Source organism: Halomonas nitroreducens (assembly GCF_003966155.1).
In the GTDB taxonomy this organism is placed as follows: domain Bacteria; phylum Pseudomonadota; class Gammaproteobacteria; order Pseudomonadales; family Halomonadaceae; genus Halomonas; species Halomonas nitroreducens.
In genome coordinates this window covers 1-195,222 of sequence record NZ_RXNS01000007.1, presented here as the reverse complement: position 1 = coordinate 195,222, position 195,222 = coordinate 1, and the positions used below count along the sequence as shown (strand labels likewise).

The 195,222-nt window shown below is 67.8% G+C and carries 180 protein-coding genes, 1 tRNA gene and 3 pseudogenes; 70 read left to right on the top strand and 114 right to left on the bottom strand.

Annotated elements, in window-relative coordinates; all coding sequences use genetic code 11:
- Positions 1 to 301 (top strand): annotated as a pseudogene (locus EKG36_RS09385) (hypothetical protein); the annotation flags it as partial.
- Between the two features lie 66 nt (positions 302 to 367).
- Here EKG36_RS09385 and EKG36_RS09380 read toward each other — a convergent pair.
- From EKG36_RS09380 to EKG36_RS09335, 10 genes are all read right to left on the bottom strand, one after another.
- Positions 368 to 763: a putative zinc-binding protein gene (locus tag EKG36_RS09380; RefSeq protein WP_126483381.1), complete on the bottom strand. Its 396-nt coding sequence runs from the start codon at positions 761 to 763 to the stop codon at positions 368 to 370.
- 22 nt (positions 764 to 785) lie between these two features.
- Positions 786 to 1,529 carry a Crp/Fnr family transcriptional regulator gene (locus EKG36_RS09375; protein ID WP_126483379.1) on the bottom strand — a complete coding sequence of 248 codons (744 nt, stop codon included), beginning with the start codon at positions 1,527 to 1,529 and terminating at the stop codon, positions 786 to 788.
- Positions 1,489 to 2,745, bottom strand: a complete 1,257-nt coding sequence (locus tag EKG36_RS09370) for a molybdopterin molybdotransferase MoeA (RefSeq protein WP_126483377.1) — start codon at positions 2,743 to 2,745, stop codon at positions 1,489 to 1,491. Before EKG36_RS09370 ends, EKG36_RS09375 begins: the two co-directional genes overlap by 41 nt.
- Positions 2,742 to 3,329: a molybdenum cofactor biosynthesis protein B gene (moaB, locus tag EKG36_RS09365; protein ID WP_126483375.1), complete on the bottom strand. Its 588-nt coding sequence runs from the start codon at positions 3,327 to 3,329 to the stop codon at positions 2,742 to 2,744. The genes EKG36_RS09370 and moaB overlap by 4 nt, the downstream gene beginning before the upstream one ends.
- A gap of 103 nt (positions 3,330 to 3,432) precedes the next feature.
- Positions 3,433 to 4,254 carry a peptidylprolyl isomerase gene (locus EKG36_RS09360; protein WP_126483373.1) on the bottom strand — a complete coding sequence of 274 codons (822 nt, stop codon included), beginning with the start codon at positions 4,252 to 4,254 and terminating at the stop codon, positions 3,433 to 3,435.
- Between the two features lie 13 nt (positions 4,255 to 4,267).
- Positions 4,268 to 4,951 carry a respiratory nitrate reductase subunit gamma gene (gene narI, locus EKG36_RS09355; protein WP_126483371.1) on the bottom strand — a complete coding sequence of 228 codons (684 nt, stop codon included), beginning with the start codon at positions 4,949 to 4,951 and terminating at the stop codon, positions 4,268 to 4,270.
- 12 nt (positions 4,952 to 4,963) lie between these two features.
- Positions 4,964 to 5,749: a nitrate reductase molybdenum cofactor assembly chaperone gene (gene narJ / locus EKG36_RS09350; protein WP_126483369.1), complete on the bottom strand. Its 786-nt coding sequence runs from the start codon at positions 5,747 to 5,749 to the stop codon at positions 4,964 to 4,966.
- Positions 5,742 to 7,304, bottom strand: a complete 1,563-nt coding sequence (narH, locus tag EKG36_RS09345) for a nitrate reductase subunit beta (protein WP_126483367.1) — start codon at positions 7,302 to 7,304, stop codon at positions 5,742 to 5,744. The genes narJ and narH overlap by 8 nt, the downstream gene beginning before the upstream one ends.
- Positions 7,301 to 11,065 (bottom strand): nitrate reductase subunit alpha, encoded by a 3,765-nt coding sequence (locus tag EKG36_RS09340; RefSeq protein WP_126483365.1) that lies wholly within the window; start codon positions 11,063 to 11,065, stop codon positions 7,301 to 7,303. Before EKG36_RS09340 ends, narH begins: the two co-directional genes overlap by 4 nt.
- Positions 11,066 to 11,353: 288 nt before the next feature.
- Positions 11,354 to 12,655: an MFS transporter gene (locus EKG36_RS09335; protein ID WP_126483363.1), complete on the bottom strand. Its 1,302-nt coding sequence runs from the start codon at positions 12,653 to 12,655 to the stop codon at positions 11,354 to 11,356.
- Between the two features lie 153 nt (positions 12,656 to 12,808).
- On the opposite strand from EKG36_RS09335, the gene EKG36_RS09330 reads away from it, so the two are divergent.
- The 7 genes from EKG36_RS09330 to EKG36_RS09300 all read left to right on the top strand — a co-directional run bounded on the left by EKG36_RS09330 (position 12,809) and on the right by EKG36_RS09300 (position 20,381).
- Positions 12,809 to 14,716, top strand: coding sequence for a type IV pili methyl-accepting chemotaxis transducer N-terminal domain-containing protein (locus EKG36_RS09330; protein ID WP_126483361.1), 1,908 nt, complete (start codon positions 12,809 to 12,811; stop codon positions 14,714 to 14,716).
- Entirely contained in the window at positions 14,713 to 15,375 is a 663-nt protein-coding gene (gene narL, locus EKG36_RS09325) for a two-component system response regulator NarL (protein ID WP_126483359.1), read from the top strand. The genes EKG36_RS09330 and narL overlap by 4 nt, the downstream gene beginning before the upstream one ends.
- 277 nt (positions 15,376 to 15,652) lie before the next feature.
- Positions 15,653 to 17,305 (top strand): MFS transporter, encoded by a 1,653-nt coding sequence (locus EKG36_RS09320; protein WP_126483357.1) that lies wholly within the window; start codon positions 15,653 to 15,655, stop codon positions 17,303 to 17,305.
- A 228-nt stretch (positions 17,306 to 17,533) separates the two neighbouring features.
- The gene (locus EKG36_RS09315) at positions 17,534 to 18,919 is read left to right on the top strand and encodes an MFS transporter (RefSeq protein WP_126483355.1); all 1,386 of its coding nucleotides are present in this window, start codon (positions 17,534 to 17,536) and stop codon (positions 18,917 to 18,919) included.
- 150 nt (positions 18,920 to 19,069) lie between these two features.
- The gene (locus EKG36_RS09310) at positions 19,070 to 19,501 is read left to right on the top strand and encodes a DUF4870 family protein (protein ID WP_126483353.1); all 432 of its coding nucleotides are present in this window, start codon (positions 19,070 to 19,072) and stop codon (positions 19,499 to 19,501) included.
- A gap of 2 nt (positions 19,502 to 19,503) precedes the next feature.
- A complete protein-coding gene (locus EKG36_RS09305; RefSeq protein WP_126483351.1) occupies positions 19,504 to 20,088 on the top strand; it encodes a cytochrome c oxidase subunit 3 family protein in 585 nt (194 codons plus the stop codon).
- 2 nt (positions 20,089 to 20,090) lie between these two features.
- Positions 20,091 to 20,381, top strand: coding sequence for a hypothetical protein (locus tag EKG36_RS09300; protein WP_126483349.1), 291 nt, complete (start codon positions 20,091 to 20,093; stop codon positions 20,379 to 20,381).
- A gap of 15 nt (positions 20,382 to 20,396) precedes the next feature.
- Here EKG36_RS09300 and EKG36_RS09295 read toward each other — a convergent pair whose 3' ends face one another.
- The 17 genes from EKG36_RS09295 to EKG36_RS09215 form a co-directional block, all read right to left on the bottom strand.
- Positions 20,397 to 20,606 (bottom strand): hypothetical protein, encoded by a 210-nt coding sequence (locus EKG36_RS09295; RefSeq protein ID WP_126483347.1) that lies wholly within the window; start codon positions 20,604 to 20,606, stop codon positions 20,397 to 20,399.
- 11 nt (positions 20,607 to 20,617) lie between these two features.
- Positions 20,618 to 22,564: a nitric oxide reductase activation protein NorD gene (locus tag EKG36_RS20910; RefSeq protein ID WP_126483345.1), complete on the bottom strand. Its 1,947-nt coding sequence runs from the start codon at positions 22,562 to 22,564 to the stop codon at positions 20,618 to 20,620.
- Positions 22,565 to 22,726: 162 nt separating this feature from the next.
- Entirely contained in the window at positions 22,727 to 23,539 is an 813-nt protein-coding gene (locus EKG36_RS09285) for a CbbQ/NirQ/NorQ/GpvN family protein (protein ID WP_126483343.1), read from the bottom strand.
- Between the two features lie 56 nt (positions 23,540 to 23,595).
- The gene (locus EKG36_RS09280) at positions 23,596 to 24,951 is read right to left on the bottom strand and encodes a cbb3-type cytochrome c oxidase subunit I (protein WP_126483341.1); all 1,356 of its coding nucleotides are present in this window, start codon (positions 24,949 to 24,951) and stop codon (positions 23,596 to 23,598) included.
- A 39-nt stretch (positions 24,952 to 24,990) separates the two neighbouring features.
- Complete coding sequence (locus tag EKG36_RS09275; RefSeq protein WP_126483339.1) at positions 24,991 to 25,443, bottom strand: c-type cytochrome; 453 nt, start codon at positions 25,441 to 25,443, stop codon at positions 24,991 to 24,993.
- A gap of 178 nt (positions 25,444 to 25,621) precedes the next feature.
- Positions 25,622 to 25,942 (bottom strand): carboxymuconolactone decarboxylase family protein, encoded by a 321-nt coding sequence (locus tag EKG36_RS09270; protein WP_126483337.1) that lies wholly within the window; start codon positions 25,940 to 25,942, stop codon positions 25,622 to 25,624.
- Positions 25,943 to 25,993: 51 nt separating this feature from the next.
- Positions 25,994 to 26,380, bottom strand: a complete 387-nt coding sequence (locus EKG36_RS09265; RefSeq protein WP_126483335.1) for a SirB2 family protein — start codon at positions 26,378 to 26,380, stop codon at positions 25,994 to 25,996.
- 5 nt (positions 26,381 to 26,385) lie between these two features.
- Positions 26,386 to 27,582 carry an NnrS family protein gene (locus tag EKG36_RS09260; RefSeq protein ID WP_126483333.1) on the bottom strand — a complete coding sequence of 399 codons (1,197 nt, stop codon included), beginning with the start codon at positions 27,580 to 27,582 and terminating at the stop codon, positions 26,386 to 26,388.
- A gap of 127 nt (positions 27,583 to 27,709) precedes the next feature.
- Positions 27,710 to 28,153 (bottom strand): globin, encoded by a 444-nt coding sequence (locus tag EKG36_RS09255; protein ID WP_126483331.1) that lies wholly within the window; start codon positions 28,151 to 28,153, stop codon positions 27,710 to 27,712.
- A 144-nt stretch (positions 28,154 to 28,297) separates the two neighbouring features.
- The gene (locus EKG36_RS09250) at positions 28,298 to 29,866 is read right to left on the bottom strand and encodes a nitrite reductase (RefSeq protein ID WP_126483329.1); all 1,569 of its coding nucleotides are present in this window, start codon (positions 29,864 to 29,866) and stop codon (positions 28,298 to 28,300) included.
- On the bottom strand, positions 29,866 to 30,714 hold the full coding sequence (gene cobA / locus EKG36_RS09245) for a uroporphyrinogen-III C-methyltransferase (RefSeq protein ID WP_126483327.1): 849 nt from the start codon (positions 30,712 to 30,714) through the stop codon (positions 29,866 to 29,868). The genes EKG36_RS09250 and cobA overlap by 1 nt, the downstream gene beginning before the upstream one ends.
- 20 nt (positions 30,715 to 30,734) lie before the next feature.
- Positions 30,735 to 31,937, bottom strand: a complete 1,203-nt coding sequence (gene nirJ / locus EKG36_RS09240; RefSeq protein WP_126483325.1) for a heme d1 biosynthesis radical SAM protein NirJ — start codon at positions 31,935 to 31,937, stop codon at positions 30,735 to 30,737.
- Positions 31,938 to 31,960: 23 nt separating this feature from the next.
- Positions 31,961 to 32,542, bottom strand: coding sequence for a siroheme decarboxylase subunit beta (gene ahbB / locus EKG36_RS09235; protein ID WP_185827524.1), 582 nt, complete (start codon positions 32,540 to 32,542; stop codon positions 31,961 to 31,963).
- The gene (locus EKG36_RS09230; protein WP_126483323.1) at positions 32,517 to 32,975 is read right to left on the bottom strand and encodes an Lrp/AsnC family transcriptional regulator; all 459 of its coding nucleotides are present in this window, start codon (positions 32,973 to 32,975) and stop codon (positions 32,517 to 32,519) included. The genes ahbB (EKG36_RS09235) and EKG36_RS09230 overlap by 26 nt, the downstream gene beginning before the upstream one ends.
- The gene (ahbB, locus tag EKG36_RS09225; RefSeq protein ID WP_185827523.1) at positions 32,972 to 33,505 is read right to left on the bottom strand and encodes a siroheme decarboxylase subunit beta; all 534 of its coding nucleotides are present in this window, start codon (positions 33,503 to 33,505) and stop codon (positions 32,972 to 32,974) included. Before ahbB (EKG36_RS09225) ends, EKG36_RS09230 begins: the two co-directional genes overlap by 4 nt.
- On the bottom strand, positions 33,502 to 33,987 hold the full coding sequence (locus tag EKG36_RS09220; RefSeq protein WP_126483321.1) for an AsnC family transcriptional regulator: 486 nt from the start codon (positions 33,985 to 33,987) through the stop codon (positions 33,502 to 33,504). The genes ahbB (EKG36_RS09225) and EKG36_RS09220 overlap by 4 nt, the downstream gene beginning before the upstream one ends.
- 59 nt (positions 33,988 to 34,046) lie before the next feature.
- Positions 34,047 to 35,774, bottom strand: a complete 1,728-nt coding sequence (locus tag EKG36_RS09215) for a nitrite reductase (RefSeq protein WP_126483319.1) — start codon at positions 35,772 to 35,774, stop codon at positions 34,047 to 34,049.
- Between the two features lie 361 nt (positions 35,775 to 36,135).
- On the opposite strand from EKG36_RS09215, the gene EKG36_RS09210 reads away from it, so the two are divergent.
- The 3 genes from EKG36_RS09210 (at position 36,136) to hmpA (ending at position 39,007) form a co-directional block, all read left to right on the top strand.
- Entirely contained in the window at positions 36,136 to 36,471 is a 336-nt protein-coding gene (locus EKG36_RS09210) for a c-type cytochrome (RefSeq protein WP_126483317.1), read from the top strand.
- Positions 36,472 to 36,484: 13 nt separating this feature from the next.
- On the top strand, positions 36,485 to 37,696 hold the full coding sequence (locus EKG36_RS09205) for a cytochrome D1 domain-containing protein (RefSeq protein WP_126483315.1): 1,212 nt from the start codon (positions 36,485 to 36,487) through the stop codon (positions 37,694 to 37,696).
- A 138-nt stretch (positions 37,697 to 37,834) separates the two neighbouring features.
- The gene (hmpA, locus tag EKG36_RS09200) at positions 37,835 to 39,007 is read left to right on the top strand and encodes an NO-inducible flavohemoprotein (protein ID WP_126483313.1); all 1,173 of its coding nucleotides are present in this window, start codon (positions 37,835 to 37,837) and stop codon (positions 39,005 to 39,007) included.
- Positions 39,008 to 39,052: 45 nt separating this feature from the next.
- Here the strand turns inward: hmpA and EKG36_RS09195 are convergent, their stop codons facing one another.
- Both EKG36_RS09195 and norR read right to left on the bottom strand, forming a co-directional pair.
- The gene (locus EKG36_RS09195; protein WP_126483311.1) at positions 39,053 to 39,445 is read right to left on the bottom strand and encodes a ribonucleotide reductase subunit alpha; all 393 of its coding nucleotides are present in this window, start codon (positions 39,443 to 39,445) and stop codon (positions 39,053 to 39,055) included.
- Between the two features lie 109 nt (positions 39,446 to 39,554).
- On the bottom strand, positions 39,555 to 41,081 hold the full coding sequence (gene norR, locus EKG36_RS09190) for a nitric oxide reductase transcriptional regulator NorR (protein WP_126483309.1): 1,527 nt from the start codon (positions 41,079 to 41,081) through the stop codon (positions 39,555 to 39,557).
- Between the two features lie 152 nt (positions 41,082 to 41,233).
- Between norR and ytfE the strand changes: the two genes are divergently transcribed.
- From ytfE to EKG36_RS09145, 9 genes are all read left to right on the top strand, one after another.
- A complete protein-coding gene (ytfE, locus tag EKG36_RS09185; RefSeq protein WP_126483307.1) occupies positions 41,234 to 41,890 on the top strand; it encodes an iron-sulfur cluster repair protein YtfE in 657 nt (218 codons plus the stop codon).
- Between the two features lie 57 nt (positions 41,891 to 41,947).
- Positions 41,948 to 42,583 carry a hemerythrin domain-containing protein gene (locus tag EKG36_RS09180; protein WP_126483305.1) on the top strand — a complete coding sequence of 212 codons (636 nt, stop codon included), beginning with the start codon at positions 41,948 to 41,950 and terminating at the stop codon, positions 42,581 to 42,583.
- A 118-nt stretch (positions 42,584 to 42,701) separates the two neighbouring features.
- On the top strand, positions 42,702 to 43,697 hold the full coding sequence (gene ubiU, locus EKG36_RS09175; protein WP_126483303.1) for a ubiquinone anaerobic biosynthesis protein UbiU: 996 nt from the start codon (positions 42,702 to 42,704) through the stop codon (positions 43,695 to 43,697).
- 8 nt (positions 43,698 to 43,705) lie between these two features.
- A complete protein-coding gene (locus EKG36_RS09170) occupies positions 43,706 to 44,620 on the top strand; it encodes a U32 family peptidase (protein ID WP_126483301.1) in 915 nt (304 codons plus the stop codon).
- Positions 44,617 to 45,363 (top strand): anaerobic ribonucleoside-triphosphate reductase activating protein, encoded by a 747-nt coding sequence (locus EKG36_RS09165; RefSeq protein ID WP_126483299.1) that lies wholly within the window; start codon positions 44,617 to 44,619, stop codon positions 45,361 to 45,363. The genes EKG36_RS09170 and EKG36_RS09165 overlap by 4 nt, the downstream gene beginning before the upstream one ends.
- A 173-nt stretch (positions 45,364 to 45,536) precedes the next feature.
- Positions 45,537 to 47,297 carry a ribonucleoside triphosphate reductase gene (locus tag EKG36_RS09160; protein ID WP_126483297.1) on the top strand — a complete coding sequence of 587 codons (1,761 nt, stop codon included), beginning with the start codon at positions 45,537 to 45,539 and terminating at the stop codon, positions 47,295 to 47,297.
- Positions 47,294 to 47,464: an anaerobic ribonucleoside-triphosphate reductase gene (gene nrdD / locus EKG36_RS20905; protein ID WP_221766064.1), complete on the top strand. Its 171-nt coding sequence runs from the start codon at positions 47,294 to 47,296 to the stop codon at positions 47,462 to 47,464. Before EKG36_RS09160 ends, nrdD begins: the two co-directional genes overlap by 4 nt.
- 44 nt (positions 47,465 to 47,508) lie before the next feature.
- On the top strand, positions 47,509 to 48,228 hold the full coding sequence (locus EKG36_RS09150; RefSeq protein WP_126483295.1) for an anaerobic ribonucleoside-triphosphate reductase activating protein: 720 nt from the start codon (positions 47,509 to 47,511) through the stop codon (positions 48,226 to 48,228).
- 171 nt (positions 48,229 to 48,399) lie between these two features.
- Positions 48,400 to 48,678 carry a hypothetical protein gene (locus EKG36_RS09145; protein ID WP_126483293.1) on the top strand — a complete coding sequence of 93 codons (279 nt, stop codon included), beginning with the start codon at positions 48,400 to 48,402 and terminating at the stop codon, positions 48,676 to 48,678.
- A gap of 88 nt (positions 48,679 to 48,766) precedes the next feature.
- Here the strand turns inward: EKG36_RS09145 and EKG36_RS09140 are convergent, their stop codons facing one another.
- The 5 genes from EKG36_RS09140 to hemN all read right to left on the bottom strand — a co-directional run bounded on the left by EKG36_RS09140 (position 48,767) and on the right by hemN (position 55,077).
- Positions 48,767 to 49,507 (bottom strand): ribonucleoside-diphosphate reductase, encoded by a 741-nt coding sequence (locus EKG36_RS09140; protein WP_126483291.1) that lies wholly within the window; start codon positions 49,505 to 49,507, stop codon positions 48,767 to 48,769.
- Between the two features lie 174 nt (positions 49,508 to 49,681).
- The gene (locus EKG36_RS09135) at positions 49,682 to 51,793 is read right to left on the bottom strand and encodes an adenosylcobalamin-dependent ribonucleoside-diphosphate reductase (RefSeq protein WP_126483289.1); all 2,112 of its coding nucleotides are present in this window, start codon (positions 51,791 to 51,793) and stop codon (positions 49,682 to 49,684) included.
- 72 nt (positions 51,794 to 51,865) lie between these two features.
- The gene (gene ubiT, locus EKG36_RS09130; protein WP_126483287.1) at positions 51,866 to 52,339 is read right to left on the bottom strand and encodes a ubiquinone anaerobic biosynthesis accessory factor UbiT; all 474 of its coding nucleotides are present in this window, start codon (positions 52,337 to 52,339) and stop codon (positions 51,866 to 51,868) included.
- Between the two features lie 278 nt (positions 52,340 to 52,617).
- Positions 52,618 to 53,253: a hypothetical protein gene (locus EKG36_RS20465; RefSeq protein ID WP_185827522.1), complete on the bottom strand. Its 636-nt coding sequence runs from the start codon at positions 53,251 to 53,253 to the stop codon at positions 52,618 to 52,620.
- 438 nt (positions 53,254 to 53,691) lie between these two features.
- Positions 53,692 to 55,077 (bottom strand): oxygen-independent coproporphyrinogen III oxidase, encoded by a 1,386-nt coding sequence (gene hemN / locus EKG36_RS09120; RefSeq protein WP_126483284.1) that lies wholly within the window; start codon positions 55,075 to 55,077, stop codon positions 53,692 to 53,694.
- A 308-nt stretch (positions 55,078 to 55,385) separates the two neighbouring features.
- On the opposite strand from hemN, the gene EKG36_RS09115 reads away from it, so the two are divergent.
- Positions 55,386 to 55,847 (top strand): Rrf2 family transcriptional regulator, encoded by a 462-nt coding sequence (locus EKG36_RS09115; RefSeq protein WP_126483282.1) that lies wholly within the window; start codon positions 55,386 to 55,388, stop codon positions 55,845 to 55,847.
- Here EKG36_RS09115 and EKG36_RS09110 read toward each other — a convergent pair.
- Both EKG36_RS09110 and EKG36_RS09105 read right to left on the bottom strand, forming a co-directional pair.
- On the bottom strand, positions 55,838 to 57,316 hold the full coding sequence (locus EKG36_RS09110; RefSeq protein WP_126483280.1) for a sensor histidine kinase: 1,479 nt from the start codon (positions 57,314 to 57,316) through the stop codon (positions 55,838 to 55,840). The genes EKG36_RS09115 and EKG36_RS09110 overlap by 10 nt on opposite strands.
- Positions 57,313 to 58,056 (bottom strand): response regulator transcription factor, encoded by a 744-nt coding sequence (locus EKG36_RS09105; RefSeq protein WP_126483278.1) that lies wholly within the window; start codon positions 58,054 to 58,056, stop codon positions 57,313 to 57,315. Before EKG36_RS09105 ends, EKG36_RS09110 begins: the two co-directional genes overlap by 4 nt.
- Positions 58,057 to 58,242: 186 nt before the next feature.
- Here EKG36_RS09105 and EKG36_RS09100 point away from each other — a divergent pair, with 186 nt between their 5' ends.
- The 11 genes from EKG36_RS09100 to EKG36_RS09050 all read left to right on the top strand — a co-directional run bounded on the left by EKG36_RS09100 (position 58,243) and on the right by EKG36_RS09050 (position 69,117).
- A complete protein-coding gene (locus EKG36_RS09100; RefSeq protein ID WP_126483268.1) occupies positions 58,243 to 58,515 on the top strand; it encodes a hypothetical protein in 273 nt (90 codons plus the stop codon).
- A gap of 86 nt (positions 58,516 to 58,601) precedes the next feature.
- Complete coding sequence (locus EKG36_RS09095; RefSeq protein WP_126483266.1) at positions 58,602 to 59,459, top strand: cytochrome b/b6 domain-containing protein; 858 nt, start codon at positions 58,602 to 58,604, stop codon at positions 59,457 to 59,459.
- Positions 59,443 to 60,213, top strand: a complete 771-nt coding sequence (locus EKG36_RS09090) for a molybdopterin-binding protein (RefSeq protein WP_126483264.1) — start codon at positions 59,443 to 59,445, stop codon at positions 60,211 to 60,213. Before EKG36_RS09095 ends, EKG36_RS09090 begins: the two co-directional genes overlap by 17 nt.
- 163 nt (positions 60,214 to 60,376) lie before the next feature.
- Positions 60,377 to 60,688: a c-type cytochrome gene (locus tag EKG36_RS20900; protein ID WP_281274422.1), complete on the top strand. Its 312-nt coding sequence runs from the start codon at positions 60,377 to 60,379 to the stop codon at positions 60,686 to 60,688.
- Between the two features lie 87 nt (positions 60,689 to 60,775).
- Positions 60,776 to 62,917, top strand: a complete 2,142-nt coding sequence (gene nosR / locus EKG36_RS09080) for a transcriptional regulator NosR (protein WP_126483260.1) — start codon at positions 60,776 to 60,778, stop codon at positions 62,915 to 62,917.
- A gap of 3 nt (positions 62,918 to 62,920) precedes the next feature.
- Positions 62,921 to 64,801, top strand: a complete 1,881-nt coding sequence (nosZ, locus tag EKG36_RS09075) for a TAT-dependent nitrous-oxide reductase (protein WP_126483258.1) — start codon at positions 62,921 to 62,923, stop codon at positions 64,799 to 64,801.
- A gap of 47 nt (positions 64,802 to 64,848) precedes the next feature.
- Positions 64,849 to 66,165, top strand: coding sequence for a nitrous oxide reductase family maturation protein NosD (locus tag EKG36_RS09070; protein WP_126483256.1), 1,317 nt, complete (start codon positions 64,849 to 64,851; stop codon positions 66,163 to 66,165).
- Positions 66,162 to 67,097, top strand: a complete 936-nt coding sequence (locus EKG36_RS09065) for an ABC transporter ATP-binding protein (protein WP_126483254.1) — start codon at positions 66,162 to 66,164, stop codon at positions 67,095 to 67,097. Before EKG36_RS09070 ends, EKG36_RS09065 begins: the two co-directional genes overlap by 4 nt.
- Complete coding sequence (locus EKG36_RS09060; RefSeq protein ID WP_126483252.1) at positions 67,094 to 67,918, top strand: ABC transporter permease; 825 nt, start codon at positions 67,094 to 67,096, stop codon at positions 67,916 to 67,918. The genes EKG36_RS09065 and EKG36_RS09060 overlap by 4 nt, the downstream gene beginning before the upstream one ends.
- A 34-nt stretch (positions 67,919 to 67,952) precedes the next feature.
- Positions 67,953 to 68,504: a nitrous oxide reductase accessory protein NosL gene (locus EKG36_RS09055; RefSeq protein ID WP_342774438.1), complete on the top strand. Its 552-nt coding sequence runs from the start codon at positions 67,953 to 67,955 to the stop codon at positions 68,502 to 68,504.
- Positions 68,505 to 68,565: 61 nt separating this feature from the next.
- A complete protein-coding gene (locus EKG36_RS09050; RefSeq protein ID WP_246007474.1) occupies positions 68,566 to 69,117 on the top strand; it encodes a hypothetical protein in 552 nt (183 codons plus the stop codon).
- 6 nt (positions 69,118 to 69,123) lie between these two features.
- On the opposite strand, the gene EKG36_RS09045 is transcribed toward EKG36_RS09050, so the two are convergent.
- From EKG36_RS09045 to phnD, 5 genes are all read right to left on the bottom strand, one after another.
- Positions 69,124 to 71,973, bottom strand: a complete 2,850-nt coding sequence (locus tag EKG36_RS09045) for a bifunctional diguanylate cyclase/phosphodiesterase (RefSeq protein ID WP_126483248.1) — start codon at positions 71,971 to 71,973, stop codon at positions 69,124 to 69,126.
- Positions 71,974 to 72,116: 143 nt separating this feature from the next.
- Positions 72,117 to 72,926 (bottom strand): phosphonate ABC transporter, permease protein PhnE, encoded by an 810-nt coding sequence (gene phnE / locus EKG36_RS09040; RefSeq protein WP_126483246.1) that lies wholly within the window; start codon positions 72,924 to 72,926, stop codon positions 72,117 to 72,119.
- Positions 72,920 to 73,723 (bottom strand): phosphonate ABC transporter, permease protein PhnE, encoded by an 804-nt coding sequence (gene phnE, locus EKG36_RS09035; protein WP_126483244.1) that lies wholly within the window; start codon positions 73,721 to 73,723, stop codon positions 72,920 to 72,922. Before phnE (EKG36_RS09035) ends, phnE (EKG36_RS09040) begins: the two co-directional genes overlap by 7 nt.
- Positions 73,720 to 74,517, bottom strand: a complete 798-nt coding sequence (gene phnC / locus EKG36_RS09030; RefSeq protein WP_126483242.1) for a phosphonate ABC transporter ATP-binding protein — start codon at positions 74,515 to 74,517, stop codon at positions 73,720 to 73,722. The genes phnE (EKG36_RS09035) and phnC overlap by 4 nt, the downstream gene beginning before the upstream one ends.
- Before the next feature lie 85 nt (positions 74,518 to 74,602).
- Positions 74,603 to 75,595, bottom strand: a complete 993-nt coding sequence (gene phnD, locus EKG36_RS09025; RefSeq protein WP_126483404.1) for a phosphate/phosphite/phosphonate ABC transporter substrate-binding protein — start codon at positions 75,593 to 75,595, stop codon at positions 74,603 to 74,605.
- A gap of 136 nt (positions 75,596 to 75,731) precedes the next feature.
- On the opposite strand from phnD, the gene EKG36_RS09020 reads away from it, so the two are divergent.
- Positions 75,732 to 76,322, top strand: a complete 591-nt coding sequence (locus EKG36_RS09020) for a histidine phosphatase family protein (protein ID WP_246007473.1) — start codon at positions 75,732 to 75,734, stop codon at positions 76,320 to 76,322.
- A gap of 48 nt (positions 76,323 to 76,370) precedes the next feature.
- Here the strand turns inward: EKG36_RS09020 and EKG36_RS09015 are convergent, their stop codons facing one another.
- Genes EKG36_RS09015 through EKG36_RS09005 form a run of 3 tightly spaced genes read right to left on the bottom strand, consistent with a single transcriptional unit; the run spans position 76,371 to position 78,670 of the window.
- Positions 76,371 to 77,144, bottom strand: coding sequence for an EAL domain-containing protein (locus tag EKG36_RS09015; RefSeq protein ID WP_246007472.1), 774 nt, complete (start codon positions 77,142 to 77,144; stop codon positions 76,371 to 76,373).
- A 43-nt stretch (positions 77,145 to 77,187) separates the two neighbouring features.
- Positions 77,188 to 77,859 carry an OmpA/MotB family protein gene (locus EKG36_RS09010; protein ID WP_126483240.1) on the bottom strand — a complete coding sequence of 224 codons (672 nt, stop codon included), beginning with the start codon at positions 77,857 to 77,859 and terminating at the stop codon, positions 77,188 to 77,190.
- Positions 77,852 to 78,670, bottom strand: coding sequence for a motility protein A (locus EKG36_RS09005; protein ID WP_126483238.1), 819 nt, complete (start codon positions 78,668 to 78,670; stop codon positions 77,852 to 77,854). Before EKG36_RS09005 ends, EKG36_RS09010 begins: the two co-directional genes overlap by 8 nt.
- A gap of 199 nt (positions 78,671 to 78,869) precedes the next feature.
- Here EKG36_RS09005 and EKG36_RS09000 point away from each other — a divergent pair, with 199 nt between their 5' ends.
- The gene (locus EKG36_RS09000) at positions 78,870 to 80,057 is read left to right on the top strand and encodes an EAL and HDOD domain-containing protein (RefSeq protein WP_126483236.1); all 1,188 of its coding nucleotides are present in this window, start codon (positions 78,870 to 78,872) and stop codon (positions 80,055 to 80,057) included.
- A gap of 6 nt (positions 80,058 to 80,063) precedes the next feature.
- On the opposite strand, the gene EKG36_RS08995 is transcribed toward EKG36_RS09000, so the two are convergent.
- The 29 genes from EKG36_RS08995 to EKG36_RS08855 form a co-directional block, all read right to left on the bottom strand.
- The gene (locus EKG36_RS08995) at positions 80,064 to 80,768 is read right to left on the bottom strand and encodes an RNA polymerase sigma factor FliA (protein WP_126483234.1); all 705 of its coding nucleotides are present in this window, start codon (positions 80,766 to 80,768) and stop codon (positions 80,064 to 80,066) included.
- Between the two features lie 27 nt (positions 80,769 to 80,795).
- Positions 80,796 to 81,188 (bottom strand): flagellar protein FlhE, encoded by a 393-nt coding sequence (locus tag EKG36_RS08990; protein ID WP_126483232.1) that lies wholly within the window; start codon positions 81,186 to 81,188, stop codon positions 80,796 to 80,798.
- Positions 81,185 to 81,661, bottom strand: coding sequence for a hypothetical protein (locus EKG36_RS08985; RefSeq protein ID WP_126483230.1), 477 nt, complete (start codon positions 81,659 to 81,661; stop codon positions 81,185 to 81,187). The genes EKG36_RS08990 and EKG36_RS08985 overlap by 4 nt, the downstream gene beginning before the upstream one ends.
- A complete protein-coding gene (flhF, locus tag EKG36_RS08980; protein WP_126483228.1) occupies positions 81,658 to 83,877 on the bottom strand; it encodes a flagellar biosynthesis GTPase FlhF in 2,220 nt (739 codons plus the stop codon). The genes EKG36_RS08985 and flhF overlap by 4 nt, the downstream gene beginning before the upstream one ends.
- A gap of 4 nt (positions 83,878 to 83,881) precedes the next feature.
- The gene (flhA, locus tag EKG36_RS08975; RefSeq protein WP_126483226.1) at positions 83,882 to 85,963 is read right to left on the bottom strand and encodes a flagellar biosynthesis protein FlhA; all 2,082 of its coding nucleotides are present in this window, start codon (positions 85,961 to 85,963) and stop codon (positions 83,882 to 83,884) included.
- Complete coding sequence (gene flhB / locus EKG36_RS08970) at positions 85,960 to 87,126, bottom strand: flagellar biosynthesis protein FlhB (protein ID WP_126483224.1); 1,167 nt, start codon at positions 87,124 to 87,126, stop codon at positions 85,960 to 85,962. The genes flhA and flhB overlap by 4 nt, the downstream gene beginning before the upstream one ends.
- A 155-nt stretch (positions 87,127 to 87,281) precedes the next feature.
- Positions 87,282 to 87,968, bottom strand: a complete 687-nt coding sequence (cheZ, locus tag EKG36_RS08965; RefSeq protein WP_425459583.1) for a protein phosphatase CheZ — start codon at positions 87,966 to 87,968, stop codon at positions 87,282 to 87,284.
- 41 nt (positions 87,969 to 88,009) lie between these two features.
- The gene (gene cheY, locus EKG36_RS08960; protein WP_126483220.1) at positions 88,010 to 88,399 is read right to left on the bottom strand and encodes a chemotaxis response regulator CheY; all 390 of its coding nucleotides are present in this window, start codon (positions 88,397 to 88,399) and stop codon (positions 88,010 to 88,012) included.
- Positions 88,400 to 88,463: 64 nt separating this feature from the next.
- Complete coding sequence (locus EKG36_RS08955; protein ID WP_126483218.1) at positions 88,464 to 90,152, bottom strand: methyl-accepting chemotaxis protein; 1,689 nt, start codon at positions 90,150 to 90,152, stop codon at positions 88,464 to 88,466.
- Between the two features lie 27 nt (positions 90,153 to 90,179).
- Positions 90,180 to 91,241 (bottom strand): protein-glutamate methylesterase/protein-glutamine glutaminase, encoded by a 1,062-nt coding sequence (locus EKG36_RS08950; RefSeq protein WP_126483216.1) that lies wholly within the window; start codon positions 91,239 to 91,241, stop codon positions 90,180 to 90,182.
- A 95-nt stretch (positions 91,242 to 91,336) separates the two neighbouring features.
- Positions 91,337 to 92,209, bottom strand: coding sequence for a CheR family methyltransferase (locus EKG36_RS08945; protein WP_126483214.1), 873 nt, complete (start codon positions 92,207 to 92,209; stop codon positions 91,337 to 91,339).
- Between the two features lies 1 nt (position 92,210).
- Positions 92,211 to 94,385 (bottom strand): methyl-accepting chemotaxis protein, encoded by a 2,175-nt coding sequence (locus tag EKG36_RS08940; RefSeq protein WP_126483212.1) that lies wholly within the window; start codon positions 94,383 to 94,385, stop codon positions 92,211 to 92,213.
- An 87-nt stretch (positions 94,386 to 94,472) separates the two neighbouring features.
- Entirely contained in the window at positions 94,473 to 96,200 is a 1,728-nt protein-coding gene (locus EKG36_RS20895) for a methyl-accepting chemotaxis protein (RefSeq protein ID WP_281274420.1), read from the bottom strand.
- A gap of 54 nt (positions 96,201 to 96,254) precedes the next feature.
- Positions 96,255 to 97,871, bottom strand: a complete 1,617-nt coding sequence (locus EKG36_RS08930; protein ID WP_126483210.1) for a methyl-accepting chemotaxis protein — start codon at positions 97,869 to 97,871, stop codon at positions 96,255 to 96,257.
- Positions 97,872 to 97,916: 45 nt separating this feature from the next.
- Positions 97,917 to 98,414, bottom strand: a complete 498-nt coding sequence (gene cheW, locus EKG36_RS08925) for a chemotaxis protein CheW (RefSeq protein ID WP_126483208.1) — start codon at positions 98,412 to 98,414, stop codon at positions 97,917 to 97,919.
- Positions 98,411 to 100,525 carry a chemotaxis protein CheA gene (gene cheA / locus EKG36_RS08920; protein WP_126483206.1) on the bottom strand — a complete coding sequence of 705 codons (2,115 nt, stop codon included), beginning with the start codon at positions 100,523 to 100,525 and terminating at the stop codon, positions 98,411 to 98,413. Before cheA ends, cheW begins: the two co-directional genes overlap by 4 nt.
- A 32-nt stretch (positions 100,526 to 100,557) precedes the next feature.
- The gene (gene motB / locus EKG36_RS08915) at positions 100,558 to 101,517 is read right to left on the bottom strand and encodes a flagellar motor protein MotB (protein ID WP_126483204.1); all 960 of its coding nucleotides are present in this window, start codon (positions 101,515 to 101,517) and stop codon (positions 100,558 to 100,560) included.
- Entirely contained in the window at positions 101,514 to 102,386 is an 873-nt protein-coding gene (motA, locus tag EKG36_RS08910) for a flagellar motor stator protein MotA (protein ID WP_126483202.1), read from the bottom strand. The genes motB and motA overlap by 4 nt, the downstream gene beginning before the upstream one ends.
- A 138-nt stretch (positions 102,387 to 102,524) precedes the next feature.
- A complete protein-coding gene (gene flhC, locus EKG36_RS08905) occupies positions 102,525 to 103,100 on the bottom strand; it encodes a flagellar transcriptional regulator FlhC (RefSeq protein WP_126483200.1) in 576 nt (191 codons plus the stop codon).
- Positions 103,090 to 103,419 (bottom strand): flagellar transcriptional regulator FlhD, encoded by a 330-nt coding sequence (gene flhD, locus EKG36_RS08900; protein WP_425459582.1) that lies wholly within the window; start codon positions 103,417 to 103,419, stop codon positions 103,090 to 103,092. The genes flhC and flhD overlap by 11 nt, the downstream gene beginning before the upstream one ends.
- A gap of 328 nt (positions 103,420 to 103,747) precedes the next feature.
- A complete protein-coding gene (locus EKG36_RS08895; RefSeq protein ID WP_126483196.1) occupies positions 103,748 to 104,026 on the bottom strand; it encodes an EscU/YscU/HrcU family type III secretion system export apparatus switch protein in 279 nt (92 codons plus the stop codon).
- Positions 104,023 to 105,300 carry a flagellar hook-length control protein FliK gene (gene fliK, locus EKG36_RS08890; protein WP_126483194.1) on the bottom strand — a complete coding sequence of 426 codons (1,278 nt, stop codon included), beginning with the start codon at positions 105,298 to 105,300 and terminating at the stop codon, positions 104,023 to 104,025. The genes EKG36_RS08895 and fliK overlap by 4 nt, the downstream gene beginning before the upstream one ends.
- A complete protein-coding gene (gene fliT, locus EKG36_RS08885; protein ID WP_126483192.1) occupies positions 105,297 to 105,692 on the bottom strand; it encodes a flagellar protein FliT in 396 nt (131 codons plus the stop codon). The genes fliK and fliT overlap by 4 nt, the downstream gene beginning before the upstream one ends.
- 1 nt (position 105,693) lies before the next feature.
- Positions 105,694 to 106,092 carry a flagellar export chaperone FliS gene (gene fliS, locus EKG36_RS08880; protein WP_185827521.1) on the bottom strand — a complete coding sequence of 133 codons (399 nt, stop codon included), beginning with the start codon at positions 106,090 to 106,092 and terminating at the stop codon, positions 105,694 to 105,696.
- Positions 106,093 to 106,255: 163 nt separating this feature from the next.
- On the bottom strand, positions 106,256 to 107,947 hold the full coding sequence (locus EKG36_RS08875; protein ID WP_246007471.1) for an HD domain-containing phosphohydrolase: 1,692 nt from the start codon (positions 107,945 to 107,947) through the stop codon (positions 106,256 to 106,258).
- Positions 107,948 to 108,062: 115 nt separating this feature from the next.
- The gene (locus EKG36_RS08870; protein ID WP_221766063.1) at positions 108,063 to 109,931 is read right to left on the bottom strand and encodes a PhnD/SsuA/transferrin family substrate-binding protein; all 1,869 of its coding nucleotides are present in this window, start codon (positions 109,929 to 109,931) and stop codon (positions 108,063 to 108,065) included.
- Between the two features lie 53 nt (positions 109,932 to 109,984).
- Entirely contained in the window at positions 109,985 to 110,950 is a 966-nt protein-coding gene (locus EKG36_RS08865) for an ABC transporter substrate-binding protein (protein ID WP_126483188.1), read from the bottom strand.
- 339 nt (positions 110,951 to 111,289) lie between these two features.
- Positions 111,290 to 115,282 (bottom strand): sensor domain-containing phosphodiesterase, encoded by a 3,993-nt coding sequence (locus EKG36_RS08860; protein WP_246007470.1) that lies wholly within the window; start codon positions 115,280 to 115,282, stop codon positions 111,290 to 111,292.
- Between the two features lie 287 nt (positions 115,283 to 115,569).
- A complete protein-coding gene (locus EKG36_RS08855) occupies positions 115,570 to 115,800 on the bottom strand; it encodes a DUF2835 family protein (RefSeq protein ID WP_126483186.1) in 231 nt (76 codons plus the stop codon).
- 89 nt (positions 115,801 to 115,889) lie between these two features.
- Between EKG36_RS08855 and EKG36_RS21085 the strand changes: the two are divergent.
- A pseudogene (locus EKG36_RS21085) lies at positions 115,890 to 116,437 on the top strand (putative metalloprotease CJM1_0395 family protein).
- A gap of 120 nt (positions 116,438 to 116,557) precedes the next feature.
- On the opposite strand, the gene EKG36_RS08845 reads toward EKG36_RS21085, so the two are convergent.
- The 6 genes from EKG36_RS08845 to EKG36_RS08820 form a co-directional block, all read right to left on the bottom strand.
- A complete protein-coding gene (locus EKG36_RS08845; RefSeq protein WP_126483184.1) occupies positions 116,558 to 117,304 on the bottom strand; it encodes a hypothetical protein in 747 nt (248 codons plus the stop codon).
- 77 nt (positions 117,305 to 117,381) lie between these two features.
- The gene (locus tag EKG36_RS08840) at positions 117,382 to 117,951 is read right to left on the bottom strand and encodes an acyltransferase (RefSeq protein WP_126483182.1); all 570 of its coding nucleotides are present in this window, start codon (positions 117,949 to 117,951) and stop codon (positions 117,382 to 117,384) included.
- A gap of 9 nt (positions 117,952 to 117,960) precedes the next feature.
- A complete protein-coding gene (locus EKG36_RS08835; RefSeq protein ID WP_126483180.1) occupies positions 117,961 to 120,852 on the bottom strand; it encodes an O-linked N-acetylglucosamine transferase, SPINDLY family protein in 2,892 nt (963 codons plus the stop codon).
- 203 nt (positions 120,853 to 121,055) lie between these two features.
- Positions 121,056 to 121,874 carry a flagellin N-terminal helical domain-containing protein gene (locus EKG36_RS08830; protein ID WP_126483178.1) on the bottom strand — a complete coding sequence of 273 codons (819 nt, stop codon included), beginning with the start codon at positions 121,872 to 121,874 and terminating at the stop codon, positions 121,056 to 121,058.
- Positions 121,875 to 122,208: 334 nt separating this feature from the next.
- Complete coding sequence (gene fliD, locus EKG36_RS08825) at positions 122,209 to 123,558, bottom strand: flagellar filament capping protein FliD (protein ID WP_126483176.1); 1,350 nt, start codon at positions 123,556 to 123,558, stop codon at positions 122,209 to 122,211.
- 161 nt (positions 123,559 to 123,719) lie between these two features.
- A complete protein-coding gene (locus EKG36_RS08820; protein ID WP_126483174.1) occupies positions 123,720 to 125,594 on the bottom strand; it encodes a methyl-accepting chemotaxis protein in 1,875 nt (624 codons plus the stop codon).
- 196 nt (positions 125,595 to 125,790) lie between these two features.
- Here EKG36_RS08820 and ftsZ point away from each other — a divergent pair, with 196 nt between their 5' ends.
- Positions 125,791 to 126,894, top strand: a complete 1,104-nt coding sequence (ftsZ, locus tag EKG36_RS08815) for a cell division protein FtsZ (protein ID WP_126483172.1) — start codon at positions 125,791 to 125,793, stop codon at positions 126,892 to 126,894.
- Between the two features lie 22 nt (positions 126,895 to 126,916).
- Here ftsZ and EKG36_RS08810 read toward each other — a convergent pair whose 3' ends face one another.
- Positions 126,917 to 129,430, bottom strand: coding sequence for an EAL domain-containing protein (locus EKG36_RS08810; protein ID WP_221766062.1), 2,514 nt, complete (start codon positions 129,428 to 129,430; stop codon positions 126,917 to 126,919).
- A 605-nt stretch (positions 129,431 to 130,035) separates the two neighbouring features.
- Here EKG36_RS08810 and EKG36_RS08805 point away from each other — a divergent pair.
- Complete coding sequence (locus EKG36_RS08805; protein ID WP_185827520.1) at positions 130,036 to 131,652, top strand: sensor domain-containing diguanylate cyclase; 1,617 nt, start codon at positions 130,036 to 130,038, stop codon at positions 131,650 to 131,652.
- Positions 131,653 to 131,706: 54 nt separating this feature from the next.
- Here the strand turns inward: EKG36_RS08805 and EKG36_RS08800 are convergent, their stop codons facing one another.
- From EKG36_RS08800 to EKG36_RS08790, 3 genes are all read right to left on the bottom strand, one after another.
- Positions 131,707 to 132,264 (bottom strand): Tar ligand binding domain-containing protein, encoded by a 558-nt coding sequence (locus tag EKG36_RS08800; protein ID WP_185827519.1) that lies wholly within the window; start codon positions 132,262 to 132,264, stop codon positions 131,707 to 131,709.
- Between the two features lie 74 nt (positions 132,265 to 132,338).
- Positions 132,339 to 134,114 (bottom strand): putative bifunctional diguanylate cyclase/phosphodiesterase, encoded by a 1,776-nt coding sequence (locus EKG36_RS08795; RefSeq protein WP_246007468.1) that lies wholly within the window; start codon positions 134,112 to 134,114, stop codon positions 132,339 to 132,341.
- A 61-nt stretch (positions 134,115 to 134,175) separates the two neighbouring features.
- Complete coding sequence (locus EKG36_RS08790; RefSeq protein ID WP_126483166.1) at positions 134,176 to 135,504, bottom strand: sensor domain-containing diguanylate cyclase; 1,329 nt, start codon at positions 135,502 to 135,504, stop codon at positions 134,176 to 134,178.
- A 421-nt stretch (positions 135,505 to 135,925) separates the two neighbouring features.
- On the opposite strand from EKG36_RS08790, the gene EKG36_RS08785 reads away from it, so the two are divergent.
- From EKG36_RS08785 to EKG36_RS08780, 3 genes are all read left to right on the top strand, one after another.
- Entirely contained in the window at positions 135,926 to 136,450 is a 525-nt protein-coding gene (locus EKG36_RS08785) for a hypothetical protein (protein ID WP_126483165.1), read from the top strand.
- On the top strand, positions 136,435 to 136,599 hold the full coding sequence (locus EKG36_RS20460; protein WP_185827518.1) for a hypothetical protein: 165 nt from the start codon (positions 136,435 to 136,437) through the stop codon (positions 136,597 to 136,599). Before EKG36_RS08785 ends, EKG36_RS20460 begins: the two co-directional genes overlap by 16 nt.
- 167 nt (positions 136,600 to 136,766) lie before the next feature.
- Positions 136,767 to 137,126, top strand: a complete 360-nt coding sequence (locus EKG36_RS08780; RefSeq protein ID WP_126483163.1) for a flagellar protein FlaG — start codon at positions 136,767 to 136,769, stop codon at positions 137,124 to 137,126.
- On the opposite strand, the gene fliE is transcribed toward EKG36_RS08780, so the two are convergent.
- A complete protein-coding gene (gene fliE, locus EKG36_RS08775) occupies positions 137,127 to 137,456 on the bottom strand; it encodes a flagellar hook-basal body complex protein FliE (RefSeq protein WP_126483161.1) in 330 nt (109 codons plus the stop codon).
- A gap of 257 nt (positions 137,457 to 137,713) precedes the next feature.
- Between fliE and fliF the strand changes: the two genes are divergently transcribed.
- The 13 genes from fliF to fliR all read left to right on the top strand — a co-directional run bounded on the left by fliF (position 137,714) and on the right by fliR (position 148,819).
- Positions 137,714 to 139,459 carry a flagellar basal-body MS-ring/collar protein FliF gene (gene fliF, locus EKG36_RS08770; RefSeq protein ID WP_126483159.1) on the top strand — a complete coding sequence of 582 codons (1,746 nt, stop codon included), beginning with the start codon at positions 137,714 to 137,716 and terminating at the stop codon, positions 139,457 to 139,459.
- Positions 139,452 to 140,456, top strand: coding sequence for a flagellar motor switch protein FliG (fliG, locus tag EKG36_RS08765; RefSeq protein ID WP_126483157.1), 1,005 nt, complete (start codon positions 139,452 to 139,454; stop codon positions 140,454 to 140,456). The genes fliF and fliG overlap by 8 nt, the downstream gene beginning before the upstream one ends.
- Entirely contained in the window at positions 140,449 to 141,195 is a 747-nt protein-coding gene (locus EKG36_RS08760; RefSeq protein ID WP_126483155.1) for a flagellar assembly protein FliH, read from the top strand. The genes fliG and EKG36_RS08760 overlap by 8 nt, the downstream gene beginning before the upstream one ends.
- A gap of 15 nt (positions 141,196 to 141,210) precedes the next feature.
- The gene (gene fliI, locus EKG36_RS08755; RefSeq protein WP_126483153.1) at positions 141,211 to 142,602 is read left to right on the top strand and encodes a flagellar protein export ATPase FliI; all 1,392 of its coding nucleotides are present in this window, start codon (positions 141,211 to 141,213) and stop codon (positions 142,600 to 142,602) included.
- Positions 142,599 to 143,054 (top strand): flagellar export protein FliJ, encoded by a 456-nt coding sequence (fliJ, locus tag EKG36_RS08750; protein ID WP_126483151.1) that lies wholly within the window; start codon positions 142,599 to 142,601, stop codon positions 143,052 to 143,054. Before fliI ends, fliJ begins: the two co-directional genes overlap by 4 nt.
- A 17-nt stretch (positions 143,055 to 143,071) precedes the next feature.
- A complete protein-coding gene (locus tag EKG36_RS08745; protein ID WP_126483149.1) occupies positions 143,072 to 144,373 on the top strand; it encodes a flagellar hook-length control protein FliK in 1,302 nt (433 codons plus the stop codon).
- 129 nt (positions 144,374 to 144,502) lie between these two features.
- The gene (fliL, locus tag EKG36_RS08740; RefSeq protein WP_126483147.1) at positions 144,503 to 144,979 is read left to right on the top strand and encodes a flagellar basal body-associated protein FliL; all 477 of its coding nucleotides are present in this window, start codon (positions 144,503 to 144,505) and stop codon (positions 144,977 to 144,979) included.
- Positions 144,980 to 145,000: 21 nt separating this feature from the next.
- Positions 145,001 to 146,044, top strand: coding sequence for a flagellar motor switch protein FliM (gene fliM, locus EKG36_RS08735; protein WP_126483145.1), 1,044 nt, complete (start codon positions 145,001 to 145,003; stop codon positions 146,042 to 146,044).
- Positions 146,037 to 146,537 (top strand): flagellar motor switch protein FliN, encoded by a 501-nt coding sequence (gene fliN / locus EKG36_RS08730; RefSeq protein ID WP_126483143.1) that lies wholly within the window; start codon positions 146,037 to 146,039, stop codon positions 146,535 to 146,537. The genes fliM and fliN overlap by 8 nt, the downstream gene beginning before the upstream one ends.
- Positions 146,534 to 146,968: a flagellar biosynthetic protein FliO gene (gene fliO / locus EKG36_RS08725; RefSeq protein ID WP_126483141.1), complete on the top strand. Its 435-nt coding sequence runs from the start codon at positions 146,534 to 146,536 to the stop codon at positions 146,966 to 146,968. The genes fliN and fliO overlap by 4 nt, the downstream gene beginning before the upstream one ends.
- Positions 146,965 to 147,717, top strand: a complete 753-nt coding sequence (gene fliP / locus EKG36_RS08720) for a flagellar type III secretion system pore protein FliP (protein ID WP_126483139.1) — start codon at positions 146,965 to 146,967, stop codon at positions 147,715 to 147,717. The genes fliO and fliP overlap by 4 nt, the downstream gene beginning before the upstream one ends.
- Before the next feature lie 21 nt (positions 147,718 to 147,738).
- A complete protein-coding gene (gene fliQ, locus EKG36_RS08715; protein ID WP_126483137.1) occupies positions 147,739 to 148,008 on the top strand; it encodes a flagellar biosynthesis protein FliQ in 270 nt (89 codons plus the stop codon).
- Positions 148,009 to 148,024: 16 nt separating this feature from the next.
- Positions 148,025 to 148,819 carry a flagellar biosynthetic protein FliR gene (gene fliR, locus EKG36_RS08710; RefSeq protein WP_126483135.1) on the top strand — a complete coding sequence of 265 codons (795 nt, stop codon included), beginning with the start codon at positions 148,025 to 148,027 and terminating at the stop codon, positions 148,817 to 148,819.
- Between the two features lie 90 nt (positions 148,820 to 148,909).
- Here fliR and flgL read toward each other — a convergent pair whose 3' ends face one another.
- From flgL to flgB, 11 genes are all read right to left on the bottom strand, one after another.
- Positions 148,910 to 149,842 (bottom strand): flagellar hook-associated protein FlgL, encoded by a 933-nt coding sequence (gene flgL, locus EKG36_RS08705; RefSeq protein WP_126483133.1) that lies wholly within the window; start codon positions 149,840 to 149,842, stop codon positions 148,910 to 148,912.
- A gap of 20 nt (positions 149,843 to 149,862) precedes the next feature.
- Positions 149,863 to 151,830, bottom strand: a complete 1,968-nt coding sequence (flgK, locus tag EKG36_RS08700) for a flagellar hook-associated protein FlgK (protein ID WP_126483131.1) — start codon at positions 151,828 to 151,830, stop codon at positions 149,863 to 149,865.
- Between the two features lie 82 nt (positions 151,831 to 151,912).
- The gene (flgJ, locus tag EKG36_RS08695; RefSeq protein ID WP_126483129.1) at positions 151,913 to 152,932 is read right to left on the bottom strand and encodes a flagellar assembly peptidoglycan hydrolase FlgJ; all 1,020 of its coding nucleotides are present in this window, start codon (positions 152,930 to 152,932) and stop codon (positions 151,913 to 151,915) included.
- Positions 152,932 to 154,071, bottom strand: coding sequence for a flagellar basal body P-ring protein FlgI (locus tag EKG36_RS08690; RefSeq protein ID WP_126483127.1), 1,140 nt, complete (start codon positions 154,069 to 154,071; stop codon positions 152,932 to 152,934). Before EKG36_RS08690 ends, flgJ begins: the two co-directional genes overlap by 1 nt.
- Positions 154,072 to 154,081: 10 nt before the next feature.
- The gene (locus EKG36_RS08685; protein WP_126483125.1) at positions 154,082 to 154,771 is read right to left on the bottom strand and encodes a flagellar basal body L-ring protein FlgH; all 690 of its coding nucleotides are present in this window, start codon (positions 154,769 to 154,771) and stop codon (positions 154,082 to 154,084) included.
- A gap of 28 nt (positions 154,772 to 154,799) precedes the next feature.
- On the bottom strand, positions 154,800 to 155,582 hold the full coding sequence (flgG, locus tag EKG36_RS08680) for a flagellar basal-body rod protein FlgG (RefSeq protein WP_126483123.1): 783 nt from the start codon (positions 155,580 to 155,582) through the stop codon (positions 154,800 to 154,802).
- 26 nt (positions 155,583 to 155,608) lie between these two features.
- A complete protein-coding gene (locus EKG36_RS08675) occupies positions 155,609 to 156,364 on the bottom strand; it encodes a flagellar basal body rod protein FlgF (RefSeq protein WP_126483121.1) in 756 nt (251 codons plus the stop codon).
- Between the two features lie 15 nt (positions 156,365 to 156,379).
- Complete coding sequence (flgE, locus tag EKG36_RS08670; RefSeq protein ID WP_126483119.1) at positions 156,380 to 157,633, bottom strand: flagellar hook protein FlgE; 1,254 nt, start codon at positions 157,631 to 157,633, stop codon at positions 156,380 to 156,382.
- Between the two features lie 63 nt (positions 157,634 to 157,696).
- A complete protein-coding gene (locus EKG36_RS08665; RefSeq protein WP_126483117.1) occupies positions 157,697 to 158,395 on the bottom strand; it encodes a flagellar hook assembly protein FlgD in 699 nt (232 codons plus the stop codon).
- A 4-nt stretch (positions 158,396 to 158,399) separates the two neighbouring features.
- Positions 158,400 to 158,807, bottom strand: coding sequence for a flagellar basal body rod protein FlgC (gene flgC / locus EKG36_RS08660; RefSeq protein WP_126483115.1), 408 nt, complete (start codon positions 158,805 to 158,807; stop codon positions 158,400 to 158,402).
- Positions 158,808 to 158,822: 15 nt separating this feature from the next.
- Positions 158,823 to 159,236 carry a flagellar basal body rod protein FlgB gene (gene flgB / locus EKG36_RS08655; RefSeq protein ID WP_126483113.1) on the bottom strand — a complete coding sequence of 138 codons (414 nt, stop codon included), beginning with the start codon at positions 159,234 to 159,236 and terminating at the stop codon, positions 158,823 to 158,825.
- Positions 159,237 to 159,396: 160 nt separating this feature from the next.
- On the opposite strand from flgB, the gene flgA reads away from it, so the two are divergent.
- The 3 genes from flgA to EKG36_RS08640 all read left to right on the top strand — a co-directional run bounded on the left by flgA (position 159,397) and on the right by EKG36_RS08640 (position 160,945).
- On the top strand, positions 159,397 to 160,107 hold the full coding sequence (gene flgA / locus EKG36_RS08650; RefSeq protein ID WP_126483111.1) for a flagellar basal body P-ring formation chaperone FlgA: 711 nt from the start codon (positions 159,397 to 159,399) through the stop codon (positions 160,105 to 160,107).
- A 101-nt stretch (positions 160,108 to 160,208) separates the two neighbouring features.
- Entirely contained in the window at positions 160,209 to 160,499 is a 291-nt protein-coding gene (gene flgM, locus EKG36_RS08645) for a flagellar biosynthesis anti-sigma factor FlgM (RefSeq protein WP_126483109.1), read from the top strand.
- Positions 160,496 to 160,945: a flagella synthesis protein FlgN gene (locus EKG36_RS08640; protein WP_126483107.1), complete on the top strand. Its 450-nt coding sequence runs from the start codon at positions 160,496 to 160,498 to the stop codon at positions 160,943 to 160,945. The genes flgM and EKG36_RS08640 overlap by 4 nt, the downstream gene beginning before the upstream one ends.
- A 2-nt stretch (positions 160,946 to 160,947) precedes the next feature.
- Here the strand turns inward: EKG36_RS08640 and EKG36_RS08635 are convergent, their stop codons facing one another.
- Together EKG36_RS08635 and EKG36_RS08630 are read right to left on the bottom strand one after the other, a co-directional pair.
- Complete coding sequence (locus EKG36_RS08635) at positions 160,948 to 162,636, bottom strand: EAL domain-containing protein (protein WP_126483105.1); 1,689 nt, start codon at positions 162,634 to 162,636, stop codon at positions 160,948 to 160,950.
- Between the two features lie 190 nt (positions 162,637 to 162,826).
- Positions 162,827 to 164,602: a formate--tetrahydrofolate ligase gene (locus tag EKG36_RS08630; protein WP_126483103.1), complete on the bottom strand. Its 1,776-nt coding sequence runs from the start codon at positions 164,600 to 164,602 to the stop codon at positions 162,827 to 162,829.
- A gap of 460 nt (positions 164,603 to 165,062) precedes the next feature.
- Here EKG36_RS08630 and EKG36_RS08625 point away from each other — a divergent pair.
- Positions 165,063 to 165,230, top strand: a pseudogene (locus EKG36_RS08625) (leucine zipper domain-containing protein); the annotation flags it as partial.
- A 1-nt stretch (position 165,231) separates the two neighbouring features.
- Positions 165,232 to 165,426, top strand: a complete 195-nt coding sequence (locus tag EKG36_RS08620; protein ID WP_126483101.1) for an AbrB/MazE/SpoVT family DNA-binding domain-containing protein — start codon at positions 165,232 to 165,234, stop codon at positions 165,424 to 165,426.
- 53 nt (positions 165,427 to 165,479) lie between these two features.
- Here the strand turns inward: EKG36_RS08620 and EKG36_RS08615 are convergent, their stop codons facing one another.
- The 12 genes from EKG36_RS08615 to EKG36_RS08560 all read right to left on the bottom strand — a co-directional run bounded on the left by EKG36_RS08615 (position 165,480) and on the right by EKG36_RS08560 (position 176,092).
- Positions 165,480 to 166,073, bottom strand: coding sequence for a hypothetical protein (locus EKG36_RS08615; protein WP_126483099.1), 594 nt, complete (start codon positions 166,071 to 166,073; stop codon positions 165,480 to 165,482).
- 286 nt (positions 166,074 to 166,359) lie between these two features.
- Positions 166,360 to 166,551: a type II toxin-antitoxin system RelB family antitoxin gene (gene relB / locus EKG36_RS08610; RefSeq protein ID WP_126483097.1), complete on the bottom strand. Its 192-nt coding sequence runs from the start codon at positions 166,549 to 166,551 to the stop codon at positions 166,360 to 166,362.
- Positions 166,552 to 166,814: 263 nt separating this feature from the next.
- A complete protein-coding gene (locus EKG36_RS08605) occupies positions 166,815 to 167,588 on the bottom strand; it encodes a hypothetical protein (RefSeq protein WP_126483095.1) in 774 nt (257 codons plus the stop codon).
- 13 nt (positions 167,589 to 167,601) lie between these two features.
- Complete coding sequence (locus EKG36_RS08600) at positions 167,602 to 168,351, bottom strand: DUF4336 domain-containing protein (protein ID WP_185827517.1); 750 nt, start codon at positions 168,349 to 168,351, stop codon at positions 167,602 to 167,604.
- A gap of 98 nt (positions 168,352 to 168,449) precedes the next feature.
- The gene (locus EKG36_RS08595) at positions 168,450 to 168,641 is read right to left on the bottom strand and encodes a hypothetical protein (RefSeq protein WP_126483091.1); all 192 of its coding nucleotides are present in this window, start codon (positions 168,639 to 168,641) and stop codon (positions 168,450 to 168,452) included.
- A 543-nt stretch (positions 168,642 to 169,184) separates the two neighbouring features.
- Entirely contained in the window at positions 169,185 to 170,390 is a 1,206-nt protein-coding gene (locus tag EKG36_RS08590) for an aspartate aminotransferase family protein (protein ID WP_246007467.1), read from the bottom strand.
- A gap of 152 nt (positions 170,391 to 170,542) precedes the next feature.
- Complete coding sequence (locus EKG36_RS08585; RefSeq protein ID WP_126483089.1) at positions 170,543 to 171,286, bottom strand: glutamine amidotransferase; 744 nt, start codon at positions 171,284 to 171,286, stop codon at positions 170,543 to 170,545.
- 35 nt (positions 171,287 to 171,321) lie between these two features.
- On the bottom strand, positions 171,322 to 172,107 hold the full coding sequence (locus EKG36_RS08580; protein WP_126483087.1) for a YggS family pyridoxal phosphate-dependent enzyme: 786 nt from the start codon (positions 172,105 to 172,107) through the stop codon (positions 171,322 to 171,324).
- An 86-nt stretch (positions 172,108 to 172,193) separates the two neighbouring features.
- On the bottom strand, positions 172,194 to 172,808 hold the full coding sequence (locus EKG36_RS08575; protein ID WP_126483085.1) for a TetR/AcrR family transcriptional regulator: 615 nt from the start codon (positions 172,806 to 172,808) through the stop codon (positions 172,194 to 172,196).
- A gap of 4 nt (positions 172,809 to 172,812) precedes the next feature.
- Positions 172,813 to 174,246, bottom strand: coding sequence for an amidase (locus EKG36_RS08570; protein ID WP_126483083.1), 1,434 nt, complete (start codon positions 174,244 to 174,246; stop codon positions 172,813 to 172,815).
- Between the two features lie 131 nt (positions 174,247 to 174,377).
- The gene (locus EKG36_RS08565; RefSeq protein WP_126483081.1) at positions 174,378 to 175,262 is read right to left on the bottom strand and encodes a dihydrodipicolinate synthase family protein; all 885 of its coding nucleotides are present in this window, start codon (positions 175,260 to 175,262) and stop codon (positions 174,378 to 174,380) included.
- Between the two features lie 50 nt (positions 175,263 to 175,312).
- A complete protein-coding gene (locus EKG36_RS08560) occupies positions 175,313 to 176,092 on the bottom strand; it encodes an aldolase (RefSeq protein ID WP_126483079.1) in 780 nt (259 codons plus the stop codon).
- Positions 176,093 to 176,223: 131 nt separating this feature from the next.
- Between EKG36_RS08560 and EKG36_RS08555 the strand changes: the two genes are divergently transcribed.
- Positions 176,224 to 176,763, top strand: a complete 540-nt coding sequence (locus EKG36_RS08555; RefSeq protein ID WP_126483077.1) for a helix-turn-helix domain-containing protein — start codon at positions 176,224 to 176,226, stop codon at positions 176,761 to 176,763.
- A 959-nt stretch (positions 176,764 to 177,722) separates the two neighbouring features.
- Entirely contained in the window at positions 177,723 to 178,913 is a 1,191-nt protein-coding gene (locus EKG36_RS08550; RefSeq protein WP_126483075.1) for a tyrosine-type recombinase/integrase, read from the top strand.
- 773 nt (positions 178,914 to 179,686) lie between these two features.
- Here EKG36_RS08550 and EKG36_RS08545 read toward each other — a convergent pair.
- Positions 179,687 to 179,763, bottom strand: a tRNA-Arg gene (locus EKG36_RS08545).
- 248 nt (positions 179,764 to 180,011) lie between these two features.
- Here EKG36_RS08545 and EKG36_RS08540 point away from each other — a divergent pair.
- On the top strand, positions 180,012 to 180,803 hold the full coding sequence (locus EKG36_RS08540; protein ID WP_246007466.1) for a c-type cytochrome: 792 nt from the start codon (positions 180,012 to 180,014) through the stop codon (positions 180,801 to 180,803).
- Positions 180,804 to 180,914: 111 nt separating this feature from the next.
- On the opposite strand, the gene rep is transcribed toward EKG36_RS08540, so the two are convergent.
- The 3 genes from rep to pyrE form a co-directional block, all read right to left on the bottom strand.
- On the bottom strand, positions 180,915 to 182,984 hold the full coding sequence (gene rep / locus EKG36_RS08535; protein ID WP_126483073.1) for a DNA helicase Rep: 2,070 nt from the start codon (positions 182,982 to 182,984) through the stop codon (positions 180,915 to 180,917).
- Positions 182,981 to 183,493 carry a tRNA (uridine(34)/cytosine(34)/5-carboxymethylaminomethyluridine(34)-2'-O)-methyltransferase TrmL gene (trmL, locus tag EKG36_RS08530; RefSeq protein WP_126483071.1) on the bottom strand — a complete coding sequence of 171 codons (513 nt, stop codon included), beginning with the start codon at positions 183,491 to 183,493 and terminating at the stop codon, positions 182,981 to 182,983. The genes rep and trmL overlap by 4 nt, the downstream gene beginning before the upstream one ends.
- A 74-nt stretch (positions 183,494 to 183,567) precedes the next feature.
- Positions 183,568 to 184,260 (bottom strand): orotate phosphoribosyltransferase, encoded by a 693-nt coding sequence (gene pyrE, locus EKG36_RS08525; RefSeq protein WP_126483069.1) that lies wholly within the window; start codon positions 184,258 to 184,260, stop codon positions 183,568 to 183,570.
- Positions 184,261 to 184,351: 91 nt separating this feature from the next.
- Between pyrE and EKG36_RS08520 the strand changes: the two genes are divergently transcribed.
- Positions 184,352 to 185,119 (top strand): exodeoxyribonuclease III, encoded by a 768-nt coding sequence (locus tag EKG36_RS08520; protein ID WP_126483067.1) that lies wholly within the window; start codon positions 184,352 to 184,354, stop codon positions 185,117 to 185,119.
- Positions 185,120 to 185,210: 91 nt separating this feature from the next.
- On the opposite strand, the gene rph is transcribed toward EKG36_RS08520, so the two are convergent.
- On the bottom strand, positions 185,211 to 185,948 hold the full coding sequence (gene rph, locus EKG36_RS08515) for a ribonuclease PH (RefSeq protein ID WP_126483065.1): 738 nt from the start codon (positions 185,946 to 185,948) through the stop codon (positions 185,211 to 185,213).
- 110 nt (positions 185,949 to 186,058) lie between these two features.
- Between rph and EKG36_RS08510 the strand changes: the two genes are divergently transcribed.
- The 8 genes from EKG36_RS08510 to rpoZ all read left to right on the top strand — a co-directional run.
- The gene (locus EKG36_RS08510; RefSeq protein ID WP_126483063.1) at positions 186,059 to 186,922 is read left to right on the top strand and encodes a YicC/YloC family endoribonuclease; all 864 of its coding nucleotides are present in this window, start codon (positions 186,059 to 186,061) and stop codon (positions 186,920 to 186,922) included.
- Between the two features lie 7 nt (positions 186,923 to 186,929).
- Positions 186,930 to 188,705, top strand: a complete 1,776-nt coding sequence (locus EKG36_RS08505) for a transporter substrate-binding domain-containing protein (RefSeq protein WP_126483061.1) — start codon at positions 186,930 to 186,932, stop codon at positions 188,703 to 188,705.
- On the top strand, positions 188,702 to 190,129 hold the full coding sequence (locus tag EKG36_RS08500) for a sigma-54-dependent transcriptional regulator (protein WP_126483059.1): 1,428 nt from the start codon (positions 188,702 to 188,704) through the stop codon (positions 190,127 to 190,129). Before EKG36_RS08505 ends, EKG36_RS08500 begins: the two co-directional genes overlap by 4 nt.
- A gap of 340 nt (positions 190,130 to 190,469) precedes the next feature.
- A complete protein-coding gene (locus tag EKG36_RS08495; protein ID WP_126483057.1) occupies positions 190,470 to 191,936 on the top strand; it encodes an alanine/glycine:cation symporter family protein in 1,467 nt (488 codons plus the stop codon).
- Positions 191,937 to 191,990: 54 nt separating this feature from the next.
- Positions 191,991 to 192,983: a glutaminase B gene (gene glsB / locus EKG36_RS08490; RefSeq protein ID WP_126483055.1), complete on the top strand. Its 993-nt coding sequence runs from the start codon at positions 191,991 to 191,993 to the stop codon at positions 192,981 to 192,983.
- Between the two features lie 151 nt (positions 192,984 to 193,134).
- A complete protein-coding gene (locus tag EKG36_RS08485) occupies positions 193,135 to 194,334 on the top strand; it encodes an MFS transporter (RefSeq protein ID WP_126483053.1) in 1,200 nt (399 codons plus the stop codon).
- Positions 194,335 to 194,433: 99 nt separating this feature from the next.
- Entirely contained in the window at positions 194,434 to 195,066 is a 633-nt protein-coding gene (gene gmk / locus EKG36_RS08480; protein WP_126483051.1) for a guanylate kinase, read from the top strand.
- 85 nt (positions 195,067 to 195,151) lie between these two features.
- The coding region (gene rpoZ / locus EKG36_RS08475; protein ID WP_126483382.1) for a DNA-directed RNA polymerase subunit omega at positions 195,152 to 195,222 on the top strand (71 nt) is incomplete at its 3' end.

Genomic DNA, 195,222 nt, shown 5'->3' with positions numbered 1-195,222 from the left:
CTGGAACGCCGGCGGGGCCTTCGTGATCAGCGCGCTGGGGCTGGGCATCGTCGAGGGCAATGTCGTGAACCTGCTGTATATCCCGCTGGCCTTCGCCTGCTGGCTGTCGCCGGTGATCGGCATCCTCTACGCCCAGTTCGGGCTGTTCTCGCCGAAAGCCAGCGAGGCGGAGCGCAAGCTGTGGCAAGCGCAGGACGAGGCCATCGCCAGTCTCGAAGCCCTCGGTGCCGCCGCCGAGGCCGCGCCCCCCGAAGCCGCGACCGACGCGGCCAGCGCCACTGGCCCGAAACCGCTGGGCTGAGCGCCCCGCCGCGAGGCGCGACGCCAGACGATGCCCCGCCCGGCATGCCGGGCGGGGCATCGTCGTCTAGGTCGAGCCGGCGCTACCCGCCGGCAGCCGGGCGATCAGCTCGCCGACCTCCTCGGTGACGGCGGCGATGGTCGCCTCGTCGTAGCGCCGGCCCTTGCGCTTCTTCAGGCCCAGATCGTAGAGGCGGACATGCTCGGTGGGGGTGACATCGGCATTGGCCAGGCAGTGGCGGGCACAGTGCATCTGGCAGCCGTCGATGGCCACGATGGGACGCTCGGAGCGGGCGGTGCGCACCAGGCCGGGCACCCCGCCGCCCACGCCGGCGATGCACGACATTTCCGCATCGCCGGCGTGGTCCAGGCGCAGGGCCACCTCGTTGGCGAGCTGGGCCACGTCGGAACAGCCGGAGCAGGCATAGACCAGGGGACGGGACTTGCGCGCGGGTCGGGACATGGTTCCTCCCTAGGGTGATGGGTCAGTGGTCGGCGAGCATGATGTCGCGCAGCTTCTGCTCATCGAGCACGACCAGACGCTGGCGCTCGACGTTGATGGCCCCCGCCTCGCGCAGCCGGGCCAGCAGCCGCGACAGGGTCTCCGGCGTCATCGCCAGCTGGGCGGCCAGCCAGCACTTGGGGATGGTCAGGCGCACCACCCGGGGACCGTTGGCCCGCCCCGGTGGCAGCTGGCGCAGGATATAGCTGACCACCCGGGCCATGGCGTCGGCCTGGGTGATCAACGCCAGGTCCTCGAGGCGCTCGGTAAGCTCCAGCGCCAGGCGGCTCATGAACTCGGCGCGGCAGGCCGGCTGGTCATCGAGCAGGGCGCGACAGCGACCGGCGGGGATCGCCAGCAGCTGGGTACGCCGCAGGGATTCGGCGGAATACAGGTAGCGGCCCTCGCTGGACACCATGCTCAACTCGCCCAGCGGACCGCCACGCTCCACGCAGCGAATGGTCGCAAGGTGGCCGTCGCCGGCGGAGCGCACCAGGCGCACGGCGCCACTGATGACGATGTACAGCCAGTGGGCCGGGGCCTCCTGGCGGAACAGCCATTCGCGGCTCTTGAGGGTCTGGATTCGGGCATCCGCCAGCAGTGCGCTGACGGCCTCGTCGTCGAGGCCGCCCAGCCAGGGCACGCCGACCACGAGGTCGCGAAGCTGTCGGGGCCGCAGCATCAGCTCAGTCGAGGAACTGGGCACCGGGGCAGTAGGCGTAGGCATGGCCTTCCTCCACGCAAGTATCGGGGTCGATCATCAGGTAGCCATGGGCCTGGCAGGCGGCACCCAGCATGTGCGAGCCCTGGCCGCCGGCGAGACGCGCCACCGGGCGGCCCTGGCGCCAGTCCAGCACCACGCGCAGCAGTTCGCGCCGCCCCCGGGGAGCACGGCGGGAGAAACCGGCGACCACCGGGAACGCCTGCAGGGGAGTCGGCGTGCGTCCCTGCCGGCCCTGCACGAAGGGCAGTGCCAGGAGCTGCCAGCCGACCAGCGAGGCCACCGGGTTGCCGGGCAGGCCGATCAGCGGCGTGCCGGCCTCCCGGGAGGGCCCCAGATAGCCCAGGGCGAAGGGTTTGCCAGGCTTGATGGCCACGCCATGGAAGTCGAGGCCGCCGAGCGTCTCCAGCACGGGGCGCACATGGTCTTCCTCCCCCACCGAGACGCCGCCGGTGCACAGCACCAGGTCGGCCGTCTCACGGGCGCGCAGGAAGGCCTGGGCCAATGCCCGGGGGGTATCGACGACCACTCCCAGGTCGAGACACTCGCAGCCCTGGGCCGCGAGCAGCTGACGCAGCATGGCACCATTGCTGTTGTAGACGGCCCCCGGTGTCCAGGCCTGGCCGGGCTCGATCACCTCGTCGCCGGTGCTGATCAGCGCGACGCGCAGCCGTCGACGCACCGTCACGCTGGCGATGCCTTGGCTGGCCAGCAGGGCGACGGCGGACGGCGACAGTCGTGCCCCCGGGTCGAGCAGCGCCTCCCCGGCGCGAAGTTCCTCGCCGCGGCAGCGGATGTTGGCGCCGGCCAGGACCTCGGCGGGGAAGTGCACTCGGCCCGCGGCATCGACGCTGGTGCGCTCCTGGGGCACCACCGCGTCGGCCCCCCGGGGCAGCGGCGCGCCGGTGAAGATCCGCGCGCAGCCGCCCTCGGCCAGGCACTGCACGCCGGCTCCGGCGGGAATCCGCTGGACCACCGGCAGGCTCCCTCCCGTCGCCGCGAGATCCGCCAGGCGCAGGGCATAGCCGTCCATGGCGCTGTTGTCGACGCCGGGCATGTCCAGCTGGGCCTGTACCGGCTCGGCCAGCACCCGGCCACCGGCTGCTTCCAGGGGCAGCCGCTCGACACCGGCGACGGGGGTGGCGGCAGCGATCATCAGCGTCCGGGCGTCGAACAGGTCCAGAAGCCCCGTGCTCGCCGTCGCCTCGCAGCCGCAGTTCATGCCTCGGCTCCCTGAGCCCGCTCCGCGTCGGCCGGCGGTTCCTGGCGGGAGTCGCAGCGCGGGGCCTCGGGCTGGACCATGGCGACGAAGTTGCAGGGCCGGGTGCGAGCATCCAGCTGGTCGGCCAGGATGCCGTCCCAGGCGGTGGCACAGGCCCGGGGCGAGCCGGGCATGGCGAACACCAGGGTGCGGTCGATCAGCCCGGCCACGGCCCGGGACTGGATGGTGGAGGTGCCGACGGTCTCCCGCGAGAGCGCGCGGAACAGTTCGCCATAGCCGTCCACGGCCTTGTCGAACAGCGGGGCCAGGGCCTCGGGCGTGGTATCCCGGACGGTGAACCCCGTGCCGCCGTTGACCAGGATGGCCTGGATATCCTCGCGGACCACCCAGGCCGAGACCACGGCCCGGATGCGATAGACGTCATCGGGCACGATGCGTCGTTCCACCAGGGCATGCCCGGCAGCGGTGAGCCGCTCGCCGAGCAGGTCGCCGCTGCCGTCCTCGTCGTAGCCGCGGGTATCGGAGACGGTCAGCACGGCGATTCCCAGGGGCACAAAGGGAGCGTCGGAGGAAACATGGGACATAAGGGACTCCTCGCCGCCCGGATGGCGGGCGGCTCTTGCAGAATCTTTCAGGCGGACGTTCGAGGGGAAACACCGACGAGCGAAGGCGGGTTTCCAGCGAACGTCACTGCATCAGCGCACCGGCGGCATCCTCGTCGAGGGCAATCCCCTCGACGCCGATCGCCGCCTCCAGGGCCAGCAGGTAATGCCGCAGCGCCCGGCGGGTGGCCTGCTCCCTGAGGCTGTGGCGAACCCGGTCGGCAACCTCCTCATAGGGCAGGGTGCGCCCCTCGACCCGGGCATCGAGGCTGACGACATGCCAGCCATAGCGTGACGCCAGCGGCCGCTCGTGGAGCCCCTCGGGCAGGTGCTGCAGGGCACGGTCGAGCTCGGGCACGGTCTGGCCGGGCAGCAGCCAGCCCAGCTCGCCGCCCTCCTCCCGGGAGGGACAGGCCGAGTGACGCTGGGCCAGCTCGGTGAAGCGTTCCGGCGCCTCCCGCAGCTGACGGATGAGCTTCTCGCCCAGGCGATAGCCGCCATCCCGGCTCGGGGCATCATCCGGGGCCGCGGCCAGCAACACATGTCGCACCCTCAACCGGGTGGGCTCGCTGAAGCGCTCCGGGTGACTGGCATGGAAGCGCCGGCAGTCCGCCTCGGCGGGCTCGGGCACGTCCAGGTCGCGCTCGAGCAGGGCGGCGATGACCGCATCGCCCTCCTCGATGGCCTCCCCGTCACGATCGGTCAGGCCGAGCTGCGCCGCCCGCTGGCGCAGCAGCTCGCGAACCACCAGGGCGCGGGCCGCCTTGAGCTGGGCCGTGCCGGCCGAGTCCGCCGGGTGGTACTGCATTTCCCGGGCGATGGCTCCCTCGTCGATGTCGGCTTCGCCGACCCGGATGGGAGGGGGCATCCCCCCCCCCGGAAGCTGCTCGATATCGATCTTCTGCATGAGGTCTCCTCCCTTAACCGCGGCGACGGACCAGCTGGTAGCGCCGGGTGATATAGCCCAGCGGTACGCTCCACACGTGCACCAGGCGGGTGAAGGGGAACAGCAGGATGATGGTCAGGCCCAGGAAGACATGCACCTTGTAGATCCAGGACACCTCCGCCATGTAGTCCGCGGCGCCACCGCCGAAGAAGACGATCGCCTGGGCCCAGGCGGCCAGGGTCAGCATCATCTCGCCGTCCAGGTGCCCCAGGGAGAAGAACACCGTGGTGACGCCCAGCGCCGCCTGCAGCACCAGCAGGGCCAGGATCAGGGTATCCATGGTGCTGGAGGAGGCACGCACCCGCGGATTGGTGAGGCGGCGATGCAGCAGCATGGCGCCGCCCGCCAGGCACAGCACCCCGGCGATGCCGCCGACCACGATGGCGATCACCTGCTTGGCACCGGCACTCAGGAAGGGGGCGTAGACCCAGTGAGGCGTCAGCATGCCGAAGAGGTGGCCGAAGAAGATCACCAGGATGCCGATATGGAAGAGGTTGCTGGCCAGGCGCATGTTCTTGGAGGACAGCATCTGGCTCGAGCCGGTCTTCCAGGTGAACTGCCCCTGGTCGTAGCGCAGCAGGCTGCCGACCAGGAACACCGTGCCGGCCAGGTAGGGGTAGTAGCCGTAAATGAGGTGTTGCAGGTATTCGCTAAACATGACGGTTCTCCTTTAGCGATCGCTCACGGCGCGGTCGGTCGAGCCGCTGCTGGGCATGATTTTGACGGGGTCGCTCGACACCTGATGCTTGCGCTCGGCGAGCCGGCGACCTTCCGCCGACTGCAGGGCACAGTCCTGGTCGGAGGCGGCGGAGAAGCGCACGGCCTCCTCCTCCCAGACGGCGTCCAGGGCCTCGGGGGTATCGTCCCGCGCCTCCTCCTTGACAGGCTCACGGTGCTCGTCCACTTCCGCCTCGGCGCCGATCAGCGCCAGCAGCGCCAGGGGCACCAGGGCATGATCGGCACCGCGCTCCTCGAGGCGCGCGGTGAGGCGCGCCAGGATATGGTGGATCTCGCCCAGCCAGCGGGCGATCTCGGCCTCGGGCCGGGTGGAGAGGTACTCCAGGAACAGCGGCAGGTAGTCGGGCAGCTCCCGGGCATCGATCTCGAAGCCGGCGGCCCGGTATTCGGCCATCAGGTCGACCATGGCCTGGCCACGGTCCCGGGACTCGCCGTGGACATGCTCGAAGAGCAGCAGCGAGGTGGCCCGGCCGCGATCGAAGCACGCCACGTACTCGGCCTGCAGGTCCATGAGGTCGGCCTCGGCCAGGCGCTGGCACCAGTCCATCAGGGCCGTGCGCAACGACGCCGACCAGCGCCGCTCCGCGTCGAGGAGCTCGATCATCTCGCCGGCGGCGGCCTGGAGCGCCTCGCCGGGATAGTCCAGCAACCGGGCCAGTACGCGCAGGCTCAGCATGTCGCCCGTGGGCTCGGGATGTTGCAGCGCGGCCTCAACCATGACGGGCCTCCTCGCTCTGGGCATGGGGGTCGAAGACGTCCACCGGCTTGACCAGGGTGGTGGTCGACTTGCGTCCGCCGAACAGGCTCTCGCCGCTGTCGCCGTGGCAGCCGTCGCCGAAGCTGAAGCCGCAGCCGCCGCGCTCGGGGAAGGCCTCGGTGGCCATCTCCCGGTGGCTGGTGGGGATCACGAAGCGGTCCTCGTAGTTGGCGATGGCGAGATACCGGTACATCTCCTCGACCTGGGCCTCGGTGAGCTCGACCTCGTCGAGCACCGCGGCATTGGCCGCGCCTTCCACGTGCTTGCCGCGCATGTAGAGGCGCATAGCCATCAGCCGCTTGAGCGCCAGCACCACGGGGGCCTCCTCGCCGGCGGTGAGCATGTTGGCGAGGTACTTCACCGGGATGCGCAGCGACTCGATCTTCGGCAGCACACCGTCGTATTCCACCTGGCCGGCCTCGGCGGCGGACTGGATGGGCGACAGCGGCGGCACGTACCAGACCATGGGCAGGGTGCGGTACTCCGGGTGCAGCGGCAGTGCCAGGCCCCAGTCGATGGCCATCTTGTAGACCGGCGAGGCCTGGGCGGCGGCGATCACGTTGTCGGGAATGCCGTCCTTCTTGGCCTGGGCAATCACCTCGGGATCATGGGGATCGAGGAAGATCTCGCACTGGCGGTGGTAGAGATCCCGCTCGTCCGGGGAGCTCGCCACCTCCTCGATGCGATCGGCATCGTAGAGCAGTACACCCAGGTAGCGGATGCGCCCCACGCAGGTCTCGGAGCACACCGTCGGCTGGCCGGCCTCGATGCGTGGGTAGCAGAAGATGCACTTCTCGGACTTCCCGGTCTTCCAGTTGTAGTAGATCTTCTTGTAGGGACAGCCGGAGATGCACATCCGCCAGCCGCGGCACTTGTCCTGGTCGATCAGGACGATGCCGTCCTCCTCGCGCTTGTAGATCGCCCCGCTCGGACAGGACGCCACGCAGGTGGGGTTCAGGCAGTGCTCGCACAGCCGCGGCAGGTACATCATGAAGGTGTTCTCGAACTGGCCGTAGATGTCGGCCTGCACCTGCTCGAAGTTGGCATCCTTGCGCCGCTTGGCGAACTCGGTGCCGAGGATCTCCTCCCAGTTCGGGCCCCACTCGACCTTGTTCATGCGCTGACCGGAGATCAGCGAGCGCGGCCGGGCCGTGGGCTGGTGCTCGCCCTGCTTGGCGGTATGCAGGTGCTGGTAGTCGAAGGTGAACGGCTCGTAGTAGTCGTCGATCTCCGGCAGGTCGGGGTTGGCGAAGATATTCGCCAGCACCCGCCACTTGCCGCCGATACGCGGCTCGATGCGGCCGTCCTTGCGACGCAGCCAGCCGCCGTTCCATTTCTTCTGGTTCTCCCACTCCTTGGGATAGCCGATGCCGGGCTTGGTCTCGACGTTGTTGAACCAGGCGTACTCGACGCCCTCGCGGCTGGTCCAGACGTTCTTGCAGGTCACCGAACAGGTGTGGCAGCCGATGCACTTGTCGAGGTTCAGGACCATGCCTACCTGGGAACGAATCTTCATTTCACGGCCTCCTGCTCATAGTCGTTGCCCTCGCCGTCCAGCCAGTCGATCTTCTTCATCTTGCGCACGATGACAAACTCGTCGCGGTTGGAGCCGACGGTGCCGTAGTAGTTGAAGCTGTAGGCCAGCTGCGCATAGCCGCCGATCATGTGGGTCGGCTTGGGACACACGCGGGTGACCGAGTTGTGGATGCCGCCACGGGTCCCGGTGACCTCGGAGCCCGGCATGTTCAGGATCCGCTCCTGGGCGTGGTACATCATCGCCATGCCGTTCTTGACCCGCTGGCTGACCACCGCCCGGGCGGCGATGGCGCCGTTGGCGTTGTAGAGCTCGATCCAGTCGTTGTCCTCGACGCCGATGGCGCGGGCGTCGTCCTCGGACAACCAGACGATGGGCCCGCCGCGGGACAGCGTCTGCATCAGCAGGTTGTCGCTGTAGGTGGAGTGGATGCCCCATTTCTGGTGCGGGGTGATCCAGTTGAGCGCGATCTCCGGGTTGCCGTTGCCCTTGGGCTCGGCCAGGCTGACCGCCGCCTTGGTGTCGATCGGTGGCCGGTAGACCAGCAGGCTCTCGCCGAAGGCGCGCATCCAGGCGTGATCCTGATAGAACTGCTGGCGGCCGCTGACGGTGCGCCAGGGAATCAGCTCGTGGACGTTGGTGTAGCCAGCGTTGTAGGAGACGTGCTCGTCCTCGAGGCCGGACCAGGTCGGGCTGGAGATGATCTTGCGCGGCTGGGCCACCACGTCGCGGAAGCGGATCTTCTCCTCTTCCTTGGGCTCGGCGAGGTGCTTGTGATCGCGGCCGGAGATCTTGGACAGCGCATCCCAGGCCTTCACCGCCACCTGGCCGTTGGTCTCCGGGGCCAGCGTCAGGATCACCTCGGCGGCGTCGATGGCCGACTCGATGCGCGGACGGCCCTTGGCCGGCCCCTCGGTCTTCACGTAGTTGAGCTTGCCGAGCAGCTCCACTTCCTTCTCGGTCTTCCAGCTGATGCCCTTGCCGCCGTTGCCCAGGCTGTCGAGCAGCGGGCCGACGGAGGTGAAGCGCTCGTAGGTAGCCGGGTAATCACGCTTGACCTCGATCAGCGCCGGCATGGTCTTGCCGGGAATCGGCTCGCACTCGCCCTTCTTCCAGTCCTTGACCTCGGGCTGGGCCAGCTCGGCGGGGGAGTCGTGCTGGTGCGGCAGGGTGACCAGGTCGGTTTCCTCGCCCAGGTGGCCCACGCAGGCCTTGGAGAAGGCCTTGGCGATGCCCTTGTAGATATCCCAGTCGCTGCGCGACTCCCAGGCCGGGTCGGTGGCCGCGGTCAGCGGGTGGATGAAGGGGTGCATGTCCGAGGTGTTGAGGTCGTCCTTCTCGTACCAGGTTGCCGTGGGCAGCACGATGTCCGAGTACAGGCAGGTGGTGGACATGCGGAAGTCCAGGGTCACCAGCAGGTCGAGCTTGCCCTCCGGGGCCTGGTCGTGCCACTTCACCTCTTCCGGCTTCTGGCCGCCGTCCTCGCCCAGGTCCTTGCCCTGGATGCCGTGACGGGTGCCGAGCAGGTACTTGAGCATGTACTCGTGGCCCTTGCCGGAGCTGCCCAGCAGGTTGGAGCGCCAGATGAACATGTTGCGCGGGAAGTTCTGCGGGTTGTCCGGGTCCTCGGCGGCGAAGGCCAGCTCGCCCTTCTTGAGCTGCTCGACGGCATAGTCCTTGGTGGACATGCCGGCGGCCTCCGCGGCCTTGGCCAGGCGCAGCGGGTTGGTGGCCAGCTGCGGGGCGGAGGGCAGCCAGCCCATGCGCTCGGAGCGCACGTTGAAGTCGATCAGGCTGCCAGAATAGTCGGCGGGGTTGGCCAGCGGCGAGAGGATCTCCTTGATCTCGAGCTTCTCGTAGCGCCACTGGCTGGAGTGGTTGTAGAAGAAGGAGGTGGAGTTCATGTGCCGCGGCGGCCGCTGCCAGTCCAGGCCGAAGGCCAGCGGCAGCCAGCCGGTCTGCGGGCGCAGCTTCTCCTGGCCCACGTAGTGGGACCAGCCGCCGCCGCTCTGCCCGATGCAGCCGCACATGACCAGCATGTTGATCAGGCCGCGGTAGTTCATGTCCATGTGGTACCAGTGGTTCATCCCGGCACCGACGATGATCATGGACCGCCCCTGCGTCTTGTCGGCGTTGTCGGCGAACTCCCGGGCGATGCGCAGGCACTGCTCGGCGGGCACGCCGGTGATCTTCTCCTGCCAGGCCGGCGTATAGGGCTTGACCTGGTCGAAGGCGGTGGCGCCGTCGTCCTCGCCCTCTTTCCCAAAGCCACGGTCGATGCCGTAGTTGGCGCACATCAGGTCGAAGACGGTGACCGCGAGCACCTCGCTGCCGTCCGCCTTGGTCATGCGCTTGACCGGCAGGCTGTGGAACAGCAGCTCGTCGCTGGCGCCGCCGCTCTTCACGTGGTCGAAGTGCTCGTGGGCGATGCCGCCGAAGTAGGGGAAGGCGACCCGAGCCACGTCGTCCCGTGCCTCGGCCAGGCTCAGGCGCGCCACGATCTCGTCGCCCTCGGCGTCGCGCGGCTCGAGGTTCCACTTGCCTTCCTCGCCCCAGCGGAAGCCGATGGAGCCGCGGGGCACCACCAGCTGGTCGCGGGTCTCGTCCCAGGCCACGGTCTTCCACTCGGGATTGTTGTCCTGGCCCAGGTTGTCGGCGAAGTCACTGGCGCGCAGCTGCTTGCCGGGGGCATAGCTGCCATCCTCCCGGGCCTCGAGCTCGACCAGGCACGGCATGTCGGTATAGCGACGCACGTAGTCCGTGAAGTAGGCGCTGGGCTTGTCGAGGTGGAACTCCTTGAGGATGACGTGGCCCATGGCCATGGCCAGGGCCGCATCGGTGCCCTGCTTGGCGGAGAGCCACTCGTCGGTGAGCTTGGAGACCTCGGCGTAGTCCGGGGTGACCGAGACGGTCTTGGTGCCCTTGTAGCGCACCTCGGTGAAGAAGTGGGCATCCGGGGTCCGGGTCTGGGGCACGTTGGACCCCCAGGCGATGATGTAGCCCGAGTTGTACCAGTCGGCGGACTCCGGCACGTCGGTCTGCTCGCCCCAGGTCTGAGGGCTGGCCGGCGGCAGGTCGCAATACCAGTCGTAGAAGCTCATGCAGACACCGCCGATCAACGACAGGTAACGGCTGCCGGCGGCGTAGGAGACCATGGACATGGCGGGGATCGGTGAGAAGCCGATGATGCGGTCCGGACCGAACTGCTTGGCGGTGTAGACGTTGGAGGCGGCGATCAGCTCGTTGAGCTCGTCCCAGTCGGCACGCACGAAACCGCCCATGCCGCGGGCGCGCTTGTACTGCTTGGCCTTGGCCGGATCCTCGACGATGGAGGCCCAGGCCTCGACGGGGTCGCCCTTGGCCTCGCGGGCCTCGCGCCACAGCTTGAGCAGCGGCTTGCGCACCAACGGGTGCTTGAGCCGGTTGGCGCTGTAGATGTACCAGGAGTAGCTGGCCCCGCGCGGGCAGCCCCGCGGCTCGTGGTTGGGCAGGTCCGGCCGGGTACGCGGGTAGTCGGTCTGCTGGGTCTCCCAGGTGACCAGGCCGTTCTTGACGTAGATCTTCCAGCTGCAAGAGCCGGTGCAATTCACCCCGTGGGTGGAGCGCACGATCTTGTCGTGCTGCCAGCGTTGACGATAGCCGTCTTCCCAGCCCCGGGACTCGTCGCGCAGCTCGCCATGCTCGTTGGCGTAGGGCTCGCGGGCCTTGCGGAAGAAGTTCAGCCGATCGATGAAGTGACTCATGGTCGCTCTCCAGGCTCCTCGAAAAGATGCGTGACCCCTTCGGGTCACCCGTCCTGCGCCGCCGCCTCATGTCGCTCGCGGCCAGGGTCGTTGGAGCCGATTCTGGGCGATCCCGGCGCCGATTACTGCCCGGTTACCTCCATATACATCGCCTCTACCCCCAAGGGGATAGGCGCCCCTGCAACCAGGGGATAAGCCCCTGGCGGCAGGCATTGCGGACGACGGGGAGAGGGGGCAGCGGATCGCGGGGCCGGTGAGCCGGTTGGCTCGGGGCCGGACCAGGATGGCTCAGCGGCGCGCGCCGCGGGCATGGTCGGCCAGCATCACCAGCATGCAGAGCACCAGGGCGGCATAGAGGAACATGAAGCCGGCCGTATTGAGCCCCGTCCACACGCTGCCGAGCACGAACACCGGCGGCAACAGGGCGGCGAAGAGCCCGCCGAGGGTCAGTGCCAGGCCGCCCACCAGCACCATGTCCTCGCCGTGGTCGCGATGGATCAGCCGCATCAGGCTGCCAAGCCCCAGGCCCATGGCCAGTCCCATCAGCGCGAGCAGCAGCTCGAAGCCCCACAGGGGCGCGTCGTAGTGAAGCGCCAGGGTCCCATGCACGCCATGGATCTGCATCGTGAAGGGCGGATAGGAGAGCAGGAACAGGCAGACCAGCACGAAGGCGCTGACCCACCAGCGCAGGCTGCGGAAATCATGGCGGTCGGCCAGGGTCCCTCCCGCCACCTGGCCGACCCCCACCACCAGGGGGAAGGGCAACCCCCACTGGGCCGCGGCCTGTTGCGAGAGGCCGTAGCGCGCCGCCAGCTCCCCCGGCAGCCACAGCGCCAGGCCGACGAAGGTGCCGAAGAAGAAGCCGTAGGTGATGGCCAGCCGCCACAGCGACCAGTCCCGCAGCCGTCGCAGCCCCGCGCCCAGGGTGCCCGACGCGCGGCGCACCGGGCCGTCGGACGGCGTGCCGGCATCGTCGGCAAACAGCCACAAAAGCCCTGCGACCAGTGCCACCGGCAGCAGGTAGAGCAGCGGGGCCAGGCGCCACCCATAGGCCTGGCTCACCAGGGGCAACAACAGGTAGCCGAGCCCCGCCCCGACCATGCCGGCCCCATACAGCCCCAGTGCCAGGCCGACGTGACGCGCCGGGCCCAACGTGGCCACATGGACCAGGCCGGCGGCCAGGGCGCCGGCCCCGACACCGAGTCCCAGGCCCGCCAGCAGGTACTCCGCATAGTGATCGGCATGGCCGACCCACCACAGGAAGGGACAGATCCACAGCAGACAGCCGAGCATGACCCGGCGCCCTCCCAGGCGACGCGCCAGCAGCGCCGTGGGCAGGCTCGCCAGCCCGCCGGCCAGCAGCGGCATCGCCAGCAGGATCGCGAAGGCCAGCGGGCTCAGGGCCAGATCCCGCCTGAGCTCGAGGCCCAGCACGGCAAACAGGGTCCAGCAGGCGAAGACCAGGGCGAAGGCCAACGGCGAGAGCACCACCACCACCAGGGCGCGATAGCCCAGCGGCGGCGTCGGCTCGGCCAGCCGGGCCACCTCGGGCGGGCCGCTGGGGGGGATGAGGGAGTCGGCACGCTTCATGATCGGGACTCACGGGAAGATATCCAGATTCTCGTGAGCCCCCGAGTCAGCGTCAAAAGGGCATGGGAGGTACGCCTTTGAGAGAGAGACACCTACCTACTAGGGTATAGTGGCATTCAGCACACCACTCCCCTGGCGTCCCCGGAGACCCCGATGAAACTGCTGCAACGCTCCCTGGTGGCCCGCATCATCGCCTCGCTGCTGGCGATCAGTGCCATGGCGCTGGTCAGCATCGCGGTGACCATGAGTGTGGCCGGCAGCAGCCAGGGAGACGCCGCCGCCATCAACCTGGCCGGCTCGCTGCGCATGAACTCCTACCAGCTGGTGGCCGCCTTGCAGCGCTTCGACCGCGCCCCGGCCCCCGAGCGACGCACTCAGGTCGAATCCATCGCCGGCCGCTTCGCCGAGCGACTGGACAGCCCGGAACTGACCGACGCCTTGCCCGGCGCCGATGACCACGAGCTGCAGGCCCAGTACCGGCGACTGAAGACGCACTGGCAGGACCAGCTGGCCCCGCGGGTCGCCACGGCGGTGGACGGGCAGACCGTGGCGATCGCCCAGCTGAACCGCGAGCTCGAGGGCCTGGTGGAGGAGATCGACCGCCTGGTGACCCTGCTCGAGCAGAACAGCGAGGCCAAGATCCAGCTGCTCAGCGCCCTGCAGATCCTGTTCCTGGTGCTGACGGCAGTGGTGGTGGCCATCGCCCTCTACGACATCCGCTACAACCTGGTCCGCCCCCTGCACCAGCTGGTGGTGCTGGCCAGGGAGGCCGGACGCCGCAACTTCGGCTATCGCACCCGGCTGGCCGGCAGCGACGAACTGGCCCTGCTCGGCCGCACCCTGGACACCATGGCCTCGGAGCTCGGCGCCAGCTATGCGGAGCTCGAGGAACGCGTGTCGCGCAAGAAGCAGGAGCTGGCCCGCAGCAATGCGGCCATGCAGATCCTCCACGACGGCAGCCGAGCCCTCTATGGCGGGGGCAACGACCTGTGTGCCAGTGCCGCCCCGATGCTCCGCCGCCTGGAAGACCTGCTCGGCATCGGCCCCATCGGCCTGTCGCTGCACGACCCCTTCGACCAGCGCGAGGTGCCGATCCTGGCGACCCACTCGCGGAGCCGGCCGACCTATTGCCGCGACCACGACTGCCACGCCTGCCTGATCGATCCCCAGCCCCTGGAGCTCTCCGAGAGTGGCGATGCCGAGTGCCTGCTGCTGCCGGTGAGCGTCGGCGAGACCCTGCTCGGCACCCTGGAAGTCTGGTACCCCACCGAAGCGCCGATCACCGACAGTACCCGTCGGCTGCTCTATGCCCTCACCGACCAGCTGGCCACGGCGGTCTACCTGCAACGGCGCATCGAGGAAGAGCAGCAGGTGACGCTGATGAACGAGCGCACCATCATCGCCCGGGAACTCCATGACTCCCTCGCCCAGTCGCTGTCCTACCTGAAGATGCAGGTCGCTCGCCTCGAGCGCATGCAGGCCAAGGAGGTGCCGCGGGAGACCCAGGCGCCGGTGTTCGACGAGTTGCGCACCGGGCTGGACAGCGCCTACCGCCAGCTGCGCGAACTGCTCACCACCTTCCGCCTGCGCCTCGACGGCCCGGGGTTGCAGAGCGCCCTGCGCCAGACCACCCTGGAATTCGGCGAACGCCTGGGCTTCCCGGTGGAGCTGTACTTCGATGTACCGCCCCACCTGCTCAACCCCAACGAAGAGATTCATGTCCTGCAGGTGGCACGCGAGGCCCTGGCCAATGTGCACAAGCATGCCCGGGCCCACTGGGCGTCGGTGACGGTCCACTTCGCCCAGGCTCGCCTGTGGATGATGATCGAGGATGACGGCATCGGCCTGGAAGACGACAGCTCCCCCCCCATGCACTATGGCCTGGTGATCATGCGTGACCGGGCCGAGACCCTGGGCGGCGAGTTCGAGGTGCGCAATCGCGACGGCGGCGGTACCCTCGTGGCCATCACGTTTACCCCGCAGACGGCACGACTGATCGCCCAGCAGCCCGCCGAGCAACCCGTCAGCCTTCAACCAGCGAACAGGGACCCCGCAGGATGACCCGGAACGCCCAAGACACCGCCACTCTGCTGATCATCGACGACCACCCGCTACTGCGACGGGGGGTGACCCAGCTGCTCGAGCTGGAGGACGACCTGGAGCTCGCCGGCGAGACCGGCGAGCCGGAGGAAGGCGTTCGCCTCGCCGGCGAGCTGGATCCGGACCTGATCCTGCTGGACCTCAACATGCCGGGGATGGACGGCATCGAGACCCTCAAGCGGCTGCGTCAGGACGGCTTCGCCGGGCGTATCGTGATGTTCACGGTCTCCGACCACGAGGAGGATGTGGTCGCCGCCCTGCGCGCCGGTGCCGACGGCTACCTGCTCAAGGACATGGACCCGGACGACATGGTGCGCCAGCTGCGCCAGGCGGCACTCGGCCGCATGGTGATCAGCGAGAGCCTCACCGCCCTGCTGGCCGAGGCCCTGCGCAGCCAGCGAAACCAGCCGGCCACGCCGGATATCCAAAGCTTGACCCAGCGCGAGCGGGAGATCCTCCGCGAGCTGGCCGCGGGCCTGTCCAACAAGCTGATCGCCCGCAAGCTCGACATCACCGAGGGCACGGTGAAGGTCCACGTCAAGCACCTGCTCAAGAAGCTCAACCTGCGTTCCCGGGTGGAGGCCGCGGTGTGGGCCGTGCAGGAGGGTGTGGACAAGTAGTCGGACGGGGTTCTCTGTGGATACCTCCAAATAATCTCGCCGCTCCTGCCCGCGCGTGCGTCCGCAGGGCGGCGTGGCTAAGCCCCTGATATTGCTGGCCAATGCCCGGCCTACCCCCCTACCCCCCAAGGGGTATCCCGCTGTTTTCCTGGCTTTTTCGGCCCGTTTCCCTGCTTTTCCCCCAGGCGTATCTTGCACCGCAAAGCCCCAGGCTTGATGCCGGTCAACCGCCATCGCGCGACGGGGCTCCATCGAGAGACCGCAAGGGGGATAGACCATGACCAGACAGAGTGCCGATTCCAGCCACTGGGAGGCCGGCCAGAAGCCGCTGCCTCCCCGCGGGCGGCGCAACGCCGATATCGAACACTGGGACGTCGAGGATCCGACGTTCTGGCAGTCCACCGGCCGCCGGATCGCCAACCGCAACCTGTGGATCTCCATTCCCAGCCTGCTGATGGGCTTCGCCGTCTGGCTGATGTGGGGCATGATCACCACCCAGATGCGCAACCTGGGCTTTCCCTTCACGGTGGACCAGTTGTTCACCCTGACCGCCATCGCCGGCCTGTCCGGGGCCACCCTGCGCATCCCGGCGTCGTTCATGATCCGCATCGCCGGCGGGCGCAACACCATCTTCCTGACCACCGCCCTGCTGATGCTGCCGGCGCTCGGCACCGGCATCGCCCTGATGAACCCGGGAACGCCCTTCTGGGTCTTCCAGGCCCTGGCGCTGCTCTCGGGGATCGGCGGGGGCAACTTCGCCAACTCGATGAGCAACATATCGACCTTCTACCCGAAGAAGCAGCAGGGCTACGCCCTGGGCATGAACGCGGGCCTCGGCAACTTCGGCGTCACCACCATGCAGATCCTGATCCCGCTGGTGATGACCGTCGGCGTCTTCGGCGCGCTGGGCGGCGAGCCGATGGAGCTGCAGAAGGCCAGCGGCACCCTGATCGGCCGCATCGGGGCGGGCACCGATACCTGGATCCAGAACGCCGGGCTGATCTGGCTGGTCTTCCTGATCCCGCTGGCCTTCGCCGGCTGGTTCGGCATGAACAATATTCGCGCGATCACGCCCCACCCCGGGTCTCCCGTGCAGGCCTTCGGCAAGATCCTCGGCCTCTACGGCGTGGGCCTGATCACCGCGGTGATCGGCGTGGCTGCCCTGAGCTGGCTGAACATGTGGCTGGCCCTGCCGCTGACCATCGCCCTGACCCTGGGCCTGCTGCGCCTGATTCCCGGCGACATCAAGCCGAATATCCAGAAGCAGTTCGCGATCTTCTCCAACAAGCACACCTGGGCGATGACGGTGCTCTACATCGCCACCTTCGGCTCCTTCATCGGCTTCTCCGCGGCCCTGCCGCTCTCCATCAGCGTGATCTTCGGCAACATGATGGAGGTGGCCGCCGACGGCACCATCACTCGCGTGGCCAATCCCGACGCTCCCAGCGCCCTGACCTGGGCCTGGATGGGCCCCTTCGTCGGCGCCCTGATCCGCCCGGTGGGCGGCTGGATCTCCGACAAGGTGGGGGGCGCCATCGTCACCCAGGCCATCTCCGTGGTGATGGTCCTGGCATCCGCCGCCGTGGGTTACGTGATGATGCTGGCCTACAACGCGACCGACCCCAACCAGTACTTCTGGATGTTCCTTGTGCTGTTCATCGTGCTGTTCGCCGCCAGCGGCATCGGCAACGGCTCCACCTTCCGCAGCATCGGCTTCATCTTCGACCTGCAGCAGAAGGGCCCGGTGCTCGGCTGGACCTCGGCCGTGGCCGCCTACGGCGCCTTCATCGCCCCGCGCGTGATGGGCGAGCAGATCAAGGCCGGCACCCCGGAGATGGCCATGTACGGCTTCGCCGTCTTCTATGCCCTCTGCCTGGTGGTCAACTGGTGGTTCTACCTGCGCGGCAACGCCTACGTGAAGAACCCCTGACGCCCGGCAGGCAGGACCGCTTCATCTGTCATGGCGACCGGGCCCCGGGACGGGCCCGGTTGTCGTCTTCGCCGACAGCGAAGGGGCTAGCCGCGCCTACCTCCAAGGGGATAGGTCCCGGCTATCAAGGGGTAGCGGCCAGGCGAACTTGATGCACATCAATATCGTCCGCCCCCCAACTGCCAGTCTGGAAGGCGACCATTCATGCATCGCCGAAGGAGGCTCGACATGAAACATCTCGAGGGCGTGACCCGGCCACAACAGTACCGGGCACTGACGCTCAGCACCCTGGCGTTCACCACCTGTTTCGCGGTGTGGACGATCTTTTCCATCATCGGCATCAAGATCAAGCAGGACCTGGGCCTCAACGAGACCCAGTTCGGCATCCTGGTCGCCACGCCGATCCTCACCGGCTCGATCAGCCGCATCTTTCTCGGCATCTGGACCGAACAGTTCGGCGGCCACCGGGTGTTCAGCGTGCTGATGCTGGTCACCGCGGCCTGTGTCTTCCTGCTGTCCTATGTCGAGTCCTACGCGATGTTCCTGGTCGCCGCCCTCGGGGTGGGCCTGGCCGGCGGCTCCTTCATCGTCGGCATCGCCTACACCTCCTACTGGTTCGAGAAGGAGAAGCAGGGCACGGCGCTGGGCATCTTCGGCGCCGGCAACGCCGGGGCGGCGGTGACCAACTTCGCCGCTCCCTTCCTGCTGCTGGCCCTGGGCTGGGAGCAGACCGCCGTGGTCTACGCCATCGTGCTGGCCGTGGTGGCCGTGGGCTTCTGGGTGTTCGCCTCGGAGGACCCGCTGACCCGGGCCCGCCGTGGAGAGGGCGCCAAGGCCACTTCTGCCAAGGCCCAGCTGGAGCCGCTCAAGCACCTGCAGGTGTGGCGCTTCGCCCTCTACTACTTCTTCGTCTTCGGCGCCTTCGTCGCCCTGGCCTCCTACCTGCCGCGCTACTACGTGGGCGCCTATGACGTCAGCATCGCCGTGGCCGGCTCGCTGGCCGCCCTCTACACCCTGCCGGCCAGCGTCTTCCGCGCCCTCGGCGGCTGGATGTCCGACCGCTACGGCGCCCGAGCGATCATGTATCTGACCTTTATCGCCTCGCTGGTCTGCCTGTTCCTGCTCGCCTATCCCGAGACCCACTACGTGGTGGAGGGCAAGGAGGGCCAGATCGCCTTCTCCCTGGCCATGCCACTGTGGGGCGTGGTGGTGCTGACCGTGCTGCTGGGCTTCTTCATGTCCCTGGGCAAGGCCGCGGTCTACAAGCACATCCCGGTCTACTATCCGGAGAACGTCGGCTCGGTGGGCGGCCTGGTCGGCATGATCGGCGGCCTGGGCGGGTTCTTCCTGCCGATCGTCTTCGGCGCCGTGCTCGACCTTACCGGGGTCTGGACCAGCTCCTACATGGTGCTCTTCGTGCTGGTGGCCGTCTCGCTGGTCTGGATGCACGGCGCCATCCGCCGCATGGAGCGCCGTCGGGTGCCGGAGCTCAGCGAAGAGCGCTACCGTTACCTGCCCGAGATCCAGGATGTGGGAAGCCGCCCTCCCCGCCAGGAAAAGCGGGCCGCGCCTGCCGCACCTTCGGCTCGCCCGAGCCCGGGGACCGAGGCCTGATCGACCCGCACCACGCCACGAATGCCGCCTTCGGGCGGCATTCGCCGTTCAAGCCCGCCCGAACTTGATCCAGGCCAGGGAAGGGCTCGCGTTGCCGACATATAGTAGTATTATGAATACATCTTCACTGCCAGCTGCCGGAGGTGCGCCATGTCCCTCACCCCCCCCGAGATCGCCGAGCCCCTCGTCAAGGAACCCGGCCGCGGCACCGCGCTGATCGTCTATGGTCTGTTCCTGGGCAGCGTCATGGCCGTGATCACCGCCCCGATCGGCGTGACCATCGCCCACCTGCGCCGGGGACGGGTGGCCGGATGGCTGGACAGCCATCTGCGCTTCCAGATCCGCACCTTCTGGCTGGGCCTCGCAGGCGGTGGCCTGGGCCTCGGCATCTGGCAGCTGCTGGGCTGGCTCCAGCTACCCGCCGCGACCTCCTGGGCGTTCGGCTACCTGTTCTTCACCGCCTGCCTGGTCTGGATGGTCGGGCGCTGCGGCGTGGGCCTGCATCGGCTGCTGGCCAACCGGCCCATTGCCAATCCGGCGAGCCTGGCCTTCGGCGGGGCCGCCGTGACCCTCGCGGGGTGAGCATGACCACGCCATACGCATCCCTCCGGCGCGTGCCGAACCCGGGATGGGGCCCGCTGTCCACGCTGCCCGGCAACCCGCTGATGTGGGTGCTGATCCTCAGCGAGATGCTGGTCTTCAGCGCCTTCTTCGCGCTCTATGCCGCGGAGCGGGTCACCGCGACGGCACTCTTCGACGTCTCACAGCGCCAGCTCGACCCGCTGATGGGCGGCCTCAACACCCTGGTACTGCTGACCAGCGGGCTCTGCGTGGCCCTGGCGGTGGAGGCGGTGAACCATGCGCAAATTCGCCGTGCCCGCCAGTGGCTGGGCGCCTCCATGGCGCTGGGCGTGCTGTTCGGCGTGATCAAGGGGGTGGAATATGCCGGCAAGTTCGCCGCCGGGATCACCCCGGAGACCAACGCCTTCTTCGGCTTCTACTACGGGCTCACTGCCTTCCACTTCGCCCATGTGCTGTTCGGCCTGGCGCTGCTGGCGCTGGTGAGCTGGCGCACCTCCACCGAGAATGTGGAGACCGCCGCGGCCTTCTGGCACATGGTCGACCTGATCTGGATCCTGCTCTATCCGCTGCTCTATCTGTTGAGGTGACCATGACCGCACTGCCCGGCACCCGCCGACTGCTCGCGACCTGGGCCACGCTGATGGCCCTGACGCTGCTCTCGATGGTCTCGGCGCGCCTGGACCAGAACAGCTGGCAAGCGCTGCCGCTGTGGTCGGCGGGCCTGGTGGTCGCCGCCACCGGCTATAAGGTCCAGCGGCTGCTGATGGTCTATCTCAACCTGCGCGTTGCCACCCCGGCCTGGCGGGGAGCCTTCGTGGGATTGGTGGTGCTGACGCTGGCGCTGATCGCCGGCGGCTACCTGGCCGCGCGGCTGAGCTGACACCGGCCAGGTGCCTCAGTGGCTCGAGGGTGGCGGCGTGGCCCTGGCCCAGCCCTCCAGGGCCCGCCCCAGACGCAGCAGCCCGTAGACCGCGAAGGGCACGACCAGCATCAGGACCACCCCCCAGTCGCGGGTGTTGATCAGCCATACGAGCGGCAGCACCACCCCCGTGGCGGCGATCAGCCAGATCGCCACGGCGAGCAGGAGTCGAGCGTTGGGTGCCATGGCAGACCTCCTCAGGTGGCAATGATCTGGCGGTAGATCCCCGGTAACGCCAGGGAGAGGTGCTCGGGACGCTGAACGATGGCATAGCCACCGCGGCCGAACAGGTGGGGGATGTAGCGCCCCGCCTCGCGGTCGATGGTCACCCCGAATACCCGCACCTCCTGGCGGCGTGCCTCGAGCACCGCCTTGCGGGTGTCCTCGATACCGTAGCGGCCCTCGTAGTAGTCGTTGTCGTTGGGCTTGCCGTCGGTCAACAGCAGCAGCAGCCGATGCCGGTTGGGCCGTTCGGCCAGCTGGCCGGCCAGATGGCGAATCGCCGGCCCCATGCGGGTGTAGGAGCCCGGCTTGAGGGCGGCGATGCGCCGCGAGACACGATCACCCATGGGTTCATCGAAGTCCTTGAGGGTATTGACCCACACCTTGTGGCGCCGCTGGGAGGTGAAGCTGTGGATGGCATAGTCGTCGCCGCAGCCCGCCAGTCCGTGGCCCAGCACCAGCAGCGCCTCCTTGGCCACGTCCAGCACGCGACGATCCTCCAGCCAGGCCTCGGTGGAAAGCGAGACGTCCACCAGGATCGAGACCGCCAGGTCACGGGCCTGGGTGCGGCTGTCCAGGTAGAGCCGGTCGCTGGCCTCCCCCGTGGCGGCCAGGTCGCAGCGGGAGCGGATCACCGCATCCATGTCCAGCTCGCTGCCGTCCAGCTGGCCGCGCAGCAGCTCGCGGCGCGGGCGCAGCGCCTCGAATTCACGGCGCACCCGGCGGATGCGTCGACGGGTGCTCTCGTCGGGCGTCCAGTCCTCCCCCTCCTCGCTCTGCACGTCGCTGAGCACCACGCAGTGGTCGGGCAGGTAGGCCTGGCGGCGATGGTTCCACTCGGGGTAGGTATGGCGCCCCGTCAGCCGGCCGCCGGAGGCCTCGTCCGGCGCCAGGTCGAGGTCGAGCTTGAGCCGGGAGGCCGCCTTCTTGCGGTTGGGCGTCAGCACGATCTCGTCGATCTGGTCGGCGGCCTGCCTGGCCTCCTCCTCTTCCTCGTCTTCCACGTGGCGGTTGAGGTTCACCATCTCCGCCCAGGAGAGCATCTTCTCCGAGGCATTGAGGATCAGCGGGTCGTCGCGGTCGGCCTGGTCCTGCTCGCGGCGGTCGGCCTTGCGCTTGCCCTGGTCGTCCTCGGGGGAGGCGCCGGCGCTGGCCAGCTCCTCGTCGTCGTCCAGCGTGGCCTCGCGGGCCCCGTCGCGGGTGCCCAGGGTGATGGCCTGGCCCCACAGCGGGACCGGCAGCATCGGCCGGTAGCCGCGCGGTGCCTGGAAGTCGCCCAGGGGGAAGCGTTCCTCGCGGATCGCCCGCTGCATGGCCTGGGCCCACTCCCCCTCGGGGTCGGGCGCGCCCAGCTCTGCGCGCAGGGCGGCCTCCAGATCCGCCTCGCGGGGCGGCAGCCGCCGGCGCCGCGGGCGGATCGCCAGCAGCTCGCCACCCAGCCGCACGTAGCGATCCGTCAGCCCCGGGAAGCGCGCCAGCGCCGCCCGCGCGGTACGGCGCGCCTCGCGCAGGCGCTGCAGATCGGCCTGCAGCGGGTCCGCGGCAAGTGCCACCGGCCGGGCCTCGGCCAGGAAGGCTGTGAGCCAGAGATAGAGGTCGCGGTTGAGGGACGCCTCGGGGAAGAGCGCCAGGCGCGGCGGCAGCAGCAGGTGCTCCTCGTCACGCCGGGCCTGGTCGAGGTCCTCCTCGTCGAGCCCCAGCCGCTGGCGCAGGCTCAGCCGGTGCGCCGAGGCGCGCCGGGCGATGGCGGCCACCTCGACTCCCGCCTCACCGCCACCGGCGCGGAAGAAGACGCCGAGCATGGGGCGCAGGCTCTCGAGGGTCACCGCCGCCTCGGGGTGGTCCGGATAGCTCGCCGCGCCGGAGGCCCAGCGGTGCCAGAAACGGCCGACGGTCTCCTCGACCTCAAGAAAGTCCAGCATCCATAGCCTCCTGATGAACGTGTCGAGATGGATTGACGTAACGCTTACCGGGCGCAGGGCTACGAGGAGGCGCTGTAAACCCTTCCCTGGGCGCTACATTTGCCATCCCTGGCAAATGACCTCCTCTTCGACCTGCCCCGGCGGCACGCAATCGGCCTCTTCTTAGCCAAACGTGGCCTGAATGGCTTCCATCAGTCCCTCCTGGACGTCCGCGTCATCCGAGAGCGGTTCCACCAGGGTGGCCCGGGCGGCATCGAGGATCGGCATGCCGGCACGGATCAGGGTCGCGCAGTAGACCAGCAGCCGGGTGGAGACGCCCTCCTCCAGGTCCTGCCCCTTCATGGCGCGCAGGCTGGCCGCCAGGTTGACCAGGGCCGCGCAGCGCTCGGCAGCCAGGCCGCTCTCCCGGGCGACGATCTCGCGCTCCACCGCCGGCGGCGGGAAGTCGAAGGACATCGCCACGAAGCGTTGGCGGGTGCTGGGCTTGAGAGACTTGAGGATGTGCTGGTAGCCGGGGTTGTAGGAGACCACCAGCATGAAATCGTCCGGCGCCTCGAGCAGCTCGCCGGTGCGCTCCAGCGGCAGCAGGCGTCGATCGTCGGTCAACGGATGCAGCACCACGCTGACGTCCTTGCGGGCCTCCACCACCTCGTCGAGGTAGCAGATGCCACCCTCGCGCACCGCACGGGTCAGCGGGCCGTCGACCCAGCGGGTCTCGCCGCCCTGCAGCAGGTAGCGGCCCGTGAGGTCGGCGGCGGTCAGGTCGTCGTGGCAGGAGACGGTGAACAGCGGCTTGCCGAGTTTCGCCGCCATGTGGCTGACGAAGCGGGTCTTGCCGCAGCCGGTCGGCCCCTTGAGCAGCATGGGCAGGCGCTGCTGGAACGCCTGCTCGAACATGGTGCACTCGTTGCCGACACTCTGGTAGTAGGGAATCTCCTGCTCGCCGGCGTTGGCGGCCACGGAGGAAAGCGGCATGGGGGTCACTCCCGTCTGGGTGAACGGACGAGGGCCCCCACGGGGCCCTCGGGTGGTCAGGTGTGCTCGGGGCCTGCGGTCAGCTGGGTGCCACCGGCCGGCACCTGCTCGCGAGCCGGGCCGAAGAAGGCGTAGATCAGCATGATCGCCCCGACGGCCACCGCGATACCGGCGCCCAGGCGCATCATGTAGAAGAGGCCGAGCTGGTCCTGCACCTCCATGTAGTTCATGCCCAGCACTCGCTGCAGGTGGGTCTGCACCACCCCGGCGAAGGTCAGGGTGAAGGTCATGAAGCACATCGCCGAGGTCATGATCCAGAAGCCCCACATGTTCAGCACCTGGTTGTAGGGCTGGACGCGACGCAACTGCGGCATGGCGAAGGTGATGATGCCGAGGATCAGCATCACGTAGGCCCCGTAGAAGGCCAGGTGGCCATGGGCGGCGGTGACCTGGGTGCCGTGGCTATAGTAGTTGATCCACGACAGGGTGTGCATGAAGCCCCACACGCCGGCGCCGAAGAAGGCGATGGTCGGGCAGCCCAGGGCCCACAGCATGGCGGCCTTGTTGGGATGGTTGCGACTGCCCTTCCAGAACATGGTGAAGGCGAACACCACCATGGCGAAGAAGGGAATCACCTCCAGGGTGGAGAAGATGCTGCCGATGGGCTGCCAGTAGCTCGGCGCGCCGATCCAGTAGTAGTGGTGCCCGGTGCCCAGCAGGCCGGAGAACAGTGACAGGCCGACGATGACATAGAGCCACTTCTCGATCACCTCGCGATCGACGCCGGTCATCTTGATCAGCAGGTAGCCCAGCAGCGAGGCCATGATCAGCTCCCAGACGCCCTCGACCCAGAGGTGCACGACCCACCACCAGTAGAGCTTGTCCACGGCCAGGTTGGTCGGATTGTAGAAGGCGAACAGCCAGAACACCGCGGCCAGCCACAGGCCCAGCATCAGCACCAGGTTGATGGCGGTCTTGCGGCCCTTGGCCAGGGTCATGCTGGTGTTGAAGAGGAACATCAAAAAGGAGATGGTGATCAGCACCTTGACCCAGAACGGCTGCTCGAGGAACTCGCGGCCCTCGTGGATCCCGAACTGGTAGCCGACGATGGCCGCGGCGCCGGCGAAGGCGAAGATGGCCAGCTGCAGGTAGGCCAGCCCGGGGCTGTGGATCTCCTGTTCGGCCTCTTCCGGCATAAGGTAGTAGGTGCTGCCCATGAAGCCGAGCAGCAGCCAGACGATCAGCAGGTTGGTATGGCTGACGCGCATGATGTTGAAGGGCATCAGCTCGGCCATGAAGTTGGGCCAGGCATAGACGGTGGCGGCCAGCAGGCCGAACACGATCTGCAGCGCGAACAGCGCCATGGCCACCATGAAGAAGGGCAGGGCCACCCTCTGGGTCTCGTATTTCATCGCTATGGGTCTCCTTGCGTCATCCGAAGCGCTGGCGGCTTAGCCGGCGGGATGTGGTGGCCAGTCCTGAGCGTCGATGCCGTCGGTCCACTCCAGGAAGTCGATCAGGGCGCTGAGCTCCTCGTCACTGAGGTCGAACTGCGGCATCTGCCGCCGACCCGGCGCGCCAAGCGGCTGGGCCTTCATCCAGGCAATGAGGCCAGCGCGAGCCGCCTCGGGGTTCTCCCGGCCGCCGTAACGCGTCCAGACGTTGCCCAGCTCGGGGGCGAAATAGGCGCCCTCGCCCATGATGCTGTGGCAGTTGATGCACATGTTCTCCTCCCACACCTCCTTGCCATGGACCACCGATTCGGTAAGCCCGGCACTGTCGGTGGAATCGGTGACCATGTACCAGTGGCTGTGGGCCGTCAGCGCGGCGAACAGCAGAAAGAAGAACAGCGACCCGCCATAGAAGATGTTGCGGGCCGCCGACTTGGTGAGACCTTCGGCCATGGACTTCCCCCCTCGCTCGAATGGCGACGCCATCATCATCACAGCGTCACTAAGATGCATATATAATACATGTTAATCCTAGCAGCTCCTTGGCCCGCCGAACCATGACACCGATCAATTCCTGTCACCAGGAGAGTTCATGGTGGCTTCCGGAAGCCGCCAGCCATCGGTAGGGCCCTCAGCGGTCGCTGGTGATGTCCTGGATCCAGGTCAGGGCGGCCACGCCGCCGGGCAGGCCCAGGGTGGGAACGGCCAGCATGGCCACCTGCTCGAGAGCCGCGGCGGACTCGCCCTCTTCCAGCGCCCGCCGCACATGGGAGTGCACGGCGCCCTCCGAGCCGGCACCCACGGCCAGGGCCAGCTTGACCAGGCGACGGGTGCGCGCGTCCAGGGGGCCACTCTCGGCACAGGCCTTGCCCAGCGCCGTGAAGGCGTCCCAGACCTCGGGGTACTGCTCGGCCACCAGGCCGGCGCCGGCGGGAAGTTCCTGTCTCGACATGACATCGTCCTTCTATCGGGAAATGGCGGAGTCAGTATAGGAGGGCCCGGCTCAGGCCAGCCAGGACAACGGGCTGTGCTGGACCGCCGCGCCCACCATGAAGGCGAACACGGCCAGGGCGGCCAGTGCCGCCACGCCGCGCACCGCCGGTGTCCGGCCGCGCTTGATGGCCAGCGTGCCGAGGCCGATATACGCCAGCAGGGCGAGCAGCTTGGCGGCCAGCCAGGGCTGCTGATGGGGCCACAGCGAGAGGGCCACCATCAGCCAGACCCCGAGCCCCAGCAGCGCGCTATCGACCAGGTGAGGTAGCACCCGCACCCAGCGCCGGGCAAGGTTCGGCGAGGCGCGTACCGACCACCAGGCCCGCACCAGGAAGAGTCCCAGGCTCAGGGCCGCGGCGCTCATGTGCAGGTGCTTGATCAGGGCATAGTGCTCCATGGGAATCAGCCGTCCTTGCCGTCCAGCCGGGCGGTGCTCAGCGGCAGCGTGTAGTGGAGCAGAAAGATCGCGTAGGCCAGGCACCAGAAGATAATGCCCAGATTGTAGGTCCAGTGGCTGATGCCGGGATATACCGCCAGCACCGGCGAGCGCAGGACGGCGGCGGCGATCAGCAGCCCCAGGGCCACGCCGATGCCCGGCAGGCTGCGGATGGAGCGACCGGTGTGGCCCAGCGAGACCCGTGCCATCATCGCCAGCATCATGGTGCCCATGCCGCCGATGGTCAGCGCATGCACGGCCAACTCGACGCGGAAGGCACCCAGCGCCGCCAGGGCCCACATGGCCAGCCCCAGGCAGAGGAAGGCGTAGCTGGCATGCAGGCCCCAGAGCAGCGGCTCGCGGCGGGTGTGGAGTCCATCCCAACGGGCCAGTCGCAGGGTATTGGCCACTGCCGCGAGCCCCGTCAACCCGGCGAGCCCCGCGCCGGGCAGGACCAGGCCCAGCACGGCGGCCAGCTGGGCCAGCACCAGTGCCGCCATGCTGCCCAGGGTCAGCCGCTCCAGCCAGGGCAACGGCGCCGGCCGGGGACGTCCCAGGCGATTGGCGGTGAACATCGGAATCACCCGGCCGCCGATCACCACCATCAGGGCGGTGATCAACAGCACCGCCAGGTAGGCCCCTTGGCGGATCAGCGCGGCATCCCCCTGCAGGACCCCGAGATGCATCGCCAGGTTGGCCAGGACCAGCAGCCCGAGGGCAGGCAGGAAGACCAGGTTGCGCCAGCGCCGAGCGGCGATCACCAGTCGCGCCATGACGGCCGCCACCACCACCAGGAAGGCCAGGTCCACCAGCGCCGGCAACAGCGGCGGCAGCCCCAGCGGAACGGCCAGCAGCACCCGCCCGGCCAGCCACAGCGCCGCCAGGGCCAGCAGGGGCCAGCCGCGCAGGCTCGGCAAGCCGGTCCAGTTCTGCACGGCGGTGAGCAAGAAGCCCGCCACCACGGCGGCGGCGAAGCCGAACAGCATCTCGTGCTGGTGCCACCAGAGCAGCCCACCCTGGGGTCTGAGCAGCACGTCGCCATGCCAGAAGGCCAGCCAGACCACCAGGGCGACCACCCCGAACAGCGCGGCCAGCAGGAAGAAAGGACGGAAGGCGAGGCGGGCCAGGGGCAGGCGCGCCGGCGAGAAGGAAGAGGCTGTCATGACGAATACCCGACTGAAACACTTGGATATCGCCATTGTGCGCTCGCCGGGGTCGGAAAAACCATGACAGGCATCAAGCATGCTTCTTTATGCCACGCCCATGGCCCTGCCAGGCGGTCGGGCGCGCTCAGGCGCTATCGTCCTCGCCGACCGGCGTGTCCCGCTCGTAGTGGAACTTCATGTAGACGATCCCCGGGGTCATCACCAGGCGCCAGGCCAGTTCCACCGCGTCGCTGAACGCCGGGTCGAAGTCGCGCAGGGTCGCCACCATCGTCTCCAGCCAGAGGTCGTAGAGCGATGGCTGGATGTCGAGATGCCGGCGGTTGTGGCTGATGGCCACCTTGTCCAGGTAATAGTCGGCATGGCTGGAGGCATAGAAGGTCAGCAGGTGGTAGAAGGATTTCTTGAGCATGGCCTGCTGGCGATGCATGTCAGTGTGTCGGAACTTCGTCGCCACCTCCGGCGAGGCGGCGACGAAGCGCTCGTAGAAGGCCTCGAAGAAGCCCTTGCCGTCGACCTGGCGCTCCAGCACCCGGGCATAGCTCGCATCGAAGACCGTCTCGATATCCAAGGCCTGCCTCCCCCGGGCTCTCAGCGTCGAACGGGGCGCTGCTCGCCGCCCCTGACTTGAAGCGTAGTCGCCTCGCGTGACGCGTCCCAGCCCGGGCCCGCCGGGTCATGACCGACCTCGAGGCCCGAGACGACGCCCCGGCCATCAGTGGCTGGTGCCTTCCTCATAGCGGGTCTTGTTCCAGACGTTGTACTTGCCGGAGGGCTTGCTCATGGGAATGCGCTGCTCCTCCTCCAGGGTATCGCCGTCATAGACAATCACCGCGCCCTCCTCCTCCCAGACACTCAGCAGCAGCTTCTCGCCATAGCGGTCGAATTCCACATGGGCGGCGGTCTTGCCGGGCGCGGGGATCAGCGTCTCGACGATCTCCAGGCTCGCCTTGTCGATGATGTGGACCCGGTCGCGGTTGGGGCCGAAGAAGACGTCCACCCAGACGTAGGGGGAGTTGGCATGGCTGCGCATGAAGAAGCCGGGGCCATCGGTCTCGAGGGTCTTGATCACCGTCCAGTCGGTCATGTCGATGATAGAGACCGCCGCTCGAGTGAGGTGGGGGGTCGCCATCACGCGGCGCCCCTCGTGTTCCCAGGTGATGCCCGAGCCCAGGTGGGGCATGCCCTCCAGGGGCAGGTCGGCCACCTTCTCGCCGCTGTCCAGGTTCACCACCATGCCGCCCTGGCCGCCCCGCGAGGCGCCGATGACGTGGTCATATTCGAGGTCGAAGAAGAAGTCGTCCAGGTAGTCAGGCACCGGGATGCGCCGTACCTGGAAGTTGGGGGTATCGTGGCCGCGTCGCTTCTCGAGCGGCGTGGCCATATGGCCGGTGGAGACCACCGGCTCGGTGGGCAGCGGCCAGGGGATCTCCCATACCTCCTCGAGGTCCTTGAGCGCGGCGATGAAGCTTCCCCGGGGCGGCGCGGCATAGACGGCGCTGACCCGGGAGCTCTCGCCGTCCTCGCCCACCACCGGATAGACCTTCATCAGGTCGAGGTTGTGGGCGTCGAAGAGCACCAGACTGTGGGGCAGGTAGTTGGCGGCCATCACGTAGCGGCCGTCGGCGGAGACGGCGATGTTGCGCATGTTGATGCCGGCGCGCACCTCGGCCACCACCTCCATGTTGTAGATGTCGTACTTGGTGATCCAGCCGTCCCGGGAGCCGAAGAAGACATGGCGCCCGTCGGGCGTGTACTTGGGCCCACCGTGCAGGGCGTAGCGAGTCTCGAAACGGTGGATCCGCTCGAAGGTGTCGCCATCGAGCAGGCTGGCATGGTGGTCGCCCGTCTCCACCACGATGAACAGATTGAGCGGATCGGCATCGAAAAGCGGCACATCGGGCAGGCTGCCGTCGGGGTGGGCCACGACCTGGCTTGCCAGGATATCCTGCTGGGTCCAGCGTGGCTCGACCACCGGGGGACGGTAGATCCACTCGGCCAGGGTGGCGATCGCCGCGTCGTCGAGGGTCTCGCCGAAGGCCGGCATCTGGCTGGCCGGTCGGCCGTGACGGATCACCGCCTCGGCCGCCTCCGGCGTCAGGCGCGAGAGATTGCCCGGCAGCAGGGCCGGGCCGATGCCGCCCAGGCGGGTCTCTCCGTGACAGGCGGCACACTCGGCCTGATAGAGCGCCTCGGCCTGCTCGGCGTCCGCCGGGGCGATGACCGCCAGCAGCACCACAGCGACCAGCGTCGACAGGCAGGTCTTGTGCAAGGCAATTCGCATCACAGGGCCATCCGCTCCCCGACCAGGGCCAGCGTCTCGCCCTCCGCGAAGCTCGCCGCCTTCGGTGCCGGCTGGGCCAGGCTGTCGGCCAGGCGCACCACCTCGCCCACCACGATCAGGGTGGGCGGCTTGAGCCCCTCACGGGCAATGGTCTCGACCAGTTCGGCCAGGCAGGTGATCACCCGACGCTGCTGGGGCGTGGTGCCGCGCTCGACCAGGGCCACAGGGTGGCTCGCCGGCAGGCCATGGCCCTGCAGCTGCCGGCTGATCGTCTCGGCATTGGCCAGGCCCATGTAGAACACCGCCGTATGGTGGGCCGCGGCCAGGGCTCCCCAGTCCAGGACGAGCTCGCCGTCGCCCTTGGCGTGGCCGGTGACGAAGGTGACGCTCTGGGCGTGATCCCGATGGGTAAGCGGGAAACCGCCGTAAGCGGCACAGCCCTGGGCGGAGGTGATGCCCGGCACCACCCGGAAGGGGATGTCGTGAGCGATCAAGACCTCACCCTCCTCGCCACCGCGCCCGAAGATGAAGGGATCGCCCCCCTTGAGCCGCACCACCCGCTGCCCCTCGCCCGCCAGCCGCACCAACAGGGCATTGGTCTCGTCCTGGGTCAGGGCATGGCAGCGTGAGGCCTTGCCCACGTAGAAGCGCCGCGCCCTGGGGTTGGCCAGGGCCAGCACGTCCCTCGAGACCAGGCGGTCGAAGACCAGGCAGTCGGCCTGCTCGAGCAGCGACAGGGCCCGCAGGGTCAGCAGGCCCGGGTCGCCGGGCCCGGCCCCGACGATGGCCACCTCACCGGGGGCCAGAGGCGCCTCGGCCAGCTCATAGGAAACGCGACGTGTCGGCATGGCGGAGTTCCTCGTCAGCCTTACTGGATTTCGACGGCCTGGATGGCCTCATGGGGGGCGGCAATGCGGCGCTCGCCCGCTTCCTCGACGCCGATCTCGTCGTTGGTCAGGTAGCAGCCTGGATCCTCCTCCCAGGGATCGCCGGTGACCTTCCAGGCCCGCACCCGGGTATTGCCGTTGCAGATGGCCAGGTAACGGCAGGCGCCGCAGCGCCCCTTCACGGGCCGCGGGCGCTGACGGAAGCCCTGCATCAGCGGGTCGCGGGTATGGCGCCAGATCTCGGAGAAGGGCGTCTCGCGGACGTTGCCCAGGTCGTGGTCCCACCAGAAGGTGTCCGGGTGGACATTGCCCAGGTTGTCGATATTGGCAATGTGTTCACCGGAGGCATTGCCACCCCAGGCCACGAGCCGCTGGCGCAGGGCCGGTGCCTGGTCGGGGAAGTGGTGTTCGGCCCAGCGCAGCAGGAAGGGACCGTCGGCGTCGTTGTTGCCCGTGACGTACTCGCGCTCGACGCCGCGCTCGAGCTCGTCCCGGCAGTGGTCGAACAGCCGCGTCATGGCGTCCCGGGTCATCCGGTACCAGGCATCCTGCTTGCTGTGGCGGCGGCCGCGCCCGCCATAGTTGAGGTGGGACAGATAGAACTTGTCGACGTCGTGCTCGGCGAGCAGAGCCAGGATGTCATCAAGCTGGGCATGGTTCTCCCGGGTCAGGGTGAAGCGCAGGCCCACCTTGATGCCACGCTCCTTGCACAGCTTCACCGCGTGCAAGGACTCCCGGAAGGCGCCCCGACGCTGGCGAATGGCGTCATGGGTCGCCTCCAGGCCATCGATGCTGATCCCCACGTAGTCGTAGCCGACGTCGGCAATCGCGTCGATGTTGGCCTCGGTGATCAGCGTGCCGTTGGTGGAGAGGCCGGTATAGAGGCCGAGCTCGCGGGCCCGATGGGAGAGCTCGAAGATGTCGGGGCGCATCAGCGGCTCGCCGCCGGAAAGGATCAGCGCCGGTACCCGGAAGCGGTGCAGGTCCTCCAGCACGGCATGGGCCTCGGCACTGGACAGCTCGCCGGCAAAGTCGATGTCCGCCGAGGTCGTGTAGCAGTGCTTGCAGGTCAGGTTGCAACGTCGGATCAGGTTCCAGATCACCACCGGCCCGGGCGGCTGGCGACGCGGCAGCACGGGGGCCGGCGCGAGCAGGGTCTTGATGTAGCGGGTGACTCTGAACATGGTGTCTCTCCTCGACGGGCGTCTCAGCGGCGCTGCGGGGTATCGCTCCCCGCGCCACCGGGCCCCAGGCGCAGCCCGGTCTTCTTGAGGATGCGCGAGCTGTAGAGGATGCGGTGCTCCCGGCAGGCCTCGCCGAGACGGGCGCGCAGCACCTCGGCCTGGCGCTCCACCTCCTCCCGGCTGCGCCCGTGGAGCATGGCGAAGAGGTTGAAGGGCCAGTGGGGACGGTGACGGGGGCGGCGGTAGCAGTGACTGACCCCCTCGATGGCGGCGATCTCGCGGCCCAGCCGGTCGATCTCGGCGTCGTCAACGTCCCACACGGTCATGCCGTTGGCCACGTAGCCCAGGCGATAGTGGTTGGGCACGGCGGCGACTCGGCGGATTACCCCGCGCGCCGCCATGGCCTGCATCCTGGCCAGTACCTCGTCGCCGCTCATCCCTGTCATCCGGCCCACCGCCCCCCAGGGATCGGGAACCAGCGGCAGTCCGGCCTGGGTGGCCAGCACGATGGCCCGGTCCCGCACGTCCAGGAGCCCCTCCGGCGTCGCGGCAGGCCGCTCGGCATCGCGCGAACGTCCCTCAGACGGGGAGATGGAGTCGAACATGGAACTCCTCCTCCTTGGGCATGTTGAAGACCGGCAGGCCGGTGGCCGCCTCGATGGCCTCGATCACCTCGGCGATACGCTCCGGGGCCTCGGTGGCCAGCACGAACCACATGTTGAGGGCGTGCTCGCGGCGATAGTTGTGGGCCACCTCGGGAAAGGCGTTGACCGCCTCGGCGACCCGCTCGAAGTCTGGCTCCGGCACTGCCAGGGCCGCCAGGGTCAGCCCGCCGCCCAGGCGCTCGGCGTGGTACATGGGCCCGAACCGGCTCAGCACCCCGGCCTCGCGGAGGCGTTCGAGACGGTAGAGCAGCTCGCCCTCGGAAATGCCCAGCTGCGCGGCCACCACGGCATAGGGGCGCGCCGTGAGCGGCAACCCTTCCTGCAGGCGGTTGATCAGGCGGCGGTCGGGGGCGTCCAGCTCCGCGGGGCTCATGGCGACGGCTCCGCGGCATAACGGCCGCCACACTGACGATAGGCCTGCTCGCTGAACAGCACGCGATGCTCGAGGTCCGCGAGCCCCTGGCGCTCGACGATGGCCGCGAGCTGGGCGAGGACCCGCTCGCGACGGATACCATGCAGCATGCAGAAGAGATTGTAGGGCCAGTCCGGGAGGCATCGCGGTCGCCGGTAGCACAGGGTCACCGCCACCTCACGGGCCAGACGGCGGCCCACCTCGGCGACCCGGGCATCGGGGACGTCCCAGACCACCATGGCGTTGGCCCCAATGCCCAGCGGCCGGTGACGCACCACCAGGCCCTGTCGCTTGATCAGTCCCGTGGCCTGCCAGCGGTGGACACAGGCGAGAACCTCGCCTTCGGTCAGGCCGCACTGCTCGGCCAGGACCTGCCAGGGGCGCGGCGACAGGGGCAGCCCCCACTCGAGCCGCTCGCGCAGGCGGCGCTGCGCCTCGTCCGCCTTGGCGGCGGCCTGCGGCGCGGGAGGGGGGGTCGTGATGGAACTCATCTCGCCTCCAGTTCGGCCCAGGGAATCGGAAACGCCAGGTCGATGTGATAGCCCTCCAGCATCGGCAGGCGCAGCAGCGGATGGCCCAACTCGGCCTCCAGGCGGTCCAGGCGACTCGCCAGGCTGGCCGCATCCGGCGCCGTCATCACGAACCACAGGTTGTAGGCATGATTCCTGGCATAGTTGTGGTTCACGCCAGGCGCCCGGTTGATGATCGCGGCGCAGGCATCCCGTTCGTCTTCCGGCACGGCCACCGCGGCCAGCAGGCTGGCGCCGGCCCGGGCGTGGTCGAAGACCGGTCCCACCCGGCTCACCACGCCGAGCGCCAACAGCCGTTCAAGGCGGGCAATCACCTCCGCCTCGGAAGTGCCCAGGCGCTCGGCCATGCGGGCAAAGGGCCGGGTGCAGACCGGCAGGCGACGCTGGTAGTAGTCGATCAGGCGACGGTCCAGGGCATCAAGGTCTCGGGGATCAACAGGCATCGCGACCACTCATCCATGGAAATTGGGGCGGGCCGGTGCTACCGGCCCGCCGGGACGCCTCAATAGACGTCGTGCTGGGTGTTGTAGACGTTGAACTTGCCGGTCGGCGTGACCAGCCGCTCGTCCTTGATCACCGCTTCCAGCTCGCGGGTCTCGTCGTTCACCACCACCAGGGCCGAGGTCTCGTCCATGGTGTTCCATACCGAGAACCACACCTCGTTGCCGGCGTGGTTGTACTCCGGCTGCACGACCCGCTTGGGCCCCTCGCCCAGATCCGCCCACTCGGCGATGGGCAGCACCTCGAAGCCGGCTTCCAGGTCGTTGATGTCGTAGACCGCCACGCTCTGGCTGATGGCCTCGCCGGGGTTCAGCGGGGTATCGACGTAGAGGTTGTCGGACTCGGGATGGGTCTTGATGAACAGCGAACCGCCACCCTGGCCCTCCAGGGTGCGCACCACCTGCCAGGCCTGGTCGGGATGGCCTTCCGGGTCGGTGCCGATCAGCTGGATGGTATTGTCGCCGAGATGGCTGGTGGCCCAGACCGGCCCGAACTCGGGGTCGACGAAGTTGGCGCCGCGCCCCGGGTGGGGGATCTTGCCGACGTCGACGATGGCCTCCAGCTCGCGCTCCTGGGCATCGATGACCACGATCTGGTTGGACTCGTTGGCCGCGGTCAGGAAGTAGCGGCCGGTGCTGTCCCAGCCACCGTCATGCAGGAAGCGGGAGGTGTCGATCTCCACCGTGGACAGGGCATCCAGGTCCTCGTAGTTGACCAGCTGCACCTTGCCGGTCTCCTTGACGTTGACGATGAACTCGGGGTGCTGGTGGGAGGCCACGATGGCCGCCACCCGCGGCTCGGGATGGTATTCCTGGGTATCGACGGTCATGCCCCGGGTGCTGACGATCTTCAGCGGCTCCAGGGTCTCGCCGTCCATGATCACGTACTGCGGCGGCCAGTAGGTACCCGCCACGGCAAACTTGTCCTCGTAGCCCTCGAACTTGGAGGTCTCCACCGAGCGGGCCTCCAGGCCGACCTTGATGGAGGCGACGATTGCGGGCTCCGCCATCCACAGGTCGATCATGTCGACCTTGGCGTCGCGGCCGATCACGAACAGGTAGCGACCGGACGCCGACATCCGCGAGATGTGCACCGCATAGCCGGTATCCAGCACCTCGACGATCTCCTTGGAGGCACCGTCGATCAGGGCGATCTGGCCGGCATCGCGCAGGGTCACCGAGAACAGGTTGGCCAGGTCCAGGTCATTCATCTGTTCGGAGGGGCGCTCCTCGGGCGGCACCATCACCTCCCAGGTCTCCTGCATGGCCGGCAGGCCGAACTCGGGGGGCACCGGCGGCTCATGCATGATGTACTTGGCCATCAGCTCGATCTCGTCCTCGCTGAGTTCCCCCGAGGTCCCCCAGTTGGGCATGCCGGCCGCGGAGCCGTAGGTGATGAAGGCCTTGAGGTACTCGAGCCCGCGCTCCTGGGTGATATCGGTGGTCAGCGGCTTGCCGGTGGCCCCGTTGCGCAGCACCCCATGGCATCCGGCGCAACGCTGGAAGTAGATCTGCTTGGCCTGCTCGAATTCGGCCTCGCTCAGGTCCGGGGCACCGGGCGTCCGCACGGTGCGGGCGGACTCCGCCTCCACCGCCGACTCGGTGCCCTGATAGGCCGCCTGGGACTCGTCGATGTCCTCGTGTGGCTGGGCATGAGCCAGGCCGATACCCAGGGCCGCGGCGGTCACCGCCATGGCGAGGGGCTTGAGATACCCGAGTTGCTTCATCATCGCTCCACCTCTGTCATGATCCACGTATGCGCGTTCGCCAGGCCGGGGTCTTGTTGTCATGTCACCGGCGGGTCATCGCAACGCATGAGCATGGGCGGCGTGATCGATGACCCTCCTGGCAGCCAAGCGTGGTGCAATAACGCGCATATTTCATGCACCTTCAGCGTGTCGTCGGCGGTTTCACACCGCTGGTTGACCTGGATCAAAGGCCTCCATGGCGAGCCGCCACGCGAGATTGCGCAGCGACCGGAAGCGTGCCTCCGGTGCGGCGTCACCGGCCCGGTTGACACCGGTCAAGGCGACCCGACGCTCAGGGCGCAACACTGGGGACCACGGCCCGGACCCGACACGAGGACAGCCCATGCCCACACCCTTGCCACGGCTGCTGCCGACCCTGCTGATTGCCCTGGCCTGGGGTCCGGCACTGGCCGAAGCTCCCGCCCCGGCGCGCCAGGCGGAACTCGAGACCCTGCTCTATCAGGATTGCGGCTCCTGTCACGGCATGACCCTGCGCGGCGGGCTGGGCCCGGCCTTGACCCGCTCGCGGATGCGGGCCTACGACCGGGAGGCCCTGGCGGCGCTGATCCTGCACGGCATCCCCGGCACCGCCATGCCCGGCTGGGCGCCGCTGCTCAGCGACGCAGACGCCCGCTGGCTGGCCGACCACCTGCAGCACGCTGCTCCCCAGACGCCTTGAGACCGGAGTGACCATGACCCTGAACGCCCTGCCCCCCTTGCTGTTCGCCAGCCTTCTCGCCCTGCTCGCCGGCTGCCAGTCGCCGGGGGCGCCCGCCGAGCGGGCGGCGTTGCGCGGGACCGGTGACCTGGGCGTGGTGGTCGAGCGGGCCACCGGCAGCCTGCTGCTGGTGGACACCACTGAGCAGGCGGTTCTCGATCGCATCGAGGGGCTCGGCGACCTGTCGCACGCCTCGGTGAAATTCAGCCGCGATGGGCGCCATGCCTTCGTGTTCGGCCGCGACGGGGGACTGTCCCGGGTCGACCTGCTGACCGGCGAGGTCACGGCGCGCGTGATGCAGGCCGGCAACAGCATCGGCGGCGCCATCTCCCAGGATGGCCGACTGGTGGCAGTGGCCAACTACGCTCCGGGCGGCGTGAGGGTCTTCGACAGCGAGACCCTCGCTCCCGTCGCCGAGATTCCCGCGACCTACCGGGCCGAGGACGGCAGTCGTCAGCGTGCCAAGGTGGTGGGCCTGGTGGATGCCCCGGGCAACCGCTTCGTCTACAGCCTCTTCGACGCCGGCGAGATCCGCCTGCTGGACATGAGCGGCGAATCGCCGACGGAGAGGCGCTTCACGGCCATTGGCGAGCAGCCCTACGACGCCCTGATCGACCCAACGGGGCGCTACTATCTTGCCGGGCTGTTCGGCGAGGACGGCCTGGCGCTGCTGGATCTCTGGCATCCCGAGCGGGGCGTGCAGCGCATCCTGCCCGACTACGGCCGCGGCGAGGAACGCCTGCCGGTGTACAAGATGCCGCATCTCGAGGGCTGGGCCCTGGCCAACGGCTCGGCCTGGCTGCCGGCAGTGGGGCGCCACGAGGTGCTGGTGGCCGACGAGGCGGACTGGACCCTGGTCGATCGCATTGCGGTGCAGGGCCAGCCGGTCTTCGTCATGAGCCGGCCCGACGAGCGCCAGGTGTGGGTCAACTTCGCCCACCCCGACAATGACGTGGTGCAGGTGATCGATACCGAGTCCCGGGAGGTCGTCAGCACCCTCTCCCCCGGGGAGGCGGTGCTGCACATGGAGTTCACCCCCCGCGGCGAGCACGTCTGGATCTCGGCCCGGGACAGCGACCGGGTCCGGGTCTATGACACCCGGACCTTCGAGGTCCTGGCAGAGCTGGCCAGCGAATCGCCGAGCGGCATCTTCTTCACCGATCGGGCCCACCGCATCGGACTCTAGGACACCACGGCGGTCGACGGGCGAGCGGGGACGCTCGCCCTGCGACATTTTGCGCCAGCCGGGGAGGTATCGGTGGCGGCATTAAAGGAGTATTTTACTTACACCTTTAATGACATCCCCAGACCACGGAGCCCAGCCATGCTGACACCCGACCAGGAACGCCTGATCGAGGCGACCGCCCCGGTCGTCGCCGACCACCTCGACGCCATCACCCAGTGCTTCTACCCGTTGATGTTCGAGCGCTACCCCGAGGTCAAGCCGCTGTTCAACCAGGCCCACCAGGCCAGCGCCGGCCAGCCCCGGGCACTGGCCGGCGCGGTGCTGGCCTATGTCCAGCTGCGCCGGGACCCGCGCAAGGCCCGCGACACCCTGGCCACCGTGGTCAGCAAGCACGTCTCCCTGGATATCCGGCCCGAGCAGTACCCGATCGTCGGCGAGTGCCTGATGGCCGCCATCGGCGAGGTGCTGGGCGAGGCGGTGACGCCGGAGATCGCGGACGCCTGGGGCGCGCTCTACGAGGAGCTGGCCGGGCTGCTGATCGAGCTCGAGGCTCACCGCTATCACGACTTCGAGCATCGCCCTGGCGGCTGGCGGGGGCCGCGGGAATTCCGCATCGCCGCGACGCGCCAGGAGAGCGCGGTGATCCGCTCCTTCCTGCTCACGCCAGTGGATGGCGGGGCGGTGGCCGACTTTCGCCCGGGCCAGTACATCGGGGTGTGCCTGCACATCGATGGCGCGCCGGTCTACCGCCACTACAGCCTCTCGGCGGCGCCCAACGGCGAGAGCTACCGGATCTCGGTCAAGCGCGAGCCCGAAGGCACTGCCAGCCGACATCTGCACGATGAGATGGCGGTGGGCGACACCCTGGCGCTGCTGCCGCCGGCCGGCGACCTGACCCTGGTGGAGGGCGACGAGCCCCTGCTGCTGGCCAGCGGCGGCGTCGGCCAGACCCCCATGCTGCCGCTTGCCCGGCAGGCGCTGGCCCAGGGACGACGGGTGCTCTACCTGCATGCCGCCCTGGATGCCGAGCACCATGCCTTCGCCGACGAGGTGGCGGAGCTCGAGGCTCGCCATGCCGGACAGCTGCGGGTGGTGACGGTCCACGAACGGGGGGATGGCGCCGCGCATATCGGGCGGATCGACTGCGAGCTGCTGGCTCACTACCTGCCCGAAGGCGAGCCGCGCTGCTACTTCGTCGGTCCCCAGGGGTTTATGACCGCCGTCGACGGAGCCCTTGCCGAATTGGGCATTCCCGACGAGCGTCGCCACTACGAGCACTTCGGGCCATCGCGTCCCCTGGACGCCGCCTGAGCACGTCACTCATCGGCCCGGACGCCTGCGTCCGGGCCGCGGGCCTCACTGGAAGCTCACCACCTCACCCTGGCGGTCGAAGGCCAGGAAGCGATCGATACTGCCCATCTTCAGCGACTCCACCATGCGCTGCAGGTGTGGCTCCACGTCGACCTCCCTGCCGGGATCATCCAGGGCCCCGACGAACAAGATATCCCAGTCGGCGTCCGTCTCGCGGGCTTCCTCGACGAGGGTGGCCATGTCGCTGAGTTCATCGGGCGTCTTGTCGACGCACAGCACCGGTGTCAACACACCGCCCTCTCCCGCTTCGAAGCGGGTGCGCTGCGCCTCGCTCGGCTGGTCCGGGAGTTCGGCGCGAGTCAGCACGAGCAGCAGACGCTGCGGCTCGGGCTGGCGACGCGCCTCCTCGAGCAGATCGGTGAAGTGACGGATGGCCATGACGACTCCTCGGTCTGGGGGATCAATCTGGTCAGGGTAGCGCGACAGCCCCCACCGGGAACAGCACCCGGGCGATATCGCCGTGACGCCGCGCTCATGGCGACATTCGTCACTTGAGCCCCAGGCGACGGGCCAGCTTGTGCAGGTTGCTGGGATCCACCTCCAGGTGCCGGGCGGCGGCCGCCCAGCGTCCATCGCCAGCGGCCAGCGCCTCGCGGATCGCCCGTCGCTGCGCCTGCTCCACCTGCTCGCGCAGCGTCACCGTCTGGCTTTGCGTTTCGCCCGAGGGAGCGGCAGGGAGGGCGGCATCGACCTCCAGGTGGACGGGCAGGTCGAGTCCCTCCGGCTCCAGGGTGATGATCTCGTCGCGATGCGCTCCCTGCCCCAGGGCCTTGATTGCCGCACGGCTGATGACGTGCTCCAGCTCACGCACATTGCCCGGCCAGGCATAGCCCAGCAGGGCCTCCTCGGATCGCGGCGAGAGCCGAAGGCTGCGCACCCCCAGGCGGGCGCGATTGATCTCCAGGAAATGTCCCGCCAGTACCAGCACGTCGCCGCCCCGCTCGCGCAGCGGCGGGATGACCACCGGGTAGACCGACAGCCGATGGTAGAGGTCGGCACGGAAGTGGCCTTCCCGCACCGCATCCGCCAGCTGTCGATTGGTGGCGGCGATGATGCGTACATCGAGCCGGCGCGGCCTGTCCTCGCCCAGACGCTGCACCTCGCCTTCCTGCAGGGCGCGCAGCAGCTTGGCCTGGACGGGTGGCGGCAGCTCGCCCACCTCGTCGAGGAAGAGCGTGCCCCCCTCCGCGGCCTCGAAGCGTCCGGCGCGATCCGCCGTGGCGCCCGAGAAGGCGCCCCGCACATGGCCAAACAGCTCGCTCTCGGCCAGCGACTCCGGCAGCGCCGCACAGTTGACCTGCACCAGCGACGCGTCTCGTCGGGGCGAGCGCTGGTGGAGACGGCGCGCGAAGAGTTCCTTGCCCACGCCGGTCTCCCCGGTAAGCAGTACCGGCAGATCGGACGCCGCCACCACATCCAGCTCCTGGAGGAGGCGGCGGAGCACGGGGCTGTGGCCGAGGATCTCGCTCGCCTCGGGCGCCTCGATGGGCGGATTCGTTCCCTGACGCGCCATGCGCAGGGCGCGCACTTCCTGCTCCAGCCGGGTCACGCGTACCGCCGCCTCGACCAGCAGGGCATCGCGTTCCAGGGCCTCGCGGTCGGCATCGCCGAAGGTCCCGGCCTCCAGCGCGTCCAGCGTCAGGGCCCCCCAGGGCTCGCCTTCCACGTGCAGGCTGATGCCCATGCAGTCATGGACGTGGAGCGGCTGCCCGGGTTGCTGTTCGATCAGGCCGTCGTAGGGGTCGGGCAACCCGGCGTCGGGCGGGAACAGCGTGGAGGCACGGCTGGCCAGGATGGCGGCCAGGCGCGGATGATGCGCCACCTCGAAGCGTCGCCCCAGTGCCTCATGCACCAGGCCGTCCACGGCCACGGGCACCAGCACGTCTTCCTGGAGGCGGAGCAGGCAGACGGCCCCACAACGAAAGCGCTCCCGCAGGGTGCGGGCCAGCCGTTGCAGGCGAACGGCACTGGGCAGATCGGTGACCAGGTCGGCCACCAGCGCGACATCCAGCATGGTGACAATCACCTCGACATGGTGATTTTCACCATAACCCATCAGGGTGCTTTTTACCAAAGAATTCACAGTATATTGATTTTCAAGGAAAAAACATCCTGGCACACCGCTTGCTATGACTGGGAACCCTTCCCAACGATGGAGCCCTTGCCATGAACCTTCTGGACCAGACCGTCGGCCATACCGCCCTGACCCTGCCCGGCGCGACCCGCGTCTTCCACGATCACCGCATCGACTTCTGTTGCGGCGGGCGACTCAGCCTGCGCGAGGCCGCCGAACGCGTGGGGCTGGTGCCGCAGGCTCTCGTCGCCGAGCTGGAAGCGCTGCCCGCCGGTCGCCAGGCACAGCACGACTGGCAGGTCGCCAGCGATGACGCCCTGATCGATCATATCCTCGAGCGGTATCACGACGTCCACCGCCGCCAGCTCCCGGAGCTGGTGCGCATGGCTCGCCGGGTGGAGCAGGTGCACGGCCAGCGCGACACCTGCCCCAATGGATTGGCGGACCTGCTCACCGGGATCCACCAGGAGATGGAGAGCCACATGCAGAAGGAGGAGCAGATTCTCTTTCCGATGCTGCGCCGGGGACTCGGCGCCCAGGCCCGGGGCCCCATCGCGGTGATGCGCCACGAGCACGACGACCATGGCGAGCACCTCGACCGGCTGATGGCGCTCACCGACGACATCACTGCGCCCGAGGGGGCCTGCACCACCTGGCGCGCCCTCTACGCCGGGCTTGGCGAATTCCGCGACGACCTGATGCAGCACATCCACCTCGAGAACAACCTGCTGTTCGAACGCGCCGCCTAGGATTCCGCCCAGCCAAGACGCCTGGCGGAGCGTCCGCCAGGCACCAGGGAGGTCATCATGAAGCCCATCCTGCTCGAACGCCTGCACGCCGATCACCATCGCTATGCGGCCCTGCTGTGCATCCTCGACCGGCAGCTGCATATCGCCGCCTGCCGGGAGGTCCCCGACCATGGCCTCCTGGCGTGCCTCTTCCACTACCTGACCCGCCAGCCCGAGGAGTGGCACCACGGCATGGAAGACCGTCTATATGCGCGCCTGGTCGAGCGCCACCCGGAAAGCCACGACCTGCTCGAGGTGCTGAGCGAGGAACACCGTCGCATCGCCACCTATGGCCGCGAGCTCGAGGCCACGTCACGGCGACTGGCCGACGAGGCCGCCGACGAGGAACTGGACGCCAACACCCTCCACCTGGCCCGTGCCTTCAGCGAGCTCTATCACCATCACCTGCACACGGAAGATCGCCGCATCTTTCCGCTGATCGAGGCCATGTTCTCCGAGCCTGAGCTTGCGCCCCCGGGAGCGGGCGTCTGCCTGGACACGCCGCCCGAGGCGCACGCCGACTATCAGCGGCTGTACCGGCAGATCGCCACGGGCCACAAGGGGCTGCGGCTGGGACACGGCGAGATGGCCGATGCCTGCCCCTTGTGCCTGGCGGCCTCCCAAGCCCCTCCGCCCTCCCAGGAGGCTTCATGAAACCCTGGCAACCCGACCAGCCGAATGCCCGCCTCACCGCCGCTGCCCTGACCCGAGTCAAAGGGCGAGAGGCCATAGGCGACTAGCATAGTCGGGTATTCACCACCTGGAGACCGCCATGGAGCTCGTCTGCCCTGCCGGCAACCTGCCCGCCCTGAAGCGCGCCGTGGACGAGGGGGCCGACGCCGTCTACTTCGGCTTCCAGAACGCCACCAATGCCCGCCAGTTCGCCGGCCTCAACTTCTCCGACCGGCGTGCCCGGGACGGCATCGACTATGCCCGGGACCGCGGCCGGCGGGTGTTCTGCGCCATCAATACCTATCCGCAGCCCGACGGCTGGGCCCAGTGGGCCAGCGCCGTCGACCAGGCCGCCGAGCTCGGCGTCGATGCGCTGATCCTGGCCGACATGGGCCTGCTGGAGTATGCCGCTCGCCGCCACCCGGACCTGCCCCGCCATCTCTCCGTGCAGGGCTCGGCCACCAGCCATGAGGCGCTGCGCTTCTACCACGACCACTTCGGCATCAAGCGCGCCGTGCTGCCGCGGGTACTGTCGATCACCCAGGTTCGCGACCTGGCGAAGCAGAGCCCCGTGGAGCTGGAGGTCTTCGCCTTCGGCAGCCTGTGCATCATGGCCGAGGGGCGCTGCTACCTGTCGTCCTACCTCACCGGCGAGTCGCCCAACACCCGCGGCGTCTGTTCCCCGGCCGCCCACGTGCGCTGGGAAGAGACCTCCGCGGGTCTGGAGTCGCGGCTCGGCGGGGTGCTGATCGACCGCTATGGCGAGGACGAGCGCGCCGGCTACCCGACCCTGTGCAAGGGACGCTTCGAGGTCGGCGGCGAGACCTACCATGCCATCGAGGAACCCACCAGCCTCAATACCCTGGAGCTGCTGCCGGAGCTCGCCGAGCTGGGTATCAGCGCAGTGAAGATCGAGGGCCGCCAGCGCAGCCCGGCCTATGTCTCGAAGGTGGCCGGCATCTGGCGCCAGGCCCTGGATCGCCTGGCCCGCAGCCCCGAGCGCTTCCATGCCGATCCGGCCTGGCTGGCCGGCCTCGGCGAGCTCTCCGAGGGCGCCACTACCACCCTGGGCGCCTACGAGCGGCGCTGGAAATAGGAGGCCCCATGACCGCCACGACCCTGGAACTGAGCCTCGGCCCGGTGCTCTTCTACTGGACCCGCGAACACTACGAGGCCTTCTATCGGGAGGCCGCCGACTGGCCCGTGGATGCCGTCACCCTGGGCGAGGCCGTGTGCTCCCGACGCCGCGACATGAAGCTCGATGACTGGCTGGGGATCGGCCGGGAACTCGCCCAGAGCGGCAAGCGGGTAACCCTGGCGTCCCAGACGCTGATCGAGTCCGAGGCCGACCTGCGCGACCTGCGACGGCTGTGCGACAACGGCGAGTTCGTCATCGAGGCCAACGACCAGAGCGCCCTGCAGTGCCTTACCGACCGAGGCCTGCCCTTCGTCGGCGGCGCCGCCCTCAACCTCTACAACCGGCAGGCCATCGCGGTGCTCGTGCGCGCCGGCATGCAGGGCTGGCAGGCCCCGGTGGAGATGTCCCGGGAGGCACTCTCGACCCTGCTCGACGACTGCCGCGCCCATGGCGTCGCCGCGCCCTGCGAGGTATTCGCCTACGGGCACCTGCCGCTGGCCTGGTCGTCGCGCTGTTTCACCGCCCGCCGCCACCGACGGCCCAAGGATCGCTGCCAGTTCGTCTGTCAGAAGTACCCCGAGGGCCTGGCGCTGCGTTCCCAGGAAGCCCGGGAGGTATTCACCCTCAACGGCATCCAGACCCTGTCGGGGGCCTGCCAGGACCTGCGCCACGAACTCCCGACCATGCAGGCCATGGGGGTGGCAACGGCACGGCTGAGTCCCCGGCCCGAAGGCATGGCCGAGGTCGTGAGCGCCTTCGCGGCGGCCCGCCGCGGCGAGCTGACGGCCCCCGACCCGCTGACCCTGGTCGATGCCAGCCTCTGCGACGGCTACTGGCATGGCCACCCCGGCATGAGCCATCACCCGGAGAGTGCCCCATGACGATTCCCGCCCTGCAGCTCGAGGCCGAACCGGCCCGGCCCCTGCACCTGCCCCTGGCCGGACTCACCACCCATGACCCCGATGCCTTTCCGGGACGCCGCGCCGCCGTGGTCTACCTCCAGGGCTGCCCGCTGCAATGCGGCTACTGCGAGAACGGCACGATGATGGCGCCTCGCCGCGGCGCGCCCGGCGAGTGGGACGCCGTCCGGGACTATCTGGAGAGCCGTCTCGACAGCCTGGAAGCGGTGGTGTTCAGCGGCGGCGAGCCGACCCTGCATGCCGACCTGCCGGCGGCCATCGCGGACGCCCGCACCCTGGGGCTGGCGGTGGGCCTGCACACGGCGGGCCCCTACCCCGAGCGGCTGGCGCGGCTGCTGCCGCAGCTGGACTGGGTCGCCCTGGACGTCAAGGGCCGCGGCGCGGACTTCGACCGCATCGGTGGCCGCGATGGGGTCTGGCGCCGCCATGCTCGGAGCCTCGAGGCCCTGCTCGACGGGGAGGTCGCCTTCGAGTGCCGTACCACGGTGCACTGGCGGGATTTCGAGCTGGCCGACGTGGAGCGCCTGGCGATGACACTGGCCGACTGCGGCGTGCGCCGCTATGCCATCCAGCTCGCCCGCACCGAGCGCTGCCAGGACCCGACCTATTGCGAGGTGGTCCCGGGCGCTCCCACGACGCCGGCCCTCGAGGCCCTGGCCCGCCGGCTGCGGCCGCACTTCGCGCATCTCACCCTGCGTCACTGATCCCTTCCCCGGCGGCAGGCGCCGCTCTCTCGCCGGGCGGCCGTGAAGACGACGGCCGGGTGCCCTTCTCGTTTTCCCTGACCTGGATCATTCCTCCCGGACCGATCCTCTTCTAGCCTACGCACTACATGTTGATTTTGAATAGACGCCAAATACCACATATAGGGAAAACGATGACGAGCCAAGCCCGCGAGACTCGCCGGAGCGGCATCGAGGTGGCCGCCACGGTCGACGAATACCTGGAGCGCGCCGACTGGCGGGTGCACGCCAACGCCAATCAGGGCTACTCCCTGGGCGGCCTGATCCTCAATGCCGCCGGCAAGCTGATCGCCAACTACTGGCTCGACGAGGTCTATCCCGACACGGTGGGCACGGCGCACCGCGAGGGTGACCTGCACATCCACGACCTGGACATGCTGTGCGGTTACTGCGCCGGCTGGTCGCTGCGCACGCTGCTCGCCGAGGGCTTCAACGGCGTGCCCGACCGGGCGGAAAGCACGCCGCCACGCCACCTTTCAAGCGCCCTGGGGCAGATGGTCAACTTCCTCGGCACCCTGCAGAACGAGTGGGCCGGCGCCCAGGCCTTCAGTTCCTTCGATACCTACCTGGCCGCCTATGTACGCAAGGACGGCCTGGACTACCCGGCGGTCCGCCAGGCCGTGCAGGAATTCATCTACAACCTCAACGTGCCTTCCCGCTGGGGCAGTCAGACGCCCTTCACCAACCTGACCTTCGACTGGGTCTGCCCGGCGGACCTGCGCGACCAGGTGCCGATCATCGGCGGCGAGGAGCAGCCCTTCACCTACGGTGAGCTGCAGGCCGAGATGGACCTGCTCAACCGCGCCTACCTGGAGGTAATGGAGGCCGGCGATCGCCAGGGGCGGGTCTTCACCTTCCCGATCCCCACCTACAACATCACCGCCGACTTCGACTGGGACAGCGACAACGCCGAGCGGCTCTTCGCCCTGACCGCCAAGTACGGGTTGCCCTATTTCCAGAACTTCCTCAACTCCGACCTGGAGCCGCACATGGTGCGCTCCATGTGCTGCCGGCTGCAGCTCGACCTGAGCGAACTGCTCAAGCGCGGCAACGGCCTGTTCGGCAGCGCCGAGCAGACCGGCTCGCTGGGCGTGGTGACGATCAACTGCGCCCGCCTCGGTCACCGCTTCGCCGGTGACCGAGGCGGCCTGTTCGCTGAGCTCGACCGCCTGCTGGCCCTGGGCCGCGACAGCCTGGAGATCAAGCGACAGTGCATCCAGCACTGGATGGACGCCGGCCTCTACCCCTTCAGCCGCCGCTACCTGGGTACGCTGCGCAATCACTTCTCCACCCTGGGCGTGAACGGCCTCAACGAGATGGTGCGCAACTTCAGCGAGGACACCCACGACATCGCCGACCCGGAAGGCCAGCAGCTGGCCCTGGCGGTGCTCGATCACGTGCGCGAGCGGATGCGCGACTTCCAGGAGGATACCGGCCACCTCTACAACCTCGAGGCCACGCCTGCCGAGGGCACCACTCACCGCTTCGCCCGGGAGGACGCCCGGCGCTACCCGGGCATCCTCCAGGCAGGTCCACCGGAGGCGCCCTACTACACCAACTCGAGCCAGTTGCCGGTGGGCCACACCGATGACCCCTTCGAGGCACTGATCCACCAGGATCCGCTGCAGACCCGCTACACGGGGGGCACCGTCCTGCACCTCTACATGCGCGAGAGGCTCTCCAGCGCAGAGGCCTGCAAGAGACTGGTCCACACGGCCCTGTCACGCTTCCGGCTCCCCTACCTGACCGTCACCCCGACCTTCTCGATCTGCCCGGTCCACGGCTACCTGGCCGGGGAGCATGAATTCTGCCCCAGGTGCGATGACGCCCTGCTGGCACGCCAGGCCGCACCGCACGCGGCCGCCCATACCGCCGATGAAAGGAGTCCTGCATGAGCATGATCCAGAACCCACGCGACACCCTGCCCGCCGAGCAACGCCAGCCCTGCGAGGTCTGGACCCGGGTGATGGGCTACCACCGCCCGGTCAGCCAGTTCAATCGCGGCAAGCGCAGCGAGCATCGCGAGCGCAGCCACTTCACCGAGCAAGCCGTGTCCCGTTGATCCCGCCGACTGCCGGGGGCCAGGCCCCCGGCGCGGAGCCACCCATGCCCGATTCCGCCGAGCCTCGCCTGCCGATTGCCGGCCTCACCCGGCTGACCACGCTCGACTTCCCCGACCGCCTGGCCTGCGTGGTCTTCCTTCAGGGTTGCCCGCTGCGCTGCGGCTACTGCCACAACCCCCAGATGCTCGCCTCGCGACGCGGCGCTCGACGGGAGTGGGCGGAGGTGCGGGCCTTCCTCGAGGCGCGACGCGGTCTGCTGGAAGGAGTGGTATTCAGCGGCGGTGAACCCGCCATGCACCACGACCTGGCCGCCGCGGTTCGCCAGGCACGCGAGCTGGGCTTCGCCGTGGGGCTGCATACCGCCGGCGCCTACCCGGACAGACTCCACGCGATGCTACCCCAGCTGGACTGGGTGGGGCTGGACGTGAAGGGCGAGCCGGGGCGCGTCGACGCCATCATCGGGCGACCGGGCCTGGCCCCGCGCCTGGCCCGCAGCCTCGACGTCCTGCTCGAGGGCGGCGTCGCCTTCGAGTGTCGAACCACGGTGCACTGGCGGGATTTCGAGCTGGCCGACGTCGAACGCCTGGCGATCCGGCTGGCCGAACGGGGCGTGCGTCGCTATGCCTTGCAACTGGCCCGGCACGACCAGTGCCTGGACCCCGACTATCACCGACCGGTCCCCGGCGCCCCCACGGCGCCGGCCCTCGAGGCCCTGGCCCGCCGCCTCCGGCCCCACTTCACCCAGCTCACACTGCGTCATTGAACGCTCCGAGCAGCCGGCCCCGGACCGAGACCGAGACCGAAACCGAGACCGAGACCGGCCGTCAGGGAACTCCACGCTCTCACTCGCTGCCCACCGGGGGCGAGCCGTCACTCGAGCCCTCGGCGATGCAGCAGACGGCTCCCTCACACCCACGGCAGCAAGGAGCGATGCATGGAAATCGTCATCGAGAACATCAGCCTGGCCGACGAGGAGTTTCACCAGCTCATCAGCGGCGAGACCGGCGATGCGCTGCGCAAGACGGCCAAGAACTACCTGGGCAGCCAGGGCCTCACCGAGAAGGAGCTGGCCCGGCTCAAGGCGACCGGTGGCGCGGAGTATGATGAATTGCGCAAGAAGATGACCGAGCACGCGATCGAGGTCGTCAGCCTGCCCCCCACCGACTGGCATATCCGCCTCGATATTTCCTTCGACGGCGGCAAGAAGACCTAGATGTGAGCGGCCCTTGCCAAGGGGCCTGCCACGGCCTTGCCCCCGGGACCGCGAATGCAGCCTCGGGGGCAAGGCCACCGTCATCCGGCTAGCCGCACTTGGACCAGCCGCAACCCGCATAGCAGGTCGGGCAGCCATCCATCATGATCAGTTCGCCGTTGCACTCGGGACAGTGACCCACCACGGCGGGGCCACCCTGCTGCTCGTGGGCCTCGCGTTCGGCCCGGTCCAGTTCCTCGACGCTGGGCGGCTGCCAGCCGTGACCGCTGGCCAGCCGCTGGGCATAGCGGCTGACCAGCTCCTCCACCGGCACCTGATTGCCGTCCAGGTCGAGGAAGCCGCGGCGATAGAGGATCTGCTGGATTGACCAGGCGATGGCCGCGACCTCCGAGTCGTGAAACATCGGCTTGCCCCAGCGGTTCATGCCGCAGCGCACCAGGCCCTTGTCCCAGGCCACCTTGCGCAGGTCGGCCACCGCCTGGGTGACATAGCCGCCGCGGGCCGCCAGCGACAGGCTGCGCATGGTGGCAGTGATCCACTGGTGCTCGCTGGACAGCTGCCCGGAGGGGAAGAAGAACTCCACCGGCCGCTCGATAACCACCCGCTTGCCGTTCAGCACACCCTCAACGGGCATGAAGGAGACCAGCAGATAGACCTTCTTGCGCCCCTCGGCGCCGACATAGGAGATCTTCTCCGAGACGGCCTCCAGGGTCCCCTCGGGACGCGAGGGGATGCGCACCGTCAGCGGGTTCTCGTCGGCCAGCGGCGGCTCTTCCACCGCCTTCTTGACGCTGTAGGAAACGATTTTCGAGGTGATCTCGATGGCCATCAGCGGGCTCCTTGGAACTGTTGTGCATTGACGCCCGGGCGACGGCGATCCACGACCGACACGAGCGAAGGCGAGGCAAGGCGCCGGCAATCGAGGAAGCGGAGTTTACGAGCCGTCAATGAGCATTCCGAGCAGGGCGGCAACACCGCCTCGGCGAGCGCAGCAGGTCGTGGCTTACCACTTGCCATAGGTACCCTCCTTCAGCGCATCGTAGAGGTTCGCCGCCTTGTGCTCCTCGCCGTCGTAGATCACCGTCTCGTCGCCGGCCAGCTCGACGGTCTCGCCGTTCTCCAGCTCGAAGACGTAGGTGGTGTTCTTGAGGTCGTCCTCGCGCACCAGCACGCCCTGGAAGGCCTCGGGATTGAACCGGAAGGTGGTGCAGCCCTTGAGCTGGTTGTCGTAGGCGTCCAGGTAGAGGTCCTTGAAGTCCTCGAAGGGGAAGTCGGTGGGGACGTTTACCGTCTTGGAGATGGCCGAGTCGACCCAGGTCTGAGCCGCCGCCTGCACCGCCACATGCTGGCGAGGCGTCACCGCATCGGCAGTGACGAAGTACTCCGGCAGGGCGCTCTCCACCGCCTCGGGGGCGACGAAGTGGCGGTAGGCGGCCAGCTCGAAGGACACCACCTCGACCTGCTCCTTGGTCTTGCGCCCGGCCTGGATGACGTTGCGGAAGTAGCGGTGCGAGAAGGAGGGCTCGATGCCGTTGGAGGCATTGTTGCCCAGCGACAGCGAGATGGTGCCGGTGGGCGCGATGGAGCTGTGGTGGGTGAAGCGCGCGCCGTGCTCGGCGAGCTGTGCCACCAGCTCAGGCTCCACCTCGGCGACCTTCTGCATGTAGCGGCTGTAGCGGGCGTGCAGGATGCGGCCGGGCACCTTGTCGCCCACCTCGTAGCCGTCCTGCTTGAGCTCGGGGCGCTCGCGCATCATCCGCGGCGTGATCGCGTAGTCCTCGGCCAGCGCCGGTGCCAGGCCCTTCTCGCGGGAGAGCTCAAGCGCCTGCTTCCAGCCCTCCAGGGCCAGGTTGCGGCTCACTTCCTCGGTGAAGGCCAGCGACTCCGGCGAGCCATAGGGGATCTTGAGCATGGTCAGGGTGGAGCCCAGGCCCAGGAACCCCATGCCGTGGCGGCGCTTGGCCTCGATCTCGCGGCGCTGGCCCGGCAGCGGCAGGCCGCTGACCTCCACCACGTTGTCGAGCATACGGGTGAAGATCGCCACCACCTGGCGATAGCGCTCCCAGTCGAAGCGTGGTGCCTTGCCGAAGGGAGCGATGACGAAGCGGGTCAGGTTCACCGAGCCGAGCAGGCAGGCGCCCTCCGGTGGAAGCGGTTGCTCACCGCAAGGGTTGGTGGCGCGGATCTCCTCGCAGAACCAGTTGTTGTTCATGCGGTTGACCTGGTCGATCAGGATGAAGCCCGGCTCGGCGAAGTCGTAGGTCGACGTCATGATGGTGTCCCACAGCGCGCGGGCGCGGATCACCTCGACGATGCGACAGGCCACGCGCCCCTCCTTGTCGAGCGTGTAGCCCTCCTCGATCACCGGCCAGTCACGGTAGATCAGCTCATCCTCGCCGACGTCGTCCTTCTCACCCTCGTGGAGGGGGAAGGCCAGCGGCCAGTCGCTATCGTTCTTCACCGCTTCCATGAACTCGTCGGTGATCAGCAGGCTCAGGTTGAACTGCCGCAGGCGGCCCGCCTCGCGCTTGGCCTCGATAAAGCTCTTCACGTCGGGATGGCCGACGTCGAAGGTCCCCATCTGGGCGCCACGGCGTCCACCCGCCGAGGCCACCGTGAAACACATCTTGTCGTAGATATCCATGAACGCCAGGGGGCCGTTAGTGCCGGCCCCGGCACCGAACACGAAGGCGCCCTTGTGTCGCAGGGTGGAGAACTCGTAGCCGATCCCGCAGCCCGCCTTGAGGGTCATGCCGGCGTCCACCACCGAGTCGAGGATATCGTGCATGGAGTCGCGGATGGTGCGCGAGACAGTGCAGTTGATCAGGCTCACCGCCGGCTTGTAGGCCTCGGCGCCGGCATTGGACATGATCCGTCCGGCCGGGATGGCGCCGTTCTCCAGTGCCCAGCGGAACCTGGGCAGCCACTCCTCGGCCTTGTCGCCCTCCACCGCCGCCAGGGCCCGTGCCACGCGTTCCCAGGTGGCGTTGACGTCATTGTCGACGGGGTGGCCGTGACGGTCCTTGAGGCGATACTTGGCATCCCAGATGTCGCGGGAGGGCAACTGCAGGGGCACCTCATTGGAGGTCTTGACGGCCTTGGCGGATGTGCTCATGCGGGGGTCTCCAGAGCGGTGTCATCGTTTTCGGGGTAACGGAGTCGGTTATCGGTCGCCGCGGGCGTCGAGTCAGTGATCACGGGCCGCGAGGCGCTCCAGGCGAACCAACCACTCGCCGAGACGGCCTTGAGCCAGGCCCTCCTCACGACCGTCGAGCAGGTTCTTGACCATCAGGCCCAGCTCGGTGTCGCCCTCGAGGGACAGACGCCGCTGGAAGAACAGGCTATCCGGGTCCTCGCGGCGGGTGGCGAGGCACAGGAACTCGCGCCAGCCGCCGCGGATGGTCGCCTCACCTGGCTCGGCGGAGAGCACCAGCCGCCGCCCCGCCAGGCTCAAGGTGAGGGTCACGCCCAGATCGGCGATGACCAGGCTGACCCGCCGCCCCGCCAGGGCATCGAACTCCCCCTCCGCCAGGGGCTCGGCAAAGGTACGGTTGAGCAGGGGTTCGACGAGGGGCCGCTGCAGGGCGACGGGCATCCGGGGACCGACGGACCGCACCAGTCGGTGCGGCGCAGGTGGAAGGGGCAGCGAAGGGAATGGCATGGCAACTCTCCTGTGACGTCGGATCGCCCATCCTAGGCATCGTGGCACGTGGCTGCCGTGACTTGCATCAACCCAAGCCCGACTCAGCCGCCCAACGCCTGCCTACCATATATAGATCAACTCTCGCCGACACACACAGCATCTTGTCTCGATCACGGCGCGGCCCGCCTGCCGTCATCGGGCAACGCGCACGCTGCCGTGCCCCCGGAAACGAAGTGCGCCCGGCGAATTTGCCGGGCGCGTATCAAGGCGTGGAGTCAGGGGGCAGAGGTCGTGGCTCAACGATCCCCGCCGAAGCCGCCACCGAAGCCGCCACCGAAGCCGCCACCGCGGCCACCCAGGCCGCCGCCGCCGGTGCCGCTGCCGGTGCCACCGGCACCGCCCCCGCTACCGGGACTGCCGCCATTACCTCCCATGCCATCATTGTCGCCGCCGCCACCATCGCCGCCGGAGTCGCCGCCGCTGCCATCGCCCGAACCACCGGCACCGCCGCCGCCTCCAGCGCTGCCGCCATCGCCGCCACCGGAGCCGGAACCGCCGCCGGGGCCGCCACCATCACCACCGCCGGGGCCGCCACCATCACCACCGCCGCCGGGACCGCCACCGTCACCGCCGCCGGGGCCACCTCCGCCATCACCGCCGCCATCGGAGCCCCCGCCATCACCGCCACCGGGGCCACCTCCGGTATCCCCGTCGCCATCACTGCTGCCGGCGTCCTCCCCGCTATCGTCATCCGCGTCATCACCACTGCCGGGCCCCGCGCTGGGGGGCGCCAGGGCGACAAGGTTGAAGAAGGACACCGGCACGCTGTCGCAGCCCTCGAGCAAGCCGGCGCCACCACAGCCTCCGCCGCCCCCACCGGCCGCGGTCGGGGGCAGGTCGTCCAGGAGTTCGGCCAGCTCCTGGTCCGACATCCCTCCCTCCCCGCTGGTCTCCGGTGCCAGGGCATCATTCGCGACACCCGCCATCTCATCCTCTGTCAGGGCCGCCCCCATTCCGGTACCCGAGGCCGATTGAGCCAGAGCCCCGGACGCCGACACACATCCCACTGCGATCACCAAGGCAGCCAACCTGAAGCGTTTCATAGCCACCTCCTCCCTTGCTCCCATCCCGCTGATTGATCGAACGTACGCACACAAATAAACATTTTGTTACATACGCTCTCAGCATCGTTCCCGATGGCGAGGTTCACCATCAGAAGAACCCCTGAATATTCTCCTCTCAATGAGCAGGAGAAGATCAGCGCAGAGAAGCAGGAACCTGATACCGGAAAGGCATCAGGCGTGGTGGAGCGCGGAGGTCCTCATGGCGAGTCATGCGGCGCTCAGGGGCAGGCAAGTGGCGCGTCTTCCCTAGACGGTGCGCGAGTAGCGTCCCGTGCTATGGGCCAGGTAGGCATCGAAGGCCATGGCGACGTTACGCATCATCAGGCGCCCGGCGGGCAGCACCTCGATGGCCTGCTCGGAGATGGCGATCAGGCCGTCCGCCTGCATCTCGGCCAACGCGTCCAGGGCCTCGGCGAAATAGGTCCGAAAGACGATGCCGTGGGCCGCCTCGGTCGCGGCGACGTCGACCCGCCCGTGGCACATCAGGGCGTTGATCACGTCCCGGCGCAGCAGATCGTCGGCGTTCAGGCGGTAGCCGCGCATCACCGGCAGCCGACCCGCCTCGAGCCGCGCCTGGTACTGGGCGGTCTCCTTGACGTTCTGGCTGTAGCTATCGCCCACCTTGCCGATCGCGGTATTGCCCAGGCCGATCAGGTCGCAGTCGGCGTGGGTGGAGTAGCCCTGGAAGTTGCGCTGCAGAGTACCGTTCTTCCTGGCCAGGGAGAGCTCGTCCTCGGGCAGGGCGAAGTGATCCATGCCGATGTAGACATAGCCGGCCGCGGTGAGGCGACGAATGATCAGCTCCAGCAGCTCGAGCTTGCGCTCCGGCGGCGGCATGTCCTCGGGACGAATCAACCGCTGGGCCTTGAAGAGCTCCGGCAGGTGCGCATAGCTGTAGGTGGCGATGCGATCCGGGCGCAGGGCAATGATCTTGTCCAGGGTGGCATCGAAGCTCGCCACCGTCTGCAGCGGCAGACCGTAGATCAGGTCGACGCTCACCGACTGGAAACCGGCCTCACGGGCTGCGGCCACCAGTGAGACCACTTGGGCCTCACTCTGTACCCGGTTGACCGCTGCCTGGACGTCGGGATCGAAGTCCTGCACGCCGAAGCTCAGGCGATTGAACCCCAGCGCACGCAGTTCATGGATCTGCGTCGGGGTCACGGTGCGCGGATCCACCTCCAGGGAGAACTCCCGCGCCTCGGGCGCGGCGAAGTGGAAGGCCTCGTCGAGAGCCGTCATCAGCTCGCCGAGCTGGTCGTTGCTCAGGTACGTCGGGGTGCCACCGCCCAGGTGCAGCTGGGTCATGCGCCGCGACTCGTCGAACAGCGCCCCCTGCAGCGCGATCTCCCGCTTGAGCCAGGTCAGGTACTCCGCGGCCCGCTCACGGTTGTGGGTGATGATCTTGTTACAGGCGCAGTAGTAGCAAAGGCTCTCGCAGAAAGGGATGTGCACATACGCCGAGAGCCGCTTGGGCGCCGCCAGCCGGTTGCTGCGCTCGGCGGCAGTACGGTAGTCGTCCTCGGCGAAGGCCGCCTGGAACTGCGGCGCCGTGGGATAAGAGGTGTAGCGCGGTCCCGGCCGATCGTACTTCTCGACCAGGGAGCGGTTGAAGGGCAGCTTGTCGTGCATGGTCGTTCGATGCCTCGGGAAAGCCTGGGCGGCCGGATCACCGCCGGATGGGCGCCAGTATGCCACCGGCATCAACGGGCGTCGGTACCCTTCACGAGGTAGCTGACCCAGGTCAATTGGAGGTAGTTGGCCCTGCGGCGAGGGAGGCCGGCCGAATAAAAGCATCTATAATACCCCTTATAAGCAGCTCCTCGGTGGCGCGCCCTCGCATCCCGAGGGCGTTGACGCTGCCACGATGGTAAAATAGGCAGCCACCATTTCGACTCACTCGGCGGGCACGCCTCGCCGCCCGTCGACCAGGAAGCCACATGCACCTGACCCGTTACACCGACTACTCGCTGCGCGTGCTGATCTACCTCGCCGTCAAGGGCGAGCAGCGCTCGACCATCACCGAGATTGCCGATCGCTTTGCCATCTCCCGCAATCACCTCATGAAGGTGGTCCAGGACCTGAACCATCGCGGCTATATCACGGCCATCCGCGGCAAGCATGGCGGGCTGCTGCTGAAGCGGACGCCGGAGTCCATCACCCTGGGTGAGCTGGTGCGTGACACCGAGCGCGACCTCGGCCTGGTGGAATGCTTCGGTGACGACAACGAGTGCGTGATCACCCCGTCCTGCCGGCTCAAGCCGATCCTCGCCGAGGCCCTGGGTGCCTTCCTCACCGTGCTCGACCGCTACACCCTGGCCGACATGCTGGGTCCCCAGCGCAGCGGGCTGATCCGGCTGCTGCAGATCGAGGACGCCCCCCCGCCGGCCGCTCAGGCATAGGGCAACAGCAGACTGACTCGGGTGCCCACTCCCTGGCGGCTGTCGATGACCAGGACGGTGCCGTGCCGCTCGCAGATCTCACGCACGATGGACAGCCCCAGCCCCGAGCCCTCGCCCCGCGCCGGGCTGCCCCGAGTACGATAGAACCGCTGGGTCACCAGCGGCACCTCCTCGGCGGCGATACCGATACCGCTGTCTACCACCGCCAGCCTGACGCCTTCGGCCACCGCCTCGAGCTCGAGCCGCACCCGTCCCCCGGCAGGCGTCGCATGCAGGGCGTTTTCGACCAGGTTCGACAAGGCGCGATCGATCAGGCCGAGATCCGCCTCGACCCAGGGCAGCGAGGGTTCCCCGATCACTTCGAGGGCGATCCCCGACTGACGGGCCTGGTGCTGGAACTTGCCGACGATGTCATGGGCGAGCTCCGCCAGCGAGAACGGCTCGCACTGCAGCGGCCGGTCGTAGGCATCGAGTCGCGCCTGGGTCGACAGCTGCTGGGCCAGCCGCGTCAGACGATCGGCGTTGTCGAGGATCGCGCCCAGCGCCCGCCGCCGCTCCTCGGCTGACGCCTCCTCGCGCTCCAGCAGCTGCTCGACATAGCCGCGCAGCGAGGTCAGCGGGGTGCGGAAGTCATGAGACAGGTTGGCGACCAGCTCGCGGCGCTGGCGATCGGTCTCGCGCAGTGCCTCGAGCTGGGCCTCGATGGTACCCGCCATGTCGTTGAACGCGCCCGCCAGGCGGCCGATCTCGTCATCCCGAGGCACGGCGACGCGCTCGTCGTAGTCGCCCTCGGCAAAGCGCTGCACCGCCGTTGTCAGCTGCGAGAAGCGCCGCGTCAGCAGGGCGAACCAGACCAGGCCGAAGACCCCCGAGATGAGCAGCGCCAGCAAGCTGGCGGCGACCAGGGTGCGGGTGATCGAGCTGGTGCGCAGCATGGCGACCATCGAGGCGTGGCTGGCACTGTTGAGGTCGACGTAGAGGTAGCCGGGTCGCCGGGCCTCGCCATGGGTGATCCGCGCCACGGAGAAGATCCCGGGACGCCCGCCGCAGGGCGAGGCGGCCAGCACCGGCAGCATGGGCTCGCCGCCGAGCAGGGCCTCCAGGGCGTCGCGTTCCACCCGGCGCCCCAGGCCGCAGGCCGACTCGGTGAAGTCGGCGATCACCGTTCCCTCGGCGTCGAGCACGTACAGCGACAGGGAGGGATTGATCGAGGCGATGTGCCGGGCGATCTGCCGGGCAGCGTCGCTGTCGGCGCCGACCTGCAGTCCCGGGCGCATGACGCGGGCGAGGTTGTCGGCCAGATCGACCTCCTGACGCTGCTGGAGCTCGCGCCCCAGCTGGTCGAACTGGCTGATGGCGATCCAGGCGGCGGCCACCGACAGCAGCAGCAGGCTGGTCAGGTAGACCACGGCGATGCGCGCATAGAGGCTGCGCACAAGGCGACCGATGCGCCCCAGCAGGGCGCTCATGGCGGCTCATCCTCCGGCGTCGCGGCCGGGTCGACGAAGCGATAGCCCACGCCCCAGACGGTCTGGATGAAGCGCGGCCGGGCCGGGTCGACCTCGATCTTCTTGCGCAGGCGGTTGATGTGGGTGTTCACGGTATGGTCATAGCCGTCGAACTCCTCGCCCCAGACCTTGTCCAGCAGCTCGCCGCGGGTGAAGCCATGGCCGGGATGACGGGCGAACAGCGACAGCAGCGCGAATTCCTTGCCGGTAAGCTGCACCGGCTGACCATCGAGGGTGACGCGATGCTGATCGGCATCGATGACCAGCGAGCCGCAGACCAGCGGCGGGGTCTCGACGATGCCGTCCCCCCCCTCCGCCTGGCGCTGCCCCCGGCGCAGCAGGGCCTGAACCCGGGCCATCAGGATCGGCATGTGGAAGGGCTTGGTGACGTAGTCGTCGGCCCCGAGCTCGAGCCCCACCACCACGTCGCGGATCGCCGCCTTGGCGGTCACCATCAGCACCGGCGTGCGGCTGTCGCGCCGCCGCAACCGGCGACATACCTCCAGGCCGTCGATTCCCGGCAGCATCAGGTCGAGCATCACCAGGTCATAGGCACTGCCCGGCGCCGCGTTCTCCAGGGCTTCCAGGGCCGCCTCCCCGTCGGTGACCCAGTCACAGCCGTGGCCGGCCTCGGCGAGGCGCTCGCTAAGCAGCTTGCCGATCTCGGGATTGTCCTCGACGCAGAGGATCCGGTAAGGCATGGGGCGGGCTCCGAGGAAGGCTTCGGTCTCTACTCTAGAGCCACCCGGCCGAGGCTGCATCACGAAACCCTCACACCGGCCCCGGTTCGTGATGAATTCGTGATGAATCGCCCCGTGGGGCTGGCTAGCGTGACAGGTGCCGTCACGGCATGTCGCCGGCGGCCGGACCATCACCGGAGGTGCGAGATGTTCAAGCCGACCCATCCCAGGACCGCCCTGTTCGCCATTCTGCTCGGCGCCCTGCTGCTGCCGACCGCCGCCCTGGCGGACTCCCACGAGGACGCCATGCAGGAGGGCGGCAGCATGGAGCAGGACACCATGGCCGGCGAGGCCATGGGCGAGGAGGACGCCATGGCTGGAGACGCCATGAGCGGGGATGACGCCATGCAGCCGGAAGGCGACGACGAGATGATGATGGAGGACGAGGACTCGATGATGGAAGGCGACGGCGAGATGTGATGCTCGCCGCCCCGTGACCGGCCGGATCGCAGTCCGGTCGGTCATGCTTCCCCGCTTTGCCTCGCCTCTTCGGGAGGGCCTTTCCCATGCAACGCCTCGATGCCACACGCAACGCTCCCCGGCCGACGGTGATCAAGCGGCACTCGGCGTTCACCCGGCTGTGGCACTGGATCAACGCCATCTGCCTGGCGATCCTGCTGCTGAGCGGCCTGCAGATCTTCAATGCCCACCCTGCCCTGTACTGGGGCAAGGATTCCACCTTCGACGCCCCGGCGCTGTCGATCGGCGCCGAGCGCGCCGACGACGGTTCCCTGCGGGGCATCACCCGCATCGGCGACCTGCGCTTCGACACCACCGGCGTGCTGGGCGTCTCGGGCCCGCGCGCCGATCGCGAGCGTCGGGCCTTTCCCGCCTGGGCGACCCTGCCCGGTCCGCGCTGGCTGGCCATGGGCCGACAGTGGCACTTCCTCGCCGGCTGGATCTTCGCCCCCCTGCTCGCGGCCTATCTGGTCTATCTGGTGGCCAGCGGCCAGCTGCGGCGGCGCCTGCTGCCGCGACGCGACGAATGGCCGCGGCTCGGCCATGTCGTGGTCGAGCACCTGCGACTGCGCTTTCCGCGGGGCGAGGAAGCGCGCCACTACAACCTGCTGCAGAAGCTGGCCTACCTGGTGGTGCTGTTCGTCGTCGCCCCGCTGGTGGTGCTCACCGGACTGACCATGTCGCCGACCATGGATGCCGCCTGGCCCTGGCTACTGGATCTGTTCGGTGGCCGACAGAGCGCCCGCACCCTGCACTTCCTGGCCGCCGCCGCCCTGCTGGCCTTCTTCGTCGTCCATCTGCTGCTGGTGCTGATCTCCGGCGTCGGCAACAACCTGCGCTCGATGATCACCGGGCGCTATGCCCTGCCCCCGGAAAAGGAGACCCGCGATGACGCCTCCCAATGACCCCGGCCGCCGACGCTTCCTGACCCGCGGCCTGCTGGCCGGCGGCACCCTGATGCTGGCGGGCTGCGACCGGCTCTCGCGCAGCGATGCCATGCAGCAGCTGTTCGCCGCCAGCGAGGGCCTGACCCAGCGGGCCCATCGCCTGCTGGCCTCCCGGGAGACCCTGGCCCGGGAATACGCCCCCGACGACATCGCCCCGACCTTTCGCGCCAACGGGACGACCATGCCCCGGGAAATCGACTACCTGCGACTGGCCGCCAACGACTTCCGCGACTGGCGCCTGGAGGTCGACGGCCTGGTCGAGCGCCCCGGGGCCTTCTCCCTCGCCGAGCTCCGGGAGATGCCCGCGCGCACCCAGATCACGCGCCACGACTGCGTGGAAGGCTGGAGCTGCATCGGCGAGTGGAGCGGGGTGGTGCTCGGCGAGCTGCTGACCCGGGTGGGGGTGCGCGACGAGGCGCGCTTCGTGGTCTTCCACTGCGCCGATCGCTACCGGGGGGGCGACCGCTACTACGAGAGCCTGGATCTGCGCGAGGCCTACCATCCGCAGACCCTGCTGGCCTATGGCCTCAACGGCGACGACCTGCCCATCGCCAACGGCGCGCCCCTGCGCCTGCGCGCCGAACGCCAGCTGGGCTACAAGATGGCCAAGTACGTGATGCGCCTCGAACTGGTAGCGAGCTTCGCCCATCTCGGCCGTGGCCGGGGCGGCTATTGGGAGGATCGTGGCTACCGTTGGTGGGCGGGCATCTGAATCGACGGGACGCGATGCGACCGGATGTCTAGCCTGTAGATGACCCACATCAAGCCCCCGGCGTCGGGCCGCTGGCATGATGAGGTCATCCGCCTGGTACGGCGCCACCGTGACCGGGCTCGATTCGGCACAAAAAGATGCATTTAGGAGGTAAGTTATGAGGATGCTCGCTACCGTAGCACTCATCGGCTTCAGCGGCCTGGCCGTCGACGCCCTGGCCGCCGGCGACCCCGCCGCCGGCGAAGGCAAGGTCGCCGCCTGCGCCGCCTGTCACGGCACCGATGGCAAGGGCACCGCGCCCATCTACCCGAACCTCGCCGGCCAGTCCGCCACCTATCTGGAAAGCGCCCTCAAGGCCTATCGTGCCGGCGAACGCGGGGGCGGGATGTCGGCGATCATGGCGCCCCAGGCCCAGTCACTTTCGGACGAGGATATCGCCGACATCGCCGCCTACTACGCCAGCCTGACGCCCTGACCCTCGGGCCGGCGTGCCGGCCCTGCTTGCTACGCGGCGGCCCCTGCGTCAGCCGCCGCTCCTTACCGTATGACTCTGGACCCCCTCATGTCACCACGCCGGCCCCGTCTCTTCGTGCTGATCGGCAGATGCCTGCTCCTGTTGTGCCTCGCCCTGTCGCTGCCGTCCATGGCGCTGGAACTCGACCGGGTCAAGGCCGGCTTCCCCGACGCCGACCGCCTCGCCGAGACCGACGGCGAGCGCCCCGTGCAGGCGGTGATGGGCGGCGACTCGCTGCTCGGCTACGTCTTCGAGACCGTGGACGTGGCGCCGATTCCCGCCTATTCGGGCAAGCCGGTCAACCTGCTGGTCGGCATCGACCCGGCAGGCGAGCTGATCATGGCCGAGGTGCTCGAGCACTCCGAACCGATCATGCTGGTGGGCATCCCCGAGGAAAAGCTGCAGCAGTTCGCCGGTGCCCACACCGCCTACGCCGTTACCGACAATCCCAAGATCGGTGACCACCTGGATGCCATCTCCGGCGCCACGGTGACGGTCATCGTGGTCAACGACACCATCATGCGCGCGGCCCGCGAGGTCGCCGCCGGCCTCGGCATCATCGACGACCCCTCCGCCCAGCCGCCGGCCACCGTCAAGGACGAGGTGTTCCGCGAGGCCGACTGGCAGACGCTGACCGGAGACGGCACCCTCCGCCGCCTGCGCCTGACCCATGGCCAGGTCGATGACGCCTTCGTCGGCACCGCCGCCGAGGATTACCTGCGCACGCCCCAGCCCGCGGACAAGACCTTCATCGACCTCTACTACGGCTATCTGAACGCGCCCACCGCCGGCCGCAACCTGCTCGGCAAGGCCGGCTATGAGGCCTTGATGGAGGATCTCGCGCCGGGCGAGCACGCCATCGCGGTGATGGCCAGGGGCGATTACTCCTTCAAGGGCTCGGGCTATGTGCGCGGCGGCATCTTCGACCGCATCGAGCTGGTGCAGGACGGCCGCACCATCACCTTCCACGACCGGGACCATCAGCGGGTCGGCCGCGTCGCCCTCGACGGCATGCCGCGCATGACCGAGAAGGACATCTTCGTCATCCGCGACGACGCCCACTTCGACCCCGGGCGTCCCTGGCAGCTGAACCTGCTGGTGCGTCGCGCCTCGGGCCCCCTGGACACCGAGTTCACCCGCTTCCGCGCCGATTACGCCATCCCCGAGGCCTACGTCGAGCGCCCCGCACCGGTGGTCGAGCGCCCCATCTGGGTGCAGGTGTGGTACGACAAGGCCTTCCAGATCGCCGTGCTGGGCCTGGGCCTGGCGGTGCTCACCGGGGTCATGCTCTTTCAGGACGTGCTGGTGCGCTACCCACGCATCCTCGGGCCGCTGCGTCTGGGCTTTCTGGTCTACACCCTGGTGTTCATCGGCTGGTACGCCCTGGCCCAGCTGTCGGTGGTCAACATCCTGACCTTCACCCATGCGCTGATCACCGACTTCAGCTGGAGCTCCTTCCTGATCGACCCGATGATGTTCATCCTCTGGTCGTTCGTGGCGGTCAGCCTGCTGCTGTGGGGCCGCGGGGTGTTCTGCGGCTGGCTATGCCCCTTCGGTGCCCTGCAGGACCTGGTCAACAAGGCCGCCCGCCGGTTGGGCGTGAAGCAGCTCGAGGTGCCCTTCGGCCTGCACGAGCGGCTCTGGGCCATCAAGTACATCATCCTGCTGGCACTGTTCGCCGTGTCGCTGCACTCCCTGGGCACCGCCGAACGCTACGCCGAGGTCGAACCCTTCAAGACCGCCATCACCCTGCGCTTCCAGCGCGACTGGCCCTTCGTGCTCTATGCCCTCGGGCTGGTCGTGGTCTCGGCCTTCAACCACAAATTCTACTGCCGCTACGTCTGCCCGCTGGGCGCCGGCCTGGCGATTCCCTCCCGGCTGAGGCTCTTCGACTGGCTCAAGCGTCACCGCGGCAGCTGCGGCACCCCCTGCCAGATCTGCGCCAACGAGTGCGAGGTCGGCGCCATCCATCCCGACGGGCGCATCAACGCCAACGAGTGCCACTACTGCCTCGACTGCCAGGTCACCTACTGGGATGACCAGCGGTGTCCGCCGATGATCAAGCGCCGCAAGCGCTACGAGAAGGCGGCCAGGGTCTCTGGCCAGGCCACCACCGGGACCTTCGACCCCGCAGCCCGCGGTGCCGAGGGCACCACCCTGCAGCGTATTCCGATCCATCACGAGGAGTGAACCATGAGTGACGACAAGAAGCGGGAACTGAAGGACATCGGTCGCCGGCATTTCCTGCGCAACAGCGCGGTGACCGGCATCGCCGGTGCCGGCCTGGCGAGCGGTCTCGGCGCCGGGGCCATGATGCAGAGCCGGCAGGCCCGTGCCGCCGGCGAGAACGGCATCGAGGTCGCGCCGGGCGAGCTCGACGAGTACTACGGCTTCTGGAGCGGCGGCCACCAGGGCGAGGTCCGGGTGCTGGGCGTGCCCTCCATGCGCGAGCTGATGCGCATCCCGGTGTTCAACGTCGACAGTGCCTCCGGCTGGGGGATCACCAACGAGTCCCGGCGCGTCCTGGGCGATTCGGCACGCTTTCTCAACGGCGACGCCCACCACCCGCACATTTCCATGACCGACGGCCGCTACGACGGCAAGTACCTGTTCATCAACGACAAGGCCAACACCCGGGTGGCCCGGATCCGTCTCGACATCATGAAGACGGACAAGATCACCACCATCCCCAACGTCCAGGCCATCCACGGCCTGCGCCTGCAGAAGGTGCCGCACACCAAGTACGTGTTCGCCAACGCCGAGCTGCCGATTCCCCAGATCAACGACGGTCGTGATCTGGAGGCCCCCGACAACTACTACACCATGTTCAACGCCATCGACGCCGAGAGCATGGAGGTCGCCTGGCAGGTGATCGTCGACGGCAACCTGGACAACACCGACGCCGACTACACCGGCCGTTTCGTGGCCTCCACCTGCTACAACTCCGAGAAGGGCATGACGCTCGCCGACACCATGCGCGCCGAGCGCGACTGGGTGGTGGTGTTCGACGTCGAGGCCATCGAGGCCGCGGTCGCCGCCGGCCAGCACGAGACCCTGGGCGATTCCCCGGTGCCGGTGCTCGACGGGCGCAAGGGCTCCAAGCTGACCCGCTACATCCCGGTGCCCAAGAATCCCCACGGCCTCAACACCTCGCCGGACGGCCAGTACTTCATCGCCAACGGCAAGCTCTCGCCGACCGTCTCGATCATCGCCATCGACAAGCTGCCCGAGCTCTTCGATGACGCCATCGCCCCCCGCGACACCGTCGTCGGTGAGCCGGAACTGGGCCTGGGGCCGCTGCACACCACCTACGATGGCCGCGGCAACGCCTACACCACCCTGTTCATCGACAGCCAGGTGGCCAAGTGGAACATCGCCGACGCCATCCGCGCCTACAACGGCGAGGAGGTCAACTACATCCGCCAGAAGCTCGACGTTCACTACCAGCCCGGCCACAACCATGCCAGCCTCACCGAGTCACGGGATGCCGACGGCAAGTGGCTGGTGGTACTCTCCAAGTTCTCCAAGGACCGCTTCCTGCCGGTGGGGCCGCTGCACCCCGAGAACGACCAGCTGATCGACATCTCCGGCGAGCAGATGAAGCTGGTGCATGACGGCCCGACCTATGCCGAGCCCCACGACTGCATCCTGCTGCGGGCCGACCAGCTCAGCCCGAGCCGGGTTTGGACCCGCGACGACCCCTTCTTCGCCGAGACCCGGGCCATGGCCGAGGCCGACGGCATCACCCTGGAGCGCGACAACAAGGTCGTCCGCGACGGCAACAAGGTGCGGGTCTACATGACCTCCATCGCGCCCCAGTACGGCCTGACCGAGTTCAAGGTGAAGCAGGGCGACGAGGTCACGGTGGTGATCACCAACCTCGACCAGGTCGAGGACCTGACCCACGGCTTCTGCCTGGTCAATCATGGCGTCTCCATGGAGATCAGTCCGCAGCAGACCGCCAGCGTGACCTTCACCGCTGACAAGCCCGGCGTGCACTGGTACTACTGCAACTGGTTCTGCCATGCCATGCACATGGAGATGACCGGCCGCATGCTGGTCGAGAAGGCCTGAGCCAAGCCGGGGCCGGGCCTGCCCGGCCCCGCGTCACGGGAGCCGTAATGACACGACGTTTTCCCCGAGCCGCCGTGGCCCTGGTGCTGACGGCGGCCGGCCTGCTGGGCGGCACGCCGACGGTCCTGGCGACCACCTGGACGGCGAGTCCCGGCGAGCCCCTGCAGCCGCTGGTCGAGCGTGCCGCCGAGGGCGACACCCTGCAACTGCCTGAGGGCCGCTACCCCGGCCCGCTGGTGATCGACCGTACCCTGTCGCTCGAGGGCCAGGGCGAGGCGGTCATCGATGGCGGAGGCGAGGGCGATGCGGTGACCCTGGCCGCCCCGAGGATCGTGCTCTCCGGGCTCACCATCGAGCACTGGGGCCGCGACCTGACGGCCATGGATACCGGCATCCTGGTCCGCGAGGCGGCCACGGGGAGCCGCATCCAGGACAACCGCCTGAGGGGAGCCGGCTTCGGCATCCGCCTCGATGCGGTGCACGACGTCGAGGTGATCGACAACCGCATCCGCGGCGATGCCGGGCTGCGCTCGCAGGACCGCGGCAACGGCATCCACCTTTTCAATGTCGCGGACGCACGGGTGGAAGGCAACGACATCCGCGGCGTCCGCGACGGCATCTATATCGATACCAGCCGGGACAGCCTGCTGCGCGATAATCGCATGGAGGACCTGCGCTACGGCGTCCACTACATGTACGCCCACGACAACCGCCTGGAGGGCAACCTGACCCGCCATACCCGCACCGGCTATGCGCTGATGCAGTCCAAGCGGCTGACGGTCATCGGCAACCGCTCCGACGGCGACCGCAACTACGGCATCCTGATGAACAACATCACCGACAGTCTGCTGCGCGACAACCGGGTCAGCGGCATCCGCCAGCCCCGGGGCGAGGACGGCACCCTGCTGGTCCAGGGGGGCGAGGGCAAGGCGCTGTTCGTCTACAACGCCCAGTTCAACCGCTTCGAGGGCAACCGCTTCGCCGACAGCGATATCGGGATCCACCTCACCGCGGGCTCGGAGGACAACACGGTGGTGGGCAATGCCTTTGTCGCCAACCGCCAGCAGGTCATGTACGTGGCCACCCGCGACCAGGAGTGGTCGGAGCAGGGGCACGGTAACTACTGGAGCGACTACCTGGGCTGGGACCTGGCCGGCGACGGCATCGGCGACACGCCCTACGAGCCCAACGACGCCATGGACCGCCTGCTGTGGCGATATCCCGTGGCCCGGCTGCTGATGCACAGCCCCGCGGTACTGGCGCTGCGCTGGGTGCAGCGCCAGTTCCCGGTATTCCGCCCCCAGGGGGTCAAGGACAGCGCGCCGCTGATGGCCTCCCCCCTCTCTCCGGAGACCGACGCATGACTGCGCTTATCGAACTTCGCGACGTGAGCCTGCGCCAGGCCGGCCTGACCCGCCTCGACGGCCTCGACCTCCGGGTGGAGGAAGGCGAGGTGCTGGCCCTGCTCGGCCACAACGGCGCCGGCAAGACCACCACCATGAAGCTGATTCTCGGGCTGCTCACCCCGAGCGGGGGACATCTCGAGGTGCTCGGCGGCCGTCCCGATGGCCGCCACGCCGAGGCTCTGCGCCGCCACCTGGGCTACCTGCCCGAGAATGTCAGCTTCTACGAGCAGCTCAGCGGGCGCGAAGTGCTGCGCTTCTTCGCGCGGCTCAAGCGGGTCGCGGCAGGCCAGGTGAACGAGCTGCTCGAACGGGTGGGCCTCGCACAGGCCGCCGAACGCCGGGTGAAGACCTACTCCAAGGGCATGCGCCAGCGTCTCGGCCTGGCCCAGGCGCTGCTCGGCGCTCCCCGCCTGCTGCTGCTCGACGAGCCCACCACCGGCCTCGACCCCGCCGCCACCCGCGACTTCTATGACACGGTCCGCGAGCTGAGCGAACGGGGCTGCACCGTGCTGCTGTCGTCCCATGTGCTGCCCGGCGTGGAACCCTATATCGACCGCGCCCTGATCCTCGGTGGCGGTCAGCGTCTGGCCCTGGGCAGCCTGGAAGCGCTGCGCGACGAGGCGGCCCTGCCGCTGACCATTCGCGCCCGGGGCCGACTGGCGGACCAGGACTGGCAGGCCCACTGGGACGATGCGCGGATCGTCGCCTCGCCCCTCAACGGCCACGAGGTCTCCCTGTCGGTGCCCCCCGAGACCAAGCTCGCGGTGCTCAGGCGGCTGACCGCCACCCCCGGGGTGGAGGATATCGAACTGCAACCGCCCAGCCTGGAGACGCTCTACGCCCATTTCTCCCGGCTTGGCGCCCGGGAACGACCAGGAGATGCCCCATGAACGCCATCCTGACGCTGGCCGGCAAGGAGTTCCGTGACGGCCTGCGCAATCGCTGGGTGCTGGCCATTGCCCTGATGCTGGCCGCGCTGGCCGTGGGCATCGCCTGGTTCGGCGCCGCCGCCAGTGGCGGCCTGGGCTTCGCCTCCCTCGCCACCACCCTGGTCAGCCTGGCGACCCTGGCGGTGTTCCTGATTCCGCTGATCGCCCTGCTGCTGGCCTACGATGCCGTGGTCGGCGAGCAGGAAGCCGGCACCCTGCTGCTGCTGCTCACCTACCCGCTGAGCCGCACCCAGCTGCTGCTAGGCAAGTTCCTGGGCCACGGCCTGATCCTCGCCGCGGCCACGGTGCTCGGCTTCAGCGTCGCCGGGGCGGTGATCGCGCTGGGGGCCGAGGGGGTGGCGCTGGCCGAGCTGGCCTCGGGCATGGGCCTGCTGATCGGCAGCAGCGTGCTGCTGGGGTGGGTGTTCATCGCCTTCGCCTACCTGATCAGTGCCGGCGCCACCGAGAAGGCCCGCGCGGCGGGCCTGGCACTGGGCGTCTGGTTCCTGTTCGTGCTGGTCTTCGACCTGGGGCTGCTGGCGTTGCTGGTGAGCGTGAAACAGGGCGGCGACTGGCTGCCCTGGCTGCTGCTGCTCAATCCCACCGAGTGCTTCCGACTGATCAACCTGACCGGGATCGAGGCCGCCCGCGAGTACACCGGCCTCGCGGGCATCGCCCAGGGCGGCGCCTTCCGGCCTGCCGTGGTAACCACCATCCTGGTGGCCTGGATCCTGGTGCCGCTGGGCCTGGCCGTGCTGCGCTTCCATCGCCGCCAGGCCTGACCCCGAGGACACCGCCATCCGCCGCCTGCTTCCCGTGCTGTTACTCGTGCTGTCCCTCGCCGGCTGCACCGACGCGTCGACGACCGCCGCCCAAGCCGCACCCCAGCCCATCACGGCCGGCGACAGCTGTCACGTCTGCGGGATGCTGATCACTGAGCATCCCGGGCCCAAGGGCCAGGCCTTCCTGGACGGCGCGGACGCGCCGCGCAAGTTCTGCTCCACCCTGGAACTGTTCGTGTTTCTCGCGCAGCCGGAAACCGCCAGCCGGCTCTCCCATGCCTATGTGCACGATATCGGCGTGACGACCTGGGGAACGCCGGCGGACGAGGCCTTCATCCGCGCCGACGAGGCCTGGTACGTGGTCGGCCATGACCGCCGCGGCTCCATGGGGCATACCCTGGCCTCCTTCGCCGACCGCGACGACGCCGAGGCGTTTCGTCGCGAGCACGGCGGCCGGACCCTCGCCTACGCGGACATCGACCTGGACCTGCTGGGGCGGCTCGGCCGGGGCGAGGTGTCCCACGGCGCCGGCGCCCCCAACCACGCCGGCATGGCGCAGCATGATGGCAGCGACGACTCTCGCTGAGGGTCCCGGGCCCCCACCACGGTATGCTAGCCTCCCGGCTCCAGCCATCCCGGGAACCACCATGTTACCGACTGTCCTCCGCCGCCTGCTGCCGGGCCTGCTGGCCCTGGCCGTCGCCATCCCAGCCCAGGCCGGCCGCTACAACATCGATGCCGTCGAGCGTCACGAGGCCTGGCACTCGCTGCGCCTGACGCTGGGCGAGGAGCGTCACGCCCGCGCCGTGGAGCAGCACAGCTACAGCGACACCGTGTTCAGCGTCAATGCCAGCCCCGGGGCCTGCGACCGGCCGTGGCTGGAGATGCGCGTGGAGCTCGGCGAGGTCCAGGCCGAGAGTGCCACGGTGAACCGGGTGCCGGCGGACCTGCTGGTCGACGAAGGCCGCGTGCATGCCGGCCAGGCCGCCTTCATCACCGAGCGTGGCAACAGCGGCTTCTATGTGCGCTTCACGCTGCCCGACACCGCGGCCGCGCTGGCGGACATGCGCAGCGGGGAGGTCCTGCGCCTGCGCATCCACCGCGCCGAGCAGGACTACTGGTTCCTGGTCTTCCGCCTCGAGGGGGCCCGCGCGGCGCTTGACCGCATGCACCGCCTGTGCCGGGCCGCCGCCGGCTGAGGTGGCTCAGGCCGGCGCGATGGCGAGCCAGCGGCGAGCGAAGGCGTCGGCGGGCAGCGCGCGGTCGAACAGGAAGCCCTGGCCCCGGCGGCAGCCCAGTGCCAGCAGGGCCTCGGCCTGGGCCCGGGATTCCACGCCCTCGGCCACGGTGCCAAGGCCGAGGCTCTCGGCCATGGCGATGATGGTGGTGACGATGGCATGGTCGTTGTCGTCGCGCAGCATGTCACGCACGAAGGACATGTCGATCTTCACCGTATCCACGGCGAAGCGCTTGAGGTAGGCCAGCGACGAGTAGCCGGTGCCGAAATCATCGATCGACAGGGCGAAGCCGTCGCAGCGCAGCGCGCGGGTGATCGCCACCGCCTGCTCCGGGTCGGCCATGAAGCCGCTCTCGGTCAGCTCGAGGCCGATGACGGCGGGCGTCAGTCCCGCCGTGCGGACGATGTCGCCGAGGCGCTCGGCGAGGCGCTCGTCCTCCAGCTGCTGGGCGGCCACGTTGATGTTCAACCGGCCCGGAAAGGGACGGCCGCCGGCGCGCCGCCACGCGGCCAGCTGGGCACAGGCCGTCGCCAGGACCCACTGCCCCAGGCGGGCGATCATGCCGCGCTCCTCGGCGACGGGAATGAACTCCGCCGGGCTGACCCAGCCCAGCACCGGGTCGTGCCAGCGGCACAGCACCTCGGCGCCGAGCAGTTCACCGCTCGCCAGGTCGACGCTGGGCTGGTAGTGCAGCGACAGGCCCCCGGCGTCCAGGGCCGCCGCCAGGCGGCTGGCCAGGCTCAGCCGCCGGGCCATGGCCCGGCCCATCTCGGCATCGAAGAAGCGATAGCCGACGCCGCCCTGCTTGGCGCGATACATGGCGATATCGGTGTGCTTGAGCAGCTCCCGGGGGCCATCAGCATGCTCGGGATAGAAGGCCACACCGATGCTCACTTCCAGGGCGAAGCGCTGCTCGTCGATCGCCACCGGCGTCGACAGGGCCTGCGTGAGGGCCTCGACCATCGCCAGGGTACGCGCGTGATCGCTGTCCTCGATCATCACCACGAATTCGTCCCCGCCCAGCCTGGCCAGGCTGGCGCCCTCCACCAGGCAGTCCCGGAAGCGCCGTGCCACCTCGACCAGGACCCGGTCGCCGACGTCATGCCCCTGGCTGTCATTGATCTCCTTGAAGCGATTGAGGTCCAGGAACAGCAGCGCCAGGCTCCCCCCCTCCCGCGGGGTCCGGGCGATGGCCTGGTCCAGGCGCTCCATGAAGCAGGCGCGATTGGGCAGCCCGGTGCCGCTGTCGTAATAGGCGAGATGGCGGATGTGAGCCTCGGAGCGGTTGCGCTCCAGCTCGGCGGCGGCCCCGGCGGCGAAGATGCGCAGCAGGTGGCTGACCATCGCCGAGTCGACCAGGGGGTGGCGATAGAGCAAAAACGCCGTGCCCAGCGGCCATCCGCCGGCATCATCCAGGCGCCGGCCCACATAGGCCCGGGCCCCGAGCGCATCCACCAGGGCGAGGCCCGGAAAGGTCTCGCCGAGGCCATCCTCGATGACCACTTCCTGGCGTTTGCAGGCCAGCTCGCAGGGCTTGCCGGCCAGGTCGTAGCGAAAGGCCGGTACCGGCTCGCCGTCGACCAGGCCGGCCAGGGTCACGGCGGCCTGGGGCTGCCCCTCCTCGAGCCGGGAAATGAAACCGGCATCGGCCCCCAGGGCATCGACCATGCGGCGCGTCAGCTGAACGAAGAAGTCCTGGTCGCTGCGTGCGGTCAGTGCCTCGGCGATATCCAGCACCACCCTCTGGGTCCGCTCCTGTTCGAGGCGGACCCGCAGGGCCTGGAGACCAAAGGACAGGTTGTCGGCCAGCTCCGCAAGCAGGCCCCGTTCCTCGTCGCCCACCGCTCCCACCGAGGCCTTGAGCAGCATCAGGGCACCGAAGGTCTCGGCCCCGTCGCGCAGTGGCAGGGCGATCTCGCCACGGTAGCCCCGCCGGCGGGTCTGCGCGCCCCATTTGGCATAGGCGGGGTCCATCTGGAGGTCAGCGAGGACCACCGGCTCGCCACTGCGGATGCAGCGTCCGGGCGGCGCCTGGCCGTCCGGCGAGGCCGCGTCCCAGCTGAACCATACCTCGTCGAGGTAGCCCTCCTCGTGGCCGGCGAAGGCCTGGGGCACGACCCGGCACTGCTCGTCGTGGAGGGCATAGCCCACCCAGGCCAGCCGATAGCCTCCCTCGCGGCAGGCCAGTCGACAGATCTCCTCGAGCAGCGACGACTCCTGCTCGGCGCGGATCACCGCCCGGTTGACCAGGCGCAGCAGGGTCAGGGCGCGATGGGTGCCCGACAGGCGACGGCTGGTAGAGGTGAGTTCGCGAGTGGTGCGCGACAGTGCCCGCGCGGCCTCCTGTCTGGCCAGTTCGGCGCCGGCCCGGGAAGCGGCGATGCGCAGGATCTCGAGGGTCAGCCCGGTATTCGCCTGGGGGCGGTCGTAGAGGGCGGCCACCAGGCCCAGCAGCACCCGGTTCGGGGCGAACATCGGCACGCCGAGGTAGGCCTCCGCGCCCAGTGCCTGGAGCTCGCGGTCGTCGGGAAAGCGCTGGCAGACCCCCGTGGGGAACTGGCACGGCAGGTGATGCAGCGTGCCCTCGCAGGGCGTGCCAGCCAGATCGTACTCGAAATCCGGCATCCAGCCGCCCCGCGACCAGGCCGCGAGAGTGGTGGCCCGCCGGCCATCCGGCAGCACCCGGGCCACGATAACGTGATCCGCGGCCAGCAGTTCCGCCAGTTGCTTGGCCAGATGGGGAAAGAAGTCGCGCTGTCCCGCTTGCGACAGGCTGTCCGCCAGTCGCTGGAAGGCATCCTGCGCATCGGTCGACATGGTCAACGCATCATCATCCTGATGGTTTCACGAGTGGGCACGGGCGGTCCTCCCGGCCCGGCTTCCGGGACAGCGTAGGCCGCGCCCCCTTGGAGCGCCAAGCCCGCCCTCGCGTCGCGCCGGGAAAGGCGCGGCTCGCCCTATCAGAGCACCTTGCCGCGCAACATGCCAGTGATCGCCTCGCCGATCAGCACCAGGGTGATGATGGCGATCAGGATGGTGGCCACGGTCGGCCAGGCGAAGGTGTCGATCGCCCCCTGCAGGATGACGCCGATACCGCCGGCGCCCACCAGGCCCAGCACCGTGGACTCGCGGATATTGATGTCCCAGCGCAGGATGACGATGGCGAAGAAGGCCGGCATCACCTGGGGCACCACGGCATAGGCGATCACCTTGAGCTTGGAAGCACCGGTGGCCTGCATGGCCTCCACCGGCCGGCGGTCGATCTCCTCGATCGCCTCGCCCATCAGCTTGCCGATGAAGCCGATGGAGCGGCACATGATGGCCAGGATTCCCGCCAGTACGCCGGGGCCGAAGATGGCCACGAACAGCAAGGCCCAGATGATGGTGTTCACCGAACGGCTCGCGACCAGGATGAAGCGACCGAGCCACAGGCAGGCCCGGTTGGGTGTGGTGTTCTGGGCGGCGATGTAGGCGACCGGCAGGGCCACCAGCACCGTCAGCATGGTCGCCAGGGTGGCAATATGCACCGTCTCCAGCATCGCCGAGAGGATCTCGCCGAGGCGGCTGGGGTCGGGCGGCCACATCCGCCCGCCCAGGGAGCTGATCTGGTTGGGCGCATCCCACACCCAGGGCCAGAAGATGTCGATATCCTGCACCGCCCAGACCACCACCATCAGCGTCGCCAGCAGCACGCCATAGCGGATCAGGCGTTCGCGGCGGTCGTAGCGGCGCCAGACCCGCGCCGCCAGGGCCTCGTCCTGCTCTACCATATCCGCTTCCTCACCCAGCCACTGACGCCCTCGCTGACCAGGATCACCGCGATGATCACCAGCAGGATCGCGAAGGCAAAGGCGTAGTCATAGCGCCCGAAGGCATTCATCAGGGTCCCGCCGATGCCACCGGCGCCGACGATGCCGACCACCGCCGAGGCCCGCAGGTTGCTGTCGAGCTGGTACATCGACAACCCCACCTGGCGGGGCAGCACCTGCGGGAAGACGGCATACACCAGGGTCACCAGGAAGCCGCCCCCGGCGGCGCGGATGGCCTCCACCTGGCCCCAGTCGATCTCCTCGATCTCCTCGGCGAGCAGCTTGCCGACGAAGCCGATGGAGTAGAGGGTCAGGGTCAGCACCCCCGCCAGCGGCCCGAAGCCCACCGCCGCGACGAACAGGATGGCCACGATCACCGGATGGAAGCTGCGCGAGACGATGATCACCGCGCGCCCCAGCAGGTACACCGGCATCGGCGAGATATTGCGCGCCGCCATCACCGCGAAGGGTACCGACAGCATGACGCCGAGCAGGGTCGCCAGCACGGCGATCTGCAGGCTCTCCTTGAAACCGGTGAGCAGCAGGTCGTAGCGCTCGAAGCTGGGCGGGAAGCCGCCGCCGAAGATGCGCCCGGCACGGGGCAGGCCCTCGCCGATGCGCTCCCAGTTGAAGGGCAGGCTGCCGAAGGCCCAGACCAGATAGGCCACGAGCCCCATCAGCAGGCCGTAGCGCAGCAGGGGGTTGGCGATGAACGGCGGCTTGCGCCAGGTTCGCGCGGCGCGCTCGGGGCGCGTCATGACTCCTCCCCCGAGGCGATGCCGGCCGGCGCGGCGGTGAGCTCGTCGTCAGGGGCCTCGATGCCCCCGTAGATGGCCTCCAGGGCCGCCTTGTCGAACTCGGCGGGCACCCCGTCGAAGATCATCGTGCCGTGGCGCAGGCCGACGATGCGCTCGGTGTAGGCCTTGGCCTGGGCCACGTTGTGGATATTGATCAGCACCGGCAGCGACAGCTCGCTGGCCAGGCTCTGCAGCAGCATCATGATCTGCTCCGAGGTGCGCGGGTCCAGCGAGGCGGTGGGCTCGTCGGCGAGCAGCACCTCCGGCTCCTGCATCAGCGCCCGCACCACGCCGACCCGCTGGCGCTCGCCGCCCGAGAGTTCATCGGCCCGCTTGTTGGCATAGTGGGCGATGCCGACACGCTCCATCAGGGCGAAGGCGCGGTCGATATCCTCGGCGGGAAAGCGCCGCGTGACCGCCTGGAAGAGGCTGACGTAGCCGAGCCGACCGGCCAGGACGTTCTCCATCACGGTCAGTCGGTCGATCAGGTTGAAGCCCTGGAAGACCATGCCGATCTTGCGCCGCGCCCGTCGCAACGCCGCGCCCCGCAGCGCGACCAGCTCGGTGCCGTTGAGGCGGATCGAGCCCGAACTCGGCTCCACCAGGCGGTTGATGCAACGCAACATGGTGCTCTTGCCGGCCCCCGAGGCCCCGACGATGGCCACCACGCTGTTGTCCTCCACGACCAGGTCGAGCCCCTTGAGCACGGGCTCGTCCTGGCCGTATCGCTTGATCAGGTTGGCGATCTCGAGCATGAGCGCATCCAGGCGGCGAAAGGAACGCCGAGACAGCCGCCACGCGGGCGGCCACCGCGGCACGGCGACACGCGAAGTGCCGCGACTAGAGGTTCTCGGGGGTGTATTCGACCCCGTTGGCCTTCTGGATGGTGCGGATGACCTTCCACTGGTCCTGGTAGTTGATGGGGATGAACTTCTCGACGCCCTCGAACTCTTCCCCCAGCTCGGTGCCGGCGAACTCGAAGGAGAAGAAGGCTTCCTCGATCTTGTCGACCAGGTCGGGATGCAGGTTGTGGGCGTAGGTGTAGGAGGTGGTCGGGAAGCTGTCGGACTCGTAGAGCAGCTTGACGTCATCGGGGTCGTAGAGGCCCCGGGCCGCCATGCGCTCGACCACTTCCGAGGCCACCGGGGCCGCGTCGTAGTCCTGAGCCACCACCCCCAGCATCGACTGGTCGTGGCTGCCGGAGTAGACCACCTCGTAGTCCTCGCCGGGCACGATGCCAAGCTCCGGGAACAGCGCCCGCGGCGCCTGGTTGCCGGAGTTGGAGGTCGGCGAGGTATGCGCCACGCGCTTGCCCTCGAGGTCCTCGATGTCGTCGATACCCGAGTCCACATGGGTATAGAGCTGCAGGGTATAGCCGAAGCGGCCATCGTCGGCGCCCATCAGGGCGAAGGGCACGGCACCGGCCAGGTTGACGGCGAAGGGCGTCGGACCGGTGGAGAAGCCGGCGATATGCAGGCGGCCGCTGCGCATGGCCTCGACCTGGGCCGAGTTCGACTGCACGGCGAAGAAGCGCACGTCGCGACCGGTCACCTCCTCGAGGTGCTCGATGAAGGGCGCCCAGATATCGGAATAGATCGCCGGGTCTTCCACCGGGGTGTAGGCGAAGATCAGGGTATCCGGATCGGCCCACTGCGACTCGTCGGCCGGCCGGTCGGCGACCAGGTCGCCATTCTCGTCGCAGTAGATATCGGCGAGCTGGCCCCGCTCGCAGTCGTCCTGCGCCTGCACCTGGACGGCGAACAGCAGGGACAGGGGCAGCAGCGCAAGCGCGGCCAGTGCCCCGCGGGGGGCGCTTCCGGTGAGTCGGGTCATCATGGCGTGCCTCTCTTTATGTTGTTGTTGCGTTCCATCATGCTGCAAGGCGGCCGATGAGCGTCCCCCGGATGCGACGGGGGCGGACATGCCGCATGGAAAAACTGTCGACCACTTCGGGAAAGAAGACAAGCCGATGACTAACGACGCTGTCAACGCGCCCACACGGCGGGGCAACCGCTACCTGCTGATGCGCCATGGCCACAGCGAGGCCAACGCCCGGGGCATCATCATCAGCACGCCGAAAAGGGGGCTGGCGAGCTTCGGGCTGTCCCCCCGGGGAGAGGACCAGCTCGCGGCCCTGCTGGCCGAGTGGCCGGCCCCTGCCCCGACCCGCCTGCTGCACTCGGATTTCCTGCGCACCCGGGACACCGCCGAGCGCGTGGCGAGCCATTTCGGGCTCCATCCCCAGGCCGAGCCGCGCCTGCGGGAGCGCCACTTCGGGGGCCTGGAGGGCCAGCCCGATACGCGCTACGGCGAGGTCTGGGCCCGGGATGCGCGGGACCCCGCCCATCGGCTGCATGGCGTGGAGAGTGTCGAACGGGTCGCGGTGCGCATGCGCGCGGTGATCGACGCCCTCGAGGCCCGCTGCCGGGGCGAGACCATCCTGCTGGTCAGCCACGGCGACCCGCTGCAGATCCTGCTCACCAGTCTTGCGGGCCGGCCGCTGAGCGAGCACCGGGACCGCCCGCCCCTGGCGCCGGCGAGCCTCACCGTACTGGGCTGACCCCGTGCGGTTGAGGGCCGCTGCGCTGTGGCCGCGAGCGCCGGTCGCTCACAGGGCACTGCGCAGCGCGGCCAGGTGGGGCCCGAGGTCCGCGCCCAGGGACTCCACCAGGGGACGAGCATGGAAATAGCCCTGCTGGCGGGTGATGCCCAGCCTCGCCAGCCACAGGGCCTCGTCGCGAGTCTCCACTCCCTCGGCGATCAGCAGGATGCCCAGCTCATCGACCAGCCCCTTGACCGCCCGCAGCAGCGCCTGGCGACGCTGGTCGTCGTGGCAGCCCATGATCAGCTCGCGGTCGACCTTGAGACGGTCGGGATGCAGGTCGGTCAGCAGGTCCAGGTTGGCATAGCCGTTGCCGAAGTCGTCCAGGGCGGTGGTGAAGCCCATGTCGCGATAGGCCTCGATGATGCCGCGCAGGTGATGACGGTCCTGCACGCGCTCGGTCTCGGTGATCTCGAAGACGATGCGCTCGACGGGCCAGCCGACCCGGCGGGATACCGCCAGGGTCGCCTGGATGCAGGCCTCGGGCTCGTAGACGGCATTGGGCAGGAAGTTGATCGACAGGTTCTCGCGCATCCCGAGCTCGCTTGCCAGCTCGATGGCCCTGACCCGGCAGGCCTGGTCGAAGCGATAGAGCAGGTCGTCGGTGACCCGGGCCAGGATGCTGCCGGCCGACTCCCCGCCGGGACCGCGCACCAGTGCCTCGAAGGTGGTGGTGCGAGCCAGGGCCACGTCGACGATGGGCTGGAAGGCCATGGTGAAGTCGAACGGCAGCGGCGCGTCACAGCGCCCACAGTGTCCGGCATGGTGTGCACAAGGCATCGTGACGCTCCTGGGCTACGGATGGCCTCCGCCATCTCCGGGTTCATCCCTGGTCGGGACCTTGTCGTAACAACAGCTCGACCCGCCGGTTGGCGGCCCGACCCTCGGGGCTGTCATTGCCGGCCAGCGGCTGGGTGTCGGCATAGCCGATGGCCCGCAGCCGCCCGCGGGGCACGCCGGCCTCGGCGAGATAGCGGACCACGGCGCTGGCCCGCCCCGTGGACAGCTCCCAGTTCGACGGGAAGCGCGAGGTGGCGATGGGCAGGCTGTCAGTATGGCCCTCCACGGAGATATGCCCCGTGAAGTCGCCGAGCCGCTCTGCCAGTCGCCCCAGTACCTGGCGTCCATCGCCGGTCAGGTTGGCACGACCGCTGGAGAACAGCAGGCGGTCCTCGATGCGCAGGGTCACCCCGCTGTCGTTCGCTTCGACGCTGACACCCTCGATCTGCAACCCCTGGAAGCGCGGCTGGAGCCCCTGGTGACGCGGCTGCAGCCCCTCGACCAGCCGCAGGGCGGCCTGCCTGGCCGACGGCGAGATCTGGCGAGCGGCGTCCGCCCCGTCCGCCGGCAGGCCGTAGCTGGCCATGGACAGCAACAGCACGAAGAGGGTGATGAGCAGGGTCAGCACGTCCAGGTAGCTCATCAGCCAGCCCTCGCCGTCACCCTCCGCCTGGCCGAGGGGCACCAGCGCCTGCCGGGTATCCCGGTCAAGCATGCTGGCCGGCCTCATCCGCGTCCCGGGGTGGCGGCATGTCGGGGTCGCGGATCTCGTCATGGTAGTTGGCGACGAAGGAGTTCAGGGTCTCCTCGATAAAGGACGGCAGGCGACGCTTGGTGATCAGCGAGATGCCCTCGAGCACCATGTTCATGGCAATCAGCCGCTCCTCGGTGCGCCGCTCGAGCTTCACGGCGATGGGCTTGAACACCAGGTTGGCCAGCAGGATGCCGTAGAAGGTGGTCAGCAGGGCCACCGCCATGCGCGGGCCGATCACGTTCAGGTCGCCGGCCTCCATCACCTCCAGCATGTTCACCAGTCCCACCAGGGTGCCGATCATGCCGAAGGCCGGCGCATAGGTGGCCATGGTGCGGAAGATCTGCGCCTCGGCATGCTCGCGGGCCTTGAGGCGGGCAATGCGCCAGCGCAGCAGGTCGAAGATCTCGTCCTCCTTGGTGTTGGCGATGACCAACTGGATCCCGGTGCGCAGGAAAGGATTGCGGGTCTGTTCCAGGGCCGCTTCCACGGCACGCACGTCCCCCTTGAACCACAGCCGCGACATATCGACCAGTTCCTTGATGTCGTCGCGGGTGTAGGTGTTTTCGCGGCGGAAGACCAGGCCCACCAGGCGTACCACCCGCACTACCTCCTTGAGGGGATAGCTGATGAAGGTGGCAGCCAGGGTGCCGGCGAGAACGATGGCCAGCCCCGGCAGGTTGACGAAGCTCTGTGGCGACTCGGCGGTGAACAGCAGCACGCTGGCCAGCAGCACGATGCTCGCGAGTATCCCGATCAGGGTCGATGGGTTCATTCCCGGCTCCCGGATGATGGTGTAACTGGACTCATGGGAGCCTCTATCGGCAGGCTCCCGGCAAACTTGAAGGTCGGCGAACGCCCCGTCATATCAGCGGACAGCCATATGGCGGAATGCTAGGCTTGCCCCACAAGGCCGGCCGGGGACCGCACGAGCGCTCCACTGAGCCGGCCACACCTCGCAGGGAGCCATCACCATGCCCGGCCACGACACCACCGAGCGTCTCGCCATCGCGCTGCAGCCCATCCACGACACCGCCTACCGGCATGTCGCGGACCGGCTCGTGTATTCTCGCCCGCCGACGGCGGGCGACGACCCCGTCAGCCGCACGGCACAGGCGCTGAGCGCCGCCGTCTATGAACTGGACGAGGGACAGCGGCTCGGGGCGCGCCCCCTGTTCATCGACCTGCCCGCCGAATGGCTGGTCCGCCAGGACCTGCTGCCCACACCGGCCGACCGGCTGGTCATCGGCCTGGCGGCGGGCCTCGTCCCCACCCCGGAGCTGGTCGATGCCCTGGAGAACCTTCGCGAGCGGGGCTACCGCATCGCCGCCCCCGCCAGCGACTGCGACCTGACGGGGTTCGCCGACATCGTCCGGCTGCCGGCCAAGGCCCTGGTCGACGCGCAGGCGGTGGCCGTCTGGCAGGCCCGGGGCAAGCGGCTGCTGGTCGAGGACATCCAGACCCAGGAGCAGCTCGAGCATGCCCGGGCCCAGGGGGTCGACTACGTCAATGGCCACTACCTGTCCGACCCGCGCTTCCTCGCCTCGCGCCCCTCGGTGCGTCACGGCAACCGAGCCGCGCTGTTGCGGCTGATCAACGAGCTCTATCGGGAGGATGCCGACCTGCAGCGGCTTTTCGAGCTGATCCTGCAGATGCCCCAGCTGCATGTGGCGATCCTGCGGCGCGCCAACTCCAGCCACTTCGCCCACGGCGCCCAGCACTCCGAGCTCAAGCGGGCCATGCAGGTGATCGGCCTGAACGAGCTGCGCAAGCTGGTGATGACTCTGTCGCTGGCCAACGAGATGCCCTCGTCGCGGCTTATGCTGCGCCTGGCCCTGACCCGGGCCTTCATGTGCCAGGCCCTGGCCGCACCGTTTCGCAACATCGACCCCGAGGATGCCTTCACCACCGGGCTGTTCTCGATGATGGGCGCCCTGCTCGACCTGGACCAGGCGAGCCTGCTCGCCGAGCTGCCCCTGGAGGACGCGCTGCGCAGAGCCCTCACCCGGCGGGAAGGGCATCTGGGCGCCCTGCTGGCGCTCAGCGAGGAGCATGAACGGGCCCTCGCGACGGCATCGTCGCAGACGCCCCCGACCGACCGGCTCCAGGCCTGCTATCTGGAGGCCCTGGACCGGACCGATGCCCTGATGAGCCGCCTCTGACATCGCTCAGGCAGACGCCAGGCGGGCGCGCAGCCGGCTGACCGCCTGGCTGTGCAGCTGGCAGACCCGTGACTCGGTGACGCCCAGCACGGCGCCGATCTCCTTGAGGTTGAGTTCCTCCTGGTAGTAGAGCGCCATCAGCAGCTTCTCGCGTTCGGGCAGTGCCTCGATGGCGGCCACCAGCCGGCCGCGCTGCTCCTCGTCGACCAGCCGCGAGAACGGCGTCTCGGCCGGGGCATCCTCCAGCAGGCGCCCCTCGCCCCCCTCGGCCATCAGCTCCTCGAAGGGCAGCAGCTGCCCGCTGTTGGTGTCGCTGAGCAGGCGGCGGTAGGTGGCGATATCCATGTCCAGGGCCGCGGCAATCTCCGGCTCCTCCGCCGGCCGGCCCAGTTCCTGCTCCAGGCGCCGCGCGGCCTCGTCAGCGGCGCGGGCATTGCGCCGCACGCTGCGCGGCAGCCAGTCGCGGCTGCGCAGCTCGTCCAGCATGGCGCCGCGGATGCGCTGGCTGGCGAAGGTCGCGAAGCTGGCCCCCTGGGTGGCATCGAAGCGCCCCAGGGCCTCGAGCAGCCCCACGGTACCCGCCTGGATCAGGTCATCCAGCTCGATGCTGGCCGGCAGCCGGACCTGCAGGGCCAGCGCCTGGCGACGCACCAGTGGCAGATACTCCGCCAGCCGCTCGCCTTGTTCGATCTTGCCTTGTGCTGTGTACATGCTTCATGCCTCGCGGCTCATCGGGCCTCACCGATAGTTCACGATCACCTGCAGCCCCTTCACGGTCACCGGGCCTTGGCCCGGTAGCCGCTCGAAGTGAAAGCGCAATGCCTCTCCGGCCGCCATTCCCGCCAGCGCCTGGCTCGTGCCGCGCCCGCCCGCCAGCCGGACGCAGCCCCGGGGATGGCAGAGCCGGGCCCCCACCCGCTCCCCGGGCGGCACCCGGAAGCGCCAGCGCACCTCGGCGATCCGCCGCTCCGCCGTCATGCCGGCCGGCGGGGCGAGCACCTCGCTCGCCGCCTCGCGTCCGACCATGGCGACCCGCACGGCGGGCGCGTCGGCCACCCAGCTGCCGGCGGCCAGGGCCGGCTCGCCGAGCCCGGCCGCCAGGAGCAGCAGAGCCGCCCAGTGCCGGCTCATGGGGCCATCACCAGCAGCTCGATATCCAGATAGGCCCTGGCCGCCTGCTGGAGGTTGTCCAGCAGGCCGCGCCGGGCCAGGCCCGGCGGATGCACGGCGAGCAGGCGCCGCGGTCCCCGGGCCGCCGCCAGCCGGCGCAGCACGCCGAAGGCCCGGCGGAAGGCCTCGGCATCGCCCTCGACCCACAGCGCCCAGCGCTGCTGCTGGTCGGCGAGCAGCGCCAGGTGAGGACTGGCAACATCCAGGGGCACCACCTTCCAGGCCGCCGGATCGCCCACCCAGCGGCGCCCCTGGTCCGCCCAGTGCGCCAGCAGGTCCGTCACCCGCCGGGCCTGGCGCGGCGAGGTCCCGGGCAGACCCACCACCACCAGGGTGGTCAGGGTGGCGGGCGCGGCCTGCGGGGTCGCCGGCGCAGGCCCCTTCGCCTGCTCCGCCCAGCGACGCAGCCCGGCTGCCTGGTCCGCGGCACTCACCGCACGCCCTCCAGGCCCGCCGCCCCCACCTGGCGAAGGGCATCCCGGGCCACGAACAGGTACAGCAGGGCCTCCAGCAGGAGGCCCTCACGGCGACCGCGGCGGGCTCCGCGCAGCGCGAGCAGGTCCTGGCGCAGCTCGGCGGCCTCGTCCCCCTCGGCCAGGTCCAGATGGCTGGCCGCGGCGGCGAGCCCCGCCGCCAGCAGCTGGCGGATCTCGCGATCGGTCTCGCCGGGCAGCAGCTCGGCCAGGCGCTCCCAGGCACGACGCACCAGGCGCGGCAACGCCTCGCCCTGTAGCTGGACGCACAGCAGCGGCAGGGCGTCCTCCTCCGCGGCGACCGGGGTCACCCAGTAGCGCCGGCCCAGGGACCGTCCGGTCTCCGGGTCATGCAGGGTGGCGCACCAGGCCGTCAGCCGTGCGCTGCCGGCCTCGCCCCGTCGGCCCGCCGGCGCGGCGGCGACGGCCAGGCGGGCGAAACGCGCCCGCACCGCCTGGCCGCGGAAACGGCAGGCCTGTTCGCCCACCGGATCGGCGAGGTCGACCAGCGCCGACAGCGAGCGCCGTTGGCCCTCGTGCGTCACCCGCTGGCCGGGCCGGACCTGGCTGACCCAGGGCGCCCCGGCCGCGTCCAGCCATGTCCAGGCGTCGGCATCCGGCATCGCGGGCAGCAGATGGACGCCGGCGCCCCGGGCCTCGCCGGCCTGAGCCAGGCGTGCCGGCCAGCCAGCGGGCTGGCGCTGCTGGAGATCGGGCAGCACCAGCCAGCCGCCTCCCGCGTCCAGCCCCAGGTCGGGCATGGCCCAGTCCGCCCCGGGTAGTACGCGACGCGGCGCCCACAGCATGGCCACCCGCGCGAGGGCTTCCGGTGGCTCGGCCAGCAAGCAGGCGAGCTCCTCTTCCTGCAGGGCGACCGGCAACGCCGCCAGGTCCCACGCCGCCTCCAGGGTGGCAAAGCCGGACAGTCGCCGACGCAGCGCCTCGAGCCCACGTCCCAGCCGGCGTCCCTGCCCCAGCAGGTCGCCGGCCCAGGACGAGGTCGCCGGCATGGCGGGGGCCGCCGGTGCAACGCCGTCGGCCCGGGGCAGGCGAGCCGCCAGGGCCCGGCACGCCAGGTCGCGGGCGGAGGCCGCCGCCAGGTCCTCGGGGACCTGCTGGCCGGTGGAGACGAACATCAGTCGCAGGCCATGACGGATCACCGCCTCCAGGGCAGGGGCCAGCTGGCCGGCCTCGTCCTGCTTGGTGAGCAGGCACTCATCGAGGGCGACGCCGGTGGCCCGGGCTGCCTGGCGATAGCGAGTGATCACCTCGTGCAGGGTGCCCGGCTGGCTCGCGGCATTGAGCACCAGCAACATACGCACCGGCACGGTGCCGCCCTGCAGCTGTGCGGCCTGGGCGATGACCCGCTGGTCACGCTGGCTGGTGCCCACGGTGTCGATGATCACGAAACGGCGGCCCGCGAGCTGGCCCAGCAGCTCGTCGAGGGACTGCTCCGGTGCCAGGGCATGCAGGGGAATCCCCAGCAGCTCGGCATAGATGCGCAGCTGCTCATGGGCGCCAACCCGGAAGCCGTCGGTGGTGACCAGGGCGACCCGCTCGGCGCCGTGGCGCTGGACGAAGCGCGCCGCCAGCTTGGCGGTGGTGGTGGTCTTGCCCACGCCGGTGGGACCGACCAGGGCCAGGATGCCGGGGGTCGCGAAGAACCCGGCCTCATCCTCCAGCACCGGCAGGCGGGCGGCCAGGCGGCGCTCGAGCCAGGCCAGGAGCGGGGCCTCGTCGACCTCACCGGCCATTTCGGTGGGCCGCTCCTGGCGCAGCTCCTCGGCCAGCGACTGGCCGAAGCCGGCCTCGCCGAGGAGGCGGTCGAGCACGGGTGTCGGCGGCGACGACGGGCGAGCCGGCTCACGGGACAGCAGCGCGCGCATGTCCTGCATCTCGCTCAGCAATCGCTCGCTCATGGCCTGCCAGTCGCTCGCTTGGTCGCCGGACGCGAGGGGCGCCGGGTCGGCCCTTGGCACGCCCGCCGGGGGCTCGGCAGGCGCCTCGGGGGCGGACGCCGTCGCCATGGCCTCGACGGCGCCATCGGCCATGGCCAGGATCTCCACGCCCGCCTCGGTGTTGCGGTTGGCCAGGATCAGGGCCTCGTCGCCCAGGGCCGCACGCACCTGGCGCATCGCCTCGCGGCTGGTCTCGCCCACGAATCGCATGACGCTCATCGACTCACTGTCCTCCGATCAGGGTGGTGACCCTCAGGGTCCGGTCGTCGGGAATCTCGGCCTGGGACATCACCACCAGGTGGCGCAGGCGCCGGCGCAGGAAGCGCGCCAGCACCGGCCGCAGGGCATGCTGCACCACCAGCACCGGCGGCTCGCCGCTGGCCTCGTGGCGTTGCACGGCCTGCTCGGCCTGCTGCATCAGCGTGTCCGCCAGCCCCGGCTCCAGGGCGCCGCTGCCGTTCATGGCTTGGGACAGCACCTGCTCGAGCTGGGCATCCAGGCCGATGACGTTGAGGGTCTCGTGGCCGGCGAACCACTGCTGGGTGATGGCGCGGCCGAGCGCCAGGCGCACCGCGGCGGTCAGCTCGCCGGGGTCCTGCTGCTGGGGCGCATGCTCGGCCAGGGCATCGAGGATGGTCCGCAGGTCGCGGATCGAGACCTCCTCCTCGAGCAGGGCCTGCAGGATGCGCTGCAGCACGGTCAGCGAGATGGCCTTGGGCACCACCTCCTCGACCAGGCCCTTCTGCTCCTCGCCCAGCTTGTCGAGCAGCTTCTGCACCTCCTGGCGACCGAGCATCTCGGCGGCATGGCGATGCAGCAGGTGGTTGAGATGGGTGGCCACCACGGTGCTGGCATCGACCACGGTGTAGCCGTAGACCTGGGCGTGCTCGCGCTGCTGGGTATCGATCCACACCGCGGGCAGGCCGAAGGCCGGGTCCTGGGTGGGGGTGCCCTGGAGCTCGCCGGAGACCTGGCCCGGGTCGATGGCCAGCCAGCGACCGGGGAAGGCCTCGGCACGGCCGATCTCGGCGCCCTTGAGGCTCAGGGTGTAGGCGTTGGGCGAGAGTTCCAGGTTGTCGCGGATATGCACCACCGGCGGCAGGAAGCCGACCTCCTGGGCGAACTTCTTGCGCACGCTCTTGATGCGACCCAGCAGCTCGCCCTGCTGCTGGGCATCGACCATGGGGATCAGCCGGTGGCCGACCTCCAGGCCCAGGGTGTCGACCAGCTGGACATCCTCCCAGCTGGCCTCGGGGGCCTCCGGCGCCGGCGGTGGCGCGGCGCGGGTCTCCTCCTCGACCAGCTGGCGCTCCTTCTGGCGCATCAGCCACCAGGCCAGTCCACCGAGCAGGGCGGTGAAGATCAGGAACACCAGGTTGGGCATGCCCGGCACCAGGCCCAGCAGGCCCATGACGCCGGCCGCCAGCACCATCACCTGGGGATTGACGAACAGCTGGCTGATCATCTGCTGGCCGACGTCCTGGTCCGTGGTGACCCGGGACACGGTGACGCCGGCGGCGGTGGAGATCACCAGGGCGGGGATCTGCGCCACCAGGCCGTCGCCGATGGTCAGCAGCACATAGGTACGGGCGGCACTGCCGAAGCTCATGTCGTGCTGCAGCATGCCGATCAGCAGGCCACCGATGATGTTGACCACCATGATCACCAGCCCGGCCATGGCATCGCCGCGCACGAACTTGCTTGCACCGTCCATGGAGCCGTAGAAGTCGGCCTCCTGGGAGACGTCGGCGCGGCGCGTCCGGGCCTCGTCCTCGCCGATCAGGCCGGCGTTGAGGTCGGCGTCGATGGCCATCTGCTTGCCCGGCATGGCATCGAGCATGAAGCGCGCCCCCACCTCGGCGATGCGCCCGGCGCCCTTGGTGATGACCATGAAGTTGATGATCACCAGGATCATGAAGACCACCAGGCCCACGGCGAAGTTGCCGCCTACCAGGAACTGGCCGAACGCCTCGATGACCTTGCCGGCGGCGTCGCCGCCCTGGTGCCCCTCCATCAGCACCACCCGCGTGGAGGCCACGTTCAGCGACAGCCGCAGCAGGGTCGTGAACAGCAGCACCGCCGGGAAGGCGGCGAAGTCCAGGGGCTTCTGGGTGAACATGCTCACCAGCAACACCATCACCGCAAGGGCGATGTTGAAGGTGAACAGCAGGTCCAGGGCGAAGGGTGGCAGCGGCAGGATCATCATCGACAGGATCATGATGATCAACAGCGGCCCGGCCAGCACCTTCATGGGCACGTCGGCCATCCAGTTGCGTCGCGGCAGGTAGTGGCTCAGGGCCTTCATGCGCGGGCCTCGTCAGTGTCGGCATCATCGCCCGGGGCCGCCATGGCCGCCGGGATCGGCAGGTTCTCGGGGGTCGGCGGGGCCTCGCCGCCCGCCTCGGCGACCCGTTTCAGGCCGAAGGCCCAGGCCAGCACCTCCGCCACTGCGGTGTAGAGGTCGGCGGGGATCTCGGCCTCCAGGTCCACGTGGTGGTACAGCGAGCGCGCCAGCGGTGGCGCCTCCAGCCGCGGCACTCCCGCCTCGTCGGCGACCTCGCGGATCCGCGCCGCCACGGCGTCGGCGCCCTTGGCCACCAGCCGGGGGGCGGCCATGCCGGCCTGGTCGTAGCGCAGCGCCACGGCGTAGTGGGTCGGGTTGGTGATGATCACGTCGGCGTCGGGCACCTGGCTCATCATGCGCCCCCGGGCCATGGCCTGCTGCTGCTGGCGGATACGCCCCTTGACCTGGGGGTCGCCCTCGGACTCCTTGTGCTCACGCTTCACCTCGTCCTTGGACATGCGCATCTTCTTGGCATGGCTCCAGAGCTGGTAGGGCACGTCGATCAGGATCACCACCAGCAGGGTCAGCACCATCAGGCCGCTGGCCTCGGCGGCCATCCCCATGGCCTTGGCCAGGGCCTGCTGGATGGGCTGGCTCATCAGCGCCATGAAGTCGCCGCGATGCAGGTAGAGGTAGGCCATCCCCACGCTGCCCACCAGCACCGCCTTGGCGATGGCCTTGGCCAGCTCCACCAGGGCCTGGGTGCCGAACAGCCGCTTGAGCCCCTTGAAGGGATTGAGCTTGCCCAGCTGCGGCTTGAGCGACTTGGCCGAGATCAGCCAGCCGCCCAGCAGGGCCGGCGCCACCAGGGCGATCACGGTCAGCAGCAGGAACAGCGGCAGCAGGCTGATCAGCGTCTTGCGCCCCAGTGCCAGGGCCTGGACCAGCATCGGGGTCGTCTCCATGGCCTGGCGGCGCTCGAACAGGAAGGCCTGCTCCATCACCGCGCCGAGCTGGTCGTAGAGCATGCCGCCCATGGTGGCGAGCCCGCCCACGCCACCCAGCAGCAGCAGGAAGGTGGCAAGCTCCCGGGAACGGGCCACCTGCCCCTCTTCCCGGGCCTTCTCCAGGCGTCGGGGCGTCGCCTCTTCGGTCTTTTCGTCGTCGCTGGTTTCGTCAGCCATGGCCAGTTACCGGGCACTCGTGCGCACCCTGGCCATTATCCGGGGAGGAGGGAAGGAGCGTTCACGCGAAAAGGGCCGATTTTCGTGGGCTTATCCACGCGTCTCGGCCTTCTCGCATGACGCTGTCGGGGGTGGGGGAAGGAGATAGCGGCCGACTAGAACCCTAGTTGATCCAGGAGATCGTCAACCTGGTCCTGGTCGGCCACCACGTCGTCGGCCTCGGGCTTCACCTGCGGGCCGTTGAGCAGGCCGTCCTCGCGGCGCCGCGCGTCGTTCTCGCGCTGGCCGTCGGCGCGACGCTGCATGTCCTCCCGGGCTTCGCCCTGTGGCACGCTGTCGATCAGCACCTGGACCAGCTGGTGCTCGATCTCCCGGATCACGTCCATCATCTTCTTGATCACCTGGCCGGTCAGGTCCTGGAAGTCCTGGGCCATCATGATCTCGAGCAGCTCCTTGTTGGTGGCCTGGGTCGCCTCGGGCACCTCGGCCAGGTAGCTGCGGGTGTCCTGGACCAGCTCCCGGGCCTCGTCGAGCTCCTTGGGCTCGGCAAACCACTCCGCCCAGCGCGCATCCAGCGCCACGGCTCGCTGGTTCAGGTCGTCCTGCAGGGGCTGGGCGCGGTCGATGGCGTTCAGCGCGCGCTCCGCCGCCTGCTCGGTCATGGTCGCCACATAGCTCAGGCGGTCCCGGGCATCGGGAATCGCATCCGCCGCCCGCTCGATCTCCTTGTCCAGCCCCAGCTCGCGCATGCTGTCGCGCAGCATGCGGGTCAGGTGCCCGATGCGCTGGACCAGCTCATCTCCACTCGCCTGGTGATCGTCAGGCTGCGTCTCGGTGATCATCATCGCGTCTCCTGTCGCCGGGCACGACGCCCGACAGGGTGTCACATGCCCAGCTTCTCGAAGATCTTGTTGAGCTTCTCTTCCAGGGTCGCCGAGGTGAAGGGCTTGACCACGTAGCCGCTGGCCCCCGCCTGGGCCGCCGCGATGATGTTTTCCTTCTTGGCTTCCGCCGTGACCATCAGCACCGGCAGGTCCTTGAGGCCGTCGTCGGCGCGAATCTGCTTGAGCATCTCCAGGCCGTCGAGGTTGGGCATGTTCCAGTCCGAGACCACGAACTCGAAGCCGCCGCCCTTGAGCTTGTTCAGCGCATCCTGGCCATCCTCGGCCTCCTCGACGTTGGTGAAGCCGAGCTCCTTGAGCAGGCTGCGCACGATCCGCCGCATGGTGGGAAAGTCATCCACCACCAGGATGCTCATGTTCTTGTCCGCCATCGGATATCCTCTTCTGTCATGTCGTGGCAAGGGGTCGGCCGGCGACGGGGTCGCCGGCGTATCATCAGAATTCTTCCCAGTCGTCCTCGGCGGCGGCCGTGGCCTCCGCCGGTCGGGGCCGGGATACCGGGGACCGGGCAGGAGCCGGCCGGCTCGGCTCGGCAGCCGGTTCGGCGGGCAGCGCCGCCGGGGCGGCATTGGCGAGATGGAAGACCGCCACGGCCCGCTCGAGCCGGGTGGCCTGGTCCTCGAGCTCCGCCGCCGCGGAGGAAGCCTGCTGGACCAGCACGGCATTCTGCTGGGTCACCTGGTCCATCTGCCCGACGGCCTGGCTGACCTGCTCGATGCCGTCGCTCTGCTCCTGGGAGGCCGCCGAGATCTCGTCCATGATGTCGGTCACCCGGCGCACCGCGTTCACCACCTCCTGCATGGTCGCCCCGGCCTGCTCGACCAGTGCCGAGCCCTCCTGGACCTGGCTTACCGAGCCCTCGATCAACGCCTTGATCTCCTTGGCCGCCGAGGCCGACCGGCTGGCCAGGTTGCGTACCTCACCGGCCACCACCGCGAAGCCACGCCCTTGCTCGCCGGCCCGAGCCGCCTCCACCGAGGCGTTGAGGGCGAGGATGTTGGTCTGGAAGGCGATGGAATCGATCACCCCGGTGATGTCGGCAACCTTCTGGGAGCTGCCGGCGATGCCGTGCATGGTCGTCACCACCTGCTGGACCACCTCGCCCCCGCGCTCGGCGGTCTGGGTCGCCTCCTGGGCCAGGCCGTTGGCCTGGCGAGCGTTGTCGGCGTTCTGGCGCACGGTGGCGGTAATCTGCTCCATGCTGGAAGCGGTCTCCTCCAGGGAGGCGGCCTGCTGCTCGGTGCGCGACGACAGGTCGGCGTTGCCGCCGGAGATGTCCCGGGCACGGCTGTGGATGGCCCCGCTGCCCTGACGCACGTCGTCGACGATGCCGACCAGGCTCTGCTGCATGTCGCGCATGGCGGCGAACAGCTGGCCGATCTCGTTGCGGCTGAGCACCTGGATCTCCCCGGAGAGGTCGGCCTCGGCGATACGCTCGAGGTCGCTCACCGCCTCGCGCAGCGGCAGCACCAGCATCCTGCGCAGCCCCAGGTAGATCAGCAGCATCATGACCGTCGCCAGGACCAGGATGCCGAGCCCGACCCAGGTGAAGCGCTCCTTCATCGCCGCGTAGTCGGCCATCATGGCGTCACCCTGGACGTCGGCGAAGCGGACGAACTCGGTCAGCGCCGCCTCGAGGGCCGCCTTGGGCTCGGCCATGCGCTGGCGCAGCTGGGCGAAGCCCTGGGTATCCACCCTGTCCAGGGTCGCATGGCCCTCGCGCACCAGGGCCAGCATCTCGGCGAAGGCCGTCTCGACGGCCTCGACCATGGCCTCACTCTCGCCACTCGGCGGCACGGCGGCGAAGCTGTCGAAGCGCGCCTCGGCCCGCTCGATCTGGTCCAGCGCGGCAGTCAGGCTCTGGTCGGCCTGGCTGGTGCGCCCCATCAGGAAATGCCCGGAGGCCGCCTGCAGGTCGACCAGCGCCCCGGTCAGCAGGGAGTCGGCTCGGTTGATCTCGTTGAGCTGGGCGACATTCACCCGGTCCAGGGTCACCAGGGTGTCGCTGGCCGAACGGCTGGCCATCCAGCCCAGGCTCGCCACCACCCCCAGGAAGACCAGGAAACAGAGCAGGACGCCATTGACGGCCTGGCTGATGCGGATATTGCGGAGGAGCGTGAGCATCGCGATGGTTCCTTTACCGATGAATTCTCAGACCCGCTGCGCGCGGCCGGAGGCCGCGACCAGCGTGAGCAGGCGGGGCGCCACCTCGTCCAGGGCGACTACCTCGCAGGCCGCGCCCAGGGCGATGGCCTCCCTCGGCATGCCGAAGACCACGCAGCTGGCCTCGTCCTGGGCCAGGGTGTGGGCGCCCGCCTGGCGCATCTCCAGCAGGCCGGCGGCGCCGTCCTTGCCCATGCCGGTGAGCAGCACGCCGAGGGCGTTGCGCCCCGCCTCGGTGGCCGCCGAATGGAAGAGCACGTCCACCGAGGGGCGATGACGGTTGACGGGCGGGCCGTCGTCCAGCCGCACCACATAGTTGGCCCCGCTGCGAGCCAGCTTGAGATGGGCGTCGCCGGGGGCGATATAGGCATGCCCCGGCAGGATCCGCTCGCCGTCCCGGGCCTCCTTGACGGAGATCCGGCACAACCGGTCGAGGCGCTCGGCGAAGGAGCGCGTGAAGCCACCGGGCATGTGCTGGGTGATCAGGATCGCCGGGCTGTTGGGCGGCAGCGGCTCGAGCACGCTGCGGATGGCCTCGGTGCCGCCGGTGGAGGCGCCGATGATGATCAGCTTCTCGCTGGAGACCAGGGGGGCGCTGAGGGTCCTGGGCACCGGCGCATCCTGGCGCCGGGCACGCCGGGGACGTGAGAGAGCCGCAGCGCGCAGCTTGTCGGTGATCTCCTCGGCATAGGCCTGCATGCCGCTGCGGATGCCCAGCGACGGCTTGGCCACGAAGTCCAGGGCGCCGAGCTCCAGGGCCCGCAGGGTGATCTCGGAGCCGGCCTGGGTCAGCGACGAGACCATCAGCACCGGCATGGGGCGCAGCCGCATCAGGCGCTCCAGGAAGTCGAGGCCATCCATGCGCGGCATCTCGACGTCCAGGGTCAGGACATCGGGATTGTGCTGCTTGATCAGGTCCCGGGCGGCGATGGGGTCGGGCGCCACGGCCACGACCTCCATGTCGGGCTGGCTATTGATGATCTCGGTCAGCAGGTCGCGTATCAGCGCCGAGTCATCGACGCACAGCACCTTGATCCTGGGTGCACTCAAGGGGCATCTCCTTTACACGGGGACGGGCGACAGGGTTCCCCATCGCCGGCCATGAAGGGGGTATCGGCCGATCGCCGCGTGACTTTAACGCCGCGTCAGCGATGGGGGGGGCGGACGTAGACGGTCTGGCCGCGCAGCCGGAAGGCGTCGGTGGTATAGGAAAAGTTCTCGGAGTGCCCGGCGAACAGCAGGCCGTCGGGCTTGAGCAGGGGCGCGAAGCGCTCGAGGATCCGCGCCTGGGTGGTCTTGTCGAAGTAGATCATCACGTTGCGGCAGAAGATCGCATCGAAGGGCCCCTTGATCGACCAGGCGGGCGCCAGCAGGTTGAGCGGCTGGAAGTCGACCATCGCCTTGAGCTCCGGCCGCACCCGGGCCAGGCCCTCGTGGCGCCCGCGGCCCCGCTGGAAGAAGCGGCGGGTCCGCGCCTCGTCGAGCTTGTGGATCTGTTCCATGGAATAGATCCCGGCCCGGGCCTTGGCCAGGGCATCGGTATCGATGTCGGTGGCCACCACCGCGCCGTCGCCGCGGCGGTCCCCCAGGGCCTCGCTCAGCGTCATGGCGATGGAGTAGGGTTCCTCGCCGGTGGAGGCGGCCGCACTCCAGACGCGCACCGGGCCATGCCGCTCGCGGATATGCTCGGCGAGCAGCGGGAAGTGGTGCGCCTCGCGGAAGAAGGCGGTGAGGTTGGTGGTCAGGGCATTGGTGAAGGCCTCCCACTCCTTCGCCTCGGGCTGGCGCTCGAGCCGCGCCAGGTAGTCCGAGAACCGCCTCAGGCCGTGATGGCGCAGCCGCTTCGCCAGCCGGCTGTAGACCATCTCGCGCTTGTGTTCGGCCAGCACGATGCCGGCCCGCTGATAGATCAGCTGGCGGATCCGGGTGAAATCGCTATCGGTCAGCTCGAGGTCGCGATCGAGCTGACCGCCGCTCGCCCAGGCTCCGGTCTCTGTGGCCGGCAGGTCTCGTGTCACCTCAGAACTCCTCCCATTCCTCGACGTCCGATGCCGGCGTCCTGGCCAGCTGGCGCCCGGCCGTGACCGGACCCTGGCCGTTGCGCGCCTCGTCCCGGCCGCCGGCCGGCAGCGGCGGGTGGGCCTGCCCTGCGGCCAGCGGCGGGGCCTGCTCGTGGCCGGCGCCGCGCAGGCGGAAGGCCGCCACGGCTTCCGCCAGGGTCTTGGCCTGGGCATCGAGCTCGGTGGCGGCCCGGGCCGAGGCCTGCACCCGCGCCGCGTTCTGCTGGGTGACCTGGTCCATCTCCACCACGGCCTGGTTGATCTGGCCGATGCCGTTGCTCTGCTCCTCGGAAGCGGCGGTGATCTCGCCCATGATGTCGTTGACCCGGGTCGAGGCCGCCACCACCTCCTCCAGGGAGCTCTCGGCACGACGCACCAGGGCGGCCCCGCCATCGATCTGCCGGGACGAGCCATCGATCAGGGCCTTGATCTCCTGGGCGGCGGCGGCGGAACGTCCGGCCAGGTTGCGCACCTCACCGGCCACCACCGCGAAGCCACGGCCCTGCTCGCCGGCGCGGGCCGCCTCCACCGAGGCGTTGAGCGCCAGGATGTTGGTCTGGAAGGCGATGGAGTCGATGACGTCGATGATCTCGGTCATCTTCCTCGAGCCGTTGGTGATCTCGCCCATGGTGGACACCAGCTGCTGCATCAGCTCGCCGGTTTCCTGGGTGCGCGAGGCATTCTCCGAGGCCAGGCCGCTGGCCTGGCGGGCGTTGTCGGAGTTGTGATGCACCGTGGTGGTCATCTCCTCCATGCTGGAGGCGGTCTGCTGCAGGGAAGCGGCCTGCTGCTCGGTGCGCGAGGCCAGCTCGTCGTTGCCGGTGGCGATGTCCCGGGCGGCCGGCGCCACCCGGCCCACCCCGTCGTTGACGTCGCCGACGATGCTGCCGAGGCTCTTGCGCATCATGTCCAGGGCGGCCACCAGGCGGCCGGTCTCGTCGTTGCGGTGCGCGGGCATGCTGGCGGCCAGGTTGCCGGCGGCGATCTGCAGGGTGAACTGCATCGACGACCGCAGCGGCCGGGTCAGGGCGCGGATGGTCAGGGCCCCCAGCAGGATCAGCAGCAGCAGCCCGGCGCCCAGCAGCGCGACCTGGAGGAGCAGCATCCGCTGCTGGTCGACCTCGGCCTGCTCGGCCAGGGCACTGGCGCTGGCCTGCTTGTCGGCCACCAGCTCGTTGATCGTGCCGGCGAGCTCGACCCCCTTGGGCCGCAGCACCTCGTTGAAGGCGACATACGCCTGGTAGTAGTCGCCGTTGTCGATGGTCTCCACCGCGGCCTCGAGGCCCCCCTCGATGTACACGGCCAGCCCCTCGCCGAACGCCTGGACGCTGGCGGTACGATTGGCGTCACCCCCGGCGAACGCCTGCCAGGCCGCCTCGAGTCGGGTGACCAGTTGGCCGACATCGGCCTTGAGGGCGTCCACATCCGCCGACATGGGGTTGCTGACCGGCTCGGCGAGCCGATCACGGCCCAGGGTCATCAGCTGCTCGATGCGCTGCAGGCGCGCCACGTCCTCGAGGCCATCCTGGGTAATGGCCTGGATCCGCTCTCCGGCGACCTTCTGGCCATACAGCCCCAGGCCGCCACTGGCAAGCAGCAGCAGCGCCGCGACGCCGATCATGGTGGTCAGGCGGGCGCGCATGCTGCCGAGGTTGAGCCGGCGCAGGCGCGCCAGTGCGCCGCGGCGGCGAAGCTTGCCGCGCTCCAGGGTCAGGTGCTTGCCGCGGCCCTCGCGGATCAGTGCATAGTCGCGTTCGGCGCCCTCGATCGCCTCGCGGTCCGCCTTGGTGCGCATGGAGGCGTAGCCCACCACCTCGCCGTCCTCGACGATCGGCGAGACGCTGGCCATCACCCAGTAGTGGTCGCCGTTCTTGCGCCGGTTCTTGACCAGGCCCTGCCAGTGCTCGCCGGCCTGCAGGGTGTCCCACAGGTTCTGGAAGGCCGCCGGCGGCATGTCGGGGTGGCGAATCAGGTTGTGCGGCGCCCCGAGCAGCTCGTCGCGGCTGAAGCCGCTCACCTCGACGAAGGCGGGGTTGGCATAGGTGATGCGCCCCTTGAGGTCGGTGCGCGAGATCAGGAAATCCTCGTCCCCGAGCTCGTATTCGCGCTGGGTGACGGGTTGGTTGTTGCGCATGCGGTCTTCTCCCTGCTGCAGCGGCTGGTCGCGGCCCGTTCGTGTTGTGGTGGTTGGCGGCGGTCGTCAGGTTCCGGTATCCCCGTGCTAGAAGGACTCCCACTCCTCGTCCTGGCCGTGGTCCCGCGTGCCTCGCCGATCGCCGTTCTCACGGCCGGCCGGCATCAGCGCGGGCATCCAGCGCGCCAGGTCGCTGTCGTCCGGTGCCGTCTCGCTCGACGGCGGCAAGCTCGCCTGGGCCTCGCCGTCCCGCAGCCGGAAGCGCCGGGTGGCGTCGCGCAGGCGTCCCGCCTCGGCCTCGAGCTGGGTGGCGGCACTGGCGGCCTGCTGGACGAGCTCGGCGTTCTGCTGGGTCACCTGATCCATCTGGGTGATGGCCTCGTTGACCTGGGAGATGCCGTTGCTCTGCTCGGTGGAGGCGGCGGCGATCTCGTCCATGATGTCGCTGACCCGCTGGACCGCCTGGACGATCTCCTCCATGGTGCGGCCGGCCTGGTCGACGCTGGCGGTGCCGGCATCGACCTGGCTCACCGAGGCTTCGATCAGGGCGCGGATCTCGCTGGAGGCATCGGCGCTGCGACTGGCCAGGCTGCGCACCTCCTGGGCCACCACGGCAAAGCCGCGCCCGTGCTCGCCGGCCCGGGCCGCCTCCACCGAGGCATTCAGCGCCAGGATATTGGTCTGGAAGGCGATGGCGTCGATAGTGCCGATGATCTCCGCCACCTGGCGGGAGCTCCGGCTGATCTCGTGCATGGTCGTGACCACCTCGCCGACCACCTCGCCGCCCTCCCGGGCGGTGCGCGACGCCTCGGCGGCCAGCTGGCTGGCCTGCTGGGCGTTGTCGGCGTTCTGCCCCACGGTGGAGGACAGCTCCTCCATGCTGGAGGCGGTCTCCTCCAGGGAGGCGGCCTGCTGCTCGGTACGCGAGGAGAGGTCGTTGTTGCCGCTGGCGATGCTCTGGGAGCCCTGGTAGATGGATTCGCCGCTGGCACGCACGCTGCCCACCGTCTCGGCGAGGCCGTGCTGCATCTGCTCAAGCGAGCCATAGAGCCGACCGATCTCGTTGTTGCCGAGGCGCGGAATCTGCTGGGAGAGATCGCCCTGTTCCATGCGCTCGAAGTAGCCGACCAGCCGCGCCAGGGGACGGATGACGTTGACCGTCACGCCCCACAGCACCGCGGCGATAGTCAACGCCGCGATCCCCAGGGCGGCGATCATCAGCACCTCGAGCAGGCCGACCTTGTCGAAGAAACCGCTGTAGAGGGCCCGGCCGTTCTGCTCGGCGGCGACGAAGAAGGTCACGGCATCGTCGTAGAAACGCTGGGTGAGTCGCTCCACGTCGCCGTGCAGGTTCGAGAAGGCCTCGGCACTGCCCTCCGCCAGGGCCTGCTGCTGGGGGCGCAGGCCCTCGTTCATCAGCGCCGTGAAGCTCTCCTCGACCGCCGCGATGCGTGGCTGCTGCCCCTCCTGCCGCGGCAGGGCCAGGAAGTCCTGGAAGATCGCCTCGATCGCGTCGAAGGACTCGGTCAGCGCCGCGGCCTCGGCCTTCACCGCTTGCCGCTCGTCGGGCCAGACGGCCTGCGCCAGGCGCGCATGGAGGTTGCGCATTTCCATCTGGGCGAACAGCATCTGCGAGTTGGCCCGGTTCAGCGTGGACGCCTGGTCGACGTTGACCTCATTGAGGGTGCGCAGCGAGTCCTCGCTGTAGCGCACGGTATAGAGCCCGAGACCGCTGAGCACCAGGACCAGGGCGGCGAAGACCGCGAGGACCAGGCTCCAGCTGACCCTGACGGTCATGTTGTCGAGAAGCTTCACACGATTCTCCTGTCGTCGGGCGGCCCCTGGCCGCCCCGGTGATCGAATGGCCGCTCAGGCCTCGGCCGGCTCGCGGGTCCCGGCCTGCTGCCCCGCGGGCAGGGCCTTCGGCGCCGACTCGTCGGCGGCGAGGGCGACGCGGAAATGCGCCACCCGCTCGCGCAGGTGCTGGGCGCGGGCCACCAGGCGCCGGGAGGCGGCGGTATTGCCCTCCACCAGGCCGGCATTCTGCTGGGTCATGCGATCCATCTCGGTGACGGCCACGCCGACCTGCTCGATGCCCTGGCTCTGCTCCCGGGTGGCGGTGGAGATCTCGTCCACCAGGCTGGTGAGCTGGCGGATGTCGCCCGCCATGCCGGCGATGATCTCGTCGGTCTCCTTGACCTTGCGGGTACCCTCGACCACCTTGCCGTCGGAGCGCTCGATCAACGCCTTGATCTCCTGGGTCGCCGTGGCCGAGCGACTGGCCAGGTTGCGCACCTCCTCGGCCACCACGGCGAAGCCCCGGCCATGCTCGCCGGCCCGGGCCGCCTCCACCGAGGCATTGAGCGCCAGGATGTTGGTCTGGAAGGCGATGGCGTCGATGGTGTCGACGATGGTGTTCATCTGGGTGGCGCTGTCGTTGATCTCGGTGATCGCCACCACCACGTCCTCCATGGCGGCGCGGCCACGGGCAGCATTCGAGGAGGTATCGCCGGCCAGCTCCCGGGCCTGCTCGGCGTGCTCGGCGTTGTGGCGCACCGTGGTGGTCAGCTCCTCCATGCTGGAGGCGGTCTCGGCCAGGGCCGAGGCCTGCTGTTCTGTGCGCGTGGCCAGCTCGTCGTTGCCGGCACCGAGTTCCTCCACCTCGCCGTTCACCGCCCGGCTGTCGCGATGGATATCGCCGATGGTGGTGGCCAGGGCACGGCGCATGCGCTCGATATCGAACAGCAGGCTGGTGGTGTCGCCGTCACGCAGGTGCACCTCCCGGGTGAGGTCGCCGTCGGCGACAGTGCGTACCGCCTCCGCGGCATAGCGCGGGTCGCCGCCCAGGGCGCGGGTCACGCCGCGGATCACCATCACCATCAGCAGGCTCACCGGCACGCCGATGACCAGCAGGGCCAGCAACGTGCCCGTCAGCGAGGCGATGAAGGCAGCATTGATGTCGTCGATGTAGACGCCGGTGCCGACGGTCCAGCCCCAGGGAACGAAGCGCTCGTGGTAGGAGGACTTCGGCGACGGCTCGCTGCCCTCCTCGTGGGGCCAGAGGTAGTCGACATAGCCGTCGTCCTGGGCGACGTCCTCGGCGAACTCGCGGAACAGGTAGCGATCCTCGACGTTCTGGAAGTCGCCGACGTCGGTGCCCACCGGCAGGCGGGGATGGCTGAGCAGGGCGAAGTCGTCGTTGAAGATATAGAAATAGCCGCGCCCCTCGTCGTAGCGCATGCCCTTGACCAGGGCCGCAGCCTGCGCCTGGGCCGTCTCGCGATCGATCTCGCCGGCCGCGACGCGCTCGGCCTGGCCCTCGATGGTGGACATCGCCAGGTCGATGTAGACCTCGAGCGCCGCCCGCCGCTCGTCGAGCATGGTCTGGCGGTTCTCCCAGGCGCCCCAGGCCACCATCAGCACCATGGCCAGCCAGATGAGTCCGAGTGATCCCCACAGCTTTTGCGTTGTTGTCAGTTGCCGCATTCTTCAGTTCCCTCGCAGGTCATTGGGTCGTGGCTCGGGCGCGCCTCAGTCGCCGACGGACTCGACCAGGGCCATTTCCTCGCTGGTCAGCAGCTTGTCGATATCGACCAGCACCAGCATGCGATCCTCCAGACTGCCCAGGCCGCTCAGGAAGTCGGAGGACAGGGTGACGCCGAACTCGGGAGCCGGCTTGATCTGCTCGGGGGTGAGGGTCATGACATCGGAGACGCCATCCACCACGATGCCGACGATGCGCTCGCCGACATTGAGCACGATGACCACGGTCTGGCCGCCGTACTCGACCTTGTCGAGACGGAACTTGATACGCAGGTCGACGATGGGCACGATCACGCCGCGCAGGTTGGTCACGCCCTTGATGAAGTCCGGGGCATTGGCGATGCGGGTAACGTTCTCGTAGCCGCGGATCTCCTGGACCTTGAGGATATCGATGGCGTACTCCTCGTCGCCCAGCGAGAACACCAGGAATTCCCGGTTCTGCGCTTCGCTGGCGGCCAGGGCGGCATCGGTGTTCGGGGTGGTCATGACGGCGCTACCTCCTTGCGGGTAAGGGTCGAAGTGTCGAGCTTGGCGCGCGGGCCACGGCGCGCTTCCTTCTTGGTGCGGTTGAGGCGGTGCAGGTCGGCGATATCCAGGATCAGGGCCACGCTGCCGTCGCCCAGGATGGTCGCCGCCGAGACGCCGGGCACCTTGCGGTAGTTGGTCTCCAGGTTCTTCACCACCACCTGCTGCTGGCCGATCAGGTCATCCACCAGCAGGGCATAGCGGCGCCCCTCGCCCTGGACGATGACGGCGATGGTCTCGTCGAGCTCGGTGCGGGCGCCGGTCACGTCCAGCGCCTCGTGGACCGGCACCACCGGCAGGTACTCGTCGCGCACCTTGAGCACCACGTCGTCGCCGGCCATGGCATAGAGATCGTCCTTGGCGGGCTGCAGGGACTCGAGGACCGCGGAGAGGGGCAGGATGAAGACCTCCTCGCCGACCTTGATCGACATGCCGTCGAGGATCGCCAGCGTCAGGGGCAGCACGATGCGGGTGGTGGTGCCCCGGCCCTTGGCCGAGGTGATCTCCACGTGACCGCCCATGGCCTGGATGTTGCGCTTCACCACGTCCATGCCCACGCCCCGCCCGGAGACGTCGCTGACTTCCTTGGCGGTGGAGAAGCCCGGGGCGAAGATCAGCTGCCAGACCTCGTCGTCGCTCATGGCCTCGGAGACCGGCAGCTCGCTGCTGCGCGCCTTGGCCAGCAGCTTGTCGCGATCGAGCCCGGCGCCGTCGTCGATCACCTCGATGAGAATGTTGCCGCCCTGGTGCTGGGCGGACAGGGTCAGGCGTCCGGTACGCGGCTTGCCGGCGGCCTCGCGGGCCTCGGGGGACTCGATGCCGTGATCCAGGCTGTTGCGTACCAGGTGGGTCAGGGGATCGATGATCCGCTCGGTGAGGCTCTTGTCGAGCTCGGTGGACTCGCCCTCGGTGACCAGCTCGATATCCTTGTCGAGCTTGCCGGCGAGGTCCCGCACCAGGCGCGGATAGCGGCTGAACACATAGTCCATGGGCACCATGCGCACCGACATCACCGCTTCCTGGAGATCCCGGGCGTTGCGCTGCAGCAGATTCATGCCGTTGTGCAGGCCGCTGTGGTTGACGTTGTCGAGCTCGCTGACGGTCTGGTCGAGCATCGACTGGGTGATGATCAGCTCGCCGACCAGGTTGATGATCTGGTCGACCTTGTCCACCGAGACGCGGATCGAGGAGGACTCGCCGGCACCGGCCTTGGCCTTCTTGGCCTTGGGCTTGTCGCGCTTGGGCTTGGCATCGGGGACGGAATCGGGGTCTGTCCCCGATTCCGACCCCGCTTCCGCAGAGTTGGGGTCTGTCCCTATTTCGGGAGCCGCGGCTGGCGCTTCGCCGGCGGCGGCCGGCGCGCCGTCATGTTCGATACGCAGCTGGTCGGGCTCGATGATGAAGCACATCACCGCCTCGATATCGTCGCTGCTGACCGAGGTCTCCAGGGTCACTCGATAGCAGGCCGCATCGCCCTCCTGGGCCTTGAGGTCGCCGAGCTGCCCGAGCTCCTCCACCAGCAGGGCGCGATCCTTGTCGCCGACGCCGAGCAGCGAGACCACCAGGCGGGTCTCGCCTTGCTCCAGCGCCTCGGCCTCCACCGGCTCCGCCGCGGGCTCGGGAGCGGGCTCGGGAGCGGGAGGCGCCGGCGGCGGGGTGCCAGCGCCCGCCTCCAGTTCCTGGCCGATCTCCTCCCGCGCCAGCTGCTGCAGGGTCCGACAGATGCGGGCGAAGGCCTCCTGGTCCGGCGCTTCGTCGTTGCGGTAGGCATCCAGCTGGTCGTGGAGCATGTCCTTGGTTTCCAGAAAGGTGTCGACGATATCCCGGCGCAGGGTCAGCTCGCCCTTGCGGGTGTGATCCAGCAGGTTCTCGAAGAGATGCGTGGTGGTCTGCAGCACGTCGAAGCCGAAGGTCCCGGCGCCCCCCTTGATCGAGTGCGCCGCGCGGAAGATGGCATTGAGCTGCTCGGCGTCCGGCTCCTCGACATCGATCTCGAGGAGGTGGCGCTCCATGTCGGCCAGCAACTCGTCGGCCTCCTCGAAGAAGGTGTCATAGAAATCGGTGATATCCATGCATGTCCCCACCCTGGAATGATTGGTGCCCGTCAGGGCGCTGGCTCCGTGCCCAGCGCCTCGTGCAGGCTCTCGTTGAACCGTGTCATCGGCGAGCCGCCTGCCTGCTCGCCGGCGCGCCGCCCAAGGGGCGACGGCATGCCGGGGCCGTCGATCACGCCCGGCGCGCGGATGCGTTCGGCGACCTGCGGGAACAGCACCAGCAGTTCGATGCGCCGGTTCATGGGATCACTGGGCGCGGTGTCGGGCATCGGCACCCGGTCGGCGAAGCCCGAGACCCGCAGCAGCTTGGCCGGGGCCAGGCCACCGGCCACCAGCTCGCGGCGCGAGGCATTGGCGCGGTCCGTGGACAGCTCCCAGTTGCTGTAGCCGCGATAGCCATTGAGGTAGGCCAGATTGTCGGTGTGCCCGCTGATGCTCAGGTCGTTGGGCAGCTCGTTGAGCAGGGGCGCCATCAGCCGCAGCAGATCGCGCATGTAGGACGCCACCCGGACGCTGCCCAGCTCGAACATCGGCCGCTGCTCGGTATCCAGCAGCTGGATCCGCAGCCCCTCCGGCGTCATGTCGAAACGCAGCTGGTCGCGCAGCGACTTGAGCTCCGGGTCGGCGTCGATCGCCGTCTCGATGCGCCGCTGCAGGTTGCGGAATGCCTTGCGCTGGCGGTCGCTGGGCCGTGAGCGCTCCCGCAGGTCGATACGCGCCCGTTCTCCCTCGGCGAAGACCGGGTCGGGGCCGCCCCCGGGGATGACGTTCATGCTCATGGCCGCCCCCTCACCGCCGGTGATGGCCGTCACCAGCGGCGTGCTGAAGTACTCCGCCACCCCCTCGCGCTGCTCGCGGCTGGCCGAGGAGAGGATCCACATCACCAGGAAGAGCGCCATCAGGGCGGTCATGAAGTCCGCCAGGGCGATCTTCCAGCTGCCGCCGTGGTGCCCCTTGACGACCTTCTTGCGCCGGATGACGATCGGCCGCCTGTTGTCTCCCTGACTCATGCACTCCCCGCACCGGCCTTGGCCTCACGCACATAGCTCTCCAGCTCGCTGAAGCTGGGGCGGTCGGCGGTATGCAGCGCCTTGCGGCCGAACTCCACGGCCAGCTGGGGCGCATAGCCATGCAGGCTCGCCAGCAGCGTCACCCGCATGCACTGCAGCATCTTCTCGGCTTCCTTGGCCTGGCGCTCGATGCGGCTGGCCAGCGGCATGATGAAGCCGTAGCCGAGCAGGATGCCGAGGAAGGTGCCGACCAGGGCATGGGCGATCATCACGCCCATCTGCTCGGGGCCGGCATCGGCGGTGCTCAGGGCCTTCACCACCCCCATCACCGCGGCCACGATGCCGAAGGCCGGCATGGCATCGCCCACTTTGTGGATGGCGTCGATCGGCACATGGGCCTCCTGCTCGAAGGCCTCGATCTCGTGGAGCATCAGCTCATCGATCTCCATGGGATCCATGCTGCCGCTGACCATCAGGCGCAGGTAGTCGGTCAGGAAGGCCACGATCATGGGGTCGGCCAGCACCCTGGGGTGCTCGTTGAACAGCGCGCTTTCCTGCGGGTTATCGATGTCGCGCTCGACCCCGAGCATGCCGTCGCGGCGGATCTTGGCGAGGATCTTGTACTGCAGCGCCATCAGTTCCATGTACATCGCCTTGTCGTACTTCTTCGAGCGACGCAGCCGGGGCATGATGCGGAAGGTCGCCTTCAGCGCCTTGCCGTTGTTGGACGCCAGGAAGGCCCCTACGCCGGCGCCGCCGATCATCAGCAGCTCGGTGGGCTGGAACAGCGGGCCGAGATGGCCGCCGGCCAGCACGAAGCCACCGAATACGGAGAGCAGGACAACCAGATAACCCAGGGGAATCAGCACAACCGATATCCTCAGCGCGAACGTGAATGACGCATCTGAAGGGACTATCGGCGGGGCAGGCGCGAAACTTGAGGGCCGGAGAGGAAAAGTTGGCGATGAGCGAGGGCCGCACGCCCTCGTCATCGCCGGACGTCGGGGTCAGCCCCGACGGACCGTCCTGAGCGGTGCCGGCGTGTGGCCGACGGCCGAAGTCTCGCGGTTCTTGCGGGTCTTGCCGGCCCGGGAAGGGGGCTGACAGATGCCGCAGACATAGTCATGGCTCGGGCTGTGGGCATGGGCCACGAAATGGCCGTGGCAACGGCCGCACTCGGACAGCTGCAGCTGGTCGCTCTCGAAGAAGCGCACCAGGGTCCAGGCCCGGGTCAGGCCGAGCACGGCCTCGGCACCATCGATCTCGACCTGCTCCATGTACAACCGGTAGGCCTTGATGAAGGCCTCCATGCGCACGCAGCCGTGATCCTCGAGCAGTCGCCGGTAGATGTTGTAGAACAGGGAGGCATGGATGTTGGGCATCCAGGTGATGAACCAGTCCGTGGAGAAGGGCAGCATGCCCTTGGGCGGCGACATGCCCCGCACCTCCTTGAACAGGCGGATCAGCCGCGCCCGGCTGAGATCGGTCTCGGTCTCGAGCACCTGGAGGCGGGCCCCCAACTCGATGAGGTCGATGGCGAGCTGGACCTGCTGCAGCTCGACCAGCAGGCTCTTAGCCGACATGCCCGCCTCCCTGCGGCGCCTGGGAGCGCGACGCCATCAGCAGCGAGGAATGAAAGTGGGCCAACCCCTGATCACGGGGATTGTCGGCCACCTGGCGCAGCTGCGCGGCGCTCTCGGGCCCGAAATGACACAGCAGCTGGTTGATCCCCGCCAGCCGGGAGAGCTGCTGGGCATTCAAGGAGACCAGCAAATCGGCCATCTCGTCATCGATCTTGAGACGAAACATGGCCTCGGCGCGGTCGTGGTTCAGCAAACGCTGGGCGAGCAGAAGATAGGCGAGATTCATCTCCTGAATCTCGTCGACATATGGACTGGTCATCATCTTTCCCTGCAAGAGTTGCACTTATAATTCTCGTAGCGGCTTGTTTCACCGCATGTTTTGTCGGCGAATCATCGCACGAACAGAAGCAGTCTAGTGCCGCTTTTTTTCACTTGGGTAGCATTCTCTATGCGAGGATAGGCGATGCAACACCCGCTGACCAACGCTGGCCAACGGTAAAAGACTGACCTGTGTCATTTTTTCAAAAAAAGGCCTGCAAAACGCCTTATTAAGGAAACCCGACATTCCTGCATAAGCGTTGAAACGCTCGATTGATATACAAAAATTTACAAAAACCTTGTGTACAGGATCGACACGCCATCTGCCCTCAGCGCGACTCGGCACTGGATATCTCCCGCACCCAGACCAGCAGCTCGGCGATCACCTGGTAGAGGCGCGGCGGCACTTCCTCGTCCAGGTCGAGCTGCATCAACAGCCCCACCAGTTCGGGTGCATCATGCACATAGACGCCCTGTCGCCGGGCCTCCTCGACGATACGCTCGGCCAGCTCGCCATAGCCCTGCGCCACCACCCGCGGGGCATTGTCCCGCTCGCCATAGGCCAGCGCCACGGCCTGACGCCGGCTGTCCCGCCGCTGGTCGCTCATGAGATGCCCTCGCCCCGGTGGCCCAGTCGCAAGCGCACGTCCTCGAAGCCATGGCCCTCCAGGCGCTGCCGCAGCGTCTCGAGGCCAGCCTCCAGACGGGCCAGCGCTGCCTCGTCGGCGCTCTGCAGGTCGATATCGAGTCGCGCCTCCTTCATCCACAGCGACACCTTGAGCGGCCCCAGCCCCGCCACCTCGAGATCGAGCTCGGAGCGCCAGCCGCCGTGTCCACGCTCACGGCGTCGCTCCGCGTCGTCGCCGCCTTCCGGTTCGTCACGGCGGCCCTGGGGCAACGAGATGACCAGGGCCATGAAGAGGCCGGACCAGACATCGCCTTCCCAGCGCAGGCTGGGCGTGGCCAGCATCTCCAGCTGGTGGCGTACCAGCCCCTGGAGGCTCTCGTGGATCAGCTCCCGGCCACCTTCCGGGCGGCGCCCTTCCACGGCCGCCTCCGCCGAGACACGCGGCGCGCCCTCCGGCGCAGCACGCTCGGCCGCCTGGGCAGCCGAGGCCGCGGTGGCAGCGGGCGCCGCGGAAGCCGTGCCCGCGGGCGTCGCAGCGACCGCAGGGCCACCCCTGGGCGACGCGGATGCCGGCAGGGGCGGCGCTTGCCTCTCGGCCGCGGGCGGGGCCTGGACACCCGTCGGGAGAAAGGGCGCCGGGGGCAGGGCCGCCTTCACCAGGCGAGCCGATGACATGCCTTGCCCGACGCTGGCCATGGTGCCGGCCTGGCCAGCAGTCGCGGCGGCCATCAGCGGGGTAAAGCGCAGGATTCGCCAGGCCTGGGGCTCGCGGGCAAGCTGCTCGCGGGGCAGCTCGCCCTTGTACCAGCGGGCCAGGTGGGACTCGTAGAAGAGTCCGCTGTCGCGAATGCTGCCCTGCAGGCGCTCGGCCAGCGCGGGAGACGCGACGGCCTGCCCCGACGAGACCAGCGGGGCGGCGGGGGTCACCGCGGACGGCGGGGCGGGAAAGCGTAGCAGCAGGTCGGCGATGGTGCGCGCCGAGGCGCTGAAATGGGTCAGGGCCGATGGGGTCGGCGAGGCGCCGGACGTAACGGCCGGCTGGGCGCTCCCCTGTCGGCCGGGGCGCGCCAGGCCCTCCGCGGAGGGCGCCGGGGAACGGGTCTCGAGACGGGAGTCGCTGTGCACGGCCTTGGCCGCCTCGGCCGGGGCGGTGGGCTTGACCGGTTCGTTCAGGACCCTGGGCGGCGGCACGTCGGCGCGCTTGCCCAGCACCTGATGGAGCAGGGTATCCAGCAGGGGCGTGATGCCGCTCACGCCGGTCCCTGGGTGAAGCGTCCCTCGGCGGCGATGACGCCGGCACCGTAGGCCCGCTGCAGGCTCTGCTGTCGGCGGGACGTGCCGATCAGTTCGCCCAGCTCGTCACGCCGCTGGATGAGATGCCGGCGCACCTCGAGATCGTTCTCGAGGATGCACTCCAGGAGATCCGCCTTGCGCAACTGGCTCGCCCGGTCGAGGGACGGCTCGGCTTCCAGTCGCGACAGGCGCTCGACCCGCTGCACATAGTCGGCCTCCTGGTCGACCAGCGCGGCCCAGTCGGCCACGCGGGCCGACGCCAGCATCTGCTCGCTGCGGGCCAGCAGGGCCTCATAAATCGCGATCACCTCCTCCTGAGAGGCGGGGCTGTCGACATCATGTGCTGGGACCATGTCAGCCTCCCGCCACTTGGGGCTCGATATCGCGCCAGGCCGACGCTATATCGTCGAGCAGGCGCTCCGCCTCGTCGAGCTTCTCCAAGTCGTTGTGACGGTTGGCCGCCAGCAGCAAGCGAACGATGTAGTCATAGAGCGACGCCAGGTTCTCGGCCACCTCGCCGCCCCGCTCGGCGTCCAGTGCCGCCGCCAGGCCGTTATTGACGATGTCCAGGGCCTTGGAGATGGCCTGGCCTTTCTCGGTGAGATTGCCGGTTTCCAGGTGGATTCGCGCCGCCCGGATGGACGCCTGGGCGCCGTCGAAGAGCATCACGATCAGTCGATGGGGGCTGGCGGACATCACGCCGCTCTCGATTCCCACCCTCGCGTAGGCACCCGCACCTTGCATAGCTGCCATGGTTCATCCACTCCTTAATTTAGTACGGCTTACCCAGACCCAGCTTGAAGCCGTTGACACATGGCCAGTGTGACAAAGATCAGGAGTCACATTGGACCGATCTGGCCCTGCCGAGCGAGCTATTTCGGGTTATCGGCGATTCCGGCCGGGACTTTAGCCGTCCTCAGCCGGCGACCACCACCTCTTCCACCGGCTCCCCCAGCCGGTTGGTCACTTCCCCGCGCAGTACCTCCCCCAGTGCACCGCCGGGGGGCTCGACCCGCTCGGTCAGCTGCACCTGCACCAGGCGCCCCTCGTCGTCCAGGCGCTGGACCCAGCCCAGCTCGCCACCGGCGAAACGCACCAGCGAGCCGATGGGGTAGAGGCCGAAGCGTCGGATATAGCGCTTCACCCAACGCGGATCGAAGCTGTCTGTATGGTTGAGCAGATGACGATAGACGGCGCCGGTGCGCCAGCCCGGCCGCTCGCCCAGCTCGCGGCGCAGGGTATCCACCACATCGACCACAGCCGCGGCCCGCTCGAGCTCGCCCAGCTGCTCGCCGGCGAGTCCCCGCGGGTAGCCGCTGCCATCGAGGCGCTCGTTGATATGGCGGACCACCGAGGTGAAGACGGCGGAGGACAGCCACTGGCATTGCGCCATTCGCGCCTCCATCAACTCCACATGGCGTGCCAGGTCGTCCGGCGCTTGGGCATCCGGCGCCTCGCCTTGCCAGAGCTCGTTGGGCAGCAGGGCCTTGCCGAGGTCATGCACCATGGCGCAGGCTACCAGCGCCTTGCACAGCTCCCGGGGCACCGAATGACGCCCGACCAGGTCGAGAAGGTGGGCGGCGACGCCCAGGCCATGGCGTACCAGCCAGGGCTCGTCGTGGAGGCAGCGGGTCGCGAACAGCAGGCCTTCCCGGTCCTCCTCGTAAAGCAGCAGCAGGCGGTCGGCGTGACGCGACAGCTGGACCGAGTCCACCTCGCCGTCCTGTTGCAACTCGAGGATCTGGGCATCCAGGTAGCCGCCGATGCGCGCCAGACGTCTCGCCATGGGGGTCGGATAGTCGCGCATGTTGCGGCGCCCCACCGAAGGGGGCGCCGCGGCCTGCGCCTGGAACAGCAAGGACGGCAGGCGCGAGGCCTCCCCGCCCTCGACGTGACGCGCCGCCTCCTGCTCGATCTCGCGCACGAAGAACCACAGCCGTCGCTCCTGGTCGGCGCCGCTGCGCTCGAACCGGAAGCCCGCATAGACCACCTGGCGCTCGGTATCCACGCGGCGGTGTCGGGCCCGCCCCCGCACCGCAAAGCGCGTGCCGTTGGGGAAGCAGAGCTCGATCTCCAGCGGCAGGGCGGCATCGGCCAGCAGGCTGCTGGCCGTCAGCGGGAGCTCGAGCTGGCAGCCTTCCAGCGACAGGTCCTTGAGATCGCCCTGGACACTGCGCTCCGCGTCGGCGCGCAGGATGGTTCCGACCTCCATGCCCAGGCGCAGCCGCGCGCGGAAGGACTCGCGCCGCTGCAGCACCTCCAGGCTGAAGGGATAGGGGCAATGGCAGATCAGCCGGCCATCGCGCTGGGCGCAGTCCTCCATCACCAGGTCGGGGGTGCGCACCATCTTGCCCTGGCTCTGGCCCAGCAGGCGGAAGGGCTTGCCGCGCTTGAGCTCGCCGGCCACCTCGCGAATGGCGCTGATATCCAGCGCCAATGCCTCACCGGGTTGCTGCTCCATCAACAGCACCGGCAGCGGCTCGCCCTGGGCATCGCCCAGTTGAAGCGATGCGCCGCCGGGCTCGATCAGCGTCTCCAGCAGGGCCTCGATCTCGACGGGATTTTCCACCCGAATGTAGCCATCCTCCGCCATCCCTGCGCCTCTCATGATCATCCTGGTCCTCGACAGGGTCATCATCGGCAGGAAGGAGCCAGACTTGAGCCAGGGGGCACCCCGCGTCTTGGCCAGGCGCGGCGCGGGATCCTTCGATCGTTCCGAGGGCCTAGCCCCGGGTCTCGAGGGCGCAGGCCTCGAAGACCCGATAACGATGCTTGCCCGCCTCCTTGGCGAGATACATGGCCTGGTCGGCGCGACGCAGCAGCAGGTCCGCCTCCACCTCGTCGGCGGCGGCATAGTGCGCCACCCCGAGGCTCGCCGAGACCTGCAACGCGACGCCATCAAGCGTCACGCGCCTCGACGTCACCTCGAGCAACCGATCGAGAACCCGTTGCACATCCGACGGGCTCTCGAGGCCCGTCAGCACGGCCACGAACTCATCCCCGCCGAGGCGGGCCAGGGTATCGCTGGCGCGCAGCTGTTCCTGCATGCGTCCCGCCAGGGTGACCAGCAGCCGATCCCCGAGCGCATGTCCATGGGTATCATTGACCGCCTTGAAGCCATCCAGATCGACGAAGACCACGGCCAGCCGCCCGTCATTCCGGTCGACCTGCGCCATGGCCTGGCGCAGCCGGTCGGCGAGCAGCAGTCGATTGGGCAGGCCCGTGAGGGCATCATGCTGGGCGGCATGCCGCAGCTGCCGCTCATGCTGCTTGACGCGCGTGATGTCCGATATCAAGCCGACATAGCGCTGAACCCGCCCCTCCTCGTCGGCAATGGCGCTGATGGTCAGCCGCTGGGGGTAGGCCTCGCCATTCTTGCGCCGATTCCAGACCTCGCCGTCCCAGTGACCTCGCTCTTCGAGGCGCTTCCAGAACGCGGCATAGAAACCCGAGTCATGACGGCGAGCGCTGAGCAGGCGTGCATTACGCCCCACGACCTCCTCCCGGGCATAGCCGGTGATCTGGCTGAAGGCGCCGTTGACCTCGCGGATCTCGCCACTCGGGGTGGTGATCATCACGCCCTCATGGGAATGGCTGAAGACGCCGGCCAGCAGGCTCAGCCGTTCACGCTGGTGGCGCAGCAGGCGGTTGCGCCGGGCCAGCATCACCAGCAGCACGATGACCAGGGCCGTGCCCCCCAGGAGACCGAGCAGGATGCCACGATAGCGATCCCAGATATCGCGCCAGGTAAAGGCCGGCATGGCATCGAAGGGCGGCAGGCGCAGGGTCCGGGCGAGGTGCTCGACCGGCAGATAATCCTGGGGCGGAGCGAAGCCGGCGATGCGCGCCGCCCGGGCCGCCGGATGGTCGGGGCCGAGCGTGAAGAGCGCCACGGCGACCCGCCTCACCGTCTCGGGCGCGACCTGGGGCAAGACGACGAAGGGCCACTCGGGGTACAGGCGCGTGGAGACGACGAAGGGGAAACCCGCCAGCCGCTGCGGGTCAAGGACCTCCAGCTGGCCCGGTGCCAGCCGGCCTTCCTCGACGAGCCGCTCGATGATGCCAGTCCGCACGAAACCGGCGTCGACCTCGCCGGCCAGCAGCGCCTTCACCACGGCATCATGGCTGCCGGTCACATGGACCTGGATATCCCGCTGCGGATCGAGGCCGGCCTGCTGCAGTTCGAAGGCCTGGGTATGGAAACCACCGAGGAAGCGGCGTCCGGGGATGGCGACCCGGCGATCCTCGAGGTCCGCCAGCTGCTGGATCGCGTCGTTCCCCGCCGCCTTGAGGATAACCCCGCCCAGGCTGCTGACCGATTGACCGTGCTGAGAGCTGATCAGCGTTGCCAGTGCCCCGGTCAGGCTATTGCGACTGCGCACCTGGAGATAGTGGGTGGGGTTGGTCATCAGCAGGTCGATGCGCCGATGGCGGATCGCCTCCTCGATCTCGTCCAGGGTCATCACCGCCAGCTCGACGCGATGATCCGGTAGCCGATCGCTCAGATAGTCGGCCAGGGGACGATACCGGGCCTCCATCACCGCTTCGGGGCGATACGCGAAGAGGCCAAGCGTGAGGGTCTGCTCCGCCATGACGAGGCCGGGCAGCCATCCCAAACAGGCCAGCAACCAGCGACCGCCGCGCCTCATGTCACCCCTTGGGGGTCAGGCAGGAAATGGGCATCGCCCAGTTCTTCCAGGGAATCCGCCCTGGCCAGCAGGTCGTTGGCGACCATCACCTCGTTGAGCAGGCGTGCCGCGCGGCGCAGGTCGCCCCCGGCACCGAAGTAATCGGGATTTCCCATGCGGCCGGGCAACTCCAGTCCAGCAAAGGAGGCGCGCACCTCGTCAAAGGCGAGCCCCCGCCAGGCCCCGATGCGCCGCATGGCATCCTGGGGGCTGACGCGCAGGTGATCGAGCCCGCTAAAGAACGCCGATACCAGCGCCGTCAACTGGTCGCCCCGCCAGCGCAGCCGGTCACGGCGCACCGCCAGCACATCGAGGATCACATCGGGGAAGTGGCTACTGTCATAGAGGCGAACCGCCCCCTCGCGCATCAGGCGACTGGCGGTGGGCTCATAGGTGACCGCCGCATCGATCCCCCCCGCGTGCCAGGCGGCGAGCTGCTCGTCCGGCGCCAGGTCGACCACGGTCAGCGACTCCCGGGAGAGTCCCGACGCCGCCAGCAGCTGCGACAGCACCACGTTACCCACGGTCGTGCGCTCCACGGCGATGCGCTTGCCGGCCAGTCCCGCCGGGTCCTCGATGCCTTCCCGGGCCAGCACCATATCGGCGCCCACCGAGTCATCACAGACGGCGATCACCGTCAGCGGGATGCCGTCCGCGCGTGCCTTGAGCACTTCATCCAGGGTCAGGGCGGCGCCGTCGAGCTCGCCGCGACGCAGGCCGGCCAGGGAATCGCCGGCGTTGGCGCCTTCCCGAAGCCTCACGGAATCCGGCAGCCAGCCGAAGTCTCGTGCCAGATAGAGGGGTTCGTAGCCGGGCCAGGGATGGAGACCGAAGGCCAGGGGCTCGGCCGGGGCACACGCCGACAGGCCCATCGGCGCCAGGGCAAGCCCGGCCATAGACATCAGCAGTTCTCGACGATGCATGCGATGCTTCCGATCAATCAGTCAAAGGCTCGGTCCCGTTCCCGAGGATCGACCCGGCGGCATGAGAAGGCCATCTGACGGCCATGCCTGCCTGGCCAACAATTGTTAAATAATGTAGCCATGATGCATGTTGTCATACCCCGCCATGCCGGCATAGAGCGACCTGCGTCTATCGCACTCCGCGCCTTGTCGCCCTGGCCGCCCGATTCGCCCTGCTTCCCTTGTCATCGGCGGATTGGCGAACGCCTTGAGACTCCCCACCTTGCCCCTGGCGCGCGAGGTATCGGCCACGGCCCTTGCCCGAGGGTCGGGCGCCCCGCCACCCGCCTGACCGCGACATCAGAGGAGCGTGGGGGCCCGCTCGTCGAGAAAGGCGACCAGCCAATCCAGCGGCATGGGGCGAGCAAAGTGGAATCCCTGGAAGCGGTCGCAGCCATGGGCCATCAGCAGCCGGTGCTGAGCCTCGCACTCGATGCCTTCCGCCACCACCTCGAGGTCCAGGTGGTGGGCCATGGAGAGGATGCCCTGGATGATGGCCTCGTCGTCGCGGCTGCGGGTGACCTCGTCGACGAAGCTGCGATCGATCTTGATGGTATGGATGGGCAGGTGCTTGAGGTAGCTCAGGCTGGAGAAGCCGGTACCGAAGTCGTCGATGGCCACGGCGATCCCCATCCCCCGCAGGGCGTGCAGGATGTCGATGGCGCCCTCGGTATCGTCCATCAGGACGCCCTCGGTCAGTTCCAGCGCCAGCTGACGGGCCGGCAGCCCTGTCTCCGCCAGGGTCTGGCGCAGCGAGGCCAGGAAGTTCGAGCGATGGAACTGCAGCGGCGAGAGGTTCACCGCCACGGGCAGCTCGCCCTGCCCCGCCTTGGCGAGCGCCCGCATGTCACGACAGGCCCGCTGCAGCACCCAACGGCTGATGGGAATGATCTGGCCGGTGTCCTCGGCCAGGGGAATGAAGACTGCCGGCGAGATATAGCCGCGCTCGGGATGCGGCCAGCGCAGCAGCGCCTCGACGCTCGCGACCCGGCCGGCGCGATCGAGCAGGGGCTGATAGTGCAGCTCGAAGGCCTCGGTCTCGATGGCGCCCTGCAGCTCGTTGCGCAGCGCCACCCGCTCGCCGAGCTGGGTCATCACCTCAGGGGTGAACCACTGGTAGGCATTGCGCCCCTGCTGCTTGGCCCGGTACATGGCCATGTCGGCCTGCTGGATCAAGGCCATCGGCTCGTCCGCGCCCTCGCCGCTGACGGCAATGCCGATGCTGCCGGTGAGGTGCAGCTCGTGGTCGTCGACCCGGTAGGGGCGCGCCAGCAGCGGCAGCAGCCGCTCGGCCACGTCCAGGGCCTGCTCGTGATGGTGGAGGTCCGGCAGCAACGCGACGAACTCGTCGCCGCCCAGGCGGGCCAGGGTATCGCCGGGGCGCATGGCCGAGGCCAGGCGACGCGAGGCCTCCACCAGCAGCTGGTCGCCCACGGCATGGCCCAGGCTGTCGTTGATCGGCTTGAACTCGTCGAGATCGATGAAGAGCACCGCCAGCAGGCGTCCCTCGCGCTGGGCCAGGGCGAAATCGTGGCTCAGGCGATCCTCGAGCATCGCCCGATTGGCCAGGCCGGTCAGGACATCATGGCTGGCATGGTAGGCCAGGCGCGCCTCGTAAGCCTTGTGCGCGGAGATATCGTGCTGCACGCCGACGAAGTGCGTCACCGCGCCCGCCTCGTTGCGAACCGGCGAGATGTAGAGATCGTTCCAGAAGGGCGTGCCATCCTTGCGGTAATTGCAGAGGGTCACGTGGACCTCGCGCCACTCGGCCAGGTGGCGGCGAATCTGCTCGATGGCGGCCGGATCGGTCTCCTCGCCCTGCAGGAAGCGGCAGTTGCGGCCGAGCACATCCTCGCGGTCATAGCCGGTCATGCGCTGGAAGGCCGGGTTGGCATAGACGACCGGCAGGTCGGCCCGGGTGGCATCGGCGATCAGCACCCCGTTGACGCTTGCCTCCACGCTGCGCTCCAGGAGCCGCAGCCGGGTCTCGTTCTCCTGGCGCTGGGTCACGTCCTTGGCGATGCCATAGACGCCCTGGACCTTGCCGTCGACCACCACCGGCAGGTTGGTCAGCTCCAGCTGGCGCTTGCCGCTCTCTTGGTCGACTATCGTCAGCGGGTAGTGGCTGGGCTCGCCGGCCATGGTCCGCTCGAAATGCGCCTGGATCCGCTCGACGTCCTCCGGCGCGAGGAAACGCTCGAAGTGGGAGCCGAGGATCTCCTCGAGCGGATAGCCGGTGATCGACGCGCAGCTGGCGTTGGCGGTGACGAAATGGCCGCGCCGGTCCAGCGAGAAGACGGCGTCGGGGTTGTAGGCGAACAGCGAGCGGTAGCGTTGCTCGCTCTCCCACAGCGAGCGCCGGTCGGCATGGCGCTCCACCGCCAGGGCCACCAGGCCGGCCGCCTTGCGGACCATCTCGAGCTCGTCCTCGGCGGGACCCGCCGGCTGACGGTAATAGGTGGCGAAGGTGCCCAGCAGGCGATCATCACGGGCCAGCAACGGATAGGACCAGCAGGCGCGCAGACCGGCGGCGACCGCCACCGTCCGGAATCCCCGCCAGCCGGCGTCGTTGGCGATATCCTCGCTGACCACCAGCTCGCGGGAGTGCGCGCAGCTGCCACAGGCGCCCAGCCCAGGCCCGATGCCGACCTCCTGCACGGCCTCCCGGTACGCCTGCGGCAGGCTCTCGCCGGAGGCCAGCCGCAGCACCGGCTTCTCGGCATCGGCCAGCATGATCGAGCATATCGCCCCCGGCAACTGGCCCTCGAGCATCCGGCAGGTCGCGGCCAGGATCTCCGGCAGCGGCGCCTCGCGGGCAATCATCGCCTGGATACGACGCTGGGCCTCCAGCTGCTGGCGGGTCGCCACCAGAGCCCGGGAGCGCGCCATGATCAGCCGTACCAGGCCGAGGCTGAGGGTCAGCAGATAGCTGAGCGTCAGGCCGGCCAGGCCCACGGCCGAGGGCACCAGGCCGGCCAGCAGCCAGCTCCCCTCGGGGCCGGCATAGGCGGCCAGGCTCAGCATGGGGCCACCAGGCAGCCCGATGTGTCTCGCCGCCAGCGCGGCCGCGCCCTCGCCCGGCCTCCATCCCGCCGCGCTGGGGTCGGTCATCTGCCCCAGCGTTAGTCCGTCGCGGGAGAGCGCGACCACAAAGCCGCCGAGCCGGATGCGGAACTCGCTTTCCAGCAGGGTCACCAGGTTCACCGTCGTCACCAGCTGCTGCGACAGGCCCGGCACGGCAACCACCATCAGCGAGCGCTGGGGAGCGCCCGCATCGGGGGTGATCAGTCGCGGCTGGGCAAAGGGCAGGCCCAGCCAGTCGCGTACCTCGGGCGAGGCCGCCTGCGCGGCGAGCCAGCGCCGGGCGTCCGCGCTGCGGGCCTGGCGCCACTGCCACCCGCCACTCGCGTCCAGCAGGCCGATCGCCTGCAGGCCCGGGAAGTCACGCAGATAGTTGAGGGTATCGCGGCGCTGTACCTCGGCCTCGAGCTCCTGCCGGGAGGCACCCAGCCGCTCGGCCATGCGGCGCATCAGCAAGAGCCGATCGTCCATGGCCTGCACGGCATTGAGGCGGAGGTTCTTCAGCAGGTAGTCCGCCTGCTGGTGCAAGCGCTGCTGGTGCTGCCAGCTCAGCAGGAACCAGGCCAGGGTACTGACCAGCACCCCGCTCAGGCCGGCGAGGCGTGCCGCGCGCCCGAGCCGCGGCGGCCTGCCAGGCTCCCGGACGGCGCTTGCCAGCATGGCGCTGCCGAACAGCAGGGCCAGGCAGACCACCACGACCGGCGAGGAGGCATACTGGCGTGACCAGGCCCCGTCGACCGGTGACGACAGCAGGGTGCCCAGCAGCCCCAGGCCACCGGCCAGCAACACGGTGCCCGTCACGCGCCAGCAGCACCGGCGCCCCCAATCGTGCAGCCCCAGCAGCAGGCAGGCGGCGACGGCCCCCAGCAGGGCGGCGGCCGGCGAGGACAGGCGGCGCTCCCCGAACAGCCACGACACCCCGACCGCGTTGCCTCCCGCCAGGCCGTTGTGCAGCAGGGTGTAGAGCATCAGCGCCATCAGCGCGGCACCGGCCGGATAGCGCAGGCGGTCCCAGCGCTGCAAGGCGCCCAGCAGGCCGAGCCCGGACAGCACGGCCGCCAGCGCCGCATCGGGCACCAGCAGCACGCGAAGCGGGAACTGCACCGCCGGGAGGAGCCCCGTGACCAGCCCGGCCAGCCCCATCATCACGCTGGTGACGATGACCATCAGCAGCCAGGCCTCGAGGGCGATCTCTCGGGTCTTGAAGGGCATGGGGGAAAAGCTCCGTGCAGAAGGCGGGCGACAGTGGTTCCCGGCGTGATGGCCCTGGTAGCTGTCAGGGCGTCCTATCGGCAGCTTGGCATACATCCTTGACCCCGTTCAGCCTCGACCAAGGTCCCCTCGACTTTCGGTTTCAGCGAATGGCATCGACAACCCGGGGACCCTGCCCGATGACGATGACAATGGCGGCGACGGCTGTGCGCCTCTTGAAAACGACGGGGAGCTGGGGACAGGGAAGGGATCAAGGCAGGAGACGCAACCTGGCGCAAGCGCCACGACTAGGGCCGCGGCCGCATCCGGCCAATATCCTCGAAGCGACCCTCCGGCGAGAACGTCAGCCGATAGACGCCATGCACCCCGTCCCGGGTGACCACTCGTCGCAGCGCCTCGGCGGGAAACAGCACGGTCCGCCCGTCCAGGCTGCGCGTGCGCACCATCCCCACCCGGCCCTCGTAGTGGGCCAGGCAAGCCTCGGGGGAAAGTTCGATGATCACGTCGATGGTGGGCATGGCGTACCAGGGAAAGCGTCACTTGTAAGGTTGGGAAGGGACAGTAATCCTTTATCATTCGATGCTCTGATATCCTCGGAGACACCGCCATGCTGGCTTCCCCTGTCGTGACACCCGCCTACCCGTCCATGATCACGGAAGTCCAGCGCGCCATTGGCCCCGACGACTCGGGGCCGCAAGACTCGACCAGGCGAGTCGATTCTCCCGCCACCGTGGACACGCCCACCAAGCCCAATGGCCACGCGCTCAGCGAGGCCGAGCGGCATGAGGTCAAGCAGCTCGAACGCATCGACCGGGAGCCCCGGGCACACGAGAAGGCCCACCAGATCACTGGCGGGCCCTACGTGGGCTCACCGAGCTACGAGTACCAGCGGGCCCGGACGGCGATCGCTACGCCGTGGCCGGCGAGGTGCCCTTCGACTACGGAGAGGTGAAGGGCGCCCCCCAGGCCACCATCGAGACGATGCAGCAGATCATCGCCGCTGCCCTGGCACCGACCGACACCTTGACCAAGGATCACCAGGTGGCCGCCCAGGCCAGCCAGAAGCTGCTCACCGCCCAGCTCGAGCTGGCTCAGCAGCGGGGCGAGATCGAGCAAGCACGCGAGGGCAACCGCACCCGACCGTCTGTTGCCTGATCTCCCAGACTTCAGAGAGCTACGCCATCAGTCAACGATGGCATCGATGAAGGAATGGCAAGCCAAACGGCCGGGGGATTTGCCAAGCGCGTAATCAATCACCAGGAACCCGACACCTACTTACCTACCCCCATAGATTGCCTCGACGACATCATGGCCAATAAAGTCTCCCGCCAGAAATTCGTCCACAAGTCTTGGCACGAAAAATGAAACTCGGTCAAGAACTTCTATTTCTTGACCGGCAAAATCCATACAGCCGGCATCACGACCGCCACGATTAGGGTTATGATGCTCCCGCACGACAGAACCATGATAATCTCTAGCCTTCTCCAAATCCGAAACTTCCAGCCCAAAGTTCCGCCCCACCTCTAGGGTCTTCTCAAAATCATGGAAATCATTGGCTGTCACCCAATGATACACACCACCCTCCTCGTCATAGATGGACTGGGCCATGAGCTGACGGTAATAGGAATCCAGCACACCCCAAAAACATAGCTGGTAGTCGGAGAGCTTATCCGGAGAAAAAACGGGAAGACTTCCCGGAGCTCTAGGATCAGCGGAGTAATGCCTTCCCCGCTCTGTACGCATGGGAGTACTCCCCCTCTTGAACAGACTCTTCGCTGTTTCCCTGAAATTACGATTCAAGAAAACCAGCCCTGGCTTCACCCCCATTCGCAAAAGCGGAACAAGAAACCCTTTGCCAAACACATTGCTGGTTTCCACATAATTTGACTGTGCAATAGCTTCGATACGCGAAAGCTTATTTTCTAAGAAACCGAGTGCGTGCCTGGGATCATCTTTAACGTGCGGAAACACCTTAGCGTAGTTGGGCTCCGGCTCGTGTTCTGACAGAGTATCATCAAACATCTTGAAGACCTCCGTAAGCATGGTGGTGCCTGTTCTGCCGTGTGTCACAGTAAAAACAAGGTTTTTAGTCGTCAAACTCATAGCGCAGTACCATCAATCTTTTTCACGGGTTTTGCAGGACGCCCCGCCACGATCGTGTTAGGTGGTACATCCCCCGTCACTAGACTACCGGCAGCAACCACGGAATTTTCCCCGATGACGGCCGGACCAAGCACCGTGACGTCGGAGCCGAGCCATACACCGTGCTTAACATGAATATCCCGGCCAGAATCAGGTACTGCCAACAGGCGCTCACGGCCCGTCTTCGTATAGTCATGAGTACCAGTCAGCAGCATACAGCGATGACCGAAGAAGCATTCTTCTTCCACCGTGACGTGGCCTGATCGAGTATTGACGAGTAGATCATTCACGGAAATCGTCGCCCTCTCCAGATGAAGTCGACTCGATTCTCCCCAAATCCGGATTTGCCCCAGCTCTGCCTGAGCGATAAAAGGCATAAGCAGCTTGGCCATAGCTGCCAACTCACTCTTCTTTGCAGTTTTTAAAAGCGCCATGAACTCACTTTCTCGAGAGGATGCCACAGGCGCTTCCTTCTGAGCTGCTTCACACTTTCCCTGTTCCGGCTTCTTGTTGATAGGCGGCATCATAATTTCACCTCACCATTCTTCGTTCATTAGTTTTTCCAGCTCAACAGCAATGGTCTCCTCCTCATCTACAGCATGAGAGGATATCTCTGGCCCCACTGTACCGGCATCACTTGTTGAGCTCACAAGTCTCTCGTCATCCAGATATTGTATGGCGAGGCTCTCATCCACATCACTCAAGATTCGGAAAGCGACATCATTGGCCCCGAAAAGGGCATGCAGGATAAAGGCAAGCCTTACTCTTTGCGCAACACTAAAGCTGCCCATGCGGTCATGACCGGGAATAAAGAGCGCTTCTACAACTTTCAACTCAGAAGCCGTACGCGATTCGACAACCGCACCTTCAGGGAACCAGCTCTTCTTTTTCTCGCTGACGAAACAGTGGAACCGGAAACCCATCTCTCGCATCAGCGACTGCACCCTCGAGAAATCAGGATGATGTTCCGAAACGGGCTCGAAAGCGACACCCACCTGGATCGCAAAGGCATTCTGCAGCGCCTCGAATGCATTCCCCAAAACTGAAAGATTATCGTGGCATGCATCCAGTGCAAGCACATCAATATTCGGCAGTCCCACGATACCATCGAGCGCCACGGTGGGAATCTCATGGGTTTCAAGCTCGCCATCATTATCGATAGGTGCCAGCGACGTCGGCTCCAGCCCTTCAGCGAGATAAAGGGGCGCAGGCTGACCATCTCCCAACGACGTATAGGGAAAGTGCTGAATCTCGCCATACTGTGCAAGATGGTCCACCGTCTCCATCTTGCCAGCGGGGTCGAAGCTCAGCATGACGACCCGGCCACTGCCCAGCAGCTCACGGGCGTCGCGCCTCATGGCCAGCACGGCACCGTTATCTACGGTGAGAACGGGACTCTCGAGCTGCCAGTCGAAGCCTTGGGCCTGAGACGCCAGGGCCAGTTTGACGGGTGTATCTTCATCGGCGAACTGCGCCGCACCGCTCTTGCTGAAGCTCAGGGCCTCCGGTGCCTTGCCTACGCAGTGACGCTGCCAGATGGCACGCAGTGCCGTGATCAGGTGAGAGGCAAAGCGCGGCCCGTTACAGATGGGTGAATCCAACAGGATGGTCCGCAGCGCGGCGCGAATCACTGCCAGGTTGGGCAGGTCATCAGCCAGCTCCCTGGCGCGAGCACGGAAGTCGTCCCAGTTATCAGTGACAAGCTCGGGAAGGCCTGCATTCGTCAGATGGGTGGCACTATGACGGCCAGCGAAGGTCGGTCCTGTCCGTGTGACGACGGGCACGCCCATCAACAGCGACTCGCAGGTAGTCAGCCCCCCAGAGTAGGGCCAGGTATCTAGCGCAATATCGATACGCTGATAGGTCTCCAGAAACTCTTCGTGCTTTGCGGGCCCCTCCAGCAAGAGACGATCTTCGCTAATACCATGCTCGGAGAAGATGGCTGTGATCTTGCCGCGGAAACGCTTACTCTCGAACTGGACCCCTCGAAGCAACAGTTTGCTGTTGGGAACTTCCTTGAGCAGCGTTGACCATTCCTGGAGCAGGGGGGCCGACAGCTTGGCCGGGTTGTTCAGACAGCCGAAGGTAATGTAGCCATTGGCCAGGGCGGGAAGCCCGTTGCATGCCGGGGCATGGCGGGGAAAGTGGTAGCAGATATAGTCGTCGGGCAACCTGATCAGCTTTTCTGTATAACGCTTATCGACACCCTCGGGCGTCTCGATGTGGTCGCTAAGCAAGTAATCGACGCTCTCGAGCCCTGTGGTATTGACGAGCCCCCCCACCCACTTGACGATCAGGGGAGCGGGTTCACGGGTTAGTGTGCGATAGCGGCTTCCCTCCCCCGCACCATTCATATCGATCAGAATATCGATCTCGTCTTCACGAACCTTCTTATCCAGCTGACTATCGCTCAACCCTTCAATGGACTGCCAGCGATAGGCCAGCGTCTGTACGCTCTGGGTCAGCTTATCGACGTACTGGTTGGAGCTGTAAAAGACCAGCTCGAACTGATCGTTAGGAAGGTTCTGGAGAGCCGGGAGGATCATCTGACCGACCGGATGCATCCTGAAACCTCCGGAGAGGAGGCCAATTCGCAGTCGTTTACCGGCATCTTTAACCGTCTCGGCTCGCCCCCGGGACGACCGCTCACTGAAGTGCCGATCCCACTCGATGGCCATGCGGAACAGAGACCCGGCATCGTAGGCCGGATTATAGTGCGACGACATCCAGAAGTTCGAGTGCACTTTCCCGTTTGAAGGGTCGAGCGCTAGTTCTTCACGATAATGCTTTTCGGCTTCATCGTAATCGCCCTCCTTGGTGAAGAGGGAGGCCATATGATTGAGCACACCTACACGGCGAGGGTTAACTTCATGCAGCTTGCGCAAGGTCTCCAGCGTTTCGTCATGCCGTGATAGCTGGTCGAGGATGCGAGAACGCCACAGCAAGCCTTCCTCATGATGGTACTCCAGCGCCATGAGGCAGTCATTGACCTCCAGCCCCCGACTGTTCTGGCCAAGCTGATGGTGGGCACGACTCAGCCAGGCCAAGGCCATGACGTTCTCCGGCTCTTCCTGGACGAGGCCTTCCAGCAAGCTGACGGCATGAGAGGCCTTGCCTGCCAGAACCTGATACTGAGCGAGCTTCAGCCGCTGTCCGGCACTGGCACGCTCGGCCAGGTCAACCGCCTTCTGCATCGCTTCGACGGCTTCCTCCAGACGCTCCAGTCGCCCCAAGGAGTTGGCACACAGCTCATGGGCCTGAGGAGATGCAGGAGAACGACTCACCAAGGATTCCGCGAGTTGCAGCGCCCGGTGATAGTCCTGCCGGGCAAATGCCGATTCGAAAACCTGCACGTCAGTCGGTTTCAGGCTATGCGCGGCCTGAGGCATCTTGTGTTTTGAAGGTCGACACGCCTGTTTCCTGGCCATGAGAACACCACCTTGCCGGTCAATTTCGGAGAGTCTTACGGGATGCTGACTACGATAGCGCCTGAGCGTCTACGACACTCGCACGAATACCCCCCAAGACCGGCCACTTTTCCACTGTTTTGCCTCCCTTTAGAAACAAATGAGGCCGGCCCGAAGGCCAGCCTCTTATTTCCACGGCACCAGGCCGTGATGCCGGGTGATGCTTAGCCCAGCAGGGACAGCACGCTCTGCGGCGTCTGGTTGGCCTGGGCCAGCATGGAGGTACCGGCCTGCTGGAGGATGTTGGCCTTGGTCATGTTCGACACCTCCTGCGCGTAGTCGGCGTCCTCGATGCGCGAACGCGCCTCGGTCAGATTGGTGCTATTGCTCTCGAGGTTCTGGACCACAGAGTCGAAGCGATTGAGGGTGGCGCCCAGGGTAGCGCGCTGATCGTCGATCTGCTGCAGGGCGGAGTCTACAGCGGTGATAGCGTCCTGCGCATTCGTGAAGGTGTCCACCGCCAGAGTATCAACAGTCAGGTCACCGGCGGTCATGGACACGGTCGCGACATCGATCTGGTCGGCGGCAGAGGTGTTGGCGCCGATCTGCATGCTCAGGGTGGTGGCGTTGCTCAGCAACTCGGTGCCGTTGAACTTGGTGGACTCGGCGACACGGGTGATCTCGGAGACACGCTCGTCGATCTCCAGCTGGATGGAAGCGCGATCCTCAGCGGTGTTGGTGTCGTTGGCGCCCTGCACCGCCAGCTCACGGATGCGCTGCAGGTTGTCGCTGATCTGGTCGAGGCCGCCTTCCATGGTCTGCACCAGCGAGATGCCGTCGTTGGCGTTACGGCTGGCCTGGCTCATCCCGGTGATCTGGGCGCTCATGCGGTTGGCGATGGCCTGACCGGCAGCGTCGTCGGCGGCGCTGTTGATGCGCATGCCGGAGGAGAGGCGCTCCTGAGCCTTGGACAGCATATCCTGGGATTCACGCAGGTTGTTCTGGCCGATCAGAGCGGTGATGTTGGTATTGATCACGGACATGGTGAGTACCTTCCTAGCTGTTGAGGGCTCCAGCGGCGGAGGCCCGCTTCGGGTCCTGGTTGACGGCCCGACATTGGGCCCTGCCACAACGGCGCCGTTGGCCGTTACTCCCTATAACGGTGTCTCGCCAGGAAACTTTAGGGGGCGGCAAGCATTTTTTAGGTTCTTCACAGATTTCCGGAAAATGACACCGATCCAGCACCAGTCACGAGGCCAGGCCGAGGCGCCTGGCGGTGCCGATCACGCAACACGTTGCACTCTTGGGGTAGCTGGGGTCACAAAGCTCGTCGCCCCGGCCATCGTGGCGATGCCCGGAGCGACGGGAGCGTCCGCATCAACTTTGCTGGTTGAGCGCGCTCAGTTGCTGGGAGAGATAGGCGCTGGTGGAGTTCATCTGGGCGATCATGCCATCCAGCTGGCTGAACTGGCTACGATAGCGCTCCAAGGTACGATTGATATGCCGCTCGGTTCGATCGTAGCGATCCTCGATGCGGTCGACCCGGCTCTCTGCGCTATCGATGGCGCGCTCGATCATGCCATCGGTATCGAGCATATTGTCGAGACTGGACGCCAGGCGCCCCGCGAAGCCGCCGTCCTCGCTGGTACCGGCGAAGAAACCCTGCAGCCCCTCGGGATTGTCGGCGATCACCTCGTCCAGCTTGTCCTCGTCGAGTTCCAGGCGACCGCTGTCGTTCAGGGAAATGCCCACCGACGACATGATCTCCAGGTCGCCCCCACTGCTGGGGTTGGTCAGATCGCGGCTGAGTCGCGACTCGATGGTGCGCACCTTACGGTCACCCACCAGCTCGCCGGCGGTTTCCACATCGCCGGTGGCCTTGGTCATGCGACCGACAGTCGATTTCATCTCGTTGTAGGCCGACACGAAATCCTTCACCGCTTCCTTGAGCGACTCGGTGTCCGGCGCCACCGTCAGGCTCAGGGTCTCGCCGGAGGCCGAGGGCTCCAGCTCCAGCGTCACGCCCTGGATAGCATCTTCCACGGTATTGGTGGTGCTGGTGATGGCGATGCCGTTGATGTCCATCTCGGCATCGCGCCCGGCCTGCAGGGTCGCGGCATCCTCGGCCAGGGAAGCGTCTGCATTGGTAAACGTCATGCCGTTGACACCCGCATCGGCCCCGCTCTCGCGAGAGCTGAGCACCAGACGATAGCCGGTGCCGTCGTTGATGATGGAGGCATCCACGCCGGCGGCGGCGTCCGCGTTGATGGTGTCGCGAATCTCCCCGAGGGTAGCGCCTTCCGTCAGGGCGACACTGGTGGTGGAGCCATCGCCGAAGGTTAGATCCAGGCTAGCATTCGCCCCGGTCAGCGGAGCGTCCAGGTCGGTCACCTGCGTGCTGGCCAGACTGCCGGCGCGCGCGGTCTGGTTCACGGTGATCTCATAGCTGCCCGCGTTCGCGTCATCGCTGGTGGTGGCGGTCATGCCCTCACCCAGCACGCTGGCAGTCAGGTTGCTATAGGTGGACGCGTCGTTGAGCGTATCCACCGCCGTCTGGAACTTCTCCAGGCCGGACTGCAGCCGGCCGAAGGCCGAGATCCTGGCCTCCTCTTCCGTCTTCTGCTCGACGATCGGGGTGAGCTTCTGCCGCTCCGCCGAACGCAGCTGATCGAGCAGGCCGCCGAGATCGAGACCGGACCCAACGCCAAGTGATGAAATGCTTGCCATGGAAAGTGCCCCTTCAAGCGCCTGTTAGCGGATTTGCCAAGTGTTATCGGCAGCGTTACAGGCGACTTTAGCCCTTGACTGCCACCGGGTGGCCATCCCCGAGCTCGGGGCAAGCAACGGCGCAGAGCCCTCCCTGGCCCCGCAAGCGCCAGAATGATGCCTCAGGCCGGCTCGGCCTCGCGACTCGGCAACGCCGGACGCGCCTCGTATCCGCTCAAGGCCGCGTTTGAACACTGGCTCAGGGTAAAGCCGCCCACCGCCTCGGCCAGGCGGTTGGCCTGGTCCTTGAGCTGCTCGGCGGCGGTGGTGGATTCCTCCACCAGGGCGGCGTTCTGCTGGGTCATGCGGTCGAGCTCGGAGACCGCCACATTGACCTGGCCGATGCCGTCGCTCTGCTCGCCGGTGGCGGCGGTGATCTCGCCGAGCACGTCGGCGACCCGGGTGACGCTCTCGACGAGTTCCGCCATGGTCTCGCCGGCCTGGCGCACCTGGGTGGCGCCCTCCTCGGTGCGCGCCGCGGAGGTGTCGATCAGCCCCTTGATCTGCTTGGCGGCCTCGGCCGAGCGGCTGGCCAGCTGGCGCACCTCGCCGGCGACCACCGCGAAGCCGCGGCCCTGCTCGCCGGCCCGGGCGGCCTCCACCGAGGCGTTGAGCGCCAGCAGGTTGGTCTGGAAGGCGATGCCGTCCATCACGCTGACGATCTCGCTGATCCGGCGCGAGGAATCGGTGATGCCCTGCATGGTCGTCACCACCTGGTCGACCGCCTCGCCGCCGCGACGCGCCACGCTGGTGGCCGACTCGGCCAGGCCGTTGGCCTGGCGGGAGGACTCGGCGGTGTGCTCCACGGTGCTGGTGATCTCCTCCATGGAGGCGGAGGTCTGCTGCAGGCTGGAGGCGGCGTTCTCGGTACGCCGCGAGAGGTCCTGGCCGCCGGTGGCGATCTCGGTGGCGGCCACCCGCACCGACTCGCTGCTGTCGCGGATGGTCAGCATCACCGACTCCATGCGCGAGACGAAGCGATTGAAGGCATTGGCGATCTGCGCCACCTCGTCGTTGCCGTCCTCGGGCAGGCGCCGGGTCAGGTCGCCGCTGCCGCTGGCCACGTTCTCCATGGCATCGCGCACCGCCAGCAGCCGGCGGAAGACCACCTTGAGCAGGGCGCCGAGCAGCAGCGCCGCGCCCAGTGCCACCCCCACCAGGGTGATCGCGGAGGCGCTCATCAGCCCGCGCAGCCCGGCGGTGGCCTCGTGCTCGTCGAGGACCACCCCCAGCTCCCAGTCGCTGCCGGCGATGGGCGTCACGGCAAGGCGCTTGTCGGCCTCGTCGACGACCACCGGCCGCCAGGCCGCCTCGCCCCTGCCCAACTCCGCCATGAAGGCCGGCGTCAGCCGCTCGCTCACCCGGCTCAGCGGCTCGAGGGTCAGGTCGGCATCGGGGTGGGCGATCAGGGTCTCGCCCTCGCTGCTCAGGAAGGCGAAGCTCGAGGGCGTGGGTCGGATGGCGGCGACCTGCGCGATCAGCTTGTCGATCACCACGTCGCCGCCGATCACGCCCACCAGCCGGCCGTTGCGCTTCACCGGGGTGGCGACGGTGACCACCATGCCACCGGTATTGGCGTCGACGTAGGGCAGCGAGACGATGGTCTCGTCGCGCTCGGTGGCGGCGAGATACCAGCCCCGCTGGCGCGGGTCATAGTCGTCGGGCGGGACCCAGCCGTCGGAGGAGGTCAGGCTGCCGTCGGGCCGGCCGAGATAGGTCGACAGGAAGCCGCCTGACTCGGCGAGCTGGATCAGCGCCCGGGTCGGCGCCTCGCCGGTGACCGGCTCGCGGGCCGCTTCGACCATGCGGGAGCGGGCGGCGATCCATTCCTCGATGGCCAGGGCATTGCCGCTGGCGATGGCATCGAGTTGCTGGGCGATCTGTCGATCGTTGTGGGATTTGACGGTGTAGTAGCCGGCCGCGCCGTTGATGATCAACGCCACGGCGATCACCACCAGGGTGGCGACCAGGATTCGCAGTCTCAGGGAAGTCAGCATGATCACTCTCGTGGATGGGGAGTTTTTCCTTCTCGGCCGGGCCCGGGTGCCAGGCGCCGGCGACCCTCGGTTTATCGGCCTGCCCCCTGCGGACTTGAACGGGGACAGGCATTTAAAGACCCCGACGTAATGGCCGATGATGAGGAGGTGGCCATTGACGCCACAGGTCGTCCACCCACCGGCAACGCAGGCCCGTATGAGTGACCCGCAGCATCCCGAGGAATACCCCGCTGCCCTCAAGGTCGTGGGCGTGGGCGGTGGCGGCGGCAATGCCGTTCGTCACCTGCTCGACACCGCCCGCCTTGAGGGCATCGACGTCATCGGCGTGAACACCGACCGCCAGGCGCTGGAGACCCTGCCGCAACCGGCCGCCCTGGCCATCGGCGGCGGCACTACCCACGGCCTGGGCGCCGGCGCCGACCCCGAGGTCGGCCGGCAGGCCGCCGAGGAGAGCCGCGACCGGCTGCGCGCCCGGCTGGCCGGCGCCGACATGTTGTTTTTGATGGCCGGCATGGGCGGCGGTACCGGCAGCGGCGCCACGCCAGTGATCGCCGAGCTGGCCCGGGAGATGGATCTGTTGACCGTGGCCGTGGTGACCCGGCCCTTCACCTTCGAAGGCGCCCGGCGTCGCCAGGCCGCAGTGGCGGGCATCGCCACCCTCGCCGAGCGGGTCGACTCCCTGGTGGTGGTGCCCAACGACCGGCTGCTGCCCACCCTCGGCCCCGGCGCCTCGATGATGCGCGCCTTCGCCGCGGTCAACGAGGTGCTGCGCGAGGCGGTGAGCGGCATCGCCGAGGTGATCACCCATCCCGGCCTGATCAATATCGACTTCGCCGATGTGGCCGCGGTGATGCGCCACCCGGGACGTGCCCGGATCGGCACCGGCGAGGGCCGGGGCGAGGCGCGGGTCGAGGCGGCGATCCAGGCGGCGGTGGAGCACCCCCTGCTGGAGGCCACCGACCTGACCGAGGCCGCCGGCGTGCTGGTCAGCATCACCGCCGGCCCGGACCTGTCGCTGGCCGAGTTCGACGAAGTGGGCCGCCGGGTGGCGGCCTTCGCCGACGCGGAAGCCCGGGTGGTGGTGGGCACGGCCCTGGACATGGCGATGCAGGACAGCCTGCGGGTCACCATCGTCGCCACCGGCCTGGCGGTGGCCGGGGATCCCCAGGCACCGCCGGCCCCCTCCCCCCGACGCCGCGCGCCTGCGGCGCCGGCGCCCCCTGACACCGCCCCGAGCACCGGCAACGACACCCCGGAGCTGCTGGATATCAACGACTTCCTGGGCCGGCTGAAACGCTAGGGGTGTCAGCCCGCCATGTCGCTCACCCGGAGTTCTCGCTCTGGGGCTCCCGGGCCAGGTAGGCGGCCGCGAAGGCATCCGCCGGCACCGGCCGGCCGGTGAGGAAGCCCTGGATCAGGGTCACGTGATACTCGCCGAGTGCCGCGAGCTGGGCCTCGGTCTCCACGCCCTCGGCCACCACCTGCAGCCCGAGCTCCCGGGCCAGCCCCGTCACCGCCGCGAGGATCGCGGTACTGCCCCGGGACTGGCCGAGGCCGTGGATGAAGGAGCGGTCGAGCTTGAGGCTGGTGACCGGCAGCTCCTGCAGGTAGCTCAGCGAGGAATAGCCGGTGCCGAAATCGTCGATGGCGATATAGCAGCCCAGAGTGCGCAGCGCCTCGAGAGTGGCGGCGGCCTGCTGGTGCTTGTCGAGCAGGGTGCTCTCGGTGAGCTCGAAGCCGATCTGGCCGGCCGGGAGGCGATACGTCGCGTAGAGGTCGGCGACCTCGGCCACCAGGTCGCTCTGCCAGAACTGGCGGGCGGAGAGGTTGATCGCCACCCGCGGCGGCGCGAGGCCGGCATCGAGCCAGTCGCGGAGCTGCCCCCCCACCAGCTGCATCAGCCGTCGGCCCAGGGGCAGAATCAGCCCGGAACGCTCGGCCAGGGGGATGAACTCGCCCGGCGACACCGTCCCGAAGTCGGGATGGGTCCAGCGCAGCAGCGCTTCGGCGCCCTGGAGCGAGCCGCTGTCGCGGTCGAACAGCGGCTGGTAGTGCACGGAGAGCCCCTCGCCGCTCTCCGCGGTGTTGCGCAGCGCGGTCTCCAGCGCCAGGTTGTGGTGATCCTGGCGGTGCATCTCCGCCTTGAAGAGGCGATAGGTGTTGCGCCCCTCCTGCTTGGCACGGTACATGGCGGCGTCGGCCCGCTTGAGCAGTATCTCGTCGCTGTCCCCGTCATCGGGGTAGAGGCTGATGCCCACGCTGCAGCCCACCCGGAAGCGATGCTTGCCCAGCTCGAAGGGCGCACTCACCGACTCGATCAGGCGCCGGGCCACCCGGGTCACCTCGTCGATCTCCATGACGTCGGGCAGCAGCACGATGAACTCGTCGCCGCCCAGCCGCGCCAGGGTGTCATCCTCGCGCAGGTGACCCTGCAGGCGCTCGGTGACTCGCACCAGCAGCTCGTCACCCAGGGCATGGCCCAGGGAGTCGTTGACCTGCTTGAAGTGATCCAGGTCGAGGAACAGCACGGCCAGCCGCTGGGCGTGGCGGTGGGCATGGTGGATGCCGTGAGCGAGCCGGTCCTCCAGCAGGCGACGATTGGGCAGGCGAGTCAGGGCATCGTAGTAGGCCAGCCGCCGCACCTGCTCCTCGTTCTCGCGGATATGGGTGATGTCGGTGAACAGCGCCGCGTAGTGGCCGACCTCGCCGGCCTCGTTGCGGATTGCGGAGATGGTCAGCAGCTCCAGGTAGAGCTCGCCGTTCTTGCGGCGGTTCCAGATCTCGCCGCGCCAGAACCCCTGCTCCTGCAGGGTCTGCCACATCTCGCGATAGAAGGCCGCATCATGGCGCCCGGAGGAGAGGATCGCCGGGGTGTGGCCCGCCACTTCCTCGAGGCGGTAGCCGGTCATGTGGGTGAAGGCCGGATTGACGAATTCGATACGCGTCTGGGGATCGGTGATGATGATGCCTTCCAGGGAGGCCTCGATGACCCGCTCGGCCAGCTGCAGGTGCTCGCGGGATCGGGCCAGCGCCTGGTCGCGCTGTTCGAGGGCGTCGCGCAGGTCCTGCAAGTAGCCATGCTCGGCACCGGCGAGAATGTCCCGAAAGCCCACCAGCCCGGCCAGGTGGCCGTTCTCGTCCAGCACTGCCAGGTGGCGTACGCCCTGGTCGATCAACAGGTCCCGGGCCTGGATCAGGGCATCGTCGGCCCGGATCGTCAGCAGCGGGCGGCTGGCCAGCTCGCCGATCGGCGCATTGCCCGGGTGGCGGGCGACGAAGCGTACCAGGTCGCGCTCGGTGAGGATGCCGAGCCCCTCGGCGTCGCTGCCCACCACGGCGGCATCCTCACCGTCCTCGCGCATCCTGCGGGCCGCCTCGGCCAGGCTCGTCCCGGCGCCCAGTACCATGGGCGTCTGGCGCATGGCACTGCTCACCTCGCGCAGCCGCAGGTAGGGCTCCAGCCCCTGGTTCAGGGCCACGTCGCTCTGGGAGACGATCCCCAGCGGCCGCGCGTGGTCGTCCACCACCAGGAAGTGGCGGTATCGCTCGACGGTGAAGCGCATGGCCGCCTCGCTCACCGGGGTGGTCCGGTGCAGGCTGGCCACGGGGTGGCTCATCACCGCCGAGATGGGCCGGCACACCGACAAGGGGTCGGCGAAGTCGACGGCCAGACTGTCCTGCTCGGTCCAGATGCCCAGGGCGTGGCCGGCCTCCATCACCAGGATGGAGCTGCAGCAGCGCTGGGCCATGCACTCGGCGGCCTCGCGCAGCGGCGTCTCCGGCGCGCAGCTCAACAGGCCGGCCTGCATGATCCGTTCGATGGGGACGTCTTGCATCTCGGTGCCTCGGTCCAGTTGGCGCCTTGAGGCGCATCGCCAAACTATCAACGCTAGTACTTCGGCATGCGAGGGAAAAACTTTAGCCTGCATATATTGATGGCAATCAATATAAGCGGCGGGGCCATGGCTGGCGCCTGATCTGCCCCTTGCGCACCGCCAGCACAGTGGCGATATCGAGGGCCCGGCGTTCCGCCTGGGGACGCATCCGGAGCGGCGCCAATGGGCGTCATCCGCGCCGGGAGGACAGGCCCTCGCCGTCACCCCCAGGGTAACCATCAGCACGGCGAAGCCGCTCCCCGCTTCCGGTTACCATCGGCAAGGATGACCTGACACAAGGTATGCTCGCTGGCGCGATGGTAGGAGATGGCCGAATGATGAATACTTCAGTCGACCTTCCTAGGGCGTCATGCGCTCCCCTGGCCTTGCTCCGGCGCGCATCTCGCCATACGTTGGGAAGAGGTGCTAACCGCCTTCCAGTCACCGCGCCTGGCGTTTGATTCGCGGATTCACTCAACTCGCCAGGTGTGCCGCCGATAGAGATGAAACAAGGGCCCACGACGGGGACACCACATGACACCACGCCGCATCCTTGTGCCCTCATCATGACGTCGAGCCATCATCTTTCCTTGCCGGACCAGCCTCCCCCCGAGCCCCTGCTCGACCGGCTTCAGACCCCGGTGTGGATATTCGATATCGAGCGGGAGCGCATGCACTATGCCAATGCGGCCGCGCTCCGGCTCTGGAATGCGCCGACGATTGATGCACTGCTCGACCGCGACTGGTCCTCGACGATGAGCGATGCCTCCCGGCAGCGGCTGGCGGATTACCGTTCCCGGCTGCAACGAGGGGAGCATATCGATGAGCACTGGACCTTCTATCCTGGGGGCCAGGCCGTCTCCCTGCACTGTCGCTGCAGCGGCCTCCCCCTGGAGGATGGGCGAATCGAGATGCTGGTCGAGGGGCTGGAGAGCGATATCCTGCTGGATGCCTCCAGCCTGCGTGCCCTGGAAGCCGTGCGGCATATCCCCCTGATGGTGTCGGTCTTCGACGCCGCGGGCCAACTGCTGGTTCGCAACCCTGCCGCCCTCGAGCTCGAGCGGGGCAACGCCTCCTTCGTCGACGCGTTCGAGGATCCCGACCAGGCCCGGCAGCTACTGCAGCGGCTGGAGCACCAGGCGAACTGCTTGCTGGAGGCGGTCATGCGCGTCAAGGGCGACAGCCGCTGGCATCATCTCGACCTCTGCCGTACCACCGACCCGAAGACCTCCCGGGCGATGATCGTGATGGGCGAGCTCGATATCACGAGGCGCAAGGACCTGGAGCATGCGCAGCTGCTCGCCAAGCGTCAGCTGGAAGTGGTCATCGAGAGCCTGGATGTGGGTCTGCTCCTCGAGGATGAACGTCGGAACGTCATCGTCGCCAATCAGGCCTTCTGCGATATCTTCGCGATCGACGCCCTGCCCGACACCCTGGTGGGCATGGACTGCCGGGAGGCGGCGCATGCCGCCAAGCCCGCCTTCCGGGACCCGGAGCGTTTCGTGGCGCGCATCGAAGCGCTGGTGGCCGGGGAACAGGGCCAGGCGCGAGACATCCTCGCCATGGCGGATGACCGCTTCCTGGAGCGTTGCTATACGCCGGTGATCGTCGACCAGCGGCATCGGGGGCACCTCTGGGGCTACCGCGACATCACCCGGCAGAAGCGTCGGGAGGCGGATTGGGCGCTTCAGGCCAGCACCGATGCCTTGACCGGCCTGGCCAACCGCCGAGCCTTCGATGAAAACGCGCGGAAAGTTGCCGCCGCGGTGAAGGCAGGGGAGTCTCCCGCCGCCTTGCTGATGATCGATATCGACCGCTTCAAGGCCATCAACGACACCTTCGGGCATGCCGAGGGCGACAAGGCCCTGTGCCTGCTGGCCGACACCCTGAAAGGCAAGCTTCGCGACGATGACCTGCCCTGCCGCACGAGCGGGGAGGAGTTCATGGTCATCATGCCGAACATGTCACCCGAGGTGGCGGAGGGCGTAGCCCAGCGGCTGCGTATTCAGATCGCCGAGAGGGCGATCGCCGCCGAGGCATTGCCCTTTCATTTCACGGTGAGTATCGGCCTGACAGGCTTCAAGGCATCCGACGCAAGCCTCGAAGCGCTCATCAGGCGGGCCGATGCTGCCATGTATCAGGCCAAGCATGAAGGCCGGGACCGAGTGGCGACCCGCTGGTAGCCAGCCCTGGCCGCTGCGGAAACGATGATGCTCGGGCAGGGGAGCCGCTCCGGCTCATTGCCGACGATCGACAAAGAGGCTGTTGCCGGGCTGGCGCTTGGCCTGACCCTTGAGCTCCGCCAGCACGTTGGCGACATCGAGGGCCGTGCATCCCGCCTGCGGACGCACCCGGTGCAGCGCCAGGGAGAGCGTCATCAGCGGCACGAAGACCGGGGCTGTACAGCGACTGGAAGCGGGCAACCGGGGCATCCACCGCCTCCGCCTGCCCGGGGGCGGCCGGCATGGCCCTGAAGCGCTCGAAGGCCGCCTTGCCTTGGCCTCGGCCAGGTGGGCGTCCGCCCGTTCGATGACCGGCCCGGGGTGATCGAAGGAGGGCACCCGCAGCAGATGGGCGGCGCGATCCATGGCCACCTGGGCGCGCAGGGTCGCGATATAGGCCTGATTGAGTGCCCGGGACTGCTGCACATTGACCTCGCGCAGACTCTGGAAGGCGTCACGACCATGCTGGTTGGCGTAAAGACCGAGGGCACCGGTACCGAGGAGGATGCCGCTGCAGGCCACCAGCACCAGGCACCAGCTGAGCCGAATGGTCATTCGATCGAGAAGCCGCATGAGGGGGTCCTGTGTCTGACAAGATGATGCTGGCGACCCGAGGCGCGCCATTTGCAACATCTTGCATCAGGACTTCATGACATTCCGATGGCATGCCAGTCGGTGCGCGCCGTCCAGGCCTGCAGCCAGGCTGGCAACCGCGACGCCGGCATGGGCCTGGCGATGCCGTAGCCCTGGGCCAGCGGACAGCCCAGCGCCATCAGGGCGCGGGCGTGCTCGAGCGTCTCCACGCCCTCGGCCAGCAAGGGACGCCCGAAACGCCGGGCCATGTACACCACGCTTTCGACGATGGCCCGGTCATCGGGGTCTTCCAGCATGCCGCACACGAAGCTCTGGTCGATCTTGATCAGGTCCACCGGCAGCCGGCGCAGGTTGGTCAGGGACGAAAAACCGGTGCCGAAGTCGTCGATGGCGAAATCGATTCCCAGGGACTGACAGTGCTCCATGGTCGCCTGGGCCGCCTGGATGTCGTGCATGGCCGCGGTCTCGAGGACCTCGAGCTTCAGTCGGCGAGCCGGCACCCGGCGATGCCGCGCCAGCAGCCCGGAGAGTCGCTCGCCGAAGTCGCCGGACAGCAGGTGTGACGGGCTGATATTGACGTGGACCGGCAGGTCGATGCCCTCTCGCTGCCAGGCGGCGAGCTGGGCCAGGGCCGCGTCGAGCACCCACTCGCCGAGGGCGGTCTCCAGTGGCGAGCCCTCGATCATGGGCAGGAAGCGCCCCGGTGCCAGCAGGCCCTGCTCCGGATGCTGCCAGCGGACCAGCGCTTCGACCCCCACCACGCGACCATCGGTGATGTCGACCTGGGGCTGGTAGTGCAGGCATAGCTCGTGCCCGGCCAGCGCCGCCGAGAAGCGCTGCCGCTGTTCCTGGCGGACCTGCAGCTCCCGGTCGAGGGCGGGGTCGAAGACATGGAAGGTGTTGCGGCCCCGCTGCTTGGCCCGATACATGGCCTGGGTCGCATGCCGCAGCAGGATGTCCCCGGTGACATCGTCGCCGGGATAGAAGGAAACCCCCACGCTGGCCGTGAGGTTCAGCAGCTCCCCCTTGAGGAACAGCGGCTGGCGAATCGCCTCGAGCAGGCGCTCGAACTCGGCCTCATCCGCACGGTGATGCAACACCAGGACGAATTCATCGCCGCCGATACGCGCGAGCACATCGTCGCCGTGCAGCAGGTGGCCGACGCGATGGGCGAAGGTCGACAGCAGGAGGTCGCCGGTTTCCCGACCGAGATGGTCATTGGCGGCCTTGAAATGATCGATATCCAGCGAGCATACCGTCAGCGAGCCACCATGTTGGTCGACGTGCTGGAGGGACTCATGGATCAACTGGGTCAGCAGCTGCAGGTTGGGCAGGCCGGTCAGGCGATCGAAATAGACTTCCCTCGCGGCCTGGCGGCCCGTGGTGGTCAGTGCCGCCAGGTCCGAGAGCACCATGACATGATGGGAGACCGCGCCCCGGTCATCGCGAACCCGGCTGATCGAGAGCACGGCGGGGCAAGCCTCGCCGCGTCGATCGAGATAGGTAACCTCGGTCTTGCAGCGACCGTCGCTCTGCAAGGAGGGACAATCCTCGCTGTGAGTGGCGGCTTCCAGGCACTGGGCGAAGAATAGTGCCGGCGTCTCGCCCAGTACCGCCTCACGGCCGCGCCCGGTCAGTTCCTCGAAGGCGGGATTGACGTCAATGATGCGATTGGCGGCATCGCTGATGATAATGGCCTCGCTGGCATGCCGGAAAACGCCGGCGGCATGGTCCCCCTGAGCCTTCCACGGCGCCCGGTGATGGCAGCTGCAGGGCATGGTGCGTGCTGCCGGACTCGACTCTCCCAGCTCCCCTTCCTGCTGCGTCATGCCATGTGTCTCCTGTCCCGTCCTGACGCTCCCCTGCCCAGCCGTTCGGGCAGGGGAAGCCTTATGACTCGACGCCCTCGGTGAGCATCACGGTGTTGCGCCCGGCCTCCTTGGCGCGATAGAGAGCGGCATCGGCGCGTACCAGCATGCCATCCATATCGTCGCCGAGGCGATACTCGGTGATCCCCATGCTGATGGTGATGGCAAGCCCATGGAAGCGGGTTTCGGCGACCTGGCCGCGCAGGCGTTCGGCAAAGGTGGCGGCGCCCCGCAGCCGCGTGTCGGGAAGAAGGATGGTGAACTCCTCCCCGCCCCAGCGCGCAAGGAGGTCGGTGCTTCTCAGGCTGCGCGAGACCAGGTCGGCGAGCTGCTTGAGGATCGCATCTCCGGTGTCATGGCCATGGTGGTCATTGACCGCCTTGAAGTGATCGATGTCGAAAAGCAGCAGGGAAAAGGACTCGTCATCGCGCTCGGCCTGGTAGATGGCCTGGCGCATGGCGGTGTCGAAGGCACGCCGATTGTAGGCCCCGGTCAGGTGGTCCAGTGTCGCCTGGCGCTCCAGCTCTTTCTCCATGCGCTTGCGCTCGGCGATGTTGTGGAACACGGCGACGAAGTTGCGGATCTCGCCCTTGTCGTCGCGTACCGCGGTGATCGACTGCCAGAGTGGGTAGATATCGCCGAACTTGTTGCGGTTCCAGATCTCGCCCTGCCAATGTCCGGTGGTCAGCACCTCGTCCCAGAGGCGAGCATAGAAGTCCGGCCCATGGCGTCCCGACTTGAAGATCTTTGGCGTCTTGCCGACCACCTCGGCAGACTGGTAGCCGGTGATCTCGGTGAACGCCCGGTTGGCCCTCTCGATGCGCATCTCGGCATCAGTGATCAGGGTCGCCTGTCCCGTATCGAAGGCGGTGGCCAGGAGCTTGAGCTCGTTCTCCTGCCGCTTGCGCTCGGTGATGTCCTCCTTGATGGCCACGAAGTTCACCACCTCGCCACGATCGTTCCTGATCGGGGTGATGATTTCCGCCTCCCAGTAGAGCTCACCGTTCTTGCGCCGGTTGAGCAGCTCCCCCTTCCAGACTCGCCCGGCCTTCAGGGTCTGCCACAGGTCACGGTAGACCTCGTGCGGGGTCTCGCCGGACTGGATCATCGCCGGCGTTCGTCCCAGGAGTTCCTCGCGAGCATAGCCGGTCACGTCGATGAAGCGCTGGTTCACGAACTCGATGCGCCCCTGCACATCGGTGATGGACGTTGCCGCGGGACTCTGCTCCACGGCGATATAGAGCTGTTGATAGCGTTCCTGAAGGGTGGCCTTGTGCGCTGAGACACAAGCCTCACCGTCATCGAGCCCTGCCTGGCGAATGGATGGCTTGTGCAGGACACTGGTGGTCACGAGATGTGCTCCTTCCTGTTCTGGAGACGCTCCCTGTCTCCTGGCGATGATAACGTGCAGACACACGGATTCTATCCGGCAGGCAACATCTTAACGATGCTCCTTTCCGCCACTCACATCCCTTCCCTCGGCTGGGTGTTACCGGTGCGCCGATAGCGAGCCTAGTGCAAGGCGATGATGCTGCAGGAGATGGGCTCGGCTTGATGCCCTTTCATTGACACCGGTCAATCAATGAATACTTTCTAATCAACCTTTCTGGTGATCGCCTTTACCTCGCGTATCCACGCCAGATCCCGGCAGCCTCAATGCCCCACTCATGCATGTGAGCCTAAAGAAAACTGGCTGAGTACCGATATGTCGCAAGCTCGCGCCCGAAGGCCGCGAGCCATGACAATCAACGAGTCCAGCAAGGAACATGCAGATGAAGAAGAGCATGGCCGCGAGCCTTTCCGCCGCCGTCCTGACCGCGGCAATGAGCCCGGCACAGGCCTTCGACGACACGATCACCGTCAGTGCCTTGGCCGGCACCACCGGGGCAGGTGCGGATATCAGCTGGCGCTTCCATGAGCGCTTCGGCCTCACCGCTCAGTACGCCGGCGGCCTGCAGTGGGACGGTGACCATGACACGGACGAGGTGAACTACGAGGGCGACCTGGATGTTGCCGCCGCGGCCCTGAAGCTGGATATCCACCCCTTCGCCGGGCGCTTCTATCTCACCGTGGGGGCCATGCTGCCGGACATGGAGGCCAAGATGACGGGCACCGCGGAGGCAGGGAGCAGCTACGAACTGGACGGGACCAATTACAACGCCAGCGACGTGGGGTCGCTGCGCGGACAATTGACCATTGCCGATGGTATCCAGCCGTACGCCGGCTTCGGCTGGCGGAGTAGTCACGAAGTGGCCTGGGGTTCTTCTCCGAGTTCGGCGTCATGGCCGTGGACGTGAACGTCGACCTGAACAGCTCGGAGAGCTTCGAGGACAGCAACGACGATTTCCGCCAGGCGCTGCGTGACGAAGAGGCTCGCCTCGAGGACGAGGCCGACGAGCTCCCGCTCTATCCGGTGGCGGTAATCGGCGTCAGTTACACCTTCTGATCCGGCTCGAGCCGTCACCCCTTGGCGGCTCATCCTTCCCTCCTCGGCCCCGACATCCTATCGAGTCGGCCATTAAAGATTCGCCCTCTCTGGCCGATGGTCATCACAAGGCTGCAAGGCGCCGTGGATAGCGACGGCGATCGAGAAAAAGAACAGGAAGCCAGGCGATGACCTCACCACTCTCCGAGATCCCCTCGCGGGACGGCATTCCCCGCGCCGAGGGCACCACGGCCCGACATCGGGTGACCCAGGCCCTGGACACCCTGCCCTCGGGCGAGCCCGGCCAGAACGCGGCTACCCCCACACCCCAGCACGGCGAGCTGGTGGCGCCGGTACAGCGCATCAACCAGGTGATGCGCAGCTATGGGGTGGAGTTCGAGCTGCACGAGGGTACCTCGCGGCTGGTGACCCGACTGGTCGACCGCGACACCGGCGAGTTGATCCGTCAGATTCCCGCGGAGGAGGTGCTGCGCATCGCCGAGCGGCTGGATGAGCTGCAGGGCAAGCTGATCCAGCTCGAGGCCTGATCAGACCTGCATGTTCATGACGTCCTTGTAGGCCGTGACCAGGCGGTTGCGTACCTGCTGGCCCATCTGGAAGGCCACGCTGGCCTTCTGCATGTCGACCATGACGTCGTTGAGCTCGACCCCGGGCGTGCCCGCCTGGAAGGCCTCCGCCTTGGCCGCCGCCTCCTGCTGAAGCGCATTGATGCGCTGGATGGACGCCTGCAGCTCGCCGGCAAAGCCCCCCTCCCCCACCGCGGTGGAGAGCTGCTGCCCCTTGACCGGCTGGCCGGCGGCCTGGGTGGCCAGGGTCTGCATCTGCGAGAGTGCCGAGGCGAGGGCGGGAGTGCTCATCGGATACCCCTGAATGGTCGAAGCGGAGGATGGTAGTGGTCGCCAAGGCTAGCAGCCGCCGTCCCCGCCTCATGCGGCCAATTGACGAGCAAAAATCGGGCTTTTCTCACCTTTGGGTGGACAGGGGCTCGGGATAATAGCCTCCATCACAGCTCCGCCCTTGCCCCTGGGCGGCGAACCGCGATGGACGGAACGCAGCCGATGCCTTCTTCTTCTAGATCCGCGGGCCATGGTGTCACCCGAGCCGGGAGGCCCGCATGAGCAGTGGCGCCTCCGCCACCGGCAGCCAGCAGGCCCAGTCGTCATCTCCCTTCGCCCAGCTGAAGACCCAGCTGCGCGGCGGCCCCCTGATCGCCTTGCTGATCGCCGGGGCGGCCACCATCGCCGTGGTGGTCGCCCTGCTGATATGGGCGGGCCGCCCGGACTATCGCGTTCTCTACAGCAATCTCAGCGAGGCCGATGGCGGCAGCATCATCGGCGAGCTGGACAGCCGCAATATTCCCTACCGTTTCAGCCAGGGTGGCCAGGCCCTGCTGGTGCCCGGCGACCAGGTCCACACCCTGCGCCTGCAGCTGGCCGAACAGGGCCTGCCGCGGGGCGGCAACGTGGGCTTCGAGCTGATGGAGAACCAGGCCTTCGGCATCAGCCAGTTTGCCGAGCAGATCAACTACCAGCGCGGCCTCGAGGGCGAGCTGTCCCGCTCGATGGAGTCGCTGGGCCCGGTCGCCGGCGCCCGGGTCCACCTGGCGCTGGCCAAGGACTCGGTGTTCGTGCGCCAGCGCGAGCCGGCCAAGGCCTCGGTGGTGCTCACCCTGCACCCCGGCCGCACCCTGGGCGAGGGCCAGGTCGACGCCATCGTGCACATGGTCTCGAGCAGCGTGCCGGACCTCGCGACCGAGGCGGTGACCGTGGTCGACCAGAACGGCCGGCTGCTCTCCACCCCGGACGGTGGCGGCCTGGGCCTCGACGGTACCCAGCTGGACTATATCGCCGAGATCGAGCGGGCCTACCAGCGGCGCATCGAGACCATCCTGGCGCCGATCCTCGGCAGCCGGAACGTCAAGGCCCAGGTCACCGCCCAGGTCGACTTCGCCAAGCGCGAGGAGACCTCGGAGCGCTATGCACCGAACCAGGCGCCCAACGCGGCGAGCGTGCGCAGTCGCCAGACCAGCCTCGACATGAACGGCACCGGCGACCTGGCCAGCGGCATCCCCGGGGCCCTGAGCAACACCCCGCCCGGTACGGCGCCCTCCCCGGTCGACGCTCAGGGCGATGATGCGGCCGCCGAGGAAGATAACGCCGACCAGGTTGGGAACGACGCGGACACCGGCCCCCAGGGACGCCTGAGCCGCGACGACGTGATCAACTACGAGGTCGACCGTCAGGTCTCCCATGTGCAGCACCGCCGGGGCCAGGTCGAGCGGTTGTCGGCGGCGGTGGTGGTCAACTACCGCCCGGCCCTGGACGAGGAGACCGGCACCATGCAGCCCGCGCCGCTCAGCGACACCGAACTCGACCAGATCGAGCGCCTGGTCCGCCAGGCGATGGGCTTCTCCCAGGGCCGGGGCGACCAGGTGGCGGTGGTCAACAGCCCCTTCGCCCGCGACGAGCCGGCCGAGCGCCAGGTGGCCTGGTGGCAGCAGCCGCAGACCCAGCAGCTGGCCTTCGCCCTGGGCCGCTACCTGCTGGTGGGCATCGCCATCCTGCTGCTCTACCTGCTGATCCTGCGGCCCTTCATTCGTCGCTACACCGAGCAGCCGGCACCGGCTAGCCTGCCGCCGCAGCCCGGCTTCCAGGCCCGGGTCGGCGACGAGGAAGACGCGGGCGAGTCCCGCGAGCCGGCGGACGGCGAGCCGGAAGGCGCCGGCTACGAGGCGCCGCGGCGGCGCAAGCGCCGGGCGACGGCCTATGAACAGAACCTCAACGACCTGCGCGAGATGGCCCAGGAGGATCCGCGCATGGTGGCCATGATCGTACGCGGCTGGATGAACCGACATGACTAGTACCCAAGCGATGAGCGGCATGCGCCGCAGCGCCATCCTGCTGCTGGCCCTGGACGAGGACAGCGCCGCCGAGGTGTTCAAGCACATGTCGGCCAAGGAGGTCCAGCAGCTGAGCATGGAGATGGCCACCCTCGAGCAGGTCTCCCACGAACAGATGCGCCAGGTTCTGCAGGACTTCCACAGCGAGACCGAGGAATTCATCGCCCTGAACCTCAACTCCAGCGAGCACATCCGCTCCGTGCTCACCAAGGCGCTGGGCAGCGAACGCGCCTCGAGCCTGATCGAGGACGTCATGGAGACCTCCGGTACCAGCTCCGGCATCGATGCCCTGAACCTGATGGAAGCCTCCATGGTGGCCGAGCTGATCCGCGACGAGCATCCGCAGATCATCGCCACCATCCTCATCCACCTGGAGCGTCACCAGGCCGCCGACGTGCTGGAGATGTTCGACGACAAGCTGCGCAACGACGTGGTCCTTCGCATCGCCACCTTCAGCGGCGTGCAGCCGGCGGCGCTGCAGGAACTCACCGAGGTGCTGACCAACATGCTCGACGGCCAGAACCTCAAGCGCAGCAAGATGGGCGGGGCCCGCACCGCGGCGGAGATCCTCAACCTGATGAACACCCACCAGGAGGAGGCCGCCATCGAGACGGTGCGCTCCCACAGCGAGGACCTGGCCCAGAAGATCATCGACGAGATGTTCCTGTTCGAGAACCTCGTCGATCTGGACGACCGCAGCATCCAGCTGCTGCTCAAGGAAATCGACACCAACTCCCTGGTGGTGGCCCTCAAGGGCTCGCCGGAGGCGCTCATGGACAAGTTCCTGCGCAACATGTCCCAGCGCGCCGCCGACCTGCTGCGCGAGGACATGGAGGCCCGCGGGCCGATCCGCGTGTCCCAGGTGGAAGCCGAGCAGAAGGCCATCCTCCAGGTGGTCCGCCGCCTGGCAGATGCCGGGGAGGTGGTGTTGACCGGTGGAGACGACACCTATGTCTGATGCCGAGCGAGACACTACGCTGGGGGGCGAGGCCCCCTGGCGCCGCTGGCAGATGGGCGAGCTGCGAACTCCCCGACGGGAGAGCGACGCAGCCTCATCCGCCGAGGACGACGCGCGACAGGCCAGTCAGCGCGAGGCCCGCCGCCAGCAGGAGGCCTTCGATGCACTCCGCGAACAGGCTCACCGCGTGGCCTATGAGGAGGGCCTGCGTCAGGGGCGCGAGGCCGGCCATGCCGAGGGGCTGGCCCAGGGCCTCGAAGACGGCCGCCGCCAGGCCGAGCAAGAACTCGAGCGACGCCTCGAGGAAACGGTGAGCCCCTTGCTGCCGCTGGCCCAACACTTTGGCGAAGCCATCGAGGCCCTGGACGGCGCCGTGGCCGATGATCTGGTGGAGTTGGCCCTGGCCACCGGCCGCCAGCTCGCCGGCGAGGCCCTCAAGGCCCGGCCGCGTCAGGTGCTGGAGCTGGTGCGGGCCCTGCTGCATACCGAGCCGCCGCTGGTCGGCCAGCAGCGCCTCTGGCTGCACCCCCTGGACCATCGCCTGGTGACCAAGACCCTGGGCGAGGAGCTGGAGGCGGCCGGCTGGACGCTGCAGCCCGACGATCAGCTGAGCCGTGGCGGCTGCCGGGTGACCAGTGCCAGCGGCGAACTGGACGCCACCTGGGAGACGCGCTGGCAGGCGATCCAGGATCAGGTTCGCAAGCGCCGCCCCGCCCGCCAGGGCGAGACCGACGCCTGAAGGAGGGCACGCGAGATGAGCGACGCGATCGGCAACCGCCACCAGGTCCGCTGGCAGCGCGCCCTCCAGGGCGTGCGGGCCCGGGTCGAGCCCTTGCCGATCAGCCGCACCAGCGGCCGCGTGGTGCGCGCCACCGGCATGGTGATCGAGGCAGTGGGGCTGCAGGTCGCGCTGGGCAATGCCTGTCGCATCGAGCTGCCCGATGCCCAGGGCCGCCCCGGCCGTCGCTTCGCCGAAGCCGAGGTGGTGGGCTTCGCCGGCGAGCGCCTGTTCCTGATGCCGCTGGCCGAGATCACCGGCCTGCGCCCGGGGGCCAGGGTCGTTCCCCTGGGCGAGGGCGCGGGGGATGCCGCCCGCCGCTTCCCCCTGGGCGAGCATCTGCTGGGTCGGGTGCTGGACGGCAACGGCGAGCCGCTGGACGGCCAGGGCCCGCTGGATGACGTGCCCCGGGCGCCACTGACCACCCCGCCCCTCAACCCGCTGTCCCGGGCGCCCATCCGCGAGCAGATCGACGTTGGCATCCGCGCCATCAACGCCTTGCTCAGCGTCGGCCGCGGCCAGCGCATGGGGCTGTTCGCCGGCTCCGGCGTCGGCAAGTCGGTGCTGCTGGGCATGATGGCCCGCTATACCCGGGCCGATGTCATCGTGGTCGGGCTGATCGGCGAGCGTGGTCGCGAGGTCCAGGACTTCATCGACAACATTCTCGGCGCAGAGGGCCGGAAGCGCGCCGTGGTGGTGGCCGCTCCCGCCGATACCTCGCCGCTGCAGCGCCTGCAGGGGGCGGCCTATGCCACCCGCCTGGCAGAGGGCTTCCGCGATGAGGGGCGCAATGTGCTGTTGATCATGGACTCGCTGACCCGCTATGCCATGGCCCAGCGCGAGATCGCCCTGGCCATCGGCGAGCCGCCGGCCACCAAGGGCTATCCGCCCTCGGTGTTCGCCAAGCTGCCGAGCCTGGTGGAACGTGCCGGCAATGCCGAGCGGGGCGGCGGCTCGATCACCGCCTTCTACACGGTCCTCACCGAGGGCGACGACCAGCAGGACCCCATCGCGGACTCGGCGCGGGCCATCCTCGATGGCCATGTGGTGCTCTCGAGGACCCTGGCCGAGGCCGGCCACTACCCGGCCATCGACATCGAGGCCTCCATCAGCCGGGCGATGACCGCCATCATCACGCCGGATCAGCTGAACCAGGCACGGCGCTTCAAGGGCCTGTTCTCCCGCTACCAGCGCAACCGCGACCTGATCAGCGTCGGCGCCTACCACCCGGGGCACGATCCCCAGCTCGACGAGGCGGTGCGTCGCTACCCGGCCCTGGAAGGCTTCCTGCAACAAGGCATGGAGGAAGGCGCCGACCTGGCGGCCTCACGCCAGGCCCTGGGCAGTGCCCTGGGAGACACGTCATGAGCCGTACGCCGCTGGACAACCTCACCGAACTGGCCCGGGAGGCCCGGGATCAGGCGGGTCAACGCCTCGCCGGCGAGCGCCGCACCGCCGCTCAGATCATCGATCAGCTGGAATCGCTGCAGCGCTACCGGCAGGAGTATGCCCAGAAGCTGCAGGCGGCGATGCGCGCCGGCATCGACCCGGCCTCGATGCACAACTACCAGCGCTTCCTGGCGTCGCTGGATGATGCCCTGGAGCGTGCTCGCCAGGCACTGGCCGCCCAGCAGCAGCGCGTCGACCAGAGCCAGCGCCACTGGCGGCAGGAGCAGCGCAAGCTGTCCTCTTACGACACCCTCGCCGAGCGTCGGGCCCAGGCCCAGCGGCGGGCCGAACAACGGCGCGAGCAGCGCGTCAATGACGACCTGGTGACCGGCCGCTGGCTGCGCCAGAACGCCGCCCGCGGCGAGCGCTGACGGTCAAGGAGACCCCGATGGACATTCAACAGATCCTCGCCGCCACCCAGGGTCAGGCAACGACCGCCAAGCGGGCGGGCGATGCCGCCAGCGAGGGGGCGCCGGCCGGCGGTTTCGCCAATGCCCTGGCCGTATTGTCCCAGGGACGCCCGGCGGCCGCCGACCAGGCGGCCGGCCAGGCCGCGCCGGACGGCATCCCGCGCCAGGCGGTGCTGGCGGCCCTGCAGGCCCTTGGCCAGGGTGCGACAGGCGAGCAGGCCAATCCGCTGCCCGAGGGACTCGAGGGGCTGGGCATGCTGGCCGCAACCGGCCCGCTCCCCGAGGCGCTGCTGGCCCAGTTGACCCGCCAGCCACCGACGGGCAGCGCCGACGCCCTGTCGTCCCCGACGGCCGAAGGCAATGCCATCACGCCCGAGCTGATGGCCGTGATGGAGCGCCTGGCCCTGATACAGGGCGCTGGCCAGGCCGCCCAAGCCCCGACAAGGGATGCCGCGGTGCCGGGCGGCCCAGCGGCCCTGGCCGCGCTGGCGGCCGGCACGCCGACGATGACGACCCGCGGCGCCGCGTCACCGAGCGCGCCGACCGTCGCGCCCCCCGATGCCGGCACGCTCAACGCCATGCCGGACACCCGACGGGGGGCGGATGGCCAGCCGAGCTCACCGCCGCTCACCACCAGCCTCGAGAACGCCGGCAAGGCCAACACCGCCCCGCCTGCAACCCCATCGCCCCAGGCGCTGGCCGAGGCCCTGTCCGGGGGGCAGGATCGCGGCGGCCAGGCGCGGCCGACCGGCGCCGACCCCGCCCTCGGCGGGATGCTGCCCGGCACCGGCGCAACCGCGAACGGCCCTGCCGCCACGACGCCCACGCCGCTGCAGGCGACCCTCAGTGCCCCGGTCAACAGCCCGGCCTGGCCCCAGCAGCTGGGCCAGCAGCTGATCCGCCTCGGCCAGGGCGGCGGGGAGCAGCGCATCGAGATGCAGCTGCACCCCGCCGAGCTCGGGCCCCTGTCAGTGACCCTCAAGGTGGGCGATCAGGGCGCCCAGGCCCAGTTCCTCTCCGCGCATGCCCAGGTTCGCCAGGCCCTGGAGCAGGCCATCCCGCAGCTGCGCGAGGCGCTGGCCGAGCAGGGCATCGCGCTTGGCGAGACCTCGGTGGGTGAGCAGCGCCAGGGCGCCAGCGACGAACAGACCGCCGGCTTCGCGGGCAACGGCGAACCGGGCGGCGGCGAGACGGAGGACGCCGCCGTGGCACTCGGCGGTGCACCCGGCGACGAGCGACGGGGCGTGACCCTCGACGGCCGGGTGGACCTCTACGCCTGAGCCCGGCATCCCCGGGTGGCCAAAAACCGAAGATAGGCCCGTTCATCGGGCCTGTTCGTTTCATCATGCCGGCCGGGCAAGCGGCATACTCCGTCGGTATTGGCGCAATTTCTCAGCATAGGAACGGTAATGGCGAAATCCAGTGGTGGCTCCCGAACAGTGCTGTGGCTGCTGGTGGCCCTGGTCGTGCTCAGCTCCTCGGCGGCGGCCGTGGCCCTGTTCATGGTGTTCAGCCAGCCCGACGGCAACGCGGCCCAGGCCAACGAGCCCCAGGTCCCCGAGTACCGGGCCCCGATCTTCATCGAGATCGATCCTTTCACCGTGAACCTGGCCGACGATGACTATGGCTCGCGCCTGCTCTACACCGGCATCTCGCTGAAGGTGGCCGACGCGCAGAGCCGCGAGCTGCTGGAGACGCACATGCCCCAGGTCCGCAGCCGGTTGCTGACCCTGCTGTCCGGCAAGCAGGCGGCCGACCTGACCTCCCCGGACGGCAAGCAACGCCTGGCCGACCAGGTGATCGCCGCCCTCGAGGCGCCGATGGCGGAGACACAGCCCGAGATGACCATCGAGGACGTGCTCTTCACCGAATTCATCGTGCAATAACATCGGGGGCGCGGAACCACCATGTCCCAAGACGATCTGCTCTCCCAGGACGAGATCGACGCCCTGCTCAAGGGCGTCAGCGGGGATGACGAGCCCGCCGCCAGCAGCAGCCACCAGTCCAAGGTGCGCCCCTATGACCCGGCTTCCCAGCACCGGATCATCCGTGAGCGCCTGCATGCCCTGGACATCATCAACGAGCGGTTCGCCCGGCATTTCCGCATGGGGCTGTTCAACCTGATCCGACGCAGCGCCGACATCACCGTGGACTCGGTGAAGTACCAGAGCTATAGCGAGTTCTCCCGCAACGTCCCGGTCCCCACCAACATCAACATGATCGCCATGAAACCCCTCAAGGGCTCGGCGCTGATCGTCTTTCCGCCGAGCCTGGTGTTCATGGTGGTCGACAATCTCTTCGGGGGAGACGGCCGCTTCCTGACCAAGTCGGAGGGTCGGGAGTTCACCAATACCGAGCAGCGCATCATCCAGCGCATGCTCCAGCTGGCCATCGATGCCTACGGCGAGTCCTGGCGGTCGGTCTATCCGCTGGAGATCAGCTATCTGCGCTCCGAGATGCAGTCGAAGTTCGCCAATATCACCAACTCGCCCAACGAGATCGTGGTCAACACCAGCTTCAACCTGGAAGTCGGCAACCTGGCCAGCAGCTTCCAGATCTGCATGCCCTACTCGATGATCGAGCCGCTGCGGGATCTGCTGACCAACCCGCTGAACGACGGTCACCAGGACCAGGACGGTGCCTGGTCGAAGCGCATGGCCGGTGAGATTCGCCACTCCGAGGTCGAACTGGTGGCCAACTTCGCCGATATCCCCTCGCGCATCGCCCACGTCATGGCGCTCAAGGTTGGCGACGTCCTGCCGCTGGAACTGCCGGAGAAGGTGACCGCCAACGTCGACGGGGTGCCGGTGATGGAGTGCGAATACGGCAGCCAGCACGAGCAGCGGGCTCTTCGGGTGCTGCGCCTGTTCGACCATGCGGCCGACCATGCCCCCGCCAGCGCCTTCGTCAAAGGCGCCAAGCCGACATCCAAGGAAGCCAAGCATGACTGATCCCAACAAGCCCGATCAGAACCTCGACGACGACTGGGCCGCCGCCATGTCCGAGCAGCAGGGCGACGCCCCCGGCGAGGACGAGGATCCCTGGGCGGCCGCCATGGCCGAGCAGGCAGCGGCCGAGGGGGCCGACGGCGAACCGGCCGCGGAGGAGCCCTCCAAGCCGGCCCAGGCGGCGGGTGATAGCGTCTTCCAGCCACTGGAGCAGGGAAGCACCAAGACCGTACCCCGGGACCTCGAGATGATCATGGACATCCCGGTCAAGCTGACCGTGGAGCTGGGGCGCACCAAGCTGACCATCAAGCAGCTGCTGGAGCTCGCCCAAGGCTCGGTGATCGAGCTCGAGGGCCTGGCCGGCGAGCCCATGGACATCCTGATCAACGGCTACCTGATCGCCCAGGGTGAGGTGGTCGTGGTCGAGGACAAGTACGGCATCCGTATCACCGAGATCATCACCCCCTCCGAACGGGTCCAGAAGCTGAACCGATGAGCCAGCCTGCCTCCAGCGACGCCAGCGTGGCGATGGATGGCCTCACCGCCGGCGGCGAGGCCCTGATCGGCATGGCCACCCTGGGCAAGACCGCCGCGGCCCTCGCCCTGATCCTGGTGATCATTCTGGGCTGCAGCCTGCTGCTCAAGCGCCTGGGCGGTGCAAGCGGCGGTCAGGGGCGCCGCCCCCGGGTGATCGGCAGCACCGCCGTGGGCAACCGCGAGCGGGTGGTGGTCGTCGAGATCGAATCGACCTGGCTGGTGCTCGGCGTCGGCGGCGGCCAGGTCAGTAAGCTCCATGAGCTGCCGGCCCCGGCGGAGGAGGCGACCATGCCCGTCGCCGGCGGCGCGGATGGCAGCTTCGCCAGCCGCTTCGCCCGGGCGCTGCGCCAGAATGCCGGCCTGGGCCCCGGGCCGGGGGGGCGGCGATGAGGCCGACACCCCGCCTGGTCGCCGGCGGGCTGGGGCTGATACTGCTGGCGCTGCCGGCCCTCGCCCTGGCCCAGCAGATCCCGGGCCTGGTCAGCCAGCCGCTGGACGACGGCGGCCAGCAGTGGTCGCTGTCGCTGCAGACCCTGCTGCTGCTCAGCTCGCTGGCCTTCCTGCCGGCAGTGCTGCTGATGATGACCAGCTTCACCCGCATCATCATCGTGCTGAGCCTGCTGCGCACGGCCATGGGCACCCAGGCCACCCCGCCCAACCAGATCCTGCTCGGGCTAGCCCTGTTCCTGACCTTCTTCATCATGGCCCCGGTGTTCGGCGAGGTGCACCAGCTGGCCTGGGTGCCCCTGTCCGACGGCGAGATCGCCTTCCCCGAGTTCCTGGCCAAGGCCCAGGGCCCTTTCCGCGAGTTCATGCTGGCCCAGACCCGCGAGCCGGACCTCGCGCTGTTCGCCCGCCTCGCCGACGTCGGCGAACTGCAGGGGCCGGAAGACGTGCCGCTGCGGGTACTGGTGCCTTCCTTCGTGACCAGCGAGCTGAAGACGGCCTTCCAGATCGGCTTCACCATCTTCATTCCCTTCCTGATCATCGATCTGGTGGTCGCCAGTACCCTGATGTCGCTGGGCATGATGATGGTGCCGCCGATCACCATCTCGCTGCCGTTCAAGCTGATGCTCTTCGTGCTGGTCGACGGCTGGCAGCTGATCATCGGCTCGCTGGCGGAAAGTTTCTATCTCTGATCCCGGCACGAGGAGGCCGTCATGACACCCGAGACGGTAATGTCCATCGCCTACCAGGGCATGCGGGTCACGTTGCTGCTCGGCGGCCCGCTGCTGATCACGGCACTGCTCACCGGTCTGCTGGTAAGCCTCTTCCAGGCGGCCACCCAGATCAACGAGATGACGCTGTCGTTCATCCCCAAGATCCTGGCGGTGTTCGCCGTGCTGGTGCTCGCCGGCCCCTGGCTGCTCACCTTGATCACTACCTTCACCCGGGAACTGTTCAGCAACATTCCCAGCATGATCTCGTGAGCCGGGAGACCGGCTGATGGTCGAGGTCACCTTCACCCAGCTGCAGGGCTGGCTAATCGCCTTCCTGTGGCCCTTCACGCGGATCACCGGCCTGATGCTGACCTCGCCCCTGTGGGGGCATTCCAGCGTGCCGCGCCAGGCCAAGCTCGCGCTGGCGGGGGCGCTGGCCGTGGTGATGGCCCCGGTGCTGCCACCCATGCCCCCGGTGCCCCTGGTCTCCTGGGCGGGCCTCGGCATCCTCGTCGAGCAGCTGCTGATCGGCGCTGCCATGGGCCTGGTGATGCGCGTGACCCTGGTGGTGGTGCAGGCCACCGGCGAATTCATCGGCCTGCAGATGGGCCTGGCCTTCGCCACCTTCTTCGATCCGTCCAGCGGCACCAACATGATGGTGCTGTCGCGAGTGTTCTACATGATCACGCTGCTGATGTTTCTGGCCTTCAATGGCCACCTGGTGGTGATCGAGATCCTCGCCGCCAGCTTCCGGACCTTGCCCATCGGGCTCGGCCGCTACGATCCGGCCGGCTTCGAGATGCTGGCGCGCTACGGCAGCACCATCTTCACCTCCGGCATGCTGCTGGCCCTGCCACTGATGGCAGCGCTGATGATCGTCAGCCTTTCGCTGGGTATCCTCAATCGCGCGGCGCCCCAGTTGACAGTGTTCAACATCGGCTTCCCCACCTCCCTGACCGTCGGCCTGATCCTGATGATGGTGCTGATGACCGACATCGACCGCTTCCTGGAGCGGCTGTTCAGCCAGGGCCTGGCCTTCCTGCAGAACCTGCTCGACACCCTGGCGCCCCTGGCCGGCTAATCCGCCGTCCCACAAAAAGGCCGCCCAGTCGGGAAGGCCGGGCGGCAAAATCGGGCCATGACGCCAGGGTCATGGCCGGCAGGGCTAGCCTCAGAGGTACTGGAAGAGCGACATGCCCTTGAGGTCGGCAAAGGCCTTCTGGGAGGCCTGCATGCCCACCTGGCGGAGGCTGTACTCGGAGATCGCCTCGGCATAGTCGAGGTCGACCAGGTCGGAGAGGGTCTGCTCGTAGTTGAGCATGCGGTTGCCGCCCACCGCGTCGACCACATCCAGCTCATTGAGCCGCGCGCCCATGGAAGCACGCACGGTCAGAACGTTATCCAAGCTATCGTCCAGTTCGTTCATCGAGGTGCTGAGAGTATCTCTCAACTCCGCCTTGTCGGCATCGGTCTCCGCCGGTGTCTCCAGCACGCTGATCGAGTTCTCTAGCGTGGTAAACAAGCCCTCTGCGTCGCCACCAGGCTGGATTTGAAAAATCGTCTTGCCATTCTCGGTGACTTTCATCGTGCGTGCGGAATCGATGTGCTGCCTGCGAATGTTTTCATCTCCCCTGTACTCGACCTTACCGTCGGTAGGGCTCTTGACGAAGGGCTCGCTATCATCCTTGTAGCCGCCGAACAGGTAGCGGCCATTGCCGTCGGTGGCATTGGCCTGGCCAAGCAGGGTCTCGTAGACGCCGCGCAGTTCAAAGGCCACCGACTGCCGATCGGCATCGCTCAAAGTGTCATTGGACGCCTGAATAAGCAGCGTCTTGGCGCGGGTCACGGCGTCGCTGACGCTGTTGAGCACGCTCTCGCTCTGGGAGAGAGAGTTGCGGGCGCTGACCCGGGAATCGGCATACTGCTGGGTGACCGCCTTGGCCTGGTCGACACCCACGGCCCGGGAGGCCGCCTGGGGGTCGTCGGAGGGATTGACCACCCGGCGACCGCTGGCGATCTGCTGGCTGACCTTGAGGAAGTCGCCCTGCTGCCGGTTCAGGGAGGTGACGCTCTGCTCGAACATGGTGACGGTGCTGATGCGCATCGTGTCGGATCTCCCTGGGATCAGCCGCGCAGGCCGAGCACGGTGTCGATGACCTTGGTGCCGGCCTCGATGACCTTGGCGTTGGCCTGGTAGTACTGCTGGAAACGGATCAGGTTGGCCGCCTCCTCGTCGAGATTGACGCCGGACTCGGCCTGCTGGGCGGCACGCAGCTGCTCGCTGAGCCCCTGCTGGGCCTGCAGGTTGACCTGGACGATATTGGTCCGGTTGCCCACGTCGCTGACCATGGCACCATAAGCCTGGCTCAGCGAGGCCGTGCCCGAGACCACGCTGGACTGCTGCAGGTCCTGCAGGGCCAGAGCATTGCGGTTGTCACCGCTTCCCGCCACATCCTTCTCGAGGATCAAGCTCGAAGTCTTACCGTCCCCCGGCAGATCGCCGATCATGAAGCTCACGCCGTCGACCGTCACCACATCCCCAGCCTTTAGAATGGCAGCCGCAGAATCCGCTGTGTCCCGCACCTCGCCGCTGCCGGCGACGTTGCGAACCTCCCCATTGACTTCCACCTGACCGGGAACGTTGCCGGTAAAGGTCAGCACTCCATCATCGGCAAGCTCAAGGTCGTACCTGGCGCTATCCTGAAACGCTCCCCCATGGGCCTGGACCTTCTCAACCGCCATGTCACCGCCGGTCGTAAACAGTGCGCCCGCGGCGATCTTGTCCATATCGCTGATTGCCCCCGCCAGTTCGGCCGCGGCACGCCGCACCGGCTGAACCTCGAAACGGTCCTCGGCGGCCAGGTTGCTGGCGTCGTCGAAGGTCAAAGTCACCCCACCGAAGCTCAGCTTGCCGTCGGTGGCATCGAAATCGATATCGGCACTGTCCAGGGCCTCGCCGTTGTCCTTGCGGATCACCTCGAAATCACCGGCGCCCGTCACCGGACCATTGGTAACCCGCACCGTATAGTCGGTTGCCTTTAGCCGATCGATATTGGCGGCATCGAAGGTGGCATCGGTGATCTGAGCGCTACCGGCGTTGCCATCGTCGGAGAAGCTGCGCGGCTGGCCGATGGTGAAGAAGTCACCACCCTGCTCGTCATCCAGGTCCACCCCGTTGGCATGTTGCTGGTTAAAGGCCACGGCCAGGGACACCGCCATCTGGCCGATCTGGTTCTGGGTCTTGTCCAGGGTCTCGGCGCGGAAGGTCATCAGCCCGCCCAGGGTGCCCCCCGTCACGGCCTCCTCGTCCAGGGCCTGGAGGTTGCCGGAGGCATCCCGGTAGCCGAGCACCGTGCGCTGGGGGTCGTTGGGCGCGTCCATGGCCGCCAGCTTGAACTGGCGATCGCCGAGCACCAGCGGCTGGCCGTTGGGCAGGCTGATGTTGTAGGCCTTGCCGTCCTGGACGTCGAGCCGCAGGTCCAGCCGCTCGCTCAGCTCGTGGACCAGCTGGTCACGCTGGTTGAGCAGGCCGTTGGGGGCCTCGCCGTTGCGGGCCCGGGCCAGGGCGATCTCGCGATTGATGCCGGCCAGCTGCTCGGTGCTGTTGTTGATCTGGGTGATCTCGTCGCGCAGCTGGCCGTTGATGCCCTCCTGCATGTCCTGCAGGTAGCCGTCGAAGGAGCGGAACTGGGCGCTCAGGGTATCCGCCGTGCCCAGCACGCCCTGGCGGGCAGCCGGGTCGGACGGGGCACTGGCCAGGTCCTCCAGCGACGAGAAGAAGGTCTGCATCAGCGGCGCCAGGCCGGCCTCGCGGTCGGCCAGCAGGCTGTCGATCTGCTCCACCTGGTTGCGGTAGGCCTCCAGGGCGCCGGTCTTGCTGGTGGCCGCGTTCAACTGGGAGGCGATGTACTGGTTGAACTGGCGTTGCACGTCCTCGACCTGCACCCCGCCCTGGCCGGTCGAGCTCTCGCCGAGCAGGGCCACCTCGCGGTTGTAGCCCGGCGTGAAGACATTGCTGATGTTGTTGCTGGTGGTGCTCAGGGCGTTCTGCGCGGCATTCAGGCCACTGAGCCCCGTGGAGAAGATGCTCATGACGGGTTTTCCTTATCCGATGCCAGGGTTATCGGCCGCGACGCCCGGGACTTGAGGGCCGGAATGCGCTGATCGGCGTGATTCAACGGGGCCGGGCGTCGGCCAGCAGGCTGCCATCCGGCAATGGCCCCAGGGTGTCCATCACCGCGATCAGCTTGTCGGCGTAGGCCGGGTCGGTGGCATAGCCGCCCTGCTGCAGGGCCCGGGCGGCCTGGTCGGCGCTGTCCGCCGCGACCACCCCGGCATAGCGGGGGTTGCCGCCGATCAGCCGGGCATAGTCGGTGAAGGCCTCCTCGAAGGAGCCGTAGACCCGGAAGCGGTCGCGCACGGCCTGGCGCCGGCCGTCGACGACCTCGTGGGTGAGGATCTCGGTGGTCTCGCCCTGCCAGGCGCTGCCGGCCTTGATGCCGAAGAGGTTGTGGCTGTTGCCGCCGTCGGCGGTGGCGATCTCGTGGCGGCCCCAGCCGGTCTCCAGTGCCGCCTGGGCCAGGATCAGCTCGGCCGGCACGCCGGAGGCGCGGCTGGCCGCCCGGGCCGGCCCGGCCAGGCGGTCGAGGAAGTCCCGCACGTGGGCGGGGGCCTCGCGAGGCGGAGCGCTGGCCCGTGGCACGGCCTCGGCCGTGGGGACCGCCCCGGCGGTCGCCTGCAGCTCGTCGAGGAAGGAGGCCGGCATCGGCACCTCACCGATCCCGGGTGCGTCCGCCGGGCGCAGGGCATTCTCCAGGGGACGCGGCGTGCCCCGGGGAATGCCGGCGATCAGCGCCTCGATCTCGCGGGCTCGAGCCTCCCGGGCGTGCCCGCCCCGCCCGTCGAGCTGCGCCACCAGGCGCTCGGCCAGGCCCATGCCGCGCTCGGCGATGCCCTGGGACCACTGCTTGTCGAGCAGCTCCTGGTAGAACTCGGTCTGGCGGGAATCGAGCAGGCCAGAGGACGGCACGGCGTCGCGCATGCTCTTCATCATCATCTGCACGAACAGCGCCTCGAACTGCTTGGCCGCGGCGTCCAGGCCCTCGCCCGGGCGGGTACTGTGCTTGAGGCGCTCGAGGCCCTGGACGTCGAGGGCGAACTGGGCGCTCATGGGATCGGGAGTGTCCAGGCTCATCAGATGATCTCCAGCTCGGCGCGCAGCGAGCCCGCCGCCTTGAGGGCCTCGAGGATCGACATCAGGTCATTGGGCGTGGCCCCGAGGGAGTTGAGGGCATCCACCACCTCGAGCAGGTCGGCACCTTCCACGACCTTGAGGGTGCCGGGCTGCTGCTCGATGCTGATCTCGGTGTCCCGCACCACCACGGTCTCGCCGTCGGTGAAGGGGTTGGGCTGGCTGACGCCGAACTCGCTGTCGATGACGATCGACAGGTTGCCGTGGGCCACCGCCGCCTGGCGCAGGGTGACGGCGCCGTTGAGCACGATGGAGCCGGTACGGGAGTTCAGCACCACCCGCGCCGGCGCCTCGGGGGGCGTGACCTCGATGTTCTCGACCCGGGCCATGAAGTTGACCCGGGCATTGGCGTCCCGGGGGCCGTCCAGGGCGATCACCCGGCCATTCTGGGCGGCGGCCACAGTGCGACCGAACTCCCGGTTGATGGCGCTGACCACCCGCTGGGCGGTGCCGAAGTCGCTGCTGTCGAGCTGCAGCTCGAGCAGGCCACCATTGGCCCCCAGGGCCAGCGGCACCTCGCGCTCCACGGTGGCCCCGCCGCTGATGCGCCCGCCGGCCTGCTGGTTGACCTGCACGCTGGTGCCCCCGGCGGAGGCCCCCGCCCCCGCCACCAGCAGGTTGCCCTGGGCGATGGCATAGGTGTCGCCGTCGGCTCCCTTGAGGGGCGTCATCAGCAGGGTGCCGCCGCGCAGGCTGTCGGCGTTGCCCACCGAGGACACCACCACGTCGAGGCGCTGCCCGGGCCGGGCGAAGGGCGGCAGGTCGGCAGTGACCATCACCGCGGCGACGTTGCGCAGCTGCATGTTGGTGCCGGGGGGCACGGTGATGCCCAGCTGGGAGAGCATGTTGGTCAGGCTCTGGCCGGTGAACGGCGCCTGCATGGTCTGGTCGCCGGTGCCGTCCAGGCCCACCACCAGGCCGTAGCCGACCAGGGCGTTGTCGCGAACCCCGGCGAAGCCGCCGAGTTCGCGCAGGCGTTCGGCCTGGGCCGGGAGCGCGGCCAGGCAGCATAGGGCCAGGACCAGCAGCCGGGCCGCCAGCGTGCCGGGACGGGAGATCAGGGGGACAGTGCCGGGATGCATGCGTTCACCATCAGAAGGGCGAGACATTGAGGAAGAAGCGTTGCAGCCAGCCCATGTGCTGCGCCTCGTTGATGTAGCCATTGCCGACATACTCGATCCGGGCATCGGCCACCGAGGTCGAGGGCACGGTGTTCTGGCCGGTGATGGTGCGCGGATTGACCACGCCGGCGAAGCGGATGAACTCGGTGCCCTGGTTGATGGCGATCTGCTTCTCGCCACGCACCCGCAGGTTGCCGTTGTTCATGACCTCCACCACCGAGACGGTGATGGTGCCGGTGAAGGAATTGTTGGCCTCGGAGCCCCCGCCGCCCTCGAAGTCGCTCTCCCCCGAGGCGGAGATCTCGAAGCCGAGGTCGGCCAGCTGCTCCAGGGCATCGGCCTGCTGCTCGAACTCCAGGCCGGCGGAGCCGTTGCGGTCGGCGTTGGAGCGGGCGTTCTTGCTGGCGCTGACCTCCTCGTCCAGCACGATGGTCAGGATATCGCCCACCATGCGCGGTCGCCGGTCCTCGAACAGCGGCTGGTAACCCCGGTGGGCCTGGTAGATGGAGCCGTTGGCCCGCGGGGCCGGCCGGTCCGGAATGCTGATCTGCTCCTGCTCGCCGACCACGGAGGCATGCGGCACCTGCGCGCAGCCACCGAGCAGCAGCAGCAGGCCCAGCCCGACCCAGATCCCGCGCGTGCCGAGAATGCCGAGCCTCATGCCCGCTCCCCCCTGTTGGCCGCCATCGTCACAGCTGGGCCAGGCGCGCCAGCATCTCGTCGCTGGTCTTGACGGCCTTGCTGTTGATCTCGTAGGCCCGCTGGGTCTGGATCATGCTGACCATCTCCTCGACCACGTTGACGTTGGAGGTCTCGACATAGCCCTGGGAGAGGCGGCCCGCGCCGTTCATGCCAGGTATGCCCTCGTTGCGGGGCCCGGAGGCGGTCGTCTCGGTGTAGAGGTTGCCGCCGATGCTCTCCAGCCCGGTCGGGTTGACGAAGGTGGAGATGGTGATCTGGCCCACCTCGTTGGTCTGGCTGTCGCCCGGTTGGCGCACCGAGACGATGCCGTCCTCGCCGATGCTCACCGACAGGGCGTTCTCGGGGATGATGATGGCGGGCTCCAGGGGATAGCCGTTGGCGGTGACCATCTGGCCGTTGGCATCCAGCTGGAAGCTGCCATCGCGGGTGTAGCCGGTGGTCCCGTCCGGCATCATCACCTGGAAGAAGCCGTTGCCGTTGATGGCCAGGTCCCGGGAGTTGCCGGTGTTTTCCAGCCCGCCCTGGGTATGCAGCCGCTCGGTGGCCACCGGGCGCACCCCGGTGCCGACCTGCATGCCCGAGGGCAGACGGTTCTGGACATCGTTCTGGGCACCGGGCTGACGCAGGTTCTGGTAGAGCAGGTCCTCGAACACCGCCCGGGACTGCTTGAAGCCGTTGGTGTTGACGTTGGCCAGGTTGTTGGAGATCACGTCCAGCTTGACCTGCTGGGACTCCAGGCCGGTCTTGGCCGTCCACAGTGACTTGATCATCTTGGGTTCCTCGTGTTCGCGGCGTCTCAGCTCATGGAGAGCAGGCGGTTGGCGCGCTGGGCGTTCTCGTCGGCGGTGCTGATGACCTTGGTCTGCATCTCGTAGCGACGCGCCACGTCGATCATCGACACCATGGCCTCCACGGCGCTGACGTTGCTGCCCTCCAGGGCACCGCTGACCAGCCGGGCGTCCTCGTCGGCAGGCAGCGCCGCCGGGGCGCCCTCGGCCCCGGGCGGGGCCCGGAAGAGGCCGTCATCGCCGCGGGCCAGTCCCGCCTCGTCCGGCGTGACCAGCTTGAGGCGGCCCACGGCCACCAGGGCATCGGCGCCCTGTCCCTGAGCGATGGCACTCAGGGTGCCGTCGCTGCCCACCGACAGCTGGGCGCCTAGCGGCACCTGGATGGGTCCGCCCTCGCCGAGCACCGGCCGCCCGGCGCTGCGCAGCAGGCCGTCGCCATCCACCTGGAGGTCACCGCGCCGGGTATAGGCCTCGCTGCCATCCGCGGCCTGGACGGCGAGCCAGGCATCGCCTTGCAGCGCCACGTCCAGGGCGCGGCCGGTGCGGTTCATGGGCCCCGGGGCGAAATCCGCCCCCGGCGTCGAGGCAGCCACCGAGACCCGGGTGGGCAGGGCGCCGTCGCCCTGCACCGGCACGGCCCGCATGGCGTGCAGCTGGGCCCGGAAGCCGGTGGTGGAGACGTTCGACAGGTTGTGGCTGACCACCGCCTGCTGCTCCATGCTCTGCCGCGCCCCGCTCATGGCGGTATAGAGGATGCGATCCATCTAGCGCCCCCCGGATTAGCGACTCAGGTTGATCGAGGCCTGGAGGACCTCGTCCTGGGTCTTGATGGTCTGGGAGTTGGCCTGGTAGGCGCGCTGGGTGACGATCATGTCCACCAGCTGCTTGGCCAGGTCCACGTTGGAGGTCTCGATGGCGCCGGACTGGACGGTGCCCAGCACCCCGGTGCCGGGCTCGCCCAGCAGCTCCTGGCCGGATTCGCCGGTGGCCGCCCAAGCGTTGTCGCCCTGGGGCGTCAGCCCCTCCGGGTTGCGGAAGAAGGCCAGGGCGATCTGGCCGGCCGGCCGCGACTGCTCGTTGGCGTAGTTGCGCACGATGGTGCCGTCGTTCTCGATGCTGATGCCCACCAGGGCCCCGGAGGTGTAGCCGTTCTGGGTCAGCGAGCTGGTGGTCGAGGTGTTGCCGAACTGGGTCGAGCCGGCCAGGTCGAGGTCGAAGGACAGCGCCGCGGGCCCGGTGCCGAGCGGTGTCGTGTTGTCATTGGCCACCGCGATGGTCGGCGCATTGACCGGGTTGCCCAGATTGTCCGTGATCGTGTCCAGCTGACCGTTGTTGTCGAAGGTCACCGTGAAGTCGTTGTCTGGGTTGGAGTAACCATCCAAGGACACCCTCGCATTCCACTCGTTGGCGCCGGCCTTCTCGTAGTAGACGGTGACGTTGCGGGAGTTGCCCAGGGAATCGAATACCGAGAAGTTATTGGAGAAGTGGTACTCCGCTGTATCTTCGGTGCCATCCGGCAAGGTCACCGTGGCCTGGCTGAGGTCGCTGCCGGCCGCCTCGCGGGCGTCCAGGTTGAAGGTGGTGGCCACGTCGGTGGTGGCGCTGGCCGGCATCTCGTCGGCGGGGACCCGCAGCACCTCGGGCTGGCCGCCCTGCTGGACGGCACCGGCGGCATTGATGCCATAGCCCATGATCCGGGCGCCCTGGGCGTTCTCCAGGTAGCCGTCCGGGGTCATGGAGAGCTGGCCGTTGCGCGAGTAGACCACCTCGCCGGCCTGTTCGAAGCGGTAGAAGCCCTGGCCGCTGATGGCCAGGTCGAGGTTGCGCTCCGTGGCCTCGATGTTGCCGTCCTCGAAGTTCTGCAGGACGTTGGCCACCTTGGTGCCCAGGCCGGTGGCGCCGGCGAAGACGTCGGCGAACTGGGCGCTGGCGCCCTTGTAGCCCACGGTCTGGGAGTTGGCGATGTTGTTGCCCAGCACATCGAGGCTGGAGGCGGCGGCGTTGAGGCCGCTGAGTGCTTGTGAAAAACCCATGTCGGTACCCTGCGTCTGACCACGTTGATGGTATGAGCCCTGGCGAAGGCGCCGTGCGCCGCGTCAGAGGATCTGCTTGATGTCGGATAGCCCGACCCGGCCATAGACGGCCCCCAGGTCCAGCTGCACCTCGCCACCCTCGGGGGGCGGGGTGACGCTGCCGACCATGGCGTAGTTGAGGGTCTGCACCGGCACCGGCTCGCCCTCGCGGGTCGCCTCGATGCTCACCCGGTAGGCCCCGTCCGCGGCCGCCTGGCCGTCGCCGGTCTCGCCGTTCCAGCTGAAGGACTCCACCCCCGCCTGGACCGGCCCGACGTCGTAGCGGTTGATCACCTGGCCATCGCCGGTACTGATGGTGACGGTGACATTGTCGGCGGGCTGGTCCAGCTCGATGCCGAAGGGCGTGGTGCTGACCTCGCCGTCCTCGCCCTGGCTGAGCAGCACCCGCTCCCCGGGCACCAGCACGCCCTTGCCGATCAGCCCGGTGGCCTGGAGTGCCTGGCCGGCATCGATCTGGCTGGTGATCCCCGACAGCGACTCGTTGAGCTTCTCGATGCCGCTGACGGTGTTGATCTGAGCCAGCTGCGAGGTGGTCTGATGGTTGTCCATCGGCTTGAGGGGATCCTGGTTCTGCAGCTGGGTCACCAGGAGGGTCATGAAGTTGTTGCGCAGGTCCTCGGCCTGACGGGCATTGAGGCCGCCGCTGCCGGCGCCGCCGCTGTTGAGGGTGTTGATCACCCCGGAATCGATGGTGTTGGTCATGGCATCAGCCCTCGCCCAGGGTCAGGGTCTTGAGCATCAACTGTTTGTTGGTGTTCATGACCTCGACATTGGCTTGATAGGAGCGCGAGGCGGAGATCATGTTGGTCATCTCGGCCACGGGGTCCACGTTGGGCATGCTCACGTAGCCCTGTTCATCGGCCAGCGGATGCTCGGGGCGGTATTCCCGGCGCAGCGGCGAGGGGTCCTCGACCACCTCGCGCACCCCGACGCCACCGATGCCCTCCCGTGAGCGGGCACGACTCTCGAACATCACCTGCTTGGCCCGGTAGGCCTCGCCGTCCGGACCGGCCACGCTGTCGGCGTTGGCCAGGTTGCTGGCGGTGACGTTCATGCGCTGCGACTGGGCGCTCATGGCCGAGCCGGAGATTTCGAACACGGAAAACATCGACATGCTGCCGCTCCTGGGTTATTCGGGTTGCATGGCCGTCTTGAGGCCCTGAATGCGCCGGTTGAGGAGGGTGAGGGCCGCCTGGTAACGCACCGAGTTGTCGGCGAACTGGCTGCGTTCGCGATCCATCTCCACGGTGTTGCCGTCGAGGCTGGGCTGGGCCGGGACCCGATAGAGCAGGTCGCTGCCCGGCGCCGCGGGCCCCTGACCGGCCAGGTGGCGGGCCGAGGTCCGGGCCAGGTCGAGCCCGCCCCGCGAGGATTCTCCCCGGGACACGGCATGGCGCAACTCGCTGGCGAAGTCCATGTCGCGGGCCTTGTAGCCGGGCGTGTCGGCATTGGCAATATTGCTGGCCAGCACCTTCTGGCGTTCCTGGCGCAATCCCAGGGCCTGCTGGTGGAAGTTGAAGGCGGCATCGAGCTGATCGATCATCCGGCGCACTCCGGAAAAGGAAATTCGTCGACGTTGGAGCATAGCCAGTGCGCCGTCATCCCAAAGGCATGAACAGCCGACGTTCCAACGGCCATTTCCGCGAATCCCCATGCGCCCCGGCGGCTAGACTCGAGACCGAACTTCCGAACGCGACGACGCTATGCTCGAGGCACCTCCGTCATCGACCCGCCCCTGGGCGCGATTCGTGCCCTGGCTGGGCCTGCTGTGCCTGCTCCTGGCCGTCCCGGCGCCGGCCGCCGACGAGGCCCTGCTCGACCGGGTACGGGCCTTCCTGACCGATGAGGCCCGGGCGCTCGGCGACGCACCACGCATCACCCTGCATCCGCCGGCGGCGCACTTCCCCGCCTGCGAGTCCCCCCGTCCCTTCCTGCCCAAGGCGTCGCGACCGCCGCTCGGGCGCGTGTCGGTCGGGGTACGCTGTGGCGAGGCCGGGCGACGGACCCGCTACCTGCAGGCGGAAGTCGCCGTCGTCGGCACCTATCTCGAGACGGCCCGTGCCATCGGCGCCGGCGAGCGGCTGGGGCGGAGGGATCTCGTCGAGCGCCGAGGGGACCTGGGCCGCCTGCCGAGGCAGGCCCTGCGCGACCTCGATGCTGCCATCGGGCAGGTGGCGCGTCGCTCCCTGGCCGGCGGCCAGGTGGTGCAGGCCCACCAGCTACGGCTACCAAGGTTGGTAGGTCGCGGCGACCGGGTGAGGCTGGAGGCGCGCGGCGAGGGATTTCGAGTGACCCGACAAGGCGAGGCCCTTGAGGCCGGCGGGCGTGGCGAGCGGATCCGGGTGCGCCTCGCGGACCGGCGGATTCTCGAGGCACGCATCATCGGTCCACAGCGTCTCGTCGTGGACAACTGACGGCGCGGTGCCCAGACTGGAAGTCATCGCAGCACGCCATTAAAGTTACCGGCCCGGCCGCCGATAGCTCAGGTAATGCACCGGTCACGAGGCCCCTTACCGTGAAAGTCGACAACCATCATCCCCTGCGCCCCGCCCAGACGGAGCCACGCGATCCGGCTCGCAAGGCCGAGGATGCAGCGTCGTCCTCGCCGGCCCCCGCCGGACCGGCAAGCATGTCCCACCTGCGCCAGGCCACGACGGATACCCGTCAGGACATCGACACCGCCCGGGTCGCCGAGATTCGCGAGGCCATTCGTGACGGCCGTCTCGAGATCAAGCCGGAGCGCATTGCCGATGGCCTGATTGCCAGCGTTCAGGACCTCCTGGCGCACAGGGACGACGGCGAATGAGCCTGCAACGGCTGCTCGACGACCAGCAGTCACGACTGGCGGCACTGAGCCGCCTGCTCGAGGCCGAGCAGGCCCTGCTGGTCGAGGGCGAGGTGGACGGCAAGGCGCTCAACCGGATTGCCGACGACAAGACCGGCCTGTTGCAAGCCCTCGAGAACACCGAGCGCCTGCGCACCCGGGTCCAGCAGCAGCTGGGCTACCCGCCGGGCAGCGAGGGTGCGCGGCAGGCCGCCCAGGATGCCGGCTGCCTGCCGGCGTGGGAGGCGATGCTGGACGCGGGCCGCGAGATCGCCCGGCTGAACGAGCGCAATGGTCGCCTGCTGACGCTGCGCATGACCCACAACCAGCAGATGCTGGATTATCTTCATCGCCTGGCCGATCCCGACGTGTATGCCGCGAATGGCCGCACCGGCCTGCAACCACGCCGCCTGAACGCCCGGGCCTGAGCTCAGGTCGGCGCCGCCCCCTGCGCCAGCCAGCGTTCCAGGGCCGCGGGGGCCAGCGGCTCGCAGAGGCGATTGCCCTGGACGATCCGGCTACCCAACCGCCGCGCCGTCTCCAGCTGCTCCGCGGTCTCGACCCCCACCACCACGCTTTCCAGGCCCAGCCCCGACAGGCAGGGCAGCAGTGCCGCCAGGGGATGGCGTGATGACGGCGAAGGGGCCCCGAGCGACGCCATCAGCACTGGACTCAGCTTGACCCGGGACACCGGCAGGCTCCCCAGATGGGCCACATCCAGCGGCCCCGCCCCGATATCGTTGACCACCACCCCGACGCCGAGCGCCTTCACCCGACGCAGCAGGTGGGCCTGGGGCCCGGCTCGCGCGATCAGCCCCTGCTGGGAGAGCTCCAGGCTCAGCCAGTCCAGCCGATCGGCCTGCTGGCGCAGGAAGACATCCAGCGGGCGGCGATCGAACACCGCCTGATCCAGCATGCCGCCGTCGGCATTGACCGCCACCGGCAGGTCGGCCAGCCGAGAGTCCCGCGCTCGCCACTCCGACTGCTGAAGGATGGCGCGGGTGATGACCCAACGATCGAGGCGCACCTGCTGCCCCAACTCCGCCACCACGGACAGGAAATCCTCGGGTACCAGCAGGCCACGCTTTGGGTGACGCCAGCGGACCAGGGCCTCGAGGCCGACGCAACGGCCATCGCTCAGGTCGATCTGGGGCTGGTAGAGGAGCTGGAAGTGGCGATCCGGGTGCTGCAGGGCGTCCTGGAGCTGCTGTCGAAAGGCCAGGCGCTGCGCCAGCAAGGATCTCAGCCCTTCGTCGAAGAAGGCATGGGTCGCGGGACCCGCCCGCTCCAGCGCCGACTCGGCACTGGTCATCAACTGCTCGGGAGACTCGCCGTCCGAGGGATAGGTGGCAATGCCGATCGACAGGGTCAGCAGCAGCGACTGCCCCTCCAGCCTGAAGGGGGGATCCATCGCCTCCTGGCAACGCATCGCTGTGGCCTGCAGACGCTCCGGGGACATCGGATGCTCGATCAGCACCCCCCAGCAGTCCTGCCCCAGCTGGGACAGGCTGTCCTCGCTGCGCAGCGTCTGGCCGAGCCGGCGCCCGACCTGCCGTGCCAGCCCCTCGAGCCTGTTCTTGGCGAGGCTGTCTTGCAGCTCCTGGCGCGGGTCCAGCCGGATCAGCAGCAAGCCGACGCCCTGCTCGAGCCGATCGGCGCGCTCGAGGGCATGCCGCAAGCGGTCCTCGAACAGCCAGACACTGGCCAGCCGAGCGGAGACATCAGGCAACGGCGGGAGGAGCCCCGGCCGCGGGGCCAGCGACGCCTCCTGGGGATCGATGAAGGTCAGCAGATGGGTCACCCCTTCGGGGCTGTCGGGCAGGGAGGTCCTGGCCATCAGCAGCAGTCGTCCCGTGTTCCCGGGCAGGTCGCCGAGACGCACCTGCTGCCAGGCACCGCCCTGCAGGCCGACGTCATCGGCGACCCGACTCCCCAGAAACGCCTGGTGGCTGATCAGCTCCTGGACCGGCCGGCCGACGACCTCGCCGCTGGCGGACGTCAGCAGGCTGCGGAAGCCAGCATTGACCCACAGGATCCGCTGCCCGGCATCCAGCAATACCAGACCGACCGGGGATCGCTCGACGGCCAGGCGCGAGAGAACGGCCGGGAAATCCAGCACCCGACCCGCCACCATCGCCGATCTGTTACCGGATGATCCCGTTCCGTCTTGCGCCATCAGCGAAGTCCCGACGTCATGTGCCTGATACCCAAGCTTTCGGCCAAGTTGCCTTAACCTTGAGCACAAACACAATACCGGGGCATAAAAAGATGCCGCGTCGATGCGTATTCCCCGAGCGGGGGCGCGGGCCTCAGGACAGGCCCTCGATCTCCCCCGACGGGTCGAGACGGATACCGTAGGATGCCGGCTGACGGGGCATGCCGGGCATGCGCATGATATCGCCGCAGATCACCACGACGAAGCCGGCACCGGCGGCCAGCTCGGCTTCGCGCACCGGCAGCACATGCCCTTCGGCAAGGCCGCTGAGCGCCGGATCGGCGGCAAAGCTGTACTGGGTCTTGGCGATGCAGATCGGGAGATGGCCGTAACCGAGCGCCTCATATTCCGCCAGCTGTCGTCGCGCCTTGGCTTCCAGGTTGATATCCGCCGCCCCGTAGAGGCGCTGGGCGACGGCCCTGACCTTGTCCTCGAGGCTGGCGGCATCCTCGTAGGTCAGCGACATCCGGGGGGCCGGCGCCGCCACCATCGCCGCGACCCGCTCTGCCAGCGCTTCGCTACCCCGGGAGCCTTCCGCCCAGTGGCGACTGACCACCCGCTCGACGCCCAGCTCGTCGCAGGCGGCCTGCAGGGCGTGGTGCTCCTGATCGTCATCCTGCGCGAAATGGTTGACCGCCACCAGCACGGGCACTCCGAAATTGCGCAGGTTTGCCACATGCCGGCTCAGGTTGCGCGCCCCGCGACGCACCGCCTCGGGATCCGGCTGACCGAGGGCATCGCGCTCGACGCCGCCATGCTGCTTCAGGGCCCGCAGGGTCGCCACCACCACCACCGCACTGGGCGTCAGGCCGGCCTGCCGGCACTTGATATTGAAGAACTTCTCGGCGCCCAGGTCGGCACCGAAGCCAGCCTCGGTGACCACGATATCGGCCAGGGCCAGGGCGCTGCGGGTCGCCATCAGGGAGTTGCAGCCATGGGCAATGTTGGCGAAGGGGCCGCCATGGATGAAGGCCGGGGTGTGCTCCAGGGTCTGCACCAGGTTGGGGGCCAAAGCCTCCTTGAGCAGCACCGCCATGGCGCCCTCGGCCTCGAGGTCCCGGGCACGCACCGGGCTGCCGTTGCGACGCCGCGCGACGATGATCTCGCCCAGCCGGCGTTGCAGGTCGGCCAGGTCGGCGGACAGGCAGAGGATCGCCATGATCTCCGAGGCCGCGGTGATGTCGAACCCCGCCTCCCTCGGCACGCCATGCGCCGGTCCGCCCAGACCGATGGTCAGGTGCCGGAGGGAACGGTCATTGATGTCCATTACCCGCTTCCAGGAGATGCGCCGGGGATCGATATCCAGCGCATTGCCCCAGTGCAGGTGGTTGTCGATCAGGGCGGCCAACAGGTTGTGGGCGCTGGTCACGGCATGGAAATCGCCGGTGAAGTGCAGGTTGATGTCCTCCATGGGAATCACCTGGGACCGCCCCCCTCCGGCGGCGCCCCCCTTCATGCCAAAGCAGGGTCCGAGGGAGGGCTCGCGCAGGCAGACCGCCGCCTTGTGGCCGAGCCGGCTGAGGCCGTCCCCCAGCCCCACGCTGGTCGTCGTCTTGCCCTCCCCAGCCGGGGTCGGGGTGATGGCGGTGACCAGCACCAGCTTGCCCTGAGGACGCCCCACCAGAGCATCGGTGAAGTCGTGGGAGAGCTTGGCCTTGTCATGGCCATAGGGCCGCAGCTGATCGGGCTCGATGCCGAGCCGCGCGGCCACCTCGCTGATGGGCCAGGGGGTGGCCGCGCGGGCGATGGCGATATCCGGCGCCCCCGGCGGCGGGAGGCCATCGTCGGGAGGGGCCGCGGAGGCGGTCTCGAGGGCCACGCCCTCCCCGCGGAGGGGGTTGTCGTGTCGCAACGGGATATAGTCGGTCATCTCACCCCTCCTCGATACACCGCCGGCGATGGAGAACCCGGCATCATGCCCCGCCCGATCCAGCTCAGCCCGGTTGATCGAGTGGGTCTACTAGAAGCAGCGTGGAACCCCCTGCCGGGGGGCGACATTCTCGGTGCGACACCGACATAGTCGAAACGGACACCCGGGTCGGCGAACGCCTGCTAGGGACGTCACCGGACTCGCCCAGGACAGGACAGGGCACTCTCGGGAGGGAAACGCGGGGAAGTGAGGACAACGAGAAGGCCCGTAATGACTCGTGGGCTGCCGGAAACCCCTCAGCGGGCCGTGCCCTCCTCCGAGCCGGGGGACGCAAGTTCGTGGCATGGCCGTTCTGACCAGGTGAATGGCATCTCTAGGTGTGATCTCTCGATAGGTTGTTCATCCGGAACCTACCCGGACAATTGGAGGTGCGACCCAAACCAACCTCCAGGAGGCCCGGATGAACACCCATAAGAATGCCCGTCTCACTCCTCATGGTCGAGCCCTGCTGGTCCATCGAGTCGTTGAGGAAGGGCTTCGCCCAGAGGAGGCCGCCCAGGCTCAAGGGGTCAGTGTTCGAACGGTCTACAAGTGGCTACGCCGGTACCGGGAGGAAGGTGCCGCGGGCGATGCTCGATCAGCTGCATCTGCGGGCCGGATCTCAAGTCGAGATCGTGATCGATCACGGACGCCTGATCGTGAGACCAGCCAAACCGCAGTATTCCCTCGAGGAGCTGTTGGTTCAGTGCGACACCACAGCGGACATGTCCGCGGATGAGCGCGAATGGCTGGATGCCCACCCCGTCGCGCGTGAGCTGCTGTAATACTGAAAAGGCCGCCAGATGGCGGCCTTTTTCTTCACATGGGGCGGCTTGGGTTACATATCACGCTCAGTGACCCAACCGTTGTTGGTCTTCACCAAGATCATCTTTTTCTGCTCAGGGTTGTCGTTACGCGTCATGAGGCCGGAGGTCCTAAGTCCGCTGTCCGACAGCTCAAAGGTGTCGACGAGGGTTTCGTTCTGAGACCAGCTAGGGCGCTCTTCTACATCGACCGTGTAGTTGACCTGGGAGATGGTGAAGCCGCCCCGCTCACTGGGTTCAGTGAAGTTGGTGACCTCAGTCACGGTCACTGTGCCGAAGCAGAACCCTTTGTCCGGTTGGAACGCTGACTGCCCCGTTTCGGTCAGCTGATACGTCTCGGGGCCCACCTGCTCGACCAGATCGGCGGCCGCCAGAGCGTCCAACTGTTCACCTTTGTTGCCGAGCCCCCAGGAGATGTCGGATTTGGTATAGGGGAATTCGTCGATCGTGCCAGCAATGCACGTAGCCGGCTCGGATTGTCCGTCGTAGTAGCTCTGGAGGACGTTCTGGAAGTTGCTGAAACTGGCGTCATCCTGGCTCGAGCAACCCGCCAGAGTAGCTAGGGCGACGGTGGCCAGGGCGATATGGCGACTGAGATGGTACGGCATGATGTCCCTCTCATGATGTTCGATCCTTGATTCTTTGCCGTGAGATGGGCAAAGCGTCATTAGGGTACCGAAATTGAATAGCCTTGGCACGAACGGGGCGGGGCACGGCGGATGCCGTCAATCTTCGAGATCGGGGCAGTAAGTCGAGGATAGGGGGAGGACTGGCGAACCAACTCATCATGGGCCTGCTTATAGGCTTCCCACTCGGAGTGGCCGGCCTTCAGCAGTTCCAGCGCTCAAGTATCGATGGAAATGTGGGCGCCAGGAACTCGGGTGGGCGTGCAACTCAACCGGCAGCATGGCGGCGCTTTTTCGACTCGACCAGTGTCCAAACGCGCTCTATGGCTTCGTCGTGGGGGACGTTGGGGCGCGAATCGTCGAAGCGTCGCTTGATGCGCTCACGAAACCAGCGGTCGTAGCTGCCAGCCTGCTCCTGAGTCTCGAGCTCGCTGATACGGGGATCTAGCGAAGTGCTCATGCTGTGGCCTTCTCTCGATGACAATCAGTCGAATCGGGTCTCTCACCTTGGCACATAGGTGATGGTGCCACCATCACCTATATCATGGGACATTATCCCTTTAATGAGCGGTCGTTCTCCACTAACCAGCGCATCTACACCGCGTCGAGGGCCCAGCAATATCCCGGGATGTCGCCGAATGCACCACAGCGGATGTAGAGGTTCGGCGACGAACCGAAATCCATACATAGTCGTGCGATGCCAGAAATTCGCCCACAGCTTCCCTAATCCGTGCGGTATCCCACCTCGATATGCGTTTTCCCCGACAACCGATAGATCGCAACATGCTCATGCATTGGTAGGGCCTTCATCCAACGGCGAAAGTCCGATGGTGTAACGTCGTCCGGCATGCCTTTGGCAAAGGTGGCGTCGTCCGCCGCCGCCCTGTACAACGTGAACCCGTCTAACCGGTTCTGATAGAAATCCACGACTTCTTCGACAGTATCTGAGGTAGTCATCATGGCCACGGGGACCGCTCCCTCCCCTAGCGGCTCGCCATCGATGCCGGGAAGGCCGCTCGGATCCTGATGATGCGCCGTCAGTTCATGATCCGGATATAACGGGAGTGTCACCGCGTCCCGCGTCGCTTCGGCGTCCTGAGCCATGACGGCCTTGGCGTCCTCGAGCCTACGCATCGCCTCCTCGGGGGAAGAGGAGGCATGCGCCGCACCGTCGGCATGAGACTGGCACGACTGCAACTCGGCCTCCGATACACCGGTGCGCTGTCGGGTCTGGCGACCGATGCAATCGCCGAAGGCGGCCATCTGCTCTTGCTCTGCTGGGACGAAGTGTTCCGCACAGGCTTGCACCACCTCCTCCGCGAGGCGTCCACACCGGGACGTCTCGACGCCAAGACAGGAGGCCATCCCCCCCTCCGAACAGGACTGCGTCAACTGTTCCCTGACTCGCTCGAGCCCCTGTTCTCGGTCGATCGCGTAGGCAGGTACTGCCGTGATCACCCCAAGCGTCAGAAGCAACACGTATCTGCTTAGTATCATGATTCAACACTCCTTATTGATGTTCCTCGCCCATCAGATGGGGAGGTTCTGGTAACAGCCACGAGAAAGTCCGCTCCAGAAATGCATGGCCATGGCACCGTTGCCAGACACCATGGGCCATAACGACTTTCTCGGGATCGTAGGCGAGCAAGCGCTGAACCGCGGCTCGCGCCTCACATCGACGGATGGTGGACCACCGCACCTCGAGCGGGGCCTTCGGCGCCGCCTCGGTGATGCTCCACAGGTGGGCAATGAGCCGCTGCCACGGCGCCCAATGGCGCGCCAGGAAGTCATGGCTCAAAGCCTCGCTAAGATCGGCCAACAGGACCGTACGAGATGGCCGATGTAAGAACATCATCTCTTCAAGCAAGGGCGAGCCGCGAAACTGGACGTGCTCGAGAGTGCCGCGCCAGGCAACCGGAGGTGTATCGTCCAGGACGCCATCGAAGCACAGGTCACGGCATTTCCGGACCGTTGACGGCATGCCCCAAAGCTTGGCTGCAGGAAAGGCAGCCCGCCAATCCGCCAGACCGAGATGATGAAGCTTGTTGGGGCTGACCAAATGCGCCACCGTCCCCAACCCCGACACCTCGGTCATCAGTTCGTCGTCCAAGGGAATGGGCGACCATACCCATAATGTTCCATTCGGCAGGCACACGATCACGCTGCGGGTGGGATAGGGAAATCCATAGAAGCTTACTATAGGACCCTCCACTATCCAGACATCGCTGTCGACTCGCACCAGCCGGGAAGGTTGCGGCATCTCCGCTCCTCGCGATCCTGCTATGTAGCGGTAATGGTGGCCTTGCTGAACCCCATGCATTGCCTGTACCTACAGAAGATAAACTCGGCGGACGAGGCCTAGTGACTCGAGGTGGATGCCGTGTCGAAGGGCGCCTCCTGGGTGGCATGCCCGATCACCAACTTGATGACCAGCACCGGCAGGAACCAGCCCCACCCGCGTGCCTCGGGGAGCCCCCAGGCGGCCAGGAAGACCGCCCCGCAAGCCGCCAGATGCCCCGTGGGGCGCTGCAGACCCACCGGGACTTTCAAGGTGGCGATTCCCGCACACAGGAGGTAACCGTATGCCACCAGGCCATACGTCACGGCCGACTGGCTGAACAGACCGGCTACTAGAACGATGTGAACCCCATGTGACGCCAGAAACGCGAGGTGTTGCCGAACTCCCTGGCCGACACGGTGATGCCAGCGCTTGGCACTTGGCGTAGCATTGGCGATGACCCCGCCCACGACATCGAGAGTGATCAGGATCGCGATCCCATACTCCCACCAGGTCCAGGGCAGCTGATGCAAAGCTGCATAAGACGCCACACCCAGGGCGCCAAGCCCTCCCGCGGCGAGGGACATCCCCTGTTCTGCCGCGGTGGCACCGGGACCCATGAGTCGGTCCCAACAGCCACGCCAGCCGTGACGTGGAGGCGGATGGGACCAGTCGACGGCATTGTCGCGAACTCGCATGTCGATTTCCTATCTATTGGATGAATGCTCGATCCCCTCGCGCCGGATCGACAGGCTGTCCGAGCTAACGCCAAGGGAGCGTCTACCCTGCTCCAGAGTCGGAGCGGGCCGCCTGGACTACGCCAGCGCTACGCGGAGGAAGCCACGCACCAGGCGCACGACACGATCAGCGATGTCATCGATCTCGGCCTGCGCGCATATCAGCGCCGGCAGCAGCCGAATGGTCTTGTCGCGGGTGACATTGATCAGCAACTGCTGCTCCCTCAATGCCCGAGTGACCAGTTCGGGGCAGGGACGATCCAGCTCGATGCCCACCATCAAGCCATGCCCCCGAATGGCCAAGACGGCCTGCTGATCGGCCAAGTCTGCCTGTAGCGACTCGAGCAGACGGCGCCCCAGTACGGCGGCATGAGAGACGAGCCGTTCGCGTTCGATTAGGTCGAGCACCACACAACCCACCCGGCACGCCAAGGGGTTGCCGCCGAACGTCGAGCCGTGCTGGCCCGGCACGAACAGTTCCGCCGCCTGATCGCGCGCCAGGCAGGCGCCAATGGGCAGACCATTGCCCAATCCCTTCGCCACCGTCACGACATCCGGCAGCACCCCCGCATGCTGATAGCCGAACCAGGCGCCGGTTCGCCCGAGCCCTGCCTGGACCTCGTCCATCATCAGTAGCCAGTCGTTCTCCCGGCACAGCCGCCGGAGCTCGCGGAGATACGCCGTGGAGGCAACCCGCACGCCCCCCTCCCCCTGCACGGACTCGATCAGGACTGCCACAACGTCGCCGGTCTCGTTCGCGACCCGTCGCAGTGCATCGATATCGTCGTATGGCACCCGCACGAACCCCGGCATCAGGGGCTCGAAGCCCCGATGCACCGCAGGGTTGCCGGTCGCGGCCAGGGTCGCGAGGGTGCGGCCATGGAAGCCGTTCTCCATAACCAGCACCCGGGGCGACGCCACTCCCCGACTGTGTCCGTGCAAACGCGCCAGCTTCAGCGCTGTCTCGTTGGCTTCGGCACCCGAGTTACAGAAAAAGGCACGCTGCATGCCGGCGAGCGAGCACAGCCGTCGTCCCAGGCGCTCCTGCCACTCGATGCTGTAGAGGTTGGAAGTATGCACCAGGCGCTGGGCCTGGTCGGCGATGGCCTCGGCGATCTCGGGATGCGCATGCCCCAGGTTCGTGACGGCCACACCGGCGATCGCATCCAGGTACGCCCGTCCATCGGCATCCCAGAGATGGGCTCCCCTGCCCCGATCGAAGACGACGGGTTCACGGGCATAGGCCTGCATCAGATGGGGCGAGGGCTCGGCGACGCGTGACACGCAGCCACGCTCCACGTCGGGATCTACTGTCGAGTTCATGATAACGTCCTGAAGATGGGTTCCCTGCCGATGACGCGCATGCCATCGGGTCCCGTTTCCAACCAGCTCCGCCCTTCCTCGGCGCCGCAGTAGCAGCTCGAACGGCGCTCCTTTCATTTACGGCGACTTTCCCCCTCGGCACCGGCGATAGACATTCCTGCCTCCTCCAGACCATCCAGCCAGGTCGAGAAGACTGCACGTGCTGCCGCCGTTAGCCGCTCGCCCAACCGGCCCGCGTCTCGACGCAAAGTGCGCGGGTCGATGCCGGCCTGTTCCAGTTCACCTGCATGTCCCACCAGCCAACGCTCGATCTCGTTCGCGTCGGCCTCCAGGTGGAATTGCAGTCCCAGCACATTCCGACCAATCGAGAAGGCCTGATGGGCACCGACCGCGGTCCTGGCCAGCCAGGCCGCCCCTTCCGGGATCTCGAACTGGTCGCCGTGCCAGTGCAGCACCGGCGTATCGCCGAGCGGGGCCAGAACCGAGTGCTCTCCCTCGGGCGTCAGGGTGAGAGGCGCGAAGCCGATCTCCTTGACGCCCAGGGGCGACACTTCCGCTCCCCGTGCCCGTGCGATGAGCTGGGCACCCAGACAGATACCGAGCAGCGGCCTGCCGGAGGCCAAGCGCCGGCGCACGAGGCTCAACTCGCGCTCGAGGCAGGGATAACGCTCGTCATCGCAGGCTCCGATGGGGCCGCCCAGGACGATGAGCAGGTCGGCCCGTTGCGCCTCACGGCCGCCGAGGTCGTCGCGGGTGGGATCGAGGTATGTCACCGCATAGCCGCGCTCGCGCAGCACGGCCTCCAGGGTGCCGAGATCCTCGAAGTGGATGTGACGAAGGGCTACCGCTGTCTTCATGTTGGACATCCTTGGCCGGGGAAAAGAGACATGACCTAGGTGGAGGGCCAGAAGTGGCTATCGGGCAGGCGCCGGGCGCCATAGATCGCCTGCCCCACGCGGACGACCGTGGCGCCCTCCTCGATGGCGGCCTCGAAGTCACCGGACATGCCCATCGACAGCTCGGTCACCCCGTCACCTTCGGGCACCTCCTGCCGAATCCGGTCCCGCAGCTCTCGTAGCCGCACGAAACACTGCCGCACCCGTGAGGTATCCGGCGAGAACAGTGCCAGGGTCATCAGGCCACGCACTCGAAGGGCAGAATACGCCGGCAGGCGGCGCACGAAGGCCTCGACCGCATCCGGCGGCAGGCCATATTTGCTCGACTCCTCCGAGGTGTTGACCTGGATGAAGACATCGAGACCGCGCCCCAGTGCCTGCAGGCGCCGGTCCAACACCTCGGCCACGCGCAGGCTGTCGAGGGCCTGGAACTCGGAGGCAAAGCACGCCACTTGCTTGGCCTTGTTCGTCTGAAGGTGTCCGACGAGTGACCACCTCAGGTCCTGCAGGTCGGACAACCCCTGCCACTTGCGATGGGCTTCCTGCACCTTGTTTTCGCCCAGTTCCCGGCATCCCGCCTCGACAGAGAGCCGGATGCGTGCCTCATTCACGGTCTTGCTGATCGGCAACAGCCGTACCTCAGCGGGATCACGACCGACGCGACGGCAGGCCCCGGCGATGCGTTCGCGAACGCTTGTCAGATTGCGGGTGAAATCTTCGAGCGTGCTGGCCTGTGGGTAAGATGACGGATCGTCGTCACCGAGGGGGAATGAATCACTCAAGTCCGGAGCCCTCCCTGATAAATCGAAGCTAGTTGATACGGGCTCACGGAGCCCTCAAGAGAAACCGAGATCCGCAGCGTTACATGCTATCGCCCCGCGAGCAGGGCCTCGAGACCGGCAAGCTGGTAGCACCAGAACGCCTCGAAGGCCGCGCGGATTTCGGCCTCGTCGTCGTGCGCCTGCAGGATCGCGACGATCATGTCGAGGGTGCTCGAGAACAGCTGCACCAGCACCATCCTCGGAACGGGGCTCCCCCTCTCCCCGGCGGGCTGCGAGGCGACGTACCTGTCGGCCAGGCGTGTGAGATCCCGCACGATCAGCGGCCGCACATGGGCCAGGGAAGAGCCTTCGGCACCGGCCAGCAGGATCACCACGGGCAGGCGCTGCTCGACCCAGAAGTCCAGCAGGGCCTTCGCCCGAGCCGAGCTCGGCGCCGTGGCCGAGCGCCACTCCGCCAGGGTACCCAGCTCCCGGACCCGGGCGCGGATCAGCCACAGCAGGCGAGCGGCGACGGGCCGGGGCACCACGGCATCGAACAGCGCCGCCTTGTTGGGATAGTAGCGGTAGAGGTTGCCGGTGGAGACGCCGGCCTCAGCGGCGATGTCGGTCAGCCGCGCCGCGGCGAAGCCCTCGCGCGCGAAGGCCTCGGCCGCGGCGGCCAGGATGCGGGTACGAACGGACGTCTTCAGGGTCTGCGGCATGGGCCTACTCCGCCCCAGTCGGCCAGCGATGGTGCCAGGGCGCCGCTTGCTCAAGCTCCAGGGCCAACCTCAGCAGCAGCGCCTCCTGGCCCAACGGGGCGGCGAAGTGCGAGCCGATCGGCAGGCCTGTGGGCGAGACGTGCAGCGGCACCGACATGGCCGGCCAGCCGGCGATAGAGGCGATGGCGGTGTAGCCGGCCAGGGCCTCGGTGAAGGCCTTGGCCTCGCCGAAGGGCTGGGTGCCCCCGTGGCAGCCCAGTGGGAAAGCCGGGAAGGCCACGGTGGGGCACAGCAGCACGTCGACCCCGGCCATGGCGTGCTCCGCCGCGTCGGCGGCGGCCTGCAGCGCGGTGGCCGCCCGCTCGCCCGCCTCGGGTGGCAGATCTCGCGAACGCGCGATCAGCTCGCGGGTGTAGGGCTCCAGACGCGCCTCGTCGAACGCCGGGCCCATCATGGCGCGAAGCTGCTCGCAGGCGCCGCCCAGGGTCAGCGCCGCCGAGGTGAAGAAGGCATCCCCGGCGGCCCGCGCGTCATACGGCGGCCCCTCGGTGTCCACCACCTCATGGCCCAGCGACTCGCAGAGCCGCCGGGTGTCCGCTAGCGCCTCCAGAACCTCCGGCTCGGGCCGCGTGCCGTCGGCGGTGCGCTCGTAGAGCCCGATGCGCAGCCGGCGGCGCAGCGGCTCGATCACCCGGCCGACCTTCCCGCCCGGCAGGTCCGCCTCGTCGCTTTCCACCACGGACAGCCAGGTGGCGCTGTCGCGTACGCTGCGCGACACGCAGTGCTCGCTGATCATCCGGGTGAAGGGAGTGTCGGCGGCCTGGCCGGTGGAGAGGTGCCGGCCCCGGCTGGGCTTGAAGCCGAACAGCCCGCAGAAGGACGCCGGGCCGCGGATCGAGCCACCCCCGTCGGAGGCGTGGGCGACGGGGACCATGCCGGAAGCCACCGCGGCCACCGCCCCGCCGGACGAGCCGCCGGTCGAGCGGGAAAGATCCCAGGGGTTGCGGGTGGCCCCGCCGGCCAGGGTCTCGGTGGTGCCCAGCAGGCCGAACTCCGAGGTAGTGCTCTTGCCCACCACGACCAGCCCGCTGGCGTCTAGGGCCTCGGTATAGGGCGAGCCGGCCGGCGGCACCTGCCCCTGGAACAGCCGCGAGCCCATCCCCAGCGGCAGGCCGGGATAGGCGACGAGATCCTTGAGCAGCGTCGGCACCCCGGCAAAGGGGCCCGTCGTCCCGACGCTGCGCGCCTTCTCCCGGGCGAGCTCGGCGTCGCTCGCCGCCACCGTATTGATCGACGGGTTCAGCCGCTCGATGCGGCGGATGGCCGCCTCCACCAGTTCCAGCGGCGTGACCTCGCCACGCTCGACCAGTTGCGCCTGCGACGTGGCGTCCAGGCGAGCGAGCTCATCATCCTTATACCTACTGACTTGATCCGACACGATGGGATCTCCTCATATCCGGTCATAAGCGAATAGTGAATGCACCATTCACTTTAGCTATGCGCCGTGAAAACGCAAGGTAATAGCACCGCTGGAAAGCCTACATATGAATAACTACATAGACGGGCATACTAAAGAAGGTCACTGAGCATTCTTTCCAACCGGTGGCAGCTCTCCTCATTAAGTTCACTAAGAGGAGGGCGAGGAGCACCTACTTCAAGCCCTTTCAGGCGAAGACCAGCTTTAATAGTACTTGGGAGCCCTCCGCGAAGAATGAAGTCAAGTAAGGGAAGCTGTCGGTAAAACAGGCCTTTTGCCTTGTCTAGCTCCCCTGTGATTACGGCTGAGTAAAGCTGGCAATTTAGATCCGGTATGAGATTGGGCGCCGCGGTACACCAACCCTTCGCCCCGGCAACGAATGCTTCTAAGGCTAAAGGATTACAGCCATTATAGAAGGGTAACTCTCCTTCAGAGCGCAGATTCAATTGGTGCATGCGCTGTATGTCTCCCGTGCTCTCTTTGACCATAGTCACATTGTCCACCGAGCTGACAATACGCATGATCAGATCCACGGACATATCGATGCCACTGGTCCCTGGATTATTATAAAGCATAATGGGGATGCTGAGGCTATCCCCTACGACACGGTAATGTTCAAATATCTCTTCCTCGCTGAGCTTCCAGTAGGAAATTGGCAGCATCATAACCGCATCGGCGCCATGCTCCTCAGCGAAGCGGGCACGCCTCTGCGTACCAGCCGAGGTTAGATCAGAAACACTGACAATTGTAGGAACACGTCGATCGACCTGATTCAGAGAGAACTCCGCTACTGTATTCCATTCCTCTTCACTTAAATAGGCACCCTCACCTGTGCTACCAAGCGGAGCGATCGCGTGTACTCCGCCTTCAATCAGCCGCTCGATAGATTTTCCGAGTGCCGGCAAGTCAAGGCGACCTTCAGCATCAAATGGGGTGATAGTGTAACCAATTATTCCATGAATGGACTCTACAGACATTGTTAGCTCCTAAAAAATAAAGAATATGAAACAAACGAACTATCGATTAATCAGCTCAGACAATCAGCGTGCTGACGCAGGGCCCGGCGTGCGTAATAATTGAAGGCCGCACCATGACGCTTGGGTTTTGAAATCCAGTCATGAGCCTCACGACCAAGTTCTGGTGGGATAGGGCGGATCTCACCAGCAGGCATTGCCAAAAGCTGCAGTCTGGCGGCGCGTTCAATTAACATGGCGATAACACAAGCCTCCTCGATCGATGTCCCGGTAGACAACTGACCATGGTGAGAGAGAAGAATGGATCGCTTATCCCCCAATGCTTCAGAAATAATCTCTCCTTCCTCGTTGCCCACCGGCACACCCGGCCAGCTCTTTAGAAAGGCACAGTCTTCGAAGAGAGGACAGATATCCATATGAGATACTGCAAGCGGTACCTCGAGCATCGATAAAGCAGCAACGTGTAATGGATGTGTATGTATGATACAGTTCACATCTTCACGAGCTCTGTAAACCCAGCTATGAAAACGGTTTGCAGGATTAGGCATACCGTTGCCTTCCAAAACGTTGAGATCTTCATCAACCAGAAGTAAGTTGCCGGCACTGATCTCATCGAACCCCAACCCCAGGCGTTGGGTATAATACGTTCCAGACTCTGGACCACGGGCAGTGATCTGGCCAGCAAGCCCCGAGTCGTGACCACCCTCGAAGAGAATTCGACAGGTTAGAGCCAGCTTTTGGCTGTGGGTCCAGGTATTATCGCTAAGACCGGTCTTCATTTGCTTTTCTGCGTGGCGAACCAGCTCGTCTTTGGAAGTCTGCATGGTCGTCATATCATGTCCTTATCGCCGCTTGCGGCGAAGCTGCGGTTCTGCGGCTCCAAAGGCGCCGCCAGGTGACACAGAAAACCATATATGACACATTGTGTCATGCGCAACCCAAAATTGAGAGACCTCACCGAAAAATGTCTATGCGACTGAAAATATTGAGAAAAAAGCTTGGCGTCACGCTGGAATCTCTGGCGGAGCGAACAGGAATGAGCAAAAGCTACCTGTCGAAGATCGAACGGGGGCTGAATACCCCGTCGATAGCGTCAGCTCTTAAAGTAGCCAAAGCCTTAAGCGTTCCGGTTGAAGAGCTGTTCTCCGATGAGGTCGATGCTCCGCAGGGCTATAGCATCGTGCGCGCCGATCAACGAGGTACCTTGACCAACGGTGATGATGGTCTATCGTACGCTTCGTTGGCAAAAATGGTCGGAAACCGTCAGCTGCTCCCGTTCATGCTCTACCCGAAAGAAGAATTCAATCAGTCTGCCTTTAAAGAACACATGGGCGAAGAGTTCATTTTCGTACATGGCGGGGAGGTGGAAATCGATTTCAGGACTGAGCGGGTCACACTAAACGTCGGAGACGCACTGCATTTCGATGCACAAAAACCCCACCGAATACGGTCCATAGGCGACACTCGAGCCGAGCTATTAGTAGTCGTAACTAGCGATAATTAATGGGAAAGTCATGGACAGCCTCTGCCTCCAGAGTGATCGAAGCCTCTAGAGCAAACAACTAAAGCTATCAATACCCTTCCAGGAGAGGAACTTCCTTTACTCACCTCTCCTTCATCGAAAACCTGTACAAAACCCACCTTAAGAGTGGAGCGATATTCACGATAGCTCATGGCCAATTAATCTCAGTAGGGGGACGCACCGAGCCAGAAATTTCGGGAACCAGATCGCAGCATGACCGGCCGTTAGAAGCCGCTCACCTTGACCTCGCTCCTCACCGGCCTATCATGCATATTGCAAGTGCTGTCGCTGACAGTCCGGGTGGCCTCCCCCGGCAACAACGAGGTGCCCTGCCCAAGATCGCTGCGCATCCTGCAAGCGATCGCCGCGACCGCGGTCGGATGCTCCCTCCTCTCCGTGCCGACTGGCACTGCCTGAACCTGCCCTCATGGGGCTGGGCCAACTCCCGTGATGCCTGATCCGTGGTGACGCGTCTGCGTGCCGTCATCTGGCCATGTTCTGCCACACGCCGACGCTCTGCCACCTGCATCAGGCAAGCCCGTCTCTGTGCCCGAGGCACAGAGACGGGCCAGCCCACCCCGCTGCGATCCCCGCTATGACGGGCCGCGGCTGAATCTTCCGTCGGACGAAAACCGACGAACTCTGCCTCCGCCGTGCAAGACGGCACCCTGAAACCGTCCCTTCGAAGGGGACACGACGACACCTGGCCGGGCGGCCCTCTCCGATCGCGAGGGCCGGGGCAGCTGCCCTACGCCGGAGCCGGCAGCCTCGCTGCCGGCATGCGATACCCCCGCCATAGCACCCGAAACCAGCGTCGTCGCCGAGCGATCCGCGCCTGCCGAGCGCCACAACCGGCACCCCCAGGGCCTGCGCGAGCCCCAATCGCTGCGTATCACTGACCACTTGAGGAGGGGATCGGGGGATCCGACCGACAGCAGCACATGGGACGAGGCAACAATTTCGGGCTCAAGACCCGCGACCTGGCCAAGGCGGGCCGGTTCGCGGCCAACGCCGCCGCCAAGCGCGGCGACCTGGGCTACCAGACCGCCGCCGACCTCGGCGATCGCTGGGGGCGGTTCGCGCGGTTCTGTCACGACCAAGGCATCCGCCGCATGGAGCAGATCTCCCGGGAGACGGTGATCGCCTACGGCCATCAGCTGGCCCAGGGCGATCGACCACTGGCTCCCAGCACGGCCCAGAACGCCATCAGCGCGGTGAACAGCGTGATGGGCCTGGCCACCCAGGGCCGTTGGGCGCGCGTCAGTGCGGTCGCGGACTGCCGGCTCGCCCAACGCTCATCAGTGCGTGAGCACGCCCCGACGCTGGACCGCCAACCGGTCGAAGCGGCAACCGAGCAGCTGCGCGAGGCCGGCCACGATCGCGGCGCCGCGGTCCTCGAGCTGGCCCGAGAGCTCGGCCTGCGCAGCAAGGAGGCCTCGCTGTTGGACGCCCGCCGGGCCGTCGATCAGGCCCGAGACCGTGGCGAGATCGTCGTCAGCGACGGCACCAAGGGTGGCCGGGCCCGCGTGGTGCCGGTAACCCCGGCCCAGCAGTTGACGCTCGAGCGCGCCACCCAGGCCCAGCAGGACGCACGCAGCCTGATCCCAGCCGACCAGAGCTGGGCCGCTTGGCGTCACGGCGGCCTGCGCAACGCGCGCGAGGCCCTGCAGGCCCAGGGGATCCCGCGGATCCACGACCTACGCGCCACCTATGCCAGCGAACGCTACGCGCAGCTGACCGGTCAGCCGATCCCGCTGCACGGTGGCCGGGCCGATCGCGATGCCGACCAGGTGGCCCGCCTGCAGGTCGCCCAGGAGCTCGGCCACAACCGCCTCGAGGTGGTCGCCGCCTACATCGGAGGGCGCGCTCGATGCCCCTCCCTCTGGAGATCCGTCACCGGCTGCGCCTGCACGCTGCCCGCGGCGGCAAGGCCGCGCGCCGGCGCCAGGTGCGGCGCGTTGAAGAGTTCGTCGCCTGGTGTGGCTGCGACCCTCGCCAGATCGGCCGCGGCCACGTGCACCGCTACTTCCGGGCCCAGGGCTTCGCCCCCACGACGGCTCGGGACTACTGGTACGCGATTCGGCTGCTGTGGCGTGTGCTGGGTCGACCCCTGGATCCACCGCGTCCTCTAGGATGACGACAAGGCTCAGATCCCTCTATGATCCAACAAGAGATCAATTTAATCAGGAGGTGCCAATGAGTGCGGAGTGGTTGCTGGGAGGCCTATTCCTGGTCTGCGCTGGGTTGCTAGTGTTCGCCGGCATCATCAGCTATCGCGAGCATCGCCGGCGCCAGTCACGGCACTAACAACGCCCCTCCCAGACTACCCCGGCGAAGGTGACCCCGTACGCGGCGCCCGAAAGGCGCCTGCTATCGCCTGTCCGCCTCGCTTCGCTCGTTGGCGGGTGTCATCCTTCACTCGACCGCCGGGGTCGCTGCGCTCCCACCTGACGGCCGATCTCGGGCCGCACCTAGGAAGCTGATCGGTTCCCGATATTTCCCCCCTAAACCCCTGGTCAGCAGTATGGCAATTGGTGGGACGTGTTCCCTATTATCCCGCGTCAGCGGGATGCAGCGAGCACCGCGAGCGGTCACCAGGTCGAAGCCACCGAGCGTGTGTTGTTCGACCATAGCGACGACGTCACCGACATGGAGCCACCCCCTTCTCTGCTAAACCGGGCCGAAGGCCATCTCGCAGACCTTCCGCCAATAATCCACCAGATTTCCGCCACTTCCGCCGTATCCGCCACCACTCAAGAGCATCCATAGTGGTGAAGCAATAACGGGTATCATTAGCGTGCTTATATATAGAAAAGCATATAACTTGCTTTTGTTGAGAGTGGTTACAGCTCGAAGGATGGCAAAGAAAAAGGGCTTACGGATAACCGCAAGCCCTTGAATTCTTTGGCGCGCCCTAAAGGATTCGAACCTTTGACCTTCGCCTCCGGAGGGCGACGCTCTATCCAGCTGAGCTAAGGGCGCGCTGTGCCTGAAGACCGATGACTACCAGGCGAGCGACATCCTACCGTGCTGCCCCTTCGCTGTCCAGCCGCCGGCGGCCAAGGCAGCCTTCCGGCACACCCCGCCCTTGCCCGGGAGCATGATCTCCAGCATTTTCCAGCAGTTGGCGATACGGCTATACTGGCGCCCATTGTGCGCGTCATGGCGTCCTCCGGCTGTCGTGATGCCGACCGTGATTCAATGACAAGACCGTCAAAGAGGTGGTGAGAGTGAAATCCAGCAAGCTGATCATGGGGTGCCTGGCCACCCTCGGCCTGACCACGGGCATGGCCTTCGCCCAAGAGGACGTCGACCGGGACGCCATCGCCGACCGCCTGGCGCCGGTGGGCGAGCTGTGCGTGCAGGGCGAAGACTGCGGCACCGCCATGGCGGCCAGCAGCGGCGGCGATAGCGCGTCTTCCGGCGGCGGCGTGGATGGCGAGAGCATCTACAACAACGTCTGCATGGCCTGTCACGACACCGGCGCCGCCGGCGCACCCAAGCGTGGCGACGAGTCGGCCTGGAGCGAGCGCACCGGCCAGGGCTTCGAGACCCTGCTCAGCCACGCCATCAACGGCTATAACGCCATGCCGGCCCGCGGCGGCAACCCCAACCTCTCCGACGAGGAAGTGCAGGCCGCCGTAGCCTACCTGGTCGAGCCGGTCATGGACGTGCCCGCCGCGGCCAGCGGCGGCGGCGACGCGGCCGCCGAGAGCGAAAGCACCGGGAGCGAGAGTGCCGAGGCCGCCGGTGGCGAGAGCGCCGAGGCGTCCACCGCCAGCGTCGACGGGGAAGGCGTGTACAACTCGGTGTGCATGGCCTGCCATGACACCGGTGCCGCCGGTGCCCCCAAGAAGGGCGATGCCGAGGCCTGGGCCTCGCGCCTCGAGAAGGGCACCGAAACCCTCTATGACCACGCCATCAACGGCTTCAACGCCATGCCCGCCAAGGGCGGCAACCCGAGCCTCTCGGATGCCGAGGTCAAGGCCGCTGTCGACCACCTGGTCGGCAGCGTCGAGTAAAGGCCGGCCGGTCAGCGAAACGCAGCGGGGCACCATTCGGCGCCCCGCTTGCATTCTACGCCCTTCGAACCTCGAACCTCGAACCTCGAACCTCGAACCTCGAATCCAGGATCAGCCCAGCAGCGAGCGCAATCCGGCGATGGCATCCTTGCCCCGGGCCTGCTTCTTCTCCGGATCCTCGCGGTCGGCCCGCCCCTCCCACTCCAGCGCATCCTCGGGCAGCTCGTCCAGGAAGCGGCTCGGCGTGCAGTCCATCAGCTCGCCATAGGCCTTGCGCTGGCGGGCCAGGGTCAGGGTCAGGGTTCGCCGTGCCCGGGTGATCCCCACATAGGCCAGGCGACGCTCCTCCTCCACGGTGCCCACCTCGATGGCGTTACGGTGGGGCAGCAGCTCCTCCTCGAGCCCCATCAGGTACACATGGGGGAACTCGAGCCCCTTGGAGGCATGCATGGTCAGCAGCTGGACCCGGTCGGAGTCGTCCTCCTCGGCCTGCTGCTCGAGGATGTCGCGAAGCACCAGCCGCGAGATGGCCGACTCCACGTCGTCGGTCTCGGTCGTGGTGCTCGCGGCGGCCTCCTCCGCCCGTTCTTCGGGATCGGCCTGCATCGACTTCTCGAGCTGGTCGATCAGCGTCCAGACGTTGGCCATGCGCCGTTCGGCGATGGTCGGGGCGCTGGCGTTCTGGTAGAGCCAGGCCTCGTAGTCCATGTCGCGCAGCATCTCGCGAATCGCGGCGAGGGCATCGCCACCGTCCATGCGCCGGCGCACGCCATCGATGAAGTGGGTGAAGCGGCCCAGGCGCTCCACGGCACGGGTGGGCAGTTGCTCGGCCAGCCCCAGCTCGTGACAAGCGGCGAACAGCGAGGTGCCGCGCTCGGTGGCGTAGTTGGCCAGCTTCTCCAGGGTGCCGGGACCGATCTCGCGGCGCGGCACGTTGACGATGCGCAGGAAGGCATTGTCATCCGACGGATTGATCAGCAGCCGCAGGTAGGCCATGGCATCCTTGATCTCCCCCCGGGAAAAGAAGGAGGTGCCCCCGGAAAGCTTGTAGGGCACCTGGTAGTGCTGCAGCTTCAACTCGAGCAACCGGGCCTGGAAGTTGCCGCGATAGAGCACCGCGAAGTCGCGCCACTCGGCACGCTCCTTGATGCGCCGCGTCAGGATCTCGCTGGCCACCCGCTCGGCCTCGGCCTCCTCGTGACGGTTGACCACCACACGGATCGCCTCGCCCTGGCCCATGTCCGACCACAGGGTCTTCTCGTAGACATGGGGGTTGTTGGCGATCAGGGTGTTGGCGGCACGCAGGATGGTGCCGGTGGAGCGGTAGTTCTGCTCGAGCTTGATGACGTTGAGCCGCGGGAAGTCCTCCCCCAGGGTCACCAGGTTCTCGGGACGCGCGCCGCGCCAGGCATAGATCGATTGGTCGTCGTCGCCGACCACGGTGAAAGTCTGGCGCTCGCCCATCAGCATGCGCACCAGCTGGTACTGGCTGACGTTGGTGTCCTGGTACTCGTCCACCAGCATGTAGTGGATCTTGCGCCGCCAGCGGGCCAGGGCCTCGGGGTCGTCGCGCAGCAGGGTCACCGGCAGCAGGATGAGGTCGTCGAAGTCCACCGCGTTGTAGGCCTTGAGGTGGCGCACATAGGCCTCGTAGACCCTTGCGGCGAACTGCTCGCTGTCGTCGGCGGCATGGGACAGCGCCTGCCCCGGCAGCACCAGATCGTTCTTCCAGTTGGAGATGGCCGCCTGCACCTGATTGATCGCCTCGGCGTCGACCTGGGCGTCCTTGTTCATCAGGTCGCGCAGCAGGGCCTTGGCATCCTCGGGGTCGAACAGCGAGAAGCCGGGCTTGTAGCCCAGGGCCTTGAGTTCGCCGCGGATGATGTTGAGCCCCAGGGTATGGAAGGTCGAGACGGTGAGGCCATGGCCCTCGCGGCCCTGGAGCATCTGCCCCACCCGCTCCTTCATCTCCCGGGCGGCCTTGTTGGTGAAGGTCACCGCGGCGATGCGGCGGGCGCTCATGCCACACTCCTGCACCAGGTAGGCGATCTTGGTAGTGATCACGCTGGTCTTGCCGGAGCCGGCACCGGCCAGCACCAGGCAGGGCCCGTCGATGGCGCGCACGGCCTCCTGCTGGCGAGGGTTGAGCCTGGCGAGGCGACTGGCGATGCTGGGGGTCATTCGAGCTCCCTTGGTTCGGCGGCGGGCTCGCGGCCGGCCCCCGGATGGCCGGCCCCCGCGAAGTCGAGCTGGCGCCAGGCCTCGTAGACCACCACCGCACAGGCATTGGACAGGTTCAGGCTGCGGCTCTTCGCCAGCATGGGGATGCGAAGGCGCTGGGCCTCGGGCAGGGCATCGAGCATCGCCTGGGGCAGGCCGCGGGTCTCGGGGCCGAAGACCAGGGCGTCGCCCTCGCGATAGGCGGGGACATGGTAACCGGTGTGCCCCCGGGTCGAGACGGCGAAGACCCGGCCGGGCGCCACGGCGTCGACAAAGGCCGCCCAGTCGGGATGCACCCGCACCCGAGCCCACTCATGGTAGTCGAGACCGGCGCGGCGCAGCCGCTTGTCGTCCAGGGTGAAGCCCAGCGGCTCGATCAGGTGCAGCCGGAAGCCGGTGTTGGCGCACAGCCGGATCAGGTTGCCGGTATTGGGCGGGATCTCGGGCTGGTAGAGCACCACGTCGAGCATCAACGACTCCTGATATACTGGGCAAAACGCACTCGGGCCCCGAACGGGGCCCGAGAAACCGGCGCGCCCGCCGCTCAGCGCAGTGTCACGCCGTAGCGGTCGCGGTAGGCGCGGATGGCCTCGGCATGGCCGCGCAGGTCGTCGCCGGCGTGGACTTCGAGGTACTCGAGCACCATGTCCAGGGTGACGATGCTGACCACCGGCATGCCGTAGGCGGCCTCGACCTGCTGGATGGCGCTGCGCGGGTCGGCATCGTCGCCACCGCGCTCCTGGCGGTCCAGGGCCACCACCACCCCGGCGGCGCTGGCACCGGCGGCGTCGATCAGCCCCATCACCTCGCGGATGGCGGTGCCGGCGGTGATGACATCGTCGATGATCAGGATACGTCCTGCCAGGGCGGCGCCGACGATATTGCCGCCCTCGCCGTGGGCCTTCGCCTCCTTGCGGTTGAACGCATAGGGCAGGTCACGGTCATGATGGTCGGCCAGGGCCACGGCGGTGGTGGCCGCCAGGGGGATGCCCTTGTAGGCCGGACCGAACAGGACGTCGATCTCGAGACCGCTGTCGGTGATGGCCTGGGCGTAGAAGCGGCCCAGCTTGGCCAGGGCACGACCGGTCTTGAACAGGCCGGCATTGAAGAAGTAGGGGCTGACCCGGCCGGACTTCAGGGTGAACTCGCCGAAGCGCAGCACGCCCTGCTCGATGGCGAATTCGATGAATGCCTGCTGGTAGGGTTGCAGGGACGATGCAACGCGCTGATCCGCCACGGAGCCTCCTATCACGTTTATCGACTGACGCCATTTACCCAAACGTCGAAACGTCGGGTATCATACACGCGCGACGCAAAAGGGACCATGTATGAAAATCGCCACCATCAATGTCAACGGTATCCGCGAGGCGGTCGGTCGGGGCTTTCTCGACTGGCTGGCCAACCAGGATGCCGACGTCGTCTGCGTGCAGAACCTCAAGGCCAAGAGTTTCGAGCTCGACGACAGCATCCTCTACCCGGAAGGGTACGAGGGCTACTTCCTCGACGCCGAGCAGGATGGCTTCTCGGGTGTCGGCATCTACTGCCGCAAGATCCCTAAGGCGATCATGTACGGCCTGGGCTTCCCCCAGTGCGACCATGAAGCGCGCTTCCTGCAGGCCGACTACGACCGCTTCAGCATCGCCAGCTTCCTGATGCCCGACGGCAGCGACCCCGCCGCCAAGCAGGCGTTCATGGCCCAATATCAGGAATACCTGTCCAAGATGGCCCGCAAGCGGCGCGAGTACATCATCTGCGGCACCTGGCACATCGCCCACAAGACCATCGACCTGGCCAACTGGGCCGACAACCAGACCACGCCCGGCTTCAAGCCCGAGGAGCGCGCCTGGATGGACCAGGTGTTCGGCCCGACCGGCTTTATCGACACCTTCCGCGAGATCAACCGCGAGGCCGGCGAGTATACCTGGTGGCCGGCCCTGGACCAGGACCAGCCCCGCGAGCGCCAGGAGGGCTGGCGCATCGACTACCAGGTGGTCGGCCCCAACTTCCGTCGCCACGTGGTGGATGCCTGGATCGATTACGATGCGACTTTCTCGGAGTACGCACCGTTGATCGTCGAGTACGACCTCACGCTCTAAGCGTCTTCCCTTCGTCGCCGTTGCCCCCGCGGCAACGCAACACGCCGGCCGAGTGCCGGCGTGTTGCGTTCGGGAAGGATTGAAGACGACCTTAGCCGCGGATGCCCAGCGCCTCGCGCTGATGGGCGAACAGCTCGGCGCCGGCTGCCTCGGCCAGGTCGAGCATGGCGTTGAGTTCCTCGCGGCTGTAGATGCCGGCCTCGGCGGTCCCTTGCACCTCGATCAGCCCGCCGCCCTCGGCCATCACCACGTTCATGTCGGTATCGGCGCTCGAGTCCTCCGGATAGTCCAGGTCGACCACCGGTACACCCTTGAACAGGCCTACCGACACCGAGCTGACCAGCTGGTGGAAGGGGTCGCCCTTGATCAGCTTCTCGCGCTGCAGGTAACGGATGGCATCGATCAGCGCCACGCAGCCCCCGGTGATGGCCGCGGTGCGGGTGCCGCCATCGGCCTGGATGACGTCGCAGTCCACGGTGATGGTGAACTCGCCGAGCTTCTTGAGGTTTACCACCGCCCGCAGCGAGCGACCGATCAGCCGCTGGATTTCCAGGGTGCGGCCGCCCTGCTTGCCTCGCGAGGCCTCGCGGCCGCCGCGGGTATGGGTCGCCCGGGGCAGCATGCCGTACTCGGCGGTGACCCAGCCCTGCTTCTTGCCGCGCAGCCAGCGCGGCACGCCGGCCTCGACGCTGGCGTTGCACAGCACCCGCGTGTCACCGAATTCCACCAGCACCGATCCCTCGGCATGACGGGTGTAGTCGCGGGTCAGGCGAATATCGCGGGGCTGGTCGGGGGCGCGTCCGCTGGGACGCCGGATGTCCGAGGACATGGCACCTCTCTCGAAGTCGGGAGTGAATGGATTGGCCGCCATTCTACACGGTCTGCCGGCAGAATCGTTTACACTGCCTGACCAATCGCCTGCGCATCAGGAGTCCCCCGATGGTCCACAGCATGACGGCCTTTTCGCGGCAGGACCGCGACGCCGACTGGGGCCGGCTGCAGCTGGAGCTGCGCTCGGTCAACCAGCGCTATCTCGAACCCCACTTCCGCCTGCCGGAGACCCTTCGCGACCTGGAGCCCGGCTTCCGCGACGCCCTGCGCAGTCGCCTGGCCCGGGGCAAGGTGGAGTGCCAGCTGCGCTTCGACCCCGCCGACGGCGACAGCGGCCTGGCGGTCAACCGCCCGCGCCTGGAAGCCCTGGCCGCCGCCCTCGGCGAGGTCCGCAAGACCGTCCCCACGGCCGCCATGCCCGACGCCCTGTCACTGCTCGACCATCCCGGCGTCCTCGACACCCCGGGCCCGGACATGGAGGCCATCAAGGCCGAGGCCAGGGCGCTGTTCGGCGCCGCCCTGGACGACCTGGTCGCCGGCCGCGCCCGGGAGGGCGAGCAGCTCGCCGCCCTCATCCGCGAGCGCCTCGCGGCCATCCGCGTCCAGGTGGCCGAGGTCCGTCGGTTGCTGCCGGAGATTCTCGAGCGCCAGCGCCACCAGCTGCTCGAACGCCTCGAGGCCATGCGCACCGAGCTCGACCCCCAGCGCCTGGAGGCCGAGCTGGTGCTGCTCGCCCAGAAGGCCGACGTGGCCGAGGAGCTCGATCGCCTGGAGACTCATGTCCTGGAGGTGGAGCGCCAGCTCAAGCAGAAAGGCCCGATCGGCCGGCGCCTCGACTTCCTGATGCAGGAACTCAACCGCGAGGCCAATACCCTGTCGTCGAAATCGGTGGTCGCCGAATCGACGCGCTGCGCCGTGGAGCTCAAGGTGCTGATCGAGCAGATGCGCGAGCAGATCCAGAACATCGAGTAGGACACGCATGAGCGTGACGTCGAGCGGCTCTCCCTGGCCAGGCGTGCCCCGCCTTTTGGCCTGGCTGGCGGCGATCCTGGTATTCGTCGGCCTGGTCGCGGCGCCCGCGACCGGCTGGGGGCAGCCAAGTGCCGGCGCGGCCTCGGACAACGCCGACCGGGTGATCGTGGTCGGCGGCGACCACTATCATCCACCTTACGAGTTTCTCGACGAGGACGGTCGCCCCGCCGGCTACAACGTGGAGCTGACCCGGGCCATTGCCGAGGTGATGGGCATCGAGGTGCGCATCGAGCTGGGCCCCTGGAGCGAGATGCGCCGCCGGCTGGAAACCGGCGAGATCGATGTCCTGGAGGGCATGTCCTACTCCGAGGATCGCGACGCCAGCTTCGATTTCGCCCCACCCCACGCCATCGTCCACCAGTCGATCTTCGCCCGTCGCGGTACGTCCCCCGTGGAAGGCCTGGGGGCTCTGCGTGGCAAGGAGGTGATCGTACAGCGCGGCGACATCATGCAGGATCTGCTGATCGGGCAAGAGGTGGGAGCCGAGCTGTTCCCCACCGACACGCATGCCGACGCGCTGCGCGCCCTCGCCGCCGGCCAGCACGACTATGCCCTGGTGGCCAATCTCCCGGCACTGTACCTCAGCCGCGAACTGGGGCTGACCAACCTGGTGCCGGTCGCTCGCCCCTTCTCGCTGCGTTACGGCTATGCGGTGAAAGCGGGCAATGCCGATGTGCTGGCCCAGTTCAGCGAGGGGCTGGCCATCCTCAAGAACACCGGCCGCCACCAGGCCATCTACGACAAGTGGCTGGGGCCGCTGGAGCAGGGCGAGGGCCTGCCGTGGAAGCGGCTCGGCCTGATCGGCGCCATCGCCTCGGCGCTGCTGCTGCTGATCCTGGGTGGCATCGTGGTCTGGAACCGCATGCTCAAGCGCGAAGTGGCCAGCCGCACCGAGGAACTGCGCCGGCAGCAGCAGCAGCTGATCCAGGCCGACAAGATGACCTCGCTGGGCATCCTGGTCTCCGGCGTCGCCCACGAGATCAACAACCCCAGCGGCCTGCTGCTGCTGAACCTGCCGGTGCTGCGGGATGCCTATGACGATGCCCATCCCATTCTCGAGGCCCACTATCGCCAACACGGTGACTTCCCGTTCGGTGGCCTGCCCTACTCGCGCATGCGCGACGAGGTGCCCTCGATGCTCGACGAGATGCTGAAGGGCACCCAACGCATCAAGCGCATCGTCGGCGACCTCAAGGACTTCGCCCGCCAGGGCAGTCGCGACCTCGGCGAGGACCTCCACCTCGACGAGGTGGTCAAGACCGCGCTGCGGCTGGTCGACAACTCGATCCGCCAGGCCACCGACCGCGTCGAGACGCACTACGCGGGCAACCTGCCCACCGTGCGGGGCAATGCCCAGCGCATCGAGCAGGTAGTGATCAACCTGGTGCTGAATGCCTGCCAGGCCCTCGATCACCGCGGGCAGACGCTCGTCCTGGTCACCCGCCACCTTGCCGAGCGCCGGGTGGTGCTGCTGGAAGTGCGCGACGAGGGACGGGGCATCGATCCGGCGACACTCTCCCGGCTGACCGATCCCTTCTTCACCACCCGGCGCGAGAGCGGCGGCACCGGCCTGGGGCTATCGGTCTCCGCCGGCATCGTCCGCGAGCATGGCGGCGACCTGACCTTCGCTTCATGCCCCGGGGAGGGCACCACCGTCACCCTGACGCTGCCCGTAGAGCCGACCGACGACGACACCTCCGATCAGGACGAGCGACGAGCATGAACCTCTATCCTGCCTTCGGCCTGCTGCTGGTCGATGACGAACCCTCCTTCCTGCGCAGCCTGAGCATCGCTCTGGAGCGCAGTGGCGGCATCAACCACCTCCATCGCTGCCAGGACAGCCGTCAGGTGATGGACATCCTGTCACGGGAGAACATCGGCCTGGTGACCCTGGACCTCACCATGCCCCACCTGTCGGGCGAGGCACTGCTCAGGCGCATCGTCGAGGAGCACCCCGACGTTGGCGTGATCGTGATCAGCGGCCTGAACCAGGTGGAGACCGCCGTCGAGTGCATCAAGTACGGGGCCTTCGACTACTTCGTCAAGACCGACGAACAGAGCCGACTGATCGAGGGCATCAAGCGGGCCATTCGCCTGCAGGAGCTGCGCCAGGAAAACCTGGAGCTGCGTCGGCGTTTCCTCAATGACACCCTGGAACACCCCGAGGCCTTTGCCGATCTCATCACTGACGACAAGGCCATGCGCTCGGTCTTCCAGTACCTCGAGTCGGTGGCACCGAGCGGCCAGCCGCTGCTGATCGGTGGCGAGAGCGGGGTCGGCAAGGAGCTGATCGCCCGAGCAGCCCATGCGCTGAGTGGCCGCCGTGGCCCGCTGGTCTGCGTCAATGCGGCGGGGCTCGATGACAACGTCTTCGCCGACACCCTGTTCGGCCACCAGAGGGGAGCCTTCACCGGGGCCGATCGCCCCCGGGCCGGGATGGTCGAGCAGGCGGCGGACGGCACCCTGTTTCTCGACGAGATCGGTGACCTGAGCCCGGCCTCCCAGGTCAAGCTGCTGCGACTGCTGCAGGAGGGCGAGTACTACCCCCTGGGCAGCGATCGCCCCAAGCGAGCCCGGGCGCGCATCGTGGTGGCGACGCATCACGACCTCGACGCGCGGCAGCGAGACGGCGGCTTCCGCAAGGATCTCTACTACCGGCTGCGCACCCACCAAGTGTGGATTCCCCCGCTGCGCCAGCGCAAGGGGGATATCCCGCTGCTGATGGACCATTTTCTCGCCGAAGCCGCCGACGAGCTCGGCAAGACGCCACCGACCTATCCCCCCGAATTGCCGGTGCTGCTGGCCAACTATGCCTTCCCCGGCAACGTGCGCGAGCTGCGCGCCATGGCCTATGACGCCATGAGCGTCCACCGCTCGCGGACGCTGTCCATGGAGGTGTTCAAGCGCGCCATCGCCTCCGGCCGACCCCATCTCCCAGCGACGGCCGAGGCGTCCACCGAGCGCGCCGTCTTCGCCCCGGACGAGCCCCTGCCGACGCTGCACGAGGTCGCCGACCTGCTGGTCCGCGAGGCCATGCGTCGCGCCGAGGACAACCAGTCCATCGCCTCGCGTCTGCTGGGCATCTCCCAGCCGGCGCTGAGCAAGCGGCTGAAGAAGCTGCGCGACTCGGGGCATGAACCCCTATAACCTTCCTGCGCTCATAACCCAGGTTATACCCTCGATCAATTCCTTTTATTTCAATTATTTACACAGAAAATCCCGGTGCGAGCCGGTTCAGGGTTATACCCCTTCGGCACCACCACCCGCCACCTGAATCACCTGAAACAGCTTTTAATTCAGTCATCTAGATTAAAAGCACTCCGCTGGCACGCGCCTTGCCTCTAGATAGGGTGGCTCCCCGCCGGGAGCCACCCCAATTCCAAGAGCAAGAGGTTCGACGACCGATGCCAACAACAACGATTGCAGCCGCCATGGCCGCGACGCCAACCGGCACCACCCAGTGCGCCACAACGCAGGGAGGTGTCGAATGCTGGACCTGATCAATGACCTGCTATGGGGCAAGGTGCTGATCGCCTTGCTGGTCGCCGTCGGAATCGGCTTCACCCTGGCCTCCCGCTGCGTCCAGTTCCGCTACTTCGGGCGCATGTTCCGGATCCTCAGCGCCAGCCAGGCCTTCAAGCGCGACCAGCACGGCCACCTGAGCTCCTTCCAGGCCCTGCTGCTGTCGGTGGCCGGCCGGGTCGGCGGCGGCAACATCGCCGGCGTCGCCGTGGCCATCACCCTCGGCGGCCCGGGCGCCGTGTTCTGGATGTGGGTGGTCGGCCTGATGGGCATGGCCACCAGCTTCCTCGAGTGCACCCTGGCCCAGGCCTACAAGACCGCCGAGCCCGACGGCACCTATCGCGGCGGCCCGGCCCGCTACATCGCCCGCGGGCTCGGCCGTCGCTGGACCTGGCTGGCCGGCCTCTACTCGGTGCTGCTGCTGGCCACCTTCGGCTTCGCCTTCACCGCCCTGCAATCCTACGCCGTGGCCACCTCCTTCGACGATGCCTTCGGCGTGCCCGTGCTCTACAGCGGCCTCGCCCTGGCCCTGCTGGTGGGCCTGATCATCTTCGGCGGCGTCAAGCGGATCGCCCGGGTCACCGAGGTGCTGGTCCCGGTGATGGCGGGTGGCTACCTGCTGATCGCCCTGGTGGTGCTGGGCCTGAACATCACCCAGCTGCCCGACGTCATCGCCCTGATCGTCAACAGCGCCTTCGGCCTCGAGCCGGCCATCGGCGGCGGCATCGGCGCGGCGATCCTGATGGGGGTCAAGCGCGGCCTGTTCTCCAACGAGGCGGGGCTAGGCAGCGCGCCGAACGTCGCCGCCGTCGCCTATGTGCCGCACCCCATCAACCAGGGTATCGTCCAGGCCTTCTCGGTGTTCATCGACACCATGATCATCTGCTCGGCCACGGCCTTCATCATCCTGCTCGGCGGGGCCTATGACCCGGCCGCCGGCGCCGGGATCGACGGCATTGCCCTGACCCAGGCGTCGCTGGCCGACCATGTGGGGGAGTGGGGCCGCAGCTTTGTCAGCATTGCGCTGCTGCTGTTCGGTTTCAGCACCATCCTCTACAACTACTATCTGGGCGAGAACAGCCTCGACTTCTTCAGCCACCGCAACCGCACGCTGTTCAACGCCTTCCGGCTGACCATCATCGGCCTGTGCACCTGGGGGGCGACGACCGACCTGGGCACCATCTTCGCCTTCGCCGATACCACCATGGGCCTGCTGGCCCTGGCGAACCTCATCGCCCTGATCCTGCTGTTCAAGCCGGGATTGCGCTTCATGCGTGACTTCGACGACCAGATCCAGGCCGGGGTGAAACAGCCGATCTTCGACGCCGCCACCTTCGACGACCTGAACGTTGATCCGGCTGCCTGGGAGATCGAGCCCGAGGACCGCAAACGGGCCCAGCGGGCCGCCGCGGCCGCACCGGCCACCCGGTGAACCGACCAGGGCCCGGCGTCGTCCGGGCCCTTTCCCGCCAGCCGAGGTCCCAGGATGACCACTCCCTCCCACACCGCCCGGCCGCGGCCCGGCAGTTCGCCGGCGCTTCAGGCCTGGGTGGACGAGATCGCCGAGCGTGCCAGGTCGCGACTCGGCACGGGCCGGGTCGCCGACTATATCCCGGCCCTGGCGGACCAGGACCCTGAACGCTTCGGTCTCGCCCTGTGCACCAACGACGGCAACCTCTATACAGCCGGCGACGCCGGGATGCCCTTCTCGATCCAGAGCCTGTCGAAGGTACTGCTGCTGAGCCTGGCGCTGCGCACCCACGGGGATGTCCTGTGGCGGCGCGTCGGCCTCAACCCATCGGGCATGCCGTTCAACTCCCTGATGCAGCTGGAGACCGAGGGCGGCAAGCCCCGCAACCCCTTCATCAACGCCGGGGCCATCGTGGTCGCCGACCACCTGGTCAGCGCCTTCGCCACGCCGTCGAAACACCTCCAGGACATCGCCAGGACCCTGTCGGGCAATCCGCGGGTGCTGATCGACCACGAGGTCCTGGGGTCGGAATGGCGTCATCGCGCCCGCAATGCCGCCGCGGCCTACCTGATGAAGGCCTTCGGCAACCTCGACAACGAGGTCGACGAGGTGCTGGAGACCTATTTCGCCTGCTGCGCTCTGCGTATGAGCTGCCGCGATCTCGCCGTGGCCCTGAACTACCTGGCGGCCGATGGCCGGGCACTGACCACGGGCGAGCGCTTCGTCCCCCCCGCCATGGCGCAGCGCATCAATGCACTGATGTTCACCTCCGGGATGTACGACGCCGCGGGTGACTTCGCCTACCGCGTGGGGCTGCCGGCGAAGAGTGGCGTGGGCGGCGGCATCGTCGCCATCGTCCCCGGGCAGATGTCGATCTGTGCCTGGTCGCCGGCGCTCGATGCCAGCGGCAACTCGGTGGCCGCCCAGTACGCCCTGGAACGCGTTGCCGAGGGGCTCGGCCGCTGGTCACCGGGCGCCACCCGGTTTTCCTCGCCACCGGCGCCCTGACCTCTCCCCTGACTGAATGTAGTTTTATTACTTAAAAATACCCACAACTTCTCGCAGATAGCGGGCCACACCCCTATACTTTCGCCTCAAGTTTTAGTCATTTTCCTCGCTTCCTGCCCCGCGGGAGCGCCTGCCCAGGAGAGGAGCCGCCATGGCGTCCCCCATTACCGGCGCCGAGGCGCGCCACCCCCGTCTGGCCGAGCTGGCACTGGCCCTCGGCGGCTTCGGCATCGGCACCAGCGAGTTCGTGATCATGGGCCTGATGAACCGGGTCGCCGCCGATCTTCAGGTGGCCACCGCCGATGTCGGCTACGCCATCTCCAGCTATGCCCTCGGCGTGGTCGTGGGCGCCCCGCTGATCGCGGCCCTGGCCGCCCGGGTCCCGCGTCGCGCCCTGCTGATCGCGCTGATGCTGGTCTTCGCCGTCGGTAACCTCGCCAGCGCCCTGGCCACGACCTTCTGGCCCTTCGTCGGCCTGCGCTTCCTCGCCGGCCTGCCCCACGGCGCCTACTTCGGCGTTGCCGCCCTGGTGGCCGCGGCGGCCGTGCCCATCGACCAGCGCGCCCGGGCGGTCAGCCGGGTGATGCTCGGCCTGACCAGCGCCATCGTGGTAGGGGCGCCGCTGGCCACCTGGGCCGGACAGTGGCTCGGCTGGCCGGTAGCCTTCGCCGGCGTCGGCGGCATTGCCCTGGCCACCGCCGGGCTGATCCGCCTGTGGGTGCCCCCCCAGGCGTCCAACCCCCAGGCCAGCCCCCGCCGCGAGCTGTCGGGGCTGTTCAAGCGACGCGTACTGGGCACCCTGGGCGTGGCCAGCATCGGCTTCGGCGGCATGTTTGCGGTGTTCAGCTATGTGGTGCCGACCCTTGCCACCCAGGCCGGCATGCAGGAGACACTGGGCCCCTGGGTGCTGGCGATCTTCGGCCTCGGCACCATCCTCGGCAACCTGGTCGGCGCCCGGGTCGCCGACAGGAACCTGCTCCGGGCGATCCCCGGCATCCTGGCATGGTGCCTGGTGGTCCAGGGCGGCTTCTACTTCGCCGCCAATCAGCTGATCGCCGGACTGATCTTCGTCGGCCTGGTGGGCACCAGCATGGCCCTGGGGCCGGCGCTGCAGACCCGCCTGATGGACGTCGCCGGCGACGCTCAGACCATGGCGGCCTCGATGAACCATGCCGCCTTCAACTGCGCCAATGCCCTGGGCGCCTGGCTGGCGGCCATGGTCATCAAGGCCGGGGCGGACTGGTCGGCCAGCGGGCTGGTCGGCGCCGGCCTGGCGCTCGGCGGACTGCTGGTGTTTGCGGCCGACCGGCGGCTGGAGCGGCGGTCGCGCCTGCGGGCGGCCGCCGCCTGAGCGCCGAGCGGGGCTCTGTGGCGAAGGGGGCAATCTGTGCGATACTTCGCGCCTTGCCGAGCCGCTCACTCTTCGCTGTCAACGTCAGGGACCTCGCTCATGCCCCAAGGTACGCTCTTCATCGTTTCCGCACCCTCCGGCGCCGGCAAGACCAGCCTGGTGCGCGAGCTGATCGAAAGCCTCGACGGCATCCAGGTCTCGGTGTCGCACACCACCCGGCCGCGACGCGACGGCGAGGTCGACGGCGTGAACTACCACTTCGTCGACAAGGCGGCCTTCGAGACGATGATCGAGCGAGGGGAGTTCTTCGAGCACGCCCGGGTGTTCGACAACTACTACGGCACCTCGCGCCGGGCGGTGCAGGCCCTGCTCGCCGCCGGCCAGGACGTGATCCTCGAGATCGACTGGCAGGGCGCCCGCCAGGTCCGCGCCCAGCTGCCCGACGCGGTGTCGATCTTCATCCTGCCGCCCTCCCGGGAAGAACTGGAACGGCGGCTCTCGGGCCGGGGCACCGACGAGCACGCGGTGATCGCCTCCCGCATGCGCGAAGCGGTCAGCGAGATGTCCCATCACGATGAATACGACTATCTGGTGATTAACGACGATTTCACCACCGCCATGCGGGAGCTGCAGTCCCTGGTCATCGCCCGTCGCCTGACCCTCGAGCGTATTCAGGAGCGCCACGGGCCGCTGCTGGCGGCGCTCTTGTCAGGGGAGCCGGGGGTCGAGTAATCTATCCGATCTATTCATTGGTGGAATCCCCGGGGCGCAGCGACGTCGGCCGGGGCTTCGCCCGTCAGCATTCAGGAAGGCCTCCATGGCGCGAGTCACAGTCGAAGATTGTCTGGAAAACGTCGAAAACCGCTTCAAGCTGGTGATGATCTCCAC

Excerpts from the sequence above, each read along its gene's own strand:
- EKG36_RS09380 (WP_126483381.1), bottom strand. The coding sequence starts at position 763 with ATGTCCCGACCCGCGCGCAAGTCCCGTCCCCTGGTCTATGCCTGCTCC.
- EKG36_RS09375 (WP_126483379.1), bottom strand. The coding sequence starts at position 1,529 with ATGCCTACGCCTACTGCCCCGGTGCCCAGTTCCTCGACTGAGCTGATG.
- EKG36_RS09370 (WP_126483377.1), bottom strand. The coding sequence starts at position 2,745 with ATGAACTGCGGCTGCGAGGCGACGGCGAGCACGGGGCTTCTGGACCTG.
- moaB (WP_126483375.1), bottom strand. The coding sequence starts at position 3,329 with ATGTCCCATGTTTCCTCCGACGCTCCCTTTGTGCCCCTGGGAATCGCC.
- EKG36_RS09360 (WP_126483373.1), bottom strand. The coding sequence starts at position 4,254 with ATGCAGAAGATCGATATCGAGCAGCTTCCGGGGGGGGGGATGCCCCCT.
- narI (WP_126483371.1), bottom strand. The coding sequence starts at position 4,951 with ATGTTTAGCGAATACCTGCAACACCTCATTTACGGCTACTACCCCTAC.
- narJ (WP_126483369.1), bottom strand. The coding sequence starts at position 5,749 with ATGGTTGAGGCCGCGCTGCAACATCCCGAGCCCACGGGCGACATGCTG.
- narH (WP_126483367.1), bottom strand. The coding sequence starts at position 7,304 with ATGAAGATTCGTTCCCAGGTAGGCATGGTCCTGAACCTCGACAAGTGC.
- EKG36_RS09340 (WP_126483365.1), bottom strand. The coding sequence starts at position 11,065 with ATGAGTCACTTCATCGATCGGCTGAACTTCTTCCGCAAGGCCCGCGAG.
- EKG36_RS09335 (WP_126483363.1), bottom strand. The coding sequence starts at position 12,655 with ATGAAGCGTGCCGACTCCCTCATCCCCCCCAGCGGCCCGCCCGAGGTG.
- EKG36_RS09330 (WP_126483361.1), top strand. The coding sequence starts at position 12,809 with ATGAAACTGCTGCAACGCTCCCTGGTGGCCCGCATCATCGCCTCGCTG.
- narL (WP_126483359.1), top strand. The coding sequence starts at position 14,713 with ATGACCCGGAACGCCCAAGACACCGCCACTCTGCTGATCATCGACGAC.
- EKG36_RS09320 (WP_126483357.1), top strand. The coding sequence starts at position 15,653 with ATGACCAGACAGAGTGCCGATTCCAGCCACTGGGAGGCCGGCCAGAAG.
- EKG36_RS09315 (WP_126483355.1), top strand. The coding sequence starts at position 17,534 with ATGAAACATCTCGAGGGCGTGACCCGGCCACAACAGTACCGGGCACTG.
- EKG36_RS09310 (WP_126483353.1), top strand. The coding sequence starts at position 19,070 with ATGTCCCTCACCCCCCCCGAGATCGCCGAGCCCCTCGTCAAGGAACCC.
- EKG36_RS09305 (WP_126483351.1), top strand. The coding sequence starts at position 19,504 with ATGACCACGCCATACGCATCCCTCCGGCGCGTGCCGAACCCGGGATGG.
- EKG36_RS09300 (WP_126483349.1), top strand. The coding sequence starts at position 20,091 with ATGACCGCACTGCCCGGCACCCGCCGACTGCTCGCGACCTGGGCCACG.
- EKG36_RS09295 (WP_126483347.1), bottom strand. The coding sequence starts at position 20,606 with ATGGCACCCAACGCTCGACTCCTGCTCGCCGTGGCGATCTGGCTGATC.
- EKG36_RS20910 (WP_126483345.1), bottom strand. The coding sequence starts at position 22,564 with ATGCTGGACTTTCTTGAGGTCGAGGAGACCGTCGGCCGTTTCTGGCAC.
- EKG36_RS09285 (WP_126483343.1), bottom strand. The coding sequence starts at position 23,539 with ATGCCGCTTTCCTCCGTGGCCGCCAACGCCGGCGAGCAGGAGATTCCC.
- EKG36_RS09280 (WP_126483341.1), bottom strand. The coding sequence starts at position 24,951 with ATGAAATACGAGACCCAGAGGGTGGCCCTGCCCTTCTTCATGGTGGCC.
- EKG36_RS09275 (WP_126483339.1), bottom strand. The coding sequence starts at position 25,443 with ATGGCCGAAGGTCTCACCAAGTCGGCGGCCCGCAACATCTTCTATGGC.
- EKG36_RS09270 (WP_126483337.1), bottom strand. The coding sequence starts at position 25,942 with ATGTCGAGACAGGAACTTCCCGCCGGCGCCGGCCTGGTGGCCGAGCAG.
- EKG36_RS09265 (WP_126483335.1), bottom strand. The coding sequence starts at position 26,380 with ATGGAGCACTATGCCCTGATCAAGCACCTGCACATGAGCGCCGCGGCC.
- EKG36_RS09260 (WP_126483333.1), bottom strand. The coding sequence starts at position 27,582 with ATGACAGCCTCTTCCTTCTCGCCGGCGCGCCTGCCCCTGGCCCGCCTC.
- EKG36_RS09250 (WP_126483329.1), bottom strand. The coding sequence starts at position 29,866 with ATGCGAATTGCCTTGCACAAGACCTGCCTGTCGACGCTGGTCGCTGTG.
- cobA (WP_126483327.1), bottom strand. The coding sequence starts at position 30,714 with ATGCCGACACGTCGCGTTTCCTATGAGCTGGCCGAGGCGCCTCTGGCC.
- nirJ (WP_126483325.1), bottom strand. The coding sequence starts at position 31,937 with ATGTTCAGAGTCACCCGCTACATCAAGACCCTGCTCGCGCCGGCCCCC.
- ahbB (WP_185827524.1), bottom strand. The coding sequence starts at position 32,542 with ATGTTCGACTCCATCTCCCCGTCTGAGGGACGTTCGCGCGATGCCGAG.
- EKG36_RS09230 (WP_126483323.1), bottom strand. The coding sequence starts at position 32,975 with ATGAGCCCCGCGGAGCTGGACGCCCCCGACCGCCGCCTGATCAACCGC.
- ahbB (WP_185827523.1), bottom strand. The coding sequence starts at position 33,505 with ATGAGTTCCATCACGACCCCCCCTCCCGCGCCGCAGGCCGCCGCCAAG.
- EKG36_RS09220 (WP_126483321.1), bottom strand. The coding sequence starts at position 33,987 with ATGCCTGTTGATCCCCGAGACCTTGATGCCCTGGACCGTCGCCTGATC.
- EKG36_RS09215 (WP_126483319.1), bottom strand. The coding sequence starts at position 35,774 with ATGATGAAGCAACTCGGGTATCTCAAGCCCCTCGCCATGGCGGTGACC.
- EKG36_RS09210 (WP_126483317.1), top strand. The coding sequence starts at position 36,136 with ATGCCCACACCCTTGCCACGGCTGCTGCCGACCCTGCTGATTGCCCTG.
- EKG36_RS09205 (WP_126483315.1), top strand. The coding sequence starts at position 36,485 with ATGACCCTGAACGCCCTGCCCCCCTTGCTGTTCGCCAGCCTTCTCGCC.
- hmpA (WP_126483313.1), top strand. The coding sequence starts at position 37,835 with ATGCTGACACCCGACCAGGAACGCCTGATCGAGGCGACCGCCCCGGTC.
- EKG36_RS09195 (WP_126483311.1), bottom strand. The coding sequence starts at position 39,445 with ATGGCCATCCGTCACTTCACCGATCTGCTCGAGGAGGCGCGTCGCCAG.
- norR (WP_126483309.1), bottom strand. The coding sequence starts at position 41,081 with ATGCTGGATGTCGCGCTGGTGGCCGACCTGGTCACCGATCTGCCCAGT.
- ytfE (WP_126483307.1), top strand. The coding sequence starts at position 41,234 with ATGAACCTTCTGGACCAGACCGTCGGCCATACCGCCCTGACCCTGCCC.
- EKG36_RS09180 (WP_126483305.1), top strand. The coding sequence starts at position 41,948 with ATGAAGCCCATCCTGCTCGAACGCCTGCACGCCGATCACCATCGCTAT.
- ubiU (WP_126483303.1), top strand. The coding sequence starts at position 42,702 with ATGGAGCTCGTCTGCCCTGCCGGCAACCTGCCCGCCCTGAAGCGCGCC.
- EKG36_RS09170 (WP_126483301.1), top strand. The coding sequence starts at position 43,706 with ATGACCGCCACGACCCTGGAACTGAGCCTCGGCCCGGTGCTCTTCTAC.
- EKG36_RS09165 (WP_126483299.1), top strand. The coding sequence starts at position 44,617 with ATGACGATTCCCGCCCTGCAGCTCGAGGCCGAACCGGCCCGGCCCCTG.
- EKG36_RS09160 (WP_126483297.1), top strand. The coding sequence starts at position 45,537 with ATGACGAGCCAAGCCCGCGAGACTCGCCGGAGCGGCATCGAGGTGGCC.
- nrdD (WP_221766064.1), top strand. The coding sequence starts at position 47,294 with ATGAGCATGATCCAGAACCCACGCGACACCCTGCCCGCCGAGCAACGC.
- EKG36_RS09150 (WP_126483295.1), top strand. The coding sequence starts at position 47,509 with ATGCCCGATTCCGCCGAGCCTCGCCTGCCGATTGCCGGCCTCACCCGG.
- EKG36_RS09145 (WP_126483293.1), top strand. The coding sequence starts at position 48,400 with ATGGAAATCGTCATCGAGAACATCAGCCTGGCCGACGAGGAGTTTCAC.
- EKG36_RS09140 (WP_126483291.1), bottom strand. The coding sequence starts at position 49,507 with ATGGCCATCGAGATCACCTCGAAAATCGTTTCCTACAGCGTCAAGAAG.
- EKG36_RS09135 (WP_126483289.1), bottom strand. The coding sequence starts at position 51,793 with ATGAGCACATCCGCCAAGGCCGTCAAGACCTCCAATGAGGTGCCCCTG.
- ubiT (WP_126483287.1), bottom strand. The coding sequence starts at position 52,339 with ATGCCATTCCCTTCGCTGCCCCTTCCACCTGCGCCGCACCGACTGGTG.
- EKG36_RS20465 (WP_185827522.1), bottom strand. The coding sequence starts at position 53,253 with ATGTCGGACCAGGAGCTGGCCGAACTCCTGGACGACCTGCCCCCGACC.
- hemN (WP_126483284.1), bottom strand. The coding sequence starts at position 55,077 with ATGCACGACAAGCTGCCCTTCAACCGCTCCCTGGTCGAGAAGTACGAT.
- EKG36_RS09115 (WP_126483282.1), top strand. The coding sequence starts at position 55,386 with ATGCACCTGACCCGTTACACCGACTACTCGCTGCGCGTGCTGATCTAC.
- EKG36_RS09110 (WP_126483280.1), bottom strand. The coding sequence starts at position 57,316 with ATGAGCGCCCTGCTGGGGCGCATCGGTCGCCTTGTGCGCAGCCTCTAT.
- EKG36_RS09105 (WP_126483278.1), bottom strand. The coding sequence starts at position 58,056 with ATGCCTTACCGGATCCTCTGCGTCGAGGACAATCCCGAGATCGGCAAG.
- EKG36_RS09100 (WP_126483268.1), top strand. The coding sequence starts at position 58,243 with ATGTTCAAGCCGACCCATCCCAGGACCGCCCTGTTCGCCATTCTGCTC.
- EKG36_RS09095 (WP_126483266.1), top strand. The coding sequence starts at position 58,602 with ATGCAACGCCTCGATGCCACACGCAACGCTCCCCGGCCGACGGTGATC.
- EKG36_RS09090 (WP_126483264.1), top strand. The coding sequence starts at position 59,443 with ATGACGCCTCCCAATGACCCCGGCCGCCGACGCTTCCTGACCCGCGGC.
- EKG36_RS20900 (WP_281274422.1), top strand. The coding sequence starts at position 60,377 with ATGCTCGCTACCGTAGCACTCATCGGCTTCAGCGGCCTGGCCGTCGAC.
- nosR (WP_126483260.1), top strand. The coding sequence starts at position 60,776 with ATGTCACCACGCCGGCCCCGTCTCTTCGTGCTGATCGGCAGATGCCTG.
- nosZ (WP_126483258.1), top strand. The coding sequence starts at position 62,921 with ATGAGTGACGACAAGAAGCGGGAACTGAAGGACATCGGTCGCCGGCAT.
- EKG36_RS09070 (WP_126483256.1), top strand. The coding sequence starts at position 64,849 with ATGACACGACGTTTTCCCCGAGCCGCCGTGGCCCTGGTGCTGACGGCG.
- EKG36_RS09065 (WP_126483254.1), top strand. The coding sequence starts at position 66,162 with ATGACTGCGCTTATCGAACTTCGCGACGTGAGCCTGCGCCAGGCCGGC.
- EKG36_RS09060 (WP_126483252.1), top strand. The coding sequence starts at position 67,094 with ATGAACGCCATCCTGACGCTGGCCGGCAAGGAGTTCCGTGACGGCCTG.
- EKG36_RS09050 (WP_246007474.1), top strand. The coding sequence starts at position 68,566 with ATGTTACCGACTGTCCTCCGCCGCCTGCTGCCGGGCCTGCTGGCCCTG.
- EKG36_RS09045 (WP_126483248.1), bottom strand. The coding sequence starts at position 71,973 with ATGTCGACCGATGCGCAGGATGCCTTCCAGCGACTGGCGGACAGCCTG.
- phnE (WP_126483246.1), bottom strand. The coding sequence starts at position 72,926 with ATGGTAGAGCAGGACGAGGCCCTGGCGGCGCGGGTCTGGCGCCGCTAC.
- phnE (WP_126483244.1), bottom strand. The coding sequence starts at position 73,723 with ATGACGCGCCCCGAGCGCGCCGCGCGAACCTGGCGCAAGCCGCCGTTC.
- phnC (WP_126483242.1), bottom strand. The coding sequence starts at position 74,517 with ATGCTCGAGATCGCCAACCTGATCAAGCGATACGGCCAGGACGAGCCC.
- phnD (WP_126483404.1), bottom strand. The coding sequence starts at position 75,595 with ATGACCCGACTCACCGGAAGCGCCCCCCGCGGGGCACTGGCCGCGCTT.
- EKG36_RS09020 (WP_246007473.1), top strand. The coding sequence starts at position 75,732 with ATGACTAACGACGCTGTCAACGCGCCCACACGGCGGGGCAACCGCTAC.
- EKG36_RS09015 (WP_246007472.1), bottom strand. The coding sequence starts at position 77,144 with ATGCCTTGTGCACACCATGCCGGACACTGTGGGCGCTGTGACGCGCCG.
- EKG36_RS09010 (WP_126483240.1), bottom strand. The coding sequence starts at position 77,859 with ATGCTTGACCGGGATACCCGGCAGGCGCTGGTGCCCCTCGGCCAGGCG.
- EKG36_RS09005 (WP_126483238.1), bottom strand. The coding sequence starts at position 78,670 with ATGAACCCATCGACCCTGATCGGGATACTCGCGAGCATCGTGCTGCTG.
- EKG36_RS09000 (WP_126483236.1), top strand. The coding sequence starts at position 78,870 with ATGCCCGGCCACGACACCACCGAGCGTCTCGCCATCGCGCTGCAGCCC.
- EKG36_RS08995 (WP_126483234.1), bottom strand. The coding sequence starts at position 80,768 with ATGTACACAGCACAAGGCAAGATCGAACAAGGCGAGCGGCTGGCGGAG.
- EKG36_RS08990 (WP_126483232.1), bottom strand. The coding sequence starts at position 81,188 with ATGAGCCGGCACTGGGCGGCTCTGCTGCTCCTGGCGGCCGGGCTCGGC.
- flhF (WP_126483228.1), bottom strand. The coding sequence starts at position 83,877 with ATGAGCGTCATGCGATTCGTGGGCGAGACCAGCCGCGAGGCGATGCGC.
- flhA (WP_126483226.1), bottom strand. The coding sequence starts at position 85,963 with ATGAAGGCCCTGAGCCACTACCTGCCGCGACGCAACTGGATGGCCGAC.
- flhB (WP_126483224.1), bottom strand. The coding sequence starts at position 87,126 with ATGGCTGACGAAACCAGCGACGACGAAAAGACCGAAGAGGCGACGCCC.
- cheZ (WP_425459583.1), bottom strand. The coding sequence starts at position 87,968 with ATGATCACCGAGACGCAGCCTGACGATCACCAGGCGAGTGGAGATGAG.
- cheY (WP_126483220.1), bottom strand. The coding sequence starts at position 88,399 with ATGGCGGACAAGAACATGAGCATCCTGGTGGTGGATGACTTTCCCACC.
- EKG36_RS08955 (WP_126483218.1), bottom strand. The coding sequence starts at position 90,152 with ATGCTCACGCTCCTCCGCAATATCCGCATCAGCCAGGCCGTCAATGGC.
- EKG36_RS08940 (WP_126483212.1), bottom strand. The coding sequence starts at position 94,385 with ATGCGCAACAACCAACCCGTCACCCAGCGCGAATACGAGCTCGGGGAC.
- EKG36_RS08930 (WP_126483210.1), bottom strand. The coding sequence starts at position 97,871 with ATGCGGCAACTGACAACAACGCAAAAGCTGTGGGGATCACTCGGACTC.
- cheW (WP_126483208.1), bottom strand. The coding sequence starts at position 98,414 with ATGACCACCCCGAACACCGATGCCGCCCTGGCCGCCAGCGAAGCGCAG.
- cheA (WP_126483206.1), bottom strand. The coding sequence starts at position 100,525 with ATGGATATCACCGATTTCTATGACACCTTCTTCGAGGAGGCCGACGAG.
- motB (WP_126483204.1), bottom strand. The coding sequence starts at position 101,517 with ATGAGTCAGGGAGACAACAGGCGGCCGATCGTCATCCGGCGCAAGAAG.
- flhC (WP_126483200.1), bottom strand. The coding sequence starts at position 103,100 with ATGTCGGCTAAGAGCCTGCTGGTCGAGCTGCAGCAGGTCCAGCTCGCC.
- flhD (WP_425459582.1), bottom strand. The coding sequence starts at position 103,419 with ATGACCAGTCCATATGTCGACGAGATTCAGGAGATGAATCTCGCCTAT.
- EKG36_RS08895 (WP_126483196.1), bottom strand. The coding sequence starts at position 104,026 with ATGAGCGACCAGCGGCGGGACAGCCGGCGTCAGGCCGTGGCGCTGGCC.
- fliT (WP_126483192.1), bottom strand. The coding sequence starts at position 105,692 with ATGGTCCCAGCACATGATGTCGACAGCCCCGCCTCTCAGGAGGAGGTG.
- fliS (WP_185827521.1), bottom strand. The coding sequence starts at position 106,092 with ATGGCAGCTATGCAAGGTGCGGGTGCCTACGCGAGGGTGGGAATCGAG.
- EKG36_RS08875 (WP_246007471.1), bottom strand. The coding sequence starts at position 107,947 with ATGAGAGGCGCAGGGATGGCGGAGGATGGCTACATTCGGGTGGAAAAT.
- EKG36_RS08870 (WP_221766063.1), bottom strand. The coding sequence starts at position 109,931 with ATGGCGGAGCAGACCCTCACGCTTGGCCTCTTCGCGTATCGCCCCGAA.
- EKG36_RS08865 (WP_126483188.1), bottom strand. The coding sequence starts at position 110,950 with ATGCATCGTCGAGAACTGCTGATGTCTATGGCCGGGCTTGCCCTGGCG.
- EKG36_RS08860 (WP_246007470.1), bottom strand. The coding sequence starts at position 115,282 with ATGCCCTTCAAGACCCGAGAGATCGCCCTCGAGGCCTGGCTGCTGATG.
- EKG36_RS08855 (WP_126483186.1), bottom strand. The coding sequence starts at position 115,800 with ATGCCCACCATCGACGTGATCATCGAACTTTCCCCCGAGGCTTGCCTG.
- EKG36_RS08845 (WP_126483184.1), bottom strand. The coding sequence starts at position 117,304 with ATGTTTGATGATACTCTGTCAGAACACGAGCCGGAGCCCAACTACGCT.
- EKG36_RS08840 (WP_126483182.1), bottom strand. The coding sequence starts at position 117,951 with ATGATGCCGCCTATCAACAAGAAGCCGGAACAGGGAAAGTGTGAAGCA.
- EKG36_RS08835 (WP_126483180.1), bottom strand. The coding sequence starts at position 120,852 with ATGGCCAGGAAACAGGCGTGTCGACCTTCAAAACACAAGATGCCTCAG.
- EKG36_RS08830 (WP_126483178.1), bottom strand. The coding sequence starts at position 121,874 with ATGTCCGTGATCAATACCAACATCACCGCTCTGATCGGCCAGAACAAC.
- fliD (WP_126483176.1), bottom strand. The coding sequence starts at position 123,558 with ATGGCAAGCATTTCATCACTTGGCGTTGGGTCCGGTCTCGATCTCGGC.
- EKG36_RS08820 (WP_126483174.1), bottom strand. The coding sequence starts at position 125,594 with ATGCTGACTTCCCTGAGACTGCGAATCCTGGTCGCCACCCTGGTGGTG.
- ftsZ (WP_126483172.1), top strand. The coding sequence starts at position 125,791 with ATGAGTGACCCGCAGCATCCCGAGGAATACCCCGCTGCCCTCAAGGTC.
- EKG36_RS08810 (WP_221766062.1), bottom strand. The coding sequence starts at position 129,430 with ATGCAAGACGTCCCCATCGAACGGATCATGCAGGCCGGCCTGTTGAGC.
- EKG36_RS08805 (WP_185827520.1), top strand. The coding sequence starts at position 130,036 with ATGACGTCGAGCCATCATCTTTCCTTGCCGGACCAGCCTCCCCCCGAG.
- EKG36_RS08800 (WP_185827519.1), bottom strand. The coding sequence starts at position 132,264 with ATGCGGCTTCTCGATCGAATGACCATTCGGCTCAGCTGGTGCCTGGTG.
- EKG36_RS08795 (WP_246007468.1), bottom strand. The coding sequence starts at position 134,114 with ATGACGCAGCAGGAAGGGGAGCTGGGAGAGTCGAGTCCGGCAGCACGC.
- EKG36_RS08785 (WP_126483165.1), top strand. The coding sequence starts at position 135,926 with ATGAAGAAGAGCATGGCCGCGAGCCTTTCCGCCGCCGTCCTGACCGCG.
- EKG36_RS20460 (WP_185827518.1), top strand. The coding sequence starts at position 136,435 with ATGGCCGTGGACGTGAACGTCGACCTGAACAGCTCGGAGAGCTTCGAG.
- EKG36_RS08780 (WP_126483163.1), top strand. The coding sequence starts at position 136,767 with ATGACCTCACCACTCTCCGAGATCCCCTCGCGGGACGGCATTCCCCGC.
- fliE (WP_126483161.1), bottom strand. The coding sequence starts at position 137,456 with ATGAGCACTCCCGCCCTCGCCTCGGCACTCTCGCAGATGCAGACCCTG.
- fliF (WP_126483159.1), top strand. The coding sequence starts at position 137,714 with ATGAGCAGTGGCGCCTCCGCCACCGGCAGCCAGCAGGCCCAGTCGTCA.
- fliG (WP_126483157.1), top strand. The coding sequence starts at position 139,452 with ATGACTAGTACCCAAGCGATGAGCGGCATGCGCCGCAGCGCCATCCTG.
- EKG36_RS08760 (WP_126483155.1), top strand. The coding sequence starts at position 140,449 with ATGTCTGATGCCGAGCGAGACACTACGCTGGGGGGCGAGGCCCCCTGG.
- fliI (WP_126483153.1), top strand. The coding sequence starts at position 141,211 with ATGAGCGACGCGATCGGCAACCGCCACCAGGTCCGCTGGCAGCGCGCC.
- fliJ (WP_126483151.1), top strand. The coding sequence starts at position 142,599 with ATGAGCCGTACGCCGCTGGACAACCTCACCGAACTGGCCCGGGAGGCC.
- EKG36_RS08745 (WP_126483149.1), top strand. The coding sequence starts at position 143,072 with ATGGACATTCAACAGATCCTCGCCGCCACCCAGGGTCAGGCAACGACC.
- fliL (WP_126483147.1), top strand. The coding sequence starts at position 144,503 with ATGGCGAAATCCAGTGGTGGCTCCCGAACAGTGCTGTGGCTGCTGGTG.
- fliM (WP_126483145.1), top strand. The coding sequence starts at position 145,001 with ATGTCCCAAGACGATCTGCTCTCCCAGGACGAGATCGACGCCCTGCTC.
- fliN (WP_126483143.1), top strand. The coding sequence starts at position 146,037 with ATGACTGATCCCAACAAGCCCGATCAGAACCTCGACGACGACTGGGCC.
- fliO (WP_126483141.1), top strand. The coding sequence starts at position 146,534 with ATGAGCCAGCCTGCCTCCAGCGACGCCAGCGTGGCGATGGATGGCCTC.
- fliP (WP_126483139.1), top strand. The coding sequence starts at position 146,965 with ATGAGGCCGACACCCCGCCTGGTCGCCGGCGGGCTGGGGCTGATACTG.
- fliQ (WP_126483137.1), top strand. The coding sequence starts at position 147,739 with ATGACACCCGAGACGGTAATGTCCATCGCCTACCAGGGCATGCGGGTC.
- fliR (WP_126483135.1), top strand. The coding sequence starts at position 148,025 with ATGGTCGAGGTCACCTTCACCCAGCTGCAGGGCTGGCTAATCGCCTTC.
- flgL (WP_126483133.1), bottom strand. The coding sequence starts at position 149,842 with ATGCGCATCAGCACCGTCACCATGTTCGAGCAGAGCGTCACCTCCCTG.
- flgK (WP_126483131.1), bottom strand. The coding sequence starts at position 151,830 with ATGAGCATCTTCTCCACGGGGCTCAGTGGCCTGAATGCCGCGCAGAAC.
- flgJ (WP_126483129.1), bottom strand. The coding sequence starts at position 152,932 with ATGAGCCTGGACACTCCCGATCCCATGAGCGCCCAGTTCGCCCTCGAC.
- EKG36_RS08690 (WP_126483127.1), bottom strand. The coding sequence starts at position 154,071 with ATGCATCCCGGCACTGTCCCCCTGATCTCCCGTCCCGGCACGCTGGCG.
- EKG36_RS08685 (WP_126483125.1), bottom strand. The coding sequence starts at position 154,771 with ATGAGGCTCGGCATTCTCGGCACGCGCGGGATCTGGGTCGGGCTGGGC.
- flgG (WP_126483123.1), bottom strand. The coding sequence starts at position 155,582 with ATGATCAAGTCACTGTGGACGGCCAAGACCGGCCTGGAGTCCCAGCAG.
- EKG36_RS08675 (WP_126483121.1), bottom strand. The coding sequence starts at position 156,364 with ATGGATCGCATCCTCTATACCGCCATGAGCGGGGCGCGGCAGAGCATG.
- flgE (WP_126483119.1), bottom strand. The coding sequence starts at position 157,633 with ATGGGTTTTTCACAAGCACTCAGCGGCCTCAACGCCGCCGCCTCCAGC.
- EKG36_RS08665 (WP_126483117.1), bottom strand. The coding sequence starts at position 158,395 with ATGACCAACACCATCGATTCCGGGGTGATCAACACCCTCAACAGCGGC.
- flgC (WP_126483115.1), bottom strand. The coding sequence starts at position 158,807 with ATGTCGATGTTTTCCGTGTTCGAAATCTCCGGCTCGGCCATGAGCGCC.
- flgB (WP_126483113.1), bottom strand. The coding sequence starts at position 159,236 with ATGATCGATCAGCTCGATGCCGCCTTCAACTTCCACCAGCAGGCCCTG.
- flgA (WP_126483111.1), top strand. The coding sequence starts at position 159,397 with ATGCTCGAGGCACCTCCGTCATCGACCCGCCCCTGGGCGCGATTCGTG.
- EKG36_RS08640 (WP_126483107.1), top strand. The coding sequence starts at position 160,496 with ATGAGCCTGCAACGGCTGCTCGACGACCAGCAGTCACGACTGGCGGCA.
- EKG36_RS08630 (WP_126483103.1), bottom strand. The coding sequence starts at position 164,602 with ATGACCGACTATATCCCGTTGCGACACGACAACCCCCTCCGCGGGGAG.
- EKG36_RS08620 (WP_126483101.1), top strand. The coding sequence starts at position 165,232 with ATGCTCGATCAGCTGCATCTGCGGGCCGGATCTCAAGTCGAGATCGTG.
- EKG36_RS08615 (WP_126483099.1), bottom strand. The coding sequence starts at position 166,073 with ATGCCGTACCATCTCAGTCGCCATATCGCCCTGGCCACCGTCGCCCTA.
- relB (WP_126483097.1), bottom strand. The coding sequence starts at position 166,551 with ATGAGCACTTCGCTAGATCCCCGTATCAGCGAGCTCGAGACTCAGGAG.
- EKG36_RS08605 (WP_126483095.1), bottom strand. The coding sequence starts at position 167,588 with ATGATACTAAGCAGATACGTGTTGCTTCTGACGCTTGGGGTGATCACG.
- EKG36_RS08600 (WP_185827517.1), bottom strand. The coding sequence starts at position 168,351 with ATGCCGCAACCTTCCCGGCTGGTGCGAGTCGACAGCGATGTCTGGATA.
- EKG36_RS08585 (WP_126483089.1), bottom strand. The coding sequence starts at position 171,286 with ATGAAGACAGCGGTAGCCCTTCGTCACATCCACTTCGAGGATCTCGGC.
- EKG36_RS08575 (WP_126483085.1), bottom strand. The coding sequence starts at position 172,808 with ATGCCGCAGACCCTGAAGACGTCCGTTCGTACCCGCATCCTGGCCGCC.
- EKG36_RS08565 (WP_126483081.1), bottom strand. The coding sequence starts at position 175,262 with ATGTCTGTAGAGTCCATTCATGGAATAATTGGTTACACTATCACCCCA.
- EKG36_RS08560 (WP_126483079.1), bottom strand. The coding sequence starts at position 176,092 with ATGACGACCATGCAGACTTCCAAAGACGAGCTGGTTCGCCACGCAGAA.
- EKG36_RS08555 (WP_126483077.1), top strand. The coding sequence starts at position 176,224 with ATGTCTATGCGACTGAAAATATTGAGAAAAAAGCTTGGCGTCACGCTG.
- EKG36_RS08550 (WP_126483075.1), top strand. The coding sequence starts at position 177,723 with ATGGGACGAGGCAACAATTTCGGGCTCAAGACCCGCGACCTGGCCAAG.
- rep (WP_126483073.1), bottom strand. The coding sequence starts at position 182,984 with ATGACCCCCAGCATCGCCAGTCGCCTCGCCAGGCTCAACCCTCGCCAG.
- trmL (WP_126483071.1), bottom strand. The coding sequence starts at position 183,493 with ATGCTCGACGTGGTGCTCTACCAGCCCGAGATCCCGCCCAATACCGGC.
- EKG36_RS08520 (WP_126483067.1), top strand. The coding sequence starts at position 184,352 with ATGAAAATCGCCACCATCAATGTCAACGGTATCCGCGAGGCGGTCGGT.
- rph (WP_126483065.1), bottom strand. The coding sequence starts at position 185,948 with ATGTCCTCGGACATCCGGCGTCCCAGCGGACGCGCCCCCGACCAGCCC.
- EKG36_RS08510 (WP_126483063.1), top strand. The coding sequence starts at position 186,059 with ATGGTCCACAGCATGACGGCCTTTTCGCGGCAGGACCGCGACGCCGAC.
- EKG36_RS08505 (WP_126483061.1), top strand. The coding sequence starts at position 186,930 with ATGAGCGTGACGTCGAGCGGCTCTCCCTGGCCAGGCGTGCCCCGCCTT.
- EKG36_RS08500 (WP_126483059.1), top strand. The coding sequence starts at position 188,702 with ATGAACCTCTATCCTGCCTTCGGCCTGCTGCTGGTCGATGACGAACCC.
- EKG36_RS08495 (WP_126483057.1), top strand. The coding sequence starts at position 190,470 with ATGCTGGACCTGATCAATGACCTGCTATGGGGCAAGGTGCTGATCGCC.
- glsB (WP_126483055.1), top strand. The coding sequence starts at position 191,991 with ATGACCACTCCCTCCCACACCGCCCGGCCGCGGCCCGGCAGTTCGCCG.
- EKG36_RS08485 (WP_126483053.1), top strand. The coding sequence starts at position 193,135 with ATGGCGTCCCCCATTACCGGCGCCGAGGCGCGCCACCCCCGTCTGGCC.
- gmk (WP_126483051.1), top strand. The coding sequence starts at position 194,434 with ATGCCCCAAGGTACGCTCTTCATCGTTTCCGCACCCTCCGGCGCCGGC.